Source organism: Azospirillum brasilense (assembly GCF_007827815.1).
GTDB classification, from domain to species: Bacteria; Pseudomonadota; Alphaproteobacteria; order Azospirillales; family Azospirillaceae; genus Azospirillum; species Azospirillum brasilense_C.
In genome coordinates this window covers 277,668-485,100 of sequence record NZ_VITH01000004.1, presented here as the reverse complement: position 1 = coordinate 485,100, position 207,433 = coordinate 277,668, and the positions used below count along the sequence as shown (strand labels likewise).

175 protein-coding genes, 1 tRNA gene and 1 pseudogene (1 of these 177 running past the window's edge) are annotated in these 207,433 nt (G+C 68.9%); 70 read left to right on the top strand and 107 right to left on the bottom strand.

Features of this window, described 5'->3' with window-relative positions; genetic code table 11:
• Positions 1-125: 125 nt before the first annotated feature.
• Positions 126-401: pseudogene (locus FBZ83_RS11205) on the top strand (transposase); the annotation flags it as partial.
• Positions 402-889: 488 nt separating this feature from the next.
• The gene (locus FBZ83_RS11200; RefSeq protein WP_145682499.1) at positions 890-1,423 is read left to right on the top strand and encodes a hypothetical protein; all 534 of its coding nucleotides are present in this window, start codon (positions 890-892) and stop codon (positions 1,421-1,423) included.
• 48 nt (positions 1,424-1,471) lie between these two features.
• Here the strand turns inward: FBZ83_RS11200 and FBZ83_RS11195 are convergent, their stop codons facing one another.
• The gene (locus tag FBZ83_RS11195; RefSeq protein ID WP_145682498.1) at positions 1,472-3,409 is read right to left on the bottom strand and encodes a DUF262 domain-containing protein; all 1,938 of its coding nucleotides are present in this window, start codon (positions 3,407-3,409) and stop codon (positions 1,472-1,474) included.
• 254 nt (positions 3,410-3,663) lie between these two features.
• On the opposite strand from FBZ83_RS11195, the gene FBZ83_RS11190 reads away from it, so the two are divergent.
• The 3 genes from FBZ83_RS11190 to FBZ83_RS11180 all read left to right on the top strand — a co-directional run bounded on the left by FBZ83_RS11190 (position 3,664) and on the right by FBZ83_RS11180 (position 7,949).
• Positions 3,664-4,542 carry a 3'-5' exonuclease gene (locus FBZ83_RS11190; RefSeq protein WP_145682497.1) on the top strand — a complete coding sequence of 293 codons (879 nt, stop codon included), beginning with the start codon at positions 3,664-3,666 and terminating at the stop codon, positions 4,540-4,542.
• 1,423 nt (positions 4,543-5,965) lie between these two features.
• Positions 5,966-6,163, top strand: coding sequence for a DNA-binding protein (locus tag FBZ83_RS11185; RefSeq protein WP_145682496.1), 198 nt, complete (start codon positions 5,966-5,968; stop codon positions 6,161-6,163).
• Between the two features lie 121 nt (positions 6,164-6,284).
• Positions 6,285-7,949, top strand: a complete 1,665-nt coding sequence (locus FBZ83_RS11180; protein ID WP_145682495.1) for a DUF3987 domain-containing protein — start codon at positions 6,285-6,287, stop codon at positions 7,947-7,949.
• A gap of 276 nt (positions 7,950-8,225) precedes the next feature.
• Here FBZ83_RS11180 and FBZ83_RS11175 read toward each other — a convergent pair whose 3' ends face one another.
• The 3 genes from FBZ83_RS11175 to FBZ83_RS11165 all read right to left on the bottom strand — a co-directional run bounded on the left by FBZ83_RS11175 (position 8,226) and on the right by FBZ83_RS11165 (position 10,148).
• Positions 8,226-8,807, bottom strand: a complete 582-nt coding sequence (locus tag FBZ83_RS11175) for a YagK/YfjJ domain-containing protein (RefSeq protein WP_186466038.1) — start codon at positions 8,805-8,807, stop codon at positions 8,226-8,228.
• A gap of 478 nt (positions 8,808-9,285) precedes the next feature.
• The gene (locus FBZ83_RS11170) at positions 9,286-9,552 is read right to left on the bottom strand and encodes a hypothetical protein (protein WP_145682493.1); all 267 of its coding nucleotides are present in this window, start codon (positions 9,550-9,552) and stop codon (positions 9,286-9,288) included.
• A gap of 260 nt (positions 9,553-9,812) precedes the next feature.
• Positions 9,813-10,148, bottom strand: coding sequence for a hypothetical protein (locus tag FBZ83_RS11165; protein WP_145682492.1), 336 nt, complete (start codon positions 10,146-10,148; stop codon positions 9,813-9,815).
• A 263-nt stretch (positions 10,149-10,411) separates the two neighbouring features.
• Here FBZ83_RS11165 and FBZ83_RS11160 point away from each other — a divergent pair, with 263 nt between their 5' ends.
• Positions 10,412-11,068, top strand: coding sequence for a hypothetical protein (locus FBZ83_RS11160; RefSeq protein ID WP_186466037.1), 657 nt, complete (start codon positions 10,412-10,414; stop codon positions 11,066-11,068).
• A gap of 45 nt (positions 11,069-11,113) precedes the next feature.
• On the opposite strand, the gene FBZ83_RS11155 is transcribed toward FBZ83_RS11160, so the two are convergent.
• A complete protein-coding gene (locus FBZ83_RS11155; protein WP_145682490.1) occupies positions 11,114-11,452 on the bottom strand; it encodes a hypothetical protein in 339 nt (112 codons plus the stop codon).
• 320 nt (positions 11,453-11,772) lie between these two features.
• Here FBZ83_RS11155 and FBZ83_RS11150 point away from each other — a divergent pair, with 320 nt between their 5' ends.
• The 6 genes from FBZ83_RS11150 to FBZ83_RS11125 all read left to right on the top strand — a co-directional run bounded on the left by FBZ83_RS11150 (position 11,773) and on the right by FBZ83_RS11125 (position 23,684).
• Complete coding sequence (locus FBZ83_RS11150) at positions 11,773-12,921, top strand: hypothetical protein (protein ID WP_145682489.1); 1,149 nt, start codon at positions 11,773-11,775, stop codon at positions 12,919-12,921.
• Complete coding sequence (locus FBZ83_RS11145; protein WP_145682488.1) at positions 12,918-13,976, top strand: hypothetical protein; 1,059 nt, start codon at positions 12,918-12,920, stop codon at positions 13,974-13,976. Before FBZ83_RS11150 ends, FBZ83_RS11145 begins: the two co-directional genes overlap by 4 nt.
• On the top strand, positions 13,955-15,826 hold the full coding sequence (locus FBZ83_RS11140; protein ID WP_145682487.1) for an Hsp70 family protein: 1,872 nt from the start codon (positions 13,955-13,957) through the stop codon (positions 15,824-15,826). Before FBZ83_RS11145 ends, FBZ83_RS11140 begins: the two co-directional genes overlap by 22 nt.
• Before the next feature lie 127 nt (positions 15,827-15,953).
• Positions 15,954-19,658 carry an ATP-dependent DNA helicase gene (locus FBZ83_RS31405; protein ID WP_186466036.1) on the top strand — a complete coding sequence of 1,235 codons (3,705 nt, stop codon included), beginning with the start codon at positions 15,954-15,956 and terminating at the stop codon, positions 19,656-19,658.
• 238 nt (positions 19,659-19,896) lie between these two features.
• Complete coding sequence (locus tag FBZ83_RS11130; protein ID WP_145682486.1) at positions 19,897-22,584, top strand: UvrD-helicase domain-containing protein; 2,688 nt, start codon at positions 19,897-19,899, stop codon at positions 22,582-22,584.
• A complete protein-coding gene (locus FBZ83_RS11125; RefSeq protein ID WP_145682485.1) occupies positions 22,581-23,684 on the top strand; it encodes a hypothetical protein in 1,104 nt (367 codons plus the stop codon). The genes FBZ83_RS11130 and FBZ83_RS11125 overlap by 4 nt, the downstream gene beginning before the upstream one ends.
• Before the next feature lie 312 nt (positions 23,685-23,996).
• Here the strand turns inward: FBZ83_RS11125 and FBZ83_RS11120 are convergent, their stop codons facing one another.
• The 12 genes from FBZ83_RS11120 to FBZ83_RS11065 form a co-directional block, all read right to left on the bottom strand.
• Positions 23,997-25,457 (bottom strand): serine/threonine-protein kinase, encoded by a 1,461-nt coding sequence (locus FBZ83_RS11120; RefSeq protein WP_145682484.1) that lies wholly within the window; start codon positions 25,455-25,457, stop codon positions 23,997-23,999.
• A 68-nt stretch (positions 25,458-25,525) separates the two neighbouring features.
• Positions 25,526-26,023, bottom strand: a complete 498-nt coding sequence (locus tag FBZ83_RS11115; RefSeq protein ID WP_145682483.1) for a hypothetical protein — start codon at positions 26,021-26,023, stop codon at positions 25,526-25,528.
• Between the two features lies 1 nt (position 26,024).
• Positions 26,025-27,710 (bottom strand): ATP-binding protein, encoded by a 1,686-nt coding sequence (locus tag FBZ83_RS11110; protein WP_145682482.1) that lies wholly within the window; start codon positions 27,708-27,710, stop codon positions 26,025-26,027.
• Positions 27,711-27,722: 12 nt separating this feature from the next.
• Entirely contained in the window at positions 27,723-28,871 is a 1,149-nt protein-coding gene (locus FBZ83_RS11105; protein ID WP_145682481.1) for a hypothetical protein, read from the bottom strand.
• A complete protein-coding gene (locus FBZ83_RS11100; protein WP_145682480.1) occupies positions 28,868-29,686 on the bottom strand; it encodes a hypothetical protein in 819 nt (272 codons plus the stop codon). Before FBZ83_RS11100 ends, FBZ83_RS11105 begins: the two co-directional genes overlap by 4 nt.
• On the bottom strand, positions 29,683-33,921 hold the full coding sequence (locus FBZ83_RS11095) for a hypothetical protein (protein ID WP_145682479.1): 4,239 nt from the start codon (positions 33,919-33,921) through the stop codon (positions 29,683-29,685). Before FBZ83_RS11095 ends, FBZ83_RS11100 begins: the two co-directional genes overlap by 4 nt.
• Positions 33,918-34,988, bottom strand: coding sequence for a hypothetical protein (locus tag FBZ83_RS11090; RefSeq protein WP_145682478.1), 1,071 nt, complete (start codon positions 34,986-34,988; stop codon positions 33,918-33,920). The genes FBZ83_RS11095 and FBZ83_RS11090 overlap by 4 nt, the downstream gene beginning before the upstream one ends.
• Complete coding sequence (locus tag FBZ83_RS11085) at positions 34,985-36,175, bottom strand: hypothetical protein (protein ID WP_145682477.1); 1,191 nt, start codon at positions 36,173-36,175, stop codon at positions 34,985-34,987. Before FBZ83_RS11085 ends, FBZ83_RS11090 begins: the two co-directional genes overlap by 4 nt.
• Complete coding sequence (locus FBZ83_RS11080; protein WP_145682476.1) at positions 36,172-37,704, bottom strand: hypothetical protein; 1,533 nt, start codon at positions 37,702-37,704, stop codon at positions 36,172-36,174. Before FBZ83_RS11080 ends, FBZ83_RS11085 begins: the two co-directional genes overlap by 4 nt.
• A complete protein-coding gene (locus FBZ83_RS11075; RefSeq protein ID WP_211101648.1) occupies positions 37,704-39,770 on the bottom strand; it encodes an HsdM family class I SAM-dependent methyltransferase in 2,067 nt (688 codons plus the stop codon). Before FBZ83_RS11075 ends, FBZ83_RS11080 begins: the two co-directional genes overlap by 1 nt.
• A gap of 16 nt (positions 39,771-39,786) precedes the next feature.
• Entirely contained in the window at positions 39,787-40,167 is a 381-nt protein-coding gene (locus FBZ83_RS11070; RefSeq protein ID WP_145682475.1) for a hypothetical protein, read from the bottom strand.
• On the bottom strand, positions 40,164-41,549 hold the full coding sequence (locus FBZ83_RS11065) for a hypothetical protein (RefSeq protein WP_145682474.1): 1,386 nt from the start codon (positions 41,547-41,549) through the stop codon (positions 40,164-40,166). Before FBZ83_RS11065 ends, FBZ83_RS11070 begins: the two co-directional genes overlap by 4 nt.
• 350 nt (positions 41,550-41,899) lie before the next feature.
• On the opposite strand from FBZ83_RS11065, the gene FBZ83_RS11060 reads away from it, so the two are divergent.
• Positions 41,900-42,877: a HamA C-terminal domain-containing protein gene (locus FBZ83_RS11060; protein WP_145682473.1), complete on the top strand. Its 978-nt coding sequence runs from the start codon at positions 41,900-41,902 to the stop codon at positions 42,875-42,877.
• Positions 42,867-45,455 (top strand): DEAD/DEAH box helicase, encoded by a 2,589-nt coding sequence (locus tag FBZ83_RS11055; protein ID WP_145682472.1) that lies wholly within the window; start codon positions 42,867-42,869, stop codon positions 45,453-45,455. The genes FBZ83_RS11060 and FBZ83_RS11055 overlap by 11 nt, the downstream gene beginning before the upstream one ends.
• 226 nt (positions 45,456-45,681) lie before the next feature.
• Here the strand turns inward: FBZ83_RS11055 and FBZ83_RS11050 are convergent, their stop codons facing one another.
• Both FBZ83_RS11050 and FBZ83_RS11045 read right to left on the bottom strand, forming a co-directional pair.
• Entirely contained in the window at positions 45,682-46,965 is a 1,284-nt protein-coding gene (locus FBZ83_RS11050) for a tyrosine-type recombinase/integrase (RefSeq protein WP_145682471.1), read from the bottom strand.
• Positions 46,966-47,264: 299 nt separating this feature from the next.
• The gene (locus tag FBZ83_RS11045; RefSeq protein ID WP_014238634.1) at positions 47,265-47,492 is read right to left on the bottom strand and encodes a YMGG-like glycine zipper-containing protein; all 228 of its coding nucleotides are present in this window, start codon (positions 47,490-47,492) and stop codon (positions 47,265-47,267) included.
• Between the two features lie 417 nt (positions 47,493-47,909).
• Between FBZ83_RS11045 and FBZ83_RS11040 the strand changes: the two genes are divergently transcribed.
• Complete coding sequence (locus FBZ83_RS11040; RefSeq protein ID WP_145682470.1) at positions 47,910-48,302, top strand: hypothetical protein; 393 nt, start codon at positions 47,910-47,912, stop codon at positions 48,300-48,302.
• A 93-nt stretch (positions 48,303-48,395) separates the two neighbouring features.
• Here the strand turns inward: FBZ83_RS11040 and FBZ83_RS11035 are convergent, their stop codons facing one another.
• The 3 genes from FBZ83_RS11035 to FBZ83_RS11025 all read right to left on the bottom strand — a co-directional run bounded on the left by FBZ83_RS11035 (position 48,396) and on the right by FBZ83_RS11025 (position 51,062).
• Positions 48,396-49,184, bottom strand: a complete 789-nt coding sequence (locus FBZ83_RS11035) for an ABC transporter ATP-binding protein (RefSeq protein ID WP_014238630.1) — start codon at positions 49,182-49,184, stop codon at positions 48,396-48,398.
• Positions 49,185-49,193: 9 nt separating this feature from the next.
• On the bottom strand, positions 49,194-49,982 hold the full coding sequence (locus FBZ83_RS11030; protein ID WP_038529855.1) for an ABC transporter permease: 789 nt from the start codon (positions 49,980-49,982) through the stop codon (positions 49,194-49,196).
• Positions 49,983-50,111: 129 nt separating this feature from the next.
• Positions 50,112-51,062 carry an ABC transporter substrate-binding protein gene (locus tag FBZ83_RS11025; RefSeq protein WP_145682469.1) on the bottom strand — a complete coding sequence of 317 codons (951 nt, stop codon included), beginning with the start codon at positions 51,060-51,062 and terminating at the stop codon, positions 50,112-50,114.
• Positions 51,063-51,340: 278 nt separating this feature from the next.
• On the opposite strand from FBZ83_RS11025, the gene FBZ83_RS11020 reads away from it, so the two are divergent.
• Positions 51,341-51,595, top strand: a complete 255-nt coding sequence (locus FBZ83_RS11020) for a hypothetical protein (protein ID WP_145682468.1) — start codon at positions 51,341-51,343, stop codon at positions 51,593-51,595.
• A 43-nt stretch (positions 51,596-51,638) separates the two neighbouring features.
• Here the strand turns inward: FBZ83_RS11020 and FBZ83_RS11015 are convergent, their stop codons facing one another.
• Together FBZ83_RS11015 and FBZ83_RS11010 are read right to left on the bottom strand one after the other, a co-directional pair.
• Complete coding sequence (locus FBZ83_RS11015) at positions 51,639-54,611, bottom strand: PAS domain-containing protein (RefSeq protein WP_145682467.1); 2,973 nt, start codon at positions 54,609-54,611, stop codon at positions 51,639-51,641.
• Between the two features lie 350 nt (positions 54,612-54,961).
• Positions 54,962-55,618, bottom strand: coding sequence for a hypothetical protein (locus FBZ83_RS11010; protein ID WP_145682466.1), 657 nt, complete (start codon positions 55,616-55,618; stop codon positions 54,962-54,964).
• A 286-nt stretch (positions 55,619-55,904) separates the two neighbouring features.
• On the opposite strand from FBZ83_RS11010, the gene FBZ83_RS11005 reads away from it, so the two are divergent.
• The 4 genes from FBZ83_RS11005 (at position 55,905) to FBZ83_RS10990 (ending at position 61,868) form a co-directional block, all read left to right on the top strand.
• Positions 55,905-57,581, top strand: a complete 1,677-nt coding sequence (locus FBZ83_RS11005; RefSeq protein ID WP_186466035.1) for an ATP-binding protein — start codon at positions 55,905-55,907, stop codon at positions 57,579-57,581.
• Between the two features lie 67 nt (positions 57,582-57,648).
• Positions 57,649-58,686 carry an amidoligase family protein gene (locus tag FBZ83_RS11000; RefSeq protein ID WP_145682464.1) on the top strand — a complete coding sequence of 346 codons (1,038 nt, stop codon included), beginning with the start codon at positions 57,649-57,651 and terminating at the stop codon, positions 58,684-58,686.
• 10 nt (positions 58,687-58,696) lie between these two features.
• Positions 58,697-59,410: a gamma-glutamyl-gamma-aminobutyrate hydrolase family protein gene (locus FBZ83_RS10995; protein WP_145677111.1), complete on the top strand. Its 714-nt coding sequence runs from the start codon at positions 58,697-58,699 to the stop codon at positions 59,408-59,410.
• Positions 59,411-59,537: 127 nt separating this feature from the next.
• Positions 59,538-61,868, top strand: a complete 2,331-nt coding sequence (locus FBZ83_RS10990; RefSeq protein ID WP_186466034.1) for a sensor histidine kinase — start codon at positions 59,538-59,540, stop codon at positions 61,866-61,868.
• A 57-nt stretch (positions 61,869-61,925) separates the two neighbouring features.
• Here FBZ83_RS10990 and FBZ83_RS10985 read toward each other — a convergent pair whose 3' ends face one another.
• Entirely contained in the window at positions 61,926-62,348 is a 423-nt protein-coding gene (locus FBZ83_RS10985) for a hypothetical protein (RefSeq protein ID WP_145682462.1), read from the bottom strand.
• A gap of 303 nt (positions 62,349-62,651) precedes the next feature.
• Here FBZ83_RS10985 and FBZ83_RS32465 point away from each other — a divergent pair, with 303 nt between their 5' ends.
• Entirely contained in the window at positions 62,652-64,250 is a 1,599-nt protein-coding gene (locus FBZ83_RS32465; protein ID WP_145682461.1) for a phospholipase D-like domain-containing protein, read from the top strand.
• Between the two features lie 21 nt (positions 64,251-64,271).
• On the opposite strand, the gene FBZ83_RS10975 is transcribed toward FBZ83_RS32465, so the two are convergent.
• The 4 genes from FBZ83_RS10975 to FBZ83_RS10960 form a co-directional block, all read right to left on the bottom strand.
• The gene (locus tag FBZ83_RS10975; protein WP_247888258.1) at positions 64,272-65,579 is read right to left on the bottom strand and encodes a methyl-accepting chemotaxis protein; all 1,308 of its coding nucleotides are present in this window, start codon (positions 65,577-65,579) and stop codon (positions 64,272-64,274) included.
• A gap of 274 nt (positions 65,580-65,853) precedes the next feature.
• The gene (locus tag FBZ83_RS10970; RefSeq protein ID WP_145682519.1) at positions 65,854-66,624 is read right to left on the bottom strand and encodes an OmpA family protein; all 771 of its coding nucleotides are present in this window, start codon (positions 66,622-66,624) and stop codon (positions 65,854-65,856) included.
• Positions 66,624-67,085, bottom strand: coding sequence for a DUF4398 domain-containing protein (locus FBZ83_RS10965; RefSeq protein ID WP_145682460.1), 462 nt, complete (start codon positions 67,083-67,085; stop codon positions 66,624-66,626). Before FBZ83_RS10965 ends, FBZ83_RS10970 begins: the two co-directional genes overlap by 1 nt.
• A 229-nt stretch (positions 67,086-67,314) precedes the next feature.
• Entirely contained in the window at positions 67,315-67,842 is a 528-nt protein-coding gene (locus tag FBZ83_RS10960) for a hypothetical protein (RefSeq protein WP_145682459.1), read from the bottom strand.
• Between the two features lie 219 nt (positions 67,843-68,061).
• Between FBZ83_RS10960 and FBZ83_RS10955 the strand changes: the two genes are divergently transcribed.
• Together FBZ83_RS10955 and FBZ83_RS10950 are read left to right on the top strand one after the other, a co-directional pair.
• A complete protein-coding gene (locus FBZ83_RS10955; protein WP_145682458.1) occupies positions 68,062-68,727 on the top strand; it encodes an NnrU family protein in 666 nt (221 codons plus the stop codon).
• Between the two features lie 65 nt (positions 68,728-68,792).
• Complete coding sequence (locus tag FBZ83_RS10950; RefSeq protein WP_145682457.1) at positions 68,793-69,062, top strand: DUF2934 domain-containing protein; 270 nt, start codon at positions 68,793-68,795, stop codon at positions 69,060-69,062.
• Between the two features lie 60 nt (positions 69,063-69,122).
• On the opposite strand, the gene FBZ83_RS10945 is transcribed toward FBZ83_RS10950, so the two are convergent.
• Positions 69,123-69,860 (bottom strand): hypothetical protein, encoded by a 738-nt coding sequence (locus FBZ83_RS10945; RefSeq protein WP_247888257.1) that lies wholly within the window; start codon positions 69,858-69,860, stop codon positions 69,123-69,125.
• Between the two features lie 34 nt (positions 69,861-69,894).
• A complete protein-coding gene (locus tag FBZ83_RS10940; RefSeq protein WP_145682456.1) occupies positions 69,895-70,995 on the bottom strand; it encodes a Do family serine endopeptidase in 1,101 nt (366 codons plus the stop codon).
• Positions 70,996-71,402: 407 nt separating this feature from the next.
• Between FBZ83_RS10940 and FBZ83_RS10935 the strand changes: the two genes are divergently transcribed.
• A complete protein-coding gene (locus FBZ83_RS10935) occupies positions 71,403-72,374 on the top strand; it encodes a protein phosphatase CheZ (RefSeq protein ID WP_145682455.1) in 972 nt (323 codons plus the stop codon).
• 43 nt (positions 72,375-72,417) lie between these two features.
• Positions 72,418-73,656, top strand: a complete 1,239-nt coding sequence (locus FBZ83_RS10930) for a pentapeptide repeat-containing protein (protein WP_247888256.1) — start codon at positions 72,418-72,420, stop codon at positions 73,654-73,656.
• Between the two features lie 101 nt (positions 73,657-73,757).
• Here the strand turns inward: FBZ83_RS10930 and FBZ83_RS10925 are convergent, their stop codons facing one another.
• The 5 genes from FBZ83_RS10925 to FBZ83_RS10905 form a co-directional block, all read right to left on the bottom strand.
• Positions 73,758-75,167 carry a heme biosynthesis protein HemY gene (locus FBZ83_RS10925; RefSeq protein ID WP_145682453.1) on the bottom strand — a complete coding sequence of 470 codons (1,410 nt, stop codon included), beginning with the start codon at positions 75,165-75,167 and terminating at the stop codon, positions 73,758-73,760.
• The gene (locus FBZ83_RS10920) at positions 75,164-77,023 is read right to left on the bottom strand and encodes a COG4223 family protein (protein WP_145682452.1); all 1,860 of its coding nucleotides are present in this window, start codon (positions 77,021-77,023) and stop codon (positions 75,164-75,166) included. Before FBZ83_RS10920 ends, FBZ83_RS10925 begins: the two co-directional genes overlap by 4 nt.
• 62 nt (positions 77,024-77,085) lie before the next feature.
• On the bottom strand, positions 77,086-77,841 hold the full coding sequence (locus FBZ83_RS10915) for a uroporphyrinogen-III synthase (protein ID WP_145682451.1): 756 nt from the start codon (positions 77,839-77,841) through the stop codon (positions 77,086-77,088).
• Between the two features lie 12 nt (positions 77,842-77,853).
• On the bottom strand, positions 77,854-78,780 hold the full coding sequence (gene hemC / locus FBZ83_RS10910) for a hydroxymethylbilane synthase (RefSeq protein WP_145682450.1): 927 nt from the start codon (positions 78,778-78,780) through the stop codon (positions 77,854-77,856).
• An 87-nt stretch (positions 78,781-78,867) separates the two neighbouring features.
• Positions 78,868-79,704 (bottom strand): class I SAM-dependent methyltransferase, encoded by an 837-nt coding sequence (locus tag FBZ83_RS10905; protein WP_145682449.1) that lies wholly within the window; start codon positions 79,702-79,704, stop codon positions 78,868-78,870.
• Between the two features lie 76 nt (positions 79,705-79,780).
• Here FBZ83_RS10905 and tsaD point away from each other — a divergent pair, with 76 nt between their 5' ends.
• The 5 genes from tsaD (at position 79,781) to FBZ83_RS10880 (ending at position 83,527) form a co-directional block, all read left to right on the top strand.
• Positions 79,781-80,854, top strand: a complete 1,074-nt coding sequence (gene tsaD / locus FBZ83_RS10900; RefSeq protein WP_145682448.1) for a tRNA (adenosine(37)-N6)-threonylcarbamoyltransferase complex transferase subunit TsaD — start codon at positions 79,781-79,783, stop codon at positions 80,852-80,854.
• 13 nt (positions 80,855-80,867) lie between these two features.
• A complete protein-coding gene (locus FBZ83_RS10895) occupies positions 80,868-81,335 on the top strand; it encodes a GNAT family N-acetyltransferase (protein WP_145682447.1) in 468 nt (155 codons plus the stop codon).
• Between the two features lie 82 nt (positions 81,336-81,417).
• Complete coding sequence (locus tag FBZ83_RS10890; protein ID WP_145682446.1) at positions 81,418-82,428, top strand: NAD(P)H-dependent glycerol-3-phosphate dehydrogenase; 1,011 nt, start codon at positions 81,418-81,420, stop codon at positions 82,426-82,428.
• 384 nt (positions 82,429-82,812) lie between these two features.
• A complete protein-coding gene (locus FBZ83_RS10885) occupies positions 82,813-83,097 on the top strand; it encodes a YciI family protein (protein WP_145682445.1) in 285 nt (94 codons plus the stop codon).
• Between the two features lie 16 nt (positions 83,098-83,113).
• Complete coding sequence (locus tag FBZ83_RS10880) at positions 83,114-83,527, top strand: EVE domain-containing protein (RefSeq protein WP_035669391.1); 414 nt, start codon at positions 83,114-83,116, stop codon at positions 83,525-83,527.
• Between the two features lie 44 nt (positions 83,528-83,571).
• Here FBZ83_RS10880 and FBZ83_RS10875 read toward each other — a convergent pair whose 3' ends face one another.
• Positions 83,572-83,892 (bottom strand): hypothetical protein, encoded by a 321-nt coding sequence (locus tag FBZ83_RS10875; protein WP_145682444.1) that lies wholly within the window; start codon positions 83,890-83,892, stop codon positions 83,572-83,574.
• A 341-nt stretch (positions 83,893-84,233) separates the two neighbouring features.
• On the opposite strand from FBZ83_RS10875, the gene acs reads away from it, so the two are divergent.
• A complete protein-coding gene (gene acs, locus FBZ83_RS10870; protein ID WP_145682443.1) occupies positions 84,234-86,174 on the top strand; it encodes an acetate--CoA ligase in 1,941 nt (646 codons plus the stop codon).
• 69 nt (positions 86,175-86,243) lie between these two features.
• On the opposite strand, the gene FBZ83_RS10865 is transcribed toward acs, so the two are convergent.
• The 3 genes from FBZ83_RS10865 to FBZ83_RS10855 all read right to left on the bottom strand — a co-directional run bounded on the left by FBZ83_RS10865 (position 86,244) and on the right by FBZ83_RS10855 (position 87,544).
• The gene (locus tag FBZ83_RS10865) at positions 86,244-86,600 is read right to left on the bottom strand and encodes a hypothetical protein (protein ID WP_145682442.1); all 357 of its coding nucleotides are present in this window, start codon (positions 86,598-86,600) and stop codon (positions 86,244-86,246) included.
• Positions 86,601-86,680: 80 nt separating this feature from the next.
• Complete coding sequence (locus FBZ83_RS10860) at positions 86,681-87,166, bottom strand: thermonuclease family protein (RefSeq protein ID WP_145682441.1); 486 nt, start codon at positions 87,164-87,166, stop codon at positions 86,681-86,683.
• 162 nt (positions 87,167-87,328) lie between these two features.
• On the bottom strand, positions 87,329-87,544 hold the full coding sequence (locus FBZ83_RS10855) for a DUF1674 domain-containing protein (protein WP_145682440.1): 216 nt from the start codon (positions 87,542-87,544) through the stop codon (positions 87,329-87,331).
• A gap of 168 nt (positions 87,545-87,712) precedes the next feature.
• Between FBZ83_RS10855 and htpX the strand changes: the two genes are divergently transcribed.
• The 6 genes from htpX to purH all read left to right on the top strand — a co-directional run bounded on the left by htpX (position 87,713) and on the right by purH (position 95,593).
• The gene (gene htpX / locus FBZ83_RS10850) at positions 87,713-88,603 is read left to right on the top strand and encodes a zinc metalloprotease HtpX (protein ID WP_145682439.1); all 891 of its coding nucleotides are present in this window, start codon (positions 87,713-87,715) and stop codon (positions 88,601-88,603) included.
• A gap of 308 nt (positions 88,604-88,911) precedes the next feature.
• Positions 88,912-89,844 carry an exopolyphosphatase gene (locus FBZ83_RS10845; RefSeq protein ID WP_145682516.1) on the top strand — a complete coding sequence of 311 codons (933 nt, stop codon included), beginning with the start codon at positions 88,912-88,914 and terminating at the stop codon, positions 89,842-89,844.
• Positions 89,845-89,852: 8 nt separating this feature from the next.
• A complete protein-coding gene (locus tag FBZ83_RS10840) occupies positions 89,853-90,587 on the top strand; it encodes a hypothetical protein (RefSeq protein ID WP_247888255.1) in 735 nt (244 codons plus the stop codon).
• A gap of 87 nt (positions 90,588-90,674) precedes the next feature.
• On the top strand, positions 90,675-91,991 hold the full coding sequence (locus FBZ83_RS10835; RefSeq protein WP_145682438.1) for an RsmB/NOP family class I SAM-dependent RNA methyltransferase: 1,317 nt from the start codon (positions 90,675-90,677) through the stop codon (positions 91,989-91,991).
• 148 nt (positions 91,992-92,139) lie between these two features.
• Positions 92,140-93,771: a heparinase II/III family protein gene (locus FBZ83_RS10830; protein WP_145682437.1), complete on the top strand. Its 1,632-nt coding sequence runs from the start codon at positions 92,140-92,142 to the stop codon at positions 93,769-93,771.
• Positions 93,772-93,988: 217 nt separating this feature from the next.
• On the top strand, positions 93,989-95,593 hold the full coding sequence (purH, locus tag FBZ83_RS10825) for a bifunctional phosphoribosylaminoimidazolecarboxamide formyltransferase/IMP cyclohydrolase (protein WP_145682436.1): 1,605 nt from the start codon (positions 93,989-93,991) through the stop codon (positions 95,591-95,593).
• Between the two features lie 118 nt (positions 95,594-95,711).
• Here the strand turns inward: purH and FBZ83_RS10820 are convergent, their stop codons facing one another.
• The 6 genes from FBZ83_RS10820 to FBZ83_RS10795 form a co-directional block, all read right to left on the bottom strand.
• Entirely contained in the window at positions 95,712-95,960 is a 249-nt protein-coding gene (locus FBZ83_RS10820; RefSeq protein ID WP_145682435.1) for a hypothetical protein, read from the bottom strand.
• Positions 95,961-96,041: 81 nt separating this feature from the next.
• Positions 96,042-97,352, bottom strand: a complete 1,311-nt coding sequence (locus FBZ83_RS10815; RefSeq protein WP_145682434.1) for an MFS transporter — start codon at positions 97,350-97,352, stop codon at positions 96,042-96,044.
• Positions 97,353-97,430: 78 nt separating this feature from the next.
• Complete coding sequence (locus tag FBZ83_RS10810) at positions 97,431-98,453, bottom strand: hypothetical protein (protein WP_145682433.1); 1,023 nt, start codon at positions 98,451-98,453, stop codon at positions 97,431-97,433.
• Positions 98,454-98,553: 100 nt separating this feature from the next.
• Positions 98,554-98,793 (bottom strand): hypothetical protein, encoded by a 240-nt coding sequence (locus FBZ83_RS10805; RefSeq protein WP_145682432.1) that lies wholly within the window; start codon positions 98,791-98,793, stop codon positions 98,554-98,556.
• A gap of 59 nt (positions 98,794-98,852) precedes the next feature.
• Positions 98,853-100,487, bottom strand: a complete 1,635-nt coding sequence (locus tag FBZ83_RS10800; RefSeq protein WP_145682431.1) for a tetratricopeptide repeat protein — start codon at positions 100,485-100,487, stop codon at positions 98,853-98,855.
• Between the two features lie 129 nt (positions 100,488-100,616).
• Positions 100,617-105,473 (bottom strand): NAD-glutamate dehydrogenase, encoded by a 4,857-nt coding sequence (locus tag FBZ83_RS10795; protein WP_145682430.1) that lies wholly within the window; start codon positions 105,471-105,473, stop codon positions 100,617-100,619.
• Between the two features lie 180 nt (positions 105,474-105,653).
• Between FBZ83_RS10795 and FBZ83_RS10790 the strand changes: the two genes are divergently transcribed.
• Positions 105,654-107,360, top strand: coding sequence for an HD-GYP domain-containing protein (locus tag FBZ83_RS10790; RefSeq protein ID WP_247888254.1), 1,707 nt, complete (start codon positions 105,654-105,656; stop codon positions 107,358-107,360).
• Between the two features lie 247 nt (positions 107,361-107,607).
• The gene (locus FBZ83_RS10785; RefSeq protein WP_145682429.1) at positions 107,608-108,579 is read left to right on the top strand and encodes a Bug family tripartite tricarboxylate transporter substrate binding protein; all 972 of its coding nucleotides are present in this window, start codon (positions 107,608-107,610) and stop codon (positions 108,577-108,579) included.
• Positions 108,580-108,725: 146 nt separating this feature from the next.
• Here the strand turns inward: FBZ83_RS10785 and FBZ83_RS10780 are convergent, their stop codons facing one another.
• The 5 genes from FBZ83_RS10780 to FBZ83_RS10760 form a co-directional block, all read right to left on the bottom strand.
• Positions 108,726-110,354, bottom strand: coding sequence for a methyl-accepting chemotaxis protein (locus tag FBZ83_RS10780; RefSeq protein WP_247888253.1), 1,629 nt, complete (start codon positions 110,352-110,354; stop codon positions 108,726-108,728).
• Positions 110,355-110,590: 236 nt separating this feature from the next.
• Positions 110,591-111,574 (bottom strand): Bug family tripartite tricarboxylate transporter substrate binding protein, encoded by a 984-nt coding sequence (locus tag FBZ83_RS10775; protein WP_145682427.1) that lies wholly within the window; start codon positions 111,572-111,574, stop codon positions 110,591-110,593.
• A 545-nt stretch (positions 111,575-112,119) separates the two neighbouring features.
• A complete protein-coding gene (locus tag FBZ83_RS10770; protein ID WP_145682426.1) occupies positions 112,120-113,049 on the bottom strand; it encodes an AEC family transporter in 930 nt (309 codons plus the stop codon).
• Between the two features lie 106 nt (positions 113,050-113,155).
• Positions 113,156-113,833 (bottom strand): RraA family protein, encoded by a 678-nt coding sequence (locus tag FBZ83_RS10765; RefSeq protein WP_014238571.1) that lies wholly within the window; start codon positions 113,831-113,833, stop codon positions 113,156-113,158.
• 693 nt (positions 113,834-114,526) lie between these two features.
• Positions 114,527-114,601 (bottom strand) — tRNA-Gly (locus tag FBZ83_RS10760).
• A gap of 163 nt (positions 114,602-114,764) precedes the next feature.
• Between FBZ83_RS10760 and FBZ83_RS10755 the strand changes: the two genes are divergently transcribed.
• From FBZ83_RS10755 to FBZ83_RS10730, 6 genes are all read left to right on the top strand, one after another.
• Positions 114,765-115,331, top strand: a complete 567-nt coding sequence (locus tag FBZ83_RS10755; RefSeq protein ID WP_038529754.1) for a prolyl-tRNA synthetase associated domain-containing protein — start codon at positions 114,765-114,767, stop codon at positions 115,329-115,331.
• Positions 115,332-115,385: 54 nt separating this feature from the next.
• Entirely contained in the window at positions 115,386-116,339 is a 954-nt protein-coding gene (locus FBZ83_RS10750; RefSeq protein WP_145682425.1) for a thioredoxin family protein, read from the top strand.
• A gap of 127 nt (positions 116,340-116,466) precedes the next feature.
• Positions 116,467-117,156, top strand: coding sequence for an LON peptidase substrate-binding domain-containing protein (locus FBZ83_RS10745; protein WP_137103979.1), 690 nt, complete (start codon positions 116,467-116,469; stop codon positions 117,154-117,156).
• A gap of 47 nt (positions 117,157-117,203) precedes the next feature.
• Positions 117,204-117,440 carry a Trm112 family protein gene (locus FBZ83_RS10740; protein WP_014238566.1) on the top strand — a complete coding sequence of 79 codons (237 nt, stop codon included), beginning with the start codon at positions 117,204-117,206 and terminating at the stop codon, positions 117,438-117,440.
• Entirely contained in the window at positions 117,440-117,844 is a 405-nt protein-coding gene (locus FBZ83_RS10735) for a gamma-butyrobetaine hydroxylase-like domain-containing protein (RefSeq protein WP_038529747.1), read from the top strand. The genes FBZ83_RS10740 and FBZ83_RS10735 overlap by 1 nt, the downstream gene beginning before the upstream one ends.
• A gap of 149 nt (positions 117,845-117,993) precedes the next feature.
• Positions 117,994-118,383, top strand: a complete 390-nt coding sequence (locus FBZ83_RS10730) for a hypothetical protein (RefSeq protein ID WP_145682424.1) — start codon at positions 117,994-117,996, stop codon at positions 118,381-118,383.
• Positions 118,384-118,533: 150 nt separating this feature from the next.
• On the opposite strand, the gene FBZ83_RS10725 is transcribed toward FBZ83_RS10730, so the two are convergent.
• Together FBZ83_RS10725 and FBZ83_RS10720 are read right to left on the bottom strand one after the other, a co-directional pair.
• The gene (locus tag FBZ83_RS10725) at positions 118,534-118,890 is read right to left on the bottom strand and encodes a cupin domain-containing protein (RefSeq protein ID WP_145682423.1); all 357 of its coding nucleotides are present in this window, start codon (positions 118,888-118,890) and stop codon (positions 118,534-118,536) included.
• A gap of 27 nt (positions 118,891-118,917) precedes the next feature.
• The gene (locus tag FBZ83_RS10720) at positions 118,918-119,604 is read right to left on the bottom strand and encodes an HAD family hydrolase (RefSeq protein WP_145682422.1); all 687 of its coding nucleotides are present in this window, start codon (positions 119,602-119,604) and stop codon (positions 118,918-118,920) included.
• A gap of 310 nt (positions 119,605-119,914) precedes the next feature.
• Here FBZ83_RS10720 and FBZ83_RS10715 point away from each other — a divergent pair, with 310 nt between their 5' ends.
• On the top strand, positions 119,915-120,133 hold the full coding sequence (locus tag FBZ83_RS10715; protein ID WP_014238561.1) for a DUF1127 domain-containing protein: 219 nt from the start codon (positions 119,915-119,917) through the stop codon (positions 120,131-120,133).
• Positions 120,134-120,297: 164 nt separating this feature from the next.
• Here FBZ83_RS10715 and FBZ83_RS10710 read toward each other — a convergent pair whose 3' ends face one another.
• A complete protein-coding gene (locus tag FBZ83_RS10710) occupies positions 120,298-121,434 on the bottom strand; it encodes a type III PLP-dependent enzyme (protein WP_145682421.1) in 1,137 nt (378 codons plus the stop codon).
• 442 nt (positions 121,435-121,876) lie between these two features.
• On the opposite strand from FBZ83_RS10710, the gene FBZ83_RS10705 reads away from it, so the two are divergent.
• Positions 121,877-122,350: an MgtC/SapB family protein gene (locus tag FBZ83_RS10705; RefSeq protein ID WP_145682420.1), complete on the top strand. Its 474-nt coding sequence runs from the start codon at positions 121,877-121,879 to the stop codon at positions 122,348-122,350.
• Here the strand turns inward: FBZ83_RS10705 and FBZ83_RS10700 are convergent.
• Together FBZ83_RS10700 and FBZ83_RS10695 are read right to left on the bottom strand one after the other, a co-directional pair.
• Positions 122,334-123,518 carry a multidrug effflux MFS transporter gene (locus FBZ83_RS10700; RefSeq protein ID WP_145682419.1) on the bottom strand — a complete coding sequence of 395 codons (1,185 nt, stop codon included), beginning with the start codon at positions 123,516-123,518 and terminating at the stop codon, positions 122,334-122,336. The two genes, FBZ83_RS10705 and FBZ83_RS10700, sit on opposite strands and share 17 nt — an antisense overlap.
• Before the next feature lie 63 nt (positions 123,519-123,581).
• Positions 123,582-124,388, bottom strand: coding sequence for a M48 family metallopeptidase (locus tag FBZ83_RS10695; RefSeq protein WP_145682418.1), 807 nt, complete (start codon positions 124,386-124,388; stop codon positions 123,582-123,584).
• Between the two features lie 198 nt (positions 124,389-124,586).
• Between FBZ83_RS10695 and FBZ83_RS10690 the strand changes: the two genes are divergently transcribed.
• The 9 genes from FBZ83_RS10690 to FBZ83_RS10650 all read left to right on the top strand — a co-directional run bounded on the left by FBZ83_RS10690 (position 124,587) and on the right by FBZ83_RS10650 (position 132,927).
• Positions 124,587-125,717: a PAS domain-containing sensor histidine kinase gene (locus FBZ83_RS10690; protein WP_145682417.1), complete on the top strand. Its 1,131-nt coding sequence runs from the start codon at positions 124,587-124,589 to the stop codon at positions 125,715-125,717.
• 206 nt (positions 125,718-125,923) lie between these two features.
• Positions 125,924-126,316, top strand: coding sequence for a hypothetical protein (locus tag FBZ83_RS10685; protein WP_145682416.1), 393 nt, complete (start codon positions 125,924-125,926; stop codon positions 126,314-126,316).
• 314 nt (positions 126,317-126,630) lie between these two features.
• Positions 126,631-127,968 carry a sn-glycerol-3-phosphate ABC transporter substrate-binding protein UgpB gene (gene ugpB, locus FBZ83_RS10680; RefSeq protein WP_145682415.1) on the top strand — a complete coding sequence of 446 codons (1,338 nt, stop codon included), beginning with the start codon at positions 126,631-126,633 and terminating at the stop codon, positions 127,966-127,968.
• Between the two features lie 192 nt (positions 127,969-128,160).
• Positions 128,161-129,045 carry a sn-glycerol-3-phosphate ABC transporter permease UgpA gene (ugpA, locus tag FBZ83_RS10675; RefSeq protein WP_145677226.1) on the top strand — a complete coding sequence of 295 codons (885 nt, stop codon included), beginning with the start codon at positions 128,161-128,163 and terminating at the stop codon, positions 129,043-129,045.
• A complete protein-coding gene (gene ugpE, locus FBZ83_RS10670) occupies positions 129,042-129,914 on the top strand; it encodes a sn-glycerol-3-phosphate ABC transporter permease UgpE (RefSeq protein WP_145682414.1) in 873 nt (290 codons plus the stop codon). Before ugpA ends, ugpE begins: the two co-directional genes overlap by 4 nt.
• Before the next feature lie 3 nt (positions 129,915-129,917).
• Entirely contained in the window at positions 129,918-131,003 is a 1,086-nt protein-coding gene (locus tag FBZ83_RS10665; protein WP_145682413.1) for a sn-glycerol-3-phosphate import ATP-binding protein UgpC, read from the top strand.
• A gap of 80 nt (positions 131,004-131,083) precedes the next feature.
• A complete protein-coding gene (gene gstA / locus FBZ83_RS10660; RefSeq protein WP_145682412.1) occupies positions 131,084-131,689 on the top strand; it encodes a glutathione transferase GstA in 606 nt (201 codons plus the stop codon).
• Positions 131,690-131,781: 92 nt separating this feature from the next.
• Positions 131,782-132,216, top strand: coding sequence for a VOC family protein (locus FBZ83_RS10655; RefSeq protein WP_145682411.1), 435 nt, complete (start codon positions 131,782-131,784; stop codon positions 132,214-132,216).
• Positions 132,217-132,405: 189 nt separating this feature from the next.
• Positions 132,406-132,927, top strand: a complete 522-nt coding sequence (locus FBZ83_RS10650; protein ID WP_145682410.1) for a hypothetical protein — start codon at positions 132,406-132,408, stop codon at positions 132,925-132,927.
• Positions 132,928-132,950: 23 nt separating this feature from the next.
• Here FBZ83_RS10650 and FBZ83_RS10645 read toward each other — a convergent pair whose 3' ends face one another.
• The gene (locus tag FBZ83_RS10645) at positions 132,951-134,390 is read right to left on the bottom strand and encodes a DEAD/DEAH box helicase (protein ID WP_145682409.1); all 1,440 of its coding nucleotides are present in this window, start codon (positions 134,388-134,390) and stop codon (positions 132,951-132,953) included.
• A gap of 466 nt (positions 134,391-134,856) precedes the next feature.
• Between FBZ83_RS10645 and FBZ83_RS10640 the strand changes: the two genes are divergently transcribed.
• Both FBZ83_RS10640 and FBZ83_RS10635 read left to right on the top strand, forming a co-directional pair.
• Positions 134,857-135,312 carry a Fur family transcriptional regulator gene (locus FBZ83_RS10640; RefSeq protein WP_145682408.1) on the top strand — a complete coding sequence of 152 codons (456 nt, stop codon included), beginning with the start codon at positions 134,857-134,859 and terminating at the stop codon, positions 135,310-135,312.
• Complete coding sequence (locus FBZ83_RS10635; protein ID WP_145682407.1) at positions 135,309-135,533, top strand: hypothetical protein; 225 nt, start codon at positions 135,309-135,311, stop codon at positions 135,531-135,533. Before FBZ83_RS10640 ends, FBZ83_RS10635 begins: the two co-directional genes overlap by 4 nt.
• 19 nt (positions 135,534-135,552) lie before the next feature.
• On the opposite strand, the gene FBZ83_RS10630 is transcribed toward FBZ83_RS10635, so the two are convergent.
• From FBZ83_RS10630 to FBZ83_RS10620, 3 genes are all read right to left on the bottom strand, one after another.
• Positions 135,553-136,893, bottom strand: coding sequence for a DUF1329 domain-containing protein (locus tag FBZ83_RS10630; protein WP_145682406.1), 1,341 nt, complete (start codon positions 136,891-136,893; stop codon positions 135,553-135,555).
• Positions 136,894-136,978: 85 nt separating this feature from the next.
• A complete protein-coding gene (locus FBZ83_RS10625; RefSeq protein ID WP_145682405.1) occupies positions 136,979-139,951 on the bottom strand; it encodes a hybrid sensor histidine kinase/response regulator in 2,973 nt (990 codons plus the stop codon).
• Between the two features lie 10 nt (positions 139,952-139,961).
• Complete coding sequence (locus FBZ83_RS10620) at positions 139,962-142,283, bottom strand: PAS-domain containing protein (protein WP_145682404.1); 2,322 nt, start codon at positions 142,281-142,283, stop codon at positions 139,962-139,964.
• Between the two features lie 236 nt (positions 142,284-142,519).
• Between FBZ83_RS10620 and FBZ83_RS10615 the strand changes: the two genes are divergently transcribed.
• From FBZ83_RS10615 to FBZ83_RS10605, 3 genes are read left to right on the top strand one after another with little or no spacing between them, the layout of a single operon-like run.
• Positions 142,520-142,825, top strand: coding sequence for an STAS domain-containing protein (locus FBZ83_RS10615; RefSeq protein WP_145677249.1), 306 nt, complete (start codon positions 142,520-142,522; stop codon positions 142,823-142,825).
• A 7-nt stretch (positions 142,826-142,832) separates the two neighbouring features.
• Positions 142,833-143,624: an ATP-binding protein gene (locus FBZ83_RS10610; RefSeq protein WP_145682514.1), complete on the top strand. Its 792-nt coding sequence runs from the start codon at positions 142,833-142,835 to the stop codon at positions 143,622-143,624.
• Between the two features lie 19 nt (positions 143,625-143,643).
• Complete coding sequence (locus FBZ83_RS10605) at positions 143,644-144,801, top strand: PP2C family protein-serine/threonine phosphatase (protein WP_145682403.1); 1,158 nt, start codon at positions 143,644-143,646, stop codon at positions 144,799-144,801.
• Positions 144,802-144,892: 91 nt separating this feature from the next.
• On the opposite strand, the gene FBZ83_RS10600 is transcribed toward FBZ83_RS10605, so the two are convergent.
• The 32 genes from FBZ83_RS10600 to FBZ83_RS10445 all read right to left on the bottom strand — a co-directional run bounded on the left by FBZ83_RS10600 (position 144,893) and on the right by FBZ83_RS10445 (position 179,560).
• Positions 144,893-145,468 carry a DedA family protein gene (locus tag FBZ83_RS10600; RefSeq protein ID WP_145682402.1) on the bottom strand — a complete coding sequence of 192 codons (576 nt, stop codon included), beginning with the start codon at positions 145,466-145,468 and terminating at the stop codon, positions 144,893-144,895.
• Between the two features lie 254 nt (positions 145,469-145,722).
• Positions 145,723-146,154, bottom strand: coding sequence for a hypothetical protein (locus FBZ83_RS10595; protein WP_145682401.1), 432 nt, complete (start codon positions 146,152-146,154; stop codon positions 145,723-145,725).
• Positions 146,155-146,292: 138 nt separating this feature from the next.
• Positions 146,293-146,748, bottom strand: a complete 456-nt coding sequence (locus FBZ83_RS10590; protein ID WP_145682400.1) for a putative toxin-antitoxin system toxin component, PIN family — start codon at positions 146,746-146,748, stop codon at positions 146,293-146,295.
• A gap of 23 nt (positions 146,749-146,771) precedes the next feature.
• Positions 146,772-147,974 (bottom strand): PP2C family protein-serine/threonine phosphatase, encoded by a 1,203-nt coding sequence (locus FBZ83_RS10585; RefSeq protein WP_145682399.1) that lies wholly within the window; start codon positions 147,972-147,974, stop codon positions 146,772-146,774.
• Positions 147,971-149,143, bottom strand: a complete 1,173-nt coding sequence (locus tag FBZ83_RS10580) for a fused response regulator/phosphatase (RefSeq protein ID WP_145682398.1) — start codon at positions 149,141-149,143, stop codon at positions 147,971-147,973. Before FBZ83_RS10580 ends, FBZ83_RS10585 begins: the two co-directional genes overlap by 4 nt.
• Complete coding sequence (locus tag FBZ83_RS10575; RefSeq protein ID WP_186466033.1) at positions 149,143-149,871, bottom strand: ATP-binding protein; 729 nt, start codon at positions 149,869-149,871, stop codon at positions 149,143-149,145. The genes FBZ83_RS10580 and FBZ83_RS10575 overlap by 1 nt, the downstream gene beginning before the upstream one ends.
• Before the next feature lie 5 nt (positions 149,872-149,876).
• Positions 149,877-150,182, bottom strand: coding sequence for an STAS domain-containing protein (locus FBZ83_RS10570; RefSeq protein WP_114858414.1), 306 nt, complete (start codon positions 150,180-150,182; stop codon positions 149,877-149,879).
• Between the two features lie 112 nt (positions 150,183-150,294).
• The gene (locus FBZ83_RS10565) at positions 150,295-151,461 is read right to left on the bottom strand and encodes a methyl-accepting chemotaxis protein (protein WP_145682396.1); all 1,167 of its coding nucleotides are present in this window, start codon (positions 151,459-151,461) and stop codon (positions 150,295-150,297) included.
• Positions 151,462-151,472: 11 nt separating this feature from the next.
• Complete coding sequence (locus FBZ83_RS10560) at positions 151,473-152,537, bottom strand: protein-glutamate methylesterase/protein-glutamine glutaminase (RefSeq protein WP_145682395.1); 1,065 nt, start codon at positions 152,535-152,537, stop codon at positions 151,473-151,475.
• 3 nt (positions 152,538-152,540) lie between these two features.
• Entirely contained in the window at positions 152,541-153,167 is a 627-nt protein-coding gene (locus tag FBZ83_RS10555) for a chemotaxis protein (RefSeq protein WP_145677269.1), read from the bottom strand.
• 3 nt (positions 153,168-153,170) lie between these two features.
• On the bottom strand, positions 153,171-154,082 hold the full coding sequence (locus FBZ83_RS10550; RefSeq protein WP_145682394.1) for a CheR family methyltransferase: 912 nt from the start codon (positions 154,080-154,082) through the stop codon (positions 153,171-153,173).
• On the bottom strand, positions 154,079-157,006 hold the full coding sequence (locus FBZ83_RS32315; RefSeq protein WP_186466032.1) for a methyl-accepting chemotaxis protein: 2,928 nt from the start codon (positions 157,004-157,006) through the stop codon (positions 154,079-154,081). The genes FBZ83_RS10550 and FBZ83_RS32315 overlap by 4 nt, the downstream gene beginning before the upstream one ends.
• Before the next feature lie 123 nt (positions 157,007-157,129).
• Positions 157,130-157,687, bottom strand: coding sequence for a chemotaxis protein CheW (locus tag FBZ83_RS10540; RefSeq protein ID WP_145682393.1), 558 nt, complete (start codon positions 157,685-157,687; stop codon positions 157,130-157,132).
• 10 nt (positions 157,688-157,697) lie between these two features.
• Positions 157,698-159,935 carry a chemotaxis protein CheA gene (locus tag FBZ83_RS10535; protein ID WP_145682392.1) on the bottom strand — a complete coding sequence of 746 codons (2,238 nt, stop codon included), beginning with the start codon at positions 159,933-159,935 and terminating at the stop codon, positions 157,698-157,700.
• A gap of 30 nt (positions 159,936-159,965) precedes the next feature.
• Positions 159,966-160,343, bottom strand: coding sequence for a response regulator (locus FBZ83_RS10530; RefSeq protein ID WP_014241666.1), 378 nt, complete (start codon positions 160,341-160,343; stop codon positions 159,966-159,968).
• The gene (locus tag FBZ83_RS10525) at positions 160,328-160,639 is read right to left on the bottom strand and encodes an STAS domain-containing protein (RefSeq protein ID WP_038529688.1); all 312 of its coding nucleotides are present in this window, start codon (positions 160,637-160,639) and stop codon (positions 160,328-160,330) included. Before FBZ83_RS10525 ends, FBZ83_RS10530 begins: the two co-directional genes overlap by 16 nt.
• Positions 160,640-160,764: 125 nt before the next feature.
• A complete protein-coding gene (locus FBZ83_RS10520) occupies positions 160,765-163,554 on the bottom strand; it encodes a sensor histidine kinase (RefSeq protein WP_145682391.1) in 2,790 nt (929 codons plus the stop codon).
• A gap of 1 nt (position 163,555) precedes the next feature.
• Positions 163,556-163,789, bottom strand: coding sequence for a hypothetical protein (locus FBZ83_RS10515; RefSeq protein ID WP_145682390.1), 234 nt, complete (start codon positions 163,787-163,789; stop codon positions 163,556-163,558).
• Positions 163,786-165,993, bottom strand: a complete 2,208-nt coding sequence (locus tag FBZ83_RS10510; RefSeq protein WP_145682389.1) for a 3'-5' exonuclease — start codon at positions 165,991-165,993, stop codon at positions 163,786-163,788. The genes FBZ83_RS10515 and FBZ83_RS10510 overlap by 4 nt, the downstream gene beginning before the upstream one ends.
• Positions 165,990-166,406, bottom strand: a complete 417-nt coding sequence (locus tag FBZ83_RS10505) for a response regulator transcription factor (protein WP_145682388.1) — start codon at positions 166,404-166,406, stop codon at positions 165,990-165,992. The genes FBZ83_RS10510 and FBZ83_RS10505 overlap by 4 nt, the downstream gene beginning before the upstream one ends.
• 219 nt (positions 166,407-166,625) lie before the next feature.
• On the bottom strand, positions 166,626-167,783 hold the full coding sequence (locus FBZ83_RS32310; protein WP_145682387.1) for an SPOR domain-containing protein: 1,158 nt from the start codon (positions 167,781-167,783) through the stop codon (positions 166,626-166,628).
• A gap of 182 nt (positions 167,784-167,965) precedes the next feature.
• Complete coding sequence (gene puuE / locus FBZ83_RS10495; RefSeq protein WP_145682386.1) at positions 167,966-168,883, bottom strand: allantoinase PuuE; 918 nt, start codon at positions 168,881-168,883, stop codon at positions 167,966-167,968.
• A 34-nt stretch (positions 168,884-168,917) separates the two neighbouring features.
• The gene (locus FBZ83_RS10490) at positions 168,918-169,493 is read right to left on the bottom strand and encodes a septation protein A (protein ID WP_145682385.1); all 576 of its coding nucleotides are present in this window, start codon (positions 169,491-169,493) and stop codon (positions 168,918-168,920) included.
• 92 nt (positions 169,494-169,585) lie between these two features.
• Entirely contained in the window at positions 169,586-170,659 is a 1,074-nt protein-coding gene (locus FBZ83_RS10485; RefSeq protein ID WP_145682384.1) for a lipid A deacylase LpxR family protein, read from the bottom strand.
• A 102-nt stretch (positions 170,660-170,761) separates the two neighbouring features.
• Positions 170,762-172,291, bottom strand: coding sequence for an AMP nucleosidase (locus tag FBZ83_RS10480; RefSeq protein ID WP_145682383.1), 1,530 nt, complete (start codon positions 172,289-172,291; stop codon positions 170,762-170,764).
• Positions 172,292-172,387: 96 nt separating this feature from the next.
• A complete protein-coding gene (gene ftsY, locus FBZ83_RS10475; protein ID WP_145682382.1) occupies positions 172,388-173,650 on the bottom strand; it encodes a signal recognition particle-docking protein FtsY in 1,263 nt (420 codons plus the stop codon).
• Between the two features lie 16 nt (positions 173,651-173,666).
• Positions 173,667-174,926, bottom strand: a complete 1,260-nt coding sequence (gene mtaB, locus FBZ83_RS10470; protein WP_145682381.1) for a tRNA (N(6)-L-threonylcarbamoyladenosine(37)-C(2))-methylthiotransferase MtaB — start codon at positions 174,924-174,926, stop codon at positions 173,667-173,669.
• Between the two features lie 30 nt (positions 174,927-174,956).
• A complete protein-coding gene (gene dapF, locus FBZ83_RS10465; protein WP_145682380.1) occupies positions 174,957-175,793 on the bottom strand; it encodes a diaminopimelate epimerase in 837 nt (278 codons plus the stop codon).
• Between the two features lie 86 nt (positions 175,794-175,879).
• A complete protein-coding gene (locus tag FBZ83_RS10460; RefSeq protein WP_145682379.1) occupies positions 175,880-176,206 on the bottom strand; it encodes a hypothetical protein in 327 nt (108 codons plus the stop codon).
• 153 nt (positions 176,207-176,359) lie between these two features.
• Entirely contained in the window at positions 176,360-176,794 is a 435-nt protein-coding gene (locus tag FBZ83_RS10455) for a GtrA family protein (RefSeq protein WP_145682378.1), read from the bottom strand.
• 2 nt (positions 176,795-176,796) lie between these two features.
• Positions 176,797-177,765: a glycosyltransferase family 2 protein gene (locus FBZ83_RS10450; RefSeq protein ID WP_247888252.1), complete on the bottom strand. Its 969-nt coding sequence runs from the start codon at positions 177,763-177,765 to the stop codon at positions 176,797-176,799.
• Between the two features lie 166 nt (positions 177,766-177,931).
• A complete protein-coding gene (locus FBZ83_RS10445; protein ID WP_247888251.1) occupies positions 177,932-179,560 on the bottom strand; it encodes a hypothetical protein in 1,629 nt (542 codons plus the stop codon).
• A 261-nt stretch (positions 179,561-179,821) separates the two neighbouring features.
• On the opposite strand from FBZ83_RS10445, the gene leuD reads away from it, so the two are divergent.
• Positions 179,822-180,433, top strand: a complete 612-nt coding sequence (leuD, locus tag FBZ83_RS10440) for a 3-isopropylmalate dehydratase small subunit (protein ID WP_145677319.1) — start codon at positions 179,822-179,824, stop codon at positions 180,431-180,433.
• A 151-nt stretch (positions 180,434-180,584) separates the two neighbouring features.
• Entirely contained in the window at positions 180,585-181,700 is a 1,116-nt protein-coding gene (gene leuB, locus FBZ83_RS10435) for a 3-isopropylmalate dehydrogenase (protein ID WP_014241645.1), read from the top strand.
• A 102-nt stretch (positions 181,701-181,802) separates the two neighbouring features.
• On the opposite strand, the gene FBZ83_RS10430 is transcribed toward leuB, so the two are convergent.
• Positions 181,803-182,123 carry a general stress protein gene (locus FBZ83_RS10430; protein WP_014241644.1) on the bottom strand — a complete coding sequence of 107 codons (321 nt, stop codon included), beginning with the start codon at positions 182,121-182,123 and terminating at the stop codon, positions 181,803-181,805.
• Positions 182,124-182,322: 199 nt separating this feature from the next.
• Here FBZ83_RS10430 and FBZ83_RS10425 point away from each other — a divergent pair, with 199 nt between their 5' ends.
• Positions 182,323-182,841, top strand: coding sequence for a hypothetical protein (locus FBZ83_RS10425; RefSeq protein ID WP_145682375.1), 519 nt, complete (start codon positions 182,323-182,325; stop codon positions 182,839-182,841).
• 30 nt (positions 182,842-182,871) lie between these two features.
• Here FBZ83_RS10425 and FBZ83_RS10420 read toward each other — a convergent pair whose 3' ends face one another.
• Positions 182,872-183,753, bottom strand: a complete 882-nt coding sequence (locus FBZ83_RS10420) for an HpcH/HpaI aldolase/citrate lyase family protein (protein ID WP_145682374.1) — start codon at positions 183,751-183,753, stop codon at positions 182,872-182,874.
• Between the two features lie 156 nt (positions 183,754-183,909).
• Between FBZ83_RS10420 and pdxY the strand changes: the two genes are divergently transcribed.
• Complete coding sequence (pdxY, locus tag FBZ83_RS10415; RefSeq protein ID WP_145682373.1) at positions 183,910-184,770, top strand: pyridoxal kinase PdxY; 861 nt, start codon at positions 183,910-183,912, stop codon at positions 184,768-184,770.
• A 50-nt stretch (positions 184,771-184,820) separates the two neighbouring features.
• Positions 184,821-185,399: a TIGR00730 family Rossman fold protein gene (locus FBZ83_RS10410; protein ID WP_145677325.1), complete on the top strand. Its 579-nt coding sequence runs from the start codon at positions 184,821-184,823 to the stop codon at positions 185,397-185,399.
• 12 nt (positions 185,400-185,411) lie between these two features.
• On the opposite strand, the gene FBZ83_RS10405 is transcribed toward FBZ83_RS10410, so the two are convergent.
• From FBZ83_RS10405 to FBZ83_RS10395, 3 genes are all read right to left on the bottom strand, one after another.
• The gene (locus FBZ83_RS10405) at positions 185,412-185,825 is read right to left on the bottom strand and encodes a hypothetical protein (protein WP_145682372.1); all 414 of its coding nucleotides are present in this window, start codon (positions 185,823-185,825) and stop codon (positions 185,412-185,414) included.
• A 133-nt stretch (positions 185,826-185,958) separates the two neighbouring features.
• The gene (gene zapE, locus FBZ83_RS10400) at positions 185,959-187,113 is read right to left on the bottom strand and encodes a cell division protein ZapE (protein ID WP_145682371.1); all 1,155 of its coding nucleotides are present in this window, start codon (positions 187,111-187,113) and stop codon (positions 185,959-185,961) included.
• 129 nt (positions 187,114-187,242) lie between these two features.
• Positions 187,243-188,622, bottom strand: a complete 1,380-nt coding sequence (locus FBZ83_RS10395; RefSeq protein ID WP_145682370.1) for a diguanylate cyclase — start codon at positions 188,620-188,622, stop codon at positions 187,243-187,245.
• Between the two features lie 248 nt (positions 188,623-188,870).
• Between FBZ83_RS10395 and FBZ83_RS10390 the strand changes: the two genes are divergently transcribed.
• Complete coding sequence (locus FBZ83_RS10390; RefSeq protein ID WP_145682369.1) at positions 188,871-191,120, top strand: ATP-binding protein; 2,250 nt, start codon at positions 188,871-188,873, stop codon at positions 191,118-191,120.
• A 135-nt stretch (positions 191,121-191,255) separates the two neighbouring features.
• Here the strand turns inward: FBZ83_RS10390 and odhB are convergent, their stop codons facing one another.
• The 5 genes from odhB to mdh form a co-directional block, all read right to left on the bottom strand.
• Positions 191,256-192,506, bottom strand: a complete 1,251-nt coding sequence (odhB, locus tag FBZ83_RS10385; protein ID WP_145677335.1) for a 2-oxoglutarate dehydrogenase complex dihydrolipoyllysine-residue succinyltransferase — start codon at positions 192,504-192,506, stop codon at positions 191,256-191,258.
• 42 nt (positions 192,507-192,548) lie between these two features.
• Entirely contained in the window at positions 192,549-195,473 is a 2,925-nt protein-coding gene (locus tag FBZ83_RS10380; protein WP_145682368.1) for a 2-oxoglutarate dehydrogenase E1 component, read from the bottom strand.
• Positions 195,474-195,621: 148 nt separating this feature from the next.
• The gene (gene sucD / locus FBZ83_RS10375; RefSeq protein ID WP_014241630.1) at positions 195,622-196,497 is read right to left on the bottom strand and encodes a succinate--CoA ligase subunit alpha; all 876 of its coding nucleotides are present in this window, start codon (positions 196,495-196,497) and stop codon (positions 195,622-195,624) included.
• A 1-nt stretch (position 196,498) separates the two neighbouring features.
• On the bottom strand, positions 196,499-197,695 hold the full coding sequence (gene sucC, locus FBZ83_RS10370; RefSeq protein ID WP_014241629.1) for an ADP-forming succinate--CoA ligase subunit beta: 1,197 nt from the start codon (positions 197,693-197,695) through the stop codon (positions 196,499-196,501).
• Between the two features lie 251 nt (positions 197,696-197,946).
• On the bottom strand, positions 197,947-198,915 hold the full coding sequence (gene mdh, locus FBZ83_RS10365) for a malate dehydrogenase (protein ID WP_145677339.1): 969 nt from the start codon (positions 198,913-198,915) through the stop codon (positions 197,947-197,949).
• Between the two features lie 272 nt (positions 198,916-199,187).
• Between mdh and FBZ83_RS10360 the strand changes: the two genes are divergently transcribed.
• Positions 199,188-199,685, top strand: coding sequence for a hypothetical protein (locus FBZ83_RS10360; protein ID WP_145682367.1), 498 nt, complete (start codon positions 199,188-199,190; stop codon positions 199,683-199,685).
• Positions 199,686-199,714: 29 nt separating this feature from the next.
• Here the strand turns inward: FBZ83_RS10360 and FBZ83_RS10355 are convergent, their stop codons facing one another.
• From FBZ83_RS10355 to FBZ83_RS10345, 3 genes are all read right to left on the bottom strand, one after another.
• Positions 199,715-200,956: a DUF2336 domain-containing protein gene (locus FBZ83_RS10355; protein WP_145682366.1), complete on the bottom strand. Its 1,242-nt coding sequence runs from the start codon at positions 200,954-200,956 to the stop codon at positions 199,715-199,717.
• 250 nt (positions 200,957-201,206) lie between these two features.
• The gene (locus FBZ83_RS10350) at positions 201,207-201,443 is read right to left on the bottom strand and encodes a hypothetical protein (protein WP_145682365.1); all 237 of its coding nucleotides are present in this window, start codon (positions 201,441-201,443) and stop codon (positions 201,207-201,209) included.
• Between the two features lie 139 nt (positions 201,444-201,582).
• Positions 201,583-203,151: a lysine--tRNA ligase gene (locus FBZ83_RS10345; protein ID WP_145682364.1), complete on the bottom strand. Its 1,569-nt coding sequence runs from the start codon at positions 203,149-203,151 to the stop codon at positions 201,583-201,585.
• A gap of 141 nt (positions 203,152-203,292) precedes the next feature.
• Here FBZ83_RS10345 and FBZ83_RS10340 point away from each other — a divergent pair, with 141 nt between their 5' ends.
• A complete protein-coding gene (locus FBZ83_RS10340; protein WP_038529606.1) occupies positions 203,293-203,616 on the top strand; it encodes a DMT family transporter in 324 nt (107 codons plus the stop codon).
• Positions 203,617-203,795: 179 nt separating this feature from the next.
• Here FBZ83_RS10340 and mtgA read toward each other — a convergent pair whose 3' ends face one another.
• Complete coding sequence (mtgA, locus tag FBZ83_RS10335) at positions 203,796-204,482, bottom strand: monofunctional biosynthetic peptidoglycan transglycosylase (RefSeq protein WP_145682363.1); 687 nt, start codon at positions 204,480-204,482, stop codon at positions 203,796-203,798.
• Between the two features lie 119 nt (positions 204,483-204,601).
• Between mtgA and FBZ83_RS10330 the strand changes: the two genes are divergently transcribed.
• Positions 204,602-207,370 (top strand): ATP-dependent DNA helicase, encoded by a 2,769-nt coding sequence (locus tag FBZ83_RS10330; protein ID WP_145682362.1) that lies wholly within the window; start codon positions 204,602-204,604, stop codon positions 207,368-207,370.
• A gap of 27 nt (positions 207,371-207,397) precedes the next feature.
• Here FBZ83_RS10330 and FBZ83_RS10325 read toward each other — a convergent pair whose 3' ends face one another.
• Positions 207,398-207,433, bottom strand: partial view of a methyl-accepting chemotaxis protein gene (locus FBZ83_RS10325; protein WP_145682361.1) — the end only. 1,644 nt of this gene lie beyond the right edge of the window; 36 of the gene's 1,680 nt are visible here — the last part of the coding sequence; its start codon lies off the right edge, out of view — the gene reads right to left on this strand; it ends in the stop codon at positions 207,398-207,400.

Genomic DNA, 207,433 nt, shown 5'->3' with positions numbered 1-207,433 from the left:
GACTCTACCGAAGACCCACGATGACCGCCCCGCTGTGGAAAACCGGCCCGCCTACGCCAGCTCTGGGGGGCGCTTCGGCGGGCCGGTTCCCCACAGCTCCTACACCACGTTCAGGGACGTGACCCCCGGCCAAGTTGCACGCCGACAAGGGCTACGACTTTGCACACTGCCGGCGGGCGCTGCGCCAACGAGCGATCATTCCGCGGATCGCCCGGCGTGGCGTCGAGAGCAGCGAGCGTCTTGGCCGACACCGATGGGTGGTCGAGCGGACGCTCGCCTGGTTCGCCCGCTTCCGCCGCATCGCCGTCCGCTACGAACGACGCGCCGACATCTTCACCGCCTTTCACCACATCGCCGCCAGCCTCATCTGCTGGCGCTTCGTCCAAAGATGGTTCTGTTAGGCACTCTTAACAACTTGCGCGTTCAGGAGGCCCCGTGTGGGCGTGCTTGGCACGCTGCCCTGGGCGTCGGCATCTGGCCGGGCAGCGCCCAGGAGCGCGGGGATGGTCAGGCGACCACGCGGTTGGACCTCCTGGGCGCCTTGGAGCGCTGGTGGGACCGTCGCGTGGACTGTGGCCGACGCGAACGGTGCTCGCCCTCGACTGCAAGGAGGAGCCGCTGCTCTGGCCGCGCCGCGCGGGACGGCCAACCCGCGTGGGACGCCAAGCGGACCGCCGGGACGGGGCGGCGTGGCACCGAAGGCGAAGCGAACGGAGCGTCGTGCCGATCCCCCGGCGCGGCGCGGTGGCCTGAGCGACCATCGCCGGGGCGGGGCCTTGCCAAAGTGAGAAAGCCGGATGGGGGCTGCCCAAGAGGCGGGCCGCGGTGTAGTATCGCACACCAAGCGCGGCGGGTGGCCCAATCGAAACGCGGACGGCGGGGGGCGGGAATGGCGACCAACGCAAGCACCTTCAACGCAATGCTGACGGAGGCGGGCCTCAATCCCGACACGGTTCTTCTCGTCCGCCACGCCGACCCGCGCCTGCCAAACCTTTACCAAGCCTGGCGCGACGGGGACCCGCGCTTCGACGGGCTCGACGCCAGCTACATCCGCATCCAGAGCCCCGCCCGCAGACCGGCTTACGAGCAAGCCGCACACGTGTCCATGTTCATCGGCATGGCGCGGGAGGTGCGGGGGCAACCGAAGCCCGAAACCGTGTTCATGGGCATTTACGAGGTCCTGGGGCCTCCCGAAGCGGCCACGCCCGGCACCGTCGACCCGCTGACGCGGGAGGACGCGCACAAGGCCGGGTTCTTGGTCTATCCCGCCAGCACGTTCCGCCTGACCCCGTCCCTGGCCGACCTGGCGGGCCGTCTCCTGGTTGACTGGGGAGACGGCTACAAGGCCCGGCACCAATGGGCGCGGGCGCGGAACAAGCCCGTTGCCGACATCCTGCCGTTCTCGCTCCGCTGGGCGCGGTGACCGCCTGGACGGGGGCTGCGCCGCGCCGAGCGGAGGCGCCCGCAGGGATTAGGCGCTTGCCGCTTCCGCGCTGTGCGCGGCCGCCGGAGACGCGGGGAGGTCGGGCCCAGGCCAGACCGCGACGGCCAGACCGGCCAGCGCGTCCGCCCGTGCCGAGATCTGTGGCTCGCCCCAGACCGCCTCTTTGCTGATTTGGTTGTTGAGGGCGAGCAGGCTCTCCGCGAGCAGCGGCTTCTTGGCTGCGAAGTCGCCGTTGGACATAACGCTGTTGCCTGGCCTTGTGCTCAGCGTGAGGTTGCCGAGCGTGTGCTTCAGGCGATCGCGTGTTGCGATCGCCTGAAGCATGGACTCGTCGGCCCCGGTCATCTTGTCGAGCGGTGCCATGCGGCCGTCCGGCAGAGGCCAATGAGTCATCCAGGCCTGCGGCAGGACATGCTCGACCGACAGAAATTCCGGACGTTCGCTGCCCGCCATGAACTTCGTGCGGCTGGCCAATTCAAGTTCCCAAAGCACGTCGATCAGCCTCTCCTTGCGCAGAACCCATTCATAGACAGGGTTCTGGTGGATGGCTGCGCGGAACTCCTGGTCGGATGGAAAGCGGACGGCGGGCCCCGTCTGGTCGGCGAAGGACGCGGCAAACGCGTTCCGCGACACGCCGTGCTTCAGGAACACGCCGACGATGCGTTGGAACGTTTTGTTCATGGCTTTCGGGGTGAGCCCGCACACCGCGCGGCGGACAATGTACGAATAGATCAGCCGGTAGAGCGCCGCCTTCTCCTCGTCCGCCACCTCCTGTGCGGTGGCGATGGCGAACACCAGCGGGTAAGCCGTTGAGATTTCCCACGTGGCAAGTTTGCCTCCGAGACCCGAGAGGGCGCCCGTTCCCTGCGGGAGCTCCAATTCGCTGTACACCGGCGCGAACCGGAGCAAGGCGTCCAACTCATCGGCCACGCTCGGAAAGCGCGGCTGCCCCTTGGGGCGCGTAAAGGCCCGATACTCGGCGTACAGTTCGCGCAGGGATGCTTCTTCCCCCGTCTGAGCGGTCAAGGCATGGCTCAGGAAGTGATCAATGCGGGGGCGCGGCGGTTTGGCGCGGGGCGACGGTGCCTTCCAAAACGGCGCGTCGAACGACTTCCATTTGGATTCGAAGAGCTTGTCCGCGGACTCGCCCTGCGCTTCCGCGCGATGGAAGATGTTGTTGCGCACAAGGTCCATGGCGAGCAGCGGTTCGGCCTTGCTGTTCAGCGTCTCGAAGATCACCTGGGCGTCATCGCTCTCGTCCAGTGTGATGACGACGAGCTTCAGATGGTTGAGGAGCGCCTCCAGCAAGGCGTTCAGGCGGTCCGCCTGCTGGTCGCGTCCATCCTCCTGGGGAGCCTGGGTATCGGGGTCGAACAAGCCGTAAAGCGTGTAGCTTTCGATCCGCTCGATGAACGTCACGAAGGCGCGGAGCGCGTTCGGCGCCTCACCCCAGATGAGCGTTCCCTTCTTGTAGAAGAACTGTGGGTACGCGGCTCTCACGCCGTCCAAGCTGCCATCGATGATGGCGTGGAAGATCGGCCGATCTTCGGGGGTGGGGACGAGTTTGAACTTTGCGTCCGGATCGGTGTCGCCGCTCATCGGTCGGTTGAAGACGTAGTTTTGAACGCTTTCGGCGACACCCGGCATCTGGTGGCGATTGGCCACTTCGCGCATCGCCGCGAGGAACAGCTGGAACGTTGTCAGCCGCTGCTGCCCGTCCACCACTTGAATGCGGGGCGTGGCGCCAACCTTGTAGCCGTCCGCCCCGGGGGCGATGATCAAAGCGCCCATGTAGTGCTTGAACCGGGGTTTTCCGGACAGCGTCTCTTCCGCCTTTGCGACCACGTCCTCCCAGAATGGGACAAGGCGGCCTTCCCGCCAGCTGTATTGGCGCTGGTAGATCGGCACCATGAACCGCCTTTGGTCGCCCAGCACGGAGATGACGCTGTGATCCTTGGCATCCATGGTTCCGTCCGTTTCTGATTCCACCACCGAGAGCTTTTCGGCTGGCTGGCACGCTAAGGAGGTTATTGAGGTTTATCAAGCAGCTGTGGTGTGTGCGTTCCGCCGCGCGTGGAGCCGGAAGCGTGGGGTCAGTTTCCTGGGAATGGTGGGGACGCAACGGCGGGCACCCTCAGAACCTCGGGCGCTCGCAAATTTGTTTGTTGCCTGACCCTAACCGATTGGCGACCATAGCGCTGCCGCACTTCGGAGACTCCATGCACCACGACTCGCTGCTCTGCGTGGACACCGAGACGATGCCGGATCGCCAGATTCTCCCGGCGAATTGGCCGGCGGAGAAGTTCCCACCGCCGCGCTGCCACCAGATCGTCGCGATCAGCTTCGTCGAGGCCGCTATCAACCGGACGTCCGGCGTGGAGCATCACCGCGTCACCGAACGCCGCCTTGGCAGCGACCTCGGCTACGACGAGGAGCGGCTGATCCACGGCTTCTGGAGTCATTTTGCCCGGACGCTGCCGCGCGTCACCTGGAAGGGGCACGGTTTCGACCTGCCGATGCTGCGCCCGCGCGCCATGACTTACGGCGTCATCATTCCGGCGTGGTTCCAGCGCGGTGACAAGTGGACCGGCCACACGCAGCGCTACCAGCCGGACTTCCGTTGCGACCTGCTGGAGCAGATCGCCGACTACGGCGCTGCGCAGCGGATCGATCTACAGGCCATTGTCGATTTGATTCGCCTGCCGGGCAAAATCGGCGGGCATGGCAGCGAGGTCGCTGGCATGTTGGCGCGGGGCAAGTTGGGCAAGGGGTGGGCGTACCGCGAGTCGGACGTGCTGATGCTGTACACCGCCTACGTGCGCTGGGCGCTGTTGACCGGGCGCACCGATCTGGCCGGACACAACACCAGCAACGACAGCCTTGCGGAGTGCTTGGTGCGCAAACGGGCCAGTCGTGCACATCTGGACGATTTTCCTGGACAAGTGACGGGCATCACGCCGGCCATCACCGATGCCGGCGCTGACTGCAGATCGGCTGCATCTCGAAAGCGAGAACGTCATCTGACCCGTGCCACACACAACGTCCAAAAATTAAGCAATCCGAGCTGGGTGCGACAGGAGGGTACGCGTGAGTCCTGAACTTGTGCTGGCGCTGTTCACCACTTTGGGCCCCCTGTTCGCTGTGTGCACCATGGTGCAAGGCATCGGTCAGGGTAACGAGGCGGACGGCGTGACTCTTGATGACAACACCATGAGACCAACGTGTATGCCGTGTATGTTTCTCGCATCACTCAGGCAAATAGCCGTTTGGCCCACAGCGTCCAGGATCGACCGTTGTGCCAACTTGGTCTTGCCCCCTCTAGACCAACGCGGAGCTGTGCAGATCGTAATTCGTTTCTCCTCCCATTTGGCCCGGAGCTCCCGCGAGAAGCACTCGAGAACAACACCATAATCGATCCAGGACCCAAGCTATCAAAACAAACTGAACATAGAGGCAATGTGTCGGTTTCTTTGCGCCGTCAACTTCTTTGAGTTTTCAGAAAACATCTATCCGGAGGTTTTTCGATGCGAAGTGTTGATGAGTTGATAGACGTTCCGGCTCTCGAATGGTGCTCAATCATGGAAGCCGTTCTGTGGATTGAGTGTGGGAGAAAACCGGTCGATTCTTGCTTTGAAAATTCTCTCCCGGGGCGCAGACCACTTATAGGCGTTGCTGAGGATGGGAAGACCCTCACAGATCCATTCAGCTACCCGATGGGTGCATCCATACTGCACAATATGTGCATTGTCGCTGGAGGAGTGACCCTAAGAGGAAGGCCAGCCATTGGACCGCAATGGTCCGAGCTTCGACCAGAATTTGGTGAATACCGTCACGCCGATTGGGGCGACATAACAGCCATTCCGCGAGACAAAATTGCTTCTGCGGGTCAGTCCGCTTTTCTCAGAGCCGGACAGAACGGAATATTGACGGATGGATGGGATTATAAATGCCCAGTTCTCCCCAAGTCCGCATGGTCCTATTCGTGCGTCCAAGTAAATTTTGAGCAAGTGGCAAGGTTGTACCCGCACCCCGGCAGCAAGGAGCTTCGCTTTGGAGGGGAGGCGAAGCTATTGGAACCCGCCCCTGAAACGGACACGGATCGCCGTGAGCCTCGCGAAGGTAGTCTCCGGTCTCGCGGCCGGCCGGGGCGGTCTGATTGGCCCGTCATTGCGGCGCTCGCCGCGATCATTCAGGAACGGGAGAGCACCAATCCCGAAATTTCGTCTGACGCCGGAAAATGGAGCCGCCTCAATCTGATCCTAGACGGCGCCGATAGGGCCGGATGCTCTGATGTTCCGAGGAAGCCGTCACGCTCCGCCTTTGTGCCGCAAGCGTTGGTGGCGGTAACGCGCGCCATGTCTCTGTACGAAAAAGGTGCCGAAAAATCACCCCCGCGCGAAGGGTGATTTTCCGGCAAAGGCCATATTTGCCGGCAAATTTCGGCCGAGACGAACGGTGACAACTCGAGACGAACGCCCAACAATGTGGGCGTTCACTCTCACCTCGAAAGGAGTTGTTGCCATGAAGTGCAGATTTTCCAGTGAGAAGGTTGCCGAGTCCGTCGAGGAATTCTGCGCAAGCGTGGGGATCAAGCGTACCTCCTTTTACAAAAACGTCGCCGAGGGGCGCATCAAGGTCCTCAAGGCGGGCCGGCGCACGCTTGTTCCCATTACCGAGCGTGACGCCTTCCTGCGCCGTTTGGCCGGCGAAAACGCATAGCCATCCGCCGCCTTCCAAAGCCCGGACAGGACGCAGATTTCGCGGCATACACTGCGCAGGGAGCCGCGCTGTTCCGCGGAATGCGTCCTTCCTCTCAACCGTCACTCCCGGAGAGTTCCCCATGAATATGGCCTATCCGCCTCTCCTGCAGCCCCCGCTCATGCCTGTCGCGCCGCAGTATCCAATCATTCCACGGGACCTTGCGCAGCAACAGACCAGCTTCAACAACGACGTGACGAGCCATCTACGATCCTGGGAGCGGCGCGCCGCCGCGGAACAGGACGCGCTTGAGCGCCAGGAGAAGGCTCTCCTGCGCGCCCATCTGTCTTCCCTTCCGCTGCTGCCCCTCCCCCGAACACCGGAAATCAACGCCAAGTTGCCGCTGTCCGGACTGCATCCGGTGCTGCGCCGCCTGGTCACGGCCCTTGGGGCACAGTGCGGGTCCACCTGCATGGCGATGGCCGGCCTCCTCGGGGCGGCAAGCGTCGCCGCGAGGGGGCGATGGAAGGTGGACGCCGGCGACGGTCACGTCGAAGTGGCCACCGCGTATATCGCGGTTTGCTCCCCGTCTGGCCAGCGCAAAAGCGCGGTGGCGGATGTCTTCCGTCGCATCTTCGAAGCTGAGGAAGCACGGCTCGGCCGCCAGCACGCCGACGCCAGTCCGCACGCGAACAGCCGGGTGATGCGCCGTGCCTGCCGGGCAATGGAGGTTCGGCTGGCGAAGCAAGTGCAGCAACTGTTCATTAGCGGCCACGACATGGAGACCGTCCGGTCCACGCTGTCGGCGGAGATGGCAACCGTCGAACGGCTTCGACGGCAGGCAGAGGGCCACGTGGGCCGGCCGCGACTGCTCGGCGATATCCTGACCCCCGAGGCGCTTGCCATCGTCCTTGAACAGAATGACGAGGCGCTCGGCATCTTCGAAGCCGAAGGCGGTCTGCTCAAGCGCCTGCGCCCGGCGTCCGACGACCTTATCCTTAAGGGCTTCACTGCGGAGTCCTTCACCTTCGACACCAAGACGTCGGGCACCGTCCACCTGCAGGCTCCAGTGCTTGCGATCTGTCTCTTCGTCCAGCCTGAGGTTTTCCACCGCTTCTACGCCAACGAGGAGTTTGCCGGGCACGGCTTGCTCGCCCGGTTCTGGCCGCTGTTCGTGCCGCCAAACAGCTCACCCGGAGGTCCTTCCGCCGAGATCCCGGCCGACGCGCTGGCCTGGCTGGAAGAGCGCATCCGGCGTCTTCTGCAGATTGAGTGCCCGCGCGGGGAGGACGGACGGCGGACATTCCATACTCTAACGCTCACGCGGGACGCTAAGGCTGTGCTCGATCGCTACCGTGCGCAGGTCAGCGCCGAGCGCCAACTCGGCACGTCCGAGCACTATGCCGCGTTCGTCAACAAGCAGGTCGGGCACGCGCTGAGAGCTGCAGCGCTGCTGCGCCTGTTTGAGCATGAGGCTCCTCAGGAGCACGCCATCGACGAGAGCCTTCTCAAGGAAGGCATTGCCTTGGCGGAGGCGTTTCGAGCGCACGCCGCGCTGGCCTTCACGCCGGAAGCCCGCAACGGCGTGGACTATGCCGCCAAGATCCTTGAATGGATGAAGAGGTTTCATGTTGCCGAGTTTACCGAGCGCGACGCCCAGCGCGGCATTGGTAGTGGTCGGCACACGGTTGCGCAGATCCGCGCCGGGATCGATCAGCTGGAACGCTGCAACTATCTGCGCCGTCACCGCAGCCGTCAGCGCAGCCCAGCTTGCCTCGTGCATACTCACGCGTACATGCTGTTCTGATCAGTGATCACCGTGTTGACACGGTTGACGGTCAACCGTGTCAACAGCTCCCTCTCCCCATTGAGGTCATGGCGAACGCCAGCATCGGTCCTTCGAGGGGTAACTCGGGGGGCGCCGACTGATCCAAACCTTCATTGCCCCGAAGGGATGCCTCCCCTTCGGGGCAACAGCTTGCCCGGCATTGCATAAGGGCGCGCTGACGGAGACTGCACACCATCAGCGGTCCCATTCGTCGGCTTGGCTGTGCTCCCGACGACGTCCGCTGAGTGAGAGCGCTCACAGCTGTGACGCCCCGTATTCCCGCACGCGATGGGGGGCGTTGCCTTTGGAGTAGGTCTTGGCGAGATAGGAGACCCACTCCACAGCTTCCGCCCATGCGGTATTGAACTCCTGCTGCTGGAGGATCAACGGCTGCCCGGTTGCCTTGGAGGATGGACGGCGGATCATGATGCCGCCAATACCCGATAAGCCTTGGCGTGTGGGCCAGCCGTGATGTATCAACCCGCTGGGGCCGCCCGTGATTCGGCTCCACACCTCTTCGGCCTTGTTCCAGATGCCCGTTGCGTTCTGAATCAGTGAGCCGTTGACCAACAAGACGACGTGGTAATGCGGAACCGGGCTGCTCACCTGTTCCCGCACCCAGATGTAGTGCATTCCCACACCCTGGTACGCGTAGAACTCCTTCAGAGTCTTCATGAGTTGGGATATCTCTCGGTTTCCTCCATGATGGAGGAAACCTTCGGGGAAACGGGCATCGAAGCGCACGAAGAACACCTTGCAGTGATGCGCAATCATGTAATTCATCCGCATCCCAATGCAATTGAGGATGTCTGTACGGTGTTCGTAACGTTCAAGCATGATCTCCTCCAGAATGAACGACGCGTTTTTGTTTCGCATATGATGGTGGGTACCTATGTATATTTATAGTCTATACCATATTATAGTACCAAAAACCCAACAACAAAAATTGAAACAGGTATTAATTCACTGGAATAGATTTATGTGAACTGGCAGTTCTGACGGATGTTTGCATGGATGCTAGACTTCCGCGAGTTAATATTGAAAAAATGATTGGGATAAATTGGTCTTCTGCAATAAACCCGTTGACTTGCAGGTGGAGGCGCCGGAGATGGGAGGCAGCTGGCGAGGCTCGGACCGGCAATCCGAATGCAGTCAGGGCCTTTGAAACCCTCCAATTTCTTCGTCAATGGCGCGTTCCGCTCCTCGCACACCGCCATAGCGGCTTGGCCTTCAGTCTGCTCTCCCTTCCCCCATTCCTTCACGAGCCATAGCTCATGCGCACAAGGGCTGGCACGTGCCAGCCCCTCTGCAGACGTCATGGTTCCGCAGGCTCGGTCGATGCGCCATTCATCGGTGAGGCATCGTCTCCCTCAGCCTTGCGATGTAGGGACACGACGGCGCCAACGATGGCACACGCCAATCCGGCGACGGCCGCCGCCGCGAGGATGGCGAAGAAATTTCCGCCTTTCATCACGGCCCTGAACGCGCCGCAAACCGCGCCGACGCTACCGATGGCGGCCATCGTCGTTGGTTCCACGGTGTACGTTGGGCGGTTGTTCGCTTTGTCGGTTCTTTCGGTCATGATTGTCCTGCTCCTGGTTTTGAGTCTGTGACGGCTGCCGGTGTTGTGGCCGTGCGTTCCTGTTCGGGATGGTTGAAGGCGCTAGCGATCCCACAGACGACGCGGCGGACATGCGGCGACGGACGGTCCGGAGACGTCCCTCCGCTCTGTGAGGGACGAACTCGGGTCGGACCGTTCGGCGGGCTGTGGGGCGATGTCTCCGCATCCGCGGGCCTGGGCTGGCGCGGTTCCTGGCGACCGCGCCAGCCGTGAAAGAGCGGTCAAGCGTCGCCGGCGTACTGCGTGACGGTGATCGTCAGCAGGCGGTAGTTGGCGTCCAGGTCGGGGGTGTCGACCAGCGCCGGCAATTGCTCCTCCGTCGGCACTGTGAGACTCCACGCCAGCTTGAGGCGGCCGTGCAGGATCACGCCGGCGATGTTGGCGGTGGCGAAGCCGGCGGTGCAGAGCTGGGCATGGTCGGCGAGCTTGTGCAGGGCCGCGGGAAGGCTCGTGTCGGCGACGGTGAGCACGCCGCTGACCAGCCAGACGGTGGGGCCGCGGCCGGAGGGCAGGCGGCGGACAGGGGTTGGGGTGGGCCGGGGCGGTTCCTCGGTCATGGGGCAGTCCTGCGGTGGTGGAGGGAGGCGCCGTCCGCGCATGCGGTCTGGACCGTCCCGCGAGGGGGCCGGCGACGGTCGCAAGGCGGTGGGATGTGACGGCGGGCGAGGGCGCGCGGGCGTCGTGCTCGGCAAACACCGCATATCGAGCCGCTGTCCTCCTGGCGGTGATATATGCCCAAGATGGCTTGAGCAGCACCGGAGGGAGAGGCACGGCATGGCGGAGATGCGCGCTGCCACTCTGGCCGCTGTGCGCCTCGTCGATGGAGTGCCATCTGCTGCGCTTCCTTGGCCGGCACCGGCGGTTGCTCGATGACCGCGTTTGCGCGGCGATTGGGACGGAGCGTGTCGTGTGGCTCGTCCAACCATTCGATGCCCCCCGCGCGTGGGGCGATGGCGAATGGCAAGGGCGCGACTTCCTGCCCAAGGATTCCACCGCGCGCACGGCCTGGACCGGCCTCTGGCCGCCGCGGGGCAGCCAACCCACTTGGGACGCCATCGGCCATGCGACGCACGACGGCGTTGAGGAATGGCTGCTGGTCGAGGCCAAGGCCAACCTCGAGGATCTGCGCAGCTCCTGCCGGGCCAGCCCGCAGGGTGGGCGCCCGATGATCGAGCGGGCGCTTGACCGCGTGAAGCGGGAGCTCGGTGTGCCGCACGACCGAGATTGGCTCACCGGGCACTACCAGCTCTGCAACCGCGTGGCCGTCTTCCATGCCCTTATGGAACACGGCGTTGCGGCGCGCCTGCTGTTCATCCACTTCGTCAGCGACCGCGGTGGGCCTGGCCGGACCTGCCCCGGCTCCGCCGCGGAATGGGCGGAAGCGCTGGCCGCCCAGGATGCGCACGTCGGTCTGCCCGCCGGCCATCCGCTCGACGATCGGATTCACCGCCTGTTTCTGGAGGTGGCGCCGCGCTGAGGCAAACGGGGCGCGCCAAAACCGCCTGAGAACGACGTGAATGCTTCAGGCGCGGTGCCGCGGCGAGCGACACGGTTGGCCGGCGAGCGCGAGGGCCACGTCGTCCACGGGAATACCGGCGTGCGCCAGCGGTCTGCGCAGCGCGCTACCGAGGTCAGCGCGCACATCGCCGCTCACCACGATGGCGAAGGCGTGCGCCGCCGGGTACGCGTTGCTGACGAAGGCCGCCGCTTCGGGCTCGAGCGCCGGAGCCACCCACAGCGCCGAGGATTGGATGGAGGATGTACCGGCCGTTCCATGGGGCTTATCGTCTTGCTCCAAGCAATCGTTGCAGGTGCCCCGCCCGGTGTTGTGCCATTGTGATCGTTGATTTGTCGCCTTCATGTGGGTGGTCTCGCCTCTTTCGGAAGGAAGGCGCTCCCGCTGCAAGCGCTTTCTTGCGCTCACACACGCCAAGGCAGCGCGTCGCCGAACTAGGCCATCGGAGCAATCCCCGACCAACAAGTTTAGGCTCAAGGTGCGCTTGCTTTGAGAAAGTTATCAGGCCTAAGCTCTCGCATTCGTTGTGTAGCGCAAGGTGTTCACCCACAATGAGCAACTTCCAGACACGGACGGTCGGCTTTGTCCTCTCTCCAACGCAAACCGCCTAAGCGCGGACATCGATCTCAGCTGCCTCAGCTCGCAGGCGGGAGAAACGCTAGCCAATGCCAACCCTGGGCTGGATCGTCGACGATGCGGTCGACTTCGAGAACGCTGCGCACCCGCTGGTGGTTGGCGCGCGTGAGCCGCCCGCCTTCGCCTGCCCATTCTGCGCGGCCAGCTTTCCGTCCGAGCGGCGACGTTCCGAACACATCAGTTTAGAGCACCCGATCGAGCGTCCGCTCCTGTTCGTTCGCGGGCGCTTGGCCCCCTCGTCGGTCACGCTACGGCAGCGCTGTGCGGCCGGCGACTTGGCCGTCGAGAACTGCACGCGGATACGTCTGCGCAGGAACGGCGAATGGGAGCCGGTTGCCGCAATCGATGCCGCGCTCGCCCGCATCGCCGCCAGCCGTGATGGGCATTTCCAGCTTGAGCTCGAAAACGGCCGCCGCGCCGACGGTGCATCGGCGCCCGCCCGCTACACGGTGAGCGTGTTGATGGCCGAGGCTGCGGAACTTGACGCGGTCGACCGCTTGTTCCTGGAACGACTTGCCGCCGACGACGTCACCGTGGCCGATGTCACTCGGTTTGGCGACGCACTGCCCCGCGATCGCGCGGCTCGCGAGTACGGCAGCGCTCTTGCGGACTACGTTCTGGGAACGCTCATCAAGGACCAAGGGCGGCCGAGCGGGGTCACGCTGCCGTTCGAGCGTTTTGCGGAAAAGTACAAGTCGGCGCTAGCGGTGCTGCACGAGCTCGACCGCTCCGTTGCCGCGACGGTATCGGCCTGCATTCGCTTCAACCTCAATCAATTTGAGGGGGATGCCGTTCGGTCGAACGTGCCGGTGCTCGATGCCGCCTTCGCCGCGCTGGCCGCTCTCGCCCGCGACCAGGCGGCGCTGCCCACACGGCCTCACTGCCCAGGGGGACGGCGCATCGCCTCTTGCCCGATCGACCGGTTGACGGACGAGGTGCTCGATGCCTTCGAAGCGCTGGGAACGCACGCGCCTCGGCACCGGAGGCAGGCGTTGATCGAACGCGCCGAGAGCGGTTTGCTCTCCAGCCAAGATCGGTCGAAACTGCTGGCATTCTCCGCGGTGTTCAGCGTACAGGCCGGTGATGCGGATCTGAGCCGCCGGGCGCTGCGAATGCTCGCCAACGACGGCTCTTTTGCGCGCTGGGCCAACCGTCAATTGAGAGAGCTTGAGCCATGAGCCATCCCGATATTGCAGCCGGGATTGTTGGGCAGGCAGCCGAACCGTCACAGGAAGCGCCAGCCGAAGGCAGCGCGCCGCCGATCCTGTCCTTGCACGACTATTTCCGCCAGGAGAAGCCGGCGGCGGGTCCCTTCCTGAGCGGGCTGCGCAAAGCAAAGCCGAAGGGGTTCGAGCCCGACGACGTGCAAGCCGCGCTTCGCACGCTGCCAGAGACCGACCCCGAATTTCAGAAATGCTTTGGGCTTGCGCAACGGGCGCTGGTCGAGAAGAGCAACAGCTTGGCGCACGCCTGCTTCCAGTTTGTTGGTCAAGCGGTGCGCCAGCGTCTGGCAGCCGAGTTCAATTTGGATATCGACCTCGAGACGCCGGCCCCCGACGTTTTCCAGGCTGTGGCTTATGCCGTCAAGCCGGCGCTCGCCGACAAAAAGCTGGAAAAGCGCGCCATGGCGCTGCTGCTCGCGGCGGCGCTGTGGCTGTTCCGCACGCGCCAGCTCGACTACGCGCACGTCATCACCACGCTGCGTGAGCTGGTGCAGCCGCCGGACAACACGAAGCAGGATCCAACAGCGCGGCAGATTCAGCAGAACAATTACCGCTTCCTTGCGCAATTTGGATCGCGGGCTGCGACGTTGAAGGCGTTGGCCGATTTTATCGGCCCCTGGATCGCTCAGGCGCAGCACATGCGATCGGAAGCGGCCCGCCAAGAGCAAGCCGCATCGGCCTTACGACGGGACAAGGAGGCGCTCGAGCGGGCTCTTGCGGACGCGCAAGCGGACTTGGCCGCCAGCCGCGCCCGCCTCGCGGAAGCCGAATTCCGCGTCGCGTCGCTCGAGAAAGCGCTCGATGAGGAGCGGGTCGGCGGACGCCACCGGGTGACCCAGGTCAAAGCGGACATCCAGGGATTTCTGACGGCGCAGATCATGCCGCTCGTGGCGGACGCGGGGGAGGCGGCCTCCCTCAATCCACCGCGGGTTCACGTCGTTGCCGAGCGGGTCGAAACGATAGGCGATCGAATCGGGAGAAAGATCGAATGGCTCAAGTCTTCGGACTAGATTTCGGCACCACCAACAGCCTTGCCGCGATCGTGCTGAACGACAGCGTGTCCGTGCTGACCGACCGCGAGACCGATCGACCTCACCCGTCCGCGGTCTGGTATCACGGCGCCGAGGTTGTCGCGGGACGGCGCGCCAAAGACCAGCTGACGGAAATTGCCACGGGCGTGGTTGGTGATGTGGTGCGATCGCCGAAATCCTATCTCGGGACCGGAGCGGCGATTCACGTCGGCGGCGTAGCGCGTGAACCGTCCGACGTCGTTGCCGACATCCTGCGGCACGTGCGCACCGATGCGACAAGCCTCCCCGGAATGAGGGACATGGGGTTCGACCGCGCGATCGTCACCATTCCGGTGAACATGAAAGGGGCCGCGCGACGCGAGCTGCGGGACGCGGCTTACAAGGCGGGCCTGCACATCGTCCAGTACGTCCACGAGCCGCTGGCCGCTCTGTACGGCCATCTCCGCTCCCAACCGTCCTTCAAACAAAAGCTGGCCGAACTGGAAGGCCGCTACGTGCTGGTGTTCGATTGGGGCGGCGGGACGCTCGACCTTACGCTGGTCAAGCTCGTCGGCGGGACGCTGGTGCAGATCCAGAACATGGGCGACAACACCATCGGCGGCGACCGTTTCGACGAACGCCTCGTCAACCATGTGAAAGACCGGCATGCGAACGTTTACCGACTTGCCAGCTGGCCCAGCCAGATGCCGAACGCGGAGGCGCAACTCATCGGGCAGTGCGAGCTCGCCAAAATCCGGTTGTCGGAGCGCCATTCGGCGACCGTGTTTATGGCCAACTTCTTGCGCTCCGACGGCCCGGAGCGCACGCTGGACCTGGCGGTTGGCCGCGAGGAATTGGAAGGGCTGACGCGCGACCTTGTCGATCAGGGCATGGCCAACATCGACCGCCTGCTCGCTTCGGCGAACGTTCCCGAAGCCGCGGTCGCCCTCTGCCTCGCCACCGGCGGCGTGGTGCAAATGCCGGCGATCCGAAACCGCCTGACCGAGAAGTTCGGCCTCGCCCGCGTGCCCACCATCGGGAACGGCGACCGTGTCATCGCGGAAGGGGCGGCGTGGATCGCCCACGATGGGCTGCGCCTATGCCTCGCTAAGCCGTTCGAGGTCTTGCACGCCGACGACACCTACGTGCCGGTCATCCCCGAGGGCACGTTCCTGCCGCTGGAAAATCAGACTCATCCGTACGAACTGGGCCTGTACTGCGTCGACCCGCGCGACGGGCTGGCGAAACTGCAGTTCACCCGCCCGCAATGGCCGGGGCGGTGTCAGCCGGCCGACCCGCGGCACGTCTACACAAGCCTTGCGCTCGGCGTCGACGCGACCGCTCGACCGCTTTTCGAGCGGCTGGAACTCAGCGTGAAAGTCGATCACGACCTGATCGTCACGGCGCGTGCGCGTTCAACGTTGCGCGGCGACGAGCGGGCGGTCGAGATCCACGACCTTGAGTTCGGCTTGGCCGCCGACCAAACGCGCACCAACGGCGCCCGAACGCAGGACCGCGATTCTGGGAGCCCCCGACCGCGCGGCAGCGGCGGCGCCGTGCGGCTGCGCTCGAACATCGCCCGCACCCAGGATGCCTGGGACCTCGTGCCGGGCGAAATCGTCGAGCGGTATCGGTCCAGCTATCTGGACAAGCGCCTGAGCCCGCCTCAGCGGCAGGTTGAGGAAAGTATGTATTACAAGCCCTGTTCGATGTGCGGCAAGTCCACCTACGAGATCAATTCGCAGGGCTGCGCGCGCTGCCGCCAGCCATCGCCCGAGGAGGCTGCCGCAGCACGGGAGGCGCTGAACGCGGCGATAGCCCGGTCGGGAGGACCGGCGCCGCTCGCCTAGGCCGACGAATTGCAGGCGCTGTTCGGCCGACGGACCGAAGACCCGGTCCGCCGCCGCGCGCCCACATCCCCGGCGGCTCAACGCATGCTCGGCAAGCGGGCCGCCGATGTTGATTGGAAACCACTCCATGACGACTCATCTCACCGCCCGTTTGACGTGGCACGACACCGCATGGAACGGGCGCCTCTGCGCTAACCCGGACACCAACGCGGCTTGCATGGAGCACGAGCACGTGCGTGCGCTGCGTAGGCTCGACGTCGAAGCGCCGCACGCCGGCTGTGGACTCGTCGACCTCAAGCGCGTCACTGGCTACCTTCCGCCTTGCCAGCGCGACGCGAACGCGTTCGGCGAAGACGCATACGTCATTTGTCACCAAGACCCTCTCGACGGTCGCAACCTGCCGAGCGTCGAGGAGGACGTACCGGCGTTTTCGGTGTGCCCGACCCCGTACCGTTGGATGCTCGAGTCGAACTTCCGGGACATCTGCGAGGCGGAAAACCTGCTCATCCCAGCGCCCAAGAATCCTTCCGCCACGTGGGTGCAAGAGGACACGCGCCAACGCCAACTGCTCGAGCGGTTCTGGGGCAAGCTTGAGAAGAACCGTTCGCTCGTCTTCTTCTATTGCAACCGTGGCAACGCGGTTGACGACGAAGCCAACCGCCTGCTGGTCGGCGTGTCGCGCATCGCAGAGGTGGCAAACCCAACGTACTTCGGCCAAAGCAGCGCGTTTCCGGGCCGGTTTCCCGTGTGGTCGCGCCGCGTCACCCACCATTACCCCCGGGAGGGGGTTCGCATTCCGTACCAGGAATACCTCCATCGCGATCTCGACGTTGACGGGATCGTCTGCCGGCCCCCCCGCGATCTGTCTCTTCCCTTCTCGTATGTCGCCGAACATCTCAGCGACGGCCAAGCCGTCTCGGCGCTGCTCGCCATCATGACCACAGTCGAGCGTCTGGAGGCCGACCGCAAAGCGGGGCGTGGCGTCGATGGTGACTGGGCGGGCGCGCTTGCCTGGCTCGATGGCGCTCTCGACGAAGTCTGGTCCGGGCGCGGCGCCTACCCCGGCATCGGCGCCATGCTGCGCGCGCTCGGCTGCTCTCAGGGAATCGGATACCACGCCACTGTCCTGCGTCAGCTCGAGCGCAACGGCCGCGATCCTTGGCAACACGTGAAGGACCTGTTCGAAGGCCGCCGTCAGCCGGAGGCCGACTACGCGCACAGCCTGGCCGAAGCAATCCTCTGCTGGCGCAAGATGCCGAGCCGGCACAAGCTCATCGACCTGCTCGTGCGCTTCGAGCTGACGACCGACCAGATCGCGGACATCCTCAACGAGGATACGCGCAAGCAGCGCGGCATTCTCGCCACCAACGATGCCATTCTCGAGAACCCGTACCGCCTGTTCGAACAGGATTGCGGCACCAAGCGCAGCGCCCCAGTTAGCCTCGAAGTTATCGACCAGGGTATGCTGCCGGAGGGCGACGCCGCGCGTTTCCGCACGGACCCGCCGCTGCCGCCGCACGACCACCGCCGCGTGCGCGCCACCATGGTCGCCGTGCTGCAGCGCGCCGCCAGCGCCGGCGACAGCCTGCTGCCCTTCCCCACGCTGGTGCAACGCGCTGCCGGCTTCTTTCCCGAGTCGCGCCGCTGCGCCGCCGATGCCGAAACGATCTGGAGCAGCGAGGACCGCACGTTTCACGAGCAGATCCTCTGGTTCCGCGACGTTCCCGCTCCCGAGTCGTGGAAGCGAGCCGACGCCAACGCGGCAGCGGACGGAGCGGACGACGAGCTGGCCGAACTGCGCGAGGACCTCGGTGCCGCCAAGCCTACGGAGGGCGAGAGGCCGATCCTCCGCCTCGCGGCTCTCAAGAGCGTGCGGCGCTGGGAGCTCGAAATCGCCCAGGTGATCAAGAAGCAGGTGGGGGCGCTGGCCGACCTGCCGGCCGAGGGGCCGGACTGGCGGGCGCTGCTCACCGTGCCCGAGGAGGAGGGCGGATTCGGCGAGCCGCAGACTGGTCGAGAACACGCCGCGATCGACGAGAAGATCATGGCGCTCGAGGTGCTGTACCGCAACCGGCTCAGCGTGCTGACCGGCGGTGCGGGCACCGGCAAGACGTCCGTCCTCAGGATCTTCCTGCGCACCCTGCGCGCGCTCGAGGGGCCACGCTCCACCCTGCTCGCCGCGCCGACCGGCAAAGCGCGCGTCAAGCTGCAGACCAGCACCGGCCGGCCGGCCGCGACCATCCACCAGGTGCTCAGCGATGCGGGCATGCTCGGCCCCAACTACCGCATCCTGGAAACCCCCGAGAAGGGCAAGTTGAGCTACAACACGGTGGTGATCGACGAAAGCTCGATGCCATCGGTGGAACTGCTCGCCGCGCTGTTCCGCGCCATCAACACCGGTGCGATTGCCCGCCTCATCTTCGTCGGCGACCCCTGCCAGCTGCCCCCGATTGGCCCTGGCCGGCCGTTCATCGACATGCTGCGCTGGCTGCGCCAGGCCCATCCGGGCTGCGTTGCGGACCTGGGCACCTGCATGCGCACCGACGGGGCGGGAGGGATGGCCGTCGGGCTGCAGCTGGCCAACGGGTACCGGGACGAGAGTCCGCCCGGCGACGACATGGTCATTTCCCGTGTCGCGCGCTCGTCCACCCACGGCGACCTGACGCTGATGACGTGGAACGACCACGGCAGCCTCCTGGCGAAGCTGGACGAGGCGTTCGCCATGCTCAACATCACGCCGGGAGACGCCAAGTCGTTCGACCGCTCGCTCGGCATAAGCGAGGAGGAGTGGAAGCGCTCGGAGGCGTGGCAGATCATCTCGCCCACCCGCATCCACCCGTTCGGCACAGGCGAGATCAACCGCGTGGTGCAGGAGCGCTACCGCGGCAGGGAACTGGCCAACGCCAACAACGCCAACCGCTGGCCGCGCGCGATGGGCGACCAGGGGATCGTGTTCCACGACAAGGTGATGCAGAGGGTCAACGAGCCGAAGTGGCTGCCGGAGGGCACGGAGGGCATGCGCTTCGTGGCAAACGGCGAAATCGGCATCGTCACGGCGGCGTGGAAGAAGAAGCCCGGGGAGGAGAAGGGCCAGGACAAGCTTCACGTCAACTTCTCGACGCAGCCCAAGGCGTCCTACCGCTACCTCAAGAGCGAGGTCGAGGAGAGCCTTGAGCTCGCGTACGCGCTCACCGTGCACAAGGCGCAGGGTAGCGACTTCGGCGGGGTGATCTTCGTGTTGCCGCGCAAGGCGCAGACCCTGTCGCGTGAGCTGCTGTACACCGCGCTGACCCGCTACCGCGGCACGCTCATCGTGCTGGCCGAGAAGGACACCGAGGTCCTCGAGCGCCTGCGCAACCCCGCCCTCTCCGAGACGGCGCGGCGCTCGACCTGCATGTTCGACCTCCTGCTCGGCGACGCCGGGGCCGACGTGCCGCTGCCGCCGCGCTACCGGCCGGAGGGCCTGGTGCACCGCGCCGAGGATGGCACGCCGATGCGGTCGAAGAGCGAGATCATCGTTTACGAGACGCTCAAGGGGCTCGGGCTGCAGCCGCTGTACGAGCAACGCCTGTGCGCCCCCACCGACCCCGACGACTTCTGCCTGCCCGACTTCACCATCATCCACGGCGGGCGCACGTGGTACTGGGAGCACCTGGGCATGCTCGCCAACCAGGGCTACCGCGACGACTGGGAAGCCAAGGAAGCCTGGTACGCCAGGCATGGCTTCCGCGACCGCCTGCTGACCTCACGCGACCACCCCGGCGGGTCGTTCGGCGCCGTTTACGCCGATGAGATCCGCGAAACGGCTCGAACGCGGATTCTCGGGCATTAGCCCCCCTCGACGGCCGGCCGGGCGAGACGACCATGCGCCCGCGCCGGCCAGCCGGTGCCCCGCAAGAGCACCAACCACGGGATTTTAAGGCAATCCCACGCTCTCCTTACGCGCGAAAGCTCTTGTCTCGCCACGATGTTTTTGACAGCATCTTCGACGAAAGGAAGCCGTAGGGGGTGTGCGCCGGACAGGAACCGGCGGACGCAGGCACTGCGGTCGGCGCGGGGACTACGCACGAATGGCCATCACTTACCAGCGTCTCAAAGACTTTGACCGCCAGCTGGTTGCGCTCCACGCCCGCGGAGGGCGCCCCCAGAAGGTCGCCAACCGCCTCAAAGTGCTGATCTACGACATCGAGCACGGGTCGGAACTCCCGTTCCGGACGCTTTCGGTAACGAACAACGGCGAGAGCCGCATCGACCATTGCGTGAAGTACGACTTAGGCGACGGTTACCGCTTGGTCACCGTGCAAAACGAGCGCTTCGTCTTCTTGTGCTTTTGCGGCACTCATGACGAGACGGATCGCTGGCTGGAGGGGCACAAGGGGCTCACCCCCACCATCGACACCGAGCGGCGGGTCGAGGTGACGTTCCGAACGCCCGAGACCGCCGACGGAACGGCTGCGCGCAAGGGCGGCACCGACCTCGCCCCCGGTCCTCTGGCCGAGCGCTTGCCGCCGGAGCAGCTCGACGCGCTCACCGCAGGGTTGAGCGCCAGCGTGCTCGCGGGCCTGATGAAGTTGGAGAGCACCAGTTCGCCGGAGGACATCTGGCATGCCACCACGCGCGTCGGCGACCAGGAGCAGGCGCACGCCATTTACGACGTGCTCACGGCGCTGCGCGAAGGCGACCTCGATGAGGCGGTGCGGCGCATCCAGCTCTTCACCGGCGACGCTCAGCCGCTGCTCGACCTCGAACACGACGAGGTGGTCGAAGTGCGCGACGGCACGACGGTGCGCGTCATTCGCGTCGGGTCGGACGACTACGTGCGCTGGATCGAGCGGTTCATGCAGACGGCCAGCTACGAGGACTGGATGCTGTTCCTGCATCCCGCGCAGCAGGCCATCGTCGACGAGGACTTCAACGGCGCCGCCAAGCTGTCGGGGGTCAGCGGCTCGGGCAAGACCTGCATCGTGGTCAAGCGGGCGGTGCGCTTGGCCGAGCGCGCGCCGGGCAAGCCGGTGCTCGTCGTCACGCTGAACCGCCCGCTGGCCACCCTGATCCGCCGCCTCGTCGACCACGTCTCCCCGTCCGAGGGCGTGGCGCAGCGCATCCAGGTCACCTCGTTCTTCGAGCTGTGCCAGCGCTACCTGCATCGCTTCGAGCCCGAGAACGACCGCCTCTACAGCGACATCACGTGGAAGCTGAACGAGCACATCGACGAGATTTGGCGCGAGTACTACCGGTGCTGGCGCAACAACGACTCGGCGGCGTGCCTGATCGGCGTTCACAAGTCGCTGAACAGCCGCGGCGTCAGCCCGGAGGCCTACATCCGCCAGGAATTCGATTGGCTGCGCAGCGCGTTCGGGCGGGAGCGGCGGTCGGGCTACCTGGACAAGAGCGTCGAGCGCCGGGGGCGGGGCGTGCCGTTCGACACGCCGTGGCGCGCCACCGTGGTCGGCGCCCTGGACGCCTGGGAACGCAAGATGCGCGACGTGGGGGTGATCGACCAGATCGGCTTGTCGGTGCAGCTGCACCGGTACGTCGATCGGCTGGAGCCGGAATACGCGCACGTGCTCGTCGACGAGGCGCAGGATTTCGGGACGATCGAGCTGGCCATCCTGCGCCGCCTCGCCGCTCCCGGCGAGAACGACCTGTTCCTCTGCGGCGACCTCGCGCAGCAGGTCCAGGCCAAGCACCAATCGTTCCGCGACGCCGGCATCGACATTCCTGGGGCGCGGTCGCGCAAGCTCGAGCGCAACTACCGCAACAGCCGGGAGATCTTGCGCGCCGCCTACGAGGTGTTCGTCGGCACGCTGGCCAACGACGTTCAGTTCGACGGCGAGCTGGAGATCATCGAGCCGGAATACGCCAACTTCTCGACGCCAAAGCCGCTGGTGCTGCAAGCCGCGTCGCTGCAGCAGGAGGTCGCGTGCGCGCTGGCCATCGCCAAGGACTACATCGACGAGAAGCCGCGCAAGGTCTGCATCGCCGTTGCCGGCTTCACACTGCGCGACATGCAGAAGTTCGGCGAGCGGCTCGGCCTGCCCGTGCTCGACGGCACGCGCGCGCTCGGCGACGGCCACATTTTCCTGTCGGACCTCGAGCAGACGAAGGGCTACGAGTTCGACGTGATGTGCATCCTGAACTGCCAAGACGGCGTGCTTCCCGCCGCCGACATGCCGCAGGAGGAGCAGTTCCGCGACGCCTGCCGCTTTTACGTCGCCATGACGCGTGCCAAGTACCAGCTCGTCATGTCCCACAGCGGCGCGCTGACGCCGTGGGTGGCCGCGAGGCCGGAGCACTTCGTGTTCGACCGCTGGAGCGAGCACGTCGACGTGGACGGACTCGTTCCGGGGCCGGTTCCCGAAGCGCAGCCGCAGGTGGACGAGGAGGAGAAGGCGGCGGGCACCCAACCGGCCGGCGATCCCTTCGCGGTCAGCGGTCGCGCATTCCTGTACCTCCCGCAGTCCCAGGGCCTGTCGCTCGAGGCCCAGGACAAGCTGGACACGCTGGTCGAGGGACGTAGCCGACAGCGCAGCGGCCAGCACCTTGGGTGGCGCACCGTGCGGGACGCGTTGGAGCACTTGCACGTGCATCCCTACGTTCGAAATCAATTTGGCCCCAAAGTGGCGCGGGAGCTGATGGATCGCTACGGCGACCCGCGCCTCAGGGGTGAGAAGGCATGGAAATCGAACGCGCTGGCATCGCAAAGCAGAGTTCGAGGTGCGGGCGCAATCAACCATGGCGGGAGCATTGACGAGTGATAGGCATCGCTCAAGGCGATCTTTTCGAGACTGAAGACCTTACCCAGGCGGTCGAGGATTTTATGCTCGCCCTCCTGCGCACGCGTCGGCGCCCGTCGGCCCAAGAGCTCGTCAATGATCTGCGCAATCAAGTGGGCCTTGAGGCAGCGCGCCTCCTGCCGCCCCTCTTGCGCCGGCTTGCCGAAAGACGAAAACTCACAAGGGCCGATCGCGATTACTGCTTATTGATCTTGCAAGGGAATGATCTCGAATCGGCGCTTCGTAACCCGCCACCGGAGCTCGAGGCACGATCAACCATTGATGCGCTGATTCAGGAGAGTCGGCTTTATCGTGAATCGGGTGCGTTCCAAGAGATGATTAACTTCATGGCGGGCTTCAGGGACTACGCACCATACAACAATCTTTTGGTGCGACTGCAAAATCCAAGTTGCAGCTTCTATGCGACGGCCCGTGATTGGCGCATTCGCTTTAATCGCGAGTTGGTCGAAGACGCTAAGCCGATGATCATTCTCGCACCGATGCACCCGGTCATGCTGGTTTATGACTTGGATCAGACGGTCGGCCCACCGTTGCCCGAAGAGCTCGAAACGTTTGCCCAGTTTGAGGGCTACTTCGATCAAAGTTGGCTTCAGCGGCTGATCGAGAACGCGGGGCAGCATCGCATTCGAGTGGATTTCAAGCCCCTCTCGTCCACCAACGCCGGCTTCGCAATGCGAGAGAGCGAAGCGAAGGGCTGGAAAATGCGCATTGCGGTGCACAGCCAGCTGGCACCTCCCAGTCAGTTCGGCATCCTCTGTCATGAAATTGCGCACGTTATGCTAGGGCACCTTGGCGCCGACGTTGATCGGTGGTGGCCGGGGCGCGCCGGTCTTGATAAGGCGTCGATGGAAATCGAAGCAGAAGCGGTGGCCTTCATTGTTACTCGGCGTCTTGAACTCACGGGTACTAGCGCAGCTTACGTCTCTCGTTATCTTAGTCATGACCAGGTTCCGCTTGGCATTTCCATCGACTTGATCGCCAAAACAGCAGCATTCGTTGAGCGAATGGCACGGGGAAAGATTCCGGAACCCAAACGGCGCTCAGAAAAGGAAAAGCAGTAGATCAGGCTGGTGCACAGCGACAGCACCGCACCAGGCTTGGGCCATAGCCGACAGCCCAAACATTCTCTTCGGCGGAACAGGCGTGGCGCCCACCGGCGTTGGTGATAACCTCAAAGCGCTGGATGGCCATGACGCAGACTACGCTGCTTCACATGAGCCACTCCAACGAATTCCACAGATGCGGCGCATCCGCTGTGCCAATGTCGGGTGAAACAGCCGCTCCCAATGCCCGCAGCTGGTTCCGCCATTGCGGCTACACAAGCGCATGCCCCCAGCTTTCAGAGCCGAAAAGAGTTTGTTCTAGCTATTGCTTCACGTGAGCCCAAGCGCGCGGAACTGCTCGGCTTTCGAGACCGCCCATGGATCGTCGGGCACTGCCTTCTGGTAAGCCCGCAGGAAGGCCGCAGCCTTTCCCGTATCGCGCATCTGCTCAAATACGGCGACGAGCCTCCGGAGGATTGCCGGTTTGCCCGGCAGTCGCCGGTGCAAGGCCATGAGCTGCTCGGCTGCTGCCTCGTACTTCGCATCGAGCGCGAGAATCGACGCATGCTTGAGCAACAGTTCCGGTGCGTCAGGCGCATCTGTCAGACACTTCGCGACGAAGGTCCTGGCGCGATCCACTTGGCGCACCTCCAGGTATGCCGAAAGCGCGAGACGTCGGAGCTCGGCGCCGGTGGATGATTGGGCTTCGACTACATCGGTCCGGGATTCGAGGTCACGGATGCAGTCGAAGTAGCGCCCCTCCCGGTATGACGCCTGGACCATGAGGAGGAAGGCTTGTGCGTCCCTTGACGACTCGAATTCCGCGCGCGCCACCAGCTCCGCGTCGCGGTAGTCGCCGCGCTCAACGAGGAGCATAGCCTGCGTTGACCAGTCCTCATGTGGCGCACGCGTGACCGCGAGAGCGCGGGTGGGCGTGAACTGAACCTGTGCGCGTCGCACCGCACGAAACGCGTCGAGCATCGCGTCGGCGCTCGGCCAGCGGTCCTCCGGTGCGAGCCTTAGGCAGCGGTCGATGAAGTCATCGAGCGGCTGTGACACCGAAGAGTTGATCTCGCGGGCTCTTGGGAACGGCACGTGACGGGCCACCTGGCTCAGCGTGTCGTGCGGAAGCCGCGCGGTGACGAGGTGGTAAAGCAGCACGCCGAGGCTATAGATATCGCTGAGGAACCGGGATGAGCTGTCTCTCGTCGACAGCGTCGCGCCGACGATCTCCGGCGCGGAGTAGAGAATCGTCCCGCCGTTCTCGCGTGTTCGCGCGTACATGTCCTCGGGTAGAACGCTCGAACCGAAGTCGGTCAGCTTCACGCGTTCCGCGGAGACGAGGATGTTCTGTGGCTTGATGTCCCCGTGGGACATGCCCACGCGATGCAGGTGAGCGCAGCCTTCAACGACCTGCTCGAAGACGCCCAGCAGCTTATCATAGCTGGCAACAAAGCCCTCCTCGCCCCTATCCAGGAGCTGCGCCAGCGTGATGGAGGGGAAGTACTCCATCTCGATCGCGTACCACTCGCGCTCCGGCGGAACACGCCCCATCCAGTGGACGTCGACGACGCACGGGTGCGAGGGCTGACCAACGAGCGGCGAGCCTTCGGCCAGCTCCTCGTTTCGCTTGCCCTGTGCTTTGGGAATTTTCACCGCGACGAGGGCGCCGTCCGACAGTCGCTGGGCTCGCCAGACCCACCCGTAAGAACCGTCGCCCAGGCACTCGACAAGCTCGTAGCGCTCACCGAGGCGCCGATCGGCTCTTGGGACGAAGAACTTGGTCGTCATGGTTCGCCTCGTCGGATGATATTCTCGAGCCGAATCAGGCCGTCCTGCCCGGCACGAACGACAAACTGCTAGAACATCAGGCGCGCCTTCGGATTGCCAGGGACGCGCACACCACCCATCGCACTGAAGCCTCCACGCACGATGCTGCGAAGGCTGTCGTGATCGGGCAGCGTCACGAACCCAACACTCCAGTAGGCCAACAGCAGGATTGCGTCCTCGCAGGCCCACCGCTGCTGGGCAAGGAGCAGAGTCTGGACCTTTGGACGCAAGTCCTTTTGCTTCCCCGCGTAGCGCTCGAACTCGGCCACCAGCGCCACCCGCCTCGTCGTCCGATTGAACCAGACGGAATCCGAGCGCACGTCCTCCTCAACGTGCTCAAGCGGTCCTTCGCGCGGCGCGGGCACCTCGGAGACCGCCGCGAAGCCGAGGTCACGGCCGGCCGCCGTGAGGAACGTGCAGCCAAGGCTGTGAACCAAGTGCCCAACGTCACGAACCCCCCACTCCGTCCACATCGGCAGATGGAACGTCGCGGCTTCGATGGTGAGCTGGCTGCAGATGTCGCTCACGCTAGCCACCGAACCTTCCCCAGACATTGAGCACCTCGGGCGACTCGCCGCCGTGAATCAGCGCCTTTGTGCCGACGCGAACCAGCAGAGGAGCCGGGATCGATCGGCCGCAGATAAGCGCCTCGCCCGTCGAGAGACCGGGAAGCTGCTCGAGGTCCGCCGCGCTCACCATGTCGGAGGTCTTCGCGATGAAACGCTGGTCGTCGGGATTCCGGAGCCGCATGGCGATCAGCGTGTTGCACTGCGACGTCACGTCCGGGTCGAGCTTCGACGGCCGCTGGCTGACGACCGCGAAGCCGACACCGAACTTGCGTCCCTCGCCGGCAATCTTCTTAATGATGCGGTGGCTCACAGCCGGCTCGCCGGCCGGCGCGAAGTTGTGCGCCTCCTCGTAGACGATGAAGCACGGGCGGATGCGGTCGGTCTTGCTCGACGCCGCGCGCAAGATCTCACTCGAGATCAAGGCTGTGATGACTTGCTTCGCCGTATCGCTGAGCCCCTGAAGATCGACGATGACCAGGCGGCCGCGACGATCCATGGGCCTGCCGACCATGTCGTAAATGTCCGTCGCTCCGGCCAATCCCGAGTGATAGAAGCTTTGTGCCTCCTGTAACACGCGCGAGAGCTTCATCGAGGCGACTGCGGCGCTGCGACCGTTCAGTGCCGCCGCCTCCGCTTGGCTCAGCTCATCCCACTGCCGAACGTCTTCGATACCGTCGCCAAGATAGTGGCGCAGGCGGTTGATGTCTCGCGGTGTTGTCGTTTCGTGCGCGATCCAGTAGCGAATGGCGACGTCCAGCACACGCTGCTGAGGCTCTGTCAGTCCCGGCAGAATCTCGCTGAGATCGTCCATCTCGAAGTGGTCGAACTGCAGGGACAGCTCCTGATTGGCGCCGGCATACTTCTGTCGGAAGGAGGCGATCTGTGGGCTGTAGATCGAGACGCCGGCGCCCGCCTCGCGAAGGCGGGTGAACGCCTCACAAATCGCTGGCAGCACCGTTCGGTCTCGCTGGTCCTCGAGCTCGTCGGGCCGCTCGTTGAAGTGCATGCGCCCGCCCTGCAACGCACGCCCGTACTCGCCGTGGGGATCGAAGACGACGACGGTGCCGTTGTTGAGGGCGACGAGGCGCTCGATGATGCGGCCGACGGTGTACGACTTGCCCGAGCCTGTCATGGCCAGAACCGCTAAGTGCTCGGTAACGAGGCGGTTCACGTCGAGATAGACGGGAACCGCCGTGGCCCCACGTTCGTAGCCGACAAGGTTGCCGATGTGCAGACTCGAGTGCTCCTGGAACTCATAGAATGCGCTCAGGAACTGGAAATCCACGGGTTCGACCGGCGCGCCGGGATCGAGGGCGCGGCGGGGCATCTTGATCTGCCCCGTTTCGGTATCCCGGTAGCCGATCGCTTCGAGCTTGCCCATGATATGCTCGCCCGTCACATGCGCGCCGGGCAGCAGCTCCAACTCCGTCACTGCTTGGCCGAGCCCGGAGTTGTACAGGACGTTGCTGCGGCTGATGCTGACGATCCTCGCGAGGACGTCGGATGCGCCACCGTCTTCCTGTTCGCGGTGTCGGACGCGTACGAACTCGCCCCGCCGGCCGGCGAAAGATGAGTTCAGCACCATCGACAGGTTCGTCGGGTCGCCGGTGTTGCCGACCAGGCGGCCAAGCATGTGTGTGGCCATGGCGAATTCTCCTTACGTCGCGAGATCCCAATCCGAAAGCCAGATGCTCTCGAGTTCGCGCCGCTTCAGCTCACCGACGACGCTTCGGCTGTAGTTTTCAAGGAAGGGTCCAAGGGCGTTCAGTTCCCGCTCCGCAAGTTGGACCGGCAGCGGTGCCGTCAGCGCGCCGCCCACCGCCGTCAGCGCCATGGTCATGCCAACAACCTCGTCGATGGCTTTGGCCGTCCATGTGGGCGCGTCGCCGACGAGCTGCATCAAGCGCGGTTCCGTGGTCTGTCCCGCCCGGAAGTGAAGCCCGATGACGCCCAGATCGACGACGGACCCGGGTTCCATACGCGGAGCGTGGACGTTCATCCGGAAGGCAGCCGTTCTCGTAAAGCTCCCAAGAATCCCGTGGACGAAGCGCCGTTCACCGACGCCGAGGATCGCGTCGCGAATGCCGTCGAGCGCGGCAAGGTGGCTATGGTCGAACTCTTCGGTCGGCAAGAGCTGGCTGCGCCCCTCCGGCGAGCGCAAATCCTGCTGCGCCGACTGCACGATGGCGCCGAACCGCTGCGAGGCGAGGCCGACGATGATGGGTCCACCGGCTTGCCATGGGAAAAGGCGCTCGCGGTGACGTGACCAGAACGTTTCTATGGCGTCGAGCGTTGCCGCGTAGGCCGCCTGGTATCCCTCGTCGCCGGTGCGGTTCACCGGCGGAACCATGCCCCGGTCCATGACCAGCGGCGTGTCGAGAAAGATGAGCCGCGCGCGCTCCTCCGAAACCGCCCGTTCGGCGAGTTCGTAGGCCTGCCGCATGGCCACCAGGGCGAGGCGTTTCGATTGGTTCTCGTAGTTGATGTCGTCGATCTCGCACGCGCTGTCCTGGCCCGCCGTCGACATCGCGTTGTGCTCGACCAGGAGGTCGCATCGCGCTGCGACTGCTCCGTACAGAAAGCCGCCGATCGTTCTCGCGGTCGCGGAATGCGTCGCGATTCCGGATACCCGGGTGTTGATCGGGTTCGGACGATCGATGGCCCGAACGAGCCCCGCCTTCACGAACAGCGGCGCAACGCGCTCAAGGTCCCGGATCTGCTTGAGCAGTCGCCCAACGGTCCCGGGCAGACGGACCTGGGATTGTACCGCGAGCGTCTGTGCGAGCGAACGGTTGACGGTCTTCATCGGCTGGACCCTTCGCGAATCGCGCTGACGTAAGGCGCGTATGGGCTCTGCATCACCAGATCGTACGCGTCGGCCGTCGGCGTGACGCCAAGAACGAGGCCCCGCTTGCGCAGCTCCGTCAGGAGCGCGCGCGCCTTTTCGGTGGAGAACCGGAACACCGGCGAGGACCGAAGCGCCGCGACGACCTCCTCCTCGTCCGTGAACGGCCGGCTGAGCAGGAAGACCAAGAAGCCGTAATGGTCGGGCTGCAGCGAAGCCGTCGCGGGTGTCGGAGCGGCTTGGGCTTCCCCGGTAAGCGCAACGAGGTTTCCAAGCCAGCTCTGAAGCTCTGCGGGCACATCCAGCACGGCGAGGGACCACAGCGGCAGGCAGGTGACCGCGAAGAGCCCGGCCGCGGGGTGGAGTCGGTAGGCGCCCACGCAGACGCTGAGATCGCTCCACGTTGCACCCGGCATCGCCGGTGCCTGGAGCCTGCCGGTCAGCCGGTACGAGACTTCGGGCGCCAGCACCGTGGCGAGCCCTTCGCCTCCACGGGGCGCGGACTCCATCCGCTCCGCCCGCCAGGAGACGGGACGCTCGCTGGGCGCAACGGCGAAGGGGGGCAGTAGGAGGAGAAGGTGCCCCGGCGCACGGGTCCACTCGACTAGCCGGGCCTGCTCCGCGTCGTCGGCACCCTGGAAGCCGTCGGCGAACGCAAGGACGGCGGCGCGACCGTCGGGCAGCTCCGACGTTGCCGTCGCCGCCAGCGCCTCCTGCAGGATCCGGCCGCGACGATGGGTGGCGAGGGCTCCGTGGAGAAAAACCGGGACGGTCATGACCGTTCCCCCAGGCGATAGGTTCTCTGGATGAGCCCACGTCGCACCAGCGCGTCCGCTTCCTGTAGCGCCAAGTCGGGATCGCGCCCGTCATCGAGCGCGGCCACGATGGCGCACCAGCGGTCGAAGCTCACGCCGGCTCCATGGAGCAGCGCCTCGCCCTCGGCGCTGTTGCCCTGGGTGTGTGCTTTGACCAACGCCTGCGCCGCGACGAGCGAGCCTGCGTCTTCAATGTCCGTGAAGGTCAATGGCTTCGGCCCGGCCACCCCAAGCGCATGCGCGAGAGCTTCGCGGCTGCGCTGCGACCGGAACAGTTGCGGGTCCTCGAGAAGGCGCTTCCGGTACTCGGTCACGGCGTTCTCGACTGTTATGACGCTGCTCAGCAACAGCATCAGGGGTTTGCGCGGCTCTTCGAGCAGGTCGCGGGCTTTCGACATTAGGGGCTGGAAGTTTCCCAACCGCGCCGGGCCGTCGTATTCGGAACGCAATCGTTCCACGTCCTCCGCTTGCGCATTCTCCAAGGCCTCTTGAATCAGGGCTGGCCGTTTCTGCAGCTTATCGAAGGGTATCGCCGAGGATGGGTAGCGAAAGTCGGCCGGCGCCTGCATCAGCACCGTCTGAAGGGTTGAAATTCGCTTCGTCGCGTCATCGAGGTCCGTCCGCAGTTTTTCATAAACGCCTTTCAGCTCACGGAACGCGGTGATGATCTGGCCCTCGCACCGATCGAGCGGATGCTCCTTCCAGGTCACCAAGTCGAGGCCCACCTCACGCGCGAGGTTCTCCAGCTGTAAGGTTGCCTCCGCAACCTGGAAGTCGCGCAGGTGCTGCCTCAGCGTGCCGGGCTCCTTCGCCTGACCGACCTCCGTCGCCCCGGGCGTGGCGGTCGGTGCGAGGGCACCATCGAGAATGTGCACGATCTTTTCCAGGGAGAGCGTGAAGAGGGCGATCGGGAACCCCCGAAGCGACGCCACGTCCACGCGGATCTCGTCGGCCAACGACACGGTCCGCACGCGGATGCGCTCCTCGGCACGGCGGACAAACCCCGCGAACAGGGACGCGCGGCGGATGCGTTGCCACAAAGGCACATCGTCGAGGTGGATGTCGAGGGTCCGGATGTTCGCATCTTGCTGCAGCGCCTGGAAATCCTCGCGGCGGTAGACCCAGTTGACGGCGTCCAGGACGCGCCGTCGGCGCTGCGCGGCAATGCGGTAGCTCTCAGCCGTTGCCGACCGGGTCTCGAACGCGTCGAGCGCGTCGAGGTCGGTGCGGCTCTCCTTGAGTTTCTCGCGGGCCTTTAGTGTCTTGGTCCCTGGTCTGGAACTTTCCGACGCGAACAGCTCCTTCACGAGCCCGGCGCCGAAGACCGTTTCCATGTCGCTGACCAGTGTCGGGTACTCGGTCGTCAGCCAGTTGTCCGCTTCCTGCACGGCTCCGCGCAATTCGGAGCGGGTCGTCGGCGTATGGACGTCGTTGGTCGTCGCACCGGGTTTCGGCTTTCCGAACCCCAATTCGCAGATGAGCGACATCCACTCCAGGTAGGTTTCCTTAGGCTTGACGCCCTCCCAGCTGTAGCCCCAGAACCACTCGTGTTCGGCATGGGCAAATGACCACTCGCCATCCAGCACGCGCTTGATCGTACCGACGAGGAAGGTAGGGAACAGCGGCTCGGCCGAGTCGTCGAGGCGCGAGAACAGCCCGGCCCGTTCGCTGTCGAGGTAGCCGGCGGCGCGGGCTTTCGGCGACACCCCAAGCTTGGCCAGGAGCGCCTTCAGCGCCTCGACGTCCACCCCTGACTTGTCGTCGAGATCGGCGAGGGTGACCGGCTCCTGTTTGTCGATGGCAAGGACGCGCCAAGCGCGCCTGAGCAGTTCCTCCTCCGGCTCCTTGAGCCGACCCGCCGGCCGGAACGGCCACGCGATGCGGCCGAGATCGTCGAGTTGACGGCGGAAGCGCCCCACTTCGTCCGAAAACTGGCGCACGAGGCTTTGCAGGCGGTTGTTGAACGCCGTCGTGAATCCGTGGTGATCAAGGCGAAAGCCGACGCACGCCGACGTCGCGACGCCGACCTGATGGAGGATGTGCTCCTCGGTGGAGGTGAGCTGATACAGAAGCAGGTAGCCCTTCGCATCCCTCAGCGTCTGGACGGACGGATTCGCCATCCGGTCCGCCAAGGCCCGGGAGGCCGTGAAGGCGACCACAGGCGTTCGCCCCTCCTCGCCGAACTGGGTGCTGGCCGCCTTGCACAGGCTCACCAGCTCGTCGTCGTTCTTCACCCACGCGAAGAGAACGCGCCCCCTCGGATGCAGCTTCAGGCCGTCGAATGTGACCAGGCCCCCCGAGGCTCCCCGGCTTCGCGGCGCTGTGCCGATGACGGTCAGCGACTCGTCGCGGATGCCCGAGGCCACGGCGTCGTAGGCCCAGTGCTGGTCGATGACGCGCATCGCGCCCACCAGCATCTGCCGCGCCCGCTGCTGCTCGGTCTGCGCCCGCAGCGCCGACAGCGCCGCCTCGTGGGCGGCGTTCTGGTCGGGGTCGCGGAAGATGAGCGATGTCTGGCCTTGCTTGCGGTGCCGCAGATCGAGCCGGGCGATCATCTCCACGCTCGGTCCGACGTGCGTGGCCGTGTCCGGTTCGAGATCCTCCGCTCCGAGGAAGCGGCGCCACAGGGCGCGCGCCGCGTCTTCGGCGGCGGGGTGCGGATAGAGGAGCGACACGAGGTGGACGAAGTCGGTCTGGCGCAACGGGACGACCAGCGTGTGCTTGCCGTCGGTGCGCGGCCGTCCCTTCGTCTCATGGATGGCGTAGGTGCCGAGGTTGGAGAGGAGCTGGCCGAGGTCGAGCGGCTGATCGACGCCGCCGAGTCGCCACATCCCGCGGTCGCGGGTGAATTTCGACACGCGCAGTGCTTCGGCCGCCTCTAACCCGTCCCACGCGACGCGGCTGAACAGTGTGACGACGGGTTCGTCGTATTCGTTGCGGGCGCCCAGCACGGCGGCCCGCGTCTCAGCGGAGTAGGCGTCGAGGGGGACCGGAAGCTGGCCGTACAGCAGGTCGCGTGCGGTTGCCAGATGCGACCGATCCGGCATCTTCAGCATGGCGATGGCGTTGTGATCGAGGACGTGCTGGCGCACCCGCCCCGATACCCGGACCAGCTCGTCGAACAGGGAGCCCACCGTCGGCGTGTCCGTCTCGCCCCGCAGCCGCTTGTCGCGCAGGCGTTCGTCGATGCTCGCCATGATGACGTTGAACCAGCCGAAGTTGCCGGCGCTCATCGCATACGCGGCCTCGACCAGCCCCTGCGGGTAGGACTCGGCAAGCCGCCCGTCGTCACCCAATGCCTGCACGAAGTCGCTGACGTCGGAAAAGGCGTTCGATTGCAGCTCCTCCATCTCAAAGCGGCGCACGGTCGACTGGATCTCGCGCAGCTCGTCGCCGATGGCCGGAGAGCAGAGGGCGACGTAGCGCAGCCAGGGAAGTTTGCGGCGCGGATCCTCCTCCTTGATCGCCTTGCCCATCAGCTTGATGGCACGGCCGTCGAGGTGCTTGATGTCGGTCGAATCGAGCCCGAAGGTCGCCGCCTCGGCGGCGGTCTCCAATTCGTCCAGCACCACGAGCACGTACTTGATGCCCAGCGACTGAAGGTAGGCGTAGGCCGCCTGGCAGAGCCGGGTCGCCAGCTCCGGGTCCACGTAGAGCGTCTCGTCGGAGTGTTTGGCCGAAACCTCCAGCGCCGCCGCGAGCCTCTGCGCGTCGAAGCCGGCGACGGTGAGGCGGTCGGCCGCCTCCTTGGCAATCTGGCCCTGGATCGAGCCGTCGAACGTGCCGCGCGCCAACGGCAGCAGCGCCTTGTAGAGACCGTAGGCGAACCAGTTGTCGACGTTGTTGTAGTCGTTCGCGACCTGGCTGTAGCGGACGTAGAGCCCGAGGTACTGGTCCCGGTCCTGGTCGTCGTGGAAGAGTTGCGCCTTGCTCAGGGCGCCATCGTCGCCGCGCACCCACCAGCCGCGCGAGGTGTCGTTGATCTGCGCCACCAGCTCGTAGCCCAGGCGGGACTTGCCGATGCCCCAGCGCGCGACGACGGCGAAGACGTGCGCGAACTTCTCCGCCTCGTCGTCGACGAGGTGGATGAAGTGTCGGAACGCCTCGAAGAAGCGGCCCTGGCCGACGATGGGGTGGCTGAGCGGGTAGCTCGACACGCCGGTTGCGGCCCACTGGTGCTTCGCCTTGTTGGTCATCGTGTCTGCTCCCGTTCAGTCCCCAGCGCGGCCCAGGCGTTGTGGAAGGCGTCGTTGAATTCGGTGTGGACGACCCAGCGCACGAGCTTGCGCGATGGGTCGGCGTGCAAGCCCCGTCCGTGGCGCGCTTGGCCGGGCTCCGCGTCGAGCAGTTCCAGCGCGCCCCGCGTCATGGCCAACTCCATGAGCATGTCCATCCAGCGCGCGAAGGTGTCATCGCCGGGGCTCACGCCGTAGGTCGCGAGCAGCGCGCGCAGCACCGGCTCGACGGCAACGAAGCCGCGCAGGTCCGCATGCCCCGCGGTGATGTCGCTGAGCGCCTGCGCCGGTGTGGACGTGCCGGCGAGGTCGGCTGCCAGCGCGCCCGGCAGCGTCACGTCGCCGGTGCGGCTGAGCCAGCCCACCGATTCCAGCAGATGCAGGGGGGCCGTGAGCGGCGCCAGCGAGAGGTCGTCCTTGCGCTTCTTGCGCTTGAGGACGTCGGGATCGTACGCCATCCCCACGCTGCGTGCCCGCGCAAGCCAGCGGCCCGCCGTCCGCTGCTCGAGCCCGGCGAACCAAGCCGCCGGTTCGCCATGGCGGTGCAGGAGGAGCGAGACGCCCGCCTTCAACCCCGCGCGCCCGCTGCGCACCGCGGCCCAATGCCTGAGTTCCCAGTCGCCCCGCTGGAGCCGCAGCAGCAGCAGCCGCAGCCACGGGCTTTCCCGCAGGAGCAAGGCCGAGAGCCGCTCGAGCCCGCGCGCCGGCTCGTCCTTCCAGTGCCGCAGCAGCGCATGGGCATCGTCGGTCAGATCCCAACGGTCGTCCGCGTCGCGGGCGACGAGGCCCACGCCGGGCAACAGCGTGCGGTCCTCCCGCCGGAAAAGGCCGAACAGACCGATCGCGCCGCGCCGGGAAATCACCCCGGAAAGGCAGCGGTCGGCCACCGCACGCGGCGTGCCGGTCAGCGGGGTGCTCCGTCGCGCCGCGAGCGCGTCGAGGGCGCGAAACCAGGACTCCGGGTCGCCCGGCTCGGTCCAGAAAGCGGGACGTTCGAGGTGGAGCCGTGACTCGGAGGGTGCCGTCATGACGCCACCTCGCCGCCCGTTCCGGCGCTGGCGCGGGCGATCCGTTCGGCGGCCCAGGTCTCGGCGGCCCGGCGCACGGCGGCGGTCACCGGGGAACCCAGCCGGTAAAAGGCCCGGCTGCCGAGCGCGCGGTAGCAAGCGTCGGAAAAAGCGGGATCGATGGCATAGGCGGGGTGCCGGGCGCCGGTCCCATGCTCGAAGCGCCAGACGCCGCGCCGCTGCGCGGCGTCGATGACGAGGCCGAGCCGGTCGTCGAGTGTGCTTGCCGTGACGCGATGGCCGAGAAGGGTCACGCCGAGTTGCGCCAGAACGCGCCGCACCAGCTCGCCGAGGGAGCCGCAGCGGACCTCCTCGCCGTTCGGCCGCGTGACGACCACCTCGACGCACGGCGGCCTCTGGAACTGGGGGAGGTGGGCCGGCTCCAGCTCGAAGGCGACGCCGCCGGACACCCGTTCGGCCTCCCACGCCTCCTTGGTGAACACCATCTGGGCGAGCAGGAAAGCCCAGGGATGATGGAGCGCCCAGCGCATGACGTCGCCCTCGCCGCCGCGGCCGTCGAGCGCGCCGCTGAGGACCACCGTCGCGGGCGCGGTGTCGGTTGCCTCCGGCAAGCGCAGGAGCCGTCCGGACTGCCAGACCGTTGAGGGGTTGTCGACCACGATGTCCGGCAGCGGCTGCGGCACCGGCGTGCCGTCTGCCATCCCGGCGGTCGCGGCCAGCGCGCGCAGCAGCACCGGGAAGGCCGGAGCCTCGTGCGCGGCGGCGGGCAGCACGGCGCGTTCCAGCTCGCCGAAGGCGGTCGGCGACAGCGATGGAGCCTCCACCCCCACGAGCGCGCGGGCGAGCGCACCGGCGCCGGTCACGGTCTCGGCCAGCGCCGCGACGTCGCCACGCTCCCCGATCTCGGCGAAGCGGGCGCGGAGCACGCGCAGCCACGCCGCGCGGACCTCGGGCAGCAGCGAGACCACCGCCGGCACCGTCTCCGCCGCGTCGGGCAAGCGGTCGGCGAGCGCCACGGCGAGCGGGGTCGCCGCCAGCACCGTGCCCCGCTCGCTCCACAGACCACCCGACTGTATTCCCTCCAGGCCGTCGAGGGCGAACGCCGGCACCTCGCCCTGCGCGAGCAGGCTCCGCACCGCGTCCACCGTGCGCGTGAGCGCACGCCCCTGGAGGGCGGCGACGGTCATGGGCCGCTCCCCTCGTCCGGCTCGTCGAGGAGCGCGTAGAGACCGTCGAGGTCGGGGATCAGCGGCGGGGCGTCGGCGGCATCGCCCTGCCGGAGCGATTGCAGGATGGCCCGGTCGGCGTCGCGGTTGCCGGCCTCCAGCCCCTTCTGCGCGGCGATGAGGTCGGCCTCGGAGAGGCGGCCGTCGATGAGATGTTCGACGAGCGCTACAGCAACGGCAGTCAGAAGCTTGGCCGCATCTGCGCACCGTCCGGCAACGAGCATTTTGTCATCGGTTGCGAACCAGATTTCCCGCTCCGTATCCGCCACCGGGGGTATCGGGATCTCAATGAGCTTGACGTCACTTGGATACGAGTGAGCGGTAATGCCGCGAATCGTTGATTGAATTTGCCGGTAGCCGATGTCGGTCTTGAGGTACTGTCGAATGAAGGACGCTGGAACCTGTGCCCGGTCCACACGAATAACCATCACCTCCGTAGAGGGGTACGCCCCCTCAAGCTGAGAGTAGGTCACGTCTCGCCCGATGTAGCTCTTGTTATGAGCAGCGTTACACAACAGAAGGTCGTGGAGGGCGAGAGCTCGTGTGCCGTTCATCGGGCGCTTGACCGCGCGCAACGGCCCCTCGACGAAACTCCTTCCCAGATTAGCGACTGTTGCCTGGGCAACCCCCTCCTCGGCTTCCGGCTGACTCTGCCCATTTATGACTAGAGTGCTCAGTCGGCCCAGAGAGCGCGTCGTTCCGCCGATCTGTCGGAAGTACTGCTCAACAGCCGACGGGTAGAAGTGCGCATCAAGACGTTCAGTCAGAGACCGAGTTGCGAGACGACGGGTGCGTTTCGTGAAGTTAACGCCAACCGGAAGAGGGATATACTTCGCGTGCACCATTGCGACATTCGCTTCGATCCTCTGCGCGCGAGCGCGAAGTCGCTCGGCCTGCCGGACCTTGTCGCCGATGTAGCGTTGGGCGTCCGCATCTTGCGGAAGAGCGATGAGAATCTCCTTTACACCTTCGTTGGAAAGGTGTGGCTGGGCATTCCCTTGCTCCCATCTTACGAGTTGAGGCCGACCATGTTTTGACTGAAGGAACGTCATCGCATAGTGAGAATCTAATCCATTGGCTGGCTCTGCACCGATAACATCCTGCGAAATATTGGCATCCTCTACACTGTCCGGAACCACAGCACAATGACGATACATTCCGCCTTTGGCGAAGAGCAAATGGCCCGGCGCGACCGCGGTCTTTCGCTGATTGGCATGCGTAGCGCATGAAATGAAGACAGTATCACTAAGGTCAAGAAAGCCTGATGTGAATTGGCTAATCCGGATGAAGGGAACTCCCGAAGAGGTGTATTCGGAGGCAAGCAGATAGAATGCTCCTTTGAAGACACGGTTAAGTACCGCACTCAGCGGAACAACTCGGAGTCCAGAAGCTCGGAGTCGGTGTTCGATTTCCAGGTACTCTGGGGCATGGAATCCGGCGTCTAGGCGAACCGAAAGATCGACTGAAGGCAAGCGCCACGCTGAGCCCATCACTCGCCCCGCACATACGCGCCGACGATGGCGGCGAGGTCGTTGGGAACGCCCGCGCTATAATCCTCGACGTTGTTCTTGACGACGTAGCCGAGCGTCTCGGCGACGGCCATGAACACGTCGGTCTGCGGCTCGTCCTGGAACTTCTCCGGGTCGTCCTTGCGGGCGTGGCGCTTCTGAAGGTAGAGCACGCTGGTCTTGGCGCCCGTGCCCGACAACTTGAAGGCGTCGGACGGCAGGCTGAGGACCGCCTTGACGATGGCCTTGCCGCCGTGGAACTCGCCCGTCGCCTCGTCCTTCACGCCCATGATGTACTCGCGCACGTATCGGTCGCTGGAGTTGCAGAGTACTCCGTCAGGCAGCACGATCAACAGCCGCCCGCCGGGCTTGAGCAATTGCAGGCAGCGGTCGAGGAACAACACCGCCGGGTCGGTGTTGGTGGAGGCCTCCCTCCACACGCCCTTGCTGTTGGGCGAGCCGCCCATGGCGAGGCCGGTGACCGTCGGCGAATAGTCGTAGCCGCCGCCGCGGCCGGTGCGCGGCTCGAGGTCGGAGCGGTAGGTCGCGAGGATCGCCTGCATCGCCTCCTCGTGCGATTTTTTCGCCGTATCCTGGCTCTTGCTGAATTTGGGTGTGCCGAAGGGCGGGTTGGTGCAGATCAGGTCGAAGCTGCCGGGCTCGAGCTGTGGGCTGGTCAGCGAGTTCTGCGTGTAGAAGATGCGGGCCTTCGGCGCCCCGAGCAGCGCCATGTTCACCCGCGCCAGCATCACCATCTGGGGCGAGGAATCGGCGCCGACGAAGCTGTGCTCGCACATCTCCGCGAACAGCTTCCGGCGGTCGTCCTCGGTCGCGGTGCGGCGGCCGCTAAGCTCGTCCAACGTGCGCCGCAATTGGTTGAGCGCGACCGAGAGGAAGCCGCCGCTGCCGCAGGCCGGATCACAGAAGCGGAAGGCGGGCCGCCCCATGTCGTGGGCGACGAGCTTGGCCGCGTCCTCGGTGCTCCGCTTGATGTCGTGGAAAGCCATGGCCAGCATCGCCTGTTTCACCGGCGCCGGGGTGAGATAGATGCCGAGGCCGCCCTTCGACTCGAAGTTGGCGCGCAGGAACACGTCAAACGCGCGGCCGAGCACGTCGGCGGCAATGTCGGCGAGCGTGCCCTGCTTCTTCAGGACTTGGTTCCGGTTGTCCGTCACCGGCCCCAGATCCTGGATGAGCGACAGGACCGCCTCGTAGTTGCCCGGCTGTTCGAGCCGAAGATAGCTGTGCCGGTCGAAGATGGGGTGTTCCTCGCCAGCGTCGTCGGTGACGATGTAGTCGGGGTGCAGCTTGAAATGCGAGAAGGCCGAGCGGATCTCGGCGACCGCGGTGCGGCCGTGCGCCTTCACGTACGCTGCGGAGAAGACGTTCATCAGATCCAGCGTCCGTCCCTCGTGTTCAAAGGACAGCGGGGGAGGGTGGTGCAGGCGGAACGACTCCAGGAAGAGGAGCTTGGCGACCTCCTCGATGATGTCGTTCTTGCCGTTCACCCGATCCTTGTGCGTCTGGTAGATGCGCTCGTGCAGCGCGTTAAAGCCCTTCATCAGGCGATCGTACATGCGCATCGACCAGCGGTAGGTCGGATCGACCTTGATGCGCTCGTAGTCGTTGATCTCACGGACGCCCGGCAGCTTGTCGATCTGATGCGGCGTCCCGGGCGTCACGTCGAAGACCGCCTCCAGCTTGCCCTCGGCGTCCTTGACCACGGCGAATTGCGGGTAATGGTCCGCCGCCGTGTCGGAGGGCGGCAACGTCCACGACAGCGCCGCCACGTCGTCGGCGTTGCTGCGGTTCCAGGCGCCGGGGGGCAGCACGAGCGCCAGCACCCGCCTGGTCTCTGCACCTTCGTGGCGGCCCCACACCAGGGCGGCCGCCATTCCCGGCTCGCTCACCTTGAGGTCATGCTTCTGATCGAAGCCGGCAACCGCGAGCGTATGGGTGAGCGACGCGAGGACATTGCTCTCCTCGGAGCCGACGGATGCCGCCTCCTTCGTCGTGGTGTCGGGCGAAACCTTCTTGGGACGTGCCATGGGTGTTTACCTGTGCCTATGGGGCAATGCGGATGAGGTTCGGGCCGAAGACGTCGAGCCCGGCGGCGCGCCGGGCGATGGCGAGGATCTGCTCGTCCGTCGTCACGAAGTCAGCGGGGAGGCGGGCGCGGACCTGCGCCGCCTGGATCGGTTTGCCGGCGAACGAGCGAACGGCGTCGATGATGGCGGTTTCCAGCGCCTCCTCGGGGCGGGAGGCGCCCACGTGGAAGGTGCCGGACTCGTCGCGCTCGACCCCCGGCGCGCACAGGAGGAAGAGCTCGACCTGATCGCGGCTCCAGTCCAGACCCGACAGCCGGGCGCGCTCGTGCAGCTCATCGAGGCTGAGACGCTTGCGCTTCAGCGTGTCCAGCAGGTCCTCGGCGTGTCGTAGCGTCACCGGAGCGGCTCCTTCATACGCGCGGGAGATGGCATGAACGGCGCGTGGACGGCGTCGAACAGCGCGGCGAGCTCGTTCATGAGCGACGACCAGCGGCGATCGAGCGAGCGGCGCTGCGCATGGTGCCGCTCAATGGCACGCTGCCAGCGGTCGCGCACGTCGCGCGACGGCGCCGGGACTCGCAACGACCGCAGGGCATCGGGCGGGACGAACTGCTGGGCGGACCCGACCGTGAGGCGGGCAGTCTGAGAGCGCATTGGCACCGTCGAGAGCAGCAGCGCCCAGGCCGCGGGTGTTTCACGGAAACGGAGCCGCACCCAGCCATCCACGGGGTGCGTGTTCGGTGGCACGTCCTCATCGACGTAGGCCGCTCGGAAGCTGGTGCCGAGGGTCGAAAGGAGAACGTCGCCCGCAACGAGCGGCTTCGCCAGCGTGCGGTTGGGGATCAACTCGGACGCGCGGGCATCATCCGCAGAGGACGCGAGAAGGTCGTCGCCGACGTCGCTCAACCGAAGGACACGCGCCTCATCTGGGGTGTGGCTGAGACGGGTGCGGTCGTCGAACCTAGCAAGCTCGGCAAGGGCGACCCATCCGGAGCCCTCTTCGAGTGCCGACTGTTCCGCGCGCAGCGCCGTGGCGGACGGCAGCCAGCTCTCGTTCGAGACCGCGTCGCGGGCGAAGAACGAACCACCGGCAAGGTCATGGGTGGTGCCGGACGCCGTCGCCGTTGCAACGCTGGCCTCTTCGCGCGTCCGGTACAGTGCTTCGCCCATCAGCGTGGCGTCGTCGAGGATGTCGCGAACGCGCGCCGCCAGCCCTTCCATCTCCAGCGGGACGGGCGGTACCCGCAACTCCCCCAGCGCACCGAGCCCGGCCCGCTTCAACACGCCCGATTCAACGAGCAAAAGCTGCTCGTAGCCGGGGTGGTTGAGGCAAAGGGCGACCCACACCGCCGCTGACGTCGAGAGCCCTCGAACGATGAGCGCGTTGCCGTCGACCGGGTGCCGCCTCGCATTCGGTGAGACGAACGCGGCCCGCACGGGGGCGAGTTTGTTCAGCACGACGTCGTCGGGACGCGCGCACCACCGACCGGCGATCCGCGGCGGAGACCAATGCTGCTCCGAAGGCAGCAGGCGCAGGTGCCCGATGTTGGCTTGGCGGTAAATCGGCGTCGTTGCCGCTCTGGAGTCGTAGGTGAGGGCGCCGGGCGTGTCGCTTACCCGCCAACCTTCGAGGACCTGCCCTCCCAAATCGCCGATCGATCGTCCGGTGCTGCCGGCGCGAAGAGCCGCCGCCGCCAACCCGACAAAATACCTCGGCGCCCAGCCGGGGGCGGCCTCCAACAACTCGGGCGGGATGAATCTGTGCGATACGTGCGACATCACATTTCGACTTTGTCAGTCGCGTAGGGCACGGTCAAGCTACTTGTGATGTCACACGTACCGATGATAAGGTTTTACTTGCTGGGGTGACGCTTACCCCATGGTGCAGTCGCGCCCAGCGCGGCCCGGCCGCATCAATGCGTCCGCGGCGCCCAACAGCGCGGCGCGCTGGATTAGAGCGCGACTGGTACCTGAGATGATACAAGAGTGCTCGTTACCAGCGGAAGCCGTGTGGCGAATGTGCGGCGATATACCACTTGGGGAAAGTGAGGTTGCGTGATGCTCGCTGTGGACGCCATGCACGCCGAAAGCCGGCAGACTGGCAGCGGCGTGTGTTCGATGCGGTTGTCATGGATACGCCCATAAACCTTGAGGAGGCTCTCGACCTTCTCGCCGGAAAACACGACAAGTTCAACGCGCGGGTGCGGACGGTGTCCAGCATCCCCGTCGACGGATTCCCGCGCGTCAAGGCCAGCTTCTACTATCTGTCCTTCCAGGACGGCCTCCCCACGATCGAACAGTTCGTCAAGTACTTGAAGCACCAGTTGGTCGCGTTCTGCATCCCGCGGCGGGACCGCATGCGCGTACGGGCGCAGATGCAGGCAGACCCCGACGAGGCCGAACGGCTGGTGCTCGAGCAGTTCGAGAAGGCGCGCGATCTGTTCATCAAGGCCAAGGAGCAGCAGAAGAAGGCGGGGGAGCCGGGTGAACTGATCTTGTTCGTCCTGTTGGAGTGGGCGTTGCGGGCGCCGCAGCTCATCTCGAAGATGTACCTGAAGACATCCCGGGAGATGCCGGTGCATGGCACCGACGGCATCCACGTCGGTCTGCACGACGACGGCGTGACCCTGCTGCTGTACTGGGGCGAGTCCAAGCTTTACGCCGATCTCTCCGATGCGCTGGACGCGGTCTTCGAGTCCGTGGGGGATTTCGTCAAGGACGACGGCAAGCGGACTCGCGAGATCGACATTGTCCGCGACCACATGAACCTAGGAGAGGATCAGCAGGCGCTGCGGGACACCCTGCTCGACTATCTCGACCCTTATTCGGAGAAAGGAAATCAGAGGCGGCACGTGTTCGCCTGCTTCGTCGGTTTCGACTACGCTCATTATGAACAGCTGCGGAAGCTTCACCCGGACCAAGTCGAGAACGCGTTCCGGGAGCTCTTCGAGAAGCGCGTGACCAAAGCCGTGGAACTGTTGCGACGCAGGCTCGGCGCCGAAGGGATGGACGTCGTGAACTTCGAGTTCTTTCTGATCCCCTTCCCCTCGGTGCAGGCGTTCCGCACCGAGTTCTTCAAGCACACGGGCATCGGCAATGCTGAATGAACTGGCCGACCGGATCTGGGCGAACCCCAGGTTCCAGACAGAACTGCTGACCTTGGTCGCGGCCCGTGTCCGGCGTTCCGCCCTGGGCGAGGGCGCCGCGGACGGCGCGGACACTCTCGATGACGAAGGGCTCGCCCGCCTCCTGCAGTCCGCTGCGGTACTCGCGCAGTCCGCCGAGGCGGCGCACAAGGAGGCCGCCTTCCGGATCACCACGGCGATCTACACGCTGTACGGCGGCGAATACGACCGGCTGCCGCAATTGCTCTATCTCGTCCTGTCGCGGCTGGGGAACTTCCCGGCGATCCGATTCAGCCATGGAACGTTGCAGGCGCCCGAAGGGCTTCCGCTCCCAGTGGCGATTGAGGCCGGCCATCGCCTGATCGGCAACACCGTCACGGTGCGGCGGACCGCCCTGGGCTCCTCTGAAATCGTGCTCACCGACTTCCAACGGGATGTCTGGAGCGCGCTCGAGGAGGGGGCATCGCTCGGGACGTCGGCGCCGACATCGGCCGGCAAGAGCTTCCTGCTCCAGGCGTTCATCCGACGGCTCTGGGCGGCGGCGCCGCGTCCCCGGGTGGTCTACATCGTCCCCACGCGCGCGCTGATCAACCAGGTGTCGGGCGAGCTCGTCGCCGCATTGCGCAGCGACGGTGCCGATGAGGTCGGCGTCGTTACCGTGCCGCTGACGGCCGACCAGCCGGTCCCGAACGATGCGCTGTTCGTCATGACGCAGGAGCGGCTGCAGCTCATCCTCATGAACCACCCTGAAGCGGCCTTCGATCTCGTGATCGTCGACGAGGCGCAGGCCGTGGGCGACGGCGGGCGCGGCGTGATCCTCACCGCCGTCCTGGAGGAGCTCACGCGGCGGAACGCGGCGGTCCAGATGTTCTTCGCCAGCCCCAACCTGTCCAACCCGCAGATCTTCGGTCGTCTGTTTGGTCTGAAGAACTACCGCCACCACAAGAGCCGCGACATCGCGGTAGCGCAGAACCTCATTCACCTGGACACCTCGGGTGCTGATCCCCGCCGCATTCGGGTCTCCCTCAACATGGGCGGCGCGAAGCTGCCACTCGGGGAGGTGGTTGCCAGCGACGACCTGACCGGTGTCAAGCAGGCGACGGTGCACCTCGCCAACCTTTTCGGCCAAGGGGGCCAAAGCCTTGTCTACGCCAAGGGCGCAGCCGACTGTCAGGGCTTAGCGACCGGTTTGATGCAGCTTGAGGCCGCCCGCGCCGAGGCGGCCGGATCGCCGGAGCCCAGGGCGGAGCGCAAGCAGCTGTCCGCGTTCATCAAGGAGAGCGTGCATCCCAAATTCGCCCTGGCCGAGACCGTCCTGAACGGAGTCGGCTTCCACTACGGCGCCATGCCGCCCCTGCTGCGGCGCTCCATCGAAGATGCCTTCCGAAACGCCGAGCTGAAGTTCCTGGTGAGCACCAGCACGCTGCTGCACGGGCTCAATCTCCCGGCCCGCAGCCTGTTTCTCAACCGGCCGCGCCGTGGCAACAAGTCTCCTCTTGAGTCCGTGGATTTTTGGAACTTGGCGGGACGTGCCGGAAGGCTGGGCAAAGAGTTCGAGGGCGACGTCTACCTCATCGACTACGATGAGTGGCCAAGCCAGCCGCTGACCGGGAACCGAGAGGTCGAGATTCGCTCGACCCTCGAGGAGCACGTGCGCGAGCGGTCGGAGGAGTTGATCGCCTACATCGGCGAGCCGGATCGGAAGCCGGACCGTTCGGGTGCCGATGAGTTCGAGAACACCTTCACGAAGCTCTACGCCGATCACCGCGCGGGTCAACTCGACGAGACGCTCGATCGCCTGGAGGTGCCGCCGCGATCCGACGTGCGCGTCCAGCTCTCCGAAGCCCTGCACGCGGCGGGACAGCTTGTCCGGCTAGACGATGCCGTTGTCCGGGCCAGCCCGACGGTGTCGGTCTACCGCCAGCAGCGGCTGTACGATTACATGCTGGCGCAGATCGCCAAGGAGGGGCCCGAGTACCTGATGCCCGTCCACCCACTCAGCCCAGGCGCCTACAACAGTCTGGTGGCCATCTTCAAGCGATGCCACACGCACATCTTCCAGTGGCCGGCTGCGGATAGGAGCCACCTGCGGGCCGCGGTCTTCGCCCATCCCTGGATGTGTGGCGATCCGCTGCCGCAGATCATCGACGCGCACTTCGAGTACGAGATGAAGCGGAACGAGCGGTACACCATTGCCAAGGCGATCCTTGCCACGCTCAAGGCGATCGAAGAGGACGTGCGGTTCACGTACGTGCGGCTCACCGGCTGCTACAACACGCTGCTGAAGCGCGCGCTGACGGAGAAGGGACATGCCGACTTCGCCGAGCGCATCGTTCCCATTCCGATGTTCATGGAGGTCGGCGCCTGCTCTCAGACGATGATGTCATTCATAAGCATGGGCCTATCGCGTATCTCGTCGCGCAAGCTCGCGGGCGAAGCCGCGCGTCAGAACATGGGCCCGGCCGAGGCCAAGGTGTGGGTCCGGACGCAGGACTTGGACGTCCTCGGCGTCTCGCCGATCATCATCCGCGAGATCAAGCGGGCTCTGCAGGCCGCCTGATGCTCCCGACGCTGATGGCGATCCGACCTCAATACCCCGGTCATCTGGCCACGCGAACTGGGCTAAACGCTTCAGTGTGCGGTCGCGCGACCGCAACGCCAGCGACCCGACGGCGCTCGTCTGCTGCGTCCCAGCAAGCCGAGCCCTATGGGTTTGGATTTGTTGCCAACTCTCGACTTTCTCTGCGGCGCCCGCTTTAGTAACATGAAATTGTAAAATTTTTTGTTTATCCCCCGGCAGACAGAGGCAAAACACTCTTATGCTGAATGAGGCCGAACGATGGGGCGGTCCGGCGCACCATGTCAGCCACGTAGGACTGTGCTAGGTGCCCGTAGTGCTGCTCGACCATCCGTGTGTCGCGATGGCCGAGGTTCTGCGCCACCACCATCAGCGGGGCGCCGGCCATGATCGTCAGGCTGGCCCAGGTGTGGCGCAGCTCGTGAAAGGTGAAGGCCGGGTCGAGGCCAGCGCGCCGCACCGCTTCCTTGAACGGACGCTGGTGCAGATCGCGGTCCCAGCGCTCGCCGTCCTCACGCCGCAGCAGCGGCTCGCCCATCGGGCGGCCCAGCGTCAATTGCCGACAGAACGCCATTCCTTCCTCGTTAAGCACAACGTGCCGCGGCTTGCCGGACTTGCTGTCGCGGATGAAGAGCGTGCCGCTCGCCGCCTGGTAGTCGCGCACCTCCAGCCGGCACAGCTCGCCGTAGCGCGCCCCGGTGAGCAGCGCCAGCTGCACCAGCGCGCGCAGGTCGGGCGGGCAGGCGTTGAGCAGGCGGCGGGCCTCGTCGTGGTCGAGGAAGCGCGAGCGCTGGCGCTCGACACCGCCGAACTGCTGCACGCGTGCCCAGGCGTCGTTGCTCGGGATCAGCCCCTCGCGCCACGCGCGGTTCAGCGCCGCGCGCAACGTCACCAGGTGGCGGTTGGCGCGCAGCCGGCGCTTGCGCAGCGCCTCCTCGGGGTTCGGGTCCTCGGCGCGGTAGCGCTGCGCCTTGCCCTTCGACGTGCGCAGCCGCGGCGGCTCCTCGGCGATCTCGCGGTGCCACTTGCGGATCACCGCCGAGGTCAGCGCCGCCGTGTCGAGCGCGCCGAGGCGCGGCAGGATGTAGGCCTTGACGTAGGTGTCGAGGTGCTTGACCGACTTGCGGTGCGTCTTCACGTAGTCGAGGTAGTCCTCCAGGCACTGCGCCACGGTGTAGGGGCCACGCCGCACGCCGGCCTCGGCGGCGGCCTTGGCCTCGCACCAGCGCCGCGCCCGGGCGCTCGCCTGGTCGAAGGTGAGGACGCCGGCGCCGTCCGCCTCCAGCGCGTCGTCGGCCTGGCCGAGCGCGTCGAAGTGCTGCGTGCCCAGCGCGTCGCGGTAGCGCACCAGCCAGCTGCCGGCCCCCGCCGTCAGTCGCCGGTAGCCGAGGTAGCTGCCCTTGGCCAGGCGCGCCCAGTAGGGCTCGCGGCGCGGGGCGAGCTTGGCGCGCGCGGTCTTCGAGCGGGTGTCGGGGGCGGCGGAACGGGCCATGAACGGGCCTCCTCGTACGGAATCGGTACGGAAAAGCGTCGGCGGTCGAGCCCGGATGATAGCAGACGGGCTTTTCCTAAGCCATTGAAATTCCACCGTTCGCCGACGTCCGCCAACGTCCGTTCTTGTCTTGTTCCGTCGTTCCCAAGCTTACGACGAGGGTTCGATTCCCTTCACCCGCTCCAACATCTCCCTTAAAATCAGACGTCTGCTGGAGCCCTGACATTGAGGGCGCACAGGCGTGTGGGGTGGCCGCGGACACTGGTCCGGCGGCCTGATCCCCGTTGTGAAATCGGTGCTTACCGGTGCTTGCCGTTGTTGGAGGTCAAGGCGCCGACCGCGGCGCCGGCCGCGCCGCCGATCACGCCGCCCATCACCGCGCTGCCCCCCGTCAGGGCGCCGACCGCGGCACCGCCCGCGGCACCGATGGCGCCACCCGACAAGGTCCGCTGTTCGCGGTGGCTGAGGTTCGAGCAGCCCGTCAGGACAAGGCCGCCAACCACGATCACTGCCAGTTTCTTCACCATGATCCTACCCGTTTTCTTCCCTGCGTTTTTGGATGCCGCCAGCCTCGGAAAGCAGCGGTCAAGCCTGCGCTTGTGACGCATGCTTACGGAATGAACACGCCTTTGCGTGTGACTATTCCGGGGCGGAGAGCCGTCCGTTTCATCCCTAAGAGGGCCAGTTCGCTCCCCCTTCCTTCCTCGAAATAGGGGGCCAGAGGCGTCCTGCAAAGCCGCTGGTGGTGATGTTTGGCTAACAGCCAAGAAACTATAATAAAAATCAGGTTATTGTTCGTTTACCTTTCTCCGCGTCGAAAGGTTGCACGGTTTCGGAGGTGTTTCCTCTTTACTTCATCCAGGCCGCGTGGAAGGTTCAGTGTCCTAACGACCTGCGCGACATTGAGGACGCAGGCCTATCGGAAACGTCCCAGGATGCCCCACATGCTGCATCTTTCCAGGCCGCAGGCCCTTGCCGTCCTCCCGGCGAGCCGCCCGAGCGACCGCCGCGAACGGCACCCGCTGCAACTGGTGAGTGCCCATCCGTGCGCGCCGGCCTTTGAGCGCTCGGATGCGGCAATGCATCCAGCGGTGTCGGCAGCAGATGCGGCGGTTGGCCACTCCACGTCCAAGGCCCGTTCCGGCTTCGACGGGGAGCCGCTGGCCCGCGTCATCCACATGGCGGCCACCGGCGTGTGGGTGGTGAAGCGTCAGGGCCGGATGCTCGAAATCGGCGGACGGCTGCACTGGAATTGTCCACGCTCCCTCGCGTCGGACGCCGAGCGGGCCGGCGTCGCCCTGTCCGATCTGGTCATGAACACCGGTCGCCAAGCCTGACCCGGCGGGACAAAGCGAGGCGGTGAAGAAAAAGAACGAGCGGCGCCCGGAGGTGCCGCTCGTTCGCATGGTCCGGCCCGGATGGGGCGCCGGTCAGCGCTCCATGGTCACGGCCTTGATGGTTTCGACGCGGATCTCCTCGGTCAGCCGTTCCTTGTAGGCGGCGAACTCCGGGGTGGTCTTGACCTTGTAGGAGCGGGGGTGCGGCAGATCGATCGGGATGTCGCACTTGATGCGGCCGGGGCGGGCCGACATCACCACGACGCGGCTGGCCATGAAGATGGCCTCGTCGATGTCGTGGGTGACGAACATCACCGTCTTGCGGTCGGCCTCCCAGATGCCCAGCAGCAGCTCCTGCATCAGCTCGCGAGTCTGGTGGTCCAGCGCGCCGAAGGGCTCGTCGAGCAGCAGCATCTTCGGGTCGTTGGCCAGCGCGCGGGCCAGCGCCGTGCGCTGCTGCATGCCGCCGGACAGCTGGGCCGGGTGGTGGTTCTCAAAGCCCTTCAGCCCGACCTGGGCCAGGAAGCGGTCGGCGATCGCCAGCTGCTCCGCCCGCGGCAGGCCGCGCTCGCGCAGGCCGAAGCAGACGTTGTCGCGCACGGTCAGCCAGGGGAACAGCGTGTAGGACTGGAAGACCATGCCGCGGTCCGGGCCGGGGCCCGACACCGCCTTGCCCTCCAGCAGCACCTCGCCGGCGGTGGGGGTTTCCAGACCGGCGACGATGCGCAGCAGCGTGGACTTGCCGCAGCCCGACGGCCCCAGGATGGTGATGAAGTCGTTGTCGGCGACCTCCAGGCTCGTCGGCACCAGCGCGCGGGTCGGCGCCGTGCTGTTGCGGCCGGGGAAGGTCTTCTCGACGTTGCGGATGGACAGCTTGCTCATGGCCGGCGCTTATCGTCCTTTGGCCCACGGGAAGAGACGGGCGTTGAGCGCCCGGAACAGCAGGTCGGTGATCAGGCCGATCACGCCGATGATGAAGATGCCGAAGATCATCTGCCCGGTGTCGAGGAAGCGCTGGGCGTCGATGATCATGTGGCCGATGCCGCGCGACGCGCCCACCAGCTCCGCCACGATCACGTAGGTCCAGGCCCAGCCGAGCACGAGGCGCAGCGCCTCGAAGATCTGCGGCGAGGCGGCGGGCAGCAGGACGCGCAGCACCACGCCGTCGCGCTTGGCGCCCAGCGTGTAGGCGGCCTCCACCAGATCGCTGCGGATGCCCGACACGATGACCGTCACCATGATGATGAGCTGGAAGACGGAGCCGATGAAGATGACCAGGATCTTCTGAAGCTCGCCCACGCCCGCCCACAGGATCAGCAGCGGGATGAAGGCCGAGGCCGGCAGGTAGCGGGCGAAGGACACGAAGGCCTCAAAGAAGGCCTCCACCGGCTTGAAGGCCCCCATCAGGATGCCCAGCGGCACCGCCAGGGCGGCGGCCATGACGAAGCCGGCGAAGACGCGCCAGACCGTGACGGCGATGTCCTCGGCGAAGCCGAACTCCCGGAACAGCGCGATGCCCGCCGTCAGCGTGTCGCCGGGCGAGGCCAGGAACAGCGGCTTCACGAAGCCGCCGTAGGTGGCGATGCCCCAGCCCAGGAAGAACAGCACGAAGCAGGCGATGCCCAGCACCGTGCGCAGCGCCGGAGCGACCGGCTTCAGCGGAGTGAAGAGGGGGGACATGGGATTGGCGGACCGTTGTCGGGTTTGGAAGGCGGTGCCCCCTCCCTAACCCTCCCCCGCCTTCGGCGAGGGAGGGAACTCAACCCCCTCTCCCGCGAAGCGGGGGAGGGCTGGGGAGGGGGCAGGAACTTACTTAACGAAGGACGTGTCGGTCATGCTGTCCAGGCTCGGCGGGGCCTTGCGGATCAGCTTGGCCTCCAGCATCACGTCCTGGACCTCCTTGATGAAGGTCGGCATGGTCTTGGTCAGATACTCGATGTTGCCGGCCTTGTCGTACCAGAGCACGGTCTTCGCGGAGGAGGCGAACTGCTCCGGCGTCTGGTTGACGTCGCGGGCCATGATCTCGAAGGCCTTCTTCTCGTCCTTCTTGATCTCGTCCAGCGCCTCGAACCAGCTGTCGACGAAGGCCTTCACGACCTTCGGGTTCTTCTGGATGTAGTCGGGCTGGAAGGCCAGCGTGTCGATGATGACGCCCGGCGTCTGGTCCGACGTGACGATGATCTTGCCGTTGGCCTCGCGCACCTTGGACAGGTAAGGCTCATAGGTCACGGCGGCGTCGAACTGGCCGGCGACGAAGGCGTTGGCGGCGTCGGACGGCTGGAGGTTGACGGTCTGCACCTCGCCGATCGACAACCCGTTCTTCTTCAGCACATAGGCCAGCCAGAACTGCGGCACGCCGCCGTACTGCACGGCCACCTGCTTGCCCTTCAGGTCGGCGAGGCCGTTGATCGCGTCGCGCACGACGATGCCGTCGCCGCCGTGCGAGCTGTCGAGCACCAGCACCTGCGTCACGTCCACGCCGGAGGAGGCGTAGAGCAGGTGCGTGTCCACCGTGGTGGTGATCGCCTGCACCTCGCCCGCCGCCATCGCCTGGTGGCGGTTGGACGTCGGCATCTTCTTGATCTCGACCTCAATGCCGTTCTTCTTGAAGATGCCGGTTTCCTTGGCCAGCGTGATCGGTGCGAAGCCGGTCCAGCCGCTCATCGCCACGGTCACCTTGGTCTGCGCCGAGGCCGAAACCGCGCACAGCCCGGCGACGGCCGCCGCCAGGGCTCCGGCCATCCACGACGTCTTCCTCATGATCCCCCGCTCCCGGTTCTGAAGGTGTCTTTTGATCGCGCCGGGCGGCAGACCGCCGCCCACGCATCCGTGTGCCGCATTGTGCACGCGTGCGGGGCGGGTGGGAAGAGACGGGCCGATGCGGCGGCGCAAGCCTGACCTTCGTTGGAAGGCGCGGGGGAAGCTCTTGCAACCAAAGGCTAATTGGGATGCTTGCGTGCCCAATCCATATACCAACTGAACAAAGTGCGACGGGTGTATGCCGTTCTTTTGGGCACCACAGAGGGGAGGCCGGACCGATGCGCTCCATGGACCCGATGAAGCCGCCGCTGAACCCGCTGGCGAACCCGCCGATGACCGCGACGGACCGCCAGCGGACGCTGGACTATTTCGAACGACTCGGCCGGGACAAGGTGCGGCTGTACAGCGCCATCGACTGCGACCGCTACCTGGGCGGCTGGCAGGTGCGCGAACTGGCCGACCAGTGGCTGGCCGAGAAGGCCGAGGAGGAGCGCCCGGTACCGCTGTGGCGGAGGATCGTGCGGCGGCGCTGACGCCGCCGCACGCTTTCCTTGCGTCTGCGCCGCCTCGGGCCGTTTACGCCGCCCCGGCGTTCGCCATCATCTTGCGCAGGTCGTTGGGGAAGACCGGCTTGTGCAGGATGCTGAAACCGTTGCGGCGGGCCTCGTCCAGCCGTTCCGGGGCGGTGTCGCCGGTCAGGATGATGCCGGGCACGTCCTTGCCGACCAGACCCTGCACCGCAGCCAAGGCCTCCGGCCCGGTCCGCCCCTGCTGGAGCTGATAGTCGGCCAGCACGATCTGCGGACGCCGACCGTCGGCGCGCAGCCGCTCCAGCGCCTGGTCGCCCGACCGCGCGGTCAGCACGCTGTAGCCCCAGCCCTCCAGCATCGCCTTCAGGCCGAGCAGGATGATCGCCTCGTCGTCGATGACCAGCACCATCCCCTTGGTCGCGCAGTCGTTGGCGGCCTGCCGGAAGAGGTCCATGGCGGGCGGCGGCACGGCGGCGCGGGGCTTTTCCACGACGACCCGCGGCATCTCCACCGAGAAGACGGAGCCGATCCCCTCCTTCGAGCGCACGCGGACGCGGTGGTCGAGCAGCTTCGACAGGCGCTTGACGATGGCGAGGCCGAGGCCCAGCCCGCGGTCGCCGCTGCCCTGGATCTGGGTGAACTCCTCGAAGATGTCCTCCAGCCGGTCGGCGGGGATGCCGACGCCGCTGTCCCACACCTCGACGCGCAGACGGTCGGGGCCGCTGCGGCGGCAGCCGATCAGGATGCGGCCCTGGCGGGTGTAGCGCAGCGCGTTCTCGATGAGATTGCGCAGGATGCGCTCCAGATGCGACGGGTCGGTGCGCACCCAGGCCCGCGTCGGCACGGCGCGCAGCTCCAGCCCCTTCTGGGCGGCGCGCGGCGCGTATTCGGCGACCAGACGGCCCAGCACCTGGCCCAGGCGGACCTCCGCCGGGTTGGCGGCGATCTTGCCGGACTCCAGCCGCGACATGTCGAGCAGACCGTCGAGCAGGCCCTTCAGCGTGTCCAGCGCCTGACGCATGTTGTCGAGCAGCGGCAGGCTGGGATGGCCCTGCAGGCGGTCGCCCAGCGCGGCGGCGAAGAGGTAGAGCGACTGCACGGGCTGGCGCAGGTCGTGGCTGGCGACGGCCAGGAACTTGGACTTGCCGGCGGCGGCGTGCTCGGCCGCCTCCCGCGCGCGGCGCAGGTCGGCCTCGGCCTGCTTGCGGCCGGTCACGTCGACGGCGGCGCAGGTGATGCCGGCCAGCGCGCCGTCGGGGCCGCGCAGCGGGTCGATGGTCATGTCGTAGAAATGGTCCTGCCCGGCGCGGCGGATGCGGACCTCCTCGCGCACGCCCTCGCCGGTCTCCAGCGCCCGGCGCTTGATGGCGGTCAGGGCCTCGGCGTCGTCGGCGTCCTCGAACACCTCGGCATCGGTCTTGCCCACGACGTGCTCCGCCGTGAAGCCGAGCGCCGGGTTGTGCATCCAGGTGTAGCGCAGGGCGCAGTCCTGGTTGAACACCACGACGCCGGAGTTGCGCAGCGCCGTGCGGAAACGCTCGTTGGCGACGCGCAGCGCCTCCTCGGTGGATTTGCGCTCGGTGATGTCGATGCCCGAGACGATCAGGTGGGTGATCCGCCCGTCGGGGCCGCGCATCGGGGTGACCCGCATCTCCATGATCGCCGCACGGTCCCCGGCGATGCGCACCGGCGCGTCGAAGCGCGCGGAGTCGCCGTGGGCGGCGCGCTCCACCGCCACGCGCAGGCGGTCGCCCGCGGCGCCGGCGAAGGCGCGCCGGCAGGCCTCGTGGAAGGGATGGCCGACGATCTGCTCGACCGGCAGGCCGGACGCCTGGACGGCGGTCTGGTTGACCTGAAGAACGTCGCCGTCCGGGCTCAGCACGCCGACGAAGGTCGGCAGGGCGTCCAGAACGGCGCGCAGATGCTCCTCCGAGCCGCGCAGCGCGCGCTCGCGGGCCTCCAGCGTCTCGGCCATGGCGTCGAAGGCGCGGCCGAGCTGGCCGATCTCCGACTTTCGGTCGACCAGACCGGCCCGCGCGCTGGAGTTGCCGGCGCTCCACCCCTGGGTGGCGCGGATCAGCGCCTCGACCGGACGGCGGATGAACAGGGTGCCGCCGATCCAGGCGGCCAGGATGGCGACCAGCAGGCCGGTCAGTGTCATCAGCAGGCCCTGGCGGGTGGCGCGGTCGATGGTGCCGGCCACGGCGGTGTGGTCGAGCCCGACGCTGATGAAGAGGTCGCGCGTGCCCTGGCGGGACGGCGAATAGGCCAGCACCCGCGCCACCCCGTCCATCCCCGGCAGGGTGGTGACGCCGCCGCGGTTCTCGTTGAGCAGGTCCAGATAGGGCCGCGGCACGCGCTCGCCGCGCTGGGCGATGCCGTTGGGCAGCTTGACCAGGATGGTGCCGTTGCGGTCGGTGACCAGCAGGCTGGCGTTCTCGGGCAGGGGGCGCGCGGCGAAGTTGGTGGCCAGCCAGGGCAGGTCGAGGCCGAGCGTCACCACCCCGGTGACCGTGCCGGCTTCGTCGCGGAAGGGGACCGCGAAGGGCAGCATGGCGGTGCCGGGCTCCGCCGCCGGGCCGGGGGTCGTCCATTCGCCGACGACGAAGCGGCCCTCCTCCAGCGCGCGGCGGACATAGGGGCGCTGGGCGTTGGCGAGGCCGGAGGCGGCCGACGCGCGGTCGGGCGTGGCGCTGCACAGGAGGGTGCCGTCGCGGTCGAGGACGGACAGGTTGCGGTATTCGGGCGCGCGCTGGGCGAGCCGGATCAGGTGGGCCTGGCATTGCGCGTAGTCGCCGGACCGCAGGGTGGCCGATTCCGCGATGGAGGTGACCATCAGACGGGCGCCGTCGACGATCCGGGCCTGTTCCCCCTCGACCAGATGCAGCAGCCGCTCGGCCTGGGCGGCGACTTCCTCGGCACGCTCCGCACGGAACTGGAACACGCTGTAGGCCTGGATGCCCAGGGCCGGCAGGACGGCCAGAAGCACCAGCAGGAAAAGGCGGGCCAGCAAGGTCATCGTGTCACAGGCTCCCATCGGGCGGGAAAGCAGTCGGAACCAAAAGTCCGCTATCGTTTCGCCTGTGTTCCGAATAACCTTTGCATGGTTAAATCGCAGTTAATGGTCAGGATTTATTTTCTTACAGATTGGCAACCTGCGGGATTTCTGCTGGAAATAAAGGGGTAGGTGGGGTGGGTGTGTCAAAGATTTACTTCTGAATTTCTCCTAAAATTTTTGGATCTTCAGCATCGAAGGAGGTAATCACCACCACTTTTGACGGTCGGATCCGGAAGGCGGTCATTCTGGGGCCGCACCGGACGCCGCGCCCCGCCATCGTGGGGAACGGGCGCCCGGCGCTCCGCGGCAACTCAGGCCAACAGGTCGACGCCCTGCGAGCCGCGCGGCGCCAGGGACGAGAAGGTCTTCTGCGCGCCGGTCAGGTCGCCCGACTGAAGCGCGCTGTTCATGCTTTGCAAAGCCGTCTTGAACAGCTCGGCGACCGATGTCGAGGAGGAGGATGTCGACGAGGAGGACGATGAGCCGCCGTCCGACGCCTCCTTTAGAAAGGACAGCAGCGACGAGACGGAGTCCTGCGCTCCCGGCAGGTCGCCCGATTGCAGCGACTGCGACAGGCTGCCCATGGCGTCCTTCATCGCGTCCGGCGGGCCACCGGCACCGCCCGGCGGCGGGCCCGGAGGCGGGCCGCCCGCGCCGCCCTGTCCACCGGCGCCCTTCGGGCCGTTCGCCGCGAAGGCCTGCTGGACCTGGGTGACGTCGCCGGTCTGCAGCGCTTCGCCCACGGCGGTCAGCATCTTGGTAAGGGGGGAGTTGGCGTCGGACGCCGAACCGCTCCCGCTTTGCAGCTTGGACAGGGACTCGTAGGCGCTCTGAATCGAATCGAGGTCGCCGGATGTGACGGCGTCCTTCAACTGGTGCAGGCCCTCGCGCACCTCCTTGCCCGGTCCGGTGGGCCTCTGCTGGGCGATGCCGGACGCGGCCGATGACGTCACGCTCGAAATGGACATGGCGGTCTCCTTCGTCCCGCGCCGTTCCGCGCCGTGCAGGCGGAGTTCGGCTTGTACGGGTCGGGTTGCGGATGTCGGATTGGACGCGCCCCGGCCGCGACTCCTGCGCGGCGGCCGGGAAATATTTCTCCGTATCTCTCCCGGGAGGAGGTACCCTGGGTCGATGGACTCTCGTTGCGCAACCTTTGGTAAATGCGGGGTGCCTGACCCTTCCGAACCGGATCGCCCGCTTCCTGTGGAGGGGGAGCGTGCTACAGTGCAGGCCCCGCCGTTCCGGAAGACCCGTTTGCCGTCGAAGATCCACCACCGTCCGCTGGTCCTTCTCGTGTTGGCCGCGCTGCTGCCGCTGGTTGTCCTGTCCGCAGGTCTGGGCGGCGCGTGGCTGCGCGGGCAGCAGAGCGCGATGGAGGCCAACGCCGTAGCGCTGGTGGACCGGCTGTCGGCCCTGGTGGACCGGGAGCTGTCGGCGCAGATCGACGCGCTGAAGGCGGTGGCGGCGTCGCCCCTGCTGGACGGTCTGGCCACGGGCCGCGACGTCGATGCCGTGACCTTCTTCGAATACGCCGAGCGGGTGCAGGGCGCGCTTCCCCTATGGTCGACCATCGTCCTCAGCGACGTCGAAGGGAATCGGCTGGTCGACGCCCCCTTCCTGGTCGGCGGTGTCCGGGGCAGGGTGCTGGACATCGACAGCCACCGGCGCGTGGTGGAGACGGGCAAGCCGGCGGTCGGCACGATCCTGCGCGGCCCGCGCGGCGCCTACGCCTTCCCCATCCGCGTTCCGGTGACGCGCAACGGCGCGCCGGTCGCCGTCCTGTCGGCGGTGGTGATGCCGGAGGGCTTCCAGAGCCTGCTGTTTGGCAACCGCCTGCCGCCGGGCTGGATCGCCGCGGTCATCGACGCCGAGGGACGTCTGGTGGCACGGGCCGGCGGTGAGCCGGACATGATCGGGCGCCACGCCAGTGAAAACGCGCTTCGCGCCCGCCGCACCGCCGACAGCGGCGTTTACGACGGAATGACCCTGGAGGGCGCTCCGACGGTGGTCGCCTTCCGCACGCTGCCCGACTATGGGTGGTCGGTCCATTTCGCCATCCCGCAGGACGTCTACCGGGCGCCGGTCTCCAACGCGGTCTGGCTGGTCGGGGTGGGGGCGCTGGCCAGCCTGACGCTGGCCGGCGCCTTCCTGTGGCTTCTCGCCCGCGAGTTGCGGCTGCGCCGCCGCCAGGAGACGGCGCGGGAGGAAAGCCTGCGGCTGGAGGCCCTGGGCCGGATGACCGGCGGCGTCGCCCACGACATCGCCAACCTGCTGACCGTCGTGAAGAGCGGCATCGCCGCCATCCGCAGCCGCCCCAACGATCCGGAGCGCATCGCCCGCGTGCTGCCCGAGATCGAGGGGGCGGTGACGCGCGGGCAGGCGCTGATGCGGCAGATGGCCGCCTTCGGCCGGCGCAGCGTCTACGAGCCGGTGCCCTTCCGCCTCCAGGACCGCAAGGCGTCGCTGGAGGCCCTGCTGGCGCGCTCCGCCGGCAGCGCGGTGGACACCGCCCTGATCGTTCCGGACGATCTCTGGTCCATCCTGGCCGATCCCGAGGCCATGGAGGTGGCGCTGCTCAATCTGGCGGTGAACGCCCGCGACGCCATGCCGGACGGCGGCACGCTGACCATCCTGGCGGAGAACCGCGGCCTGCCGGGGCGGCGGGGCGACGACACCGGGCTGACCGGCGATTTCGTGGCACTGGCCGTCCGCGACACCGGGACCGGCGTCCCGCCGGAGCATCTGCGCCGGATCTTCGAACCCTTCTTCACCACCAAGCCGGAGGGCAAGGGCACCGGGCTGGGACTCAGCCAGGTCTTCGGCTTTGCCCGGCAGTCGGGCGGGACGGTCACGGTGACCAGCACGGTCGGGGCCGGCACCACCGTGACGCTCTACCTGCCGAGGGCGCGGGCGGGCGACTCCCCCGGCTGAGACGGTCCGGGGGGCCGATGCGGCGGCGCGGGAACCGCCGTGCCGCGCGCCGTGTTGAACGGGCGCCATGAACACCGCATTCCGCACGCCCCCCCATCCCACCACGACGGACGGCGCCCCGCGCACCGTCGGCGTGGAGGTCGAGTTCGCCAATCTCGACGCCCCGTCGGCGGCGGCGGTGGTGCGCCGCCTCTACGGCGGCGCGCTGGAGCCGGAGAGCCCGCACCGCTGCCGGGTGACCGGCACGCGGCTGGGCGACTTCGCGGTGGAACTGGACATGCGCTCCGCGCATCCGGGCAAGGCGCCGGACAAGGTGGAGGCCAGCAAGGCGGAGGAGGGCGAGGCCGGCCCAACGGACAAGGGACTGGGCAAGGCGGTCGGCAAGGCGGTGGACGGCGTGGTCGAGGCGCTGCGGCCCTGGTGGGGCAACATCGGCAGCCTCGTCATGCCCTTCGAGATCGCCGCCCCGCCCGTCCCGATCGCCCGGCTGGCCGAGCTGGAGCCGCTGTTTTCCGCCTTGAGCGACCAGGGCGCCGCCGGTACCGACGCCAGCCCGCTGTTCGCCTTTGGCCTGCACCTGAACCCGCAGGTGGCGCGCACCGACGGGGACTATGTGCTGGACCATCTGAAGGCCTTCCTGCTGCTGGCCCCCTGGCTGCGCCGCGAGATCCGCGTGGACCCGACCCGGCGTCTGACCGGTTTCATCGCCGCCTTCCCGGTGGACTACGCGGTGAAGGTCGTCGATCCCGCCTACCGTCCCGACCTCGACGGGCTGATCGGCGATTATCTGGAGGCCAACCCGACCCGCAACCGCGAGCTGGACCTGTTCCCGCTGTTCGCCCATCTCGCCCCGCAGACGATGGCCGCCAAGCTGGCCGACCCGCATGTGCGGCCCCGCCCGACCTTCCACTACCGCTTGCCGAACGCCCGGCTGGGCGATCCGGACTGGCGTCTGGCCCAGGACTGGAACCGCTGGGTGGCGGTGGAGGAACTGGCGGCCGACCGCGGCCGGCTCGACGCCCTGGGGACGGACTTCCGCGCTTTCGCCGCGCGCAAGGCGCTGGACGACTGGGCCGCCGAGGCGGGCCGGCGGCTCGCCGTCTGAGGGCGAGGGCATGGCCGCCTTCATCGCACGGGGACGTCCCCTGATCGGAGTCACCGCGTCGGTGCACGGCAGCCGCATCGCCTGGTGGGCGAACCGTCTGGCGCTGCGCCGGGCCGGGGCGCGGGCGGTGCGCATCACGGCGCGCGACCCCTTTCCCATCGAGCGGCTGGACGGTCTGGTGGTTGGCGGCGGCGACGACATCGACGCCGCCCTCTACGGCGAGACCGCCCGTCCGAAGATGCGCATCGACCCGGAGCGCGACCGGCTGGAGCTGTGCGCGCTGGACGGCGCGGCGGCGCGGCGGTTGCCCGTTCTGGGCATATGCCGGGGCTCGCAAATGATCAACGTGCACCGCGGCGGCTCGCTGATCACCGACATCCACGAGGTCTACGAGGAGGCGCCGCGGCTGCGCACGGTCCTGCCGCGCAAGCGCATCCGCATCGATCCGCGCAGCCACCTCTACCGCATCCTGGGCATCGCCGAATGCCGGGTGAACGCGCTGCACCATCAAGCGGTGGACCGGCTGGGCGACGGGCTGCGCGTGGTGGCGCGCGAGACGGTGGGGATCGTCCAGGGGATCGAGGCGGTCCATCACCCCTTCCTGATCGGGGTGCAGTGGCATCCCGAATATCTGGTCGCCGATCCGCGCCAGCAGGCGCTGTTCCACACGCTGGCCGCCACCGCCGCCGGAACCGCAAGCCTGGAGGACGCCGCGGCCTTGTAACCGCGCCTCACCTGCGCAATCGCTCCTTAACTGTTCGTTGTGCCACCATTTCCCTCGCGCGCGGAAGCGGCTATCCTAACGATCGGGCCTAATGATCGGGCCGCCGCAACGGCGGAGGGGCAAGGGCGTGACGGAGAAACAGACGGGCCGGCGGCTTCGGCTGCACACGGTGACGATGATCACCGCGCTGGCCACGGCGTTTCTGATGGCCGGGCTGACCCTCGGGGTGGGCGGGGCCTTCGTCCGGGTGCTCGACCTTGCCGAAGAAGCGGACCGCGCCATCGTTCCGCAGATCACCCGCCAGCACCAGTACGCCGTCTTCGCCGCCCGCATGGGCCAGCTCGCCGAGGCCGTCCTGCGCTCCCGCTCGCCGGAGGAGCGCGCCGGCGCCCTGGCCGAGGTCGAGGGCGTGTCGCAGCGCTTCGCGGCGGACGCGGCAGCCCCGGAGCTGCTGCAACGGCTCGACACGGCCATCCAGGCGGTGCGCCGCACCGCGGAGCGGGCCGACGCCATCGACGCCCTGGCCGCCCAGGCCGTCGCCCTGCAGCGCAAGGGGGACGAGGCGTTCCTGAGCCTGCTGCGCTCCGGCGCCCCCCTGGCGGTGCAGGAGCCCTACCACCGCGCGCTGGAGGCGCTGGCCGCGGGGGTGACCGCGACCGACACGGAGCAGCTCGCCGTCGAGGTCGCCCGCTTCCACGAGCACGCCGCCGCGGTGGTGAACGCGCTGATCCCGCTGGAGGCGGGAGAGCGGGCGCCGCTCGCCCGCACCGCGCGCGACCTCGACGGGCTGGGCGCGCTGTTCACCCTGCGCCGGACCATCCTGTCCGAAGCGGGCTTGATGGGGCTGGAGACGGAGATCGCCCACGGCGTGCTGAACGACCTCAGCGGCAGCCTGACCGACGCCGCCGCGACCAACACGCGGCGCATCGCCGACACGCTGACCGACCAGGCGCGCAGCGGCCTGTGGATCGTTCTGGTCGGGCTGGGCATCGCCTCGGCGGTGCAGACGGTGCTTTACGTGCTGCTGCGGGTCCATGTGGTCCGCCCGATCCGCCGCGCCTCGCAGGCGCTGGCCATGGTGCAGAAGGAGCGCCGCACCGTCCGCCTGCCGCCGGCCCTGTTCGCGGAGCTTCAGGCCATCTCCACCAGCGTCGAGCGGTTCGGCACGGCCCTGGTGGAGACCCACGCCTACGCCGAGGCGCTGAAGGCGGGGGAGGAGCGGATGCGCGCGATCCTGGCGGCCTCGCCCTTTCCCATCGTGATCGCCCGGCGGTCGGACGACGCCGTCCTGTTCGCCAACCCCCAGGCCGAGGCGCTGTTCGGGACCGAGGGATCGCGGCTGGCGCTGACCCGCAACGCGCGCTTCTTCCTCCACCCCTCCGACGCCGCCCGGCTGTCCCGTCTGGTCGCCGAGCAGGGGGCGGCGAGCGACCTGGAGATGGAGATGCGCACCGCCGCGGGCCGGCCCTTCTGGGCGATGATCTCCGCCGTGGAGATCCACGACGTGGACGAGCCGGCCATCCTCATCGCCGTCAACGACATCACCCTGCGCAAGCGCTCGGAGGAGGAGACGGAGGCCGCCAAGCAGCGCGCCGAGGGCGCCCTGGCCGACCTGCGCGACACCCAGGCCCACCTGATCCAGGCGGAGAAGATGGCCTCGCTCGGCGGAATGGTCGCGGGGGTGGCGCACGAGGTGAACACGCCGGTGGGCATCGCCCTGACCGGCATCACCCATCTGGCCGACCAGACCCGCAAGGTGGTCCGCGGGGTCGAGGCCAACACGCTGCGCCGCGCCGACTTCACCGGCTACCTGACCACCGCGGGGGAGGCCTGCCGGCTGATCGAGAGCAACCTGAACCGCGCCGCCGAACTGATCCAGAGCTTCAAGCAGACCGCCGTGGACCAGACCAGCGAGGAGCGGCGCCGCGTCGATCTGGCCGCTTATCTGGACGATGTGCTGACCAGCCTGCGCCCGCGGCTGAAGCAGACCCCCCACCGGGTGGAGGTGGATTGCCCGACCGGGCTGTGGGTTGACAGCTACCCCGGCGCGCTGTTCCAGGTCCTGACCAACCTGACCATGAACGCCGTGATCCACGCCTATCCGGACGGTCGGGCGGGCACGCTGACCATCGCCGTGACCCGCCCCAACCCGCAGGAGGTCGAACTGCGCTTCGCCGACGACGGCTGCGGGATTCCCGCCGCGAATCTCGGGCGCGTCTTCGACCCCTTCTTCACGACGCGGCGCGGCGAGGGGGGGAGCGGGCTCGGCCTGCACATCGTCTACAACATCGTGACCACCCGCCTGCGCGGCAGCATCCGCGTGGACAGCCGCGACAGTGGCCGGGAGGGCGGCCAGGGGAAGGGGGGCACCTGCTTCGTCCTGCGCTTCCCCGCCAAGGCTCCCTCCGCGGTGGACAGCGGCGAACCGGCTACGATCCGGCCGGAACCCGCGGTCTGAAACGAAAAAGGCACGCCGGAGACTCCGGCGCGCCCTTCGCTGCAAAGCTTGAAGGCCTTACTTGCTGCCGTCCGGGCCGCAGTTCGGGGTGCCCGGCGGGCAGTGGGTGCCGGTCGCGGTCTGGTTGTCGCGGGCCGGGTTGCTGCTGGTGGCGCTGCCCATGCCCGACGGTACCGTGGTCTGGCCCTGCCAGGTGCCGCCCGACGAACCGCTGCCCATGGTGCCGTTGCCCATGGTGCTGCCTGACGAACCGGGCATGGTGGTCCCCGGCATGGTGTTCATGGTGCCGGACGAGCCGGCGGTGCCCGGGGTGGTGACGCTGCCCGGAGTGGAGCCCGGGCCGGAGGTGCTCAGGCCGGTCGACGGCGACGTGGTGGTGCTGGGGACGGTCGGGCTCACGGAGGTGCCGCCCGACTGGGCGACGGCGGAGCCGGCCATCAGCGCGAGGGCCGACGCGGCGGCGATCAACAGGGTACGCATCCTCATCTCTCCATCTGGTGGCGGCGCCCTTTGGCCGGGCGCCCTCCTGGCGGGGGTTCGGTCCGGCGCCCTGCGGCGCGCCCGTCCCCCATTCGCCCATCCCCAACAGGAGGCCCGGCGCATCGTTGCAGCAAAACCGAAGGCCCATTCCGATCTTTTGGCGAACCGCCCGCCGTCCGGGCGTTCCGTCCGCCGCCATCCGGAAGCGGCCGCCGGGCGATTCCGGAGCAGCCGGCCGCCTTGCGGAACAGGCCGCCGCCGGAAGAGTTGACGCAAGCACCGTTACGGCACGTCGAGGCAGGAATGAGCGAACATCGGGATGCGGCTGACCTTGCCGGGACGCGGCCCATCCTGCGCCCCGGCGCCACCTGCTGGCGGAGCGAGCGGGCGGACCGGGTGGCGGTGCTGGTCGACGGCGCCGCCTTCTTCGCGGCGGTGCGCGCCGCCCTGCTGCGGGCGCGGCGGTCGGTGATCCTGCTCGGCTGGGACATCGATCCGCGGATGCGCCTCGACCCCCACGACCCGGAAACGCTGGGCGATTTCCTCGCCCGCCTGATCCGCCGCCGCCCGTCGCTGCAGATCCACGCGCTGAAATGGGACATGCCGTTCCCGATCTCGCTGGAGCACCCGCACGGGCCGCTGGAGCGGCTGAACCGGCGCACCGGCCCGCGGCTGACGCTGGAGTTGGACGACGCCCTGCCGGTGGGCGCGGCGCAGCACCAGAAGCTGGTGGTGGTCGACGACGCGCTGGCCTTCTGCGGCGGCATCGATCTGGCCGGCGACCGCTGGGACACGCCCGAGCATCTGGACAACGACCCGCGCCGCCGCTGGCCGACCGGGGAACTGCACGCGCCGCGCCACGACGTGATGATGGCGGTGGACGGACCCGCCGCCCGTGCGCTGGGGGTGATGGCGCGCGAGCGCTGGAGCCACGCCACCGGGCAGGCGCTGCCGCCCCCGCCGCCGGAGGGCTTCCTCGCGGCCGGCGCCGATCCCTGGCCGGAGGGGCTGCACCCGCTGATCACCGACGCGGATGTGGGCATCGCCCGCACGCTCCCCGACTGTCTGGTCGGCCGTCCGGTGCGCGAGAACGAGGCGCTGACCTTCGCCGCCATCGCCGAGGCGCGCCACAGCATCTATCTGGAGAACCAGTATTTCGCCTCCTTCCGCGTGGCCGAGGCGCTGGCCCGGCGGCTGCGCGAGCCGGACGGGCCGGAGGTGGTCGTCGTCGTCCCCATGGAAAGCCCGAGCTGGTTCGACCGCATGGCCATGGACACGCCGCGCGGCGTGGTGCTTCAGGAACTGCGCGCCGCCGACCGCCACGGCCGCCTGCGCGCCATGACCCCGCTGACCGAGGGGGGCAACGGCATCGTCGTGCATTCCAAGCTGATGGTGGTGGACGACCGGCTGCTGCGCATCGGGTCGAGCAACCTGAACAACCGCTCCATGGGCTACGACACGGAATGCGATCTGGCGGTGGAGTCGCCGCCGGGCGACCGCAGCGCCGCCGCCCGCAGCACTGCCAACGCCATCGGGGCGGTGCGCAACCGCCTGCTGGCCGAGCATATGGGGGTGGACCCGTCGGAGATGACCGCCGCCGTCCGCGCCACGGGCAGCGTCGTGGCGGCCATCGACCGGCTGAACAAGCCGTCCGGACGCCGGCTGGCGCCGCTGCCCGACACCGACCCCGGCCTGACCGAGCAGGCCTTCGCCGCCTTGCGCATCGCCGACCCCGACCGCCCGGAGGAGGCTTGGGCGGTGTGGAAACGCATGCCGCCGGCCCCGGCGCCGGCCCGCTCCCTGACCCGCGCGGTGGGGGCGGCGCTGTTCACCGCCGGGGCGATCGCCGGGGTTTACGCCGTGGCGTTGGCGATGGTCGAGACCGACCGCGGCGGCCGCTGACCGGCCTGCCGCGAGCTGCCGTCAAGCGGCCCGTCTGCGGACGTTGGACAGGCCGCGCAGATTCTCCTCCAGCCCGTTCAGCCGCGCCAGCCCGCCGCTGATCGCGTCCAGCTCCCGCCGCAGCCCCTCGGGCACGCGCAGGTCGCCGGCGAAGCCGGTCAGGGTGTCGGCCAGGGTGTCGCCCAGCCGGTCCAGCTCGCCCATCAGGTGCCGTTCGTGCCCGGCGACGTCCTGTTGGCCGGTGCTGAGGCTTTGCAGGCGGGCGGCCAGATCGGACAGCAGCGCGTGCTCGGCGGCCACCTTGGCCTGGGCGTCCTGCCCGGCGATCTGCTGGGCGATCGCCTGCTGCATGCGGTCGATGCCCTTCTGGATCACCTGGATGGCCTCGTTCGACTGGCGGGCCAGATCGCGCACCTCGTTCGCCACCACGCGGAAGCCGTGGCCGTACTCCCCGGCCCGCGTCGCCTCGATGGCGGCGTTCAGCGCCAGCATGTTGGTGGCGGACATGATGCGGGTGATGGCGTTGACCGAATCCTCCAGCGCGCGGGATTCCGCGACGATCTGCTCGAACCGCGTCAGGTCGGAGGTCGCCTCGGCCCGGCGGCGGTCGAGATGCTCCTGGAGGTTGGCGAGAAGCGCACGGTTCTCCGTCGCGCAACGCTGGGCGTCGTCGTGGCGGCCGGCGATCTGCACCTCGCTGTCGCGGATGAAGCCGACCAGGGCGGCCACCGCGTCCTCCGTGTCGGACAGGCGGGCGCGCAAAGTCTGCACCTCCCGCTCCGCCTGGTCGAGCGCCGCGCCGACGCGGGCCTTGGCCGCGTCCACCGCCTGCGGCACCTCGGCGATGGCGCGTTCCGCCTCCAGTGGGATGCCCTGGGGGCGGCGCGCGAAGGCCAGACGGGCGGCGCACAGGCTGCCGAACTCGTCCAGCGGGCCATCCATGCCGTTGTCGCTCAGCAGGCGCCGCCACTCCTCGGAATCCCGGTGCAGGGTGACGAACAGGCGGTTGGCCTCGTCCGTCGTCAGCGTCTCGCCGTCGAAGGTCAGATGCTCGTGCGGGATGAAGTTGAACAGCGAGGTGACCATGGTCCGCCGCGTCTCCAGCACCCAGTACTGCACGACCATCACCACCATGATGGTGACGATCATGCCGAGCGCCGCGGCCGGCCCCTCCGGCACGCCGAACCGGTGCAGCGTGGCGTTCCACAGCGGGTTGAGGAGAACCACCACCACGATCACCGGAAGGCCGATGATGAGGAGAAGCAGAGCCTGCGCCTTCAAAAATCCCCTGCTGAGCATCGCTCCCTCGTCACCTTGTCCAGTGGTCATTCCGAATCCCCGCGCAATCAAAAGGACGCGATGGTCCCTCATGTTCGCGCATCGTAAAACCACACACCGTAAAAGGTAAAGAAGCATTGATTTTGCCTAGCATTCGAGACAAATTTTTTGAATGGCCGCGCTTCCGGTGCAGAGGTGGAGCGGGACGGGCAAGTCGGGGCGGGAAAAACAGCCGAAAATCGGGCCGGAATCGAAGCGGGCGAGCCGTTTCCGGCCCGCCCGTTCCATGTCACCCACACGCTGCGTCAAATGGCAGCACGACACGTCAGGAGCGCGTCTCCGCCACCGAGCCTGGCTCGGAGATCACGATGTCGACGCGGCGGTTCTGCTGTCGTCCCGACTCCGTGCTGTTGGAGGCGACCGGCTGGGCCGACCCCAGCCCCTGCGCGGCGATGCGGCTGGGGTTGACGCCGCGCGCGGTCAGCGCGTCGCGCACCGCCATGGCCCGCTCCTCCGACAGGCGCAGGTTGGTGGCCGACGAACCGGTGGTGTCGGTGTAGCCCTCGATCCGCACGGTCCGTTCCGGGTTGCGCTGCAGGAAGCTGGCGAGTTCGCTCAGACGCGCGTCGGCGCCCGGAGTCAGGCGGGCGCTGCCGGTGGCGAACAGCACATCGCCCAGCGACATCACCAGACCGCGTTCCGTCCGCTCCGCCTGGAGGGCGCGGATCTGGTCCTGGAGGCGGTAGGTCTCGGCGTTGGCGACGACCTGCTGCGCGCCCTTCATCGCCGCCACGTCCTGGGCGATCTGGATCTGCCGGTTGGCGAGATAGGCCTGATGGTCCATCTCCGCGGTGTTGCCGTCGCTGCGCGCCCGCTCGCCGCGCTGCAGCGCCTCTTCGGCGCGGCGCAGCTCCAGCGTGGCGTTGCTGGCCAGCTGCGGGTTGGCGGCGGCGCTGGAATAGGACTGGCGCGCCTGGGCCAGGGCCGGGGTGTCGTCCGGGGTGGCGCAGGCGCCGAGCGACAGGGCGACGACGCCCAGCGACGCCAGGGCCAGGCTTTTCCTCATCGTCCAAGTCTTCTTGTCGGTGGTGTGCATCACGGCGTGCCCTCCAGCGTGCGCGGGGAATCCCAGGTCGAGGTCCCGCTCATGCCCGACGGGGCCAGGGGAGCGGCGGCGGAGGCGGCGGGCGCCCGGCCCGGCACACCGCTGTTGGGCACACCGCTGTTGGGATTCGCGAGCGTGCGGACCGCGCTGGCGGCCTGCTGCGCCGTCGCCCGCTGCGAGCGCACGGTGGCGAGTTCGGCGTCGGCCTGCGCCTGCTCGGCGAGGCGGCGGGCCTTGGTCCGCTCGTCCTCGCGCATGGCGGCGTCGGCGGCGGCCAGCTTCTCGCGGGCGGATTGGAACTCCGCGGGGGAATGTTCGAGGGCGCCGGCCCGTTCGGCCTGCTGGATGGCCTGCGCCGACGCGCCGAGCTGGGCGGTCGGCGGCGGCACGCTGCCGGCGCAGGCGGCCAGCCCGAGCGACGCCGACAGGATGGTCGCGGCCCTCCATCCCACCCTGGGCCATCCCAATGTCGAAATGCTGTTGCGGTTCATGCTGCGGCTTCCCGAATGACCGCGGCGCATGGCCGCGGGAGAGTGATCGCCGCTCCAACGCGCCGCCGGGGGGAAGGTTCCTTGTCCGCACATCCGCGCCGGGAAACGCCCCGCCTGCGCACAAAAAGACGGCCGGGGGAGTGCCCCGGCCGCAAGGTCTGCCTGGATGGGAGGGGGAAAGGGAGGGGCTTTACTTCTGGATGCCGGTGACCTGCTGCTGGGCCTTGTTGCCGATGCCGGCGGAGAGGTTGGAGACGGTGCCGAGGTTCTGGTTGAACAGGGCGCCCGGCGCACCGAACTGCATGGCCTTGACCTGCTGCTGGGCGGTGTTGCCGATGCCGACCGCGCTGTTGCTGACGGTGCCGGCGTTGCTGTTGAAGCCGCCCAGAGCGAAGGGCGCCTTCACCCCGCCACCCATCCCGCCGCCCGCCTGCAGGCCGAAGACCTGCTGCTTGGCGGTGTTGCCGACGCCGGCGGCGAGGTTGGAGACGTTGCCCAGGTTGGAGGCGGTGCCGAAGGGCCCGGCCAGCCCGCCGCCCGCCTGGACGCCCATCACCTGCTGCTGCGCCTTGTTCTGGATGCCCGCGGCGGTGTTGGAGATGACGCCCAGGTTGCTGGCGTTGCCGAGCGGGATGCCGCCGGTCATCAGGTCGCCGGCGAAGGCCGGGGCGGAGCAGAGCAGGACGGCGGCGGCGGCGATCAGGGTGGTGCGGCGCATGGTGTGGTTTCCTTCCGGTGTCTGAGAAGTTGGTGTCTGGGGGAGTTGGCTGCCGGTTCCGTCTGCGTCGGGGCCCGGCCTGTCCGATGACCAGACCCTACGCCCCGCCGCCCATCCCCGCTGTGGCCTGCGCCACACCCGGATGCGGTTTGCCTTCACGGTTCCAAGTTTGACGTTCATCAAGACTCCGCCCGGCAAAGCGGTGTTTCCTCGCATCCCATGACCACCGATCTTCTTCTCGCCGCCCTGTTCCTGTTCGCCACCCACGCCGTGCCGTCCTGGCCGGGGGTGCGGCCGTGGCTGATCGCCCGGCTGGGGAGGGGCGGGTTCGTCGCCCTGCATTCGCTGGGCTCGCTGCTGGCGCTCGGGCTGTTCGTCTGGGCCTACCGCGCGGCCGGGGGCGGCGAGCCGCTGTTCCTTCCCGCCGGCTGGGCGGCGCCGCTGGTCGTCGCGCTGATGCCGCTGTCCTTCCTGCTGATCGCCGCCCGCGTCACCAGCAAGGCCGGCGAGCCCGACGCCCCCAACCCGCCGCGGGGCATCTACCGGATCACCCGCTTCCCCGGTTCCATGGGGCTGCTGCTGTGGGCGCTGCTGCACCTGCAAGCCACCGGGGACGGGCGGCGGGTCGTGCTGTTCGTCGCGATGGCGGCCATCGCCCTGTTCGCCATGGTCAAGAACGACTGGCTGCTGCGCCGGAGTGCTGCTGGGCGGGCCTACCGGGCGGAGACCTCCGCGCTGCCCTTCGCCGCCATCCTGGCCGGACGCCAGCGCTTCCGTCCCGGCGAGATCGGCTGGAGCCGCGTCCTGGGCGCGCTGGCCGCCTACGCCGCGATGATCGCGCTGCATCCCTGGCTGTTCGGGGTCAGCCCGCTCTATTGGCTGTAGCGGCACAGCGTGCCGCTCCGCCTGTTGATTGTCTTGAGAGCAGACCGCACAGGAAGGACAGCGCCATGGAGCATCACACCAGCCCCGACGACCCCCGCGTCCGCGAGCGCGCCCGCGCCATCTGGGAACGGGAGGGCCGTCCCGAGGGGCGCCACATCGAGCATTGGCAACAGGCCACCCGCGAGATCGCCGAAGAGGACGCCGTCCCCGGCCCGGACGCCGGTCTGCAGACCCCCGACAGCGCCAGCGAGCGCGCCCTGCACGAGGCCGCCGAGCATCTGCGCGGCGTCGACGCGCACAGCCACCACCGCCAGTCGACGACCATGGAAAGCTGATGGGGGAAAGCTGATCGGGGGAAAGCTGACCGGGGGAAAGCTGATCGGGCAGGCGGCCCGTCAGTCCTCGTCGTCCAGCGACAGCTGGCGGACCTCAAGCCGGGGATCGGGCCGCTGGGAATGGGGCTGCGGCAGCGGGCGGGGCTCCGCCGCCCGGCCCGCGGCGGGAGGCGGCGCAGCGCGCGGCGGGCGCAGCGGCTTGTTCACCGTCCCGCGCGGCCCGATGCTCGGCTCGTCGCCGAAGTCGGGCAGGGGCGGGCAGCGGTCCATCACCGCGCGCATGAGGACGGCGACACGGTCCGTCTGCTTGCGCAGGCCCTGCCCGCGCTCCCCGTCGTAGAGCGGGTCGTCGAGGAACTTGCGGATCTCCATCAGCGCGCGGAACTCCACCCCCACCGTCTCGTGGGTGCCGATGGGCAGCGCCTTGACCCGCGCGAAGGTGTTGAAGAAGCCCAGGCTCTCCTCCACGAACAGGATCACCATGCGGGCGTGCAGGCGTTCCAGCGCGGTGGTCATCGGGCCGATCAGCTCCTCCATCTCCGACGGGGCGGCGTCCAGCCGTTCCTGGGTCACCGCCGCCAGCGAGAAGAAGTCGCGCACCTTGCGGGAGAATTTGCGGTAGCGGCCCATCCCGCCGACCGACACGCGCTCCCGCGCCGCCGCCGCCAGATCCGCGCAGGCCTTCAGCATGTCGTCGAGCCGCATCAGCATGCGGGCGACTTCGCGCTGGCGTTGGGCCGCGCTGACCATGGGGGCGGGCGGGGCCTGCCGGCGGGGAGGGGAGGGGCGGCCGATCATCAGACCATGGTTATCCCGATCCGGTCCGCCGGGTCTAGTTCGCCGTTCGGACGTTCAGCACCCGTTCGCCGCCGCCGCGCAGGACGGTCACCTGAAGCGGCGTGCCGGCCCGCACCAGACCCATGCGGTTGCGGAAGTCGGTGGCGCTGCGCACCGGCCGCCCGTTCACCGCGGTCACCACGTCGCCGCTGCGGAAGCCGGCGCGCTCGGCGGCGGACCCGCGCTCCACCTGGGCGATGACCGCCCCGGCGTCGCCGGCCAGATTCATGCTGTCGGCCAGATCGGGGGTCAGGTCCTGGATGGAGACCCCCAGCCGGCCGCGCCGCACCTCGCCATACTCGACCAGCTGCTCCATCACCGAGCGGACGATGCTGACCGGGACGGCGAAGCCGATGCCGACCGATCCGCCGGCCGGGCCGATGATGGCGGTGTTGATGCCGACCAGCTCGCCGTTGAAGTTGACCAGCGCGCCGCCGGAATTGCCGGGGTTGATGGAGGCGTCGGTCTGGATGAAGTCCTCGTACCCCTCGATCTTCAGCCCGCTGCGGCCAAGCGCCGAGACGATGCCGGAGGTGACCGTCTGGCCCAGCCCGAAGGGGTTGCCGATGGCGACCAGGAAGTCGCCGACCTTGAGCTGGTCCGAATCGCCCCAGGGCAGTGCGGTCAGCTTCTCCGCCTCGATCTTCAGCAGCGCGATGTCGGTCGCCGCGTCCCGCCCGACCAGCTTGGCGCGCAGGCGGCGGCGGTCCTTCAGGGTGACGGCGATCTCCTGCGCGTTCTCCACCACATGGGCGTTGGTGATGACGTAGCCGCGCCGCGCGTCCACGATCACGCCCGACCCGGCGCTGACCTGCGGGCGGGCCTGCTGCTCGGGGACGTTGAAGAAACGGCGGAAGAAGGGGTCGCGCAGCAGCGGGTTCTCGGCCTGCGGCGCCCGCGACAGGACGGCGATGTTGACGACGGCGGGGGTCACCTGCTCCAGCATCGGCGCGATGGTCGTCACCCCGGTGACGCCGGCGGGCAGGGCCGCGGCGGCGGGGGCCGGGCCCGCGCCCGGAACGCCGATCCCCAAAAGCCCGGCCACGCACATCGCCCCCGCAAACCGAAGCGCCGCGAACCGAAGCGTCGTCGTCATCGGCATCTTGTCCCTATTCCAGTTGTTCCGCACCGCGTTGGCGCCGCTGATGTGGGCGAGCGGCACCCGCGGGTCAAGCCTGTGCGCCCTTTGCCCCACCGCTCGGCCAGCGCAGAGGGATGGAGTATAGGGCGAGGGCGGCGACGGGTGAATCCTCCATACCGCCGACCGCCGTCTTTCGCGGCACCGCTCCGGCGGCCGGCTTCTATGCTTGGTTGCATGACGACAGGGTGTGTCATCGCGCGCCGTCCAGGACTTCATTAAGACTTTGTTCAGCGGGATCTGCGAGGACGTATTGTGAAGGATTTGCCTGAAATCCAGGCCATGTCTGGTGTAACCTCAGTTTTCCTAAGACGTGCTTTCCTCCATGGCGGATACTCAACAGCGGCCCGCCGACGGTGACGACGATGAGCGACGTTCCTCTGATGGAACTGACCGAGCATGATTACCTCCAGATGGAGGAGGCGCTGTCGCAGACCGCGCGCGGCCGCGCGTTCCTGCGCATGCGCGACCGACGATCACGCGTGGTCGCGATGGACGAGTTCCATCGGCTGACCGGCGCGCTGGAGCAGCAGATCAACCGGCTGCGCGGGGTGGAACCCGGCGCTCTCCCCCGCCTGACTCCGGGCGGCGGCATGGGGAGCGGCATTGGCGACAATCTGCAGCTTCAGCAGGAGCTGATGTCGATCACCCAGGTGGTGCGCGAGACGCGCAGCGACATCGCCGCGCTGCGCCCCGCCGACACCGGGTCGAACCGCATCGAGGCGGCGACCGGCGAGCTGGACGAGATCGTCGCGGCGACCGAGCGCGCCACCACCGACATCCTGAACGCCACCGAGAAGATCCAGGAGATCACCCAGGGCATCCCGCGCACCGATCCCGACATCGCCGAGATGGTCGACGCCATCGACGCCTGGAGCATCGAGATCATGACCGCCTGCGCCTTCCAGGACATCACCGGTCAGCGCACCACCAAGGTGGTCAACACGCTGCGCTACATCGAGCAGCGCGTGAACACGATGATCGAGATCTGGGGCGTCGACCGCATCGCCACCGCCTCGGAAACCGCGTCGATGGGCGAGGGGGCGTCCCACCGCAAGCTGGGCGACACCCGGCCCGACGCGCATCTGCTGAACGGCCCGCAGCTCGGCGGGCCGGAGGTCAGCCAGGACGACATCGACGCCCTGTTCGACACGCTGGCCACACAGATCCCCCAGGTGCTGGAACGGGCGGAGCCGGCCGAGACGCCTGCCCCGCCCCCGCCGCCCCCTCCGCCGCCCGCCGCGAAGCCGGCCCCGCGTCCCGCGCCCCCGCCGCCCGAACCGTCGGGTGGCGGCAGCGAGATTTCGCAGGCCGACATCGACGCGCTGTTCGCCTGAGGCGCCGATGGCGAACGACGGCTCCCACAAGTCCCGGATACGCTTGAGCCAGGAGCAGCTGGACCGGGTGTGCGAGCGCCATGTCCGCTTCACCGAGGGGCGGCCCAACGGCGCCCGCGCCAACCTGCCCTTCTTCGACCTGACCGGGCTCGACCTGTCGGGCCGCAACCTGACCGGCGCGCACCTGTCCGGCGCCATCCTGCGCGACGCCCGGATGCAGGGCACCATCCTCGACCACGCCGACCTCTACGGCGCGGACCTGCGCGGCGCCGACCTGTCGGAGGCGCGGCTCTACCGCACCGACATGCGCGGCGCCAACGTGCGCGGCGCCATCCTGGACGGCGCCGTGATGGTGGAGGTCGACCTGCGCGACGGCAGCGTCGCCAACCGCAGCGCGTCCGGCGAGCTGAAGGTGATCGGGTTCGAGCCGGGACCGGCGGACATGGCCTCGGCCAAGCTGACCAACGCCGACATGGCGCGGGCCAAGCTGTCGGGCAGCTTCGCGCGGGCGGCCGACTTCACCAACTCCCGCCTGTCCGGCGCGCGGCTCCAGCGCACCGACCTGCGCGACTGCAACTTCTCCGGCGCCGACCTCCAGGGGGCCGACCTGAACGGCGCCGATCTGCGCGGCGCCATCCTGGACGGCGCCAAGGTGTCGGAACTGGACCTCGTCACCTCCATCCGCACCGACGAGGAGGCTGCCGCCGCCGCCGAGGCGCCGCAGCCTTCCCCGGAACCGGACGAGGAGCCGGCGGCCGAGCCCGCCCGCCCGGCGATCGCGGCGGCGGAGATCGAAAGTTTGCTGCACCAGCATCTGCTGTGGCTCGGCACCAGCGGCCAGCAGGGGCGCCAGCTCGATCTGACCGGCCTGAACCTGGACGGGGTGGACCTGTCGGGCAAGGTCCTGACGCTCGCCAAGGGCTCGGGCGTCCGGCTGCGCCACGCCCGGCTGAACGGCGCGCAACTCCAGGCGGCCCAGTTCGACGGCGCCGACCTGCGCTCCGCAGACCTGCGCGGCGCCGACCTGCGCGGCGCCAAGCTGGACCGCGCGATCCTCATCGACGGCTGCCTGGACGGGGCCAATCTGGGGATGCTGCTGATCAGCGCCGGGGCGAAGATGATGCGGGCGTCGCTGGTGCGCGCCCGCATGGCCGGCGCCTCGCTCAGCGCCACGAACATGAAGGGCTGCGACCTGACGCTGGCCGATCTGACCGGCTGCGACCGCAGCAGCGCCATCTTCGACGAGGCCATCCTGGACGGCGCCCGGCTGGGCAACGCTTAGGGTTCGGGGCATAGGGTTCAAAGCCGCTGCACCACAAAGAAAAAGCCCCTCCCCGGCGGACCGGGAAGGGGCTTTTTTTCGTGCTGCGACCGGCCTTGGGGTCAGGTCGCCCCCTGGGGGGCGATCTGGCCGCCGGGGGCGACGCCCGGCTGGCCGGTGACCGGCTCCGTCGCGTGGTGGGCGATGGCCGTCGGCGCCGACTCCGGGCTCATCAGTGACATGCTGACGGTCGGGGTCTTCCATTCCAGGCTGTCGAAGGCGCCGCAGTGGCCGCACAGGCCGCCCCAGCTCGGGCTGACCGCGTTGCAGGCGCTGCAGGTCCAGGCCGCGTCCGCCGGGGCGTTGGCCGCTTGGGCCAGCCAGGCGCGCGCCGCCTCCTCGTCCTGCCGCTCCGCCCGTTCCAGCTCGGCCAGGAGCTGGAAGACGCGGCGCGACGGCCGCATCTCCAGCGCCTTGGTCAGGTGGGCGCGGGCCTCGCCCCACAGATGGGCGTCGAGGGCGGCGCGGGCCACGGCCAGCAGCGACTCGACGTCGTTGGGGGCGTGGTTGCGCAGCTTCTCGAACAGCTTGACGCGGGTCATCGGGTCGTAGCTGGAGACCACCTCGCGGTAGGCCGAGGTCAGGTCGGGGTGCGGGTTGACGCGCCAGCAGCGCTCGATGGTCTTGGCGGCATTCTTGTGCTTGCCGATGGCCATCTGCAGCCGGGCCGCGCGGGCCGCCGCCGGGACGAAGCCGGACAGCAGGTCGTGCGCCGCCTGGGCGTGCGACAGGGCCGAGTCGGACCGGCCGCGGCGCTCCGCCTCGAAGCTGCGCTCCAGAAGCAGGGTGGCGCGGTGGCGGCGGCCGTCGTCGGGGTTGATGGCGCCGGCCTGGACGGCCTGCTGCAGCGTGCCTTCCGCCGCCGCCCATTCGCCCGAGCGGGCTTCCAGGTCGTACAGCGTGCCGAGCAGCCAGGGCGTGTTGGGCTGGAGCGACTGGGCGCGGCGGGCGAGCTGCAGCGCCTCCACCCGGTCGCCGGCCTTCAGCGCCTGCGTCAGCAGGCCGCGCAGGCCGAGGAAGGCGGTCTCCGGCCGGTCGAGCATGGCGGTGAAGTATTCCTTCGCCGCACGGTCGTCGCCCTGGAGCTGGGCGGCCTGGGCCGACAGCAGCATGGTCAGCGGCGGCTCGTTGAGCAGCCCGTCGGCCTTGCGGGCCATCTTGCGGGCGGTCGTGGCGTCGCCGGCGGCGACGGCGACCATGCCGCGGGTCAGCGCCTGGTAGCCGCGCTCGCGCCGGCGCGACCGGCGGTAGCGGCCGTAGTTGCGCGGCGCGCCCAGGATGGCGCGGGCCAGCCGGTACAGGACGATGCCCGCCGCCAGGGCCGCCACGCCGATCAGGATGGCGATGCCGATGCCGGTCTCGACGACGTAGCCCTGCCAGTTGATGGCGAGGGTGCCGGGGTGGTTGGCCAGCCAGACCGCGATCGCGACGACGATGGCGACCTTGATGATGAACCAGATGGCGCGTGTCATTGGGCCGCTCCCTTGACCCCGGCGGACTGCGACAGCAGGCCGATGGCGCGGTTGGTGAGCTGCTGGCCGGCCTCGTTGGCGGCCAGACGGGCCTTGGCGTCGGCGATCCACGGCGCGGCGACCTGCGCCGCCGGGCCCTTCAGGGCCGCCAGCTCCTTGACCGCGCCGCCGAGGTTGCCGGCCTGCAGGGCGGCTTCCGCGCGGGCGACCACCGCCGAGGCGCCGTCGCCGACCGCGTCGCCGCCCGAGCGGCGCACGGTGACCAGCGTGGCGATCTTGCCGGTGACCTGCTCGACCCAGTCGTTGCCCTCGCCCTGGTTGTCGGCGCGCACGATGTCGGAGGCCATGGCGGAGAAGCGGTCGGTGAGCTGCGGCTGCGTCGGCACGCCCTTGGCGGCGTAGCCGGCCACGGCCTCCAGCGGCTGCGTCACCTGGGCGTCGCCCGACGCCACGGCGCGGACGGCCTGGAGTTCCTGCTGGAACGGCTGCCCGGCGGCCAGGGCGGAGCGGAGCTGCCCGGCGGCGAGCACCAGCGTCTGGGCGGCGGTGGCGGCGTCGCGGCGGGTCTCCACCGCCTGGTTGACGGCGGCCAGCTCCTGCTTCAGCGCGTCCACCTCCTGGCGGATCTGTCCGGCGGCCTGGGCCTCGCTGCCGACCGCGTCGACGCGCTGCTGGACCTGGCCGAGCTGCTCGGTCAGCTGGGCGACGCGCGGGTCGGGCTCGGCCGGAGCCGCCGCGGCGGCGGCCTGCGGACGCTCCTCGAGCTGCTGGATGCGGGCGGTGAGCTGGCCGACGGCGTTGTCCAGCGTCTGCTGGTCGATGCCGGAAGCGGCCGCGTTGCCCTCGGCCGGGGCGGCGGCGGGGCGCTGCTCCAGCTTGGCGAGGCGCTCGGACAGCTGCTGGATCTGGTTGCGCAGGGCCGGGTCGGGCTGCGCCGCCGGGGCGGCCGCGGACGGGGCGGCGGGGCCGCCGGCGGTGGGCCAGCCGGGAACGCGCGGGCCCCACCAGGGCTGCGACAGGGCGGCGGCGCCGACCAGCAGGGCGATCAGCGACACGGCGGTGGCGAAGCCGGCCCCGGACTTGCGCTCCTCGCGCGGCGCCTCGTAGCGCGGCGGCTCGTAGGAGGAGGTGGTGTAGGCGGAGGCGGGGGGCTCCACCGGCGGCGGAGTCTCGCTTTTGACCTCGTCCGACGTGTAGGCGGCGGCCTTGAAGGGATCGGCCTTGGCCTCTTCCTTGATCTCTTCGGAGCGGATCTCCTCGCCCTTGATCGTCTCGGCCTTCACGCCGCCGCCGGGCAGCGTGTCGGCTGCGCCCGGAAGAGTATCAGCGACGGGCGGCAGGGTGGAGGGCGGCAGGTCCGCGGCCGGCACCGGGCCACCGCCCGGCAGCGTGTCGGCGCCCGGCAGGGTGTCCTCGGCCTTGCCGGACTCGGTTTTGAACGGCTCGGCGCCTTCGGAAAGGGGAGCGGTTGACGCGATGACGGGGGCGTCCGGCGGCGGCAGCGGCATCACCGAGCCGGCGGCGTCGGGAGCGTTGCGGTCCTCGCTCGGCGTGGCGGCTTCCAGGTCGGCTTCGCTCAGCTTGATGCGGTGCTTGGCGGCGGAGGCGCGGAGGTCGGCGTGGCGGGCCAGCGGGATGGCGCCGCGCTTCTTCCAGCCCTGCACCGTGGTGACCGGGATGTCCAGCTTGTGGGCCATCGGGCGGATGCCGCCGAAGCGCTCGATGATGCGTTCGACGGCGGGGCCGCCGGGCACCTGGTTCTGGTCGGCCATCTGGTTCTGGGGCGTCTGGTTCTGGTCGGACGGCGTGTGGCCGTTCGGGTCAGCCTCGTGTTCGGAGCCTGGGCGAGAGGTCATTGGGTGCCTTCTGGTCGCAGTTGTTCTCAACGAACGCCACACAAGCCCCCAAGCGGATGCGCTCAAGCCCGGCCCGTGCCGCCGGATGCTTCCGGCAGCAGGCCGAGCAGAGAGTCCTGCTCCGGCCGTGGCGCCACCCGTACGTTCTGCCACGGTGTCACTCCCAGCTCACCGTACGCGCGGGCAGCCTCCGCGACCGCGGGGCTGAGGCAGAGCGCGTCCACTGTACGACAGCGGTCGATGAGCCCGGCCTCGGCGACAAGCCTAACAAACGAACGGGCGGTACGGGGAGAGAAAAACAACACGGCGTCCAGTGTTCCCGTACGCAACAACGCCGCCGTGCCGTCCGACAGCCGCGCGCTCGGAACGGCGTCGTACAGCGTTTCCCGCAGGATGGAAAATCCGGACGAGCCCAGCATGGCCGACAGGTCGCCGGCGAGCTTGGTTCCTGCGACATGAAGTAGCGGACCCGCTGCTGCGGTGCAGCGGCGGCGCACCAGATCGGCCAGCGCGTACACGTCGCCGGATGCGCTCTCGACCTGCGTGAAACCGGCCGCGCGGGCGGCGGTCGCGGTGGCGTCGCCGACTGCATAGACCGGATGGTCACGTCGGCTCGTACGTCTGGTGTAGCCCCGTACGCCGTTTGCGCTGGTGAAGAGGAGGGCCTGTACGTTCCCGACGTCCGGCTCCGGCCCGTCGAGCCAGCGGATCTCCAGCATCGGTTCCACCGACACGGCGAATCCGAGTGCGCCCAGACGGGCCGCCAGCGGCTCGGAATCCTCCGCCGGACGGGTGACCAGGAGGTGAGGGGCCGCCATCGCCGGCCGCCGTCAGCTCTTGAAGAAGTCGGGCGGCAGGACCGCCTTGATCTCCGCCCCGGCGTCGGCGCCGATCGCTGCGGCGTCGGCGGAGCTGCCGCTGCGCTCGGCCCGGAAGACCTGCCGCCCGTCGTTGGACAGCACCTTGGCCTTCAGATGCAGCCGGTCGCCGTCCAGCGTGGCCAACCCGGCGATGGGGGTGCGGCAGGAGCCGTCGAGCATGGCGAGGAGCGCGCGCTCCGCCGTCACGCGGGCCGTGGTGGCGGCGCAGTTCAGCGGGGCGAGCAGGGCGCGGGTGGTGTCGTCGGCGCTGCGGATCTCGATGCCGATGGCGCCCTGGGCGACGGCGGGCAGCATCTCCTCATGCTCCAGCACGGCGGTGATGCGGTCGGTCAGGCCGAGGCGGCGCAGCCCGGCGAGCGCCAGCAGGGTCGCGTCGACCTCCCCGGCCTCCAGCTTGGCGAGGCGGCTCTGCACGTTGCCGCGGAAGGGCACGACGGTCAGGTCGGGCCGCCGCTCCAGGATCTGGGCCTGACGGCGCAGGCCGGCGGTGCCGACGACCGAGCCGGCGGGCAGCGTGTCCACCGTGTGGCCGCCGCGCGAGAAGAAGGCGTCGCGCGTGTCCTCGCGCGGCAGGAGCGTGGAAACCTCCAGCCCGTCGGGCATCCAGGTCGGCACGTCCTTCATGGAATGGACGGCGAGGTCGGCGCGGCCGTCGAGCAGCGCGTCCTCCAGTTCCTTGGTGAACAGGCCCTTGCCGCCGGCCTCGGCCAGCGTGCGGTCCAGGATGCGGTCGCCGGTCGTCTTGAAGACGACGATCTCGATGGCGCCGGGGGCGGCCAGATGCGGGTGCGCCGCGATCAGCCGGTCGCGGGTCTCGTGGGCCTGCGCCAGCGCCAGCGGGCTGCCGCGCGTGCCGATGCGGAGCGGTTGGGTCATGAGGGCAGTGTTCTAGGCGATCCGCCGCGCTTTGCAAGCCCTGGTGACGGGCATGCTACTCTTTGGTGAAACACTTTGCGGCATATCTCACGATGCGCGCCGCGCCGTGACCACCATGCGGCGGCTGTCCACCGTCCAGGGCGCATCCTCGAAATCGCCGGCCAGCCGTTCCACGGCGAATCCGGCGGTCTCCAGCATCAGCTCCAGCTCGTAGCGGAAGATCATCCGCCAGGTGAAGCCGTATTCGGTCACCGCGATCTTGCCGTCCGCCAGCAGCTCGTCGTACCAGCCGTGGATGCGCTGGCATTGCTGTTCGTCCAGGCGGGTGGCCATACTGTTGCGGATGTAGCGGTTGCCGCTGTGGGGGCTGCGCCGCGGTTCCGACGGGCTGGGCTTGGACTCGGCGTCCATCGGCATGGTCAGCGGGTTCATCACGTCCAGCGCCAGCGCGCCGCCCGGCGCCAGATGGGCGGCGGCGGCGGCCAGCGCGCGGCGCTCCGCCGCCAGGTCGGGGATCAGCATCAGCACGTTGAAGGGAAAGACGGCCAGCCGGAAGTCCCGCACCGGCAGGTCGAGCGCCGTGGCGTCCTGCCGCACCATGTGGACGCGGTCCCGCACCTCCGGCGCCTCGCGCGCCAGCTTGGCGCGGAGCTGGTCGAGCATGGCGTCGGAAACGTCCACCGCCCACACCGTGTGCCCGGCGCGGGCCAGCGGGATGGTCAGGCGGCCGGTGCCGCAGCCGATCTCCAGAACCGGGCCGCCGGTCTCCGCCGCGCGCTCCTTGTAGAAGGGCACGTCGCCGAGGATGCCGAGCCGGGCCAGCGTCGCCGCATGCTCGGCCCGCGCCTCGCCGATCTCCAGCGAGGGGTAATCGCCGTCGTAATAGACGATGCTGGCGTCGTGGTCGGGGACGTCCTTGTTCATGGAAAGGGAAAGTCCTGAGGAATCCGGGTCAAGACCCTATACCAGAGCGATGGAGACGGCTAGTTTGACGGCCATCATGATCGTTCTTGGAATCGAAACGAGCTGCGACGAGACGGCGGCGGCCATCGTGACCGACGCGCGGGAGATCCGCGCCGACGTGGTGCTGTCGCAGCTGGACGACCACACGCCCTACGGCGGGGTGGTGCCGGAGATCGCCGCGCGCGCCCATCTGGAGCATCTGGACGGGCTGATCCGCCGCGCCATGGCGGAATCCGGGCTGGGCTTCGCCGACCTCGACGCCGTGGCGGCGACCGGCGGGCCGGGGCTGATCGGCGGGGTGATCGTCGGGGTGATGACCGCCAAGGCCATCGCCGCGGCGCGCGGCCTGCCCTTCGTCGCGGTGAACCATCTGGAAGGCCACGCGCTGACCGCCCGGCTGACCGACGATGTGCCCTTCCCCTACCTGCTGCTGCTGGTCTCCGGCGGGCATTGCCAGCTTCTGGCGGTCGAGGGGGTGGGCCAATACCGGCGGCTCGGCACCACCATCGACGACGCGGTGGGCGAGGCGTTCGACAAGACGGCCAAGCTGCTCGGCCTCGGCTATCCCGGCGGGCCGCTGCTGGAGAAGGCGGCGGCTCTGGCGACGAACCCGGGCCGCTTCGACCTGCCGCGCCCGATGGTCGGGCGCCCCGGCTGCGACTTCTCCTTCTCCGGTCTGAAGACCGCGGTGCGGCGCCATGTCGAGGAGCTGGGAACGCCGCTCTCGGCGGAGGATCGGGCCGACCTCGCCGCCGCCTTCCAGACCACGGTGGCCGAGGTGATGGCCGACCGCTGCGCCCGCGCCATGCGCCGGTTCAAGGAGACGCACCCGCAGGGCGGCGCCCTGGTGGTGGCCGGCGGCGTGGCGGCCAACAAGACGCTGCGCGCCCGCCTGCAAAAGCTGGCCGACCGCGAGGGCATGCCCTTCGTGGCGCCGCCCTTGCGGCTGTGCACCGACAACGCGGCGATGATCGCCTGGGCGGGGATCGAGCGGCTTCGGCTGGGCCAGACCGACCCGCTGGACTTCGCGCCGCGCCCGCGCTGGCCGCTCGACCCCAACGCGAAGCCGGCCATCGGCAAGGCCGGGGTCGGCTCCGGCGTGAAGGCGTGAGGATGAGCCCGTCGTGACCCTGACCTTCCGCACCGCCGGACGCGACGACGTCCCGGCGATCGTCCGGCTGACCGCCGACGACGCCCTGTCCACGGCCGGGGACGTCTACAGCGAGCCGCTCGACCCGGTCTACGGGGAGGCCTTCGACCGCATGGCGGCCCAGCCGGGCAATTCCATCGTGCTGGCGGAGTTGGACGGGCGGATCGTCGGCTGCTTCCAGTTCACCGTCGTGCACGGGCTGGTCCGCCGCGGCGCGTCGCGGGCGACGGTGGAGGCGGTGAAGGTGGACGGCGCGCTGCGCGGCCAGGGGATCGGCAGCGCCATGATGCGGCACGCCATCGCGCTGGCCCGCGCCGAGGGATGCGTGATGGTGCAGCTGACCAGCCAGACCCGGCGCACCGACGCCCACCGCTTCTACGAGCGGCTGGGCTTCCGGGCGAGCCATGTCGGGATGAAGCTCCTGCTGACGCCGGAGGCGTGACCGTCCGGGTTGCGGACGGGGACCGCTCCGCCTAAACAGTCGGCCAAATCCAATGAACCAGAACAGGAAAACGGGGGAATCCATGGCGGCGACGGACGTCCGGCGCATCGGCGTGATCGGTGGCGGGGCCTGGGGCACGGCGCTGGCTCTGGCCGCCCTGCGCGCCGGGCGGGAGGCCCTGCTGTGGGCGCGCGAGCCGGCGGTGGTCGAGTCGGTCAACGCCGCGCGGGAGAACCGCGACTATCTGCCCGGCGTGAGCCTCCCCGCCGCGTTGCGCGCGACCGGCGACCTGGCCGAAGCCGCCGCCTGCGACGCCATCCTGCTCGTCACCCCGGCCCAGCATCTGCGCAGCGCCTGCGCCGGCCTTGCCGGCCATCTGCGGCCGGGCACCCCGCTGGTCATCTGCGCCAAGGGGATCGAGCTGGACAGCCACGCCCTGATGAGCGAGGCCGCGGCCGCCGCGCTGCCGGCGGGGACGCCGCTGGCCGTGCTGTCCGGCCCGACCTTCGCGGCGGAGGTGGCGCGCGGCCTGCCGACCGCGGTGACGCTGGCCTGCGCCGACGCCGCGCTCGGCGCCCGTCTGGTCGAGGCGCTGGGCAGCCGCACCTTCCGCCCCTACCTGTCGGACGATGTGGTGGGGTCGCAGATCGGCGGGGCGGTGAAGAACGTGCTGGCCATCGCCTGCGGCGTGGTGGAGGGCCGCAAGCTGGGCGACAACGCGCGGGCGGCGCTGATCACCCGCGGGCTGGCGGAGATCACGCGGCTGGCCCTGGCGCTCGGCGGACGGCCGGAGACTCTGATGGGGCTGTCGGGGCTGGGCGACCTGACGCTGACCTGCTCCAGCCTGCAGTCGCGCAACATGTCGCTGGGCGCCGCCCTCGGCGCCGGCCGGACGCTGGCCGAGGTGCTGGCGGAGCGCCGCTCCGTCGCCGAGGGCGTCTACACCGCCGCCGCGGTGGTCGGGCTGGCCGGGAGGAAGGGCGTCGACATGCCGCTGTGCGCCGCCGTGGACGCCATCCTGAACCGCGGCGCCGGGCTGGACGCGACCATCGACGGTCTGCTGTCGCGGCCCTTCCGCGGGGAGGGTCGCTGAGGAACGGGCGGTTTCCCGATTTCGGAATGGTTGCAAGGGCGGATGGGTTGTGCGAGGCTTCGCGCCATCGCAATAGGAGTCCGTTCCATGTTCGCCCCGCCGCACCCGTTCGCCCTGCTGGCGCTCCGCGCCGCCGCCCTGCTGGACGCCGGGCGGACGATTGCCGCCCGACGGGGCGGGGACGGGCGAAAACAGCGCGGCGCCTGAACGAACCCTCCGCAACGACGGCCGCGCGCGTCCCGGGCGTCCGCCGCCGCTGCGCGCGCCCTTCCTCTGGCTGCACCGCTGAGGCATGTCCGTCCGCGGCCGACCGCGCGTCGCGGCACCTTCCGCGGCGGTCGCGGCTGCGCTAGGCTCCCGCCCGACCGAACGGAGGGGTTCCCCATGCTGTACATGTTCCATTGCACCGACAAGGCCGGCGCCGCCCAGGTGCGGGCCGACAACCGCCCGGCCCATCTGGCCTATCTGGAGGCGCACGCCGACCGTCTGTTCGCCGCTGGCCCGCTGCTGGCCGACGACGGCCAGGGCATGGCCGGCAGCCTGCTGATCGTGGAGTGCGCCGACGAGGCCGACGCCAAGGCGTTCGCCGCCAACGACCCCTACGCCCAGGCCGGGCTGTTCGAAAGCGTGGAGATCCGGGCGTGGCGCCGGGTCTACCCGAAGTCCTGAGCGGGGGCGGACGGCGATGGCCCGCTGGCTTCTGAAGTCGGAGCCCTTCAAATACTCATGGGAGCGCATGGTCGCCGACGGCACCACCCATTGGGACGGCGTGCGCAACCATCAGGCGTCGAACAACCTGAAGGCCATGAAGGTCGGCGACCGCGCCTTCTTCTACCACTCGAACGAGGGGCTGGAGGTGGTCGGCGTCGTCGAGATCGCGCGGGAATACTACCCGGACCCGAGCGACGAGGCGGGGCGCTTCGGCATGGTCGACGTGCGGGCGCTGCTGCCCGTGAAGACGCCGGTCACGCTGAAGACGATGAAGGCCGACCCGCTGCTCCAGGGCATGGCCCTGGTCAAGCAGTCGCGCCTGTCGGTCTGCCCGGTGTCGGACGCCGAATGGGCCCATGTCTGCGCGCTGGCCGGGATCGAGGCGTGACGGCTCTTTAAAACTGGCGAGAGCGCTCGTCTGCGCCCGGCGGGTCAGTCCGCCGGTTCGCAGATGGCCGCCTGGAAGTCCTGCGTGGCCTGAAGCATCCGGCGGGCCAGCGCCTGCATCTCCGCCGCGGCCCCGGCGAAGCCGGCCTCCGTTCCGAACGGCGCCAGGGCGGCCGAGCCGGACGTTTCCAGTTCGGCCAGCGACGCCGTGCGCAGGGCGGCGTCGATCACCATCAGGCTGGTGCGGCTGCCCATCTCCGACAGGCGCCCGGCCAGTTCGATGCCCTGCCCGGCGCTGCCGCCGGCCGCGCCGCTTCCTGTGGTGCCGTTTCCGGTGGTGCCGTCCGCGTTGGTCGTGCTGGCCATTCCGGTGCCCTGCTGTTGGGGGAACGCCATGCACGCTAACGATGCGCCGGTTAAGACCGGGTTAAGCGGCCCCCCGAAGGGCGTTATCATGCTTTCGTATTATGCGCGACAAATAGTCGCGCGGTCGCGCCGGCTTGGATGCTGGTGACGTCAAAGGAACGGGCGGTGCGCTGCAACAAAGAGGGACCGAAAGCCCCGATGGAGAGGACGCACAATCAGCCGTTCTGCTTGTGGTGACGGGAACTTGTGTGGATAATGTCCCGCAACAGGGGCGGTCGGAAGCCGCTCCCCAACAGCCCTTCAGGGCGTAACCAGAAGCACTACGGGGGAATCGCGAGCCAATGTCCGACAATTCGTTTTTTCCTGTTAAGCCGGAAATCGCCAAGACCGCTTACGTGGACGAAGCCGCCTACGCCCGCCTGTACGAGCAATCGATCAACGATCCGGAAGCCTTCTGGGGCGAGCAGGGCAAGCGCATCGACTGGATCAAGCCCTACAGCAAGGTGAAGGACGTCAGCTACACCGGGGACGTCCACATCAAGTGGTTCTACGACGGCACGCTGAACGTCTCGGCCAACTGCGTCGACCGCCATCTGGCGACGCGCGGCGACCAGACCGCCATCATTTTCGAGGGCGACGATCCGGGCGTTTCCAAGCACATCACCTACAAGGAGCTGCACGAGCAGGTCTGCCGCCTCGCCAACGTTCTGAAGAAGAACGGCGTCAAGAAGGGCGACCGCGTCACCATCTACCTGCCGATGATCCCCGAGGCCGCCTACGCCATGCTGGCCTGCGCGCGCGTCGGCGCCATCCACTCCATCGTGTTCGGCGGCTTCTCGCCGGACAGCCTGAAGGACCGCATCGTCGACTGCGACAGCCACTTCGTCATCACCTCCGACGAGGGTCTGCGCGGCGGCCGCAAGGTTCCGCTGAAGGCGAACGCCGACAAGGCCGTCGCCGCGGCGCCGGGCGTCAAGCATGTGCTGGTCGTCAAGCACACCGGCGGCAACGTCGCCTGGACCGAGGGCCGCGACCTCTGGTACCACGAGGAGATCGCGTCGGTCTCCGCCGACTGCCCGCCGGAGGAGATGAGCGCGGAGGACCCGCTGTTCATCCTCTACACCTCGGGCTCGACCGGCAAGCCGAAGGGCGTGCTGCACACCACCGGCGGCTATCTCGTCTACGCGTCGATGACCCACCAGTACGTCTTCGACTACAAGGACGGCGAGGTCTACTGGTGCACCGCGGACGTGGGCTGGGTCACCGGCCACAGCTACATCGTCTACGGCCCGCTGGCCAACGGCGCCACCACGCTGATGTTCGAAGGTGTGCCGACCTATCCGGACATCTCCCGCTTCTGGCAGGTGGTGGACAAGCACAAGGTCAACATCTTCTACACCGCCCCGACCGCCATCCGCTCGCTGATGCGCGAGGGTGAGGGTCCGGTGAAGAAGACCTCCCGCTCCTCGCTGCGCATCCTGGGCTCGGTGGGCGAGCCGATCAACCCGGAAGCTTGGCTGTGGTACTACAACGTGGTCGGCGATGGCCGTTGCCCGATCGTCGACACTTGGTGGCAGACCGAGACCGGCGGCATCCTGATCACCCCGCTGCCGGGCGCCATCGGCCAGAAGCCGGGCTCCGCGACCAAGCCCTTCTTTGGCGTCAAGCCGGTCGTCGTGGACAACGACGGCAAGGAGCTGGAGGGCGAGACGGAGGGCAACCTCTGCATCGCCGACAGCTGGCCGGGCCAGATGCGCACGGTGTTCGGCGACCACGAGCGCTTCGTCCAGACCTACTTCTCGACCTTCGCGGGCTACTACTTCACCGGTGACGGTTGCCGCCGCGACGCGGACGGCTATTACTGGATCACCGGCCGCGTCGACGACGTGATCAACGTGTCGGGCCACCGTATGGGCACGGCGGAAGTGGAAAGCGCGCTGGTGGCCCACCCGAAGGTGGCCGAGGCCGCCGTCGTCGGCTACCCGCACGACCTCAAGGGCCAGGGCATCTACGCCTACGTCACGCTCAACGCCGGGGAAAGCCCGACCGAGGAGCTGCGCAAGGAACTGGTGGCCTGGGTGCGCAAGGAGATCGGCCCGATCGCCTCGCCGGACCTGATCCAGTGGTCGCCGGGCCTGCCGAAGACCCGTTCGGGCAAGATCATGCGCCGCATCCTGCGCAAGATCGCCGCGAACGAGCACGACAGCCTGGGCGACACCTCGACGCTGGCCGATCCGACCGTCGTGACCGACCTGATCGAGAACCGCATGAACAACGCCTGATCGTGGCGTTCATCGGAGCCTGTCTACGGACCGGGGGCCTTCGTGGCCCCCGGTTTCGTTTTGGAACTGTTACTTGGGTGTGGAGTCCGATCCGTCGGAGGTGCCGCTGCCGGACTGCGACTTCACGTCTTCGGCGGTGCCGGGCTTCAGGCCGGACTCGCCGCTCGCCGCGTCGGGGACGGAGCCGATGCGGCCTTGCGCGCGGGTTTCCGCTGCGTTCTTCTGCTTGTCGGTTCGGCGCTCGCCCAGCGTCGGGTCCTGGGCGCCGGTCGATTCCATCCAGGCTTCGCCCTGGGACGGCGGGGCGGCGCCGAGGCCACCCTCCATCGTCTTGGCGTCCTGCGCGGCGGCGGCACCGGTCAGGGCGAGGCTGGCGGCCAGCAAGGCGATGGCGCCGGGGACGTAAGACGAGGCCTGGGTCGTCATGGTTCGCTCTCCTCCTTGGTGGGAGGGGCAACAGCGGAGCGAGACGGCGGGTTCCCAAATCATCCTTTGGTGGAGCCGGGTTAGCCCATGCCCGTCCCGTCGCACCAGGGTTGGCGCCGTTCGCCATGATAGGGGCGGGCGAGCCCTGCCGCGATCAGCGCGGCCGACAGGTCGTCACCCCCACCGGTCAGCACGCGGGCGCGCACCCGGCCGCCATATTTGTCGGGCTGAACGTCGAGCAGCCGCACCGGGGCCGCCCCGATCAGGCGGCGCGCGTGGTCGCGGGCGGTCTCCGCCAGTTCCCGCTCATGGGGGCAGCGGGCGCGCATCTCCGGCGCGTCCAGCCCATCCACGCGGACATGGGTTTCCACCACTTGGCCCAGCCAGATGGTCGCGCGCACCAGCAGCGTGTCGCCGTCCAGGACCTCCAGGACCTCCGCCGGGATCGGGCCGGGCAGGGCGGGCGGAGCAGCGTGGGTTGGGCCGGACAGCAACGTGGAGAGAAGCGCCAGCCAGAGCCCGGCGGAGCGGGCCGGGCATGGGGTGAAGGTCTTGGGCGATCCCATGGCACGGCCTTTCCGGGCACCGGTTCGCGAAGCGGCGAACCGGTCACAGAATAGCGCGCGAACAGGAACGCATCAAGCACAACCTAGGTATTCTATCCTGGTTGCGTATGTATTCAATTTCGGAGCAGGGATGTTCAGGCAATCGGTCCTAGCGGTGCTGGATCAGAAGTCCGAGCAGCGGCCCTTGAACTCCCAATCGCCGAAGCGGGTCGGCTCCGGTCCCTGCGGGCCGCCGATCTCGCCGGGCATCTGCTCGGGTCCCTTCGCCCCCTCTCCGGCGTTGGCGTCCGGGGTCCGGGCCTCATCGGTCTTCGTCGCCTCGGAGGCGGGCTTCGCGGCGTCCTGCGGTCCCGGTCCGGTGGTCTTCGTCTCGGTCATGGCCGTCCTCTGGGGTCGGGTGCGGTGCTTGGCCATCTTGAACGATGCCTTCCGCCAAGCCCATATCACCAGACAGGTCCGGCGGAAAGCCCCGCCGGGGCCGTCCTGTCCAACCAACAGTGAAACCATCCAGAAGATCGCCCGGAACATCGTCAAGAGAACACTGCCATGACCAGCTATGTGAAGACCACCATCCTCCTCGCCGGCCTGACCGCCCTGTTCATGGGCATCGGCTATCTGATCGGCGGCAAGGGCGGCATGATGATCGCCTTCGTCATGGCGCTGGGCATGAACCTGTTCAGCTACTGGAACTCCGGCGACATGGTGCTGTCCATGTACGGCGCGCGGGAGGTCGATGCCTACACCGCCCCCGAATATTACGGCATTGTCCAGCAGCTGGCCGAGCGCGCCGGCCTGCCGATGCCGCGCGTCTACATCATGGAGAACGACCAGCCCAACGCCTTCGCCACCGGGCGCAACCCGGAGAACGCCGCGGTCGCCGCCACCACCGGCTTGCTGCGCCTTCTCAGCCCGGAGGAGATCGCCGGCGTCATGGCGCACGAACTGGCCCATGTGAAGAACCGCGACACGCTGATCATGACGATCACCGCGACCATCGCGGGCGCCATCTCCATGATCGCCAACTTCGGCATGTTCTTCGGCGCGTCGCAGGGCAACAGCCAGAACGGGCAGGGCGGCAACCCGCTGGGGCTGATCGGCGGCATCCTGATCGCCATCCTGGCCCCCTTCGCCGCGATGATCGTCCAGATGGCGATCAGCCGCACCCGCGAGTACGAGGCCGACCGCATCGGCGCGGAGATCTGCGGGCGCCCGCTGTGGCTGGCCGACGCGCTGACCCGCATCCACAACTACGCCCACCAGATCCCGAATTACGCAGCGGAATCCAACCCGGCCACGGCGCATCTGTTCATCGCCAACCCGCTGCATGGGCGCAGCCTGGACAGCCTGTTCTCCACCCACCCGAACATGGAGGAACGGGTCCGCCGCCTGCGCGGCATGGCCGGCCCCTCCTTCATGCCGCGCAGCCCCTGGGGCTGAGTTCGCCATGTCCATCGCACGACCGGATGGGCGGTGAAGCCAGGGGCAAGATCGACACGGATTTCACGGATTTGGGCACGGATTTCATGGAGTCCCCGATCCGTGCCTCATTCCAGCCGCACCGGGCCGATCAGCTCCGTGAAATCCGGTTTTGATCCGTGAAATCCGTGTCGATTTTTGCCCGCGTTCGCCGGGCGCTGCGTTCAGGCTGGCTTTTCCGGCCCGGACGGTTCGCGGTTGCACGCCGAAAGACGTACGTCTACCTTCCCTCCGCTTGCCGATTGTGGGGCGCTCAGGGGGAACACCGCATGTCCGACGTCACGAAATACCGCCTCGTCACCCGGTCCGACTTCGACGGGCTGGTCTGCGCCGTGCTCCTGAAGGAGCTGGGCATCCTCGACGAGATCAAGTTCGTGCATCCCAAGGACATGCAGGACGGCAAGGTCGAGATTTCCGACCGCGACATCACCACCAACCTGCCCTATGTGCCCGGCGTCCACCTCGCCTTCGACCACCATCTGTCGGAGACGATCCGCGTCGGCAAGCGCGACAACCACGTCATCGAGGCTGACGCCCCCTCCGCCGCCCGCGTCGTCTACAATTACTACGGCGGCAAGGAGCGCTTCCCGACCATCTCCGACGCGATGATGGCCGCGGTCGATCAGGCCGACTCCGCCCAATACGGCATCGAAGACATCCTGAAGCCGCAGGGCTGGGCCCTGCTGAACTTCATCATGGACGCGCGCACCGGCCTCGGCCGCTTCCGCGATTTCCGCATCTCCAACTATCAGCTCATGATGGAGCTGATCGACTATTGCCGCAGCCATGGCATCGACGAGATCCTCGCCCTGCCCGACGTGAAGGAGCGGGTGGACCTCTACACCGAGCACGAGGCGAAGTTCTCCGACCAGCTCGCCCGCTGCAGCACGATCCGCGGCAACGTCGTGGTCGTCGACCTGCGGCGGGAGGAGACCATCTACGCCGGCAACCGCTTCATGATCTACGCCATGTACCCGGAATCGAATGTGTCGATCCACGTGCTGTGGGGTCTGAAGCAGCAGAACACGGTTCTGGCCTGCGGCAAGTCGATCATCAACCGCAGCTCCAAGACCAACATCGGTCCGCTGATGCTGGAGTATGGCGGTGGCGGGCACGAGGCGGCGGGCACCTGCCAGGTGGACAACGACAAGGCCGAGGCGGTGCTGGAGGAGATCGTCGGGCGCATGCGCGCCGACGGCTGACAGGGATCGTGCCGGATCTGTTTCTCGACAAGACCCCGCTGTTCGAGGCGGGGTGGCTGAGCGTTTCCGTCGCCACCAGCCGGGATGACGTGCTGCTGTGCCTCGCCGAGGCGGAGCGCCGCGCCGAGGCGGGGCTGGAGCGACTCGGGCAGACTCTGACGCAGGGCGTTGCCGCGGCGGACCACGACCGGCGCATCGACGCCCTGCTGGCGCTGGAGACGCTCGGCATCCCGGCGTCCGGCACGGCGGCGGACGGGGCGGTGGAGCGCGTCATGATGGAGGTCGGCTTCCGCAAGCGCGACCTGATGCCCCGCTTCCACGAGCTTGCCGAGCACTGCCGCGCCGTCCATCGTCGCGCGCTGGCGGTCGCGCGGGACGCCCGCTGGGCGCTGATGCTGGAGCGCGCCGCCGCCGACCCCGGCGGGCCGTCCAGCCCCATCCAGGGAACCGGGACCCGCTACGTCAAGAGCGACCGCTACGACGCCCGCGCCGCGCGCAGCCTGCCGCCGGACGACCGCGTGCGCGCCGACCGTTTCCTCAAGCGGCTGGGCGAGGACCCGGTGCCGCCGGAGCTGGAGCTGAGCCCGCTGGAGGGGACGGCGCTGTGGGGGATGAAGGCGGGCAACGGCAACCGCTTCATCCTGCGCCGGGGCGAGTTGCGCGGCGTCGTCTGCTTCGTCGTCGAGGACGTCGGCCCCTATCCCGACCACGAGGGCGGACGGCGCGGCGCCCTGGCCCGCTGAGGGGCCCTGCCGAACGGCGTCCGATTCCGCTCGGCCGCGTGCAGCGGCTACTCGACACCCGCGGCCCGGCGCGCTACATCCAGCGGCATGTCCGACGCCTCCCTTGCCGCGCGCTCCGCCGCGCTCGACCTGCTGCGCGATGTGCTGCGCAAGTCCATTCCCTTCGACGATGCGTTCGACGCGCATCCGGAGTTGCGCGCGCTCGACCCGCGCGACCGCGGCTTCGTGCGGCTGCTGACCGCCACGGTGCTGCGCCGGCTCGGCCAGATCGACGCGCTGATCCAGGGCAGCCTCGCCAAGCCGGGCCTGCCCAAGGCCACCGTTCACGACATCCTGCGGCTGGGCGCGGCCCAGCTCGTCTTCCTCGGCACGCCCGCCCACGCCGCCGTCGACACGGCGGTCGAGCTGGCCGCGGCCAGGGGGGCTGAACCTTACAAGGGCCTGATCAACGCCGTCCTGCGCCGCATCGGGCGCGAGGGGACGGAGCTGGCCGCCCAGCAGGACGCCGGGCGCCTGAACACGCCGGACTGGCTGTGGCTCGCCTGGCGACAGGCCTACGGCATCGGCCGCACCCGCGGCATCGTCGAGGCGCACCTGCACGAGGCGCCGCTGGACATCACCGTCAAGGCCGACCCCGCGTTGTGGGCGGAGCGGCTGGAGGCCAGGCTGCTGCCCACCGGCACGCTGCGCCGCGCCGCCGGCGGCAACCTCACCGAGCTGCCGGGCTTCGCCGAGGGGGCTTGGTGGGTGCAGGACCTCGCCGCCTCGCTGCCGGCCAAGCTGTTCGGCGATCTGGCGGGCAAGCGCGTCTACGACCTGTGCGCGGCGCCCGGCGGCAAGACCGCCCAGCTCGTCGCGCAGGGCGCTGAGGTGACGGCGGTCGACCGCTCTGCCAAGCGGCTGGAGCGGGTGCGGGATAACCTGACCCGCCTGAACCTGTCGGCGGAGGTGCTGGCGACCGACGCCGCCACCTGGACCCCGGACCAGCCCGCCGACGCGGTGCTGCTCGACGCCCCCTGCTCGGCCACCGGGGCGATCCGCCGCCATCCCGACATCCTGCGCGTCAAGACGCCGGAGGACATCGGCAAGCTGGCCAAGGCGCAGAGCCGCCTGCTGGCCCACGCCGTCGATCTGGTGAAGCCGGGCGGAACGCTGGTCTACTGCACCTGTTCCATCCAGCCGGAGGAGGGCGAGGCGCAGATCGACCGCATCCTGGCCCGCGACAAGCGGGTCGAGCGGCTGCCCATCACACCGGTTGATCTGGGTGGCGGCCATGCGGGGGATGGCAATTTGGCCGAGTTGCTCAACGAGCGCGGTGAGGTACGATCCCTGCCGGGCATGCTCGGGGACCTCGGCGGGATCGACGGGTTCTTCGTGGCAAGGCTGCGACGGTTGCACGATTAGGGCACCACCGGCTTGCGGGGGTCGAGGCGAATTTGATACGACAACAGGATGCATCCCCCCGATCGCCCGAATGCCTTCAGCGAAGCGCCGGCCATCGCCTCCCCCTGCCGTGTGACGGGGTGAGCCGATGAGCGCCGGGCGTGGGAAAATGGGCCGCTTGCGGGACGGCGTCGCGCAGATCGCCTTCGGCAACCCGATCTACAAGCTGACGTTGGGCGGTCGCGCGCCGACCGCCCTGTCCGCCGTGCCGCCGGACCCCTGGCCGGGCGACGCCGGCGAAGGTTCGGCGATCCTGGCCGGCGTCTTCCGTTTCGGCGGGCAGGCGGCGGCGGCGGACGCCCACGGCGCGCCGAACTGGCGGGCGGGTGGCGCCGTCTGGCAGGACGCCCTGCACGGCTTCGACTGGCTGCGCGACCTGCGGGCGGTCGGCGGCGACACGGCGCGGCGGCGCGCCCGCGCGCTGGTGCTGTCCTGGCTGGACCACAACGGAAGCTGGAACGCCCAGACCTGGGCGCCGGAGGTGCTGGGCTCCCGCATCGCCGCCTGGATCGGCCTGCACGACTTCTACTGCGCCTCCGCCGACGACGAGTTCCGCGCCGCGGTCTTCGACAGCCTCGCCCGGCAGGTCAAGCATCTGACCCGCGTGGTGCCCGGCGCGCTGGACGGCAAGGCGCTGGTCACCGCGGCCAAGGGCCTCGTCTATGGCGGATTCTGCCTGCCGGAGCACGAGCGGGTCGGGCAGGACGCGCTGAAGCTGCTGGAGCGGGAACTGCCGCGCCAGATCCTGCCGGACGGCGGCCATGTCGAGCGCTGCCCCTCGGTGCAGCTGCGCATCCTGCGCGACCTGATCGACATGCGGTCGGTCCTGCGCACCGCCCGCGCCGACGTGCCGGAGGCGCTGCAGCACGCCATCGACCGCATGACCCCGGCCCTGCGCTTCTTCCGCCACGGCGACGGCGGCCTCGCCCTGTTCAACGGCGGGCGGGAGGAGGACGCGGCGCTGGTCGACACGGTGCTGGCCCAGGCCGACGCCCGCGGGCGCCCGCTGAAGAGCGCGCCGCACACCGGCTTCGAGCGGCTGATCGCCGGGCGGACCATGGTGCTGATGGACACCGGCGTGCCGCCGGTCACCGGGCTGGACGCCACCGCCCACGCCGGCACCCTGTCGCTGGAGATGTCGGTCGGCAAGGAGCGGCTGATCGTCAATTGCGGCGCCCACCCGGTGAAGACCGGCCCCTGGCGCGCCGCGCTGGCCGGCACCGCCGCCCATTCCACCGTCGTGCTGGCCGAGACCAACTCGTCGGAGGTGATGGAGCAGGGCGGGCTGGGCCGCCGCCCCTCCCATGTCGGCTGCGAGCGGCAGGAGAACGACGGGGCGGTGCTGGTCGTCGCCACCCACAACGGCTACAGCCGCAACTTCGGCTATCTGCACCGCCGCCGCGTCTATCTGGCGGAGAACGGCGAGGACCTGCGCGGCGAGGACATGCTGGAGCCGGTGATCGGCGCCACGCCGGAGCCGCGGCCCTTCACCATCCGCTTCCACCTGCACCCCGCGGTCCAGGCGAGCCTCGTCCAGGGCGGGCAGGTGCAGCTGAAGCTGCCGAGCGGCGCCGCCTGGCGGCTGCGCGCGTCGGGCGGCACGCTGGAGCTGGAGGAGAGCATTTATCTGGGCAGCGGCGACGAGCCGCGGCGGACCACCCAGATCGCCGTCTCCGGACATACCGGCCCCGCCATCAAGACGGTGAAATGGGCCTTGCGCCGCGAGCGCAAGGGGGGGTAAACCGCGCGCATCCGCGGCGGACAGGCCGTGGGAATACGGATCGGTGCCTGTTTCGAGAGTCTGTGGAGTGTTCGCCCTGCGACCGTGACCCCCGCCCAGGCGGGGGTGGCGAAGCGGGGTGTTTCGCTTTTCCGGCTTTCCGGGTCCCGTCTTCCCATGCCCCGTTTTCTCAGGCCCTGTCCGCCGCAGCCGGTTCCATGACAGCCAGGATGCCCCGATGAGCCCGCCGAACGTCGCCCACTCGCCCGCCCCCGATCTCGTCCGCATCACGCGCGCGCTGATCTCCGTGTCCGACAAGACGGGCCTTGTCGCGCTCGGCCAGGCGCTGGCGGCCAAGGGCGTGGAGATCCTGTCCACCGGCGGCTCCGCCCAGCGGCTGGCCGAGGCCGGCATCCCGGTGAAGGAGGTCTCCGACCACACCGGCTTCCCGGAAATCATGGACGGGCGCGTCAAGACGCTGCACCCGCGCGTGCATGGCGGCATCCTGGCCCGCCGCGACATCCACGCCGAGGCGATGACCACCCACGACATCCCGCCGATCGACCTCGTGGTGGTGAACCTCTATCCGTTCGAGGCGACGGTGTCGAAGGGCGCCGACTACGCCAACTGCGTGGAGAACATCGACATCGGCGGCCCGGCGATGATCCGTGCCGCGGCCAAGAACCATGACTTCGTCACCGTCGTCACCGATCCCGAGGATTACGAGGCGGTCCTGGACGAGCTGGCGACCCATGACGGCGCCGTCACGCTGAAGCTCCGCCGCACGCTGGCCCAGCGCGCCTACGCCCGCACGGCCTCCTACGACGCGGCCATCTCCTCCTGGCTGGCCGGCCAGCTCGGCGAGACCTTCCCGCCGCGCACCACCCTGTCGGGCAAGCTCAGCCAGACCCTGCGCTACGGCGAGAACCCGCACCAGCAGGCGGCCTTCTACGTCACCGGCGAGCAGCGTCCGGGTGTGGCGACGGCGATCCAGCTCCAGGGCAAGGAGCTGTCCTACAACAACCTGAACGACACCGACGCCGCCTTCGAGCTGGTCGCCGAGTTCGAGCGCCCGGCCGTCGCCATCATCAAGCACGCCAACCCCTGCGGCGTGGCCGAGGGGGCGAACCTGCTCGACGCCTACAAGCAGGCCCTGCTGTGCGACCCGGTCAGCGCCTTCGGCGGCATCATCGCCGTCAACCGTCCGCTGGACGCCGCCACGGCCGAGGAGATCGCCAAGCTGTTCGCCGAGGTGGTGATCGCCCCGGACGCCGACGACGCGGCCCGCGCCCTGCTCGCCACCAAGAAGAACCTGCGCGTCCTGCTGACCAAGGACGTGCCGAACCCGGCCGAGCCGGGGATGATGGTGAAGCAGCTCTCCGGCGGCTTCCTCCTCCAGAACCGCGACAACGGCCGCATCACGCTCGACGACCTCAAGGTGGTGACCAAGCGCGCCCCGACCGAACAGGAACTGGCCGACCTGCTCTTCGCCTTCCGCGTCGCCAAGCATGTGAAGTCGAACGCCATCGTCTATGCGAAGAACGGCGCCACGGTGGGCGTCGGCGCCGGCCAGATGAGCCGCGTCGACTCGGCGCGCATCGCCGCCATCAAGTCGGCGGAGGCCGCCAAGACCGCCGGTCTGAGCGAGCCGCTGACCAAAGGCTCGGTGGTCGCCTCGGACGCCTTCTTCCCCTTCGCGGACGGTCTGCTGGCCGCGGCGGAAGCCGGCGTGACGGCGGTGATCCAGCCCGGCGGCTCGATCCGCGACAACGACGTCATCGCCGCCGCCGATGAGAAGGGTCTGGCGATGGTGCTGACCGGGATGCGCCACTTCCGGCACTGAGCATCCGCGTTCGCGAGCTCTTGCCCCCTCCCTAACCCTCCCCCGCCTTCGGCGAGGGAGGGGACCAACCCCCTCCACCGCGGAGCGGGGGAGGGCCGGGGAGGGGGCAATGCACTTTCTACCCCCGCCGCGCCCCCATCAGCCGCGCCAGCAGGGCGGCGGCTTCGGCTTGGGGATTCCCGTCCGCAGCGTCGTCCGGCTTCAGGCGCCCGGTCGCCGCCATGGCGATCAGCATCGCCGGATGCAACGCCGGGTGATGCCCCGGCTGATGTGCCGCCGAATCGTTTTCCCCACGCGCCGCGGCTTGGTCGCGGGCCAGCGCCTCGTTGATGTGGGCGAAGGCCTCAATGTCCTTGATGTGCAACATGTCCGTTCCGCCCTCCGCGCAAAATTCGTTGTGCGTCGCAGCAAAAGGCAAGTTAGCAGCTTCCGCTGGGTGAATCCGCCGTCATGCCGCGGCGGACTGTCGCACCGTATTCGCATCGCCCGGTGCCGGCTCCCGAACCGCCAGCATAAGCCCAAAACCGATGACGAAGAAAGCCACAACGCTCGCCATGCCGGCCCGCTGGCTCTCGAACAGCGCGGTCGCCAGCCCGAAGGCGAGCGGCCCGACGAAGCCGGCCATGCGGCCGGTCAGGCTGTAGAGCCCGAACATCTCCCCCACCATGCCCGGCGGGGCCAGCCGCGCCATCATCGACCGCCCGGCCGCCTGCGCCGGCCCGAAGAAGGCGCCCAGCCCCAGGGCCAGCACCCAGAACCACGCCTTCTCCGTCGCCAGCAGCAGCGGCACGCCGAAGGCGGTCAGGCCGATCAGGCTGACCAGGATGGTCGGCTTGGCCCCCATCCGGTCGTCCACCCAGGCGAAGCCGATGGCCCCGACGCCGGCCACCACGTTCAGCGCGATGGCGAAGAGCAGGATCTCCTCGAAGCTCATGCCGAAGGCGTGGGCGGCGAAGATGCCGCCGAAGGCGGTGATGGTGTTGATGCCGTCGCGGTAGATCGCGCTGGCGATCAGGAAGCGCAGCGTGTTGCGGTATTTGCGCGTCTCCGCCAGCGTCCGGCGCAGCGTCGTCATGCCCTCCCGCGCCGCCTGACGGATGCCGAGACCGGTCGCCGGCACGTCCGGCACGAACAGGAAGAAGGGCAGGGCGAACAACCCGTACCAGGCGGCCGCCAGCAGGGCGGTGGCGCGCACCGGCGCCTGCTCCGCGGTGTCGAGCAGGCCGAACAGCGGGGCGGGCGACTTCACGAAGACGAACAGGGCGACCACCAGACAGGCCAGCCCGCCGAAATAGCCGATGCCCCAACCCCAGCCGGAAATCCGCCCGAGCATCCGCGGCGGCGCCAGCGCGGTCAGGCTGGCGTTGTAGAAGACGTTCGCCAGTTCGAAGGCGACGGTGCCGATGACCACGCAGTCCAGGGCGAACAAAGCGTGGGACGGGTCGGGCTTCACCCACCAGAGCGCGGCGCAGAAGACCACGGTCAGGCCGGTGAACAGCGCCATCCACGGCTTGCGCCGCCCCGTCCGGTCGGCCACCGCGCCCAGCACGGGGCTGAGCAGGGCGATCAGCAGCCCGGCGACGGTCAGCGCGGCGCTCCAGCGCGAGGCGCCCGCCACCTCGTCCCCGACCACGCCGCGGGCGAAATAAACCGAGAAGATGAAGGTCGTGATGATGGTGTTGTACGACGAGTTCGCCCAGTCGTAGAGGCACCAGGACGCGATGGCACGGCGGCTCGGCGCCTCGGCGGTGTGGGGCATGCTGAAGGATCGGCCGTCTGTTGTCCGGGATGGCCCACTCTAGGCAAAGCGGCCGGGAATGCCAACCCGGGGGCGGGGCTACGCCGGTTTGGCGGAGTCCGCCACCGGCGTGGTGGCTTTCGCCAGCGCCACGCCCTGGGCGATGCCTTGCGCCATGTTTTGGGCGACGGTGGTGTCCAGTCGGGACTCGAAGCCCTTGAACCACGCCTGTGTCTTCAACGCGTCCGGTGTCTTAAGGATGTGCCGCAGCGGGTCGGACTGCGACCGGTCCATCGCCTGCTTGATCAGGGTCGCGAGCGGGTTGTCGCTGTCGAGCTTTTCCGGTTCATCGCCCTTCTCCCTCGTGTGGATTTCGTAGGACACCTGCGCCGACGCCCGTCGTGTCGCCCATTCGGTCGAGGTCTTCTCCTCGGGGCCGACGGCGTCCAGGAAGGTGAGGTTCGCCTTCATCCTTGCGGCCTCGTCGCCGCGGAACGGATCGGTGAAGCTGGCCTCCTGGCTGATCGGGCCGTTGTAGAGGCCCATGGCCAGACCCTCCTGCTGCGCCATGATCGATTGGGCGATGTCCTGCTCCTGCTTGGAGAAGTTACCGCCGGCGTTGCTGCGGACCGCTTCCAGCGAGCGGCGGTCGAGATCGCCCATCAGGGAGTACCAGTCCCGGCCCTCGAAGCTGTCGAAGTCGAAGGGCTTGCCGCTCGCCTTCATGGCCGCGTACTGCGCGTCCATGCGGGTGCGGGCGTCCTTGGCGATGGCCGGCCCGCTCAACCCCGCCGAACTGGACACCGCCCCCGGATCGGACACCGCCTTGGCCAGCGCCGTGGCGTTCTTGCCGTCACGCGTCGGGAAATAGGCTGCGTAGGGACCGGCGGACGTGCCGTTTCCGGTCTTGCCGGCCTTGGACGCGGTGGTGGTCGCCATGAAGGCCTGGGCTTCGACCGACAGGGTGACGAAGACGGCCGAGCCGCCGGAGGCCGACGCCGCCTGACCGGCGGCGGTCTGCGACGGGGCTCCCTTGTCGGCGCCCAGCACGGTCAGAGCCGCCTTGAGGCTGAAACCGAGGCTGAGGCCGGAGGCCGGCGCGTTCGACGGGTTGATCGACATGAGGCCCTCCCGACCATCCAGGCGGGCACTTTGGTCGCTGCCGCCATTCGTTGACGGCAGCGTAACGCTTTCAGGCGGGAGTTGTCAAAATTGCGAGGTTTTATTCGGTATGGCGAATGGCCGCGGGCGAATTGGGCGGCGCGGGTTCGTCGAGGTGAACCGGAACGACGTCGATGGTGGGTCGACGTTCGTCCAGGCGTGTGTCGATCCTCGCGCGCAGATCCATCATCTGCGCCTGGATCGCCTCGATCTCCGCCTTCTGCCGCTCCAGGTCGGACAGGTCGGGCAAGGGGGGAGAGAGGGCGGTGGCGCTGTGGTCGGGCGTCTTGTCGGTGCTCATGGATCCTCTCCGGTTCGGCGTCGGTCGGCTGGCGGGAAACCCCGAAGGCACGCGTCCGCTCAGCCGCCCACGCCGAACGAAATCTGGTTGTTGTCGTAGCGGGCGACGATGGTCAGCCGATCGCCGGGGCGCACCCGGATCGGTGTCTCCAGATAGGTCATCGCCTGCTTCCAGTGATTCGTCCGCGCCCGGCTTTCGGAGCGGTAGACGACCTCCTCGTCCATCTGCAGGTCGAACCAGAAGGCGACGCCGTGGCAGGTGCCCTCCGCCGTGATCTCCACGGCGATCTCGCGGCCGCCCTCCTCGGGCATGTTGCGGGTGAAGTCGAAGTCGAGCGCGGTGAAGGCGGCCGACAGCGGCGTGTGGGTTTCGGCGCCGAGGTCGATCTGCTGGTAGCCGGGGGAGCGGAACACGTCGAACGCCGACATGTCGAAGCCGCCGATGGTCTTCACCGGGTTGATGCGGGCCAGCTCTGGCGTTTCCACCAGCATGGCGTAGACGGTCGAGGCGCGCGGGATGATCGCGCCGCCCGGCTTCACCAGATGGGTGCGCGCGTGCTGAAGGACCGACAGCATGCGCGGCGCCAGCATGCCGATGTTGATGAGTTCCGACACGAAGACGTCGGCCTTCTCCGGCAGGTCGCCGCCCTCGCCCACCGACAGGCGGGTGGACAGCTTCGGCACCACGTCGATGCGGTCGGCGTAGCCGTTGTTGGCGACGGTCTCGCGGGCGATGCGGGCGAGGATCGGGTTCACCTCGCAGGTCACCACCTTCCGTGCCCCGGCGCGCGCCGCCATCATGGCGACGATGCCCGAGCCGGTGCCGATCTCCAGGACCAGCGAGTCCGGGGTCACCGCGCGCTTCAGCGCCGCCTCGTAGGCGTCGTTGCGCTCGAAGTCGTTGATCATCGGCAGGTGCCAGCCGGGGACGGCGTTGGAATGGATCAGCCGGCGGGTGAACTGCACCAGCGGGTGGTCCGGCGCGATGGCGCGGGCGGCCTCGATGGCCTCCACCGCCTCGTTGGCGCGGTCGAGGCTCTGCAGCGTGTGGGCGAGGCCGACATGGGCGGGGACGAAGCGGGGCGCCGCCGCGATCACCACGCGGAACGCCTCCTCGGCCTCCTCCAGAGCGCCGCGGGTGCTCAGCGCCTCGGCGAGGTTGTAGCGGGCCTCCAGATACTCCGGCGCGCGTTCCAGGGCGGCGCGGAAGGCGGCCTCCGCCTCGTCCAGCCGGCCCAGCTCGCGCAAGGTGGTGCCCAGGAAATTGTGCATCTCCGGCGCGTCGCCGCGCAGGGCCAGGGCGGCGCGGAAAGCGCCTTCGGCGTCCTCCAGCCGGCCCAGCGCCTTCAGCGCGTTGCCCAGGTTGCCGTGAAGCTCCGGCAGGCGGTCGTTGAGGGCGATGCCGGCGCGGAACGCCGCCTCAGCCTCCGCCGCGCGGCCGAGCTGGAAGAGCAGGCTGCCGCGGCTGTTGTGGAAGGACGGGTCATTGCCGTCCTCGGCGATGGCGTGCGTGAAGAGGTCGAGCGCGCCGTCGGGATGGCCGGTGTGGGCGGCGACGACGCCCAGCAGGTGCAGGGCCTGCGCGTTGTGCGGGTCGGTCGCCAGGATCGCCCGGCAGGCCGCCTCCGCCCCACCCAGATCGTTCGTCCGCAGCAGGCGGATGGCGTCGTTCAGGGTCGGCTGGGGGTCGGTCATCGCGGCGGGCTCCGGTTGGGCGGACATTCCTTGGAATGGCCGCACCATAGCCGGAAAGCGGGCGGGACGCATGGGGAAACCCTCGTCCGGACCCGCCCGAAGGGAGCCGGACGAGGGGTTTGAAGCTGATTACCCCGCCGTCAGGCCGCGAAGCTGCCGGTTCGCCACCGCCAGCATCGACAGGTCGACGTTGGGCTGGGTGCGCAGCTCGGACAGGAGCTGTTCCACCCGCTCCACCACCGGCCGGCGGTGGGCGATCCAGGCCTCCACCGGGGCGTCCGCGGGAAGCTGGTCCACCGCCTCCAGCACGCGGGTGGTCAGCGCGGTCTGGTGGGCGAACAGGTCGTCCACCAGGGCGGCCACCGCCTGCTTCTGCCAATGGTTCTCCGCCTTCGCCGCGGCGGCCTTGTCGCGCAGCCACTCCAGGCCGAAGCGGCGGCCCAGCATGAAGTAGACCGCGGCGACGTCCGCGACCCCGCGCCCGGTGCGCCCGGCGATGCGAACGAGGTCGGGGGCGGCGGCCAGAACCGGCAGCGCCGCCATGCGGCGGGCCAGCTCGGCGGGGACACCCTGCTCCTGGTAGGAGGCGACGCGGGCGGTCAGGCGGGCCGTCTCCTCGGCGTCCAGCACGTTGTCGAGACCGGTGAGAAGCGTCTCGATGCCGGGCCGGAAGGCCTCCGTCTCGCGGGCGATGTCCAGCGGCTGCTGGCAGCTCGCCAGGAACCAGGCGGCGGCGCGCTCCATGTGGCGGACCGTCTCCAGGATCATGCTGGTCTGGAGCGCGGCGGGAACCACGTTGTCGAGGTCCTCGATCCCCGTCCACAGAGAGCGCAGGCCGAAGGCGTCGCGCACGATGGTGTAGGCGCGGGCGACGTCCCCCGGCCCCATCCCGGTCTTCTCCATCATCTCCTTGACGAAGGTCGGGCCGGTGCGGTTGACGAGGCTGTTGGTGACGCTGGTCGCAATGATCTCCCGCCGCAGCCGGTGCCGTCCCACCGCGTCCGCGTGGGCCTTGCGCAGCGGCTTGGGGAAGTAGCGGGTGAGGTCGTCGGCCATGAAGGGATCGTCCGGCAGGTCCGACGCCAGCAGATCGTCGTAGAGCGTGATCTTGGCGTAGGCCAGCAGCACGGCCAGCTCGGGCCGGGTCAGCCCCTCGCGGTTGGCCATGCGGGCGGACAGCTCCTCCTCGTCGGGCAGATACTCGATGGCGCGGTTGAGCCGGCCCGCCTTCTCCAGCGAGCGGATCAGCCGGGCCTGCGCCTCCAGCGCGTCGGGACCCTGGGCGCGGGCGACGGTCAGCGCCTGGCTCTGCAGATAGTTGTCGGCCAGTACCAGGCCGGCCACCTCGTCGGTCATGGCGGCGAGCAGCTGGTCGCGCTGCTTCAGCGTCATGTCGCCGCGGACGACCACGTCGTTCAGCAGGATCTTGATGTTCACCTCATGGTCGGAGGTGTCGACGCCCGCCGAATTGTCGATGGCGTCGGTGTTCAGCCGCACCCCGTGCTGCGCCGCCTCGATGCGGCCGCGCTGGGTGACGCCCAGGTTGGCGCCCTCGCCGATCACCTTGGCCCGCAGGTCGCGCCCGTCGATGCGCAGCGCGTCGTTGGCCTTGTCGCCGACCTCGGCGTTGGTCTCCTCCGCCGCCTTCAGGTAGGTGCCGATGCCGCCGAACCACAGCAGGTCCACCTCGGCCTTCAGCAGGGTCTGCATCAGCTCCAGCGGGGTGACGTGGTCCTTGGCGATGCCGAAGCGCTGGCGGATTTCCGGGGTCAGCTCCAGCGACTTGGCCGAGCGGTCGAAGACGCGGCCGCCCGCGGACAGCAGCGACGCGTCGTAGTCCGCCCAGGAGGAGCGCGGCAGGTCGAACAGGCGCTGCCGCTCCTCCCAGCTCCGCGCGGCGTCGGGGTCGGGGTCGATGAAGATGTGGCGGTGGTCGAAGGCGGCGAGCAGGCGGATGTGCTTCGACAGCAGCATGCCGTTGCCGAACACGTCGCCCGACATGTCGCCGACGCCGACGACGGTGAAGTCCTGCGTCTGGGTGTCGTGCCCCAGCTCGCGGAAATGGCGCTTCACCGATTCCCAGGCGCCGCGGGCGGTGATGCCCATCTTCTTGTGGTCGTAGCCGGCGGAGCCGCCCGACGCGAAGGCGTCGCCCAGCCAGAAGCCGTGGTCCACCGACACCGAATTGGCGATGTCGGAGAAGGTCGCCGTGCCCTTGTCGGCGGCGACCACCAGATAGGGATCGTCCCCGTCGTGGCGCACCACTTCGGGCGGCGGCACCACCGCGCCCCCGGCGTCGAGGTTGTCGGTGATGTCGAGCAGGCCGCGCATCAGCGTCTTGTAGCACTCGATGCCTTCGGCAAGCTGAGCCTCGCGCCCGGCGGACGGCGGCGGCGGGCGCTTGACCACGAAGCCGCCCTTGGAGCCGACCGGGACGATGACCGTGTTCTTGACCATCTGCGCCTTCATCAGCCCGAGGATCTCCGTGCGGAAATCCTCGCGGCGGTCGGACCAGCGGATGCCGCCGCGCGCCACCTTGCCGCCGCGCAGATGGACGCCCTCCATCCGCGGGCTGTAGACGAACACCTCGACCATCGGGCGGGGCAGCGGCAGGTCGTCGATGTGGCGGCTGTCGATCTTGAAGGAGAGGTAGGTCTTGGGCCGCCCGTCCGCGCCGGTCTGATAGGCGTTGGTGCGCAGCGTGTTGCACAGCAGGTTGAGGAAGCGCCGCAGGATGCGGTCCTCGTCGAGGTTCTTCACCCCGTCGAGCGCGCGTTCGATCTCCGCGGCCAGCCCCGGATCGTTCTGCGAACGGCGGGCCGGGTCGAAGCGGCTGTGGAACAGGGCGACCAGCTTGCGCGCGATGGCCGGATGGCCGGCCAGCGTGCTTTCCACCACGTCCTGCCCGTAGGGGATGCGGGCCTGGCGCAGATACTTGGCGTAGGCGCGCAGCACCGTCACCTCCCGCGCGGTCAGGCCGGCGCGAAGGACGAGGCGGTTGAAGCCGTCATCCTCCATCCGGCCGTCCCAGACGGCGGCGAGGGCGTCCTGGAACTTCTCCTTCACCATCGCGCAGTCGATGGGCAGCCCGTTCTGCGAGCGCGCGGTGAAGTCGTGGATCCACACCGGGGCGGCGTGGCCGGCGATGGCGATCTCGAAGGGTGCCTCGGTGATCACCTTCAGGTCCATGTGCTCCAGCATGGGCAGCACGTCGGACAGCGGCACCGGTCGGCCTTCGTGGTAGATCTTGACGTGCAGCTCGTCCCCTTCGGCCTCCAGCGGGCGGTAGAGGTTGATGCCCAGCGTGCCCTGGGCCGTCGCCTTCTCGATCCGCTCGATGTCGAAGACCGCGGCCTCGGCGTTGAACTCCTCGCGGTAGGCGGTGGGGAAGGCGTCGGCGTAGCGGCGGAACAGGGTGCGCCCCTGCTCCTCGCCGTGAGTCTCGACCAGCGCGTCGCGCAGATGGTCGTCCCAGCCGCGCGACGCCTGGACCAGCCGCGCCTCCAGATCGGTGGCGTCGACGGCGGGCACGCGGCCCGGCTCGGTCCGGATGATGAAATGCAGGCGGGCCAGCACGCTTTCGGTGAGCTGCGTGGTGAAGCCGGTGCAGGTGCCGTCGTAGGCGGCCTCCAGGATGGACTGGATGCGCCGGCGCAGCGTGGTGTCGTAGCGGTCGCGCGGCACGTAGACGAGGCAGGAGGCGAAGCGCTCGAACGGGTCCTTGCGCACGAACAGAGCCAGCCGCTGGCGTTCCTGCAGGTGCAGGATGCCGACGGCGATGTCCAGCAGCTCCGGCACCTGGATCTGGAACAGCTCGTCGCGCGGGTAGGTCTCCAGGATGTGCAGAAGCGCCTTGCCGTCATGGCCCTGCGGGTCGAAGCCGGCGAGATCCATCACCTCGGCGACCTTGCGGCGCAGGTAGGGGATCTCGCGCGGGCTGCGGTTGTAGGCGACGGAGGTGAAGAGGCCGGCGACCAGCCGCTCGCCGATGATCCGCCCCTCGGCGTCGAAGCGCTTGATGAGGAAGGCGTCCATCGGCACCGCGCGGTGCACGGGGGAGGGGCGGTTGCCCTTGGTCACCATCAGGACGCGCGGGTTGCGCAGGAAGTCGCGCACGTCGGGCGGCAGGGTGGCGTAGTTGCGCAGCCCGTCGAAGACGGTGACGGAGTCGTCGCGCAGGATGCCCAGGCCGCTGCCGGCGACCAGCCCCAGCGAGGAATCCGCCCCGTCGGCGCCGCTCTCGAAGCGGTATTCGCGGTAGCCGAGGAAGGTGAAGTGGTCGTCGTCGGCCCAGGACAGGAAGGCCTTGGCCTCGTCCACCTCGTCGTCGGGGATGATGGCCGGGACGGCGGCGCGGGCGCAGTCGGCCTCCAGGATGGCGGCGCGCACCTGCTGGCGCATGGCCCGCCAGTCGGCGACGGCGGCGCGCACGTCGGCCAGCACGCGCTCCAGCCCCTCGCGGGCCTGATCCAGCGCGGCGGCGCCGGTGACGGCGCCGACCTCGACATGCATGAAGGATTCGGGGGCGGCGTCGGTGGGGGCCGCCGCGGGTTCGTACAGCTCCACCAGCTGGCCGTCGGCGTCGCGCTTGACCCGCACCACGGGGTGGATGACCAGATGGACGGTCATCCCCTGGCGGTTCAGCTCCGCGGTCACCGAGTCGACGAGGAAGGGCATGTCGTCGTTGACGATCTCCACCACCGTGCGGTGGGATTGCCAGCCATGCTCCTCGACCCGGGGGTTGTAGACGCGGACTTTGGCGCGGTCCGTCGCCTCGCGCTGCTGGCCCCATTGCCACATGGCCAGCGCGGCGCCGTAGAGCTGCTCGGCCGGAGCCTGGATGATGTCGTCGGGCGGGACGTTGTCGTAGAACTGCCGTACGAAGCGCTCCGCCGGTGCCGCGCGGCTGCGGCCCAGCCGCTCGCGAACCTGCCGCACGACCTCCTCGGTCAGCTCGTCCTTGAGCTGTTCGGCCCTGAGAGCCATCGCTCCAATCCTTCCCTGATTTTTTGCGGCGGTTGGCCGCCGTTGTAGGGAGAGGGTAGCCGATTTGCCGCGACAGGCAACAGGCGGAGGGGCGTAACCGGAAGAGGCGGTTAGTACGGAGCGGCCCTTCGTGTCCAAATCGATGAAAGTTGAATGAGTCAGGGAGTGGGCGTATTTTTCATGCCGTCGCGCTTCCCGAGCGCAACCATCGAGACGATCATGCCCAGCGACGACGCCCGCCCGCCGGAGGCCACCCCGGTTCCGCCCGCCAAGCCCCGCCTGCACGTCCTCGTGGTCGATCCCGACCCGGCGCTGGCCGGGCTGACGCGCGCCGCGCTCGACGGCTTCGCGCTGGACGGGGCGCCGGTGACGGTGCTGACCGCCGCCACCGCCGCCGAGGCGCGCGAGGCGCTGTACCGCAACCCCAGCACCGCCGCCGTCCTGCTGGAGCCGGTGCTGGACCCCGCGGCGGATGGGGTGCCGGAAGGGCTCGGCCTCATCGACCACATCCGCAAGGATCTCGGGAACAGCCGGGTCCGCATCCTGGTCTGCACCGCCCACCCCGGGCGGGCGCCGGAGGAGGAGGTGGTGGAGGGCCACGACGTCAGCGACTACCGTCTGAAGGACGGGCTGACGGCGCGCACGCTGCGCACCGCGGTGGTCCCGCGGCTGCGCGCCTTCCTCAACCTGCAGACCCAGGCCGCCGGGCGCAAGGCGCTGGCCCGCATGCTGGTGGCGACCACCGGCCTTCTGGAGATGCGCACCCCGGACGTGCTGTTCCCCAACATCCTGCCGCGCGTCGTCGGGCTGCTGGGCATCGGGCGGCACGCGCTGCTGTGCATCCAGGGCGACACGCTGCCGCGCGACCGCCGCATCCGCGTGCGCGCCTCCACCGGGCGCTTCGCCAAGTGGAAGGACGTGGACGTCGCCGAGCTGGGCGAGCCCAACGTCGCCGCGGCGCTGGAACGGCTGAGCCCGAGTTCCGAGACCATCGTGGAGCCGGGCTATTGCGCCCTGCGGCTGCGCGCCCATGGCGGGATCATCGGCATGATCTACGTCGAGGGCCACAACAACGAGGGCACCGCGCGCGAGTGGCAATTGCTGGAGCTGTTCCGCAACAAATGCTCCATCGCCTTCGAGAACGCCCTGCTGTTCGAGGAGCTGAACACCGCCCAGAAGGCCACCGTCCTGGCCATGGGGTCGCTGGCCGAATACAAGGACAACGCCGCCGCCGGCCATCTCCAGCGCATCGAGCGGCTGGTCGGCGACATCGCCCGGGAGCTGCGCGTCCACGGCCGTTTCGCCGACGAGCTGGACGACGAGCTGGCGGAGAAGGTCGGGCTGGCCGCCCTGCTGCACGACGTCGGCATGCTGAGCGTGTCGGACGAGACGCTGGGCATCCCCGGCGAGCTGGCCAACAACGACATGGCGGCCATCCAGCGCCACACGCTGATCGGCCACCGCATCCTCAGCGAGGCGGCGCTGCCCCTGCGCGGGCGCAGCCTGCTGTCCATCGCCGCGGAGATCGCCCGCTACCACCACGAGCGGTACGACGGGTCGGGCTACATGGAAGGGCTGCGCGGCGGGGCCATCCCGGTGTCGGCGCGGATCATGGCCGTGGCCGACGTGTTCGACGCCCTCATCACCGACCGCCAGTACCGCAAGGCCTGGGGGGTGGAGCACGCCATCACCTGGATCGCCGAGCGGGCGGGCAAGGACTTCGACCCGCTGGTGGTCGAGGCGTTCCTGACGGTGGTCCGCCGCATCCAGGCCGAGGAGCCGGACTGGTTTCCCAAGCCGGAGGGCGGGAACCAGGGCCTGCTGGTGGCGGCGATCGGGCGCAAGCTGCGCGCCCTGTTCGGCAACCGCGCCGAACCGATCAATTGACCTGCGTCCGCGTCCGGTGGAATCGGATGAAACGGCCTTTCCCAAGTGGAAGGGCCGTTTTGCCGTCGTCCTGCGGTGATGCCGGCCGGTGCGACGCTGTGTCCAACGCTCTCATTATGGTTGCACCATAAATACTATAGTGTACAAAAAATCGTGTTACTATGAATTGTGCAACCGATCCCGCGGCGGCGCTTCGTCACGCTGCTCCGTTGTGGTGATCTTGCGGCAGCATTTGGCGGAGCCGACCATGAAAGCCAGACGTTTCATTTCCAGCCTGCTGACCTCCTGCGCCCTGTTGCTGGGCGCGACGGCGGCCCAGGCCGCCTACCCGGACAAGCCGATCACCATGATCGTTGCCTACGGGGCGGGCGGATCGACCGACGTGACCGCGCGCATGCTGGCGCCCTTCATCGAGAAGTATCTGGGCGGCGGCGCGCGGATCGTGGTGATGAACCGCGGCGGCGCCGGGGGGGAGATCGGCTTCGCGGCCATCGCCGACGCCACGCCGGACGGCTACACCATCGGCTTCATCAACACGCCGAACGTCGTCACCATCCCGATCGAGCGCAACGCCCGCTTCACGCTCGACCGGCTCGACCCGCTGGTCAACATCGTCGACGATCCGGGCATCATGACGGTCCACGGCGACAGCCCCTACAAGACGGTGGATGATCTGATCGCCCAGGCGAAGGCCAATCCGAACACCATCACGCTGGGCTCCACCGGCGTCGGGTCGGACGACCATCTGGCCATGCTGCTGCTCCAGCGGCAGGCCAACGTCCGCTTCACCCACGTGCCCTTTCCGGGCAGCGCGGAGAACTACCGGTCCATGCTCGGCCGCCACACCCAGGTCTGCGGCCAGAATCTGGGCGAGGGGCTGCGCGGCAAGGCCGGCGGCGACAACATCCGCGTGCTGGGCGTGATGAGCACGCAGCGCTGGGACATGGCGCCCGACCTGCCGACCTTCAAGGAACTGGGCTACAACATCACCATGGCGTCGCTGCGCGGCGTCGGCGCGCCGAAGGGCCTGCCTCCGGAGGTCCGCGCCAGGCTGATCGACGCGGTGACCAAGGCCGCCAACGACCCGGAGTTCCAGAGCAAGGCCCGCGACACCTACCAGCCGCTGCGCATCCTCGACTCCGAAGCCTTCTCGGCGGAGCTGAAGGAGCTGGACGGCGATTTCCGCAACCTGTGGCGCGAGTTCCCCTGGTTGAAGTGATCGGGCTGAAGTGATCGGGGGAGAGCGAACAGGACGGGCCGCATAGAAAAGGCCCCTCTTCCATGCGGAGGAGGGGCCTTTCTGTTGGGCGGTTCTGTTGGGCGGCGTCGGAGGACGCCACGGCGTCCTCCCCGCATCGGGCCGGGTCAGGCCGCGGTGATCCGGCCGATGAAGGCTTCGATCTCGTTGTCCAGCCGGTTGAAGCTGCGCGACAGCTCCTCCGTCGTGGTCTGGACGGCGCCGGCGGAATGGCCGGTGGTCTCCGCCGCCTGCTGCACCAGCCGCATTTCCTGGAGCACGGCCACCGTGTCGGTGGCGGCGCGCTGCGAACGCTCGCTGATGTCGCGGGTGGCGGCGTCCTGCTCCTCCACCGCCGCGGCGACGGTGCTGAGGGATTCGTCCACCTGCCGGATGGTGCTGACGATGGCGCGGATGGCGTTGACCGCCGCGGTGGTCGCCGCCTGCACCGCCGCGATCTCCGCGCCGATCTCGTCGGTGGCCTTGGCGGTCTGGTTGGCGAGGCTCTTGACCTCCTGCGCCACCACGGCGAAGCCCTTGCCGGCCTCGCCGGCGCGGGCCGCCTCGATGGTCGCGTTCAGCGCCAGCAGGTTGGTCTGGCCGGCGATGTTGTTGATCAGGCCGACCACCTCCTCGATCTTACGGCTGGCCTCGCTGAGGCCCTGGACGATCGAATCGGTCCGCCCCGCCTCGTCCACCGCGCCGCGGGCGAGCTGGGTCGACTGGGTGATGGAGCGGGTGATCTCGTCGATGGAGGCGCGGAGCTGCTCGGCGCCGGCGGCGACGCTCTCCACCTCGCTGGTGGCCTCCTGCACGGCGTGGGCGACCGAGTCGCTGTGGTGGCTGGTCTGCCGGGCGTTCTCCAGCATGACGTTGGCTTCGCCGCGCATGGAGTTGGCGGAGCGCACCACCTCGCCCATCATCGCCTTGACCGACGCCTCCAGGTCGGCGGCGAGGCTGTTCATGGCCCGGCGCTGCTCTTCCGCGGCGCGGGTGCGCATGGCCTCCTGCTCGCGCGCCATCTCCTGGACGCGCAGCGCGTTCTCCTTGAAGACACGGACGGTGCGGGCCATCTGGCCGATCTCGTCGCCGCGCTCGGCGGCGGGCACTTCGTCCTCCAGCCGGCCCTGGGCCAGCCGTTCCATCACCGTGGTCAGTCGGACCACCGGGCGGGCGATGTTGAAGCCGATGAACAGCGCCACGCCCACCGTGATCAGCAGGGCGACGATCGCCGAGGCGATGAAGGCCTGGGTGGTCGCGTCGACCGACGCGTTCACGTTGGCGTAGGCGTCGGCCGACTGCTGGCGCTGGTAGGTCAGGTAATCGCGCGAGGTGCCGTTCAGGCGCCCGTAGGCCGCCTGGACCTCCTGCAGGAAGTCGAGCGGATCGACGCCCATCTTCAGCAGGTCGAGGAAGCTGGTCACCTTCGCCTGATAGGCCGCGGTGTCGGAACCGAAGCGCTGGAGGATCTGCCCCTCCTCGTCGGTCGCGGCCGACTGGCCCTTCATCTTGTCCGCCTGGACCTTCAGCTTGGAAAGATGTTCGATCAGCGCCTTCGCCTCATCCTCGACCGCCTTGGGGGAGGCGTTGGCGGTGCTGAGGATCACCGTCCGGTAGAGGCCGGCGTGGGCGACGGTCAGCGTGTCGGTCAACGCCTGGACATCCGCTTCCCGCGTGAAGGAGCGGTTGAACAGCGTGTCCAGCAGGCGTGACTGTTCCGTGATGGCGGAGCCGCCGAGCAACGCGATGGCAAGCATGCCCAGGATCGCTGTCGCCGCCGGGATTCCCATTTTCGTGGGAATGTGGAGGTGATTGAGGAAAGTCATGGAGCACCTGCTTCAGCCATTGGCCGGTCCGTTGGCGCCGGATGGTCAGCCGGATGGTCATGGGGGCTGGAACCGCACCCGACGCCGGCCGGCGGCCGGCGGCGGGCGGTTTCGGGGATGGGCGGCACCCGGACGGAGCAATCCGCCGGGGTCGCGTCAGCCCCGGATCACTTCAGCCAGGGCGACGACTGCCACAGCGACTTCAGCTCGGTGTCGAGCTGCTTCAGCTCCGCCGCGAAGGCGTCGGGGCTGAGGACGCGCAGCGGCTGGAAGGTCTCCTTGGCCTCGGCCTTCGCGATGAACTCCGGATCGGTCGCCGCCTTGGTGACGGCGTCCACCAGCTTGGCGCGGATGTCGGCGGGCAGGCCCTTCGGCGCGCAGACGCCGCGCAGCGAGGCCATCAGCACCGGGTAGCCCTGTTCCGCGAAGGTCGGGATGTCCGGGGCGGCCTTCCAGCGCTCCTTGCTCATCACGCCGAGCACGCGGATCTGGTCGGAGGCCTGGCCGCGCAACCCCTCGCCGAGATTCTGGCCGCTGATCTGGATCTTCTTGGCGAGCATCGCCTTGTAGTTGGCGGCGGAGCCGGAGAAGGGCACGTGGGTGAACTGCACGCCCGCCTGGCGCTGCACCAGCAGCATGGCGAGCTGGTCGTCCGAGCCCACGCCGGTGGTGCCGACGGTGACGGTGTTCGGGTTGGCCTTGGCGTGCTCCACGACGTCCTTCAGCGTCTTGAAGGTGCTGTCGCCGGGAACGCTCCACACGCCGGGGTCGTCGACGACGTTGACCAGCGGGTCCAGCCGGTCCGCCGAGAAGCGGGCCTGACGCTCGATCGGGATCGACACCATGTTCGGCGTGTTGCAGAAGCCGATGGAATAGCCGTCCGGCGTGGCGTCGGCGATGGCCGCGAAGCCGATCTCGCCGCCGGCGCCCGGCTTGTTCACCACCTCGATCCGGGCGCCGCCCAGGTGCTTCTCGATGAAGGGCGCCAGCAGGCGGGCGGTCACGTCGGTCGACCCGCCGGCGTCGTAGGCGACGACCACGGTGATCGCCTTCTCGGGATAGGCGGCCTGGGCCGTCGACAGTGCGGTCGTCGACATGGCCAGCGCCAGGGTCCCGGTCGCCAGCGCCAGGAACTTGCTGCGAATGATCATCTGGATGCCCTTCTTTCCTGCGGTATTGCGGAAGACCCCCTTGCCCGCGGGCGCGGTGGGGTCCCGGGAGTTCCCGCCCGTCCCGATGCGGACACAGGCTGGGACTCCTTTTCTGAAATTCTCGTAAAGATGGATCGGCTGGTATTTGTCGTCATTGAAACAAATCGGTCAGAAGCGGCACGAAAACCCGTCTCGTCCTTCGACAAGAGGGATGCATACTTCAGTATGTCTGTTTCCGTGGGTGGCCGATCCCCTCGCCGGCGCTGCGGCGGACTCCGATGGTGTGTCTCGGAAAAAGGAGCGGTTCATAGACCCAACGCCGTACAATCGATCCACTGAGGCGGTTTCGACGCCTCAGGGTGGAAGATACAACGTCGTTGTTCGTGCATCAATCGTGCTGACCGCGCTCATCACGCCGATATTGCGGTGATTTTCGAAGAATGCTTTCCATTCGGCGCATTCTCTGGGATTCCCGTGCGATCGGGCTTGGGTGACAAGCGTCAAATGGACGCATAATGAAACGGACCTGCGGCGAAATGACCGCGTCAGCCCATCGCCACCATGAAGGCGACCGAAATCGAGATCGGGGACATCAGTGTGGACAGCAGGAGCGACATCGACACCAGCTCCCGCCCCGTCTGGTAGCGCTCGGCGAAGGCGTAGACGTTGACGCCGATGGGCAGCGCCGCCGCGGTCACGGCGGGGGCCAGCCAGTCCGGCGGCAGATGGAACACCTCCACCGCCAGCACCCAGGTCAGCACCGGGTGCAGGACGGTCTTCATCACCGCGAGGACCAGCGCCTGGCCGAACTTGCCCGACAGCTTCCCGAAGGACAGCGAGGTGCCCAGCGTGAAGCAGGCGCAGGGCAGGACGGTGGCCGCGGCGTAGTCCGCCGCCTTCATGACCGCGTCCGGCACATGGATGCCGCTCAGGTTGAAGCCCATGCCGACGACGATCGACAGGATCATCGGGCTGAGCAGGGTCGCCTTGACGGCGTTGACCGCGGCGGCGACCGGCCGCCCGCCCGCCGTCCGCTGCGCCTCGGCGATCATCGTCGCGGTGGTGAAGAGCAGCGGTGACTGGAACAGGATCAGCAGCATCACCGGGATGGCCACCGACGATCCGTAGGCGTCCATCAGGATCGGCGCGCCGAGCAGGCCGATGGAGGAGAAGGAGGGGGCGAAGCCGCCGATCGCCGCCTCGTCCCGCCGCCGGATGGACAGCATCCAGGCCGCACCCAACCCGAAGATGATGAAGGCCGCGACGAAGAAGGACGCCACGAAGCCCCATTCGATGGGATCGGGGATCTTCGCCTTGGCCATCGCCGCGAACAGCAGGGCGGGCAGGGCGTAGATGCCGAGAAAGCGCGACAGCCCCTGAGCCGCCGTGTTGCTGAAATTGCCCGATTTCCCGGCGTAGAAGCCGAGCGCGACCAGGACGAACATCGGCAGCACGATTTGAAAGATGAGCGTCATGGCGGCGGAAACCGGTCTTGGGGCGGCTCGAAGGGCTGTGCGGGTTGCCGGGGCGCGTGGTCCGGCGGATGCCGGGGGTCAGCGCCCGGGGGTCAGCGCCCGGGGGTCAGCGCAGGGTGGGCGTCTCGACGATTTCCGGTTCCGGCACGCCCAGCACCTCCATCAGCGACTTGCCGGCGTCGAGCTGCTGCGACCAGATCTTCTCCTTGGCCATCAGCTCCAGGCAGCGCCGCAGCACCTCGTCCATCACGGCCAGCGGCACCACGGTCACGCCGTCGTCGTCCCCGATGATCAGGTCGCCCGGGTTGACCACCATGCCGCCGACGCCAGCCGGCACGTCCATCTTGCCGCCGAAGGCCTTGTGCGGGCCGCGCGGGACCGAGCCCTTGGCGAAGACCGGAAAGCCGATGGTCCGGATTTCCTGGAGGTCGCGGACGGAGCCGTCGATGACCAGACCGCCCAGGCCGCGCGACTTGCAGCCGCGGACCACCCATTCGCCGGCCAGCGCCACCTCCTCCAGGCCGGCGCCGGCGACCACCACCACCTCGCCCGGCTCGGCCAGGCTGCAGGCGGTCAGCAGCATGCTGTTGTCGCCCGGCATCGACACGGCGGTGCGGGCCTGCCCGCAGATGCGCATGCCCGGGGCGCAGGGCTTGATCCGGGCGTCCATGCTCTGGCAGCGGTTCTGCACGTCGGACGCGATGCTGCTGGGGACCGTCTTCCAGATCTCCAGCATGTCCGGGGACAGGCGCGGAAAATTCACGATGTAGCGTTGCATAGCCATGGGGAGGACCTCGTCGTCTGGATGGTTTGCCGTCTGGGCTGGCTTATCGTCGGGGCTGTACGAAGCGGGGCTTGGAAGCGCGACCAGCGGCACCGCCGGTCGCAGCGCGACGACAGCGGAGCCGGTGACGATCAGGCGGGGGAGGGCCGGTGTTGCCGGAGCGGCGGACGCCGGCCGGACAGGAACGTCCTATCCGGGAAAGTCACGGGCTCGGCCCGTCCGACGCGACCAGACCATCCATGGTGCATACAACCCTAATCGGATATAAGTTCTATTTGTTTCGTCTTTGAAGCTTAGTCCTTCCGGGGGTCATACGCAAGTAGGTTGCCAACGAGTAAATTTGTTCACGTCTTCATATGCGGTATGTGCGACGCGAATAACCTACAAAGGCATGTCATTTGCTGAAGCCTGCGCCTTTAAATTGCGGCTTTCGGCGGCTGGCGCGCTGTATGGCTGCGTCGGTTCGGGGCTGGTGTGGTGGGAGAGGCGAGGGGACGGTGGCGGCCGGTGGACGGGAACGGTCCAAACGCGGCGTTCCAGGCGGACTCGGTTTCAAAGCGACGGCGCCGGTTGCGAAAGCGCAACGCGCGGGGAGGCGGAAGGGAAAAACGAAAAAGGCCGGCACCCGAAGGTCCAGCCTTTCCATCAACCGTCCTGTTTCCCTCCGAAGGGCCACCGCCCCCGTCGGGAGAATGGAGCGGGCGAAGGGATTCGAACCCTCGACCCCAACCTTGGCAAGGTTGTGCTCTACCCCTGAGCTACGCCCGCGCTCCGTTTCGCTGCCGTTCGGACCGTTGTTCGGTGCCGTCCGGCGGCGTGCGGCGGACTATACTCATGGATCGGCGCAATGCAAGCGTCATGTTTCACTTTTCTCGGGCGCCCAAACAGATTTTCCCGGACGAATGTTTCCGGCGTCGCTAAAGATGACTCCATGGACACCCGCGACACCCCCGAGGGCAGGGCCGAGGAGCCGCTGCCGACGAGCCCGGAGCAGCTCCTGGAGCATCTCGCGGCGCTTGGCATCCGCACCGTGACCCACCGCCATCCGCCGCTGCACACGGTGGAGGAAAGCAAGGCGCTGCGCGGAGCGCTGCCCGGCGGCCACTGCAAGAATCTGTTCCTGAAGGACAAGAAGGAGCAGCACTGGCTGGTCGTCGCTCTGGAGGACGCGCGGGTCGAGCTGAACCGCTTCGACAAGGTGATCGGGTCGGCGCGGCTGTCCTTCGCCTCGGCCGACCGGCTGTGGCGGCATCTCGGCGTGCGGCCGGGTTCGGTCACACCCTTCTCCGTGGTCAACGACCGCGAGCGGCGGGTGAGGGTGGTGCTGCAGGAGCAGATGCTGGCCCACGACCCGCTGAACTACCACCCGCTGCTGAACGACCGCACCACCGCCATCGCCGCCGCGGACCTGCTGCGCTTCCTGCGGGCCGGCGGGCACGAGCCGCTGATCGTGCCCTTCGGCGAGGAGCCGCCGGACTCTCAGCCGACGCTTGCTTAACGCGCCCCGTGCGCTCATCTATCACGCGAGATCGCAAAGGGATACGTGACCGCCATGTTCTCCATTCCGCCCGCCAACAAGCCCGTCGCCGCCGGCGCCGCTCCCGCCGCCGCCGGTGACCTGATCAAGGACAGCAGCGACCGCGCCTTCATGGCCGACGTCATCGAGGCGTCGCAGTCCGTGCCGGTGATCGTCGATTTCTGGGCGCCCTGGTGCGGCCCGTGCAAGCAGCTCGGCCCGATCCTGGAAAAGACGGTGCTGGCCGCGAAGGGCAAGGTGCGGCTGGTCAAGATCGACACCGACAAGGACCCGATGATCGCCTCGCAGCTGCGCGTGCAGTCGATCCCGGCGGTCTACGCCTTCTTCCAGGGGCGTCCGGTCGACGGCTTCATGGGCGCCCTGCCGGAGTCGCAGGTGAAGGCCTTCGTGGAGAAGCTGCTGAAGCTGGCCGGTGCTGCGGGCGGCGGCGAGGGCGACATCCTGGAGGAGGCGCTGGCCCAGGCCAAGGAGGCGCTGGAGGCCGGCGATACCCAGACCGCGTCGGAGATCTACGGCGAGATCCTGCAGGCCGATCCGGAGAACCTGAACGCCGTGGCCTACGCCGGGCTGGTCCGCTGCCTGATCGTCAACGACGAGCTGGCCCGCGCCAAGCAGATGCTCGACAAGGTGCCCGAGCAGATCGCCAAGGACAAGGAGATCGCCGCGGTGCGCAGCGCGCTGGAGGTCGCCGAGCAGGCCGCCAACGCCGGCCCGATCCCGGAGCTGACGGAAAAGGTCGCCCGCAACGAGGACGACCACGAGGCCCGCTTCGACCTCGCGCTCGCCCTGTTCGCCGCCGGCCGGCGCGAAGCCGCGGTGGACGAGCTTCTGGAGCTGGTGCGCCGTGACCGCGCCTGGAACGACGAGGCCGCCCGCAAGCAGCTCGTCAAGTTCTTCGAGGCCTTCGGCCCGACCGACCCGCTGACGGTGCAGAGCCGCCGCCGCCTGTCCTCGATCCTGTTCCGCTGATCACGGAGGCCCGCGGCCCGGGGGCGACTCCGGGCCGCGAGTCTGTTTCGTTCGAGTCCGTTTCGTTGGAGGCCGCTTCGTTCGCGGTCGCTCTGTTCGCCGTGTTCGGGGGTTCTATATTCGTCGCATGAGCCGGAACCCCATCGACCCGTCACCGGACCGCTTCCCGCGGCAGCTCCCGATCTTCCCGCTCGCGGGGGTCCTGCTGCTGCCGCGCGGGCGTCTGCCGTTGAACATCTTCGAGCCGCGCTACCTCGCGATGGTCGAGGACGCGCTGGCCGGCGACCGCATGATCGGCATGGTCCAGCCGACCGATCCGGCCTGCCGCCTGCGCGAGCCGGCGGTCTACGGCACCGGCTGCGCCGGACGCATCACCAGCTTCGCCGAGACCGAGGATGGCCGCTACCTGATCACCCTGACCGGGGTCAGCCGCTTCGCCATCATGCGGGAGCTGGAGGGCCAGCGCGGCTACCGCCGGGTCGCCGCGGACTGGGACCGCTTCTCGGGCGACCTGATCGACCCGCTGGAGCGCGGCGGGGCCGACGGTTGCGGGCTCGACCGCGCGCGTCTGCTGGCTGGGCTGAAGGGCTATTTCAAGATGCAGGGACTGTCGGTGGACTGGAAGGCCATCGACGGCACGCCGGACGAGCGGCTGGTCACCTCGCTGGCGATGATCTGCCCCTTCTCGCCCAGCGAAAAGCAGGCCCTTCTGGAGACGCCGGACCTGCCGGAGCGCGCGAAGCTCTTGATCGCCCTGGTCGAGATGGCCATTCTCGACGGCCATGAGGGCGACGGCGGCAACGCGCTGCGTCACTGACCGTTCCTTCGACCGACACTGCACTTTCCGACTGCGAGGCCCGATCCATGAGCGCCCACCCCCACGACGACACGCCCGCCGACGGCAAGACGCAGGCGCGCGTCGATCCGAAGCTTCTGGAGATCCTCGTCTGCCCGCTGACCAAGGGGCCGCTGCGCTACGACGCCGAGCGCGCCGAGCTGATCAGCGACCGCGCCGGGCTGGCCTATCCGATCCGCGACGGCATTCCGATCATGCTGATCGACGAGGCCCGCAGCCTCGACGGGAAGCCGGGAGCCGCCTGATGTCCGACGAGCAATTCGCGTCGGACGCCTTCGGCACCAAGCACTGGCCGGTGGAAGTCCGGCTGAAGAAGGAGGAGAAGCGGCTGGAGGTCGATTTCGACAACGGCCAAACCTTCTCCTACCCGGCGGAGTTCCTGCGCGTCCACAGCCCCAGCGCCGAGGTGCAGGGCCACGGTCCCGGCCAGAAGCAGACCGTCTCGGCCCGCCGCCACGTCGGCATCATGAGCCTGGAGGCCATCGGCCATTACGCCCTGCGGATCGTCTTCGACGACCTGCACGACAGCGGCATCTACTCCTGGAAGCTGCTGTACGAGCTGGGCGAGGACCAGGATCGCCTGTGGGCGGAGTATCTGGCGGAGCTGGAAGCCAAGGGCCTGAGCCGCGATCCGCGCGGCCGGCGCTGAGGAGACGGAAGGCGGGGTGCGGCATTCGGTCGCGGTCCCGCTGGTTTCCGTGTGGCCTTTCCGGGCGCCGGGGCGCGGCGTGTTGCGCTTTCATGAAAAGGGCGTAGATAACGGCTCATCGACCGTTCCTCCGCCGCAGGATGACCGCCGTGACCGCGACCGACCCGCCCGGCGCGACCGCCAGCCAAACCGCCGCGCCCAACACCGGTTCGCCGCCTGCGAACGGCGCCGGACTGCCCGTACCCACCACGCCCACGCCGAACGATCCGCCCGATGAGCCGCCGCCCGTGGAGCGGGGATGGGGTGGATGGACGCGCGGCTATGGGCGGCGCGGCAGCGCGTTGCGGCAAAAGCTGGCCGCGCATCTGGCGGCCCGGCGGCGCAAGCGCCGCGCCTGGGCGCGCGACGTCGCGCGGATCGTCCTGGTGGTGTCGATCCTGGCGCTGGCCGTTCTGGCCGTGGAGATCGGGCGCAAAGCGGTCGTCGTTCTGAACCGCGCCGACCTGGGCGTCGTCCACCTGTTCGGGGTGCGCGGCTGAAGCGCTTGGTGTTCCCTCTCCCCTCCGGGGAGAGGGTTAGGGTGAGGGGGGTGAGCGCGGCAGTGCGTCCGGCAAAAGCGCATCCCCCTCACCGGCCCTCCGGGCCACCCTCTCCCCGGAGGGGAGAGGGCTAAGGATGGCGTGATCTCCTCAGGGCAGGATGACCACGTAGCGTTTCGTCGTGGTCTCCAGAACCTCCCACACGCCCTCGAAGCCGGGTTCCAGCGTGAAGCGGTCCCCCGGGCCGACGGTCCAGCGGCGCCCGTCGGCGTGGCTGATGGTGCTGGTGCCCTCCAGGATCTCGCAATGCTCCCACTCGTCGTAGACGATCCGCCAGGAGCCGGGGGTGGAGCGCCAGACCCCGGCGAAGCGTTTGCCGTCCGCCGACTCGTACTCGTTCCAGGTGGTGAAGACCGGCGCGCCGGACAGGACGCGGTCGGGCGCCGGGCCGCCGGTCTCGGGCTCCACGGCGGGGCGGGCGGGGTCGGTCAGCAGGGCGAAGCTCATCACGGTCTCCCTTTCACCAGGTTCTTTTCACCAGGCGGCGAGCAGCGGCGGCAGGCCATGCAGGCTGTCGATGCGGCGGTAGTTCTCGGTGGGCGGCTCGGCCACCTCGTGCGCCCAGGTGACGTGGTAGGGCACATGGACGGCGTGGCCGCCGACGGCCAGCACCGGCAGGATGTCCGACCGCACGGAATTGCCCACCATGACGAAGCGCGCCGGGTCCACCCCGTGGCGGTCGAGCAAGCGGCGGTAGGTGGCCGGGTCCTTCTCGCTGACGATCTCGACGGCGTCAAACTTTCCAGCGAGGCCGGAGCGGGCGATCTTGCTTTCCTGGTCGAACAGGTCGCCCTTGGTGACGAGCAGAAGACGGTAGCGCCCGGACAGCCCCTCCACCACCTCCTGCACCCCGTCGAGCAGGTCGACCGGGTGTTCCAGCATCGCCTTGCCGAACTCGACGAGGCTCTGGATGTCCCGCCCGCCGATGCGCCCGTCGGTCAGGTCCACCGCCGTCTCGATCATCGACAGGACGAAGCCCTTGATGCCGTAGCCGTAGACGCGGAGGTTCTCGCGCTCGGCCTGCAGCAGGCGCCGGTCGATGTCCGCGGGATCGGCCAGGTGGTTGGCGAGCAGCGCGCGGAAGCGGTCCTGCGTCATCGAGAACAGGGACTCGTTGTGCCACAGCGTGTCGTCGCCGTCGAAGGCGATGGTGTCGATCATGGGAAGAACTCGGTGTCGGACGACGGTCGGATCAGAGGTAGGACGCCCCGCGGCGCCTGTCCAGCGCTCCGTTTCAAACCCGGTTTGTTGGTGAACTGCACAATTTGTGACGCCCAAAAGCTGTGCATTCGTCCATTATTCTTGCATCGGTGATATTCCTACGACAGCTATCGAGAAAGCTCACGGCTCGCATACCCACATGGCGGTGGCGGGTTTGCGCGGGATGAGCAATATTCTTTCTCACAAAGCGAGGGCGCGGCGGCCACTTCCGGCAGGCCCCCTCGGGACCTTCAAAGATAGGATGACCACCATGGCAATCGCTCTGCGCACGGCCCCCGCCGGCCGTACCCTGCGCCCTGCTCCGGTGGCGTATGTGCTGGACAGCGTTCTGGACACGTTCGCCCTGTGGCGGCAGCGCACCATCACCCGCCGCGAACTGGCTCGGCTGGACGACCGGATGCTGCACGACATCGGCATCTCCCAGATCGACGTCGAAGGTGAGATCAGCAAGCCGTTCTGGAAGGCTTGATGCCGCCGTTACGGCTGCGGGAGACCGCAAGGAAAAGGGCCGCCCCTGTCTAAGGGAGCGGCCCTTTTCGCGTTCGGGTCTCGGGGGTTCCACAAGCGGTTAAAAGAAAAGGCCACTCCTCCCGCAGGAAGAGTGGCCTTTTTCTTGGCCGAAACGCCGCCCGATCAGATGCAGATCTGCTGGAGCGGGGCGAAGCCGTTGAAGCAGACCGCCGAGTAGGTCGTCGTGTAGGCGCCCGTGGCGTGGATGCGCACGCGGTCGCCGGCCTTCAGGTCCATCGGCAGCTTGTACTCGGCGCGCTCGTAGAGCACGTCGGCGCTGTCGCAGGTCGGGCCGGCCAGCACGACCGCCTCGGTGTCGCCTTCCCCGTCGTCCCCCATCACCTGGATCGGGTACTGGATCGCCTCGTCCATCGTCTCGGCGAGACCGCTGAACTTGCCGATGTCCAGATAGACCCAGCGCTTCACGTCATTGGCCGACTTGCGGGAGACGAGGACGACCTCGCTCTCGATGATGCCGGCGTTGCCGACCATGCTGCGGCCCGGCTCCACGATGGCTTCCGGCAGGCGGTTGCCGAAGTGGGTGCGCAGGGACTCGAAGATGGCTTGGCCGTAGGCGGTGGTCTCCGGCACGTCGGTGCGGTAGCGGGTCGGGAAGCCGCCGCCCAGGTTGATCATGCCGAGGTCGACGCCCAGCACCTCAAGCTCGCGGAACAGCTGCGCCACCTGGAAGATGGCGTGGTCCCACTGCATCAGGTCCTTCTGCTGCGAGCCGACGTGGAAGGACACGCCGTAGGGAACGACGTTCATGCCCTTGGCCTTCAGCAGCAGCTCGCGCGCCATGGCGAGGTCGCAGCCGAACTTGCGCGACAGCGGCCACTCGGCGCCCTCGCCGGAGGTCAGGATGCGGCAGAAGACGCGGGCGCCGGGGGCGGCGCGGGCGATCTTCTCCAGCTCCGCCTCGCTGTCGAAGGCGAACAGGCGCACGCCCAGCTCGAAGGCGCGGCGGATGTCCGCTTCCTTCTTGATGGTGTTGCCGTAGGAGATGCGCTCCGGCGCGCAGCCGGCGGCCAGAACCATCTGGATTTCCGGGACGCTGGCGGTGTCGAAGGCCGAGCCCAGACGGGTCAGCAGGCCGAGGATCTCCGGCGCCGGATTGGCCTTCACGGCGTAGAAGATCCGGGCGTCCGGGAGAGCTTCCTCCAGGTCGTGGTAGTTCGCTTCCACGACGTCCAGATCGACGACGAGGCACGGGGTCTGCGGACGCTGCTCTTCGAAAAAGCGCGCAATCTTATCGGTCATCTCAGTCTCCCGGACGCAAGATGAAGGTGTCGGACGAATTGTGAAAAAGCAGGGGCGGAGCGGCCGCGCGCTGCTGACCGGTCAAAAAGAAAAGACGGTCAGGCGCTCAGGCCGCCCATACTGGACTGCCGTGTCGCCTTGCGGGGAAGAGCTGAACGGGACAGAACCGGAAAGAGTCGGAGACGGGTGAGCCGGCGCCCACCCACAACAACATGAACCATCGTAACCTCCAAGACGCCGCCTTGCTTAAGGGACGGTCGGGGATCACGCGTTACGTCGTTGCATAACCACATCTCGAAAAGGACGAGGGGCGGGCCAGCGGCACGTGCGCTTGCGAGTTGCGGTTACATAGATCGAACCGGCCGCCTTTTAAAGTGAAAAATGCGACCGGGCGCAAAAAAGTAGCAAGCGTTACGCAAAGGTAAAAATAGGGAGGAATAACATGGACTTGAGTACGGCCATTCCGGTCTGGGACATGGCGGCCCGGCTGGCCGCGGCGGCGGTTTGCGGGGCGGCGCTGGGACTCGACCGCGAGATCCGGGGCAAGGCGGCGGGGCTGCGCACCCACACGTTGGTGGCCATCAGCGCGGCGGTGACCACCCTGGTTGCGCTGGAGCTTTACTGGGGCATGGCCGGGAAGGGGACCGGCGGGGGCGACATGGATCCCACCCGCGTCATCCAGGGCATCGCCCAGGCCATCGGCTTCATCAGCGCCGGGGTGATGTTCCGCGCCGGGACCACGGTGCGCGGGGCGACCACCGCGGCGCTGATCTGGATGGCCGGCGCGCTGGGCATCGCCTGCGGGGCCGGCTTCTACGTGCTGGCGGGGATGGCGCTGGCCCTCTGCCTCGGCGTCACCATCGTCTTCTCCTACGCCCTGCGCTGGATTCCGGACTCGGTCAAGCGCGAGGACTGACGAGAAGCCGGTGGGCCAGCGCGGCGCCCAGCGCAACCAGCCCGATGGCCGCCATCATGGGAAGCTGGCTGTCGGCGTGGGTGTGGCCGAGCACGACGCCGATCAGCGCCGCCACGGTCATCTGCACGAAGCCGACCAGCGAGGAGGCCAGCCCGGCCATCATCGGGTAGGGGCCGACCGCCCCGGCCATGGCGTTGGGCAGGGTCAGCCCGGCGCCCAGCATGAAGAGGAAGACCGGCGCCACCACCGCCGCCAGATGCAGCACCCCGCCCAGCGCCAGCCCCACCCCGAGCAGCCCGCCGGCCAGCGAGACCGCCGTGCCGGTGCGGATCATCCGCGGACCGCCCAGCCGCGCGCTCAGCCGCCCGGCCAGGAAGGAGCCCACCGCGTAGCCCAGCACCACCGCCCCGAAGCTCGCCCCGTACTGGGCGGGCGTCAGGTGCAGCCGCCCGATCAGCACGAAGCTGGACCCGGAAATGAAGGCGAAGATGCCGCTGTAGGCGAAGGCCACGGTCAGCATCTGCCCGACGAAGCCGCGGTCGCGCAGCAGCAGCGCGTAGTTGGCGAGCAGCCGGCCGGGCTGCAGCGCCGTCTCGTCGCGGTTGGCGTTGGTCTCGCCCATCAGGGTCCAGGTGGCCACCAGGATCAGCGCGGCGAAGCCGGTCAGCAGCAGGAAGTTGCTCCGCCAGCCGAACCACTCCGTCAGGACGCCGCCCAGAATCGGGCCGACGGCGGGGGCCAGCGTCATGGCCATCGCCATGTAGGCCAGCACGGTCGCCGCCCGGTCGCGTCCGAAGACGTCGCGCACCACCGCCCGCGCCACCACCGGGCCGCAGCAGGCGCCCAGCGCCTGGAAGAAGCGCGCGACGATCAGCGTCTCGATGTCGTCGGTCAGCGCGCAGGCCGCACTCGCCACCAGATAGATGAGGATGCCGCCGAGCAGGGCGGGCCGCCGCCCGAAGCGGTCGGACACCGGCCCGTAGACGAGCTGCGACACCGCGAAGCCGGCGAGGAAGACCGACAGGGTGAGCTGCACCGTGGCGATGTCCGTGTTGAACACGGTGACCAGCGTGGGCAGGGAGGGCAGGTAGAGGTCGGTGGACAGCGGGCCGAAGGCGACGAGCGCCGTCAGCAGCACGCGGACGGTCAGGGAATCGGGACGGGGCATGGAGAGGGTCGGGCCGGGAACAATGGGGGAGGCGCACTCTAGCAGAGGCTTGGCGCGACCCCGTCACGGCGTTTCGGCATGACCGTCATTTGCAGGTGAAACCATTTCCGCGTCCTCGCCGCTTCCCTCGCCGTAGCGCAGCAGCCGCGCGCCGTTGGCCTTCAGCCAGAGGCGCGGCGTGCGCACGTCGCCGGTCAGCTGCGCGCACAGCGTCCAGAATCGCTGGGAGTGGTTCATCTCGCGCAGATGCGCCACCTCGTGCCCCACCACGTAATCCAGCACGGACTCCGGCGTCAGGATCAGCCGCCAGGAGAAGGAGAGCCGCCCGGTGGCCGAGCAGCTTCCCCAGCGGCTCTTGGTGTCGCGCACGGTGACGGCGGCGACCCGCGCGCCGATCAGCGCGGCCTTGGCGCGCGACCGCTCGGCCAGCTCGCGCCGCGCCTCCGCCATCAGGAAGTCGCGCACCCGGCGGGCGACATGCTCCGCCCGGCCGCCGACCAGGATCGCGCCGTCCTCCCGCCGGGTCGCCCCGCGCAGGTCCGGGCTGTGGCGGATGAGGTGGTCGATTCCGAGATAGGGCACCACCGCCCCGTCGGCGAAGGGAAGCTCCGGCGGCAGGGCGGCCAGCCGCGCCCGCACCCAGCCGTCGTGCCGCCCGACGAAGCGCAGCGCCTCCGCTTCTGGAACGCCCACCGGGATCACCACCTGGATCAAGCCGCGCCCGGCGTCCACCCGCAGGGTCATGCGGCGGGCGCGGGCGCTTTCCCGCAACTCCAGCGGCACGGGCAGCCCGGCGACCGCCAGGGCGCGCGGCGCCTTGGGGCGGGGGGACGGGGGTTTGGAGGGCTGGGATTTGCGGCGGAAGAACATACCTGTCTTATAGCCCGCGTGGCCCGCCGGGGCCAATGGGGGCGTGCTCTTTCGCATTCAAACGGAATTTGTCCCAAGTGAGATTTGCATGTGATATTTGACTTCGAGGCCCAAATGGCCGGATAAATGTGTTCTGATCTCAGTTTTTGCGGTGAAGTTGTGGCCGAGTATACCCAGAAGAACTCAACCGAAAGTCATATGACGGATCGTGCGATCTGGCTTGAGGCTCTGGTCTCCGCCAATGGCGCCGCTCACGCTCTTCTTGGGCTGGACGCGCGGCTTCTCGTCGTCAACCAAGCCTTTGCGGCGGCCTTCGGCTGCCTGCCGGAGGAGGTGGAGGGCAAGGGCTTAGCCGATCTGGATGTTCCCGCGGCCATCGTCGCCCAGGTCGAGGCGCAGGTCCGGCGCGCCGTCCTCACCGGGGCGCCGGTGTCCGCCTTCGGCCTGCTGCCCCGGGGGGAGATGGTGCTGAGCCCGGTGCGCGACGCGGACGGGGCGATCACCGCGGTCGCCGCCATCGCCGACACCAACGCCGCCGCCCTGGCCGCCGCCCGCGCCGAGGCGGAGCGGGCGAAGGCCGAGACCGAGCGGGTCCGCCAGGAGGCCGAGACGGGGCGCACCGCCATCGGTCGTTTCCTGTCCGCCGCCAGCCACGACCTGCGCCAGCCCTTCCAGGCCATGCATCTCTTCCACCATCTGCTGATGGGGCGCCTGACCGATCCCGGCGCGCGCGATCTCGGCGAGAAGCTGGAGATGTCGATCGAGGCGGCCGAAGGGCTGCTGCGCGCGCTGCTCGACGTGTCGAAGCTGGAGGCCGGGCTGGTCCGGATGCAGGAGCAGACCTTCCCCATCGACGAGACGCTGGGCCGCCTGCTCAACGAGTTCGCGCCGGAGGCCGACGCCAAGGCCCTGCGCTTCAACGTCCGCCCCGCGGACGCGGAGGTGAGCACCGATCCGGTGCTGCTGGAGCAGCTTCTGCGCCCGATCCTGTCCAACGCCCTGCGCTTCACCGAGTCGGGCGGCGTGCTTCTGGCGGCGCGGCGGCGCGGTGCTGCGCTGCGCATCGAGGTGTGGGACACCGGCCTCGGCATCGCCCCCGCCGACCAGTCGGCGATCTTCGACGACTTCCGCCAGCTCGGCAACCCGAACCGCGACCGCCGGCACGGGCTGGGGCTCGGCCTCGCCATTGTGCGGCGCCTTGCGACGCTGCTGGGCTTGACGGTTTCGCTGCGCTCGGTGCCCGGCAAGGGCTCCGTCTTCGCGGTGGACGTCCCCTTGGCGGCGGCGAGCGCCGCGGAACGGCCGGTCGAGAGCAGCAGCGCGGCGTGACGGGGCGGGGAGCACGTTTCCTCCCTCACACCGAACGAACAGAGAGCGCCGTCCTCGCTTGCGCTTGCCGACCCGTCCATCGGCGCCGCACCGGACGTCCATGGAGCGCGCATACTTCCTCCGAAGGCCGGGGCTGTTCACGGCCCGTCGGCCCCGACGTCATGGTCTGGGTGCCCCATGGGCGCGGCCCGGGATCGGAGGGGAGCATGCATCGCGAAGCAGGGTGCCGGCTGGCCGGCTGTCTGGCGGGGATGACGATGGCCGCCTTCGCCGTCCTGCCCGCCGCCGCGCAGACGACGAGCCTGGAGTGGGATCAGCGTGGCTGCGTCTTCGGGCCGCGGCCCGGCCTGGACCGGCTGGTGCCCGGCTACAACCCCGGTGCGCAGCCCTACTACTGCCCACCCCCTGCCGCGCTGTATCCCGCGCCGCCGGTCGCGGCCCCGACGGCGTCGCACTATCTGTCGGCACCGAGCCGGTCCTACTGCCTGCTGCGTTCCTCCGGCCTGATGGGGGACAGCCTGTCGCAACTGGCCGGGTCGCTGTGCCGCGACGACGCCGCGTTGTGGGCGCTCGCCCAAACATGGCACCCCGAGAGATGACGTAAGGGTGATAGTCCGTACTGATACGTACGGCTGATTGACAGCCTCCCCCTCTATCCTTAAGGCTTGCAAAAAAGAAACACACATGCGGGGAGGAAAACCATCGATGCCGGCGCAACATCCGCCACCGACTTAAGTCCCGTTCCATGCCTTACGCAGGACCGACGTTGCAACCGCGAGGAGCGGGTGCGGCGCGCCCCTGCGCGCGTGTTCCGGACACGTCACCAAATCTTCACAAGACCGTCGCGGGACCGCAACCCGCGCCCTGCATGTCAGCACATCACGCAATCGATTGGTTCCAGGGAGAGACCACCATGCTGACCCGCCGCAAGCTTGCCGTCTCGACGGCCGCCTTCGCGCTCGCCGCCGGTTTCACCGGCGCCGCCCACGCCCAGCAGAAGACCGTCGTCGAATTCTGGCACGGTCTGCCCCAGCCGCTCGGCGGCCAGCTCGAGCAGGTGGTGAAGGGCTTCAACGACAGCCAGGACAAGGTCCAGGTCAACCCGACCTTCAAGGGCAGCTATCCGGAGACGATGCAGGCGGCCATCGCCGCGTTCCGCGCCGGCAACGCCCCGCACGTCGTGCAGATGTTCGAGGTCGGCACCGCCACCATGCTGTCCGCCGGCCCGGCCATCAAGCCGGTGCACCAGCTGATGAGCGAGACGGGGTCGGGCCTCGACGCCGCGGCCTACATCCCGGCGGTCCGGGGCTATTACAGCTCCAAGGACGGCAAGATGATGGCCCTGCCGTTCAACAGCTCCACCACCATCACCTTCTACAACAAGGACGCCTTCCAGAAGGCCGGGCTCGACCCCAACAAGCCGCCGGCGACCTGGCCGGAGGTGGCCGACGCGGCGCGCAAGCTGAAGGCGGCCGGCGTGACCTGCCCGATGACCTTCTCCTGGCCGACCTGGACCCAGTTCGAGCAGGTCGGCGCGCTGCACGACAAGCCCTTCGCGTCGGAGGCCAACGGCTTCGGCGGGCTGAACGCCACGCTGAAGATCAACGACCCGTTCTTCGTGAAGCATCTCCAGACGCTGATCGACCTGCAGAAGGAAGGCGCGCTGCGCTACGGCGGCCGCGACAACGCCGCCGACTCGCTGTTCCCGTCGGGTGAATGCGCGATGATCCAGGCCTCGTCGGGCCTGCGCGGACGCATCGTCAAGGAGGCCAAGTTCAACTGGGGCGCCGCGCCGCTGCCCTACTGGCCGGACGCCATCTCCTCGCCGAAGAACTCGATCATCGGCGGCGCCGCCTTCTGGGTGATGACCTCGCCCAAGCGCACCGCCGACGAGTACAAGGCCGTCGCCGCCTTCTTCAGCTACCTCGCCCGTCCGGAGGTGGACGCCAAGTGGCACATGGACACCGGCTACGTCCCGGTGACGCTCCAGGGCTTCGAGCTGGCGAAGAAGGAAGGCTTCTACGACAAGAACCCCGGCGCTGAGGTGCCGGCGGAGCAGCTGACCCGCACCGCCACCACGGAGAACACCATGGGGCTGCGGCTGGGCAACCTGCCGGAAATCCGCAACATCATCCAGGAGGAGATGGAGAAGGCGTTCCAGGGCCAGCAGACCGCCCAGCAGGCGCTGGACAACGCGGTGAAGCGCGGCGACACGGTCCTGCGCAACTTCGAGCGCGCCAACAAGAACTGAGCAAGGTTCCGCGGCTTGTCCCCTCTCCCGCCCCGGGAGAGGGTGCCCGCGAAGCGGGCGGGTGAGGGTCGTACGAAGATCAAGGCGGTGTCCTTGGCAGCACCCTCACCCTTCCCACGCCTGCGGCGCGGGTCCCTTCCCTCTCCCGGGGCGGGAGAGGGCTGAAAGAACCGGAGACAACCGAAGGATTCCATGCAACGTCGCGTGATTTTCGACAACAAGGCGCTGCCCTACCTGCTGCTGGCGCCGCAGGTGGCGGTGACGCTGATCTTCTTCATCTGGCCGGCGGCGCAGGCGCTGTGGCAGTCCGTGCATCTCCAGGACGCCTTCGGGCTGCGCAGCCAGTTCGTCGGGCTGGAGAATTTCGAGGCGGTGCTGAGCGACCCGAACTATCTGGAGACGGTGAAGACCACCATCGTCTTCAGCGTGTCGGTGACCGTGCTGTCGCTGGGCTCCGCGCTGGGGCTGGCGGTGCTGGCCGATTCGAAGATCCGGGCGGCGTCCGCCTACAAGACGCTGCTGATCTGGCCCTACGCGCTGGCGCCCGCGGTGGCGGCGGTGCTGTGGATGTTCATCTTCAACCCGGACATCGGCATCCTGGGCCGCGCGCTGAACAATCTCGGCTACGCCTGGGACTACCGGCTGAACGACGGGCAGGCGATGACCATGGTCATCCTGGCGGCGAGCTGGAAGCAGGTCTCCTACAACTTCATCTTCTTCCTGGCCGGTCTCCAGGCGATCCCGCGCTCCGTCCTTGAGGCGGCGAGCATCGACGGGGCCGGGGCACTGCGCCGCTTCTGGACGATCACCTTCCCGCTGCTGTCGCCGACGACCTTCTTCCTGCTGGTGGTCGATGTCGTCTACGCCTTCTTCGAGACCTTCGGCACGATCCACGCCCTGACCCATGGCGGGCCGGGCAAGGCGACCGAGACGCTGATCTTCCGCGTCTACCAGGACGGCGTGGTCAACCACGACCTCGGCGGCTCCTCGGCGCAGTCGGTGATCCTGATGGTCATCGTCATCGCGCTGACCGCCATCCAGTTCCGCTTCGTCGAGCGCAAGGTGCATTACTCATGACCCGCGACCGCGACACCCCGCGCTCCGGCGGGCGCCTGATGGACATGGTCCCGCACCTGATCCTGATGCTGGGCGTCCTGATCTTCGCCTTCCCGATCTACGTGACGATCATCGGCTCGACCTGGGACGCCGCCACCATCGGGCGCGGCAACCTGCCGCTGACGCCCGGCGGGGACATGCTGAACAACTACGCCTCGGCCTGGAGCGAATCGCAGGGCAACCGCGTCATGCACACGCCCGTGCGCATCATGATGTGGAACAGCCTGATCATGGCGCTGGTCATCGCGCTGGGCAAGATCGCCATCTCGATCATCTCGGCCTACGCGGTGGCCTTCTTCCGCTTCCCGCTGCGCATGGTCTTCTTCTGGATGATCTTCATCACGCTGATGCTGCCGGTGGAGGTGCGCATCATCCCGACCTACGAGGTGGTGGCCAACCTCGGCCTGATCGACAGCTACGCCGGGCTGACCATCCCGCTGATCGCCTCGGCCACGGCGACGCTGCTGTTCCGGCAGTTCTTCCTGACCATCCCGGACGAGCTGGTGGAGGCCGCCAAGATCGACGGGGCGGGGGCGCTGCGCTTCTTCCTGGACGTGGTGCTGCCCCTGTCGCGCACCAACATCGCGGCGCTGTTCGTCATCCTCTTCATCTACGGCTGGAACCAGTATCTGTGGCCGCTGCTGATCACCAACAGCGCGGAGATGGAGACGGTGGTCATCGGCATCACCAAGATGATCGGCAACGGCGAGGCCGCGACCGACTGGAACCTCATCATGGCGACGACGGTGCTGGCCATGCTGCCGCCGGTGGCGGTGGTCGTGCTGATGCAGCGCTGGTTCGTCAAAGGCCTTGTGGACAGCGAGAAATAAGAAATGGCAACGGTCGATCTGAATCAGGTCCGCAAGTCCTACGGCTCCGTCGAGGCCATCAAGGGCATCGACATCAGCGTCGCGGATGGGGAGTTCCTCGTGCTGCTCGGCCCCTCGGGCTGCGGTAAATCCACGCTGCTGCGCATGGTCGCCGGGCTGGAGAGCATCACCGGCGGCCAGATCGCCATCGGCGGGCGGGTGGTCAACGGGCTGGAGCCCAAGGACCGCGACATCGCCATGGTGTTCCAGAACTACGCGCTCTACCCGCACATGAGCGTGTTCGACAACATGGCCTACGGGCTGAAGATCCGCGGCCTGCCCAAGGCGGAGATCCAGGCGCGCGTCGCCAAGGCCGCGGAAATCCTGGAGCTTGGCCGCTTCCTCGACCGCCGGCCCAGCCAGCTGTCGGGCGGGCAGCGGCAGCGCGTCGCCATGGGCCGCGCCATCGTGCGCGAGCCCGCCGCCTTCCTGTTCGACGAGCCGCTGTCCAACCTGGACGCCAAGCTGCGCACCCAGATGCGCGTCGAGATCAAGCGGCTTCAGGACCGGCTGGGCATCACCAGCCTCTACGTGACGCACGACCAGGTGGAGGCGATGACGCTCGCCGACCGCATCCTGGTGATGAACCACGGGGTGGCGGAGCAGGTCGGCACGCCGCTGGAGGTCTACCAGCGCCCGGCCAGCCTGTTCGTGGCCGGCTTCATCGGGTCGCCGCCGATGAACATTCTGGACGCGCGCTTCGACGGTGCGGGGCAGGCGGTGGCGCTGCCCGGCGGCACCGCCTTCCTCCTGCCGCGCCCGCGGCCCGACATGGCCGGGCGGCCGGTCAAGCTGGGCGTGCGGCCGGAGCACCTCGCCCCAGAGCATTCGGGCACGCCCGGCGACGGGCCGCTGATCGTCACGGTGGAACTGGTGGAGGCCCTGGGCGCCGACACGGTGGTCTACGGCCGCCTGCCGGACGGCGAGGCGCTGGTGGTCCGGGTCGCCGGCCTGCCGTCCTGCCGCGAGGGCGAGACCTTGCGCGTCGGTGCTCCGCCCGACGCCCTGCACCTGTTCGACGCGGAGAGCGGGCGGCGGCTGCCGGATTGAACGGGCCGGTTGCATTCGCTGCCGCCCATGCTCCACTGTCGATCCGTCATGTCCCGCCGGAAACAAGGATAAGAAACGCCATGAAGCTCTACCTGAAGCCGGGCGCCTGCTCGCTGTCGCCGCACATCGTCCTGCGCGAAAGCGGCTTGGCCTTCGACGTCGCGGCCGTCGACCTCGTCGCCAAGAAACTGGAGGACGGCAGCGATTTCCTGGCCGTCAACCCGAAGGGCCAAGTGCCGACGCTGGCCTTCGACGACGGCGCCGTCCTGACCGAGGGCGCGGCGATCGTTCAGTGCATCGCCGACCGCGTGCCGGAGAGCGGCCTGCTGCCGGCCGTCGGGACGATGGAGCGCTACCGCGTGCTGGAATGGCTGAACTTCATCGGCACGGAACTGCACAAGACTTTCAGCCCGCTGTTCCGCGCGACCACGCCGGACGCCTTCAAGGAGATCGCCAAGCAGACGCTGGCCGCCAAGTTCGCGGTGGTGGAGGCCGGGCTGGCCGGCAAGGACTACCTGACGGGCGACCGCTTCACGCTGGCCGACGCCTATTGCTTTACGGTGCTGCGCTGGGCGCCGCGGGTCGGCCTGCCGCTGGACGGCTGCCCGAACATCACCGCCTACATGGCCCGCGTCGCCGCGCGCCCGGCGGTGGCTGCGGCGCTGGCGGCCGAAGGGATCGCCTGACTCACCTGTTCGATCCCGGGACAGCCGGTGATTGCCCGAGTAGACTGCTTGGGCAATCACCAGCAGGGAGGGGGGCTTCGGCTCCCGTGAGCATGAGCGCAACCGACCGCAAACCCGTTCCGCCCTTCCACCTTGCCTTTCCCGTCCGCGACAAGGAGGAGGCGCGCGCCTTCTACGCCGGCCTGCTGGGCTGCGGGGTGGGGCGGGAATCCGACCGCTGGATCGACTTCGACCTCTACGGCCATCAGGTGGTGGCCCACGTGACCGAGGATGCCGGGACCCGGGCCACCAACCCGGTCGATGGCGAGGACGTGCCGGCCAGCCATTTCGGCGTGATCCTGGACTGGGACGACTGGCACGCGCTGGCCGACAGGTTGAAGGCCGAAGGCGTGCGATTCCTCATCGAGCCGCAGATCCGCTTCAAGGGGCAGGTCGGCGAGCAGGCCACCATGTTCTTCCTCGACCCGAGCGGGAACGCCCTGGAGTTCAAGAGCTTCCAGGACATGGGGCAGATTTTCGCGCGGTGACACCGGCGGCAATGCTTCGACGCCATCGGCATTTCCTTCACCCCGGAGGGGAAGATCCGGCCCAGGCCCACGGTCCGATTTTCCCCTCCACATCGGCAAAAGCCCGTGTTTGCGCGTCATCGGGATGGCATGGAAGCTGCTAATGGGAAATTGCCGAAGCAATTGTGCCGGTCAACCGTGAGGTGTCCCATGAGCAGCCTGCCCGTCACCGCGGCGGGAATTGGATCATCCGGCGTGTACGCGCTGAACGGTGGCATGGTCACCCGCTTCTCCGCGGCGACCAAGGCCAGTTCGGAGATGATGGCACGCGTCGGGGTCGGCGATTCCGCTTTTCAGCAGCAGATGAGAATCGCGGCGGACCCGAACGCCGTGGACCCGGCGGTCACGGCGCGCAGCCGTGCCGTGCAGGCCCACGCCCTGTTCCGGCAGGGCGGCCAAGTCGTCGCCGCGGTCTGGCGGGACGGCCAGACGCAAATGAGCAACGGGCTTGCCGCGCGGCTCGACTGGACCGCGCTGGAGCGGCAGACCGCGTCTCTGTCCGAGGCGCAGCGACGCGACGCGATCGCCTCCGCCATCGCCAAACAGCTTGGCGGAGGCGTCCAGGTCCAGCGCTACGGCGACAGCGGTGCCGCGCCGACCCGTGGCGCGCTGATCGATGAGCAGGCCCCGGCGAACCGGGCCGCAAACCGGGCGGTGCGCCACGGGCGGTAATCCCGCCGCGCACCCAACAGACTTCAGGCCGCGGACCGCTTGTTGCCGCCGGACGGGCCGCCGTGCGGGGCGGGGCGGCGGTTGTGGCGGTTCTGCTGGTTGGCCGAGGCCTTGGCCTTCAGCGGCTGGTCGCCGGTGGCGCCGGCAACCCGCGCGCCCTGCGGCGCCGACGGCTTCGCACCCTGGGCCTTCGGCGCCTGAGCCCGCTGGCCCTGCGGCTTGCCGCCGCCCGGCTGCTGCTGCTGGGGCTGGCCGCGGCCCGGACGGGGCTGCTTGGGCGCCGGCTTCGGCGGCTTGGCGGAGGAGGCGTGGATCGCCGCCACCACCGACGCGTGGTAGGGGTGGTCGTGGTCCGCCGGGACCGGCTGGCGGATGGTCTTCTCGATGGCCTTCAGATAGGCCACCTCCTCCGCGTCGCAGAAGGACACCGCGCTGCCGTCGGTGCCGGCGCGGGCGGTGCGGCCGATGCGGTGGACGTAGCTTTCCGGCTCGTTCGGCAGGTCGAAATTGATGACGTGCGTGATGCCGTCGATGTCGATGCCGCGCGCCGCGATGTCGGTCGCCACCAGCGCCTTGAGGTCGCCGCTGCGGAAGGATTCCAGCGCGCGCACGCGGGCCGACTGCGACTTGTCGCCGTGGATCGCGTCGGCCGGGACGCCGGCCTTCTTCAGATGGTCGGCGATGCGGTCGGCGCCGTGTTTGGTGCGGGCGAAGACGATCGTCCGCTCCATGGCGCCCTCCTGGAGGAGGTCGGCGAGCAGGCGGCGCTTGTCGGCGCGCTCGACGAACAGCACGCGCTGGGCGATGCGCTCCACCGTGGTGGACTGCGGCGCCACCTCGATCCGCTCGGCGTCGGTCAGGATGCTGTGCGCCAGCTCGACCACGGCTTCCGGCATGGTGGCGGAGAACAGCAGGGTCTGGCGCTGCTTCGGCAGGACCGCGACCACCTTCCGCACGTCGCGGATGAAGCCCATGTCGAGCATGCGGTCGGCCTCGTCCAGGACGAAGATCTCGATCTGGTCGAGCACGCACTGCTTCTGGGCCATCAGGTCGAGCAGGCGGCCCGGCGTCGCCACCAGCACGTCGGTGCCGCGGGCCAGGGCGGCGACCTGCGGGCTCTGCCCGACGCCGCCGTGGATCACCGTGCGGCGGATCGGCAGGTGCCGGCCGTAGGTGCGGAAGCTCTCGCCGATCTGCAGCGCCAGCTCGCGCGTCGGCGTCAGGATCAGCGTGCGCGGCGCCTTGGCCTGCACGCGCTTCTTGTTCTGGAACAGCCGCTGCAGGATCGGCAGGGTGAAGGCGGCGGTCTTGCCGGTGCCGGTCTGGGCGAGGCCGAGCACGTCGCGGCCCTCCAGAAGAACGGGGATGGCGCCGGCCTGGATCGGCGTGGCGGTCTGGTAACCCTCTTCGGCGACGGCGCGCAGAAGGGGCTCGATCAGGCCGAGGCCACTGAATTCGGTCATACGGGGAGGGTCCTGGTCACGTGAACAGAGGCTGCACCTGGGCCGTGCCCGGACATGGCCGGGGGCGGCGTGGCTTGGGGCGCTCCGCCGCGGGAGTGCGCGGAGCCATCAATTCACCGTGGGAAGGCGCAAGCGGCGCCGGTACCGGGACGACGAGGAGCCGGCAGCCCCAAAGCAAAATCGACCGGACACACATAGGCGGTGGGGCGGCTTTTGGCAAGCAAACAAGGGCCTTGGCCCGGTTTCGGACCGGAAATGTCCCTGGGACGGCGGGCAATTCCGGGTGACGGTGGGAACGGCGTGGGTGTGGCGTCCCGGCGGGTGAGGCATTTTGCCGCGTGAATTCCCGGATAAAAAAACGGGGTATAGGATTGCGAATGAATTTCAGTATTATGATTGGCGCTGCAGCATGGCGCCCCGGATCGCGGGAGACGGCGCCGCAACGGATGGCAAAGGCGGTGGGGCAATGACGTCGCGTCTCGAATCCTTGTGCCTGGAAAAGGGACTGAAGATGACCGGCCAGCGCCGGGTCATCTCGCAGGTCCTGTCGGAGTCGGAGGACCATCCCGACGTGGAGGAAGTCCACCGCCGTGCCGTGCTGATCGACCCGCGCATCTCCATCGCCACGGTCTACCGCACCATGCGCCTTCTCGAGGACGCGCAGGTGATCGAGAAGGTGGACCTCGGCGACGGCCGCGCCCGCTACGAAGAGGCGTCGACCGACCATCATCACCACCTGATCGACACGCGCAGCGGGCGGATCATCGAGTTCGCCAGCCCGGAGCTGGAGGCGCTGAAGGAGCGCATCGCCCGGGAGCTGGGCTACCGCATCGTCGGTCACCGGCTGGAAATCTACGGCGTTCCGCTCGACGGCGGGGATGCGCAGGGCGGCAACTCTGGCGAAGGCGGGGAGCGTCGATGAAGAGCATGCGCTGGCTGACGATCGATCCCTACCCGACGGTGACCCTGGATTGCCGCGACGCGGTCCAGCGCTGCTACGCCGGCCTGTGCGGCTGCGGCCAGCCGGAGCGCTACGCGCTGGAGGCGGCGGTGACCGTCTTCCGCTACCACCATCCCGAAACCCCGCCCTTCCAGGCGGAAACCATCGTCAGCCAGTGGGTGGCCGGACCGGTCCGCCACTGACGCCGGCTCCGGCCGGCGCTCACCAGCGGCGCCGCTTGCGCTCCAGCGTGTCGGGGGCGAAGTCCTCGGGCCGCAGGGTCTTGGCGAAGTCCGGCGGGGCGAGCTGGTTGTCGAGGCCGCTTACCACATAGCGGTCACCCGTGAGGTCATAGGTGATCTCCAGCGCCGGGGCGAAGACGGGCACCTGCGGATAGGCGATGCCGTGCGCCTCCGCGTAGCGGACCAGATCGCCCTTGGCGTCGTAATGGTCGGCCATGACGATCTGCCAGGTGTCCTCGTCCAGATAATAGGTGCGCTCCGGCAGGGCGTGGCGGAAGTTCGGCTTCACCCGCGCCTCGACGATCCAGACACGGTGCATCTCGTAGCGCAGGAACTGCGGGTTGGGGTGGCCCAGCCACAGGAAGTCCACCGGCGCCAGGCCGGGCGTGTTCATCCGGCTGGCGTTGTAGGGCACATACATCTCCCGCCGCGTCACCAGCGTGAAGTCGAAGCGGTCGATCGGGCCGCTGAACATGTCCAGCATGTCGGCGGTGCGGATGCCGCCGCTGGCCGGGTCCGGCGTGTCGTAGACGAAGTCGGGCGCGCGGACGGGCTTGCCGCCCTCGCCCTGGCGGAACCAGGCGGCGAAGCCGGACTGGATGGGGTTCAGCGTGCCGTGCAGCAGCAGGGTGGTCCCGGCCTCCGCCTTGGGCATCAGGGTGGTGCGGCGGTAGTGGAAGGGCCGCCCGCCGTCGATCCCGGCGGCGTAGCTGGACTGCCAGTCCTCGCGGTGGACCGCCGCGGTGTAAATGCCGCCGGACTCCGGCAGGACGGTGGCGCCGGTCCGGCTGAAGAAATTCCCGCGCCAGCGCAGGATGTGGTTCCACATCGCCTGCACGCCGTTGGCCGGAATGGGGAAGGGCACCCCCACCCGCGCCCCGCTCAGCGCCAGACCGTTTTCGCCCAGCTTGGCGCGCTTGGCGTTCGCGATCGACTCCTCGTAGACGCGCTGCGGGGCGGCGGCGCTGCGGCGGCTGGGGAAGACCGGGATCTCGAAGGACGGGTATTTGGTCAGCATCTCCTGCAGGCCGCCGGACAGGCGGACCTTGTAGCGGTCGATGTCCGCCGGCCCCACGGTGAACCAGCGCCCGTCCTCGTCGTAGGGATCGGGCAACGGGGCGCCCGGCTTCCAGCCGTCGGGGGCTTGGGTCAGGCCGCCCTTCCAGGCCGGAATGGCCCGCGTCCGGCTGGCGCCGCGCACCGCGCCGAAGGGCGTCAGTTCCTCCCCCAGCGCGGGGACCTTCTCCTGCGCGGCGATCGGGGCCGCGTAGGGAAGCACCGGCAGGGAGAGCAGAAGGCTGGAGAACTGGCGGCGGTTCATGCGCGTCTCGCGGCGTGGCGGGTCGCGGGGACGATACCCCAATCGGGCGCCGGTTCGAACGGACAAAGGACGTTCAAGAGGGTGCTCAGGGCGGCGGTGCCGCGGCGAGGGCGCGTTCGACCTCCCCCATCGCCTGTTCCAACGCCACGGCGAGCGTGGCCACCCGGTCCCAGGGGGCGTCCTGCATCAGCGCCTGCTCCAGCGCCTGCGCCGCGTCGCCGAGCGCTTTCGCGCCGGCGTTGCGGGCGCAACCCTTCAGATTGTGGGCGCCGGCGCGGATCGCCGTTCCGTTCCGCGCGATGACGGCGTCGGCGACCTCGTCGGCGATGTGACGGCCGATGCCGATGAAGTCGTTCAACAGCTCGTTCATCAGCGCCCGGTCGTCGCCGCAGAGCCGGCGCAGCACGTCGAGGTCGATCGCCGGGGTTTCCGGCGGCGGCTGAGGAGGCGGGCTCGGTGCCGCCGCGTCGGCGGCCGCGAGCGGCAGGAACCGGGCCAGAACGGCGTCGAGCTTGACCAGATCCAGCGGCTTGCTCAGCGCCTCGTCCATGCCGGCGGCGGCGTAGCTCTCGATGTCCGCCGGGGCGGCGTTGGCGGTCAGGGCGACGATCGGCAGATGGGCGCCGGTGGCGCGCTCCGCCGCGCGGATGCGGCGGGTCAGCTCGAACCCATCCACCTCCGGCATTTGGATGTCGGTCAGCAGCAGGGCGTAGCGCCGCCGCTCCAGCGCGGCCAGGGCCTCCGCCCCGCCGGTGGTCAGTTCCGCCGTGTGGCCCAGCGCGGTGAGCTGCATCTGCAGGACCTTGCGGTTGATGGCGTTGTCCTCCGCCACCAGGATCAGCCGCCCGCGGGCTTCCGCTTCGGCGATGGCCCGCTCCGGACTCAGCGGGGCCGGGGCGCAGGGCGCGGCGGTGGGCGGGCCTTCGCCGGGTGCGGCGTCCGCCAGGGCGCGCCCGGCGGCCACCGTGACGGCGCGCACCAGCGCGGCGCGGCGGACCGGGCGGCTGACCGCGACCGACCCGTCGGCGATTGGTCCGCCGGCGACTGGCCCGCTGGCGACCGGCCTGCCGATGCCCGCCGGGTCCTGCAGCAGCACCGTCGGCACCCGCGCTTCGCCGACGCGGCGGCCCAGCAGCTGCGGCGCCTGGGCGGCGGCGGGGGTGTGCAGCGCCTCGTCGACCACCACGACGTTCAGCGCGCCGCTGGCTTCGCGGGCCGTGCGGGCCAGCTCGGCCAGGGCGTCCGGTTCCCCGGCGGCCAGAACCCGCGCCCCGGCGGCCTCCAGATAATCGGCGACGATCCGGCGCTCCGCCGTCTCCGGCAGGCCGACCAGGACGGTCAGGCCGGCGAGGTCCGGGTCCGCCGCCGGGAACGCCGGCGCCGCGGCGGCTTCGGCCGGGGCGGGGGCGGCCGCGCTGTCCAGCGTCAGCTCGACCCAGAAGGTCGAACCCACCCCCGGCGCGCTGTCCACCCCGATCGTCCCGCCCATCAGCGCGACCAGCCGCCGGCTGATCGACAGGCCCAGCCCGGTGCCGCCGAAGCGCCGGGCGGTCGAGCTTTCCGCCTGGGTGAAGGGCTGGAAGAGCTGGCGGCGCGCCGTCTCGGAGATGCCGATGCCGGTGTCCGTCACCGCGATGCGCAGCCGGGTGGCGGTCCGAGTGTTTGTGTCCGCCCCGACCACCAGGGTGGCCTGCACGACGATCCGCCCACGCTCGGTGAACTTGATGGCGTTGCCGCACAGGTTGAACAGGATCTGGCGCAGCCGCACCGGGTCGCCGGTCAGCGCCTGCGGGATCGCCGGGTCCACATAGGTCAGCAGCGTCAGCCCCTTGGCCCGCGCCGCCGGGGCCAGCGTGTCGGCCACCCCTTCGACCAGGGCGGGGATGGAGACGGGCACCTGCTCCAGGTCCATCTTGCCGGCCTCGACCTTCGAGAAGTCGAGGATGTCGTCGATGATCCGCAGCAGCGAGGTCGCCGATTCCCGCATGGTCGCCACGGTGTCGCGCTGCCCGCCGTCCAGCGGCGTGCGCTCCAGCAGTTCCAGCATGCCCAGCACGCCGTTCATGGGGGTGCGGATCTCGTGGCTCATGGTGGCGAGAAAGGCGGACTTGGCGGTGGTCGTCTGCTCCGCCTGCTCCTTGGCGCGTTCCATCTGGTGCTCGGCCAGCTTGCGCCGGGTGATGTCGTAGACCCAGGCGAGATGAACCGGGCGGCCGTCGAGCAGCGTGGGGTCCACCGACACCAGCGCCCAGAAGGTCGAGCCGTCGGCCCGCCGCACCCGCACCTCGGCGTCGCGCAGCGAGCGGCGGAAGAAGGTCCAGTGCGTCTCGTGCGCCTCGGTGTTGTCCGGCTCGATGAACAGGTCGGCGATGGAGACTCCGACCAGCCGCTCCTTCGGCACGCCCAGCAGATGGACCAGCCGGTCGTTGCACATCACCAGCACGCCGTCATGGGTGTAGGCGCAGACGCCGACCGGGCTCGATTCCAGGATGGCGCGCATCTGCTCGCGGCTCTGCCGCAGCTCCTGCGTGCGCTCGGCCACCTTGGTCTCGATGGAGCGGATCTGGTCGTAGGCGCGCAGCGCCGCGATCACCGCGGTGAACAGACCCTCCGCCGACAGGTCGGCCTTCGACTTGTAGTCGTTGATGTCGCAGCCGACGATCACGTCGCGCTGCGGCGCCTGCCCCGGCTGGCCGGTGCGCAGGATGATGCGGACGTCGAGGTTGCCCAGCGCGCCGCGGACCCAGCGGACCAGCGTCAGGCCGGCGTCCTCCTCCTCCATGACCACGTCGAGCAGGATGACGGCGATGTCCCGCCGGTGGCGCAGCAGGGCGCGCGCCTCGGCGGCGGAGCGGCAGCCGATCAGCTCCAGCCGGCGGCCCTGGAACTCCACGTCGTCCAGCAGGAGGGCGGTCATGGCGTGGACGTCGTCCTCGTCGTCCACCACCAGGATCGGCCAGGGCGGAGTCTCCTCCCGGTCTCCATCCTCCTCGTCGGCGAACAGGATTTCGTCGTCCGGGTTGGGATCGGTGTCGGGCACGATCAGCTCGTCGGTCATGATGCGTCCGTCATGCTGCGTCGGTTTCCGGGTCCTTCCCGGCGGCGCCGGCCATCCGCGGCGCCGTCACGGGAATCCGCAGGAGGAAGCTGGTGCCCCCGCCCGGACGGTCGTTCGGCGGCGGACTCTCCACCGAGATCCGGCCGCCCAGCGATTGCGTCACCAGATTGAAGACGATGTGGAGACCGAGCCCGCTGCCCCCGGTGCCGCGCTTGGTCGTAAAGAAGGGTTCGAACACCTTGGGCAGATTGTCCGGGGCGATGCCGACGCCGTCGTCGGAAAAGCGGATGTCCAGCTCGCCGTCCGGCAGTTCCTCCACGGTCAGCGCCATCGCGCCCTCCCGCCCGTCGGGGAAGGCGTGGGTCAGCGCGTTGATGACCAGATTGGTGATGACCTGGCTGAGCGCGCCGGGGTAGCCGTCCATGGTGATGCCGTCCGGGCAGGCGACGCTCATCCGGTGCGGGCTCTTGCGCAGGCGCGGCCCCAGCGAGGTGATGATCTCGTCCAGGTAGGAGCGCAGGTCGAAGCGGCGGCGCTCCTGGCTGGTCTGGTCGACGGCGACGCGCTTGAAGCTCTGGATCAGCTCCGCCGCGCGGGTCAGGTTCTGCTCGATCAGGCGCGCGGATTCGCCCGCCGCCGCCACATAGGCGGTCAGGTCGGACTTCTTCAGCGCGCCCTTCGCGAAGGCCTCGGTCAGCGTCTGCGTCTTCGACGCCAAGTGGGTGGAGCAGCTGTAGGCGATGCCGACCGGCGTGTTGATCTCGTGCGCGACGCCGGCCACCAGCAGGGCGAGCGAGGCCATCTTCTCCGCCTGGACGAGGCTGTCCTGGGTTTCCTTGAGGTCGGCGTAGGCGGTCTCCAGCGCTTCCATGGCGTGGAACACCTCCTCGGCGGAGCGCGCCTCGACCGTCACGTCGGTGAAGGTGCGGACGAAGCCGCCCTCCGGCAGGGGGTTGGACCGCACCTCGATGATCGTGCCGTCGGGCCGCCGCCGCTTGAAGGCGAAGGGCTGGTCGGGCACCACGGCGGTCTCGTCCAGCTCCAGGTCGGGATCGATGCTGAAATCCTCGAAGGCGCCCTGGGCGCGCTGGAGCCGGATGATCTCGGGAAACAGCGGGTTGCGGGCCAGGAAGGCCGCCGGCACGTCGAGAAGCTCCGCGGCGCGGCGGTTGGACATGACGACCCGCAGGTTGCGATCCACCATGATGATGCCCTGGTCGGTGTTGTCGAGCGTGATCTGAAGGACGTTCCGCTCGCGCGCCAGATCCCGTTCGGCCTGCATGCGCTCGGTCACGTCGGACATGGTGCCGGTCAGGCGGACCGCCGTTCCCTCGGCGTCGCGCAGGGCGGTCGCCCGGTCCTCGATCCAGCTCCAGCCGCCGTCCCGGCGGCGCATGCGGTAGACGGCGGTGTAGGCGCTGTCGGTGTCGCGCACGCGGCTGCGGGACGCCGCGACGACGCGCCGCCGCTCCTCCGGGTGGATCAGCGACTCCCAGGTCCGCGCGGTCATCGCCAGCTCCGCCGGACCGTAGCCGAGCAGCGCGGGGAACTCCTTCGACCACCAGTACTGGCCGGTCCGCAGGTCGTAATCCCAGACGGAGGAGCGGGTGGCGGCGATGGCCAGCCCCAGCCGCTCCTCGCTCTGGCGCAGGGCAGCCTCCTCCTCGTCCAGCCGGGTCAGCATGCCGTTGTAGGCGGCGATCACCCGCCCCAGCTCATCGGCCGACGACCACTGCACGCGCTGACGCAGATGCTCCTGCTCGGCGGTGCGGATCGACGCGATCAGCCGGCCCAGCGGCACGCCGATGGTCAGCCGGTGGGCGGTCAGCGCGGTGACCAGCGTGCCGACCAGCATCAGCAGCAGGAGCCACAGCGTGTTGACCATCTCCTGCCGGATCTGCGCGTCGACCGAGGCGTAGCTGAAATGGAGCGTCAGCGTGCCGAGCCGGCGGTTCTGCACCTGGATCGGACGGCGCACCGTTTCGCGTCCGGCGAAGGGGCGGCAATCGTCGTCCGGCCAGGCGAAGCGGCCGTCGGCCAGCTCGTCGGCCACCTCGATGCACTGAAGCTCGCGGTTGACGGAGATCGCCTGGATGATGTTGCGGATGGCCGGAACGTCCACCGCCCACAGGCTGGAGGACAGGGCGACGGCGTTGATTTCCGCCACCGCCTCGATCCGGTCGCGCAGGGCGCCGCGCAGATCCTTGTACTTGCCGTAGAAAAAGATTGAGGAGAAGCCGAGCGTGGTCAGGATCAGGATGGGAATCAGGATCAGCAGGAATTTCGCCGACACCGTCGGCACCGTCTTCCACGCCTGCTCGATCACCGTCATGAAAGGGTTTCCCGCTGCGGGGTGGCGTGACCGGGGCGGACCGGCGGCACGGCGCCGCCTTACCGGTCATGCGGTTGTACTATCAACGGACGTGTTCCGTCTACGGTGTGAATGCCGTGAAAATTCTCCTTATGATCGATAAAATCGACGTGATGTATACTTGAAGCTTGAGAGGGGATCGGCCTTGCACTACTGTTCGCGGGAGCCGCTTGCGCGGTGCAACACAAGAGGATGTCATGAATTTCCAGGTGCGCCGTTCCTCCGAAACCATCGAGGTGCTGTTGAGCGGCCGGTTGGAATTCACCGACCATGACAGCCTCCCCGACATCGTGGACCTGCTGAACGGGGAAGGGGCGCGCCGTGTCGTCCTGGACATGGACGGGCTGACCTTCATCGACTCCGCGGGGATCGGCATGCTTCTGATCCTCCAGGACGAGTCGGAGCAGCGCAACATCAAGCTGGTCCTGCGCAAGCTGCAGGGCGATGTGCTGCGCTCCATCGATCTGGCGCGGATCGGCGAAGTCGTCACCATCGAGCGGTGAGCGGATGATGGACGGTTTCCCCGCCTCTTCCACCGGCCTTCCGCCCGGTCCGCCCGGCGCCGTACGCCCCTTCAGCGTGGTGCGGGACCGCGTGCCGGCGGACGTCGTCGCCCGGGTCGCGGCGCGCTTCGGCCCGGGCGAGGCCGTGATGGGCGCCGCAGACGCGGCGGATGACCGGGTGGCCGCCGCGGTTCTGCTGGCCCAGGCCGACCGCGACATCCTGCGCGGCGCCTTCGGGCTCAACCGCTTCCTGACGGTGGAGCTGACGGAGCGGGAGGACGGCACCGGCGCCATCGACGCCGACTGGCTGGGCGCCCCGCCGGTGGAGCGGGGGTTCTACCTGTCGCTGACCACCGGCACGGCCTATGGCCTGCAATGCGCGGTTCTGGTCTGCGACGAGCTGAGCCGGCGCGGCGTGCTGACTCCGGAGCGGCGCGGCAATGTCGAGCTGTGCCTGCACGAGGCCATCGCCAACGCCATTGTCCACGGCAATCTGGGCATTCCCAGCGCGACCAAGGAGCAGCCGGAGGGCTATCGGCTGTTCAGCCGGCTGCTGCGCGAACGGTTGGGCGACGGCGCCGTGCGGCAGCGGCGGATCGACATCTTCGCGCGCTGGAGCGCCGACAGCCTGTCCATCGCGGTGGTCGACCAGGGCAACGGGTTCGACGCCGCGGCCCTGCCGCAGGACACCGACAGCGGCGCCCATTCCGGCCGCGGCTTCGTGTTCATGCGGGCGCTGGCCCGGCGCATCCACGTGACCGACGGCGGGCGCTGCACCCTGCTGCAGTTCGACCTGTGACGGGCGGGCGGAGTCGCGCATGCCCATTTCCCTCGCCGCCAGCCGGGTTCTGATCGTCGACGACAACGAGTTCAACAGGAAGTCGCTGGCCCTGATGATCCGCCGCGCCGGGCTGACCCAGATCGAGGTCGCCGAGAACGGCGTGGAGGGGTTGCGCAAGGTGGAGAGCTTCCGCCCCGACCTCGTCCTGCTCGACGTCAGCATGCCGGTGATGGACGGGCTGGAGATGTGCCGGCGCCTGCGCGAGCGGCTGACCCACGAGGAATTGCCGATCCTGTTCCAGACCGCTCTGGACAGCGACGAGGAGCAGGTCCGCTGCTTCGAGGCCGGCGGCAGCGACTTCATCTCCAAGCCGATCAAGCCCGGCGAGTGCGTCGCCCGCGTCCGCCACCAGCTCGAAAAGCGCAAGCTGTTCACCGACCTCGCCAATTTCCGCGCGCGGGTGGAGCGGGAGCTGAAGCACGCCAAGGCGATGCAGCTTTCCCTGCTGCCCGAGCCGAGGGAGCTGGAGGCGGTCGCCGAGCGGTACGAGCTGGTGCTGGACGCCCATTTCGAAACCTCGTCGGAGCTGGGCGGCGATTTCTGGAACGTCTACCCGCTGGACAGCCACCGCGTCGCCTTCCTGATGGTCGATTTCGCCGGGCACGGCATCACCGCCGCCATCAACACCTTCCGCCTGCACACGCTGATCGACCGCTTCCCCATGCAGCACGTGCCGCCGTCGGAATGGCTGTCCGGACTGAACCGGGCGTTGAAGGAGGTGCTGCCGGTCGGGCAGTTCGCCACCGCCTTCTTCGGCATCCTCGACCTGCACACCGACACGCTGACCTACGCCTCGGCCGGGGCGCCGAATCCGGTGGTGGGGATCGCCGGGGAGCTTCGGCTGCTCGACTCGGCGGGGCTGGTGCTGGGCGCGTCGCGCCGCGCCGTCTACGCCGACCGCAGCCTGCGCCTGCCGCGCGGGAGCTGCCTGTTCCTCTACAGCGACGCGTTGATCGAATGCAGCGGCCCGGACAGCGAGCCGATCGGCCAGGACGGGGTCCCGGGCCTGCTGCGCGCCGCCATCGCCGCCAACCGCGCCCGCCCGCTGGGGCCGCTGTTGGAGCGCTTCTACGCCCGCACCAGCCTGCCGCTGCGCGACGACCTGACCGCCGTGTGGATCGCCCGTCGGGCGTAGAGCCCGGAAACGGGAAAGGCCGCCGCGGGTGGTCCGCGGCGGCCTTTCTGCCTGAGTTCCGGTCTGCCTGCCTCTCGGGGGAGGGGTGCCGTTACGCCTGCGTCTCGGAGGCGGCGTAGCGGCGGCGGACCCACATCACGCTCTTCACCGCGAAGAAGGTGACGCCGATGCCCAGCGCGATGAGCAGGAGGATCTTCGGACCGTTCTCGCCGATGGCGGCGGCCGCCTCGCCGAACAGGTAGCCGGCCCCGGCGAAGCTCCAGGCCCAGATGCCGGCGGCGATGAAGTTCCAGAACAGGAATTTTCGCCAGGGCATGCGGGATGTGCCGACGGCGACCGAGGCGATGTTGCGCACCCCGTAGAGGAAGCGGAAGGCCAGGATGAAGCCGACGCCGTAGGTTTCCAGCCAATACAGCACGCGGGACGCGCGGGCCTCCGCCGCCGGGAAGCGGGCCAGCGCCTTGGCGCCCCATTTGCGGCCGATCCAGAAATAGCACTGGTCGCCCATGAAACTGCCGATCCAGACGGCGGCCACCAGCCAGTAAAGGTTGATGATCCCCAGGTGCGCGCCCATCCCGCCGAAAATCACGAAGGTCTCGCCTTCGAAAAAGGCCCATATGAAGGCCAGGGGATAGAAGGCATCGCCCCAATCCTGGAGCCAGGTCATCCAGTCCAAAGCACCCTCCCCGCGGGTCGTTCCTTTCGGCCCGGACCGCCGGCGGCGCGCCACGGAAACGCAGGCGCGGCCGTTGGTCAGGCTACGGACACATCATTGCACATACGTGCGTGTCTTGTCGCGCCATCATTCCCGAATCGGGGGGAGGAACCCGTACAAAGTTGGGGTACGAAACGATCTATTGCCGCGGGATTATTTTGTTTCCGGACACGTATTCTGTGAATCGGTCAGTGTTCGTGACTTGATCAGCCATCCTCGCCCGACAATTCGCCGACCGCCTGCCGGGCGGCGCGCAGCAGCAGGGGATTCGGTTCGGACGGGCCGTCTTCTCCCTCCTCTTCCTCCCAGGCTCCCGGCGCGGCGCGGCGCTTCAACTCGCGTGCGGCTTCGATCAGCAGATGGGCCAGCTTGTGGTCGGGCAAAGCCTGCGCCAGCGCCCGCAGTTCGGCGTTGGTCAGGGCCGCCGGGTCGAAGTCGGCGCGCGGCGCCATCGGGACGGGCGGGGGTGGGACGAGCGCGAGGGTCATGGGCGGCGGGGCCGCCGGCGACGGAACATCCTCCCGCACCACGTCGACGGCCATCGGCGCCGCCACGGTGGTGGCGCGGGATCGGCGCGCCGGTTTGCGCGCCCGCTCCGTCTCGGGCAGGCTGTCGAACAGGAGAGGTTGCGTGCTCATCCGGTCACCCGCGATCCGTTCACCGCTAGTTTGCGAAGTGTTCTCTTTTCATTCTAAAGAACGAAGGCCGGAAGTCGAGGGGAAACTTTTCGGGCACCCTCTTCAAACGCCTTTTCAGACCCCTCTTCAAACGCCGCGTCAGGCGATCGCGTCCAGGAACCGCTCGGGGCGCAGGATGCGGGTGCGGCCCACTTGGCGCACCGACAGAAGCTGCCGGTCCACCGTCACCAGCCAGTCGGCGTCGGCGGCCAGCGCCACCGCCAGGAACATGTCGTCGTCGGGGTCGCGGCACAGCCGCTCCACCGGGGCGGGCTCGACCCTCCGGGCCTCCGCGGCGAAGGCGTCCAGGAAGGCGGCGCGTTCCGCCGCCGGGCGGTAGCGCTCGAAGTCCGGGCGCATCAGCACCTCCCGCAGCTCCGCCAGCGTGGCGTCGGAGACGACGGCGGTCCCCCGCGCCCGCACCGCCGCGACGCTGTCGCGGATGGCCAGGCTGCGGCGGGGCACTTCGGCGCCGAGCAGGGCGCAGCCCACGAGGATGTTGGTGTCCAGAACGACCCGGAAGTGCCGTGCGGCGTGCGGGAGGCTGGCGGTCATGCGGCCGTCGGGTCCATGGCCGCTCAGCCCTTGCGGGTCAGCAGCAGCGCGGTCAGGTCGTCGTCGATCGGGCCGATGGCGCGCAGGCGCTCCAGCAACCCGTCCAGGAAGCGGGCGCCGTCCGCCTCCTCCAATCGCTCGGTGACCAGGGCGGCGAGGCCCGGCTCGTCCAGGACGTCGCCGCCGACCGGGATTTCGATGGCGCCGTCCGAATAGAGGAACAGGCGCCCGCCGGGGGGCAGGGGGAGGGAGCGCTCCTCGTACTCCGCCGAGGCGAGCAGGCCGAGCGGCAGGCCGGCGCTGTCGCCCAGCAGCGGTTCGGCATCGCCCGGCCCCCAGACCATCGGGCGCGTCGATCCGGCCGAGGCGTAGACGAAGCGGTTCTCCGCCGGCTCGACCACCCCGGCCAGCATGGTGGCGAACTGCCCGTTGGGAAGCAGCGCGCACAGTCGCCGGTTGACGATGGACAGGAACTCGGCCGGGGTCAGGCCGGACATGTCCATCTGCTGGCAGATCGCGTGCAGGCGGAAGGTGTTCAGCGCCGCCCCGACGCCGTGGCCGGAGAAATCGACCATGTAAAGCATGGTCCGGCCCTGTCCCTGGTCCTGCCCCTGGCCCGGCTCGGCGGCGTCGTGCCGCAGGTCCCAGAAGTCGCCGCCCAGCTCCGACGAGGGGGCGAAATGGGCGGCGATGCCCACCCCCGCCGCGGCCTCCACCTCGGCCAGCCGCTCCGGCGAGGGCATCAGCCGCTCCTGCATCTTGCGGGCGAGCGACAGCTCGCTCTCCGTCCGCTCGTGAAAGCGTTGCAGGTCATGGAGCAGCGCACGGTTCTGCAGGTGGATGCGGACGCGGGCCAGCAGCTCGACCGCGTTGATCGGCTTGGTGACGTAATCGGTGGCCCCGGCGGCGAAAGCCTTGGCGCGGTCCTCCGCCCGGTTCAGGCTGGACTGAACGAGGACCGGCAGGTCCTTCCAGGCGGGAAGCGCGCGCAGGCGCCGGCACATCTCAAACCCGTCCAGGTTCGGCATCATCAGGTCGAGCAGGATTAGGTCGGGCCGGAAGCTGTCCAGCCGGGCCAGCGCGTCGTTGCCGTCCTCCGCCATCTCGATGCGGGTGACTCCGCCGCGTTCCAGCAGCGCCTGGAGCAGGTGGCGGTTCACGCGGTTGTCGTCCACCACCAGGACGCGGGCCGTGTCCAGCCCCGGAACCTCCGGCAGGTTGTTCATCGCGCCCCCCCGCGGCCGATCCAGACCAGGGTGTGGTCGTCGAGCGGCACGTCGCCCTGGGCGGCGGCGAGCGCGGCGGTCACCGCCGCGAAGGCGGCGTCGCCGCCGCCGGCCAGGGCGTCCGGGACGGCGGCGCTCCGCAGCAGGGCGGCGAAACCGCCGCTGCGCCCGTTCAGGGTTTCTAGAACGGCGGTCGAGTGCAGGACCAACGCCGAGTCCGGCGGGAAGGGCAGGCTGCGCTCCTCGTAGCGGGTGCCGGCGGCGACGCCCACCGGCGGACCGGCCCCCTCGCCGAAAACCAGCGCGGCGTTGCCGGGCGGCACCAGGACCGGCGGAGCCGCCGCCGCGGCGGCGTAGGTGAAGCGCTCCGCCGCGCGGTCCACCACGCCGTAGATCACCGTGGCGTGCTGGCCAAGCTCCAGCAGGCAGACGGCCCGCTCGTTCAGCTCGCTCAGGAAGGCGCCGGGCCGCTCGCCGAGCTGGGGCGCCAACTCGTGGATCAGCGTGTGCATGCGGAAGGCGTTCAGCGCCGCCGACACGCCGCGCCCGGCCATGTCCAGCAGGAACAGCCCGAACCGCCCGCCGGCCAGCGGCAGCACCCCCCAGAGGTCGCCGCCCAGATCGGAGGACAGCGCCGTGTGCGAGCGCAGCGTCACCCCCGCGCCGTCCATCAGCGCGGCGCACAGCGACGGGGAGGGCAGGAGATGGTCGTACATGGAGCGGGCCATCGCCAACTCCCCCTCGACCCGCGCCCGGTAGGTCTGCAGGTCGCGGATCAGCACCCGGTTCTGCAGGTGGATGCGCACGCGGGCGACCAGCTCCGTCCGGTCCAGCGGCTTGGAGATCAGGTCGGTCGTGCCGGCGGCGAAGGCGCGGTTGCGGTCGTCGCTGGACGACAGGGCGGTCTGCACCAGCACCGGCAGGTCGGCGTAGGCGTGGTCGGCGCGCAGGCGGCGGCACACCTCGAACCCGTCCATCCCCGGCATCATGATGTCGAGGATCAGCAGGTCCGGCGCCTCGGCGGCGATCTGGGTCAGCGCGTCGAAGCCGTCCTTGGCGTAGACGACGTTCTGGAAGCCGGCTTCGCCGAGCAGAGCGCCGATCAGCGTGCGGTTGAAGTCGGTGTCGTCCACCACCAGGATGCGGCAGGCGGCGATGGCGTCGTCCATCAGAGGGGGAACCTCATGCGGATGCGCCGCCCCCCGTCGAGAAGCTGAAGCTCTTCCACGATGGCGGCGATCAGGTCCAGCCCGCGGCCCGAGGCGCCGTAGTCGATGCGCTCCGGCCGGGCGAAGCCGGTTCCCTCGTCGGCGACTTCGACCACCGCGCACGCGCTCTCCAGCCAGGCGGCGACCTCGATCCGGCGCTCGGCGAAGGCGGGGTCGGCCATGCGCGCCGCCAGATCGTGGGAGAAGCGCTCCAGCGCCTCCACGCTCAGCCCCTTCATGCCTTCGACCTGGAGGTTGCCGTGGACCACCGCGTTGCTGATCGCCTCGTGCAGCGCCAGCTCCATGTCGTCGCGCTGGGCCTCCGGCATCGGGTGCAGGGCGGCCAGCCCGTTCAGGATGCGGCCCGCCAGATGCAGGCGGTTGGCGGTCACCGTCGTCACGCAGGCGAACAGGTCGGCGCGGGCGGCGCGCTGCGCGGCCTCGACGATCCGGGCGTCGGACAGGCCGGCGACCTCGATCCAGGCGCCGAAGGGCGGCTGCCAGAATTCCGGCGCCTCGACGGCGCCGGCGTCGCCCACCAGAAGCAGAACGGAGGCGCCGAACGCCTCCCCCGCCGGGGAGCCGGGCCGCCGGGGCGGAAGCCGAAGCGCCGCCGACAGACGGTCCAGCCGGTCGGCCGGCACGCCCAGGCCTTGCAGGGCGGCGACGCGGGTGGGGGAGGGGACCAAAGGGGTCAGTCCTCGATCGTCACGATCTTGTTGAGCTGGGCCACGGTCAGCACGCGCTTGACCTGCCCGGCGGCGGAGCGCAGGACGAGCTGCTTGTCCGCGTTCGCCATTTCCTCCCGCGCGATCAGCAGCATGCCGATTCCCGCCGAATCGACGAATTCCAGCGTGGAGAGGTCGAGCACCTGACGTCTGGCCTTGTTCTGCAGCATCTCCCGGATCAGGGCCCGCAGCTTGGCGTGGTCGTTGAAGGTCAGGCGACCGCGCAACCGAACCAGGGTCTCCTGCTCCTTGTCCTCAATTCCGTAGTCCATCGGTCCGGTGTTCCTGAAGGGTGTTCCTGAAGGGCATTGGGGCGGGTGGTCTTGTGCGGACCATGCCAGAATGGAGCAAGACAGGCCGGGGATTCCAGAGAATCCCTTGGCCTCAGAAAAGTTCGATGTCGCCGCTGGAACTGTCGTCCTGGCCGGCATCGACGTCAAGGACGCCATGCTCGTCCAGCGCCGTCCCTTCCAGCAGCAGACGGCGCACGAAGCGCTGGCGCATCTCGCTCAGCTTGAAGCGGCCCAGCAGTTCGTCGAGCCATTCCTGCGGAACCTGCGGCCCCAAGGAAGCGGGCATTTCGACGCGGGTGCGGTTTTCCAGCTCGTTCAGCCCCTCCGCCATGATGGCGAGGCTGTCGTTGATGGCCTCCAGCCGCTGCTTGGTCAGGTCCTGGAACTGCATCCCGGTGACCATGCGGCTGATGGTGGCGGACATGTCCGACGACACGGTCGCCGCCGTTTCCAGCACCGCCTGGAAGTGGTTGGTCTGGTCGACCAGGCTGTCCATGGTCTTGTCCACCCGCTCCTTGGCGAGCATCTGCGGGGACATGTCGGTGTCGGCGATCTGGCGCAGGATGTCGTGGCCGTTGCGCACGCCCTTGACCACCGCGGTGACCTTGGAACGCATGCGGTCGGCCAGCGCCCCGGTGTTGCGGGAGAGGTGGCGCACCTCCTGGGCGACCACGGCGAAGGTGCGCCCGGCCTCGCCGGCGCGGCTCGCCTCGATGGTGGCGTTCAGCGCCAGGAAGTTGGTCTGGCGGTTGATGGCGTCGATGTCGCCGATCGACTTCTCCAGCTCCGCCACGTCCTTCTGCACGTCGTCGAGCAGGTAGACCATGCTCATGGCGTGGCGCGACAGCATGACGATGTTGGAGATCATGTCCGCGATCATCTGCTGCATGCCGGTGACCAGCTGGTCCATCGGCACCCGTTCGCCGTCGATGGAGACGGAGCCGGCCATGCCGACGATCTGCTCCACCCGCTCCGACTGCTGCATGGCCTTCTCGGCCAGCTCGCGGAAGCGGGAGGACAGGTCAAGCGTGGCGTCCTCGACCGTGGACGAAGTGCGGGTCAGCTCGTTCTGCACCGCCTCCAGCGTGCGGCGCTGGATGTCGGCGTAGCCCATCCAGGTCGCCAGAAGCTCGCCGGTCACCGGGATCTTCGGGCCGATCTCGGGCAGGCCGTTCACCGGGGCGTCGCCGTCGGGCAGGTCCGGCGCCTGCGGTTCCGGTCGGGCGTCCAGGTGGGTGGCACGGCCGTAGAAAGACATGGTGCTGCTCCTCAGTTCGCGCGCGTGCGGTGATCGCCGATGGCGTCGAACGCGCGCAGCATCTCGGCCGGTATCTGCGCCAGCGGCAGTTCGACGGCGACCGCCCCGGCGTCCCGGGCGGCGCGCGGCATGCCGTAGACGACGCAGCTCGATTCCTGTTCGCCGATGGTATAGGCCCCCGCGTCGCGCATCGCCAGCATGCCCGACGCCCCGTCGCGGCCCATGCCGGACAGGATCACCCCCACCGCGTTCGCCCCCGCCGCCTTGGCGACGGAGGAGAACAGCACGTCCACCGACGGGCGGTGGCCGCTGACCGCCGGCCCGTCCTGGATGTGGCAGGAATAGCCCTGGGCGTCGCGGATGATCACCAGATGCCGGTCGCCGGGGGCGATGTAGACCTTGCCCTGGACCAGAGGGGCGCCCTGGGTGGCGACCTCCACCGACGGCGGCGAGATGCGGTCGAGCCGGGCGGCGAAGCTGGGGACGTAGCTGGGACCCATGTGCTGGGTGATGACGATGGGCGGGCAGTCGGCGGGCATGACGGCCAGCACGTCGCGGATGCGCTCCACCCCGCCGGTCGAGGCGCCGATGGCGATGAAGCGGGTGCCCGATCCGGCGCGGCGCGGCGTCTGGAGGGGGGAGGTCGCGGGCTTGGGCCGCCGCATCGACAGGCGGGCGGTGGCGGCGATGCGGATCTTGCCGACCAGCTCGTGGGCCATCGCCTCGAAGCCGTGACCGTCCGAGCCGTCGGGCTTGGCGACGCAGTCCACCGCGCCGATCTCCAGCGCGCGGATCGTCGCCTCCGACCCCTCCTGGGTCAGGGAGGAGACCATGACGACCGGCGTCGGGCGCAGCGTCATGATCTTTTCCAGGAAGGACAGCCCGTCCATCCGCGGCATCTCGACGTCCAGCGTGACGACGTCCGGATTGGTGCGCTTGATGACGTCGCGCGCCTCGTAGGGGTCGCGGGCGACGCCGACCACCTCGATGCCGGGCTCGTCCGAGATGACGGCCTTCAGCATCTCCCGCATCAGGCTGCTGTCGTCGACGATCACGACGCGGATGGAGCGTGTCATGGCTCAGTCCTCCCCGAACAGTTCCACGTCGCCCTCGATCGGCTGGTGCCGCAGGCTGGAGCGGAAATGCAGTTCCTGGTTCGCCGTCTCCGACAGGGCCTCCGGCCGCAGCATCTTGCGCATGGCCCGGCCGGTGTGGGGAAAATAGTGGATGCGCCGGGCCGAGGCGCCGCCGAGATCCTGGCCCATCAGCTTCAGCCCCTCCCGCCGGACATAGTCGAGCGCGAAGGCGGCGTTGCGCTGGCCGACGTCGAAGCTGGAATCGATGACGCGGGCGCCGCCGAACAGCTTCACCTCCAGCCGCCCACGCTGGGCGCCGCGGGCCAGCAGGTCGTTGATCAGCCGCTCCATGGCGACCGAGCCGTAGCGCGCGGCCGCCCCGGTGCCGGCGTCCTCGGACTCCGGCACCTCGGGCAGCAGGAAATGGTTCATGCCGCCGATCGCCGTCGCCGGGTCGTGGACGCAGGCGGCCACGCAGGAGCCCAGAGTCGTCACCATCATCACGTCCGAGCGGTCGCTGACCAGATGATGGCCGAGGAAGACCTTCATCGTGTGGGCGCGGAACTGCGGGTGGAAGTAGCCGCCGGTCTGCCGGGCCTCCGCCGCGCGGCGGCTTGCGAATGCGGTCATGCGTCACAGCCTCCGGTAGATGGTGGGGCCGGTCTGGCGGAAGCGGTCCGACACGCCGTACAGGCTTTCCGAGTGGCCGAGGAACAGGTAGCCGCCGGGCTCCAGCATCCGGGCGAAGTTGCCGATGACCTGGGTCCGCCCGACGCGGTCGAAATAGATCAGCACGTTGCGGCAGAAGATCGCGTCGAACGGCCCCTTCATGGGCCAGTGCTCCAGCAGGTTCAGCGGCTTGAAGGTGATCAGCCGCTTCAGCTCCTCCTCCATCGCCACCATCGGCTCGCCGTCCTCGCGCTGGCGCCGGGTGAAGCGGTCGCGCAGGGGGGCCGGGATGCTGGCCGCCAGTTCGGCGGGATAGACGCCGCGCCGGGCGGTGTCGACCATGTGGGTGTCGATGTCGGTTGCCAGGATCTTCGCGTCCCAGCGCCGCAGCTCCGGCCCGAAGCTGGAGGCCAGGACCATGGCGATGGTGTAGGGCTCCTGCCCGGAGGAGCAGCCCGCCGACCAGACGCGCAGCCGCGGGTGGGAGGACTCCCCGGCGTGGCGGGCGCGCATCTCCGGCACCGCGGTCTTCGCCAGGAAGTCGAAATGGTGCGATTCGCGGAAGAAGCTGGTCAGGTTGGTGGTCAGGGCGTTGACCAGGAAGCCGACCTCGTTCGCCCCCTCCTCGCTCTCCAGCAGGGCGCAGTAGGTGTCGAAGTCCGGCAGGCGCAGGTCGCGCAGCCGCCGGGCGAGGCGGGAATAGACCATCTCGATCTTGTGCGGGGCCAGCGCGATCCCGGCGAGCTGGTAGAGCATGCGGGCGATGAAGTCGAAATGCCGCCGCTCGAACGGGAACTCCCGCCGGCCCGACGTCGCCGCGGGGACGGCGCGGTCAGCCGCATCGGAGTCCGGAGCCGGGCTGGGGGCCGCGGTCATGCCGCCCGCCCGCGGGCCTGGGCCCGCGCTTCGCCGGCGAGTTTGTCCAGCAGGCCGAGCACGATGCCCGACAGCCGGTCGAGATCGGCCAGGGCCTGCGCCTCGGCCGCGTCGTCTCCCTGCTCATGGGCGCGCAGGGCGCGCTTGCCGGCCTCGTGGAAGCGGGCGTGCGGCTCGGCGATCCGGTCGAAGGACGGGCAGGAGCGCACGGCGGCATCCGTCACCGTGTCGTACCACTTGCCCAGGCGGCAGCCGTGATGGTCGGCCAGCCGGTCCGCGCTGGCCTCGCCGTGGCCCTGGACGGTCTTCAGCACGGTGTCGCGGAAGGTCACATGGTCGATCTTGGTGTTCTCGATCAACTGGATGTGGCGGGCCAGCTCGGACGCGCCACGGGTCCGGCCGGCGTCCAGCGAGAAGAAGGCCATCTGCTGGCGCAGCTGCCCGGCCTGCTCCTCCAGCGAGCGGGCGGCGGCGGTGCTTTCCTCGACCAGCGCGGCGTTCTTCTGGGTCATCTCGTCCATCTGGGCGACGGCGGTGTTGACCTCGTCCAGGCCGGACGCCTGCTCGGCGGTGGCGCGGGCGATCTCCGACACGAGGTCGGCGACCCGCGCGATGCCCGCCACGATGTCGGTCAGCGACGACCCGGCGGAGCGGACCAGCTCCACCCCGTCCTTGACCTGCGCCCCGCTGTCGAGGATCAGCGTCTTGATCTCCTTGGACGCCTGGGCGGAGCGCTGGGCGAGGTTGCGCACCTCCTGCGCCACCACGGCGAAGCCGCGGCCCGCGTCGCCGGCCCGTGCCGCCTCGACCGCCGCGTTCAGCGCCAGCAGGTTGGTCTGGAAGGCGATCTCGTCGATCACCCCGATGATGTCGGAAATCTTCTGCGACGAGCGCTCGATCCCGCGCATCGCCTCCACGGCGCTGGCGGCGACCTGACCGCCCTTCTCGGCGGCGCGGCGGGCGTCGTTGGCGAAGGCGTTGACCTGCTGGGCGTTGTCGGCGTTGGAGCGGACGGTGGCCGCCAGCTCCTCCATGCTCGCCGCCGTCTCCTCCAGCGAGGAGGCCTGCTGCTCGGTGCGCTCGGACAGGTCGAGGCTGCCGTCGGCGATCTCGCGGCTGGCCGCGGCGATGGATTCGGCGGCGCCGTTGATGCGGCGGACGATCTCCGACAGCTTTTCCGCCGTGCCGTTGAAGTCGTCCTTCAGGCGCAGGAACACGCCCTCGTACGGCTTGTCGATGCGCCGCGACAGGTCGCCTTGGGACAGCGATTCCAGCATGGCGGCCAGATCCTCGGTCACGCCGGAGACGTTGGCGGCCAGCCGGTTCATGCCCTCGCTGACCAGCCGGAAGAAGCCGGTCTTGCCGTCCAGCGCGATCCTTTGGCTGAAGTCGCCGCGCACGGCGCTGTCGACCATGCCGGCGATCTCCGCCTCGATGGACAGTTCCGCCGTCAGGTCGCGCCATTCGACGACGAAGCCCAGCTTTTCGCCATGGCGCCCGGCGACCGGGCTGGCGGTGATCTCGAAGCTGCGGCGGCCCGCCTTGACCATGCCCTTGTAGGGGCTGGCGAGGCCGCTCAGGCTGGAGCGCAGGCGCGGGGCCTCGGTGTCGAGCGCGTCGAGAGTCGTCCCGATCAGCCCGGCGGCGTCGAAGGCGGGCAGGGCCTTGCGCAGGTCGCCCTCGGCGGCCTTGAACATCGCGAGCGCGGCGGCGTTGCAATCGGTGACGGTCCCGTCCTCGCCCACCGTCATGATGCAGGACGACACGCGGTCGAGCGCGATCCCCGCCCGCACGGCGGTCACCGCGTCCTCCTTGAAGGCGGCGACGGCGCGGGCCATCGCGCCCAGCTCGTCGCGGCCGTCGGTGTGGGGGACGGTGACCGACAGATGGCCGTCGCTGAGGTCGGTCATCACCTTGCGGATGCCCTGGACCGGGCCGGTGATCGAGCGGGCGATGACCTGCGCGGCGCCGATGCCCAGCAGCAGCGACAGGCCGCCCAGCACCAGGGCCAGCAGGACGCTGTTCTCCACCTCGGTTTCGGCCCTGGTCTCGATCGCCTTCTGCTCGGCGTGGATGGCGGTGGCGATGGAGTCCAGCGTCGCGGTCAGGGCGGTGACGATCTTGGCGACGATCTCGGCGCGCAGGCGGTCGATCTCCTTGTCGGCGGCGACGGCGTCGCGGAAGGCGGTGCGGTAGCCCGGCGCCCGTTCCGCCACCTCGCGCAGCAGCGCGGCGAGGCGGGGCTCGGTCAGCAGGGCCTGGGCCTCGCGCACATGCTCCAGCATCTCGTCCAGGTTCTTTTCCATCGGCGCCGCGGCGGTGGCGTCGCGCATGCCGAGCGCGCGGTTGGCGAAGAGGCGGCTCAGCACCCAGTGCTTCTCCATCTCCTCGCCGACCAGGGCGGCGTCCTTGTCGCCGGTGGCCTGGGCGCCTTCGACGATGCGCTCCAGCGTCTCGGTGATCTGGGTGCCCAGCGGGTCCATGGTCTGGTGGATGGCCGCGTCGTAGCGGTCGCGGACGACGCGGATCGCCTCGAACTGAGTGTGGTACTCGGTGTGCAGCCGCGCCAGCTCGGCGAAGGCGGCCGCCTGGCTGGAGCGCTGGATGGCCGCGCCGTGGGCGGCCAGCGCCTGATCGAACTCGGTGCGCAGCGCGCGCTGGCGGTTGAGCGCGGCGGGGTCGCCGGAGACCAGATAGTCGCGCCCGTGGATGCGCTGGTTGGCGAGGCGGGCGGAGAGGTCCTTGGCGAAGGTGGCGATCTCGCCGCCGGTGAGCACCGCGTCGACGCTGCCGTTCAGGCTGCGGATGCTCAGCAGGCTGGCGGCGACCTGGGCGGCCAGCAGGGCGAGCAGGAGCGCGAAGGCCAGCCACAGCCGCTTCGAAATGCCCATCGCCCCAACGAACGAACCGACCCCTTTCGCCATGCCATCCCCCTTGCCCGCCGCGTCGTCCCGGCGTTAGCCCTTATTTGAAACAAACCCGTGTGAAAAGCCGCGACATGACGCACCCCCGTCGGCGCCTGTGTGGGCACCTCCGTGGGGCGATGTTCAGGACGCCCGTTCCAGCGCCGGCAGGGCCCTGGTCGCGGAGTCCAGCTCGCTGTTCTCGACGGAGAACAGCTTCTCGACGCAGAGCAACGTGACCATGCGGTCGTCGGCGGTGTAGAGGCCGCTGAGATACTCGGCGCCGACCATGCCGCCGTCCACGTCGGGCGGCGGCTTGATGGCGTCGTGGCCGATCGTCAGGATGTCGGAGATGGCGTCGACCAGGATGCCGCGGGTGCGTTCCCCCACCTGGATCACCACCACGACGTGGCGCTTGGTGACCGCCGTCGCACCGCCGCCGAAGCGGGCGCGCAGGTCGAAGATGGGGATGATGATGCCGCGCAGGTTGATGACGCCGCGCACATAGTCCGGCAGGTTCGGCAGGCGGCTTTCCGGCGTCCAGCCGCGGATCTCGCGGACCGACAGGATGTTGACGCCGTATTCCTCGCTGCCGACGGTGAAGGTGACGTACTGCTCCTCGGCGGCGTTGACCGCCATGACGTCGGTGCGTGCGTCGGTGCGGGTACCGCCGACGGTGGCGAGCGCGGTGGAACTGCTCATCGCTGTGGCCTCAGACCGGTTCGAGTGCGGGTGCGGGCAGCGCGGCCACCGGCGGACGCGGCGCCCTGGAATCCATGTGCCGGCTCATCTCGCGCAGGCCGGCGACGTCCAGGATCAGGGCGACGCGCCCGTCACCCAGGATGGTCGCGGCGGCCACGCCGTCGAGGCGGCGGAAGTTCGCTTCCAGGCTTTTGATGACGACCTGCTGCTGGCCCAGCACCTCGTCCACGACGAGGCCGAGGCGGGAGCCGTCCTCCGTCTCCACCAGCACGACCAGCGCGCGGGTGGGGTCGGCGACGGCGCCGGGGATGCCGAACAGCTGGTGCAGGTAGACCAGCCGCACATACTCGCCGCGGGCCATCATCACGTCGCATTTGCCGACCAGCCCGTGCAGGTCCGCCGCCTTGGGGCGCAGGCTCTCCACGATGTTGGTCAGCGGCAGGACGAAGCGCTCCTCGCCGACCGAGATCACCATGCCGTCGAGCACGGCAAGGGTCAGCGGCAGCGACAGCACGAAGCGCGAGCCCTCGCCCGGCGTGGAGTAGACGCCGATGCGCCCGCCGAGCGAGGTGATGTTCCGCCGCACCACGTCCATGCCGACGCCGCGGCCCGACAGGTTGGACACCTGGTCGGCGGTGGAGAAGCCGGGCAGGAAGATCAGGTTGTCGATCTCCTCGTCCGACAGGGTGGCCCCCGGCTGGACGAGGCCTTTCTCGATGGCCTTGGACAGCACCTTGGGCCGGTTGATGCCGCGCCCGTCGTCGGTGATCTCGATGACGATGCGGCCCGAGCGGTGCTGCGCCGACAGGTGCACGGTGCCGGCGCGCGGCTTGCCGACGCGCTCCCGTTCCTCCGGGCCTTCCAGCCCGTGGTCGATGGAGTTGCGGATCATGTGGGTCAGCGGATCGACGAGGTTCTCCACCACCGTCTTGTCCACCTCGGTCGTCTCGCCGCTGGTGACGAGCTGGACCTCCTTGCCGGTGGTGGCGGCGCATTCGCGGACCAGCCGCGGCATGCGGGAGAAGACGCTCGACACCGGCTGGGCGCGGATCGACATCACGCTCTCGCGCAACTCGCGGGTGTGCTGGGCCAGCTGCTCCAGCCCTTCCAGAAGCTCCTGGAACTCGCCGGGGGGCAGCTCGCGCACATGCTCGGCGATCATCGCCTGGGTGATGACCATCTCGCCGACCATGTTGACCAGCCGGTCGATCTTGTCGAGATCGACGCGGATGGTGTGGCTGGTCAGCCCGGCGTGCTCCGCCCCGCCGCCGTTGGGGCGCGGGCGGGCGGCCTCGGCCTTCGGAGCGTCGGCCCCGGGGGTTTTGGGGGGCGCTTCGGGGACCGCGGCGACCACCGCCGGCGGGGCGGCCGTGGCAACGGGCACCGGATCGGTGACGGGGGGCGGGGCCTCGGGGGCGGCGGGCGGCGGGGCCTCCGCGGTGATGCGGATGTCGCAGTCGTCGGCCACGAACTCGAAGACGTCGTTGATCTTGTCCAGATCGACGTCCGCATCGGCGATCAGCGTGACCGTCCAGGAGAGGTGGAGAAGCTCCGCCTCCAGGTTCTGGAGGTTGGGCAGGGCGTCGGTGTGGCATTCGACGGTGGCGTCGCCCAGCCGGCGCAGCGCGCGCAGCATGAAGGCGGGCTCGTTGCCCGACATCAGCAGGTCGGACCGCGGCCGGAAGACGATGGTCCAGCGCAGCTTGCCGGGGGGAACCGGGTCCTCCGCCGCGCGGGCGGCGGCGATGGCGGCCATGGCGTCGCCGAACAGCCCGGCCTCGTCGTCCTCGTCGTCAGCGTAGACAGGTGCGGGCGCCGGAGCGGCGGGGGCGGCCGCCGGAGCCTGGACCTGCGGCGCGTCGCCGCCCGACAGATGGCGGCGCAGGGCGGCCACGGTGCCGTCGGTGGTCCCCGCCGGGGCCGGGTCGCCCTCGCGCGCGTAGGCCAGCATCTGGCCCAGCAGGTCGTTGGCGCGGATCAGCGTGTCCACCAGCTCGGTCGTGACGGGAACGGTGTTGTTGCGCACCCCGTCCATCACCGTCTCGAACTCGTGCGCGAAGGCGACCAGCTCGGTGAAGCCGAAGGCGCCGCCGCCGCCCTTGATGGAATGGACGGCGCGGAAGATGGCGTTGACCTCGTCGGAATCGACCTCGCCCGGCGTCAGCCGCAGCAGGCCGGACTCGGCGACCTCCAGCAGCTCCGCGCTTTCGTCGAAATAGGTTTGCTTGAACCGGCTCAGGTCTTCCACGGGCGCCCCCTCACAAGCCAGGACGCGGCGTCAGCCGCAGACCTTCTGAACGACGGAGATCAGCTTCTCCGGGTTGAAGGGCTTCACGATCCAGCCGGTCGCCCCCACCGCCCGGCCTTCGGACTTCTTCTTCTCGTCGGCCTCGGTGGTCAGCATCAGGATGGGCAGCGTGCGGTGCGCCGGGGTGGCGCGCAGGCGGCGGATCAGGGTCAGCCCGTCCATCACCGGCATGTTCAGGTCGGTGATGACGAGGTCCACCTTGTTGGCGCCGATGACGCCCAGCGCCTGCTGGCCATCGGCGGCCTCCACCACGTCGTAGCCGGCGCCCTTCAGCGTGAAGGAGACCATGTCCCGCATGGTCCGCGAATCGTCGACGGTGAGTACCTTCTTCTTCACGCTTGGCTCCATTGCTTCAACCAGCCGTCCAGCCCCAGATCCTCGCAGGCTTCCGCCAGGACCTCGGACGGCTGGGCGATGGCGAACGTACGGTTCTGTTCGGCGGCGTGCCGGGAGGCGACCAGGAGCGCCTGGACGCAGGCGGTGCTGACCCGCTCCACGGCCGCGGCTTCGGCGATGACGGTCTGGGAGGCGGCGAAGCCGGCGCGCAGGCTGTCCAGCAGGGGCTGCGCCATGGCGAGGTCGAGGTCGCTGGGCAGGCCCAGCCGCACCGTTCCCCCCTCATCGCTCCACTTGATCAAAGTCACCGCCCGTCTCCTTGCAACCCGACCGGGCAATGCCCCGTCCGGAAGACTGATCATGTCCGGCATTTGGTAAAAAACCTGCCTGAAACACGTATAAGGATTCGTTAAGGCAACTGGACTGACCTGTGTCAACCGGAGCGCGTTCCGGCGGTGTGGTCGGGTTCTTTCGCGGTTTGATCGTTTTGTGACACGGCTGTTGCCGCTGTTGCCAAAGGAACGGTGAAGGCGAAGGTGGCGCCCTTGCCGGGGGCGCTGTCGACCCGGATGCGGCCGCCGAGATGCTCGACGATGCGTTTGCTGATGGCCAGCCCCAGCCCGGTGCCCTGCGGCTTGTCGGTCATGGTGTCGCCGACCTGCCGGAAGCGGTCGAAGACGATGGCCTGATGCTCCGCGGCGATGCCGGGACCGCTGTCGGTGACGGACACGCGCAGGGCGTCGCCCTCCGCCGCGACGGACAGCGAGGTCCGGCCGCCCGCCGGGGTGAATTTCGCGGCGTTGGACAGCAGGTTCACCGCCACCTGCACCAGCCGGTCATGATCGCCGCGCACCGGCGGCAGGCCGTGCGGGATGGTGACGGCCAGCGCGATGCCGCGCTCGTGGAACAGCCGGGCGGTGGCCGCCGCCGCCTGCTCCAGCGCGGCGCCGAGGTCCATCGGGCGGACCTGCCAATCGATCTCCCCCGCCTCGATCTTCGCCATGTCGAGGACTTGGTTGATGAGGCGGGTCAGCCGCTCGCTCTCGGTGATGACGAGGCCGAGAAACTCCTGCCTCTGCTCCAGCTCGATGTCGGGGTTGTCGTGCAGCACCTCGGTCAGGGCGCGGATGGAGGTCAGCGGCGTGCGCAGCTCGTGCGTCACGGTGGACAGGAACTCGTCCTTCAGCCGGTCCAGCTCCGTCAGCCGTTCGTTGGCGGCGCGCAGAGCGGCGGACGCGCGCTGCAGCTCGGCCGTCCTGTGTTCGAGCTGGCGGCTGTATTCGATGACGTGGCTGGTCTCGTCGAGCATCCGCATCAGCTCGGGGTAGCTGACCTCGCCGCCCTCCACCGCGGAGGCCAGCGCCACCCGAGCCGAGGCGGCGCCGATCGCACCGGCGAGCAGCCGCTCGGCGAAGCGCACCAGCTCCGCCCCGGCCCGGCGGTCCGGCTCCAGCGGCCCGTGGCGGCGGGCATGTTGGGCGAAGGCGGCCTCCGCCCGCTGTGGGCCGAGGAAGCGCGCGACGATGCGCTGCAGGTCGCCGACCGTGGCGGTGCCGCGCCACGCGCCCGCGGGCAGGGGAGCGTCGCGGTGCTGGAACACCTCGACGAAGGCGGTGGCCTGCGCCCGCTCGCCCAGGCCGGGCCGGTCGAGCAGGGAGACCACGACGTAGAGGCCGATGTTGAGCAGCATGCTCCAGAACAGCGCGTGGGTCAGCGGGTCCATGCCGTCCAGCCCGAACAGGGCGTAGGGCCGCAGCAGGGCGACGCCCCACGGCCCCTGGTCGATGAAGGAGGCGGGCAGCCAGCCCGACCGCGCGAAGCTGGGCAGCAGCAGCGTGTAGGCCCAGGTCAGGATGCCGGCGCCGAGGCCGGCCAGCGCGCCGCGCCGGGTCGCCCCCGCCCAGTAGACGCCGCCGATCAGCGCCGGGGCGAACTGCGCCACCGCTGTGAAGGAGATCAGGCCGATGGCGCTCAGCGCGTAGGCCGAGCCGGCGATGCGGAAATACAGGTAGCCGAGCAGCAGGATCGCCACGATGGCGGCGCGCCGGATGGTCAGCAGCAGCGGCGACAGGTCGTGCAGCCGCTCCAGCCGGGCGCTGCGGGCGCGCAGCAGAAGCGGCATCACGATGTCGTTGCACACCATGGTGGACAGCGCGATGGCCTCGACCACGATCATGCCGGTGGCCGCCGACAGCCCGCCGATGAAGGCGAGCAGGGCCAGCCACTCGTTCCCGGCGGCCAGCGGCAGCGCCACCACGAACATGTCGGGGTCCACCGCCTGTTCCGGGAAGCGGATCAGCCCGGCCACCGCCACCGGCAGAACGAACAGGTTGATCAGCAGCATGTAGAGCGGGAACAGCCACAGGGCGCGGGTCAGGTGCCGCTCGTCCACATTCTCGATCACCGTCACCTGGAACTGGCGGGGCAGGCAGAGCACCGCCGCCATCGACAGCAGCGTCATGGTCAGCCACGACCCGTCGGCCAGCGCCGGGGCGGAGGTGTAGAGGGCCTGGATCTCCGGATGCTCGGCGGCCGTGGCGAACAGCTCGGTGGGGCCGTCGTGCAGCCCCCAGACCACCGCCGCGCCGACCGCCAGGAAGGCCACCAGCTTGACCACCGATTCGAAGGCGATGGCCGCCACCATGCCCTCGTGATGCTCCGCCGCGTCGATGTGGCGCGTGCCGAAGATGATGGCGAAGGCCGCCATGACCACCGCGACGTAGAAGGCGTTGTCCAGCACGACGGGCAGGGAGAGGCCGCCGGTGGCGCCGGACGGGTCGGTGCCCCACAGCACGTCGAAGCTGACCGCCACGGCCTTGAGCTGCAGAGCGATGTAGGGCGTCACCCCGATCACCGCGGTCAGCGCCACCAGCCCGCCCAGCCCTTGGCTGCGCCCGTAGCGGGAGGCGAGGAAGTCGGCGATGGAGGTGATGCGCTGCGCCTTGGCGATGCGCAGGATCTTGCGCAGCACCAGCGGCCCCAGCAGCATCAGCAGGGTCGGGCCGAGATAGATCGGCAGGAAGCCGATTCCCAGCGACGCCGCCCGCCCGACCGAGCCGTAAAAGGTCCAGGTAGTGCAGTACACCGCCAGCGAGAGCGCGTACACGTACGGCGACGCGATGACGCTGCGCCCGCCGTCGGCCCGCCGGTCCGCCCACCAGGCGATGGCGAAGAGGAGAAGCAGGTAGGCGAAGCTGGCGGCGACGATGGTGGGCCAGGGCATCTCAACGCCCCCTGCGTTCCAGAAGCACCGCCGACAGCGCGATCACCCCGCCCCACACCCCCAAGGCGTACACGTACAGCAGCGGCAGGCCGAACAGCGTGTCCCCGGCGCCGAAGACGCGCAGCAGCGGCGGGTTGAAGGCGACCACGCCGAACAGGAACAGCGCGATCAGGCGGTCGGCGCCCGCCCGGCGCGGTGGAGGGGGTACGGGTTGCGGGGCGGACCCCCCGGTCAAAAGGCGCGCTCCCGCGCCGCCAGCTCGACGATGATGTTGGCGCCGCGGATGGCGTCGTCGAGCGTGCGGACGTTGCGTTCCTTGAGCATCTCGACCATGCGCAGGAAGACCGCGGCGGTGACGAGGCTGTCGCCCAGCGCCGTGTGGCGGTCCACCACCTCGATCCCCAGCCGTTCGGCGATGCCGTCCAGCGTGTGGTCGCCGCCCTCGCCGAGCAGCATCCGCGACAGCAGCATGGTGTCGAGCACCGGGCTGTCGAAGCGCACGCCCGACGCCTTTTCCTTCATCTTCAGGAATTTCAGGTCGAAGGCGGCGTTGTGGGCGATCAGCACCGCGCCCGACACGAAGCCACGGAACTGCGGCAGCACCTTGTCGATGGTCGGCTTGTCGGCGACCATGGCGTCGGTGATGCCGTGGAAGGGGATCGATTCCGCCGGGATGCTCCGCTTCGGGTTGACCAGCGTGTTGAAGGTCTCGCCGGTCAGGATGCGCCCGCCGACGACGCGCACAGCGGCGATCTGGATGATCTCGTCGCCGGTGCTGGGGGAGAGGCCGGTCGTCTCGGTGTCGAAGACCACGTAATGGAGCTGGTCGAGCGGCGTGCGGCCAAGCTCGCTGGTGGCCAGCGGCTGGTGCAGCAGGTTGAAGTCGAAGAATTCCGGCCGCGCCCCGCCGCGCGTCGCGGTGTGGGCCGACGGCGGCTTCAGCGCCGGCGGCAGCGGCACGCGCAGGCGCGACAGCAGCTCGCCCTCCGATCCCGGCCCCTTCACCGGCTCGCTCCACATCGTGCTCTTGTGGTGCTGGAGCACGTCGCCGACCGTCAGGCCGCCCAGCGCGTCGGGCAGCGGGTGGTCGAGCCAGCTGTCCACGATGCCGCTGGGCACCGACGGGCCACGCCACGTGATGTCCAGATAGACCCAGCTGTCCCCGGCCTCCACCGACAGGTCGTAGGCGGGGACCCCGGTCAGCGCGTAAACGTATTCGATCAGATAGCCGAACAGGATCACGAGGCTGTAGCTGTCGCCGTGCACCCATTGCGGCAGGCCGGTCAGCGTCACGCCGTACTGGGCGTCCGGCCCGACCCGGTGGCGGATCAGGTTGATGAGGTTGGTGGAGTGGATGTCGCTCATCGGCCAGGAGCCGGTGACGACGCTGCGGTACGCGTTGGTGACGCGGGCCAGCCGTTCCGACAGGGTGTTGGACGAGTCCATCAGCGCGGCCTGGAAGGCGGCGCGCTCCTCCGGCCCCAGCTCCGGCGTGTCGTCCAGCGTCTCCAGCACGGCGCGCAGGTTGGCGATGGGGGCGCAGAAGCCCTCGGTCGCCTCGCGCAGCAGGGCGTCGCGCTGGCCGAGCGCGGCCAACTCGCTGGTCGCGTCGGACAGGGTGATGACGTAGCCGGTGATGGTCGGCGGCTCGTCCGAGCCCTCCGGCGGGTCCTGCAGGATGGCGCTCATCCGCCCGGCCAGCAGGATGTGCCCGTCGGTGGTGGCGCCGACGAACTGGGCGGTGGTGCCGTGCTCGTGGTTGACGTGCCGCCCCTCGCGCACGCGGAGCGTCAGCCGCTCCAGCGTGTGGATGACCGGCTCCGCCACCACGAAATGCAGCAGCGAGCGACCCAGCCCGAGGTCGCCGGCCAGATGCAGGATGTCGAGCGCCGTCTGGTTGTAGAGCAGGATCTGGTGCTTCAGGTTGCAGACCAGGACGCCTTCGTGCAGGTCGCGCAGGACGGCGGCCAGCCGCGTCTTCTGCTCCTCCGCCTTGGCGGTCGACTCCGCGACGGTGCGGGCGGTGTCGCGGCGGGCGGCAGCCAGCTTGTCCGACAGCTCGTTGACCGCCTTGGCCACCGGGGCGAGGTCGCCGTAGCGGGCCAGCGGAATGCGCGCGCCGGTCTTGCCGTCCGCCGTGCCGTGGGCGATCAGCCCGGCCTCGCGGCTCAGCGTTTCCGAGGCGCGCAGCAGCCGCCGGTCGACCAGCCCCCACAAGCCCCAGACCGCGGCGGTGACGGCGGCGGTCATGGTGACCGCGTAGGTGACGAAGGCGTTGGGGTCGTTGTTCGCGCTGAAGCCGACCGCGACCCCCACCGACAGCAGGGGCAGGCCGACGCCGGCGGCGCGGAAGGCCAGCGGGATGATCCGGCGCGGCTCCGCCGGGGTGGTTGCCGGGGCGGCGGTTCCGGCGCTTTCGGTGGTCGCCGGGGCGCTCAAGGCTGCGGCTCCGTGGCCCCGCCCTGGTTGCCGCCCTGGTCGTTCTCGGGGGTCAGGTACTTGCGGACGGTGGTGACGAGGTCGCGGGTCGAGAAGGGCTTGGTGATGTAGTCGGTGGCGCCCAGCGCCATGCCCTTCTGCCGCTCCACGTCGCGGCTCTTGGCCGTCAGCATGATGATCGGCAGCGACTGGTAGGCGGGGTCGGCGCGCAACGACTGGCAGACGTCGAACCCGTCGCGGCGCGGCATCATAGCGTCCAGCAGGATCAGGTCGGGCGTGCTTTCCGCAACCGATGCAAGGGCTTCCTCGCCGTTGCGGGCGATGCGCACGGCAAAGCCCGCCTTCTGCAGCAGAACCTGCAGGGACAGGACGATGCTGGGTTCGTCGTCGGCGACCAGGATCGTCGGCTTCATACCAGGGTTTCCTCCGGTTCGCCGGTCTGATGCGCCGGCTTCTTGCGGCTGCGCTTGTTCTAATATGCGTGCCTGTTCAATCCCATGTTAGCGGCAAGGAGAAGGACAGATCAAGACGAAGCCCGTCCGCAATACCGAAATTGCGGACGGGCTTTTCCAAAGGAAAGAAGCGGAATAGAGAGGGGCGACAGTTTGTCGCGGTGGCGCCGTTGCCTGCGGTCAGCGCGTCGAGACGACGATGGGCTGCGCTTCCACCTTGCCCTTCAGCGAGGCGGCGGCCTGACGGGCGGCGGCGGTGTCGGCATAGCCGCCGACGCGGACGACGTGCCAGGACCGCTGCTCGGCGTCGGTCCAGTCCAGCGCGTAGGCGTTGAAGCCGAGACCGCGCAGGCGGCGGACCAGCCCTTCGGCGTTGTCGGCCTGCTGGAAGGACCCGACCTGCACGGTGTAGCGCCCGTCCGGAACGGCGGCGGACGCCGGGGGCGTCAGCACGCCCGACGATGGCGCCGTGACGGGCGGAGTGGACGCGGGCGGGGTGGAAGCCGTCTTGGGCGCCGGCTTGGCGGGCTGCGGCGCCGGGCGGGCCACGGCGGCTTGGCGTTGGGTCGCGGCGGGCGGAGGCGGGGCCGACAGCATGGCCTGAAGCTCCGCCGTTTCCGCGGTCTTCACGGGGGGCGGGGCTTTGGCGGGCTCGGCCGGGGGCGGCGCCATGGCCGATGCCGGCGGATGCGCCGGGGGCTTCGCGCTCTCCGCCGTTTCCACGGGGTGCGGTGCGGGGTGCGGCGCCGGGGCGGGCTCGGCCGGTCTGGCGGCGGCGGGCGACGGCAGGGCCGGCGGCTCCGGAACCTTCAACGCCGGTGGCGGAATCTGCGGCAGCGCCATGGGCGGCGTGGCCACCGTGGGCGCCGGCGCGGCTGGTGCGACGATGGTCTGCGTCTGCATCGGCGTCTGGGCCGGCGCGGCAGGGGCCGCGCGGGTGATCAGCGCTTCCGGTTTCGCCGGAGTCCCGGTGCCGGGCGAGGCGCCGCCGGGGGCCGGGGCGCTGGGGACGGCGGTGATGAGCGGCGCCGGCGGCGCCGGCGGCGCGTCGCCGCCCTGGTCGAGCATCACGACGACCGCGCCGATGCCGATGGCGGCGGCCAGCGCCGCGGCGATCTTGCCGATGGGCAGATGCCGCTCCGTCTTCCGTCCGGAGGCCGGAGACAACGGATCGTCGTCCTCCGCCGGGTCGGCCTTCAGATCGTCGTTGAGGGCGCGCAGAAGGCGGGCGATGTCGTCCCGGGCCTCCACGCCATCGTCGGCGGGGGCATCGGCCATCGGGGACGGCCTGTGTTCCGCCTTCTGGCCGGCGGCCTTCATCTCATCCTTGAACGTCACGGCGGCGTGCGCACCCAGTTGAAGATCGCAAGGAGTCGGAAGTCACGGGGACGCGGCCCCGAAGGGCGACGCCACGATCCAAAGACCTTCTACTGTATTTCGACGTTCGTTCAAACGCCGATGCGACGAATTGGCGTGAGAAAGTTGGGCGCGAAGGCGCATCGAGGGCGCTTTTTCCGGGTTCAGGGCGCCGGCCGGTAGGGGTGTTCGGCCATCCAGTGGCGGGCGATGTCCAGCCGGGTGGCGACCCATGCCTTGTCGTGGCCCCGCACATAGTCGAGGAAGCGGGCCAGCGCCGCGGCGCGCCCTGGCCGCCCGACCAGCCGGCAATGCAGCCCGACCGACATCATCTTCGGCTGGTCTTCGCCTTCGGCGTAGAGCACGTCGAAGCTGTCCTTCAGGTAGGTGAAGAACTGCTCGCCGGTGTTGAAGCCCTGGTTGGTCGCGAAGCGCATGTCGTTGGCGTCGAGCGTGTAGGGCACGATCAGCTGCGGCCGGCCGAAGCGGTCGTCCCAATAGGGCAGGTCGTCGGCGTAGCTGTCGGCGTTGTAGAGGAAGCCGCCCTCCTCCGACACCAGCTTCCAGGTGTTGGGGCTGCACCGCCCGAGATACCAGCCGAGCGGGCGGGAGCCGGTCACGCGGGTGTGAACCTCGATGGCGCGCAGCATGTGCTCGCGCTCCATCGCCTCCGGCAGATGCTGGTAGTCGATCCAGCGGTAGCCGTGGGTGGCGATCTCCCACCCGGAGTCCAGCATGGCGCGGACGGCGTCGGGGTTGCGCTCCAGCGCCATGGCGACGCCGTAGACGGTCACCGGCAGGCCGCGCTCGGTGAACATCCGGTGCAGCCGCCAGAAGCCGGCGCGGGACCCGTACTCGTAGATCGACTCCATGTTCATGTGGCGCATGCCGACGATGGGCTGGGCGCCGACGATCTCCGACAGGAAGGCCTCCGACGCGGCGTCGCCGTGCAGGACGCAGTTCTCCCCGCCCTCCTCGTAGTTGATGACGAACTGCACCGCCACCCGCGCCCCGCCCGGCCAGTAGGGGTGCGGCGGACGGGATCCGTAGCCGATCAGGTCGCGCGGGTAATCCTGGGACATGGTGGGGGCGCTCCGTCAGCGGGGAGGGGGACGGTCAGGAGGCGGAGGTGGAGGACTTTTCGGCCGGCTGCTCCTCCGGCACCTGATGGCGCAGGATCAGCGGGGCCTGCAGAGCGCTGAACAGCAGGGTCAGCGGCATGATGCCGAACACCTTGAAGTTCACCCAGGCGTCGGTGGTCATGGTGCGCCACACCACCTCGTTCAGCGCGGCCAGCAGCAGGAAGAACCACGCCCAGCGGATCGCCAGCGTGCGCCATCCGGCGTCGGACAGGTTCAGCACCGAGCCCAGGACATGCTTCAGCACATTGCGCCGCGTCAGGTGCGCCGCGAACAGGACCGCGGCGAACAGCAGGTTGACCAGCGTCGGCTTGATCTTGATGAACAGGTCGTCCTGGAGCCACAGCGTCAGCCCGCCGAACAGCAGGACGAAGCCCGCCCCGACCACCGGCATCACCGGCACCTTGCGTTCGAACCGCCAGGAGACCAGCACGGAGATGCTGATCGCCACCATGAAGACGGCGGTGCCGATCATGATGCCGGCCTGGGAATTGGCGATGAAGAAGGCCGCCAGCGGGCCGGCTTCGATCAGCAGTCGGGCGTATTGGTTCATGATCCTCACATAGACCGAACCGGGCCTGGGATAAAGTGAATCCCTCTCCCGGGACGGGAGAGGGATCGAAGACCGAGGGAATATGGAAGCGGTCAGAACCGGTAGGAGGCGCGGATCGAGCCGTAGTTGCTGTAGGATTTCTGCCCCTCGAACTCCGGCGACAGGAAGTTCTGGGCGTAGGAGATGCCGAACGGGCCGTAGCGCAGCGCCACGCCGAGCTGGAAGGCGGCGATGAAGTTGTGCTTGTCCACCGAGCGGCTGTCGCGGAAGCTGTTGCCGTCGAGGAAGATGTTGCGGGCGACGGCGCGCCCCTCCGCCCCGGCGTAGACGTACCAGGAGAAGGGCGGGCGCGGCGCTCCCGCGGCCACGCTGTCCTGATAGGGGATGCTGGCGGTCGGACGGAGGATCAGCGCGCCGACCGGCGGCGCCATGTTGCCGCCCAGCCGCATGGTGAAACCCGCCCCGCCGAAGGTCAGGACGTTGCCGACGCTGCCGGCGACGTGGGGGCTGATGTCCGCCTCGAAGGGGCCGATGCGGGCCGGGCGCTCGGCGCGCCAGACATGCTCGTAGCTGAGGATGATGCCCGGCTCGTTCTTGAGCTGGTAGTCCCAGCCCTCCGGCCAGCGGGCGCCGGGGACGATGCGGTGCACCGCCTTCTGGGTCTGCTCCGCCAGCGAGGCCGGGCCGACCATGCCGAGGTCCAGGTCGATGCGGTCGACCTGCCGCGTCTCCTCCGAGATCACCGACAGGCGGCCGTACAGCCAGCCGGCGTAGGGGCGGTCGGTGGGGTCGGGGATCGGCTTGGTGATGTCGCTCGGGGTGTACATGTTCTGGCCGAAGGCGATGCCGTAGCGCCGCACCCCATGCTCCCCGATCCAGGGGACGAGGTTGGCCAGCCAGTCGATGTTGCCGTAGGTCGGGCGCTCGCCGGAGATGTAGTAGAACTGGACACCGTTCGTGTAGTAACGGTCCGTCCCGCCGCCGAACAGGTCGTTGTCGACCCAGGCGCCGATGGACGGTCCGGACCGGGGAGCGGTGTCCGGCGGCGGAGCGGTGTTCGTGTTTGGAACATTGTCCGCCTCTGGTGCGCTTTGGGCCAGCACCGGCCCCGTCGCCAGCCCGAGAGAGAGGGCGGCGATCACGCTCCAACCTGCACGCACGGCCATAATGGTCCAATTCCCTTCATTGCCGAGCACCCTAAGATAAGACGCAGGCGCCCTTTGGCGCCTGCACTTTCGGGTGAGGCAAAATAGTTTGCGGAGGGTGGCTTACTGGAAGGCCGCCTCGGCGAAGCTGCGCAGCTTGCGGGAATGCAGCGTCTCCATGCCGTGCTCGCGCAGAAGCTCCATGGCGAGCACGCCGATCTTCAAATGCTGGTCGACCCGCTCGCGGTAGAAGCGGTCGGCCATTCCCGGCAGCTTCAACTGGCCGTGCATCGGCTTGTCGGAGACGCAGAGCAGCGTGCCGTAGGGAACGCGGAAGCGGAAGCCGTTGGCGGCGATGGTGGCGCTTTCCATGTCCAGCGCGACGGCGCGGCTCTGGCTGAAGCGCATCAGCGGCTCGCGGTGGTCGCGCAGTTCCCAGTTGCGGTTGTCGATGGTCGCCACGGTGCCGGTGCGCATGATGCTTTTCAGCGCGTAGCCGGACAGGCCGGTCACCCGCTCCACCGCCGTCTCCAGGGCGCGCTGCACCTCGGCCAGCGCCGGGACGGGCACCCAGGTCGGCAGGTCGGCGTCCAGCACATGGTCGTCGCGGACATAGCCGTGGGCCAGCACATAGTCGCCCAGCCGCTGCGTGCTGCGCAGCCCGGCGCAATGGCCCAGCATGATCCAGGCGTGCGGGCGCAGCACGGCGATGTGGTCGGTGATCGTCTTGGCGTTGGACGGGCCGACGCCGATGTTGACCAGCGTGATGCCGTTGCCGTCCGGGCGGGTCAGGTGGTAGGCGGGCATTTGCGGCAGGCGGAGCAGCCGCGCGCCGTTCGTCGGCGCCTCGCCGGGGCTGCCCCCCAGATTGGCGTTCTGGACGATGACGCCGCCGGGCTCGACGAAGCGGTCGTACTGGCTGCGGTAGGCGGCCAGCTCGGGATCGGCGGCCGGCTCCATGATCTCGCGGGCCATGCGGATGAACTCGTCCACGTAGAACTGGTAGTTCGTGAACAGGACGAAGTTCTGGAAATCCTCCGGTGCCGTCGCCGTGTAGTGGCGCAGCCGGTGCAGCGAGAAATCCACCCGCGGCGCGGTGAACAGCGCCAGCGGCTTCACCGCGTCCAGCGACTCCTCGTAGGTGCCGTTGACGATGGTGTCGTCCATGCGGGCGAGGTCGGGCAGGTCGAACAGGTCGGGCAGCCCGGCCAGCCGCTCCGGCGTCAGGTCGCCCTCGACGTGCATGCCCTGCGGGAAGGCGAAATGGATGGGGATCGCCTCGTCGCTGACCCCGACCTCCAGCGGAACATGGTGGTTGCGCAGCAGGAGCGAGAGCTGTTCCCGGTAGTAGCGGTCGAACAGGTCGGGGCGGGTCAGCGTCGTGGAGTAGGTGCCCGGCCCCTCGACGAAGCCGTAGGCCAGCCGCGTGTCCACCGTGGCCGCCGAGGCGGTGGAGAGCCGGACGTAGGGGTAATGGGCCTGCTCCCGCCGTCCGCCGTCCTCGCCGCGGGTGAAGGCGGCGAAGCGGTCGCGCAGATAGGCGGTGTTGCGGTCGTAGAGGTCCCGGACGAGGGCCAGGGCGGCGTCCGCGTCGGTGAAGCGCTCGACAGGACCGGGAGGAACGGGGGAGGGGGAGGTCTTGGCAGCCGTCATAGTCTTCAGATAGGGCTTGGGCGTGGCGGCCGGAAGCCCTTTTCTCGTCCTGCCCGACTGCCCGACTGCCCGCCGCCGGCCCGCGCCGGGGCGCCGTTACTGGGACGGCAGCCCCATCAGCGACTTGGCGAACTGGTCGGCGTCGAACGGGCGGAGGTCGTAGACGCCCTCGCCGATGCCGATGGCGTGCACCGGCAGCTTGAACCGCTCGGCCAGCGAGACCAGCACGCCGCCGCGCGCCGACCCGTCCAGCTTGGTCAGGATCAGGCCGGAGACGTTCACCATGTCGCGGAACACCTCGACCTGATTGTGCGCGTTCTGGCCGGTGGTGGCGTCGAGCGTCAGCAGGGTGGTGTGCGGGGCGCTCTCGTCCACCTTCTTGATGACGCGGACGATCTTGCGCAGCTCCTCCATCAGGCCGGCCTTGTTCTGCAGGCGGCCGGCGGTGTCGATCAGCAGGATGTCCACGCCCTGGCGCCGCGCCTCCTCCAGCGCGTCGAAGGCGAGGCCGGCGGCGTCGGCCCCGGTGTCGCGGGCGATCACCGGACAGCCGGTGCGCTCGCCCCAGATCTTCAGCTGGCTGACCGCGGCGGCGCGGAAGGTGTCGCCGGCGGCCAGCATGACCATCTTGCCCTCGGCGCGGAACTGGCGGGCCAGCTTGCCGATGGTCGTCGTCTTGCCGGTGCCGTTGACGCCGACCACCAGGATGACGTGCGGCTTCAGCGTGGCGTCGATGACCAGCGGCTTGGCGACCGGGCCGACGATCTTCGCCACCTCGGCGGCCAGCGTGGCCTTGACCTCCTCCGGGCTGACTTCCTTGCCGAAGCGGGTGCGCGCCAGCTCCGCCGTCACCTTGGCCGCTGTGGTCGGGCCGAGGTCGGCGGTGATGAGCAGCTCCTCCAGCTCCTCCAGCGCCTCGTCGTCGAGCTTGCGCTTGGTGAAGATGCCGGAGATGCCCTCGGTCAGCTTGGACGAGGATTTGGACAGGCCGTCCTTCAGTCGGGCGAACCAGCCCTTCTTGGGCTTCTCCTCCTCGGCCGACAGGGCCGCCGCGGGGAGGTCGTCGCGGACGATCTCCGGCGCATCTTCGCGCTCCTCCGGCTCGGACGGCGGGGCGATGGGCGGCGGGGGCGGAGTCTCGACCGCGGGCGGGGGCGGGAGTTCGGGTTCCGGCACCGGCTCGGGGGGCGGCGGTTCCTCGGTGGCCGGTTCCGGGACCGGCGCCTCTTGGACCGGCTCTTCAGCGACCGGCTCCGCGGGCGCGGGCTCGGCGGGGACCGCTTCCGGGAGCGGGGCGGTCGTCTCGTCCTTGCGGGCTTGCTCTTCGGGCTTCTTGCGGCCGAACCAACGCAGGATCATGGCGTGTCCACTGTTCTCAAAGGGGGGTGCCGGTCAGCGCGCCGCCGGCCACGCCGGTGACTGTGGCGCGCAGGACGGAGCCGGGGGGCCGGGGCGTGCCCAGGCGGATTTCGGCGAAATGCTGGGTGCGGCCGAGATCGTCCTTCTCGACCAGCACCGACACCTCGCGACCGACCAGCGAGGCCAGGGTGCGGGCCTCCGCCTCGGCGCCGCGCGCGCGCAGACGGGCCGCGCGCTCTTTGCGCAGGCCGCCGTCGACCTGCGGCATGCGGGCGGCCGGGGTGCCGGGGCGCGGGCTGTAGGGGAAGACGTGCAGCCAGGTCAGGCCGCACTCCTCGACCAGCCGCAGCGTGTTCTCGAACATCTCGTCGGTTTCCGTTGGGAAGCCGGCGATGAAGTCGGCGCCGAACACCATGTCGGGGCGCAGCGAACGCACACGATTGCAGAAGGCGATGGCGTCGGCGCGGCTGTGGCGGCGCTTCATGCGCTTCAGGATCATGTCGTCGCCGGCCTGGAGCGACAGGTGGAGGTGCGGCATCAGCCGCGGCTCCGTCTCAATCAGGCGCCACAAATCGTCGTCGATCTCGATGCAGTCGAGCGAGGACAGGCGCAGCCGCGGCAGCTCCGGCACCAGCGCCAGCAGGCGGCGCACCATCTGCCCCAGCGTCGGCGTGCCCGGCAGGTCGGGGCCGAAGCTGGTGATGTCCACGCCGGACAGCACGACCTCGTTATAGCCGGCCTTGACGAGCGCCTGCACCTGCTCCACCACCGCGCCGATCGGGACGGAGCGCGAGGGGCCGCGGCCATAGGGGATGATGCAGAAGGTGCAGCGGTGGTCGCAGCCCTGCTGGACCTGGACGAAGGCGCGCGCCCGGTCCTCGAACCCGCCGATCAGGTGGCCGGCGGTCTCCTTGACCGACATGATGTCGTTGACCAGCACCTTCTCCGCCGGGGCGAGGCCCCAGCTTTCCGGCTGCAGCTTCTCCTGGTTGCCCAGGACCTGATCGACCTCCGGCATGGCGCCATAGCGCTGCGGGTCGATCTGGGCGGCACAGCCGGTCACCACGATGCGGGCGTTCGGGCGCTCGCGGCGCAGCTTGCGGATGGTCTGGCGGGCCTGCCGTTCCGCTTCCGAGGTCACCGCGCAGGTGTTGACGATGACGACATCCTCCAGCCCGGCGTTGCGGGCGTGGGTGCGCATCACCTCGGATTCGTAGGTGTTCAGGCGGCAGCCGAAGGTGACGATCTCCGGCTCGTTGGTCACAGTGTCGCTCATGCTCTTTCAGCCTAACGGGCGGCCATTCATTCAGGCGGCTGCCAACTCCGCAGACAGCCGCCCGCTGTAGCTGAGGGCGACCGGGCCGGTCATCAGGACGCGGCCGTCCTCACGCCATTCGATGGTCAGGGTGCCGCCGTCCAGGATCACGTCGACCTTGCGGTTGGTCAGCCCGCGGCGGATCGCGGCGACCGCGGTGGCGCAGGCGCCGGTCCCGCAGGCCTGGGTGATGCCGGCCCCGCGCTCCCACACCCGCATGCGGACGGCGGTGGGGGACAGCACCTGGACGAACTCGACGTTGGTGCGCTGGGGGAAGGCTGGGTGATTCTCGAACACCGGACCGACCTCGGCCAGCGGCACCGCCTCGGCGTCGTCCACGAAGAAGACGGCGTGCGGGTTGCCCATGCTGACCGCGGTGGGGCCGGCGAAGCCGCCGTGCGACACCGCGTCGAGGCGCAGCGTGTCGGCCGGCTCCGCCAGCGGGATCTGCGCCCAGTCCAGATTGGCCGGGCCCATGTCCACGGTGATCCGCCCGTTGTCGGCGCGGCTGGCCTGCAGGATGCCGGCGTTGGTCTCGAAGGCGACGCGCTCCGCCCCCGCCTCCTCCATCAGCAGCCAGCCGACGCAGCGCGAGGCGTTGCCGCAGGCCGACACCTCGCCGCCGTCGGCGTTGCGGATGCGCATGAAGCCCGCCGTGCCGTCGGTTTTCGCCGGTTCGATCACGATGAACTGGTCGCAGCCCACCCCGGTCTTGCGGTCGGCGATGGCCCGCACCTCGGCCTCGGCCGGCGAGTACGGCGTTTTGCGGGCGTCGATCACGACAAAGTCGTTGCCGAGCCCGTGCATCTTCAGGAATTCGCGCGTCATGACCGCCGTTATATGGCGACCGGGCCCGCGGAGTCCATGGCCGCACGGGGGACCGTGGCAAACAGTTCATGGGATCGCCGGAGGGATCAGTGGGTTTCGGCCCCGCCGGTGTCCGCCGTGTCGCCGTCGGTCAAGGTGGCGGGCAGGGTGGCGCCCGTCGCCGGGGGGATGCCCTCCAGCAGGTCGAGCATCCGGGCGAGCATGTCCTCCGACTCGGGCCGCGGCGGCGTTCCGCCGGTCCGCTCCCACGCCTCGTAGTCCCAGCCCGCAGCGCCCATCGCCATGTCGGGCAGCGTGAAATGCCCGTCCATGGTGTGGGTCTGCGGTCCGTCCGCGCGGGACAGCCCAACCAGCAGGGCGATGGACAGGGCAACTCCGGCCACCCAGGCCCACAGCACGTCGCTGTTGTTCATGGCTCCCTCCCGGCTCTTCGCCAAGGCAGGTCGGTGTCGGGGCCGTTCCCGTTGGATGCGCCCCCTTCCATGGACTTCGGGTGTCCGCGGCGGCGCACAATAAGACTTCCGGAGATACCCGGAAGGAGGGAGGCGCCTTCAGCGCTCCGGGGATCAGGCGCCCTTGAAGACCAGATGCTTGGAGGCGGCGAAGTTCAGGAGCATGCCGGACAGCGAGCCGGCGGCGACGGCCAGCACCGGGTGGGCCTCGGCGATCGGCAGGGCGGCCTCCAGCCCGACCGAGACGCCGTAATTCACCACCCCGCCGAAGGCGTTGGCGGCCAGGAAGGTGGCCCATTGCCGGTAGAGCGGCGCGTCGGCCGCCCCGCGGAAGGTGAAGGCGCGGTTCAGCGCGAAGGTCGTGGTGGCGGCGGCCAGATAGGCCGGGATGCGGGCGGCGAAGAACTCCAGCCCGGCGCCGAAGACCAGCGCGTAGACCACCGCCGTGTCCACCACCAGACCGACGATGCCGACCAGGCCGAACTTGCCGAACTGCACGGCCAGCCGTCCCAGCCGGCTGTCGGGAAGGGCATCGATGGGCTTGCCCATGGTCAGGACCCGGCCGCCTTGCGGGCCGGATGGACGCCCGGCGCGGGGATGGAGAGGTAGCGCATGCGCTTGGCCTCGCGGCGGCCCAGCGTGACCGTGTCGAGGATCAGCCCGCAGGTCAGGCTGAGGAAGCCCAGCAGCATCAGCCCGGTGGACAGCACGGCGGTGGGCAGGCGCGGCACCAGCCCGGTCTGCAGGTAGGTCGCCACCACCGGCCAGGCGAGGATCACCGACGCCGCGGCGAGGGCGGCGAAGATGGCGAAGAAGAAGGGCAGGGGGCGCTCCTCCTTCACCAGATTGACGATGGTGCGCAGGATGCGGACGCCGTCGCGGATGGTGTTCAGCTTGCTGTGCGAGCCCGGCGGGCGGTCCTTGTAGGGCGCCTTGATCTCGGCGATGGGCATGTTCAGCTCCAGCGCGTGGACGGTCAGCTCCGTCTCCGTCTCGAAGCCGCTGGCCAGCGCCGGGAAGGACTTGATGAAGCGCCGCGAGAAGACGCGGTAGCCCGACAGCATGTCGTGGATGCGGTTGCCGAAGATCAGCGCGACCATGCCGGTCAGCAGCTTGTTGCCGAAGCGGTGGCCGGGCCGGTAGGCCTTGACGATCTCGGTGACGCGGGCGCCGTTGACCATGTCGAGCTGGTCCTCCCACAGCCGCTTGACCATCAGCGGCGCGGAGGGCGCGTGGTAGGTGTCGTCGCCGTCGACCAGCACATAGACGTCGGCCTCGATGTCGGAGAACATCCGGCGCATGACGTTGCCCTTGCCCTGCAACGGCTCGTGCCGGACCACGGCGCCGGCGGCCTTCGCCACCTCCACCGTGCGGTCGGACGAGTTGTTGTCGTAGACGTAGACGGTCGCGTCGGGCAGCGCCCTGCGGAAGTCCTGCACGACGGCGGCGATGGCCGCCTCCTCGTTGTAGCAGGGGATCAGCACCGCCACCACGGGCGCCATGGCGGGCCCTGTGTCCATATCCGTGTCCGGCTCGGTGGTTGGGGCTGCGTACGCCGCAGGGCGGTCGTTGGCAGAGTGGTCGGTGGCAGAGTGGTCAGTGGCAGGGCGGTCGATGGTGGAGACGGTCATGGCGATGCGCTTCGAAACGGTGCCGGTGTAAGGTTAAACAGCACACTCGCCTGATTTAATCCACCGACCTTTCATGGTCCGCCATTCGTTGCACGGCGCAGAGGTTCAGCGGCTCGCCCAGGTTGTTGGGAATGGCGCGGCAGTTGTCCTGCTCGACCCGCAGACCCAGCAGGGCGGCGGCCCTGGCGGCGCCGGGCGTGTCGGGGATGGTGCTGAGCATCAGGAAGCGCCCGCGGTGCGCCCCCACCTTGTCCTGCATCAGGGCGAGGTAGCCGTTGCCGACCGAGTCCGGCTGGAGGAAGTTGGACTGGATGCGCACGAAGGGGATGCGCGGCGGGAAGGCCGGAATGACGTGGGAGATCGCCCAGTAGCCGGCCATCAGCACCATGGTGTCGTCGGGGTCCTCGATGGGCGGCACCGCGGCCTCCACCCAACGGTCGCTCCACGGCACGCGGCCCCAGTCGGCGGGGCGGGCGGTGGCCTGGACCAGCAGCAGGAGCACCGCCGCCAGGACGAGCGCCGCCCGGCGCGGCACCGGCAGCAGGCCCGCCGCCATGACGATGGCCAGCGGCGCCAGCATTTCCAGCGGCACCAGATAACGGTAGATGCAGAACATCCCGACCCACAGCGCATAGGTCACCGCCATGGCGGTCAGCAGGTAGCGGGTGGCGGCGGTGTCGGCCAGTCCCGCAGAGGGATGGCGGAAGGCCCGCCCGAGCAGCGCCAGCGCGGCGGCGGCGGGCACGAGGACGAACAGCACCAGGACGCGCAGGTCGAGGAAGGGCACCTCGCCGACCTTCAGCGGCGCGAAGGGGAAGACCAGCGGAAAGAACAGCCGCTCCAGCCGCGAGTCCGGGAAGAAGCTGACGTTGACGTAGCCGGACAGGGCGGCGAAGGGCGACTTGAAGATCTGGTTCATGTGCGGGAAGACGGGGTTCCCGTACTCCACCCACAGATGGGCCATCCAGAAGCCGCCGCACAGCGCCAGCCCGCCGAGCACCCCGATGCCGAAGGCGAAGGCCAGCCACAGCCGCCGCCAGGGCCGCGCCGGCAGCGCCAGGAAGGCGAGGCAGAGCCCGACCGCGTAGATCACCGTCGGGTTCTTCATCCCCATCGCCGCCCCGGCCAGCAGCCCCGCCGCGGCCGCCCGCGCGAGGGCGCCCGGCGCCGGCCCGTCGACCAGCCGCGGCAGCGTCCCCGCCACCACGACCAGCGCGCCGAGAATGCCCAGGCTGACCATGTTGTCGTGGAAGGTGGTGCCGAGCAGCCCCAGCGTGCCGCCCCCGAAGCCGGCCATCACCGCCAGCAGCGCGGCCAGGGCCACCCGCGGCCCCGCGCCGCCGACGCGCAGCGTGGCGTGGGCCAGCAGGAAGGCCAGCGCCAGGTTCAGCCCATGCAGCGTCCCCCAGACGAAGCCCGCCGCGCGCGCCGGCAGATGGCTGGCGAGCAGATAGAAGGGCACGTCCAGCAGGGGGTTGTAGAAGCTGGGCATCTGGGCCGGCAGCATGTCCATGCCCAGCCGCCCGGTCAGCAGGGCGTAGGCGTTGTACCAATGGTAGTTCCGCAGGTCCCAGTTGGCGTCCATGCCGAGCGCCAGCCCGAGCAGGCCGTAGAGCGGCGGGGCCAGCAGCAGAAAGGCGAGCGCCGCGGTGCGCGGGCGGGGAGCGGTGGGGAGCAAGGTCATGGAGGTCGGGGAACCCAGGGAAGCGTCGGCCCCTTGGTAGGCGAGGGGACGCCCCACAGCAAGGACGCGATGCCGGTCCTGGGGCGGGAGCGGGAATTCGGGAGCAACTTCGTTGCGTCCGGCTGTGTTCCGGGATGCGGAATCGCGCGCCGCGAGCGGCATTTGCGGCAAGCTTCCTCTGGCAATGGCGGGACGGGTCTGCTATTCACCGAACTCCGCATGCACACGCTTGCGCCTCTTTTGCGCGACAGGATTCTGGCGATGGAAAAGTTTACGGTTCTCACCGGTGTTGCGGCGCCGCTGCCGATGATCAACGTCGACACCGACATGATCATTCCCAAGCAATTCCTGAAGACCATCAAGCGGACCGGGCTGGGCAAGCATCTTTTCGACGAGATGCGCTACACTCCCGAAGGCGCCGAGGTCGCGGAATTCGTCCTCAACAAGCCGGCCTACCGCAGCGCCAAGATCCTCGTGTCGGGTGACAATTTCGGCTGCGGCTCCTCGCGCGAGCATGCGCCGTGGGCGCTGGCCGATTTCGGCATCCGCTGCATCATCGCGCCCAGCTTCGCGGACATCTTCTTCAACAACTGCTTCAAGAACGGCATCCTGCCGATCAAGCTGCCGAAGGAACAGGTGGACCTGCTGCTCGACGACGCGTCGCGCGGGTCGAACGCCATCGTTTCGGTGGATCTGGAGAAACAGGAGATCACCGGTCCGGACGGCGGCAAGATCAGCTTCGAGGTCGATCCCTTCCGCAAGCATTGCCTGCTGAACGGGCTGGACGACATCGGCCTGACCATGCAGCAGGCCGCCTTCATCGACCAGTATGAAGGCAAGCAGCGCGGCGGCCAGCCGTGGCTGTGGGGCTGATCCGGCCCGGCTGTGGGGGCCAATCGATAAGCGGTCCCACGGCGTCTGGCCGTGGCGGCCTTGCGGACCGGCGGAGCGGGACCCACCTTCCGGCCTGTCGGTCCGCGGATTAGAAAACACTGATAAAGTCTCCAATGGGAGTGCGTGCGCCATGCCCGCCAACAAGAAGCTTCTGTTTTTGCCCGGCGACGGGATCGGTCCGGAGGTCATGCGCCAGGTGCGCCGGGTCATCGACTGGCTCGACCGCAAGCGCAACGTCACCTTCGACGTCACCGAGGGGCTAGTCGGCGGCGCGGCCATCGACGCCTACGGCGTTCCCCTGAAGGACGAGACGCTGGCCGACGCGCTGGCGGCGGACGCGGTGATGCTGGGCGCCGTCGGCGGCCCGAAGTGGGACAACCCCACCGACTACACCAAGCGTCCGGAAGCCGGCCTGCTGTCGCTCCGCAAGGAGCTGAACCTGTTCGCCAACCTGCGCCCGGCGGTGGTGTTCGACGCCCTGGTCGACGCCTCGACCCTCAAGGCCGACGTCATCAAGGGCCTGGACATCCTGATCGTCCGCGAGCTGACCGGCGGCGTCTATTTCGGTGAGCCGCGCGGCATCACCGACATCGGCAACGGCGAGCGCCGCGGCGTCAACACCCAGGTCTACACGACCAGCGAGATCCGCCGCGTCGCCCGCGTCGCCTTCGAGCTGGCGCGCAAGCGCGGCAACAAGCTCCACTCGATGGAGAAGGCCAACGTGATGGAATCGGGCCTCCTGTGGCGCCAGGAAGTCACGAAGCTCCATCAGGAGGAATTCTCCGACGTCACGCTGGAGCACATGTACGCCGACAACGGCGCCATGCAGCTGCTGAAGAACCCGAAGCAGTTCGACGTGATCGTCACCGACAACCTGTTCGGCGACATCCTGTCGGACGAGGCGGCGATGATGACCGGCTCGCTCGGCATGCTGCCGTCGGCCTCGCTCGGCGCCCCGGACGCCAACGGCCAGCGCAAGGCTCTGTACGAGCCGGTGCACGGCTCCGCCCCGGACATCGCCGGCCGCGACCTCGCCAATCCCTGCGCGACGCTGCTGTCCTTCGCCATGTGCCTGCGCTACTCGTTCAACATGGACGAGGAGGCGAAGATGCTGGAGAAGGCCGTGCAGAACGTGCTGTCGGGCGGCATGCGCACGGCGGACATCATGGCGCCGGGCATGGCCCGCTGCTCCACGACCGTCATGGGCGACTCGATCCTGCGCGAGCTGGACAAGCTGGCCTCCTGACCGGTTGCGGTCCCGGCCTTACGTGTCGGAGGCCGCCAACCAGCGGACGACGAAAAGAAGGCCCCTCTCCGGTTCCGGAGAGGGGCTTTTTCGTTGGTGCCGTCAGTCGCCTTCGCCCGGGCGTATGGCGGCCCCGCGTCCGCCATGGCTCGCCTGTCCGCCCTTCCGCCCCGCTTCGGCGGCCAGGGATGGGTTCTTGGAGAAGCTGCGGGAGGACGCCGGTACGCTCCGGCCTCCCTTCCGCCCCGCCTCCGCGGCGAGTTCCGGGTTCTTGGAAAAGCTGCGCTTGTCGGCTGGCACGCTTTCCCCGCCCTTGCTGGCGATCTGGCGCTGCCGGTCACGGTCCATCGACGCGAAGCCGCGGTTCGATGTGCGACCGCTCCCGGATTGGACTTCGTCTTGGCCGTTGTCTTTCGAGGCCATCTTCAACCTCCACCTCTGCCACATGTCGGAAAACCAATGGGGGGCGACTTGGTTCCGGAGAGGTCGTGATTCTGATTCCTTTGGCACCCGTAAGTGGCAGGGGACCACATCGGACAGCACCGGGGAACGCTTCGCTTCCCGATCGGTTGACCGGAGAGGGGTAAGCCGAAGCGGGACCACAAAGCAGAAAGGTTCAACGATGGGAGTCGAACTCACGGCCGAACGACGGCTGTTGTCCGAGAAGGAATTCGAACAGGTCCGCCGCAGCCATTACCCGGAGCTGGAGTCCCTGGAACGGGACGAGACCTTGACACTCGCCCGCTGGTTGCGTGGGGAGCGTGACCGGGCGCGCGACATCATCGCCTCGCGCCGCCGTGGACGGCGGGGCAAGGCCAGCGGCGCCGGCCAGCAATCGGCCGACGCCAGCGAACGTGGCCTGTCCGCCAAGAAGCAGGTCTACGCGCGGGCCCTGAAGCGGGTGAACGGGCGGCTGGAGCGGTTCCGCGCCGAGCGGCGGCGTGAGATCGTCCAGGCCAACCTTAAGGACGCCCTGAAGCGCAAGAAGGAGGCGGAGCCCCAGCATCCGTCGCCCGGACGCACCCCGCGCAAGGGCATGCGCCCAATCCCCAGCGGGCGCCGGACGGTCGAGACCGATCCGCGGGAGATCGGGCGCGTCTCGCAGTTCGTGAAGGACGCCCAGGCACGTCGCGATTCCTGATCCAGTGCCGCGAAGCCGGAGCGGCGGGCGTTAGCCCGCCGCCTCCAGCGCCCGGATCGCCTCGGCCATCGCGACGAGGCGCCGGGCGTTTTCGACATGCAGGTTCTCGACCAGCCGCCCGTCCACCAGCACCACGCCCTTGCCTTGCGCGACGGCCTCGGTGTGGGCCTGGATGATTCGGTGGGCCTGGGCGACCTCGTCCTCGCTCGGGGCGAAGGCAGCGTTGCAAGCGGCGATGGTCTTGGGATGGATCAGCGTCTTGCCGTCGAAGCCAAGCTCCCGCCCCTGGACGCAGGACCCGGCGAAGCCCGCGTCGTCGTTCAGGTCAAGATGCACCCCGTCCAGGATGGCGAGGCCGTAGGCCCGCGCCGCCAGCAGGCAGAGGCCCAGGCTGGTCAGCATCGGCAAACGGTCGCGCGTGTGCGCGGCGTGCAGGTCCTTGGCGAGGTCGGAGGTGCCCATCACCAGCCCGCCCAGCTTCGGGCTGGCCCCGGCGATCTCCCTGGCGTTGAGCATGCCGAGCGGCGTCTCCATCATGCACCAGATGGTCTGTCCGTCGGGCGAGCCGTTGGCGCGCAGCACCGTCTCGGCCTGACGGACCATGTCGGGGCTCTCCACCTTCGGCAGCAGCACCGCGTCGGCTCCGCTGGAGGCCGCCATCACGAGGTCGTCGTAGCCCCAGGGCGTGTTCAGCCCGTTGGTGCGGACCACCAGCTCCCGCCCGCCATAGCCGCCGGCGGCGATGGACGCCTTGATGGTGGCGCGGGCCTCCGCCTTGGCGTCGGGGGCGACGGCGTCCTCCAGGTCGAGGATCAGCCCGTCGGCGGGCAGGCTGCGCCCCTTCTCCAGGGCGCGGGCGTTGGAGCCGGGCATGTAGAGCACGCTGCGGCGCGGGCGGGCGGTGGCGGCCATGGCATTCCCTCAGGCGATCTTGTGTCGTTGCCGCAGGATTAGCCGCCGGAGCGCGCGCTGTCCATGCGGTGCGTAGGGCTGGTCTGCATGGAAACATCCCCAGCGTGTGGCGCGGAGGGTTTAGGATGCGCGCCCAACCTTTCGGATCGTCCGCCCATGAAGACCGTCATTTCGATCCAGTCCCACGTCGCTTACGGCTATGTCGGCAACCGGGCCGCGGTGTTCCCGCTGCAGCGGCTGGGCTGCGACGCCATCGCGGTGAACACGGTGCAGTTCTCCAACCACACCGGTTACGGCGAATGGACCGGGCAGGTCTTCACGGCGGAGCATGTGGCCGACCTGATGGACGGCGTCGCCGCCCGCGGCGTCCTGCCGACCTGCGACGCGCTGCTCTCCGGCTACATGGGCGACGTCGGGCTGGGCCGGGTGATCGTCGAGACGGCGGCCCGGCTGAAGGCGGCCAACCCGCGCGCCGTCTACGCCTGCGACCCGGTGATGGGCGACGTCGGGCGCGGCTTCTTCGTGCGCCCCGGCCTGCCGGAGTTCATCCGCGACCACGCCGTCCCCGCCGCCGACCTGATGACCCCCAACCAGTTCGAGCTGGAGTATCTGACCGGCCGGACGGTGGAGACGCTGGACGACGCGCTGGCCGCCACCGCCGCCCTGCGGGAGCGCGGGCCGCGGCTGGTCCTGGTGACCAGCCTGACCCGCAAGGACGCCGACCCCGGCCACATCGAGATGCTGGCCGACGACCGGGACGGCGCGTGGCTGGTCTCCACCCCGCGCCTGCCGCTGGACCCGTCGCCCAACGGGTCGGGCGACGCGGTGGCCGCCCTGTTCCTGGCCCATTACCTGAAGGCCTTCGACCCCGCCGACGCGCTGGAGCGGGCGGCGGCGGCGATCTACGCCATCTTCCAGACCACCCGCCGGATGGGCACGCGGGAGCTGCAGCTGATCGCGGCGCAGGACGAGTTCGTGAACCCCGGCCAGCGCTTCACGGCCACCCGCGTCCGGTAAGCCACCTATTGCGACGCGCGTCCGAGAGACGGCGCGAACAGAGGAACGACATGCGGATTTGCGTCTATGCCGGGTCCAACCCCGGCACCAACCCGGCCTATGGCGAGGCCGCGGAGCAGCTTGGCCGCCAGATGGCGGAACGTGGCATCGGCCTCGTCTACGGCGGCGGGCGGACCGGCCTGATGGGGCGGATCGCCGACTCGGTCCTGGCGGCCGGCGGCACCGTCACCGGCATCATCCCGCAATTCCTGATGGACAAGGAAGTCGGCCACCAGGGCCTTCAGGAACTGCGGATCGTCGCCACCATGCACGAGCGCAAGGCGCTGATGGCCGAACTGTCGGACGGCTTCATCGCGCTGCCCGGCGGCATCGGCACGCTGGAGGAGCTGTTCGAGGTGTGGACCTGGGCGCAGCTCGGCCGCCACGACAAGCCTTGCGGCCTGCTCAACGCCGCCGGCTTCTACGACGGGCTGGCCGGCTTCCTCGACCATGTGGCGGGGGAGCGCTTCATGCAGCCCAAGCATCGCGAGATGCTGATCGTCCGGGACACCGCGCCGGGCATCCTGGACGCCTTCGCCGCCTACGAGCCGCCCGCGGTGCGCAAGTGGCTGGACGAGGCCCGCACCTGATGCGGCGGGTTCTCAGGGCTCGAAGAGCTTCTTCATCAGGGCGTTCCAGTCGCGTTTGAACTGGGTGCCGAAATCCGCCTCGGCGACCGCGTTGCCGCGGCCGGCGGGGCGGACGATGGCGGCCGCCTGGGAATCGGGCTGGGCCTTCGCCTTGCGTTGGACGGTGACGACCCGCTTCTTCGGAGGCGGCTCGGGCTTGTGGGCGGGCAGGGGCGCCGCGGTGACCGTGACCGCGGGCGCCGCCCCTGTCTGGGAGTTCCGGGAAAAGGCATCCTTGCACCAGCCGCTGTTGCGCGCCTGGGTCAGCGCGTCGCCGTCGAGCAGCCAGCAGTCGACGCTGCCCGCCCCGGCGGCGGGGGCGGGCTGGATCGGTGCTGTCAGAACAAGCGCCAGCGTCAGTGCACCGCACCGGGACCGCCAAGGCATGCTTCGCCCTCTCCCTCGCCGTTGGACCGACGTTCAGCAATACAACGTCGGGCGCCCCTTTATCTGCGGCGCGAAACGGGAGTAGGGCGGCATCGCCGTGGTAACACGGGCGGAGGCGCGGCGCCCCGGCCCTTCAGGTCAGGTGCTGCTGGCGCAGGTAGTCCTCGGACTGCATCTCCATCAGGCGGCTGACCGTGCGCTCGAATTCGAAGGCGTGGGTGCCCTCGGGGTACAGCCGTTCCGGCGGGCCTTCGGCGGCGACCACGAGGTTGACCTTGTGCTCGTAGAGCGCGTCGATCAGCGTCATGAAGCGCTTGGCCTCGTTGCGCAGCTCGTCCTTCATCGTCGGCACGCCGTGGATCAGCACGGTGTGGAAGTGCGTGGCGATGGCGATGTAGTCGGCCGCCCCCAGCGGCTTGCCGCACAGGCTCCAGAAATCCACCAGGGCGACGCATTTGGCGGCGCAGGCGATCTCCACCTTCCGGCCCTGGACCGACAGATGGGTCGGTTCGCCCCGGGCGCCGTCGGTCAGCGTCGCGAAGGTCTGGCGGATCCTGGCGTCGCTCTCCGGGCCGAGCGGCCAGAAATAGACGGGCTTGCCCTGGAGCCGGTCCAACCGGTAGTCGGTCGGCCCCTCCAGCGCCAGGACGTCGAGCTTTTCCTTGAGCAGGGCGATGAAGGGCAGGAACAGCTCGCGCTGCAGGCCGTCCTTGTAGAGCATGTCCGGCGGCCAGTTGGAGGTCGCGACCACCACCACGCCGAGGTCGAACAGGCTGGTGAACAGCCGGCCCAAAATCATCGCGTCGACGACGTTGGTGACGTGGAACTCGTCGAAGCAGAGCAGCCACGCCTCGTCGGCCAGCGCGCGGGCCAGTTCGGGCAACGCGTCGTCGGCGTCCTTGCCCTTGCTCTTGCCCGACTGGCGGTGCTGGTGGATGCGCTCGTGCACCTCCAGCATGAATTCGTGGAAATGGACGCGGCGCTTCTTCTCCACCGGGGCGGTGTCGAAGAACAGGTCCATCAGCATCGACTTGCCGCGCCCGACGCCGCCGTACATGTAGAGGCCCTGCGGCGCCTCCACCGGTTCGGAGCGCGGGCGGCCCAGCCCGAACCGCTCCAGCCAGCCGGCCTTCACCCCGCCGGCCTTTTCGGCGGGCTGCGGGCTGTAGCCCTTCAGCGCCTTGTAGAGGCTCTGGAGCTTCTCGGCGGCCAGCTCCTGGTCGGGGTCGGGGCGCAGCGTTCCGGTGCCGCGGCGGGCCCGGTAGAGCGAAAGCGGTCCGTCAGACATGGAATTCGCGGGTCTCGGCTGGGGAAGGTCCCTGGGGAGAATTCTAGGTAGCCGATGCGTCCCCGCGGGGCAACGCCCGATCCCGGGATGCAGGTGCGCTCAGGCAATCTCTGCTCAGGCAATCACCCTTCAGGCAATCACCACACGGTTGCGGCCCTGGCGCTTGGCCTCGTAGAGCGCGGCGTCGGCCCGGCGGACGGTGTGTTCGTAGTCCGGGTGCCCCTCGTGCAGCGCCGCCCCGATCGAGGCGGTGACCCGCAGCCCGTTCCCGGCGCCCCCAGCGCCATGGAACCGGTGCTCCTCGACCGTCCGGCGCAGCTGGTCGGCCTTCACGCGCAGCGCCGCCTCATCCATCTCGGTCAGCAGGATGAGGAACTCCTCCCCGCCGTAGCGGAAGACGAAGTCGCCGGCCCGGACGTGGGTGTGCAGCAGCTCCGCCATGTCCGAGAGGACGGAGTCGCCCGCCTGATGGCCCAGCGTGTCGTTGATCGTCTTGAAATGGTCGGCGTCCATCAGCAGCACGGCGAAGGGTTTGCCGTGGCGCAGGCTGATCGCGACCTCGCGCTGGAAGATCGCCGGCATGAAGCGCCGCGTCAGCAGGCGGGTCAGCGGGTCGCGCCCGCTTTCGATCTCCATCGCCTTCTCGATGATGGTGCCGAGGATATAGGCGATCTCGGTGACGTCGTTGTTCAGCTCCTTGACGAAGGCGGGCGTGATCCAGCCGCCCTCCACGGCCGCGGACACCTTGGCGCTGATGCGGTTGGTGCGGTCGCGGATGAGGTCCAGCTCGGTCACCCGGCCGAAGGTCAGCTCCGCCTTGTGGTTCAGCCACAGGCCGAAATCGGAGGATTCGATGGCGGGCGGGCTGGCGTGGTTGCTGTCCTCATGGGCGTAGAAGGACACCACCGTGTTGCGCAGCCAGTCGAACAGCGACGACTTCAGCCGCTCGCCCTCCAGCGCCAGGTTGGGGCCGCTCATGAACATCTTCAGCGATTGCTGGTGGCGGACGTTGCCCAACAGGTCGCCCAGATAGGCCTCGTGCATGTTGTCCAGCACGGTGTCCAGCAGTTCGCCGACGAACAGGATGGCGGACGCGGTCTGGGCGCGGCTGAGGTCGGCGGCCAGCAGGCGGGTGGACAGCTCCTTCTTGACGATCCGCATCCCGGCGTTGACCAGAGTCAGCGGGATGTTGATGCGGGCGTGGATCAGCCCGACCTGGTAATTCTGCTCCAGAACCGCCGCGATGGCCTCGTCGGTGGAGGCGGTGAAGAGCGCGGCGATCCAGCGCGCCAGCGACGGGCGCAGCCGTTCCTGGACCAGCGTGTGGCTGAGGAAGCTGTTGCTGTCCGGCCGGTCCAGCAGGATCGTGTAGAAGACGCCGGAGATCGCCTCGGCCTCGGCGAGCGCGATGGCCGTCACGCGCTCGCGCACGGCGGGCTCGGTGTCGGTCCACAGCGACGACAGCGTGGCGGCAAGGATCGCGGCCTTGCGGTCTTTCTGGCTGTCCATCGTCCCCGTTCCTTTGCGCAACCGTCGCCGATTCCCCCGAAGTCTTAACGCCCGGAGAGCGTCAGGCAAAGCGGCAATCGCGCATCCGGACAATCGGCTTCATTGATGCATTAAGGTTAAACTTCCATTATGGTTTTCGCGCGAGATTGACGGTGGCCGGGGACGGTACCGTCTTGCGTTGGGCAATGCCACGCGGGCGGTCCACCAGAGGCCCCGTTTGGACGGCGTGCGGAGAGTTGTTCACAGCCATGGCCAGCCGCAAACCGGTTCGCGACGCGAACCTGCCGCCCTCTGGAATGGGCCCCACCGGAATGGGAGAGCGGCTGTTCGAGGTGCTGGGGTCGGTGCGCTTCCTGATGCGGGCGTCCGGCGTGGCCTTCATCGTCGTGGTCAACGCGATGATCGGCTACGGCGTCTGGCAGCGCCACAGCGAGGCGGTGCAGGGAGCCGAGCGTTCGACCCGCAACCTTGCCCGCATCCTGGAGGAGCAGGCCGTCCGCACGGTGTTCAGCGTGGACCTGCTGCTGTCCGATCTGGTCACCGTCCTCGACACCCACCCGCAGGCCCGCACCGTGGCGGCGCCGTCGGTGAACGCCCTTCTGCGCAACCGGCGCGACGCCATCGGCCCGGTCTCCGGGCTGGTCGTGGTGGACGAGCAGGGCCGCGTCCTGCACCACTCCGCCGACAGCAGCCCGCCGGCCTTCGACCTGACCAACCGGCCCTATTTCGCGGTCCACCGGGACGAGGGCGCGTCGGACGGCGGGCTTCACGTCGGCGCGCCGATCGCCAGCATCGCTTTTCCCGGCACCTACGTCATCCCGATGAGCCGCCGCTGGTCCCACCCGGACGGGAGCTTCGCCGGGGTGGTGGTCGCCATGATCAACCCGCTGCGGCTGGGAGCCGGCTTCGAGGGGCTGCGGCTGGGGCTGGAGGGCACGGTCACCCTGGCGCTGGCCGACGGCACGGTGCTGATCCACCGCCCCTGGGACGAGGGCCGGCAGCGCCTCGCCACGCTGGCCGACTGGCCGGACGTCGACGCCGCGCTGCGCACGCGGGATGCGGCGACGCTGGACAGCGTGTTGCCCACCGACGGGCGCCCCAGCATCGCCAGCGTCCGCCGCGTCGCCGACTATCCCTTCACCGTCGCCGCCACCCTGCCGAAGGCCGAGGCGCTGGGCGAATGGAAACGCGACAGCGCGGTGTGGATCGCCATGGGCCTGTCCATGTCCATGGTGATCGCCCTGCTGACTTGGTATGTGGAGCGGCAGCAATCCCGGCGGGAGGAGGACCAGAACCGTCTGGAGCGCGCCTCGCGCCGCATCCGCGGCATCCTGGAATCCATGGTGGACGCGGTGGTCACCATCGATTCCCACGGCACCATCGAGACCTTCAACCCCGCGGCGGAGCGCATGTTCGGCTACGCCGAGGCGGAGGTGGTGGGGCAGAGCGTCAACATCCTGGTGCCGGAGGGTTTCCGCGCCAGCCACGACCGCTCGATGGCCGATTACCGCCCCAACACCGGCTCGCGCATCATCGGCAACGACCGCGAGGTCCTGGCGCTGCGGCGGGACGGCGGCACCTTTCCGATTAACTTGGCGGTCAGCGCGCTGCGGCTCGGCGGGCCGGAGGGGGAGGGCGGGCCGAGCGACGCGGGCGGCGCGGCGCGGCGCGTCTTCGTCGGCGTCATCCGCGACGTCACCAAGCGCCGCCAGCAGGAGGCCGAGCTGCTCGCCTCCAAGAGCCAGGCGGAGATGGCCAACCGCGCCAAGTCCGAATTCCTGGCCAACATGAGCCACGAGTTGCGCACGCCGCTGAACGCCATCATCGGCTTCTCGGAAATCCTCGACAGCGAGTTCTTCGGCGCGCTGAACGAACGCCAGAAGTCCTGCGCCAAGGACATCCATGACAGCGGCAAGCATCTTCTGGACATCGTCAACGCCGTGCTCGACATGTCGAAGATCGAGGCTGGGCGCTATGAGCTGTCCGAGGAGATGATCGACCCCTGCGAGGCGGTGGCCCAGTGCCTGACCATGGTCCGCGACCGCGCCGCCGACAACGGGGTGGACCTGCGCAACGGTGTGACCGGCGGCCTTCCCGCCATCTGGGTCGACCGCCGCGCCTTCAAGCAGGTGCTGCTGAACCTGTTGTCCAACGCGGTGAAGTTCACGCCCGACGGCGGCAGCGTCACCCTGGCCGCCCGCGTCGAGGAGGACGGTGCCCTGGCCCTGTCGGTGGCCGACACCGGGATCGGCATCCCGAAGGCGTTCATGGAGCATCTGTTCCAGCCCTTCCGGCAGGCCGACAACTCCGCCAGCCGCCAGTTCGAGGGCACCGGGCTGGGGCTGTCGATCTCCAAGAACTTCATGGAGTTGCACGGCGGCTCGCTGACCTGCGACAGCACGCTCGGCGCCGGGACCGTCATGATCTTGCGCCTGCCCGCCGAGCGGGTGATGAAGCCGGAAGACACCGCCGCGAGGATCGCCGCCGCGCTGGTGTGAGGCCTGTGAAAGCGGGCATCCGGTCGGCAAAGAAAAAGGCGCCTCGCGGCGCCTTTTTTTAGGTTCCGGTGGCTTTCGCCCCCGGCGCTCGGGTTGCGGGAGGACATCGCCTCCCGCATTCCCTTTGTCGGAATCTCAGACGTCCAGCAGCAGGCGCCGCGGGTCCTCGATGTTCTCCTTGATGCGGACGAGGAAGGTCACCGCCTCCTTGCCGTCGATGATGCGGTGGTCGTAGGAGAGGGCCAGATACATCATCGGGCGGATCTCGATCTTCCCATTCACGACGACCGGACGCTCCTGGGTCTTGTGCATGCCCAGGATGGCCGACTGCGGCGGGTTGATGATCGGGGTCGACATCAGCGAGCCGTAGACGCCGCCGTTGGAGATGGTGAAGGTGCCGCCGGTCAGCTCGTCCATCGACAGCTTGCCGTCGCGGCCCTTCTTGCCCAGCTCGCCGATCTTGCCCTCGATCTGGGCGAAGCCGAGCTTGTCGGCGTCGCGGACGATCGGAACCACCAGACCCTGCGGCGTGCCGACGGCGACGCCGATGTCGTAGTAGTTCTTGTAGACGAGGTCGGTGCCGTCGATCTCGGCGTTGACCGCCGGGATCTCCTTCAGCGCCTGGATGGCGGCCTTCACGAAGAAGGACATGAAGCCGAGACGCACCTTGTGGCGCTTCTCGAAGAAGTCCTTGTACTCGTTGCGCAGCGCCATGACGTTGGTCATGTCCACCTCGTTGAAGGTGGTCAGCATGGCGGCGCTGTTCTGGGCCTCCTTCAGACGCTCGGCGATGCGCTGGCGCAGGCGGGTCATGCGGACCCGCTCCTCCTGCGCGGCGCGCGGGCGGTCGCCCGCGGTGCCGGCGGTCCACTGGTACTTCTGCGGCGCGGCGGCCGGAGCGGCGGCGGGGGCCGCGGCCGGCTTGGCGGCGTGGTCGATCACGTCGCCCTTGGTGATGCGGCCGTCCTTGCCCGTGCCGGCGATCTGCGCGGCGTCGAGGCCCTTCTCGGCGACCAGCTTGCGGGCGGCCGGGCCGGCGTCGGCCAGGGCGGCGTTGCCCGCCGGGGCCGGAGCGGCGGCCGGGGCCGCGGCCGGAGCCGGCGCGGCGGCGGGAGCGGCGGCCTTGGCCGGGGCGGCCACGGCGGCGCCGGCCTCGCCCAGCACGCCCAGCAGGGCGCCGACGCCGACGTTGGCGCCGTCGGCGGCGACGATCTCCGCCAGCGTGCCGGCGGACGGGGCGTTCACCTCAAGCGTGACCTTGTCGGTCTCCAGCTCGACCAGCGCCTCGTCGGCGGCGACCGCGTCGCCGACCTTCTTCAGCCAGCGGGCAACGGTCGCCTCGGAGACGGACTCGCCCAGGGTGGGGACCTTGATTTCGGTAGCCATAAGTTCCTCTCGTACTTTCTTGTTCTACGCCTGGGCGTCGAGTCAGCGGATGACGAGCGCGTCTTCCAGAAGCTTCGCCTGCTCCTGGTTGTGACGCTTGAGCAGGCCGGTGGCCGGCGACGCGGAGGCCGGACGGCCGACGTAGCTGGGGCGCGAGGCCTTGTGCTCAATCGAGGTGAGGGCGCCTTCCAGACGGCGGTCGACGAAGGCCCAGTAGCCCTGGTTCTCCGGCTCCTCCTGGCACCACACCACCTCGGCGTTCGGGTAGCGGGCGAACTCCTCGGTCAGGGCGGAGCGGGGGAACGGGTAGAGCTGTTCCAGCCGGACCAGCGCCACGTCCTTGATGCCGCGCGCGGTGCGCTCCTGCAGCAGGTCGTAATAGACCTTGCCGGTGCAGACCACGATGCGGCGGATCTGCTCGTTCGGCAGCAGGTCGGTCGCCGTCTCGCCGAGCACGCGGCGGAAGTTCGTGCCCTCGGCCAGCTCCGACAGGCTGGAGACGCACAGCTTGTGGCGCAGCAGCGACTTCGGCGTGAACAGCACCAGCGGCTTGCGGAAGGGCCGGCGCATCTGGCGGCGGAAGGCGTGGAACAGGTTCGCCGGGGTCGTCAGGTTGCAGATTTGCCAGTTGTCCTCGGCGGACATCTGCAGGAAGCGCTCCGGACGGGCCGAGGAGTGCTCCGGACCCTGGCCCTCGTAGCCGTGCGGCAGGAGGAGCACGAGGCCGGACATGCGCAGCCACTTCGACTCGCCCGACGAGAGGAACTGGTCGATGATGGTCTGGGCGGTGTTGGCGAAGTCGCCGAACTGCGCTTCCCACAGGGTCAGGCTGTGCGGCTCGGCCAGCGAGTAGCCGTATTCGAAGCCGACCACGGCCGCCTCGGACAGCGGGCTGTCATGCACCTCGAACGGGCCCTGGTCGGGGCGCAGGTGGTTCAGCGGGATGTACTTGTTCTCGTTGTTCTGGTCGTACATCACCGCGTGGCGGTGCGAGAAGGTGCCGCGGCCGGAGTCCTGGCCCGACAGGCGGACGCCGTTGCCCTCGACCAGCAGCGTGCCGTAGGCCAGCGCTTCCGCCGTCGCCCAGTCGATGCCCTCGCCGGTCTCCAGCGACTTCTTCTTGGCCTCGAGCTGGCGGGCGATCTTCGAGTTGATCGCGAAGTCCTTCGGATACTCGCAGAGCTTGTTGCCGACCTCGCGCAGCACGTCGATCGCCACGCCAGTGTTGCCCTTGCGCTCGTCGTCGGTCTTCGCGGCCTCCAGGCCCGACCACTTGCCTTCCAGCCAGTCGGCCTTGTTCGGCTTGAAGGAGTTGGCGGCCTCGAACTCACCCTCCAGCTTCTTCATGAAGTCCTGGATCATCTGATCGGACTCGGCCTGGGTGAGGACGTTCTCCTCGACGAGCTGCTTGCCGTACAGCTCCCGCGTGGTGCCGTGGGCGCGGATCTTCTTGTACATCAGCGGCTGGGTGAAGCCCGGCTCGTCGCCCTCGTTGTGGCCGTGGCGGCGGTAGCAGACCATGTCGATCACCACGTCCCGCTTGAACTTCTGGCGGAACTCGGCGGCGATGCGGCTGATGTGGACGACGGACTCGGGGTCGTCGCCGTTGACGTGGAAGATCGGCGCCTGGACCATCTTCGCCATGTCCGAGCAGTAGACGCCGGACCGCGAATAGGTCGGGTTCGTGGTGAAGCCGATCTGATTGTTGATGATGAAATGCACGGTGCCGCCGGTGCGGTAGCCGCGCAGCTCCGACAGGCCCAGCGTCTCGGCCACGATGCCCTGGCCGGCGAAGGCGGCGTCGCCGTGGATCAGCACGCCCATGACCTGCTCGCGCTCCAGGTCGTTGCGCTGCGCCTGCTTGGCGCGCACCTTGCCCAGAACGACCGGGTTGACCCATTCCAGGTGGGACGGGTTGGCGGTCAGCGACAAGTGGACGATGTTGCCGTTGAAGTCGCGGTCCGACGAGGTGCCGAGATGGTACTTCACGTCGCCCGAGCCCTGCACGTCCTGCGGGCTGGACGGGTTGCCCTGGAACTCCGAGAAGACCGCGGCGAAGGGCTTGCCCATGAAGTTGGTCAGCATGTTCAGCCGGCCGCGGTGGGCCATGCCGACGACGACCTCCTTGAGGCCGAGCTGGCCGCCGCGCTTCAGGATCTGCTCCAGCGCGGGGATCATCGACTCGCCGCCCTCAAGGCCGAAGCGCTTGGTGCCGGTGTACTTGAGCTGCAGGAACTTCTCGAAGCCCTCGGCGGCGATCAGGCGCTCGTAGATGGCGCGCTTGCCGTTCACCGTGAATTCGGTGTGGTTGCGGCCGCCCTCGATGCGCTCCTGGATCCAGGCCTTCTCTTCGGGGTCCTGGATGTGCATGAACTCGACGCCGATGTTCCCGCAGTAGGTCTTCTGCAGGATCTCCAGGATCTGGCGCAGCGACGCCGTCTCCAGGCCCAGCGAGTAGTTCAGGAAGATCGGGCGGTCCATGTCGCCCGGGCCGAAGCCGTAGGTCGCCGGATCGAGTTCCGGGTGCGGCTCGCGCTTCTCAAGACCCAGCGGGTCGAAATGCGCGTTCATGTGGCCGCGCACGCGGTAGACGCGGATGAGCATCAGCGCGCGGATGCTGTCGAGCGTCGCGGCGCGCAGCTGCTGGTGGCTGATGCCGCCATAGACCTGCTGGGCGTGGGCGACGAGGCCGGCATTGCCGTTGGTCGCGGCCGGAGCGCCGATGCTGTCCAGCGAGGCGGCGATGGGGTCGAGCGCGCCGTTGGCGAGCGTGCCCTCCTCCAGGCTCCAGGACGGGCCGTTCAGCTCGTTCAGGACGGCGCGGGAGTCGTCGTCCAGCTCCCTGAAGAAGCCGTTCCAGCTCGAATCCACCGAGGAGGGGTCCTTCAGGAAGCGCGCGTACAACTCCGCGACATATTCGGCGTTCGAGCCGAACAGGAACGAGGTCTTCTCCAGATTAGCGGACATATGTTTGCCTCGGGCGTTTGCCCGGTTCCCTCAGAGAGTTTTTTTGCTTGTCGCGGGGCTCCGGGCGGCCCCGCATCTCCGGGAGGAGACACGGGGCCGCCGGTCCTTCGGCAGTGGGCGGGAATATGGGGTCCCGCCCGCCGCTTTATCAGCCCTTGAAGACCTTGAGCATGGTGGAACCCAGGCTCGCGGGGCTGTCGGCGACGGCGATGCCGACGGACTTCATGAACTCGATCTTGAAGTCCGCGGTGTCGTTGCCGCCGGAGATCACCGCACCGGCGTGGCCCATGCGGCGGCCCGGAGGCGCGGTGCGTCCGGCGATGAAGCCGACGACCGGCTTCTTGGTCCCGGAGTCGCGGATGAACTCCGCGCCCTTGACCTCGGCGTCGCCGCCGATCTCGCCGATCATGATGATGCCCTCGGTCTCCGGGTCCTTCAGGAACAGCTCCAGGCTGTCCACGAAGTTCGTCCCGTTCACCGGGTCGCCGCCGATGCCGATGCAGGTCGTCTGGCCCAGACCCGCCGCGGTGGTCTGCGCCACCGCCTCGTAGGTCAGCGTGCCCGAGCGCGAGACGATGCCGATCTTGCCGCGCTTGTGGATGTGGCCCGGCATGATGCCGATCTTGCACTCGTCGGGCGTGATGATGCCCGGGCAGTTCGGCCCGATCAGGCGGGTCTTGGAGTTGCCCAGCGCCCGCTTGACGCGCACCATGTCGAGCACCGGGATGCCCTCGGTGATGCAGACCACCAGCGGGATCTCGGCGTCGATCGCCTCCAGGATGGCGTCGGCGGCGAACGGCGGCGGCACGTAGATGACGCTGGCGTTGGCGCCGGTCTTCTCGACCGCGTCGGCCACCGTGTCGAAGACCGGCAGGTCGAGGTGCTTGGTGCCGCCCTTGCCCGGGGTGACGCCGCCGACCATCTTGGTGCCGTAGGCGATCGCCTGCTCGGAATGGAAGGTGCCCTGGGCTCCGGTGAAGCCCTGGCAGATCACCTTCGTGTTCTTATCGACGAGAACAGCCATCTTACGCGGCCTCCTTCACGGCCTTGACCACCTTGTCGGCGGCGTCGGCGAGGTTGTCGGCCGAGAGGATCGGCAGACCGGACTCGCTGAGGATCTTCTTGCCCAGCTCGACGTTCGTGCCTTCCAGACGGACGACCAGCGGAACGTGCAGGTGCACCTCGCGGGCGGCCGCGACCACGCCTTCGGCGATGACGTCGCAGCGCATGATGCCGCCGAAGATGTTGACCAGGATGCCTTCGACGTTCGGGTCGGAAAGGATCAGCTTGAAGGCCGCGGTGACGCGCTCCTTGGTGGCGCCGCCGCCGACATCGAGGAAGTTGGCCGGCTCGCCGCCGTACAGCTTGATGATGTCCATGGTCGCCATCGCCAGGCCGGCGCCGTTGACCATGCAGCCGATGTTGCCGTCCAGCTTGACGTAGTTGAGGCTGTGCTTGGCGGCCTCGATCTCGGCCGGGTCTTCCTCGGCCTCGTCGCGCAGCTCTTCCACATCCTTGTGGCGGAACAGGGCGTTGTCGTCGAAGCTCATCTTGGCGTCGAGCGCCAGGATCTCGCCCGAGCCGGTGACGATCAGCGGGTTGATCTCGACGATCGCGCAGTCCAGGTCCACGAAGGCCTGGTAGGCGGCGACGATGAACTTGGCGGCGGCGGAGACCTGCTTGCCCTCGAGGCCGAGCGCGAAGGCGACCTTGCGGGTGTGGTAGCCCTGGATGCCGGTGGCCGGGTCGATGGCGACCTTGACGATCTTCTCCGGCGTGTTGTGGGCGACCTCCTCGATCTCCATGCCGCCCTCGGTGGACGCCATGATGGTGACGCGGCCGGTGGCGCGGTCGGTCAGCATGCCGAGATACAGCTCGCGCTTGATGTCGGCGCCTTCCTCGACATAGAGGCGCTTGACCTCGCGGCCTTCCGCACCGGTCTGCTTGGTGACCAGCACGTGGTTCAGCATCTCGGCGGCGTTCTTGCCGACCTCCTCGATGGACTTGACGACGCGGACGCCGCCCTTGCCCTCGGGGTTGTCCTTGAAGCGGCCGGCGCCGCGGCCACCCGCGTGGATCTGCGACTTCACGACCCACACCGGGCCGCCCAGCTCGCGGGCGACGGTCTCGGCTTCCTGCGGGGTGTAGGCGACGCCGCCGCGGGGCACCGCGACGCCGTACTTCTTCAGCAGGCCTTTGGCCTGATACTCATGGATGTTCATCGGGCGTCCATCTGTTTTTATGGTCGGCTGACGGATTTCGGGTCGGCTGACGATGGGCGAAGATCGGGCAGGCGTTTCCTGCAGGCGGACGCGCCAGGGCGAAAGTCTTCGGGGGAGCTCAGTCCTTCAGGAAGCCTTACGCCGGCTGGCGCGAACAACCGCGGTTACTGTACCACCGGAAGCGGACGGTTCAACCGTCCGCCCCGGAGCGACAGGCCGCAGGCCGCCGCGCAGGCAAAAAACAGGCCGCCTTAGGAGGCGGCCTTATCAGCCTGCTGCTTCTTGACCACCTCGACGAGCTGCTTCACAGCGTCGACCGAGTGATCGAACATCTTCTTCTCTTCCGCGGAGAGTTCGATCTCGATGATCTTCTCGACGCCACCGGCGCCGATGATCGTCGGGACGCCGACGTAGAGGTCGTTCTGGCCGTACTGGCCGGTCAGGTAGGCGGCGACCGGAACGACGCGCTTCTGGTCCTTCAGGTAAGACTCGGCCATCTGGATGGCGGAGGCGGCCGGGGCGTAGAAGGCCGAGCCGGTCTTCAGGAGCTTGACGATCTCGGCGCCGCCGTCGCGGGTGCGCTGCACGATGGCGTCCAGCTTCTCCTGCGTGGTCCAGCCCATCTTGACCAGATCCGGCAGCGGGATGCCGGCGACGGTCGAGTAGCGGACGAGCGGGACCATGGTGTCGCCGTGGCCGCCCAGCACGAAGGCGGTGACGTCCTCGACCGACACCTTGAACTCGTCGGCCAGGAAGTAGCGGAAGCGGGCCGAGTCGAGCACGCCGGCCATGCCGACGACGCGCTCCGGCGGGAGGCCGGAGGCCTGCTGGAGCACCCACACCATCACGTCCAGCGGGTTCGTGATGACGATGACGAAGGCGTTCGGGGCGTACTTCTTGATGTTCTCGCCGACGGTCTGGCAGACGCCGGTGTTGATGCCGATCAGGTCGTCGCGGCTCATGCCCGGCTTGCGCGGCACGCCGGCGGTGACGATCACCACGTCGGCGCCTTCGATGACCGAATAGTCGTTGCCGCCGCTGAGCTTGGCGTTGAAGCCTTCGACCGGCGAGGTCTCAGCCAGGTCGAGGGCCTTGCCCTCCGGCATGCCTTCGGCGATGTCGAACAGCACGACGTCGCCGAGTTCCTTCTGGGCAGCGAGCAGAGCCAGCGTGCCGCCAATCTGGCCGGCGCCGACGAGCGCAATCTTCTTGCGAGCCATGGAGCGTTTCCCTAAGCGTGAGCGTCCCCCATTCAGCGGAGGACAGAACCGATTGAGTGTAGCGTCCTAGGGGTCCAGCGCCCTGAGATTTCGAGGGCGGTTCCTAGCGCGATTCCGGCCCGAGGGCAAGCGTGACCGCAAGCACGGGACACGGAACTGTGCAATCGATTACGGCGAATGGCCGGAACGGCAAACAGGAATTTGGCGTTGCGGGTGCGGCGCACTATTCTTTGGATAGGTTTTCACGGCCGTTCGGCTTGGGGGGAAGAACCATGATTCGCTTTGCACCGGCATTCTGCCTGACCGCGACCCTGGCGCTGGGAAGCGGCGGCGCGGCCTTGGGACAAACCGTCGCAGACTACGAGGCCGCTCTGGCCAAGGCCCCGTTGAACACGGCGGCGGCCACCACGCCGGCGGCCGCTTCGGCGAGCATGGCGGCGGACACCCCGTCGGCCACCGACGTGCTCTATTGCCGGCCGGTGTCGAACTATGTGTACACCTCCGTTCCCCCGGGGGAGCGCAGCGGGATCGTGGTGCCCTTCGTCGCCTTCGACGGGCCGAGCGACCCGGAAACCCTGCGCAAGCGCGCCCTGTGCGAGACGGTGCGCCAGATGGCGGTGATCCAGTTCGATTCCGGGTCGGGCGAGGAGATCGTCACCCCGCCGCAGCTGATCGACACCGACCCGTCGCGCCCGCTCTACCAGAGTGATCCGGCGCTGGCCCCCGACGCGCGCCGGGCGCCGGCCCGCCGCCCCCTGGAAATCCAGTAAGGGACATTTCGGGACAGCGCTCTGCGGCGTCAGGAGCGGACGCCGTAGAGCGCCAGGTGACGGGCCATGTCCGCCGCGGGCATTGGGTAATCGGTGCCCTGCCGGGCGTTCAGCACGGCGCGCGGCGGGATGCCGGCGGCGCGGATCTGCACCCGCATGGCGCAGCGCATCGAATAGCCCGCCCGCCAGACCAGCGCGGTGACCGCGCGGGGGTCGCTGGAGCGCAGGATGTCGTCCACGATCCCCGGATGGACGGCGGCGCGCAGGGCCAGGGCGGCGCGGACGAAGTCCATCTCCTCCCAGGACAGGGCGTCGCCCAGCGCCGTCTCGTCCAGGGCACCCTGGCGGTGCAGGCGCACGGCGCGGCGCCCCGGCGACTCGGCGGGATCGCGCCCTTCGGCCCAGGCGACGCGGCGGCGGGTCACGGCGGCGACCTCCGCCGCGGTCGCCGCGTCCAGGTCGGTGCGGCGGCGCAGCAGGTCGGCCACCGAGTCGTCGACGAACTCCGCAAGCCGCAGGGCCAGCCGCTGCGGCAGGGCGGAACGGCCGGCCAGCTTGGCCTGCCAGTCGGGATGGCCGCCCGACCGCTCCACCAGATCCTCCAGCCGGTCGTCCGGAATGACCGCGCCGTCGTTGTCCAGCAGGACGCCCGTGGCCTCCACGTCGCCCGTGTCGACGATGGCGCAGGACAGCGGCGCGCTGACCGCCGGCCGCCGCGCGATGGCCGCCAGCGCCCAGCCCGCCGGGTGGGCGGCGATGACCTCCAGCAGGTCCTCGTCGGTCAGGGTGGCGCAGCAATGCAGGATCGGCTCCGCCACCGAGCGCTCGACGTCGCGGGCCAGCGTGCGCGCCACGGCGGGAGGCGCGCAGGCGATGTCCTTCAGCGCCCCGGCCAGCGCCGTCCGCACATGGGTCGCGTGATCGCGGGCCAGCCGTTCCAGCGTGCGCAGGGCGGCGGCTGTGGCCTTGTCCCGGCGGTCCGGAGGCAGGTCGGGCAGCAGCCGGCACAGCTTGCGCGCCAGCAGCGCGCGCACCCCGGCGTCGGCCATGCCGGCCCGCCGCGATTCCACAAGCGCCGTGCCGACGCGGCGGCGGGCCGGTTCCGGCGCAGGAGGAGCGGGGGGAGAATCGTCGAACAGATAGCCGAGCAGTTCGGGATCGACCCCCTCGTCCCTGGGGGTGCCCGTTCGCGGCGCCGGGCGGGCCGCGCCGGGGCGGTCGTCGTCTTGGTCGGCGTCTTGATCGGCGTGGGAGGGCTGACGTGGCTGCATCCGGATATCCAACGACGGCGCGGTTAACGGGTCGCTAATGGCGCCGAACTTGTCATTGAACCCTTCATCGGCGCCCGTCGTGCGCAACCGTACCCTGTACCAGCGGTCACGCCTCCAGTCACACCAGCGGCCGGCGATGTGAAAGCGGCGAAAAATGCGGGCTGAAAAGAAAAAGGGCCGCAACCCCGATGGGGCGCGGCCTTGAAGAGTTTAGGGAGGAAACGCACTGCAAAAGCAGTAACGAGGCGGATCATAGGCTCTGACCTTGGCGGATGGTAATACCAAGTTGGTATTGGTGCGGTGCGGTGTGCGCATGGCGATGCGGGAATAAAATGTTGTTTGCCCAGCGGGTGAGCAGGATTTCGACCGTTTGCACACATTCGAGCCGGACGAGCGGATGATGGAAACACAAACGATCGGGCCGGGAATATTGTTTGTGACCGGAACGATGGCGCGCGATGTCTCGCCGAATGCTGGCGTGATCCATCCGAGCACGCCCGTGGTCACCGCCTTCCTTGGATGCGGTTTGCGCGTTCGGCGAAATGGTCGAGGGGTGCTCCGGTCCGCTGGGAAAACCCTCCCCCGCGGCGGTCCGGCGGCGCGGGGGAGGGGAAAGGAGACGACGCTCAGGCGGCCAGCTTCTCGCGGATCAGCGCCTTGGTCTCGTCCAGGCCGTAGAGCTGGATGAAGGAGCCCATGCGCGGGCCGGTGGTCTGGCCGAGCAGCACCTCGTAGAGCGCCTGGAACCACGCGCGCAGCTCGGTGAAGCCGTGCTCCTTGCCGACGGCGAAGACCTCGTTCTGGATGACGTCGCCCGCCGCGTCGGCGGGGATGCCGCCCAGACGCGTCAGCAGATCCTCCAGCGCGGCGCGCTCGGCGTCGGTGGGGGCGCGGAAGCGCTTCGTCGGCTTGACCTGATCCTGGTAGTAGCGGACGGCGTAGCCGACCAGCTTGTCCAGGAAGGGGCTGTTCTCCGGCGTCGCCTCGGGCGCGTAGCGGCTGATGAAGCCCCACATGACGTCCTTGGTCTCGGCGTTCGCCGCCCCGGCGAGGTTCAGCAGCAGGTTGAAGGACACGTCCGAGCGCACCGCCGGCGCCGTGCCGTTGTGGATGTGCCAGGCCGGGTTCTCCAGCGCCTTGGCCGGCTCCTCCACCGGCAGCTTGGCGACGAAGGCCAGATACTCGTCCACCGCCCGCGGGATCACGTCGAAATACAGGCGCTTGGCCGACTTCGGCTTCTGGAACATGTAGAGGGCGAGGCTTTCCGGCGGGGCGTAGGCCAGCCACTCCTCCATGGTCAGGCCGTTGCCCTTGGACTTGGAGATCTTCTGTCCCTTGTCGTCGAGGAACAGCTCGTAATTGAAGCCCTGCGGCGGGGTGCCGCCGAGGATGTTGACGATCTTCCCGGCCAGCTCGGCCGACGGGATCAGGTCCTTGCCGTACATCTCGTAATCGACGCCCAGCGCGTACCAGCGCATGCCCCAGTCGGGCTTCCACTGGAGCTTCACATGGCCGCCGGTGACGGGAACCTCGACCTTCTTGCCGTCCTCGTCCTGGAAGACGATGGTGCCGGCGTCCACGTCGCGCTCCAGCACCGGGACCTGAAGCACGCGCCCGGTGGAGGGGGAGACGGGCAGGAACGGGCTGTAGGTCTGCTGGCGCTCCTCGCCCAGGGTCGGCAGCATGACGGCCATGATCTCGTCGTAGCGCCGCAGCACGCCGAGCAGCGCCTCGTCGAAGCGGCCCGACTTGTACCAGTCGGTGGAGGACTGGAACTCGTACTCGAAGCCGAAGCTGTCGAGGAAGGCGCGCAACCGCGCGTTGTTGTGCGCGCCGAAGCTGTCGTGCGTGCCGAACGGGTCGGGGACCTGGGTCAGCGGCTTGCCGAGATTTGCGGCGACCAGCTCCTTGTTCGGGATGTTGTCCGGGACCTTGCGCAGCCCGTCCATGTCGTCGGAGAAGCAGAACAGCTTCGTCGGGATGTCGCTCATCCGCTGGAAGGCCTGACGGACCATGGTGGTGCGCGCCACCTCGCCGAAGGTGCCGATGTGCGGCAGGCCCGACGGACCGTAGCCGGTCTCGAACAGGACGTAGCCTTTGGCCGGCGGCTCTTTCGCGAAGCGCGCGACCAGTTTGCGCGCCTCCTCGAACGGCCACGCCTTCGCCTGCAACGCCAATTCCCGCTCGCCGGTCATGGTAGAGCCCCTTCAAAACTCGACGGAAGTGTAGAAAGGCAGCGACCCTAGGGCGCAGCGCGCCGTCCGTCAACGGGCGCCGCTTGTCCGTTTCACGGTTCGGGCGCATGTCTGGATGTGGATCACCCGCCGAGGACCCGCATGAGCTGGCTGTTTCTGTCCGTCGCCATCGCTTTCGAGATCGTGGGCACCGTCGCCATGAAGATGTCCGACGGCATGACCCGCCTGTGGCCCAGCCTGGCGGTGGTGGCCTGCTATCTGGTGGCCTTCGCGATGCTGGCCCAGGCGCTGCGCGAGATCGAGGTCGGCGTGGCTTACGCCATCTGGTCCGCGGTGGGCACGGCGGCCATCGCGGCGATCGGGATTTGGGTCTTCGGCGAGTCGCTGAACTTCCTGAAGCTGGCGGGGATTCTGCTGATCGTTGCGGGGGTGGTAAGTTTGCGGATGTCGGGGGGCGGGGCGTAGTCGTTTTTAAGAAAAGGTGATGGCTTGCATAGCATTGCCCCCTCCCTAACCCTCCCCCGCTTCGCAGGGGAGGGAGCAGGCGCCGGTTTCGCAGAAATCTCCCTCCCCTGCGTCAGCGGGGGAGGGCCGGGGAGGGGGCAAAGCAGGCGCCAATGTACCCTTCAAAGAAAAGGAGCATTCTACTTCGCGCAATCCGCCAGCCCGTCGCGCTCGACCACCGCCATGCGCCGCTCAATGACGCCCGCCCGCCGCGCCACATAGGCGCCGGGCGGGTTCGGGGACCAGTTGCGCGGGTTGGGCAGGACGACGGCCAGCAGGGCGGCCTCGCGGCGGGTCAGGGCCGATGCCGGCTTCTTGAAATGGTGGCGGGCGGCGGCCTCGGCGCCGTAGACGCCGTCGTCCCACTCCACGCTGTTCAGATACACCTCCAGGATGCGGCTCTTCGGCCACAGCGTCTCGATCAGCAGGGTGAACCACGCCTCAGCACCCTTGCGGGTCCAGCTTCGGTCCGGCCAGAGGAAGGCGTTCTTGGCGGTCTGCTGGCTGATCGTGCTGCCGCCGCGCAGGCGCCGGCCCTCCTCGTTGTCCTCGAAGGCGCCCTCGATGGCCGCCCAGTCGAAGCCGCCATGGCCGCAGAACAGCGTGTCCTCCGACGCGATAACCGCGCGGGCGAGATGGGGAGACATCTGCGACAGGGGCACCCAGTCATGGTCCAGCCCGGAGCCTCCGGCGGCGCGGATCAGCATCAGGGGCGTGGCCGGCACCGGCACCACGCGGTAGAGCGCCGCCCAGCCGACGCTGAAGGCCACCAGGGCGACGGCCAGGGCCATCAGGAGTCTCAGCAGACGCCGGACCGGAAACCGCATGCGCTCGACCTCTCCTCTGCGACGCTCAAGGACGGGGGAAGCACTTTCGAGGGGGCGGGCCGATCGGTCAACACGGGTTTGCTCGCATTGCGGCGGCGGGCGCCTTTATACTGCGCGCCATGGATCTGACCTCGGCGCCCTCCCTCCCGTCCTTCAGCCTCGATGACGCGCCGGCCCTGGTCGCCGGCGCGCGGCGCGTGGTCCTGCTGACCGGCGACGGCGAGGTGGAGGAACTGGCCCCCGCCGCCGCGGCGAAGCGGGTGCGCCGCCAGCCACCGCTCGTTTGCCATGCGCGGGCGATGGCGCGGCGGCTGGGGAGCGAGCCCTTCGCCGCCTTCGACCTGCTGGAGCTGTTCGCCTTCGTCCTGCCCGCCCGCTTCTGCGTGCCGACCCCGCGCGGGCTGGCCGAGGCGCTGGACCTGCCGATCCCCGACGGGCTGGAGGACGACGCGCTGGCGCTGCACCGGGCGGTGCGCAAGCTGCTGGGACTGTTGGGAACGCCGGGGCGGGAGGAGGCGTCGGATCCCGTGGCCTTCGCCTGGGAGATGGGGCGCGCCGGCTGGCTGTGGGCGCCCGCCGTTCTGGCCGCGCTCGGCAGGCCGGATGGGCCGGAGAAGGGGGCCGCCCGCGCCGGCCTGCGCGTCTGGACCCGCATCAAGGAATGGCAGGACGGCCCGCCCGAGCCGCCGCCCGCCCATCACCCGGTAGAGCCGGACGAGGCGCGCCGCCGGCTGTCGGTGATGCTGTCGGCCAGCGTGCCCGGCAAGGTGGCCGAGCCGCGCCCGCAGCAGGCCGACTACGCCAGCGCGGTGTCCGCCGCCTTCGCCCCGCGCCCCGCGCCCGACACGCCGAACGTCGTGCTGGCGGAGGCCGGGACGGGCGTCGGCAAGACGCTCGGCTATCTGGCGCCGGCCACGGTGTGGGCGGAGAAGAACGGCGGCACGGTGTGGATCTCCACCTACACCCGCAACCTCCAGCACCAGATCGACGCGGAGCTGGACCGCCTCTACCCCGAGCCGGCGACCAAGGCGCGCAAGGTCGTGCTGCGCAAGGGCCGGGAAAACTACCTGTGCCTGCTGAATCTGGAGGAGGCGGTGCGCGGCATGCCGATGCAGCCGCACCACGCCATCGGGGTCGGGCTGATGGCGCGCTGGGCCGCGGCGACGCGCGACGGCGACCTGACCGGCGGCGACTTTCCCGGCTGGCTGGTCGACATCGCCGGGCGCGGGCGGACGCTGGGCCTCGCCGACCGGCGGGGCGAGTGCATCTACTCCGCCTGCGACCATTACGCCCGCTGCTACATCGAGAAGAGCGTGCGCCGCGCCCGCAAGGCCGACGTGGTGATCGCCAACCACGCGCTGGTCATGGTGCAGGCGGCGCTGGGCGGCGGCGAGGAGCCGACGCTGCCCACCCGCTACGTCTTCGACGAAGGGCACCATGTCTTCGACGCGGCGGACAGCGCCTTCGCCGGGCATCTGACCGGGCGCGAGACCCAGGAGCTGCGGCGCTGGCTGCTGGGGGCGGAGGAGACCGGGCGCAGCCGCGCCCGCGGGCTGAAGCGCCGCATCGAGGATCTGGTCGCCAGCGACGAACAGGCGCAGGAGCTGATGGACGCGGTGATGCTGGGTGCCCGCGTCCTGCCGGCGGAGGGCTGGGCGGCGCGGCTGTCCGCCGACAACCCGCAGGGGCCGACCGAGGCCTTCCTGCTCGCCGCGCGGCGGCAGGTCTATTCCCGCACGGCGGGGCAGGGCGGTCCCTACAGCCTGGAGGCCGACAAGGCCTACCCGGTGGACGGACTGCTCGACGCCGCGGAGGCGCTGGAGACGGCGCTGGTCCGGCTGGCGGAACCGCTGGCCGGGCTGGCCAAGCGGCTGGCGGCAAGGCTGGAGGACGAGACGGCGGAGCTGGACAGCGACCAGCGGCGGCGCATCGACGCCATGGCGCGCAGCCTGACCCGGCGCGGCGTCCTGACGGTCGAGGCGTGGCGGGCCATGCTGAAGACGCTGCCGGTGGAAACCCCGGCGCAGTTCGTCGACTGGTTCGCGGTGGAGCGGATCGACGGGCGCGACGTCGACGTCGGACTTTACCGCCACTGGATCGACCCGACGGTTCCCTTCGCCGAGGCGCTGGCCGGGCCGGCGCACGGCATGGTGGTCACCTCCGCCACGCTGACCGACGGCACCGGCGACACCGCCATGGACTGGCAGGCGGCGGAGGACCGCTGCGGCGCCAGCCACCTGCCGAAGCCGGCGCTGCGCGCCCAGGTGCCGTCGCCCTTCGACTATCCCAACCGCACGCGGGTGATGGTGGTCACCGACGTTCGCAAGGACGATCTGGGGCAGGTGGCCTCGGCCTACCGCACGCTGTTCCAGGCGGCGGGCGGCGGGGGCCTGGGGCTGTTCACGGCGATCAGCCGGCTGCGCGCCGTCTACGACCGCATCGTGGAGCCTTTGGATGCCACCGGCATTCCGCTCTACGCCCAGCATGTCGATCCGCTGGACGTGGCGACCCTGATCGACATCTTCCGGGGGGAGGAGCACGCCTGCCTGCTCGGCACCGACGCGGTGCGCGACGGGGTGGACGTGCCGGGCCGCTCGCTGCGGCTGATCGTGTTCGACCGGGTGCCCTGGCCGCGGCCCGACATCCTGCACCGCGCCCGGCGCGACGCCTTCGGGCGCCGCCGCTACGAAGACATGATCGCGCGGCTGCGGCTGAAGCAGGCCTTCGGCCGGCTGGTGCGCCGGGCCGACGACACCGGGGTGTTCGTTCTGCTCGACCCGATGATGCCGAGCCGCCTGTTCGGCGCCTTCCCCGAAGGGGTGGAGGTCCGCCGCGTCGGCATCAAGGAGGCGGTGGAGGCGACCGCGGAATTCCTGCGGGGCTGGTGAGCCCCCGCAGGAACCGCGAGGCATCCATCAGGCGGCGCGGATCGCCGCCAGGAAGCTCTCCAC

Coding starts and splice junctions, on each gene's coding strand:
- FBZ83_RS11200 (WP_145682499.1), top strand. CDS start 890: ATGGCGACCAACGCAAGCACCTTCAACGCAATGCTGACGGAGGCGGGC.
- FBZ83_RS11195 (WP_145682498.1), bottom strand. CDS start 3,409: ATGGATGCCAAGGATCACAGCGTCATCTCCGTGCTGGGCGACCAAAGG.
- FBZ83_RS11190 (WP_145682497.1), top strand. CDS start 3,664: ATGCACCACGACTCGCTGCTCTGCGTGGACACCGAGACGATGCCGGAT.
- FBZ83_RS11185 (WP_145682496.1), top strand. CDS start 5,966: ATGAAGTGCAGATTTTCCAGTGAGAAGGTTGCCGAGTCCGTCGAGGAA.
- FBZ83_RS11180 (WP_145682495.1), top strand. CDS start 6,285: ATGAATATGGCCTATCCGCCTCTCCTGCAGCCCCCGCTCATGCCTGTC.
- FBZ83_RS11175 (WP_186466038.1), bottom strand. CDS start 8,807: ATGCTTGAACGTTACGAACACCGTACAGACATCCTCAATTGCATTGGG.
- FBZ83_RS11170 (WP_145682493.1), bottom strand. CDS start 9,552: ATGACCGAAAGAACCGACAAAGCGAACAACCGCCCAACGTACACCGTG.
- FBZ83_RS11165 (WP_145682492.1), bottom strand. CDS start 10,148: ATGACCGAGGAACCGCCCCGGCCCACCCCAACCCCTGTCCGCCGCCTG.
- FBZ83_RS11160 (WP_186466037.1), top strand. CDS start 10,412: ATGGAGTGCCATCTGCTGCGCTTCCTTGGCCGGCACCGGCGGTTGCTC.
- FBZ83_RS11155 (WP_145682490.1), bottom strand. CDS start 11,452: ATGAAGGCGACAAATCAACGATCACAATGGCACAACACCGGGCGGGGC.
- FBZ83_RS11150 (WP_145682489.1), top strand. CDS start 11,773: ATGCCAACCCTGGGCTGGATCGTCGACGATGCGGTCGACTTCGAGAAC.
- FBZ83_RS11145 (WP_145682488.1), top strand. CDS start 12,918: ATGAGCCATCCCGATATTGCAGCCGGGATTGTTGGGCAGGCAGCCGAA.
- FBZ83_RS11140 (WP_145682487.1), top strand. CDS start 13,955: ATGGCTCAAGTCTTCGGACTAGATTTCGGCACCACCAACAGCCTTGCC.
- FBZ83_RS31405 (WP_186466036.1), top strand. CDS start 15,954: ATGACGACTCATCTCACCGCCCGTTTGACGTGGCACGACACCGCATGG.
- FBZ83_RS11130 (WP_145682486.1), top strand. CDS start 19,897: ATGGCCATCACTTACCAGCGTCTCAAAGACTTTGACCGCCAGCTGGTT.
- FBZ83_RS11120 (WP_145682484.1), bottom strand. CDS start 25,457: ATGACGACCAAGTTCTTCGTCCCAAGAGCCGATCGGCGCCTCGGTGAG.
- FBZ83_RS11110 (WP_145682482.1), bottom strand. CDS start 27,710: ATGGCCACACACATGCTTGGCCGCCTGGTCGGCAACACCGGCGACCCG.
- FBZ83_RS11105 (WP_145682481.1), bottom strand. CDS start 28,871: ATGAAGACCGTCAACCGTTCGCTCGCACAGACGCTCGCGGTACAATCC.
- FBZ83_RS11100 (WP_145682480.1), bottom strand. CDS start 29,686: ATGACCGTCCCGGTTTTTCTCCACGGAGCCCTCGCCACCCATCGTCGC.
- FBZ83_RS11095 (WP_145682479.1), bottom strand. CDS start 33,921: ATGACCAACAAGGCGAAGCACCAGTGGGCCGCAACCGGCGTGTCGAGC.
- FBZ83_RS11090 (WP_145682478.1), bottom strand. CDS start 34,988: ATGACGGCACCCTCCGAGTCACGGCTCCACCTCGAACGTCCCGCTTTC.
- FBZ83_RS11085 (WP_145682477.1), bottom strand. CDS start 36,175: ATGACCGTCGCCGCCCTCCAGGGGCGTGCGCTCACGCGCACGGTGGAC.
- FBZ83_RS11080 (WP_145682476.1), bottom strand. CDS start 37,704: ATGGGCTCAGCGTGGCGCTTGCCTTCAGTCGATCTTTCGGTTCGCCTA.
- FBZ83_RS11075 (WP_211101648.1), bottom strand. CDS start 39,770: ATGGCACGTCCCAAGAAGGTTTCGCCCGACACCACGACGAAGGAGGCG.
- FBZ83_RS11065 (WP_145682474.1), bottom strand. CDS start 41,549: ATGTCGCACGTATCGCACAGATTCATCCCGCCCGAGTTGTTGGAGGCC.
- FBZ83_RS11060 (WP_145682473.1), top strand. CDS start 41,900: ATGGATACGCCCATAAACCTTGAGGAGGCTCTCGACCTTCTCGCCGGA.
- FBZ83_RS11055 (WP_145682472.1), top strand. CDS start 42,867: ATGCTGAATGAACTGGCCGACCGGATCTGGGCGAACCCCAGGTTCCAG.
- FBZ83_RS11050 (WP_145682471.1), bottom strand. CDS start 46,965: ATGGCCCGTTCCGCCGCCCCCGACACCCGCTCGAAGACCGCGCGCGCC.
- FBZ83_RS11045 (WP_014238634.1), bottom strand. CDS start 47,492: ATGGTGAAGAAACTGGCAGTGATCGTGGTTGGCGGCCTTGTCCTGACG.
- FBZ83_RS11040 (WP_145682470.1), top strand. CDS start 47,910: ATGCTGCATCTTTCCAGGCCGCAGGCCCTTGCCGTCCTCCCGGCGAGC.
- FBZ83_RS11035 (WP_014238630.1), bottom strand. CDS start 49,184: ATGAGCAAGCTGTCCATCCGCAACGTCGAGAAGACCTTCCCCGGCCGC.
- FBZ83_RS11030 (WP_038529855.1), bottom strand. CDS start 49,982: ATGTCCCCCCTCTTCACTCCGCTGAAGCCGGTCGCTCCGGCGCTGCGC.
- FBZ83_RS11025 (WP_145682469.1), bottom strand. CDS start 51,062: ATGAGGAAGACGTCGTGGATGGCCGGAGCCCTGGCGGCGGCCGTCGCC.
- FBZ83_RS11020 (WP_145682468.1), top strand. CDS start 51,341: ATGCGCTCCATGGACCCGATGAAGCCGCCGCTGAACCCGCTGGCGAAC.
- FBZ83_RS11015 (WP_145682467.1), bottom strand. CDS start 54,611: ATGACCTTGCTGGCCCGCCTTTTCCTGCTGGTGCTTCTGGCCGTCCTG.
- FBZ83_RS11010 (WP_145682466.1), bottom strand. CDS start 55,618: ATGTCCATTTCGAGCGTGACGTCATCGGCCGCGTCCGGCATCGCCCAG.
- FBZ83_RS11000 (WP_145682464.1), top strand. CDS start 57,649: ATGAACACCGCATTCCGCACGCCCCCCCATCCCACCACGACGGACGGC.
- FBZ83_RS10995 (WP_145677111.1), top strand. CDS start 58,697: ATGGCCGCCTTCATCGCACGGGGACGTCCCCTGATCGGAGTCACCGCG.
- FBZ83_RS10985 (WP_145682462.1), bottom strand. CDS start 62,348: ATGCGTACCCTGTTGATCGCCGCCGCGTCGGCCCTCGCGCTGATGGCC.
- FBZ83_RS32465 (WP_145682461.1), top strand. CDS start 62,652: ATGAGCGAACATCGGGATGCGGCTGACCTTGCCGGGACGCGGCCCATC.
- FBZ83_RS10975 (WP_247888258.1), bottom strand. CDS start 65,579: ATGACCACTGGACAAGGTGACGAGGGAGCGATGCTCAGCAGGGGATTT.
- FBZ83_RS10970 (WP_145682519.1), bottom strand. CDS start 66,624: ATGCACACCACCGACAAGAAGACTTGGACGATGAGGAAAAGCCTGGCC.
- FBZ83_RS10960 (WP_145682459.1), bottom strand. CDS start 67,842: ATGCGCCGCACCACCCTGATCGCCGCCGCCGCCGTCCTGCTCTGCTCC.
- FBZ83_RS10955 (WP_145682458.1), top strand. CDS start 68,062: ATGACCACCGATCTTCTTCTCGCCGCCCTGTTCCTGTTCGCCACCCAC.
- FBZ83_RS10950 (WP_145682457.1), top strand. CDS start 68,793: ATGGAGCATCACACCAGCCCCGACGACCCCCGCGTCCGCGAGCGCGCC.
- FBZ83_RS10945 (WP_247888257.1), bottom strand. CDS start 69,860: ATGATCGGCCGCCCCTCCCCTCCCCGCCGGCAGGCCCCGCCCGCCCCC.
- FBZ83_RS10940 (WP_145682456.1), bottom strand. CDS start 70,995: ATGACGACGACGCTTCGGTTCGCGGCGCTTCGGTTTGCGGGGGCGATG.
- FBZ83_RS10935 (WP_145682455.1), top strand. CDS start 71,403: ATGAGCGACGTTCCTCTGATGGAACTGACCGAGCATGATTACCTCCAG.
- FBZ83_RS10925 (WP_145682453.1), bottom strand. CDS start 75,167: ATGACACGCGCCATCTGGTTCATCATCAAGGTCGCCATCGTCGTCGCG.
- FBZ83_RS10920 (WP_145682452.1), bottom strand. CDS start 77,023: ATGACCTCTCGCCCAGGCTCCGAACACGAGGCTGACCCGAACGGCCAC.
- FBZ83_RS10915 (WP_145682451.1), bottom strand. CDS start 77,841: ATGGCGGCCCCTCACCTCCTGGTCACCCGTCCGGCGGAGGATTCCGAG.
- hemC (WP_145682450.1), bottom strand. CDS start 78,780: ATGACCCAACCGCTCCGCATCGGCACGCGCGGCAGCCCGCTGGCGCTG.
- FBZ83_RS10905 (WP_145682449.1), bottom strand. CDS start 79,704: ATGAACAAGGACGTCCCCGACCACGACGCCAGCATCGTCTATTACGAC.
- tsaD (WP_145682448.1), top strand. CDS start 79,781: ATGATCGTTCTTGGAATCGAAACGAGCTGCGACGAGACGGCGGCGGCC.
- FBZ83_RS10890 (WP_145682446.1), top strand. CDS start 81,418: ATGGCGGCGACGGACGTCCGGCGCATCGGCGTGATCGGTGGCGGGGCC.
- FBZ83_RS10885 (WP_145682445.1), top strand. CDS start 82,813: ATGCTGTACATGTTCCATTGCACCGACAAGGCCGGCGCCGCCCAGGTG.
- FBZ83_RS10880 (WP_035669391.1), top strand. CDS start 83,114: ATGGCCCGCTGGCTTCTGAAGTCGGAGCCCTTCAAATACTCATGGGAG.
- FBZ83_RS10875 (WP_145682444.1), bottom strand. CDS start 83,892: ATGGCCAGCACGACCAACGCGGACGGCACCACCGGAAACGGCACCACA.
- acs (WP_145682443.1), top strand. CDS start 84,234: ATGTCCGACAATTCGTTTTTTCCTGTTAAGCCGGAAATCGCCAAGACC.
- FBZ83_RS10865 (WP_145682442.1), bottom strand. CDS start 86,600: ATGACGACCCAGGCCTCGTCTTACGTCCCCGGCGCCATCGCCTTGCTG.
- FBZ83_RS10860 (WP_145682441.1), bottom strand. CDS start 87,166: ATGGGATCGCCCAAGACCTTCACCCCATGCCCGGCCCGCTCCGCCGGG.
- FBZ83_RS10855 (WP_145682440.1), bottom strand. CDS start 87,544: ATGACCGAGACGAAGACCACCGGACCGGGACCGCAGGACGCCGCGAAG.
- htpX (WP_145682439.1), top strand. CDS start 87,713: ATGACCAGCTATGTGAAGACCACCATCCTCCTCGCCGGCCTGACCGCC.
- FBZ83_RS10845 (WP_145682516.1), top strand. CDS start 88,912: ATGTCCGACGTCACGAAATACCGCCTCGTCACCCGGTCCGACTTCGAC.
- FBZ83_RS10835 (WP_145682438.1), top strand. CDS start 90,675: ATGTCCGACGCCTCCCTTGCCGCGCGCTCCGCCGCGCTCGACCTGCTG.
- FBZ83_RS10830 (WP_145682437.1), top strand. CDS start 92,140: ATGGGCCGCTTGCGGGACGGCGTCGCGCAGATCGCCTTCGGCAACCCG.
- purH (WP_145682436.1), top strand. CDS start 93,989: ATGAGCCCGCCGAACGTCGCCCACTCGCCCGCCCCCGATCTCGTCCGC.
- FBZ83_RS10820 (WP_145682435.1), bottom strand. CDS start 95,960: ATGTTGCACATCAAGGACATTGAGGCCTTCGCCCACATCAACGAGGCG.
- FBZ83_RS10815 (WP_145682434.1), bottom strand. CDS start 97,352: ATGCCCCACACCGCCGAGGCGCCGAGCCGCCGTGCCATCGCGTCCTGG.
- FBZ83_RS10810 (WP_145682433.1), bottom strand. CDS start 98,453: ATGTCGATCAACCCGTCGAACGCGCCGGCCTCCGGCCTCAGCCTCGGT.
- FBZ83_RS10805 (WP_145682432.1), bottom strand. CDS start 98,793: ATGAGCACCGACAAGACGCCCGACCACAGCGCCACCGCCCTCTCTCCC.
- FBZ83_RS10800 (WP_145682431.1), bottom strand. CDS start 100,487: ATGACCGACCCCCAGCCGACCCTGAACGACGCCATCCGCCTGCTGCGG.
- FBZ83_RS10795 (WP_145682430.1), bottom strand. CDS start 105,473: ATGGCTCTCAGGGCCGAACAGCTCAAGGACGAGCTGACCGAGGAGGTC.
- FBZ83_RS10790 (WP_247888254.1), top strand. CDS start 105,654: ATGCCGTCGCGCTTCCCGAGCGCAACCATCGAGACGATCATGCCCAGC.
- FBZ83_RS10785 (WP_145682429.1), top strand. CDS start 107,608: ATGAAAGCCAGACGTTTCATTTCCAGCCTGCTGACCTCCTGCGCCCTG.
- FBZ83_RS10780 (WP_247888253.1), bottom strand. CDS start 110,354: ATGCTTGCCATCGCGTTGCTCGGCGGCTCCGCCATCACGGAACAGTCA.
- FBZ83_RS10775 (WP_145682427.1), bottom strand. CDS start 111,574: ATGATCATTCGCAGCAAGTTCCTGGCGCTGGCGACCGGGACCCTGGCG.
- FBZ83_RS10770 (WP_145682426.1), bottom strand. CDS start 113,049: ATGACGCTCATCTTTCAAATCGTGCTGCCGATGTTCGTCCTGGTCGCG.
- FBZ83_RS10765 (WP_014238571.1), bottom strand. CDS start 113,833: ATGGCTATGCAACGCTACATCGTGAATTTTCCGCGCCTGTCCCCGGAC.
- FBZ83_RS10755 (WP_038529754.1), top strand. CDS start 114,765: ATGGACACCCGCGACACCCCCGAGGGCAGGGCCGAGGAGCCGCTGCCG.
- FBZ83_RS10750 (WP_145682425.1), top strand. CDS start 115,386: ATGTTCTCCATTCCGCCCGCCAACAAGCCCGTCGCCGCCGGCGCCGCT.
- FBZ83_RS10745 (WP_137103979.1), top strand. CDS start 116,467: ATGAGCCGGAACCCCATCGACCCGTCACCGGACCGCTTCCCGCGGCAG.
- FBZ83_RS10740 (WP_014238566.1), top strand. CDS start 117,204: ATGAGCGCCCACCCCCACGACGACACGCCCGCCGACGGCAAGACGCAG.
- FBZ83_RS10735 (WP_038529747.1), top strand. CDS start 117,440: ATGTCCGACGAGCAATTCGCGTCGGACGCCTTCGGCACCAAGCACTGG.
- FBZ83_RS10725 (WP_145682423.1), bottom strand. CDS start 118,890: ATGAGCTTCGCCCTGCTGACCGACCCCGCCCGCCCCGCCGTGGAGCCC.
- FBZ83_RS10720 (WP_145682422.1), bottom strand. CDS start 119,604: ATGATCGACACCATCGCCTTCGACGGCGACGACACGCTGTGGCACAAC.
- FBZ83_RS10715 (WP_014238561.1), top strand. CDS start 119,915: ATGGCAATCGCTCTGCGCACGGCCCCCGCCGGCCGTACCCTGCGCCCT.
- FBZ83_RS10710 (WP_145682421.1), bottom strand. CDS start 121,434: ATGACCGATAAGATTGCGCGCTTTTTCGAAGAGCAGCGTCCGCAGACC.
- FBZ83_RS10705 (WP_145682420.1), top strand. CDS start 121,877: ATGGACTTGAGTACGGCCATTCCGGTCTGGGACATGGCGGCCCGGCTG.
- FBZ83_RS10700 (WP_145682419.1), bottom strand. CDS start 123,518: ATGCCCCGTCCCGATTCCCTGACCGTCCGCGTGCTGCTGACGGCGCTC.
- FBZ83_RS10695 (WP_145682418.1), bottom strand. CDS start 124,388: ATGTTCTTCCGCCGCAAATCCCAGCCCTCCAAACCCCCGTCCCCCCGC.
- FBZ83_RS10690 (WP_145682417.1), top strand. CDS start 124,587: ATGACGGATCGTGCGATCTGGCTTGAGGCTCTGGTCTCCGCCAATGGC.
- FBZ83_RS10685 (WP_145682416.1), top strand. CDS start 125,924: ATGCATCGCGAAGCAGGGTGCCGGCTGGCCGGCTGTCTGGCGGGGATG.
- ugpB (WP_145682415.1), top strand. CDS start 126,631: ATGCTGACCCGCCGCAAGCTTGCCGTCTCGACGGCCGCCTTCGCGCTC.
- ugpA (WP_145677226.1), top strand. CDS start 128,161: ATGCAACGTCGCGTGATTTTCGACAACAAGGCGCTGCCCTACCTGCTG.
- ugpE (WP_145682414.1), top strand. CDS start 129,042: ATGACCCGCGACCGCGACACCCCGCGCTCCGGCGGGCGCCTGATGGAC.
- FBZ83_RS10665 (WP_145682413.1), top strand. CDS start 129,918: ATGGCAACGGTCGATCTGAATCAGGTCCGCAAGTCCTACGGCTCCGTC.
- gstA (WP_145682412.1), top strand. CDS start 131,084: ATGAAGCTCTACCTGAAGCCGGGCGCCTGCTCGCTGTCGCCGCACATC.
- FBZ83_RS10655 (WP_145682411.1), top strand. CDS start 131,782: ATGAGCGCAACCGACCGCAAACCCGTTCCGCCCTTCCACCTTGCCTTT.
- FBZ83_RS10650 (WP_145682410.1), top strand. CDS start 132,406: ATGAGCAGCCTGCCCGTCACCGCGGCGGGAATTGGATCATCCGGCGTG.
- FBZ83_RS10645 (WP_145682409.1), bottom strand. CDS start 134,390: ATGACCGAATTCAGTGGCCTCGGCCTGATCGAGCCCCTTCTGCGCGCC.
- FBZ83_RS10640 (WP_145682408.1), top strand. CDS start 134,857: ATGACGTCGCGTCTCGAATCCTTGTGCCTGGAAAAGGGACTGAAGATG.
- FBZ83_RS10635 (WP_145682407.1), top strand. CDS start 135,309: ATGAAGAGCATGCGCTGGCTGACGATCGATCCCTACCCGACGGTGACC.
- FBZ83_RS10630 (WP_145682406.1), bottom strand. CDS start 136,893: ATGAACCGCCGCCAGTTCTCCAGCCTTCTGCTCTCCCTGCCGGTGCTT.
- FBZ83_RS10625 (WP_145682405.1), bottom strand. CDS start 139,951: ATGACCGACGAGCTGATCGTGCCCGACACCGATCCCAACCCGGACGAC.
- FBZ83_RS10620 (WP_145682404.1), bottom strand. CDS start 142,283: ATGACGGTGATCGAGCAGGCGTGGAAGACGGTGCCGACGGTGTCGGCG.
- FBZ83_RS10615 (WP_145677249.1), top strand. CDS start 142,520: ATGAATTTCCAGGTGCGCCGTTCCTCCGAAACCATCGAGGTGCTGTTG.
- FBZ83_RS10610 (WP_145682514.1), top strand. CDS start 142,833: ATGGACGGTTTCCCCGCCTCTTCCACCGGCCTTCCGCCCGGTCCGCCC.
- FBZ83_RS10605 (WP_145682403.1), top strand. CDS start 143,644: ATGCCCATTTCCCTCGCCGCCAGCCGGGTTCTGATCGTCGACGACAAC.
- FBZ83_RS10600 (WP_145682402.1), bottom strand. CDS start 145,468: ATGACCTGGCTCCAGGATTGGGGCGATGCCTTCTATCCCCTGGCCTTC.
- FBZ83_RS10595 (WP_145682401.1), bottom strand. CDS start 146,154: ATGAGCACGCAACCTCTCCTGTTCGACAGCCTGCCCGAGACGGAGCGG.
- FBZ83_RS10590 (WP_145682400.1), bottom strand. CDS start 146,748: ATGACCGCCAGCCTCCCGCACGCCGCACGGCACTTCCGGGTCGTTCTG.
- FBZ83_RS10585 (WP_145682399.1), bottom strand. CDS start 147,974: ATGAACAACCTGCCGGAGGTTCCGGGGCTGGACACGGCCCGCGTCCTG.
- FBZ83_RS10580 (WP_145682398.1), bottom strand. CDS start 149,143: ATGGACGACGCCATCGCCGCCTGCCGCATCCTGGTGGTGGACGACACC.
- FBZ83_RS10570 (WP_114858414.1), bottom strand. CDS start 150,182: ATGGACTACGGAATTGAGGACAAGGAGCAGGAGACCCTGGTTCGGTTG.
- FBZ83_RS10565 (WP_145682396.1), bottom strand. CDS start 151,461: ATGTCTTTCTACGGCCGTGCCACCCACCTGGACGCCCGACCGGAACCG.
- FBZ83_RS10560 (WP_145682395.1), bottom strand. CDS start 152,537: ATGACACGCTCCATCCGCGTCGTGATCGTCGACGACAGCAGCCTGATG.
- FBZ83_RS10555 (WP_145677269.1), bottom strand. CDS start 153,167: ATGACCGCATTCGCAAGCCGCCGCGCGGCGGAGGCCCGGCAGACCGGC.
- FBZ83_RS10550 (WP_145682394.1), bottom strand. CDS start 154,082: ATGACCGCGGCCCCCAGCCCGGCTCCGGACTCCGATGCGGCTGACCGC.
- FBZ83_RS32315 (WP_186466032.1), bottom strand. CDS start 157,006: ATGGCGAAAGGGGTCGGTTCGTTCGTTGGGGCGATGGGCATTTCGAAG.
- FBZ83_RS10540 (WP_145682393.1), bottom strand. CDS start 157,687: ATGAGCAGTTCCACCGCGCTCGCCACCGTCGGCGGTACCCGCACCGAC.
- FBZ83_RS10530 (WP_014241666.1), bottom strand. CDS start 160,343: ATGGAGCCAAGCGTGAAGAAGAAGGTACTCACCGTCGACGATTCGCGG.
- FBZ83_RS10520 (WP_145682391.1), bottom strand. CDS start 163,554: ATGCCCTGGCCCACCATCGTCGCCGCCAGCTTCGCCTACCTGCTTCTC.
- FBZ83_RS10505 (WP_145682388.1), bottom strand. CDS start 166,406: ATGAAGCCGACGATCCTGGTCGCCGACGACGAACCCAGCATCGTCCTG.
- puuE (WP_145682386.1), bottom strand. CDS start 168,883: ATGTCCCAGGATTACCCGCGCGACCTGATCGGCTACGGATCCCGTCCG.
- FBZ83_RS10490 (WP_145682385.1), bottom strand. CDS start 169,493: ATGAACCAATACGCCCGACTGCTGATCGAAGCCGGCCCGCTGGCGGCC.
- FBZ83_RS10485 (WP_145682384.1), bottom strand. CDS start 170,659: ATGGCCGTGCGTGCAGGTTGGAGCGTGATCGCCGCCCTCTCTCTCGGG.
- FBZ83_RS10480 (WP_145682383.1), bottom strand. CDS start 172,291: ATGACGGCTGCCAAGACCTCCCCCTCCCCCGTTCCTCCCGGTCCTGTC.
- ftsY (WP_145682382.1), bottom strand. CDS start 173,650: ATGATCCTGCGTTGGTTCGGCCGCAAGAAGCCCGAAGAGCAAGCCCGC.
- mtaB (WP_145682381.1), bottom strand. CDS start 174,926: ATGAGCGACACTGTGACCAACGAGCCGGAGATCGTCACCTTCGGCTGC.
- dapF (WP_145682380.1), bottom strand. CDS start 175,793: ATGACGCGCGAATTCCTGAAGATGCACGGGCTCGGCAACGACTTTGTC.
- FBZ83_RS10460 (WP_145682379.1), bottom strand. CDS start 176,206: ATGAACAACAGCGACGTGCTGTGGGCCTGGGTGGCCGGAGTTGCCCTG.
- FBZ83_RS10455 (WP_145682378.1), bottom strand. CDS start 176,794: ATGGGCAAGCCCATCGATGCCCTTCCCGACAGCCGGCTGGGACGGCTG.
- FBZ83_RS10450 (WP_247888252.1), bottom strand. CDS start 177,765: ATGGACACAGGGCCCGCCATGGCGCCCGTGGTGGCGGTGCTGATCCCC.
- FBZ83_RS10445 (WP_247888251.1), bottom strand. CDS start 179,560: ATGACCTTGCTCCCCACCGCTCCCCGCCCGCGCACCGCGGCGCTCGCC.
- leuD (WP_145677319.1), top strand. CDS start 179,822: ATGGAAAAGTTTACGGTTCTCACCGGTGTTGCGGCGCCGCTGCCGATG.
- leuB (WP_014241645.1), top strand. CDS start 180,585: ATGCCCGCCAACAAGAAGCTTCTGTTTTTGCCCGGCGACGGGATCGGT.
- FBZ83_RS10430 (WP_014241644.1), bottom strand. CDS start 182,123: ATGGCCTCGAAAGACAACGGCCAAGACGAAGTCCAATCCGGGAGCGGT.
- FBZ83_RS10425 (WP_145682375.1), top strand. CDS start 182,323: ATGGGAGTCGAACTCACGGCCGAACGACGGCTGTTGTCCGAGAAGGAA.
- FBZ83_RS10420 (WP_145682374.1), bottom strand. CDS start 183,753: ATGGCCGCCACCGCCCGCCCGCGCCGCAGCGTGCTCTACATGCCCGGC.
- pdxY (WP_145682373.1), top strand. CDS start 183,910: ATGAAGACCGTCATTTCGATCCAGTCCCACGTCGCTTACGGCTATGTC.
- FBZ83_RS10410 (WP_145677325.1), top strand. CDS start 184,821: ATGCGGATTTGCGTCTATGCCGGGTCCAACCCCGGCACCAACCCGGCC.
- FBZ83_RS10405 (WP_145682372.1), bottom strand. CDS start 185,825: ATGCCTTGGCGGTCCCGGTGCGGTGCACTGACGCTGGCGCTTGTTCTG.
- zapE (WP_145682371.1), bottom strand. CDS start 187,113: ATGTCTGACGGACCGCTTTCGCTCTACCGGGCCCGCCGCGGCACCGGA.
- FBZ83_RS10395 (WP_145682370.1), bottom strand. CDS start 188,622: ATGGACAGCCAGAAAGACCGCAAGGCCGCGATCCTTGCCGCCACGCTG.
- FBZ83_RS10390 (WP_145682369.1), top strand. CDS start 188,871: ATGGCCAGCCGCAAACCGGTTCGCGACGCGAACCTGCCGCCCTCTGGA.
- odhB (WP_145677335.1), bottom strand. CDS start 192,506: ATGGCTACCGAAATCAAGGTCCCCACCCTGGGCGAGTCCGTCTCCGAG.
- FBZ83_RS10380 (WP_145682368.1), bottom strand. CDS start 195,473: ATGTCCGCTAATCTGGAGAAGACCTCGTTCCTGTTCGGCTCGAACGCC.
- sucD (WP_014241630.1), bottom strand. CDS start 196,497: ATGGCTGTTCTCGTCGATAAGAACACGAAGGTGATCTGCCAGGGCTTC.
- sucC (WP_014241629.1), bottom strand. CDS start 197,695: ATGAACATCCATGAGTATCAGGCCAAAGGCCTGCTGAAGAAGTACGGC.
- mdh (WP_145677339.1), bottom strand. CDS start 198,915: ATGGCTCGCAAGAAGATTGCGCTCGTCGGCGCCGGCCAGATTGGCGGC.
- FBZ83_RS10360 (WP_145682367.1), top strand. CDS start 199,188: ATGATTCGCTTTGCACCGGCATTCTGCCTGACCGCGACCCTGGCGCTG.
- FBZ83_RS10355 (WP_145682366.1), bottom strand. CDS start 200,956: ATGCAGCCACGTCAGCCCTCCCACGCCGATCAAGACGCCGACCAAGAC.
- FBZ83_RS10350 (WP_145682365.1), bottom strand. CDS start 201,443: ATGGATCACGCCAGCATTCGGCGAGACATCGCGCGCCATCGTTCCGGT.
- FBZ83_RS10345 (WP_145682364.1), bottom strand. CDS start 203,151: ATGACCGGCGAGCGGGAATTGGCGTTGCAGGCGAAGGCGTGGCCGTTC.
- FBZ83_RS10340 (WP_038529606.1), top strand. CDS start 203,293: ATGAGCTGGCTGTTTCTGTCCGTCGCCATCGCTTTCGAGATCGTGGGC.
- mtgA (WP_145682363.1), bottom strand. CDS start 204,482: ATGCGGTTTCCGGTCCGGCGTCTGCTGAGACTCCTGATGGCCCTGGCC.
- FBZ83_RS10330 (WP_145682362.1), top strand. CDS start 204,602: ATGGATCTGACCTCGGCGCCCTCCCTCCCGTCCTTCAGCCTCGATGAC.